A 225634-nucleotide genomic window follows, 5' to 3' on the forward strand; every position below is an offset into this window, starting at 1 on the left:
GTTCCGTCCGCTTGCCCGCGGTGTACACCGACGGGTGTTCCAGCAGCAGCATCGTGTCCGGGCCGGTGCCGTCGGCGCGGGCGTTGAGGTACGTCCGCTGCAGGTCCCAGGCCTGGAGGTAGTCGATGGTGCCGATGGTGCGGACGTCGACGGGTTCACGGGTCGCGCGGCAGGAAGGAGCACTCACGGTTCGCAGGCTACGCCGGGAGCGCACGTTCGTGCACCGGCCCGGGTAGGAGCCTCACCACGCTCGCGGCGGCGAGACCGATCCCCAGCACCGCCAGCACCGACCCGACGGTGTCGGTGAGCCAGTGCACCCCCAGGACCAGCCGTGTCACCGCGACCACGACGGTGGCCAGACCGAAGGCCAGCACCGCCCAGCGCGTCAGCCGGGGCGCGAACCAGACGCACAGCAGCACCGCGGCCACCCCGGTGCCCGCGATGGCGACCACGTGGCCGCTCGGGTAGGCGAACTCGGGGTAGGAACGCGGACGGGCCCGCACGAACAGCGGTTTGCCGAGCACACTGGTGAGCCGGCACAACCCGAACACCAGGGCGATCCGGGCCAGGAGGGACGCGTCACGCCGGTAACCGCGATACAGGCGCAGGAAGAGGGCCAGCACCAGGGCTATCGCGGCCACCGAAGGCACCACGATCCCCAGCAGATCGCTCAGCACCTGGGAGATCCGCCCGGGCGTCGCCCGCCACCAGCCCTGGAACGCCGAGGCCACGGCCATGTCCACGGCCGCCGGATGGCCCGCGACCGTCATGCCGAGCGCGAAGAACAGTCCCAGGCACACAGTGCCGGGCACCAGCCAGCGGATCAAAGTTCCGCCGCCAGTGCCGACTCCAGCGTCGTGTCACGGAACGGGTAGGCCGCGCGCTCCAGCACGCCGGGCACCACCCGCTGCGAGACCAGTGCCATTTCGTCGGCCATCTCGCCGAGGGCGAACCGCAGGGCGAGCGAGGGGACCCGCCACGGGGCGGGCCGGTGCAGCGCGTGCCCGAGCGCACGGGTGAACTCGGCGTTGGTGACGGGCTCCGGCCCGCACAGGTTCACCGGTCCGGACAGGGTTTCGTGCTCCACCAGGAACCGGATCGCCTCGATCTCGTCCCGCAGGCTGATCCACGGCAGGTACTGCCCGCCGTCCCCGATGCGGCCACCCAGGCCGAGCTGGAACAGGGGTTTCAGCGCGCCCAGCAGTCCGCCGCGGCCGCTGAGCACCAGTCCGGTGCGCAGGTGCACCACCCGGGCCCCGGCGCGGGCCGCCGGCTTCGTGGCCGCCTCCCACGCCACGCAGAGACCGGCGAGGAAACCCTGGCCGTGCGGCGACGATTCGTCGGTGACGGTGTCGCCGGTGTCGCCGTAGTAGCCCACGGCGGAGGCGTTGATCAGCGCCGGGATGCCGCGCTCCGCGACGATCTCGGCGAGGACCTCGGTCGGCTCGATCCTGCTGTCCAGGATCACCTGTTTGCGCGCGGCGCTCCATCGCTGGGTCAGCGGTGCGCCGCACAGGTTGATCACGGCGTCGACCCCCTCGACCGCGTGCTCGTCGATGCGCCCCGCCGGAGGATCCCACGAGTACCTGCCACCGCCGCGGACGAGCCGGCGCACCTCGTGCCCCGCCCCGCTCAACGCGGTGACGAGTGCGGTGCCGATGAGCCCGCGGGAACCCGCGACGAGGACTCTCATGGGTCAAGCTTAGAGCGCGTATCAAAGCGGCGGAGCCGCTTGCTCCACGCTGTCAACTGGCACCGCCTGAGGTTCCGCCACCCGAACCGCCACGCAAACCATTCCGACACAGATCTGTAGGAGGCGGACGTTGCGGGGACAGGCGAGAGGGGGTGCACCCGGTGACGGGCGCACCCCCTCTCGGGAAGCGGGATCAGAGGCCGAGCTCGTCCTCGAAGTGGCCCTCTTCCAGACGGTTCTTGATGGTGGTCAGGAACCGGCCCGCGTCGGCACCGTCGATCAGGCGGTGGTCGTAGGTCAGCGCCAGGTAGGCCATCGACCGGATCGCGATCGTGTCCTGCCCGTCCGCGTCGGTCACCACGACCGGCCGCTTCACCACCGCGCCGACGCCGAGGATCCCCGACTGCGGCTGGTTGATGATCGGCGTGTCGAACAGCGCGCCGTTGCTGCCCAGGTTGGTCACCGTGAAGGTGCCGCCCGACAGCTCGTCCGGCTTGACCTTGTTGGCCCGGGTCCGGGCCGCCAGGTCGGCGATGGCGCGCGCCAGGCCCGCCAGGTTCAGCTCACCCGCGTTGTGGATGACGGGGGAGATCAGGCCCTTCTCGGTGTCGACGGCGACCGCGAGGTGCTCCTCACCGAAGTAGGTGATCTCCTTGGTCTCCTCGTTGAGGTAGGCGTTGATGTTCGGGTGCTGCTTGAGCGCCTCGACCGTGGCCTTCGCGAAGAACGGCAGGAAGGTCAGCTTCACGCCCTCGCGCTCGAGGAAGCCCTGCTTGGCCTGCTGGCGCAGCCGGGCCACCTTGGTCACGTCGACCTCGAACACCTGGGTGAGCTGCGCCGAGGTCTGCAGCGACTCACGGGTGCGCTGCGCGATGACCTGCCGGATACGGCTCGCCTTCTGCACCGTGCCGCGGAGGGCGGCCAGCTCGGGCGAGACCGGCGCCGCGGCGGCAGGGCGCTGCGCCGCGGGGGCGGCGGCCGGCGCGGGTGCCGGGGCGGCCGGGGCCGCCTGCTGCTTCTGCTTGGCCTCGGCGGCGGCGAGCACGTCCTGCTTGCGGATGCGGCCGCCGACACCGGTGCCGGTCAGCGTGGACAGGTCGATGCCGTTCTCCGCGGCCAGCTTGCGGACCAGCGGGGTCACGTACGGGCCTTCGCCGGGAGCCTCGGCCTCGGCAGCGGGAGCGGCCGGAGCCTGCGCGGCCGGGGCCGGGGCCGGGGCGGGAGCCGGAGCCGGGACGGGAGCCGGCGCGGGGGCCTGCTGCACCGGTTCGGGCCGGGGGGCCGGAGCGGGCTCGGGCGCGGGGGCGGGAGCCGGGGCAGGAGCGGGCGCCGGGGCGGCCGAAGCGTCCCCGATGACCGCGAGCTGACCGCCGACCTCGACGGTCTCGTCCTCGGCCACGTTGATTTCCAGCACGGTGCCCGCCACCGGGGAGGGGACCTCGGTGTCGACCTTGTCGGTGGAGATCTCCAGCAGCGGCTCGTCGACCTCGACGGTGTCGCCGACCTGCTTGAGCCACCGGGTCACGGTGCCTTCGGTCACGCTCTCGCCGAGTTCGGGCAGGGTCACCGGGGTGCCCTGCGCCGCACCCGAGGGAGCGGGCTGCGCGGCGGGTGCGGGGGCGGCGGCCTGGGGGGCCGGGGCCTGGGGCTGAGCCGCGGGCTGGGGGGCCGGAGCCTGCGGCGCCGGTGCTTCCTGGGCGGGCGCGGGGGCCGGGGCGGCGCCGGTCCCGTCGTCGATCACCGCGAGTTCACCGCCGACGTCGACGGTCTCGTCTTCCTTGGCGACGATTCGCTGCAGCACGCCGGCCACCGGCGAGGGCACCTCGGTGTCGACCTTGTCGGTCGAGATCTCCAGCAGCGGCTCGTCCACCGCTACCTGGTCACCCTCCTGCTTCAGCCACCGGGTGACGGTGCCCTCCGTGACGCTCTCCCCGAGCTCCGGCAATGTGACGGAGTAGGCCATCGTTCGCTGACTCCCTTGAATCTTGTTGCTGTGGTCTTCTTGGACTGGCGGTTTCGTCAGCTGTGCACGTGCAGTGGCTTTCCGGCCAGGGCAAGGTGCGCTTCGCCGAGGGCCTCGGTCTGGGTCGGGTGGGCGTGGATCAGCGGAGCCACGTCCTCCGGGAAGGCCTCCCAGTTGTAGATCAACTGGGCTTCGCCGATCAGCTCGCCGACGCGATCCCCGACCAGGTGCAGGCCGACGACCGGCCCGTCCGGCGCCTTGATCAGCTTGACCGCGCCCGAGGTCTTGAGGATCTGGCTCTTGCCGTTGCCGGCGAGATCGTAGGTGAAGGTGGTGACGCCGGTGCCGTACTTCTCCTTGGCCGCGCTCTCGGTCAGGCCGACCGAGGCCACCTCGGGATGCGAGTAGGTCACGCGGGGGATGCCCGCCTCCTCGATCACCCGCGGCTCAAGCCCGGCGATCTCTTCGGCGACGAAGATGCCCTGGGCGAACCCGCGGTGCGCCAGCTGCAGGCCGGGGACGATGTCGCCGACCGCGTAGACGTTCGGCAGGTTCGTCCGCAGGCGCTCGTCGGTGAGCACGAAACCGCGCTCCATCCGCACGCCGGCTTCCTCGTAGCCGTGGCCGGCCGTGTTGGGGCCGCGCCCCACCGCGACGAGCAGGAGGTCGGCTTCGAGGGTCTCGCCGGATTCCAGCGAAACGCTCACGCCGTTCTCGTCCTGCTTGGCGCCGGTGAACTTCACCCCTGTCTTGAAGGCGATCTTGCGGCGGCGGAAGGCCCGCTCGAGCTGCTTGGAGGCGAACTCGTCCTCGTTGGGCACGAGCCTCGGAAGCGCTTCCACGATCGTCACGTCCACCCCGAAGGAGGCCCAGACGCTGGCGAATTCGACGCCGATGACGCCGCCGCCGAGCACGACCACCTTTTCCGGGATGTAGTCCAGGGTCAGTGCGTCGTCACTGGCGATGATCCGGCCGCCCAGCTCCAGCCCCGGCAGGGTGCGGGAGTAGGAGCCGGTGGCCAGGATGACGTTCTTGCCGGTGTAGCGCTGCCCCTCCGCCTCGACGGTGGTGCCGCCGACGAAGGTGCCGGTGCCCTCCACGATGGTCACCTTGTGGGCCTTGGCCAGGCCCTGCAGTCCCTTGTAGAGCCGCGAGATGACCGCGTCCTTGTACTTGTGGACACCGGCGATGTCGATGCCCTCGAGCGTGGTCTTGACCCCGAACTGCTCGCCCTCGCGCGCGGTGTCGGCGACCTCCGCGGCGTGCAGCAGCGCCTTCGTGGGGATGCACCCGCGATGCAGGCAGGTCCCGCCCAGTTTGTCCTTCTCCACCAGAACCACGGAAAGGCCCAGCTCGGCGGCGCGGAAAGCGGCGGCATAGCCGCCCGATCCGCCACCGAGTATCACTAGGTCGGGGCCAGCGTCGGTCACGTCAGTTCTCCTCGAAGAGCTCGGTTGGCGATGCTCGTCTCGTATCGCCTCAACGTTGTATTACGTCTCGACGCTCATCATCTTGTCACTAGGGACTTCGCTGGTGCGACCGAGGCGGTAGTGCCGGTGACCACACGTCCGGCCGCGCTGCGATCACCGGAATAATGGCGGGCGAAGTCGATCGGAGATGGGGGTGGTCCGGGTGGGCCTGTTCGACTCGCTGCGCAGGAAACGCAGGCCAGGGAGGCTGCGTGGGCCCAATCAGGGCGACACACGTCATCTCGGGGAATGGGCGGACAGCCGTCGCGGCGTCGAGGCCTATGTGGAACCGAAGACGACGGTCACCGACACCACTGTCGTACTCGTCGCCCACGACGGGGAGTGGACCCGGCGCCGCATCGGCAGCCTCGACGCCGCCCAGCAATTCGGCCGCAAGCGCGGCATTCCCGTTTATGAAGTGACGAAGGTCGGCTACCCCAGGCGCATGCGCGAATACACTCAGCGCCAGAAGCGCGCCCAGGGCTGACCCGCGTGGGCCGTGAAGGGGCCCTTCACGGTCGAAACGACTGTGAAGGGACCCTTCACGGCAAAGGTCCTCAGCCCTTGTCCGCGATGTCGGCGAGCACGGCGGCGATGGTCCGCACCGGGACGCCGGTGCCGCCCTTGGCCGTGTAGCCGTACGGCCCGCCCGTGTTGAAGGACGGGCCCGCGATGTCGATGTGCGCCCAGGGAAGGCCGTCGGCGACGAACTCGCGCAGGAAGATCCCGGCGGCGAGCATGCCGCCCCACCGATGCCCGGTGACGTTGGCCAGGTCGGCCAGGCGCGAGTCGAGGTCGCCGCGCAGCTCCTCCGGCAGCGGCATCGGCCAGCCGCCTTCGCCGGTGGCCTGCGCGATCGCCGCGACCCGGTCGCGGAACTCGTCGGAGCCCATGATCCCGGCGGTGCGGTTGCCCAGCGCCACCACCTGCGCACCGGTCAGGGTGGAGGTTTCGATGAGGTAGTCGGGGGAGTCTTCGGCCGCGCGCACCATCGCGTCCGCGAGCACGAGGCGGCCCTCGGCGTCGGTGTTGAGCACCTCGACGGTCTTGCCGCCGTACATGCTCAGCACGTCCCCGGGGCGGTAGGAGGTGCCCGACGGGAGGTTCTCGGCGAGCGGGATGGTGGCGGTGACCTCCAGCGGGTACTTGAGTTTCGCCGCGAGCACGACCGACGCCAGCACCGCGGCCGCCCCCGACATGTCGGAGGTCATCTGGTCCATGTTGGCCGCGGGCTTGATCGAAATACCGCCCGAGTCGAAGGTGATGCCCTTGCCCACCAGGGCGATCTTCTTGGCGGGCTTGGCCGCGCGGTAGCTCACCCGCACCAGCCGCGGCGGCCGGGCGGAGCCGCCCCCGACGCCGAGGATGCCGCCGAAACCCTTGCGCTTCAACGTCTTTTCGTCCAGCACCTCGAAGTCGAGACCATGGGCCTCGGCGAGTTTGCGTGCCCGGTCGGCGAAGGAGGCGGGGAACAGGTCGTTGGGCGGGGTGTTGATCAGGTCCCGCGCGATGATCACCGATTCGGCGATCGAGGTGGCGGCCTTCAGCGACGCCTTGTGCGCCCGCGAAGTGCCCTCGGCGGGCTGGACGAAGTCCACCGCGGCGAGCGGCGAGTCACCGGGCTCGGACTTGTACTGGGTGAACTTGTACGCGCCCAGCGCGGTGCCTTCGACGGCCGCGTTCAGGTCCAGCTGGGAGAGGAGGAACAGGGCGCGCGCGGTACCGGACAGCGCGCGCGCGGCGGCACCGGCGGCGCGGCGGACCTGCTCGGCGGTGACCGAACCGTCCGCGCCGGCCTTGCCGAGACCGACGGCCAGCACGAGACCGGCGGTGAGCTTGCCCAGCGAGGGCAGCTTCACGGTCTCCTCGGCCTTGCCGCTGGCACCCAGCGTGGACAGCGTGCTCGCCAGCTGCCCGTCGAACGCCGCGTCCACCGCTTCCGTCCCCGGCGCGAGGAGCAGCCCCTCCTCGCCCTGCAGCGTGCCGATCACCACCACATCGGCCCGGCTCTTGCCCAGCCCGGCCTCGGTGCTTTCGTACAGGGCAAACTTCGGCACGGTCACTTTTGGCTCCTCGCGCGCTCGTCGTGGTGATTGTGAGCCATGCTAATGACCGGGGCCGGAACGGAGAAAGGCAGGTGGCGGGCGTGCGGCTGGGTGCCGGGTTGCTGATCGCGCTCGCCGCGGGTGCCGCCGCCGGCGGTTGGTGGCTGCTCGCCGGAGCGGTGCTGGCCGGAGTGCTCGCGGCCTGCGTTCCCGAGCCCGCGCCGGAACTGGAACGCGCACGGAAGATCCCGCTGGCCCCGGCTGCGGGCCTGGCCGCGCGAGTGGGTCTGCTGCCGGTCTTCGGTTCGGTGTTCGGCGCCTATCTGGTGCCGGAACACCGGGCGCCGGCCGCCGCGGCGATGGTGCTGGTGGTCACCGCGGCCGCCCTGCCGGGCAGGTCGCTGCCGCGGTTCGTGCGGGCCTGGCTGCTGGGCATCGTGCTGGTCGCCGGGGCCGGGCTGGTCGCGTTGTGCGCCGCCATCGCGCCGGAACGCGGGACCGGCACCGGGCCGGGGCCGCTCGGCATGTTCGCCGCCGCGGCGGTGCTGTTCCCGCTGCTGTCCCGGCGCGGCGCGAAACCTTCCTGGTGGGAGGCCGGTGCGGTGGCCGCCACGCTCGCCGTGTGCGCCGGGGCGTTGTACCAGCTCGGCCCGGTGCGCCTCGGCCTGTCCCCGGCCCCCGTCCGGGACCTGCTGGCCGCGGTGGACGGCCGTCCGCTCCTACCGCTGCTGGCCGCGGTGGTCGTGATCGCGACGGTACCCGCGGCCTTCGGCGAGCTCGCCGCGATCCGCACCCGGTTCCGTGGCTGGCCGGAGACGCTCGCGTGCGGGGTGGCCGGTGCCGCCGGGGCCGCGCTGCTGGCACCGGTGCCCGCGCTGCTGCTCGCGGCCGCGCTGGCGCTAATCGAGGTGCTGGTGACGGCCCTGCTCACGCTGTCGGTGCGCAGGCGAGACCTCCGCGCGGTGGTGAGTGCGGCGCTGGCCGTCACGCTGCTGGCCTGCCTCCCGGCGTGGTACCTGCTGCCCGCCCTCGTCGTGATCGCGCTGGCGCTGCTCGCTAGTCGGCCAGCAGGAACGACAAAACGGTGAACGCCGCCGCCGCGACGGTGAGGACGACCAGGCCCTTGACCGGTACCTGGCGGGGCACCATCCGGCCGCCGAGCACATGCCGCCACCAGACCAGGCCGAGGGCGACCGCGATCAGGCCGAGCACGATGCCGAGGGCGTTGCCCAGCAGGAGGTAGACCAGCAGCACCAGTACCCCGGCGGAGTAGGTGAGCAACGCGGGGACCAAGAAGGTCCGCAGGTCGGCGGCCTTCGCGCGGGAGACGCTTTTTCCGGTCACCCCGGCATCCTAGGGGAGGAGGGATTCTCGGACGTCCAACTAAGGGATATCCTGCTCAGATGACAATCTCGACGCCGTTCACCAGTATCCCGCACCCGTCTCCCGCGTCCGCGGAGCGTGTAGCCGAGGTACTGGCGAACCCGGGCTTCGGGAAGTTCTTCACCGACCACATGGTGACCCTCCGTTTCGACACCGAGCGCGGCTGGCACGACGGGCAGGTCCGCCCCTACGAACCGCTCGTGCTCGATCCGGCGACCTCGGTGCTGCACTACGCCCAGGCGATTTTCGAGGGACTGAAGGCCTACCGCCAGCCGGACGGTTCGATCGCGGCGTTCCGTCCCGATGCCAACGCCAAGCGGTTCCGCGACTCGGCGCGCCGCATCGCCATGGCGGAGCTGCCGGAGGAGCTGTTCATCGAGTCGCTGCGCCAGCTCATCGCCGTCGACGAACGCTGGGTGCCCACCACCGAGGGCGAAACCCTGTACCTGCGGCCGTTCATGATCTCCACCTCGGTGGGGCTCGGCGTGAACGCGCCCGCCAGCGAGTACCTGTACACGGTCATCGCCTCGCCCGCGGGCAGCTACTTCAGCGGTGGTGTCAAGCCGGTGAGCGTGTGGCTGTCCACCGAGTACGTGCGTGCCGCCCCGGGTGGCACGGGTGCGGCCAAGTTCGCGGGCAACTACGCCGCCTCGTTCCTCGCCCAGGCCCAGGCCGTCGAGCAGGGCTGCGACCAGGTGGTCTGGCTCGACGCGGTGGAGCGCCAGTGGGTCGAGGAAATGGGTGGTATGAACCTGTTCTTCGTGTTCGGTTCCGGCGCCGAGGCCCGGGTGGTCACGCCGGAGCTGAGCGGCTCCCTGTTGCCGGGCGTGACCCGGAGCTCGCTGCTGGAGCTGGCACGGAACTTCGGGCACCAGGTCGAGGAGCGGCGCATCTCCACCGAGGAGTGGGAGAAGGCCGCCCTTTCCGGTGAGCTGACCGAGGTGTTCGCCTGCGGGACCGCCGCGGTGATCACCCCGGTGGGCCGGGTCAAGCACAACGACGGTGAGTTCACCATCGGCGGTGGCGAGCCCGGCGAGCTGACCATGAAGCTGCGTGCCGAACTCACCGGCATCCAGGAGGGCACCCGCCCCGACCCCCACCACTGGATGCGCACGCTGTCCTGACCGGGCCACGATCGTTTCGGAGCGACCACCGCCCTTCACGGCGCGGCGTCACGGCTGGACGGGTGGCGTGACTCCGGCTTCTTCGTAGGTGGCCACGTCGGTGAGCAGGCGTACCGCCATCGTCAGGACCGGCAGTGCGGTGAGCGCGCCCGCGCCCTGGCCGAGCCGGATGTGCAGGTCCAGAACCGGCTCGAGATCCAGGTGTTCCAACGCCAGCCGGTGCGCCGGCTCGGCGCAGCGGTGCGCGGCGAGCCACCACGAGCGGGCACCGGGGGCGAGTTCCTCGGCGACCAGTGCGGCGGCGGCCGCGGCGAGCCCGTCCAGCAGTACCGGCGTGCGCCGGATCGCGGCCTGGGCGAGGAAACCGGTCATCGCGGCCAGATCGGCGCCGCCGGCGGTGCGCAGGAGCGCGACGGGGTCGGCGAGGACGGCCCTGGCCCGCCGCAGCGCGTCGCGGATCGCGGCAGCCTTGCGCATCCAGGCCGTGTCGTCGATGCCGGACCCGCGCCCGACCACCGCGACGGGTTCGCTGCCGGTCAGCGCGGCGATCAACACGGACGACGGGGTGCCGACGCCGACGCCGAGATCCCCGGCGACGAGCAGGTCCGCCCCAGCGTCGATTTCGGCGTCGGCGAGGGCGATTCCGGCGCGCAGGGCGGCGATCACCTCGTCGCCGGTGAGCGCGTCCTCGATGTCGATCGAGCCGGATCCCTGGCGCACCTTGAATTCCGCCACCGGGGTTTCGCCGTTCACGGCGAGGTCGGCTACGCGAAGGCCGGCGCCGGCGACCGCCGCCAGCGTGCCCGGCACGCCGCCGCCGTCCAGTAGCGCCCGTACGAGCTGGGCCGTCGCCTCCGGCGGATAGGCCGACACGCCCTTCGCCGCGATGCCGTGGTCCCCGGCGAACACGACCACGCGCGGCCGGGCGAACGGCCGGGGCGGGCACGTGCCCTGGCACGCGGCTACCCAGGCTCCGAGCTCTTCCAGCCGGCCCAGCGAGCCGACGGGTTTGATCAGCGTCGCGTGCCGCCTCAGCGCCTCGGCGCGGGCCGGTTCGTCGGGCTGGGGGACGGCGGCGAACTCGAGTTGACTCACGCGGTCAACCTAGCGGGGCTCCTCCGGCACCGGCAACGCCCCGCCCACCGGCGGGGTCACCGTGTCCCGAGTGTCGCGAATGGACGGTTCGACGAGCGGAACATCCCTGCCCGCAGGGGAAAACGGCGCCCCGGCATGTACCGCCGCTGCCGTGCGGCCGCCGGGGGAGCGGTCCGTATGATTCCGGTTGTGAGTGCGGGGCAGCGGCGGCAGGCAGACGGCATTCCCCACGCCGCCGGTGTGGTGCTCGCCAGTGGTGCGGGCACCCGCGTGGGCGCCGGGATCAACAAGGTGTACCTGCCGCTGGCGGGGCGCCGCCTGGTTTCGTGGTCACTGGCCGCCTTCGCCCGGGTCCCCGCGGTCGGCACACTCGTGCTGGTCACCCGCCCCCAGGACGCCGACCTCGTCGATTCGGTGCTCGACCGGGAGGTCGGCGGGGTCGAGGTCGAGGTCGTCCACGGCGGGCAGACACGGCAGGAATCCGAACTGAACGCGCTGCGCCACCTGGCCGACCGCATCGGCCGCGGCGTGGTGGACGCGGTGCTGCTGCACGATGCCGCCCGGCCGTTGCTCAGCCCGGAGCTGATCACCGGAGTGCTGCGGTGCGCCCGGGAGCACGGGGGCGCCATCCCCGGCCTGCCCGCCGACGATCTCCGCGCGATCGGCGCGGACGGCGCGTCACTGGGCGAGGCGCCGCCCGGCACCGTGATCCGCGCGCAGACCCCGCAGGGCTTCCGCGCCGCGCCCCTGCTGGAGGCCTACGAACGCGCCGCGCGTGAGGGTTTCGACGGCACGGACACCGCATCGGTGATGGAGCGGTTCTCGGCACTGCCGGTGCACTGGGTCCGGGGGGAGCAGCAGAACTTCAAGGTCACCTACCCGCACGATCTGATCGTCGCGGAGCGGGTTCTCGAGGCGCAGCGCGTTCAGGACCCCGGCGGGGCAGCCGCCGGGGTCCCCAACGGTCAGTAGCGCGGGCTCTGGGTGTGGCGCGGGTCGTCTTCGACCACGCCCAGGAGCACCGTGTCGATCTCGGTGAGCAGGTCGGCCTCCAGCTTCACGCCCGCGGCCTTGACGTTCTCGTGGACCTGCTCGGGCCGGGAGGCGCCGATGATCGCCGACGAGACGTTCGGGTTCTGCAGTACCCAGGCCACGGCCAGCTGGGCGAGCGACAGCCCGGCCTGCGCGGCGAGCGGCTCCAGTCGCGCGACGCGCTCCAGGACGTCGTCCTGCAGGAAGCGCTTGACGAAGTTCGCCCCGCCCTTCTCGTCGGTGGCCCGGGAACCCGCGGGCGGCGGCTGGCCCGGCCGGTACTTGCCGGTGAGCACGCCCTGCGCGATGGGCGACCAGACGATCTGGCTGATGCCCTCACGCTCCGAGGCGGGCACGACCTGCGGTTCGATCACCCGCCACAGCATGTTGTACTGCGGCTGGTTGGAGATGAACGGCACGTTCAGTTCGCGCGCGATCGCGGCGCCGCGGGTGATCTCCTCCGCGGTCCATTCGGAGACCCCGATGTAGAGCACCTTGCCCTGGCGGACCAGGTCGGCGAAGGCGAGGAAGGTCTCCTCCAGCGGCACGCTGTGGTCGAACCGGTGGGCCTGGTAGAGGTCGATGTGGTCGGTCTGCAGGCGCTTCAGTGAAGCGTGGCAGGACTCCATGATGTGCTTGCGGCCCAGCCCGCGGTCGTTCGGGCCACCGGGGCCGGTGGGCCAGAACACCTTCGTGGCGATCTCGAGGCTTTCCCGCCGCTGCCCCGCGAGCCCCCGGCCGAGCACGGATTCGGCGGCGGTGTTGGCGTAGACGTCGGCGGTGTCGAAGGTGGTGATCCCGGCGTCCAGTGCGGCCTTGATGCAGGCCTGCGCCTGGTCTTCCTCGATCTGTGAGCCGTGGGTGAGCCAGTTTCCGTAGGCGATCTCACTGACGGACAGGCCACTACGGCCGAGACGGCGAAACTCCATGCCGTCACCCTAGACGCAATTCTTTCGCGTTGCTAACTACTGGTCCCGCCCGGCGCTCAGTCGACCTTGTCGCCGGGCTTCACGCGCGGCTTGGGCAGCCGCAGCTTGCGGAGCTGACTCGCCCGGACGAACGCGTACCAGCCGATCGAACCGCCCCGGACGGTCTCCTTCGGGAACTTCGCCCGCACCTGCCTGGTGATCCGCCGCCCCGACAGGACGCCCTCGACCGCCATCGCGAGCAGCAGCAGGGTGGTCGCCAGCGTCGCGTAGGACCGGACCAGCTCGTAGGGCACCAGCAGCGAGACGAACACGAGGATCGCCAGCGGCATGAACAGGCCGAGCAGGTTGCGCCGCGAGTCGACCAGGTCCCGCACGTAGGCCTTGACCGGGCCCCGGTCCCGGGCGGGCAGATACCGGTCGTCCCCGGCGGCGTAGCCCTCCCGTTGCGCCTGGATCTTGGCGCGGCGCTCGTCCTTGGACTGCGGATTGGCCTTGCGCAGCTCGCGGGCGCGCTTCATCGCCTCCCAGGTGCTGCGCGGCGCGGCCTTGACCGGACCGCGGCGCTTGCCCTCGGCTTCCCGGCGCTTCGGGGTCGCCCGGCCCTTGCCCGGCGTGTACCCCTTCTTGTGAGATTCGACGCTTTCGGGCGCCTCGGCGGCCTCGGTCGCGGGGCTGTCCTCGGTGGTGGTGCTGCTGCGGCGTAAGAACCTCACACGGGCAGGATATTCCAGGCGCTACCGCCGGTGTTCAGCTGGGCAAAAGATGTGCGACGATGGAAGGGCCACGGCAGGGAACAGAACAAGTATGTGGGTTGTTGACCTCGTATCGGAGGCACCCCGCACCCATTACGAGCAACACCTGAGGGAGAGCCATGACGACCGCTGAGACCGGCGCCCAGCAGACCGAGGCCACCCACGGCGTGACCTTGACCGACTCCGCCGCTGCCAAGGCGAAGGCCCTGCTCGAGCAGGAGGGCCGCGACGACATGCACCTGCGCATCGCCGTCCAGCCGGGTGGCTGCGCCGGGCTGCGCTACCAGCTGTTCTTCGACGACCGTGAACTGGACGGCGACCTGTTCCGCGACTTCGACGGCCTGCGCGTGGCGGTGGACCGGATGAGCGCGCCCTACGTGCAGGACGCGGTGATCGACTTCGTGGACACCATCGAGAAGCAGGGTTTCACCATCGACAACCCGAACGCCACCGGCTCCTGCGCCTGTGGCGACTCGTTCCACTGAGGTTCCGCCGAGGCAGCGGCGGGGACGCCCGCAATGAACGCGCGAACGGGCACTGGCCGGGTACGACCCGGCCGGTGCCCGTTTCGTTTGCGCGGCTCAGGCGAACTCGTCGAGATCCGCGACCTGGGCGTGGGTGCCCTCGTCGACGGTCCACGAGCGCGGTGCGGGCGGCCGCGGGGTGGCTTCGCGCCGCCGCCGCAGCTCCTGCGGAATGTCGGCGCAGTCGCTGATCAGCTCGTTCAGGCTTTCGGCTTCGGCTGGGATGTGCAGGCTGGTGTTCACGTCCGCGACGCTAGGGCTCGCGCGGGCGCGGCGACACCCTTACCAGACGGTAGGGTGCGGTGCTCGGCGCGGATTTACCCCCGACGGGCGATGACTGGCAAGTAACTTGGAGTCGAAGCCGAGTCGAGAGCAGGGAGCATTCGTGACAGGCAGTGCCGGAATCGAAGCCGGAACCGGAGCCGGGGACGAAGCCAGGATCGCGGTGTCGGGCAGCATCGCGACCGACCATCTCATGCACTTCCCTGGCAGGTTCGCCGAGCAGTTCATCGCCGAACAACTGCACCGGGTGTCGCTGAGCTTCCTCGCCGACGACCTCGTGGTGCGGCGCGGCGGCATCGGGGCGAACGTGGCGTTCGGGCTGGGCGTGCTGGGCATCCGGCCGTTGCTGGTCGGGGCCGTGGGTGAGGACTTCGCCGACTACCGTGCCTGGCTGGAGCGGCACGGCGTGGACACTTCGGGGGTGCTGGTCTCCGAGGTCGCGCACACCGCGCGATTCGTCTGCACGACCGACGAGGACCTGTGCCAGATCGCCACCTTCTACGCGGGTGCCATGGCCGAGGCACGCAACATCGAGCTCAAGCCGGTCGCCGACCGGGCCGGCGGCCTCGGCCTCGTGCTGATCAGCCCCGACGACCCCGAGGCGATGCTGCGGCACGCCGACGAATGCCGCCAGCGCGGGTACGAGTTCGCGGTCGACCCCTCCCAGCAGCTGGCCCGGATGGACGGCGAGCAGGCACGGGCGTTCGTGACCGGCGCGAAGTACCTGTTCAGCAACGACTACGAGTGGGAACTGCTGCGGCAGAAGACCGGCTGGGCCGAGCAGGACGTCCTCGACCGGGTCGGCCTGCGCGTCACCACCCTCGGCGAGCACGGCGTCGAGATCGTGTCCGCCGACGGCCTGTCGATCAAGGTCGCCGCGGTGCCCGAACTGGCCAAGGCGGACCCGACCGGGGTCGGCGACGGCTTCCGCGCCGGTTTCCTCGCCGGGCTGCAGCGTGGTCTCGGCTTCGAGCGCGCCGCCCAGCTCGGTTCCCTGATCGCGGTCCTGGTGCTGGAAACCGTCGGCACCCAGGAATGGCAGCTGGACTGGGCGAGCGGGCTCAAGCGTCTCGGCGAGGCCTACGGTCCCGACGCCGCCACCGACATCGCCGCCGCCTTCGGCGTCTGACGCAACGCGGCCGTGAGGGGTCCTCTTACGGCGAAGGCCCTCCTCCCGGTCGGGAGGAGGGCCTTCGTGCACATCGGCTGGTGTCAGATCTTCACCGGGTAGGCGGGCTCGGGCACCTCGGGCTTGATGCGGTGCTCGACGAAGATGCCGTGCCACAGCATGAACACCACCAGTGCCCAGATCCGGCGGCTGTGGTCGAGCGGGCCCGTCCGGTGCTCGTCCAGCATCCGCAGCACCGCCTGCTTGTCCAGCAGAGCGTCGGTCTGCGACTCGACGATGATGCCGCGCGCCCAGTCGTACATCTCGTCGCGCAGCCACAGCCGGATCGGGACCGGGAAGCCGAGTTTGCGCCGGTTGATCACGTGCGCGGGCACGATCCCCTCCAGCGCCCGGCGCAGCGCGTACTTCGTGGTCTCCTTGGTGATCTTCTCCTCGAGCGGGATCCCGGCCGCGACCTTGAACACCTCGGCGTCGAGGAACGGCACCCGCAGCTCCAGCGAGTTCGCCATGGTCACCTTGTCCGCCTTGACCAGGATGTCGCCGCGCAGCCAGGTGAACAGGTCCACGTGCTGCATGCGGGCCACCGGGTCCCAGCCGGCCGAGGTGCGGTAGTGCTCGGCCGTGACGTCCTGGTGCCCGACGCGCTCGGAGAACGTGCGGAGCACGCCCTTGAGCTGGTGGTCCAGGAAGATCCGGGCGTTGCCGTAGTAGCGGTCCTCCAGCTTGAGCGCGCCGCGGCGGAGCAGGTCCTTGCCGCGGGTGCCCTCCGGGATGCGGTCGGAGACCTTGCCGAGCAGCTTCCGCACCCCGCCGGGCACCTTCTCGAACGGCGCGAGCGACAGCGGCTCACGGTAGATCGTGTAACCGCCGAAGAGCTCGTCCGAGCCCTCGCCGGAGAGCACGGCCTTGACGTGCTTGCGGGCCTCGCGCGCGATGAACCACAGCGGCACCAGCGCCGGGTCGGCCACCGGGTCGTCCAGGTACCAGACGATCAGCGGCAGTGCGTCCATCATCTCCTGTGCCGAGACCGTGCGGATCACGTGCTTGACGCCGATCGCCGCCGCCGACTCCGCGGCGACGTCGACCTCCGAGTAGCCCTCGCGCTCGAAACCGGTGGTGAACGCGATCAGGTTCGGGTTGAGCTCCTTGGCCAGCGCGGCGATCGCGGTCGAGTCGATGCCGCCGGAGAGGAAGGAGCCGACGGTGATGTCCGGGTCGGCGATCATGTGCTTGGCCACCGAGTCGCGCATCACGTCCGCGATCCGGTCGTACAGCGCCTTCTGCGCCGCGGGCCCGTGCACCGGGCGGGCGGTGAACTGCGGGAAGAAGTAGCGCTCGCTCGTCAGCTGCCCGCCGGGGGAGACGGTGAACGAGGTGCCCGACTCGATCCGCCGGATGTCGGTGTGCAGCGACTCCGGCTCCGGCACGTACTGCAGGGTCAGGTAGTGCTGCAGCGCACGCGTGTCCAACGTCTCCTTCGTGCCGAGCACCTCGGAAAGCTCCAGGAGGCTCTTCTTTTCGCTGGAGAACGCGGTCCCGCCCGGTCCCGCCGCGTAGTAGAGGGGCTTGATCCCGAACGGGTCGCGGGCGCCGTAGAGCACCTTCTCGTCGGCGTCCCAGAGCAGGAAGGCGAACATGCCGCGTAACCGGCCGACCGCGTCGGGGCCCCAGTAGTGATACGCCGCGACGATCGCCTCGCCGTCGCCTTCTGTGGCGAATTTCGCATCGTGTTCGGCGATGAGCTGTTCCCGCAGCTCACGGTAGTTGTAGATCTCCCCGTTGAAATTGAGGGTGTAGCGCCGCGGCGACTCCGGCGGACCCCAGATCAGCGGCTGGTGGGAGTGCTCCACGTCGATGAACGCGAGCCGGTTGAATCCGTAGACCACCTCGGCATCGGCCCAGGTGTCGGTCTCGTCCGGACCCCGGTGGCGCTGGCAGCGAAGGGCGGCCCCCACCGCGTCACGGGCTTTTACCGCCTCATTCTCACTGGCACAGATGAGTCCGAGCAGGCCGCACACGTGTTCTCACACACCTCAAGGTCGTGTCGGATAATGAGAGCCCAAGTATGCGCGGGTCAGCTCTCCACGAACGGTTACCCCTTGGTCAGCGGGGACTCCCAACTCAGCTAGGCTCGCCGCTGTTATGCCAGAACACGAGGAGGCCTGGGTTGAAGAGGGTCGGTAAAGTCGCCGCACTGGCCGGGCTCGTCGCTCTGTTGGCGACCGGGTGCTCCGGTGACGAGGTGCTGCGATTCGGCTGGCCGGTGGGTGTCACCGAGCAAGCCGACAAAATGCGATGGTTGTGGACCTGGTCCGTCGTCGCCGCGCTCGTCGTCGGCGTCATCGTGTGGGGCTTGATCTTCTGGTCGTCCGCCTTCCACCGCAAGAAGAAGAACGCGGACCCGACGGACCTGCCCCGCCAGTTCCAGTACAACGTGCCGCTCGAGCTGTTTCTTGTCATCACCCCGCTGGTGATGGTCTGCGTGCTGTTCTTCTTCACCGCGACCACGGAAAGCCAGGTGCTGGACAAGAAGTCCAACCCGGACGTCACGGTCAGCGTGACCGCGTTCCAGTGGAACTGGGAGTTCGACTACCCGAAGGAAGCCAAGGACGCGACCGGGCAGACGATCAAGACGGTCGGCAGCTCCAGCGAGATCCCGCTGCTGGTCGTGCCGGTCGGCAAGACCATCCAGTACGAACTGCGTTCGACCGACGTCATCCACTCCTTCTGGGTGCCGGAGTTCCACTTCAAGCGCGACGTCTTCCCGTACCCGGAGAAGAACAACCAGGACAACTCGTTCCAGAACACCATCGACCGTCCCGGCTCGTTCGTCGGCCGCTGCGCCGAACTGTGCGGCGCCTACCACTCGATGATGAACTTCGAGGTCCGTGCCCTGCCGCAGAACCTGTACGCCCAGTACATTCAGCTGCGGACGCAGATCAACCCGGCCACCGGGGTGCCCAACACCGCCGCCGAGGCGCTGGCCGCGATGAACTGCGGCGAGCTGTGCACGCCGCACGCGGTGACCACGGAGCCGTTCAACACCAACCGCACCGCGCGCACGGCCAGCGGCTGATCGAGCCGGTCGGCAACGTCGAGTGTTTGGCACAAGAGTGAGGACAGCTTCATGAAGGTCGAAGCCCGGATTTTCGACATGGTCACGGCGTTTGCCTTCTTCATCGCCATCGTGTACGGCGTGGCCACCTACCTGTGGAGCGGCCACGGCGTGGAACCGGCCGGCCTGGTTGCGCTCCTGCTGACCGGTGGCCTGTCCCTGATCGCGGGCAGCTACATGCGGTTCGTCGCGCGCCGGATCACCTCCCGTCCGGAGGACCGTGAAGATGCCGAGATCAGTGACGGTGCCGGTGAGCTGGGCTTCTTCAGCCCGGGCAGCTACTGGCCGATCGCGGTGGCCGGGGCCGCGGCCTTCACCGGCATCGCGCTCGCGTTCTTCCACATCTGGATGATCATCACCGGTGCCGTGCTGGTGCTCATCGCCGTCGGAGGGCTGGTCTTCGAGTACCACACCGGCCCCAACCACGAGTAGGAACCCAAGCCGGAAAAACGCAACGGCCGGGTGCTTCCCCAGGAAGCGCCCGGCCGTTTCGCTGTGTATGGGGGCCGCGGGGCCGCCGATGGGCCGGTAGCGGGCACGGAAAGGCCCGCACGTCCTTCAAGGAGGTGCGGGCCTTTGCCCGGCGCTGTGCCCGCGTCAGCGGAAGGCGGCCCAGCGGGCCAGCACCTCCGAGGCGGCACCCGAATCGATCGACTCGGCGGCACGGTCGAGCGCGGCCGAGAGGTCGTCGTGGAGGGAGCCGGAGAACCCGGCGTGCGCGGCGAGCGCGCCCGCGGCGTTGAGCAGGACCGCGTCCCGCACCGGCCCCGGCTTCCCGGCGACGAGTTCCCGTACGACCTCGGCGTTGACCTGCGGGCTTCCGCCGCGCAGGTCCTCGGCGGTGGCCCGCGCGATCCCGAGCGCGGCCGGGTCCAGCGTCGCGCGGCGCACCTCGCCGTCGGAGACCACCAGGACCGTGCTCGTGGTGGTGGTGGTGATCTCATCGAGACCGTCGTCACCTCGCACCACGAGCGCGGTGGCGCCACGGCGGGCGAACACCCGGGCCAGGACGTCGATCTTGTCCGGATAGGCGCAACCGATCAGCCCCGCGGACGGCTGGGCGGGATTGGTCAGCGGGCCGAGCAGGTTGAACGTGGTCGGCACGCCGAGCTGGCTCCGGGGCGGCCCGGCGTGGCGGAAGCCGGGGTGGAACACCGGGGCGAAGCAGAAACCGATGCCCAGTTCGGCCACACACCGTTCGACCCGCTCGGGTGGCAGGTCGATCGCCACCCCGAGGGCCTCCAGTACGTCCGCGGCACCGGACTTGGACGAGGCGGCCCGGTTGCCGTGCTTGACCACGGGCACCCCGGCCCCGGCCACCACCAGTGAGGACATCGTGGAGATGTTCACCGAGCCGGAACGGTCGCCGCCGGTGCCGACGATGTCGACGGCGCGGGCGGCGACTTCGATGCGGCGGGCGTGCGCGAGCATCGCCGCCGCCAGGCCGGAGATCTCCTCGGGCGTCTCGCCCTTGACCCGCAGGGCCACGGCGAAACCGGCGATCTGGGCGGGGGTGGCCTCCCCGGACATCACCTGGTCCATGGCCCAGGAGGTGTCGTCTTCGGTCAGGTCGGTGCCGGCGATGAGCTGGTTGAGCAGGGCGGGCCAGGTCTGAGCGTTCATCTGCCGGTCACGCGCGCACTGCCGGGACCCGCTGGTTCCGCAGCACGTCCGCGACGGTCTCCGCCGCGGTCAGGGGGTCGAGCGGGTGCACGAGGACGGCGTCGGCCTGGGACCAGGTGGCCAGCCAGCGGTCGTCCTTGCGCCGGACCGCGACCACGATCGGCGGGCAGTCGGAGATCTCGTTCTTCAGCTGGCGGCACAGGCCGATGCCGCCGGTGGGCTGGGCTTCGCCGTCCAGGATCGCCAGATCGATCCCGCCCTCGTCCATTTCGGAGAGCACATCGGCGACCCCGGCGGCCTCGACGTACTCCACGCGGGCGAGGTCGGCGGCGGGACGCAGGCCCACCGCGTTGGTGATCGACTCCCGGACTTCCGCCCGGTGGCTGAACACCAGGATCCTCATCGGCTGCTCGGTCACGTCAAGCCTCCGCCTTCGTTGCCGTACTGGTGGTCCTGATGCTAGTCCCAGCGGCGCAAATCACCCAGGACCTGTGCCGGTTGTCGCGTTCGTCAGGCTTCCGGCGAGGGTTGCAGCGCGTCCCAGCCGAGCGAGTCCCCGCCGAGTCGCTGGGCGAGGCCCGCCATCCGGGAGCGTTCCTGCGCGCAGTGCAGGGCGTCGAGCTGCTGCACGCGCAGCGCGTGCAACTGGACGAAACCGCTGTTCAACACCTCATCGGCGGCGTATTCACCGGCCATGGGGCGCAGTTCCCAGCCGTCCTGCGCCAGCAGACCGGTGGCTTCGGCCACCTTGTCCCCGGGCAGCCGGAGGTGGTGCCGGAGCACCGCGGGCCGGTCGGCGGCCAGCAGGTGTGATCTCGCCAGCACCGCCGAATCCGCTTCCGCGATGTCGAAGGCTTCGGCCACCACGGACAGTCCGGGGGTGTCCGTGGTCAGCACCTGCTCCGGAGCCTTTCTCAGCAGGTCACGCAGTCGGTCGAGCAGTTTCATCAGCGATCTTCACCCTCCGCGTTCGTTCGTCCGGCCAACCCGCGCGGCGACCCGACCGGGCGAGCCGCTTTGCCGGAGGACATAATGCGACTCGTGACAACGGCAGCTCCCAACATCAGCCAGCGGGTGCACTCGCTGAACCGGCCGAACATGGTCAGTGTCGGCACCATCGTGTGGCTCTCCAGCGAGCTCATGTTCTTCGCCGGGTTGTTCGCGATGTTCTTCACGGTGAAGGCGCAGAACTCGAGTGGTCTCTGGCCCCCGATCAACGCCGCCACCGGCGAGCCGATTCACCTGGACATCCCGTACGCGCTGCCCTTCACCATCATCCTGGTGGCGTCGTCGTTCACCTGCCAGTTCGGTGTGTTCGCCGCCGAGCGGGGGGACGTGTACGGGCTGCGCCGCTGGTACGTGCTGACGCTGATCATGGGTGCCATCTTCATCGCGGGTCAGGCCGGTGAGTACACCAAGCTGATCAGCGAGGGCGTCACCATCCCGTCGGGCGCCTGGGGCACGGTCTTCTTCCTGGCCACCGGGTTCCACGGGCTGCACGTGATGGGTGGGCTTATCGCGTTCGTGTTCCTGCTCATCCGCACCAAGCTGAGCAAGTTCACGCCCGCGCAGGCGACCTCCGCGATCGTCGTGTCCTACTACTGGCACTTCGTCGACATCGTGTGGGTCGGTCTGTTCGCGGTCATCTACATCATCCCCTGATCGCACAGCCCCTCCCGAACTCACCGAACAGCAAGGGTTGCCGCAAGATGACCACCACCAACAAATCCTCCGAGCGCCGCTTCCGCGCGCGCACGAAGCTGCGGAGGCGCTTCGCCGGTGCGCTCGCACTGGCGGTCGCGCTGGTCGGCGCCGGCGCCGCGTACGCCGTCTTCGTGCCCAAGGCGCAGACCGCGCAGGCGCAGGAGGAATCGGCGCAGCTGCGGCTGGGCCAGCAGGTGTACAACAACACCTGCATCACCTGCCACGGCGCGAACCTGCAGGGCGTGCAGGACCGCGGGCCCAGCCTCATCGGTGTGGGCGACGCGGCGGTGTACTTCCAGACTTCCTCCGGCCGGATGCCGATGGCCCGGCAGGAGGCACAGGCCCAGCGCAAGCCGCCGAAGCTGACCCCGGAGGAGATCGACGCGGTCGGCGCCTACATCCAGGCCAACGGTGGCGGTCCGGAACGCCCGGCGGAGACCGGTGCGGCCCTGCGGGGCGGCGACCCGGCCCGCGGTGGTGAGCTGTTCCGGCTCAACTGCGCGTCGTGCCACAACTTCACCGGGCGCGGCGGTGCGCTCTCGGCCGGCAAGTACGCGCCGAACCTGGACCCGGCCAGCGAGGACCAGATCTACACGGCGATGCTGACCGGCCCCCAGAACATGCCGAAATTCTCCGACCGCCAGCTCACGCCGGAGGAGAAGAAGGACATCATCGCTTACATCAAGTCGGTGTCCGACGGCAACAACAACCCGGGCGGCAACGGGCTGGGTGGCTTCGGCCCGGCGTCCGAAGGTGTCATCGCGTGGATCGTGGGTATCGCCGCTCTGGTCGGCGTGACCTTGTGGATTGGATCGAGGGCATGAGTAGCAGCGGCACCGAGGGGCCCGACAACACCCTGCCGTCCGAGGCCGAACTGGCGGAGATGAGCCGCGACGAGCTGGTCAAGCTCGGCGGCAAGCTCGACGGGGTCGAGCTCGTCGACTATCCCGAACCGTGGCCCGTCAAGGGCACCCGGGCGGAGAAGCGCGCCGAGCGGATCGTGGCGCTGTGGTTCACCATCGCCGGACTGGCGGGCCTCGCCTTCGTGGTCGGCCTGATCTGGTGGCCGTGGCAGTACAAGGCGCCGGGCGAGAGCGGCACCTTCCTGTACTCGCTGTACACCCCCGTCCTCGGCGTGACGCTGGGCCTGACCATTCTCGGTCTCGGCATCGGCGTGCTCCTCTACACCAAGAAGTTCATTCCGCACGAGCTCGCGGTGCAGGAGCGGCACGACGGCAACGGCGAGGGCTCGGCGGAGATCGATCGGAAGACGATCGTCGCGCACCTGGAGGACGCGGGTGCCCGCAGCACCATCGGCCGCCGTTCGCTGGTCAAGCGCAGCATGGGTTTCGCGGGCGGTGCGCTGGGGCTCGGGCTGATCGGGCTGCCGGTCGCCTCCTTCATCAAGGACCCGTGGAAGGACAGCGACAACGAGAACTCGTTGTGGCACACGGGCTGGCTGCCGAAGCACCCCGGTGAGGTCGTCTACATGCGGCGCAACACCGGCAAGCCGGGCGAGATCAGCCTGGTGCGCGTCGAGGACCTCGACGGCGGGGCGATGGAGACGGTCTACCCGTTCCGCGAGTCCGAGCGGGGTGACGAGGAAGCCCTCGCCGCGGCGTTCCTGCGGTCCGACAACCCGGTCATGCTGATCCGCCTGCGCCCCGAGGACGCCGCCAAGGTCGTCAAGCGCAAGGGCCAGGAGGACTTCAACTTCGGCGAGTACTACGCGTACACGAAGGTCTGCAGCCACGTCGGTTGCCCGACCTCGCTGTACGAGCAGCGGACCAACCGCATCCTCTGCCCGTGCCACCAGTCGCAGTTCGACGCCCTGCACTACGCGAAGCCGATCTTCGGCCCGGCGACGCGTGCGCTGGCTCAACTTCCCATTACGGTGAACGACGAGGGATACTTGGTCGCGCGCGGCGACTTCATCGAGCCCGTGGGACCGGCCTTTTGGGAGCGCAAGTCATGAGTTCACTCACCACGCCGACCAAGGGGGCGGGGCTGCTGCAACGGCAGCTCGCCGAGGCCGGAACAAACATGGACCAGCGGTACCGCCTGTCCAAGGGCCTGCGGCACCAGATGAACAAGGTCTTCCCGACCCACTGGTCGTTCCTGCTCGGGGAGATCGCGCTCTACAGCTTCCTCATCCTGATCCTGTCGGGCGTCTACCTGACCTTGTTCTTCGACCCGTCGATGGCCGAGGTCGTCTACCACGGCAGCTTCACGAACCTCCAGGGCGTTCCGATGTCCCGGGCGTTCGCGACCACCCTGGACATCTCGTTCGACGTGCGGGGCGGCCTGTTCGTGCGCCAGGTGCACCACTGGGCCGCGCTGTTGTTCGTCGCGGCGATGATGGTGCACATGTTCCGGATCTTCTTCACCGGAGCGTTCCGCAGGCCGCGTGAGGCCAACTGGGTGATCGGCGCGCTGCTGCTGATCCTCGGTATGTTCGAGGGCTTCTTCGGATACTCGCTGCCGGACGACCTGCTCTCCGGTACCGGTATCCGCGCCACCCTGTCCGGCATCATGCTGTCGGTCCCGGTGATCGGAACCTGGCTGCACTGGGCGCTGTTCGGTGGCGAGTTCCCCGGCAACGAGATCATCCCGCGCCTCTACACGATCCACATCCTGCTGCTGCCCGGCATCATGCTGGCGCTGGTCGGCGCGCACCTCGCGCTCGTCTGGTACCAGAAGCACACGCAGTTCCCCGGCGTGCGGCGCAAGGAGACCAACGTCGTCGGCATCCGGATCATGCCGGTGTTCGCGCTCAAGGGCGGCGCCTTCTTCGCGCTGGTCACCGGTGTGATCGCGCTGCTGGCCGGCGTCTTCCAGATCAACCCGATCTGGAACATCGGCCCGTACAACCCCTCGCAGGTGTCCGCCGGTTCGCAGCCGGACTGGTACCTGGCCTGGGCGGACGGCCTGCTCCGGATCTTCCCGGCCTGGGAGCTCTACCTGGGCCGCTACACGGTCCCGGCGGTGTTCTTCGCCGGTGCGGTGTGGATGCCGATCCTGTTCGTGCTGCTGATCACCTACCCGTTCATCGAGCGGAAGCTGTCCGGCGACACCGCGCACCACAACCTGTTGCAGCGGCCGCGGGACGCGCCGGTCCGCACCAGCCTCGGCATGATGGCGCTGGCGTTCTTCGCGGTGATCGAGGCCTCGGGCTTCAACGACATCATCGCCGACCAGTTCGACATCTCGCTCAACGCGACCACCTGGGCCGGCCGGATCGGCGTGCTGCTGGCGCCCCCGCTCGCCTACTTCGTCACCTACCGGATCTGCCTGGGTCTGCAGCGGGCCGACCGCGAGGTGCTGGAGCACGGCATCGAGACGGGCATCATCAAGCGCCTGCCGCATGGTGAGTTCATCGAGATCCACCAGCCGCTGGGCGGGGTGGACGACCACGGCCACGCGATCCCGCTGGAGTACCAGGGCGCGTCGGTGCCGAAGAAGATGAACAAGCTCGGCGCCGCGGGTCGTCCGCTGCCCGGCACCCTGCTGGCTCCGGACCCCGTCGAGGAGACCGCGGCGCTCGAGCGCGCCAAGGGCCACGGCGAGGTGCCTGCCGGCTGGAAGACGCCGGAACAGCCGTAACACGGTGTGAAAAGAAGGGGGCCCACTGCGGTGGGCCCCCTTCTTCGTGTTCCGCGGTCAGTCTGCGTCGTCGGCGCCGATGGCGAAGGCCCGGTCGGTGTCCGCGGTGGAGTAGGAGCGGAACGCGATGTGGGTGTCGGTGTCGATCACCCCTGGTACCCGGCCGATCCGGCCCGGGATCAGGTCGGCGAGTTCTTCGTGCGTGTGCACCCGGACCATCGCGATCAGGTCCACGTCGCCCGCGCACGAATACACCTCGGAGACGCCGTTGATGTCCGCGATCGCCTGCGCGGTCTCGGGAATGCCGTCCGCCACGGCATGAATCAGCACGAACGCGGTGATCACTGTGTCCTCCTCGGTGAGAGTTCCGGCAGCCGGAATCGTAACCGTGCCTGCCGGTTCCGTTCAGTTCAGCGCTTGTCCCGCGTTCTCCAGTGCGGCCGCGGCGGCGACGCGGTCGAGCCAGCGCTGCCAGCGGCCCGCCCCGTGTGCCGGTTCGGCCCAGGGGGTGGTGGTCCGCACCAGGCGGACCCCGGGCCGGGTCAGCCAGCGCAGCAGCACGCCCACCTCCTCCTCGGGGGCGCCATAAAGGGGGCCCGCTTCCGCCGTGACGGTCTCCGCGGAGGCGATGAGGGCGTCGACCACCGGCATCGGCGGGACGCCGCGTCGGGCCACTCCGGCCGAGGCGAGGCGGCCGTGGCGGACGACCGCGAACTCCCAGCCGCCCTCGCCGTCCGGCGCGGCGGCCACCAGCTCCCGGATGGCCGCGAGCGCGGTGAGGCGATGGGCCTTGCCGATCGCCCGCACCAGCACCGCCAACTCGTCGCGCCGTCGCGCGGCCTGTTCGAAATGATGCCCCGCGGCGAGCTCTTCCACTTGGTGGAGGGCGAGGTCGAGAGGCACGGTGTGCCGGCCCGCGATCAGTTCGGTGACCGCGTGCACCGACGGCGCGTACGCCGCCACCGACTGGTGCCCGGCACACGGGGCGGCGCAGCGGCCCAGTTCGGCCAGGGCGCAGGGTTTGGCGGACGGGGCCTTGGCGGAGATCCGCAGGGTGCAGGTGCGCAGTCCGGCGGCGCCGGCGAGCGTGTCGGCGGCGAGCCGGGCCATCGCCTGCGAGCCGAACGGACCGAGCGCGCCGTCCTTCGGCAGGCGGACCACGGACAGCCGGGGGAAGGCTTCTTCGGTCAGCGCCACCCACCACGACTTCCGCGGGTTCTTCGAGCGCCGGTTGTAGGCGGGCTTGTGTGCCGCGAGCAAACGCAGTTCCCGGACCTGTGCCTCCAGGGCGTGCGAGCACTCGATGCCGTCCACCCGCTGGGCCAGTGCGACCATCTCGCGGATCCGGCCGCGGCTTTCCGAACCGGTGAAGTACTGCCGGACCCGCCGCCGCAGATTGCTCGCCGTCCCCACGTAGAGCACCTCGTCGCCGGGGCCGCGGAACAGGTAGACACCCGGCCGCTCCGGCAGGTGCGCGGCCAGGTTCCGCTTGCCCCGCTGAGCGGGCGTGACCTCCGGCAGGAAGTCCAGCAGCTCTTCCAGGGAGTGCACACCGAGCGGGCCGAGGCGCTCGAGCAGCGCGTGCAACACGTCCACGGTCGCCTTGGCGTCGTCGAGGGCGCGGTGGTTGGGCGTCGTGGCGGCGCCGAACAGCGCCGCCAGCGCGGACAGCCGGAAGCTCGGGGTGTCCTGGCGGGACAGGACCCGGCGGGCGAGGCGGACCGTGCACACCACCGCCGGTTTCGGCCAGGCGTAGCCGTGCCCCTGGCAGGCGGCGCGCAGGAAACCGGTGTCGAACGGGGCGTTGTGCGCGACCAGTACGGCACCCGCGGCGAATTCGAGGAAGGCGGGCAGGACCTGATCGACCGGCGGCGCGTCGTAGACCATGGCGCCGGTGATCCCGGTCAGCGCGACGATCTGCGGCGGGATCGGCACGCCCGGATTGACCAGGGTGGCGAACTCGCCGAGTACCTCGCCGCCGCGTACCTTGACCGCCCCGATTTCGGTGATCCCGTCCGGCCCGGGCCGGGTGCCGGTGGTCTCCAGGTCGACGACCACGAAGGTGGTTTCGCGCAGTGGCGTGCCCAGCTCGTCGAAGGCCAGCTGATCGTGCGCCGAATGCATGACCGGCACCCTAGGCAAGGGCACCGACAGTTCTTCGACCGGCGCGTCGGGCTGGACGCACCTGCCGGTGTCCGGCGCGGCACTCTACCCTGGACAGATGCCGCCCTCAGTGCAGCCGGAAGAACCCGGAGACCCAGGTCTGCGAGCACCGGCGGCCGCCCAGCGCCCGGAACCGGAGCCGGATCCGGGGCCGACCGTGCCCCTCGACTGGCGTGAGCTGCCGGAGCCGGTCCGCACCAGGCTCGCCGAACTCGCCGCCGACGCCCTGGGCAAGCTGCCGCGTGCCGACATCCCGCAGCAGCTCAGACCGGTCGCGAAGTTCGCGCCCGCCAAGCGGGCCCGGCTCGGGGCGGCGGCGTTGCTGAGCACCCTGGAGTCCTCGCCCTCGTTCCGGACCGAAGTGCTCGAGTGGCTGAGGGAGCACCGTCAGGACGCGCTCGACCCGAACGACGAGGATTCCGTCGCCGCGGCCACCGCCGCCGTCCTGCTGGGTGAGGCCAGCGCCACCTCACGCGTCCGGCTCGTCGCGAAGAACGCGGCCGAGACCGCGCTGCGGGCGGAGCGGGACGCGGCGCTGGCCCGGAACCAGAAGCTGGAAGCGGAACTGGCCCGCACCCGGGAGGAACTGGGGCAGGCGCTCGCCGCGATCGAAGCGGCCCGCCACGAGCGGGACGAGGAACTGGACCGGCTCCGGTCCCGGTTGCGGGGCCAAGGGGTGCTGTTGCGCCAGGCCAAGGACGCGGCCGAGGCGGCAAGGGCGGGGGCGGAGCAGGAGGACGCCCGGCTCACCGGCGAGGTGGCTTCGCTCACGGCTCAACTGGAGCGCGAACGGCAGCGGGTGGCGGCCGAGCGGGCCCGCGCGGAGCGGGCGATGGCCGAGGCGGAGATCGCCCGGCAGGCGGCGCGGGAGGCCCGTGAAGCCGACGAGGTCCGGCTCGCGCTGCTGGTCGACACCATCGAGGGGGCGGTGACGGGACTTCGCCGGGAGCTGTCGCTGGACGCCAGCGGCCGTCGCCCCGCCGACCGGGTACGAGGCGCGAGCGGTGTGCCCGGCGGCCAGCGGGTGCGGGATCCGGCCGGTTTGGACCGGTTGCTCGCCCTGCCCAGCGTGCATCTGATCGTGGACGGCTACAACGTCAGCAAGACCGGCTATCCGGAACTGACACTGGCCGACCAGCGTGACCGGCTGGTGCAGCAACTCGGCGCGCTCGCCGCACGGACCGGGGCCGAGGTGACCGTGGTGTTCGACGGCGCCGGTGTGCTGTCCGTACCGACCGCGGCGATCCGCGGGGTGCGCGTGCTCTTCTCCGATCCCGGCGTGCAGGCCGATGACGTGATCCGGTCACTGGTCAGGGCCGAGCCCGCCGGCCGCCCGCTGGTGGTGGCGACCTCGGATCGCGCGGTCGCCGACTCCACGCGCGGGGTGGGCGCGCATTCCGTTGCTTCCGCGATCCTGCTGACCAGGCTGGGCCGCGTCTGAGCGGCTGCTTTGCCGGAAGCCCGGGTTCGGCCATTGTTCGGCGGTTGTTTCGAACATCGGGGGAGAGATGGCCGGAAAATGTCGGTGGGTGTCCTTACCGTTGCTTGTCGTACTCATTCCAGGCGGTTCGAGGAGGCAGCGATGGAGGAAGACACCCTGGTCGTGGACTGCGGACGGTGCGCCGTTCAGGGCAGTGGCTGCGCCGACTGCGCGATCAGTGTGCTGCTGAACGCCCCACCGGTGATCGAATGGGATCAGGAGGAATTGAGTGCGATCGACGCACTCGCCGAAGGCGGGCTCATTCCGGGGCTGAAACTGGTGCCGATGGGGCGGTTCCGGCGGGGGCGAGCGGCCTGAAACGCCGGGAAATGTGACCGGCGCGGGCTGAAGCGGAGAACCACACCAAAGCGTTAAACGGTCGATTGCGGCGCCCAACGGTCAGTAGTACCAGCGAGCGAAATTGTGAGCTTCACCACGCCGGTTGTGTCATCGCTGGTCCGAACGGGGTTCGCCCTGGCTACCCACAGTTTTAACCCCGGCCCTGCTAGACGTGACGGCGGCTGTTTCGTAACCTAGCCGAGATCTCGCGGCCGGTAGCCGACGCAACCCGCGTCGGCGACGCGGGATTGCCACCGAAGCAGCTTTGTCGGGGAGCTGCGCCGGAACCACCGTTTTCACAGGTCCAGGTGCGCTGCCGCGTGCCAGGGCCGGGGTGGCGAAGCGCCGTTGTACCGGAAGCCGGGTGTCTGTGTCCGTCCGCTCCGGTGAGCAGAGGTGATCAGCCCTGCGCGCGGCGACCGGTAGGTGGCCGAATGCAAAGGAGACACGCGCGGCGTGCAGTCGCAACCGATCAAGCGCGTGGTCGCAGGAGCCCTGGCCGCTGCCGCGGTGATCACCGCGGTGAGCGTGGGGGCTCCGGCCAGCGCGGTCACCCCCGCTCTACAGAACCCACCCACCACCTCATCCGATGCCCTCGCGCAGTACCGTGCTGCCGCCGCACAGGCGGAGCAGCTCAACGAGGACGCGCTCAACGCCCAGTCCGACTTCAACGCCAAGCAGGCCGAGCTGGCCAAGGCCAACATCGACCTGCAGGCGGCCAACGCCAGGGTGCAGGCGGCGCAGGCCGACGCGGCCGGGGTCCAGTCCGCGGTCGACCAGTTCACCGATGCCTCGTTCATCAGCGGAGCGCAGTACAACCGCCTGTCGGCCCTGCTGACCGGAACCTCCGCGCAGGACTTCCTCGACCGGTCTTCGGCGCTGGCCGTGCTGGCCGACGACAAGAACAAGGCCCTCTCGCAGTACACCTCCGCGATCGATGCCGCGGCCAGCGCGCAGCAGCAGGCGGCGGACGCCAAGAACCGCGCCCAGGCCGCCTCGGATGCCGCGGCACAGCTGCTCAACGACCTGCACGCCCGCCAGGACGCGCTGAACAAGCAGGTCAGCGACCTTAAGCAGCTGGCAACCCGGCTCAGCGCGGCCGACCGGGCCGCCCAGCGGGACACGGGCGGATCGAACCCGAACCTGCCCGCCCCGACCGCGGCGGCGCAGACGGCGATCAACGTCGCGCTCAGCAAGCTCGGTGACCCCTACGGCTGGGGCGACACCGGCCCCAACTCGTTCGACTGCTCGGGCCTGACCCAGTACTCGTACCGGCAGGCGGGCATCACGCTGCCGCGGACCGCCGCCGAGCAGCAGGGCTTCGGCCTGTACGTGTCCAGGGCGGACCTTCAGCCCGGTGACCTGGTGTTCTACGGTTCACCGGCGCACCACGTCGGTATCTACCTCGGCGACGGCAAGATGGTGCACGCCCCGACCACCGGTGACGTGGTCAAGATTTCCTCGCTCCAGAACGACTACTCCGGAGCGCGCCGGGTCGCGTACTGACCTGGTGGCGAAGCAGGGGCGGCACCGCGCACGGTGCCGCCCCTGCTGCGTTCGGGGGGTTGACGGCGGGGCCGGTAATCTCCCACCGTGCCTCGGACCCTGCTGGTGACCAACGACTTCCCGCCCCGCCCCGGAGGTATCCAGAACTACCTCGACGCACTGGCCCGGCGGCTGCCGCCGGACGATCTCGTCGTGTACGCCCCGTCCTGGCACGGTTCCTCCGGTTCGCACCCCGAATTCGACGCCGCCGCGCCGTTCGAGATCGTCCGGCATCCCACTTCGCTGATGCTGCCCACCCCGGACGTGCTGCGGAGGGCCAGGGAACTGCTGCGGTCGCGGGACTGCGAATCGGTGTGGTTCGGTGCCGCCGCCCCGCTGGCGTTGCTGGCGCAGCCGTTGCGCGCGGCGGGGGCGGAGCGGGTCGTCGCCTCCACCCACGGGCACGAGGTGGGCTGGTCGATGCTGCCGGGCGCGCGGCAGGCACTGCGGCGGATCGGTGACACCACCGATGTGCTGACCTTCGTCAGCAAGTACACCCGCGGCCGGTTCGCCTCGGCCTTCGGCCCGATGGCCGGCCTGGAGTACCTGCCATCGGGAGTCGACACGGACTTCTTCCGGCCCGACGACGCGGCCCGGGCGGAGATCCGGGCCCGGCACGGGCTCGGCGACCGTCCCACCGTGGTGTGCGTGTCGCGGCTGATGCCGCGCAAGGGACAGGACATGCTGATCCGGGCGCTGCCCCAGGTGCGGCGGACGGTGCCGGACGCGGCGTTGCTGCTGGTCGGCGGCGGTCCTTACCGGGAAACGCTGTCCCGTCTCGCCGGTGAACTGGGACTCACCCGCGACGTGGTGCTGACCGGTTCGGTGCCCTGGCAGGAGCTTCCCGCGCACTACGTGGCGGGCGACGTGTTCGCGATGCCCTCGAGGACGCGGGGCGGGGGGCTCGACGTGGAGGGGCTCGGGCTGGTCTACCTGGAGGCTTCGGCGAGCGGGCTGCCGGTGATCGCGGGAAACTCGGGCGGCGCTCCCGAAACCGTGCTCGAGGACGTGACCGGGCACGTGGTCGACGGCCGGGACGTGGCGGGGCTGGCGGAAACCCTGGTGCCGCTGCTTCAGGACCCGGTGAGGGCGCGGAAGATGGGCGAGGCGGGACGGTCCTGGGTGCGCGAGCACTGGCGCTGGGACGTGCTGGCCGCGCGGCTTTCCCGGCTGCTCACCCCGTGACCGGGTCGGCGGCTCGTCCGGCGAATCGTCCGCCGGGCACGGCCGCGACCGCCGGGTGGCGCGGGTCGTCGGCCCGGACCAGCAGGTCCGCGATCTCGCCTGGCCGCACTTCGTGCTCGTAGCGTTCGAACGCGGGCAGGGCCCAGTGCTGGTCTTCGGGCAGCCTGCGGCGCAGCGCCGCGGGCGAGATCGCCAGGTGCACCGTGAGGTCGAAGGGCAGGCCGCGTCCGAGAAGCAGTTCGCCGTCGGCGATCAGCACGGCGCCGGGCGGAAGCGCGACGCGATCGAGGCGGGTCGCGCGGTCCCGTTCGGCGTCCCACAGCGCGGGCAGGACCTCGCCGCTGCCGCCGGGGGCGAGGGGTTCGAGCACCTCGCGCCGCAGCGCCCCCTCGTCCAGCCAGTCCCGGTAGCGCACGTCCGGGTCCCGCCTGCCCCGTTCGAAGCGGAGTGAAGCCGGGCGCAAAAAGTCCTTTGTGGATACTCGGAGTGGTCGTCGGCCGTTGACCCGCAACGGGTCCACCATCGCGTCCGCCAGCGTCGCGGTGTCGAGTGCGCCGTCGACGGCGATCCGGACCCAGCCGGTGCCCGGCCGCGACAGCACGCGTTCGGCCAGTTCCCCGGCGAGCCGCTCCCACGAGATCGGCCGGAATCTCATACCGCGATCCTGCCACGGCAGGGGACGGGCGGCAGGGATGCCGGAATTGTCGTACCCCGGTGCCAGCATGGGCCGTATGACCGGACAAGTGGGAAAGACGGCGGACGCGGGCTGGCAGATCGGGGTGTCCCGGACCCTGCCCCACCCGCTCGTCGACGTATGGACGTTCATCGCGGAGGACGGGGTGGGGCTCTGGCTCGGGCCGGGTGTGCCGCTCCCGCTCGAACGGGGCGCGCACTACCGGACGGACGACGGAATCACCGGGGAGATCCGGAGTTTCCACCCGCTGGACCGGGTGCGGCTCACCTGGCGCCCGTCCGGCTGGGGGCACGACTCCACGGTGCAGGTGACGGTCCGGTCGTCGGGCCCGAAGACCTCGTTGCGATTCCACCAGGAGCGGCTTTTGGGGCCGGAAGAGCGTGCCGCGCAGCACGAGTACTGGCAGGCGAAGATGGACGGTGTGGCGGCGGCACTGGCGGCGCCGGCCACCCGCTGAGCACGGGCACGATTTCCCCCGGTGAGCCGTTGTCGGGACACGAGGACGGTCACTGGTGGGAGGAAAAGGGACATGCCCCTGCTCGACGAGCCGGTTCAGCTCGATCGCGACTTCATCCACGATCCGCACGCCGTCTACGCGGCTCTGCGTACCGAAGCGCCGGTCCGCCCGGCGATCATGCCGAGAGGTCTGCGGGTCTGGCTGGTCACCCGCTACGCCGAGGCCAGGGAACTGCTCGCCGATCCCCGGCTGAGCAAGGACAACCAACGGGCGGCGGAGCTGTTCCGGCAGAGGATCACCGCGACGGGCCAGGCCGCCTTCTCCTCGTCGCTGGCCGCGCACATGCTCAACACCGACCCGCCGGACCACACGCGGCTGCGCAAGCTGGTGAACAAGGCGTTCACCGCGCGCACCGTGTCCCGGTTGCGGCCCCGGATCGAGGAGATCGCGGACGGGTTGCTCGACGAGGTGGCCGCGGCGGGCGCGGTGGACCTGCTCGAGGCCTTCGCCTTCCCGCTGCCGATCACGGTCATCTGCGAACTCCTCGGGGTGCCCAGCACGGATCGCGACCGGTTCCGGGCCTGGTCCAACACCATCGTCTCGGCCTCCACCCCCGAGCGGCTGCACGAGGATTCCACCGCGCTGGCCGCCTATCTCGCCGAACTGGTCGCGGCCAAGCGCGGGAAACCGACCGAGGATCTGCTCTCCGACCTGGTCCACGTGTCGGACGCGGACGATCAGCTCTCGGAGGTCGAACTCGTCTCGATGGCCTTCCTGCTGCTGGTCGCGGGCCACGAGACCACGGTCAACCTGATCGGCAACGGTGTACTGGCCCTGCTGCGCCACCCCGACCAGCTCGCGATGCTGCGGTCGGATCCGTCGCTGGTGCCCAACGCGGTCGAGGAGTTCCTGAGGTTCGACGGCCCGATCAATGTCGCCACCGTGCGCTTCACGACCGAGCCGGTCGGAGTCGGTGAGGTCGAAATCCCGGAAGGCGAGTTCGTCATGGTGTCGCTGATGGCCGCGAACCGGGACGCGGAACGGTTCCCCGATCCCGACCGGCTCGACGTGACCCGTCCGGCCGGGGGCCATCTCGCTTTCGGGCACGGGATCCACTACTGCGTCGGTGCGCCGCTGGCCCGCCTCGAAGCCGGGATCGCACTGGGCAAGCTGGTGAGCCGGTTCCCGAAGCTGGAACTCGACGGAGAGGCGGAGGCGTTGCGGTGGCGGGACAGCACGCTGATCCGGGCACTGGAAACCCTGCCGGTCCGCGTCGGCTGAGTCCCGCGGGAGCACCGGGGTAGGGTGCCGGCTGTGCGCCCGGAGGAACTGCTCGCTCTCGACGCCCGGCACGTGTGGCATCCCTACGCCCCGATGCCGGGGCAGGTGCCGCCGCTGCTGGTGACCGAGGCCTCCGGGGTGCGGTTGCGGCTGGCGGACGGCCGGGAGCTGGTGGACGGCATGTCCTCCTGGTGGGCGGCCATCCACGGCTACCGGAACCCGGTGCTCGACGCGGCCCTGGCCACGCAGGCGGGCCGGATGAGCCACGTCATGTTCGGCGGGCTGACGCACGAACCGGCGATCCGGCTCGCCACGCGGCTGGCGGAGCTGACCCCGGACGGGCTGGAGCACGTGTTCCTCTGTGATTCGGGATCGGTGGCCGTCGAGGTGGCGGTCAAGATGTGCCTGCAGTACTGGCGGTCGGCGGGGCGCGGGGAGAAGCGCCGTCTGCTGACCTGGCGCGGGGGCTATCACGGAGACACCTTCCACCCGATGAGCGTGTGCGATCCGGAGGGCGGAATGCACGCGCTGTGGCGGGGTGTGCTGCCGGAGCAGGTTTTCGTGCCCGAACCGCCCGCCGGATTCGGCGCTCCGGTGGACCAGTCCTATGTGGATGTTCTCGAGGAGTCGATCGCGCGGCACGCCGGGGAACTGGCCGCCGTCATCGTCGAACCCGTGGTCCAGGGCGCCGGGGGCATGCGGTTCCACCACCCTGGATACCTCCGGGTGCTGCGCGAGCTGACCGAGGCCCATGACGTGCTGCTGGTCTTCGACGAGATCGCCACCGGCTTCGGGCGCACCGGCGCGCTGTTCGCCGCGGAGCACGCGGGGGTGGCACCCGACGTCCTGTGCCTCGGCAAGGCGCTGACCGGCGGCTACCTGAGCCTGGCTGCCGCGCTGTGCACGCCGGAGGTGGCCGCCGGGATCTCGCGGGGCGAGGTGCCGGTGCTGGCACACGGTCCCACGTTCATGGGCAACCCGCTGGCCTCGGCGGTCGCCAACGCCTCGCTCGACCTGCTGGCCGATCGGGACTGGCGGGCGGAGGTCCGGCGGATCGAGGCCGGCCTGAGCGCGGGGCTCGCCGCCGCCTCCGGGCTCGGCTCGGTGGTGGACGTGCGGGTGCTCGGGGCGATCGGGGTGGTGCAGCTCGATCACCCGGTGGACCTGGCGAAGGCGACACTGGCCGCCACGGAGCGCGGGGTGTGGCTGCGGCCGTTCCGCGATCTGGTGTACACCATGCCGCCGTACCTGTGCGGCGACGACGAGATCGCCTCGATCTCCGAAGCGATGGTGGCCGCCGCGCGCGTGGCCTGAGGCGGCTTCGACGGAGCCCTGGTGACAGTGTCCTTAGTGGACGCTGCCAAGGTTCACCCGATTTGGTGTGGGCGGCGACACCGCGGGAAAAGTACTCACGCATCGTGGTCAACATCCGATGTCACCACTCGTGAGAGTGACGCTTTCTCGCTCTGGGTGGCGGAGTCAGGTCCGGTACCTCCCGAAATGTCGCTGGTGGTGCATTGTGAACAAGACGTGAGGATCTCTTTACATAACGGACATTCCGCCCGGTTTTCGGTATCACTGGATTACCGGCTGTCATCGCGGACGCCGGATTCCCCGGCCACCCTCCCCGTATCGGGGCCCTCACGACGGAGGCACGAATGATCGACCTGTCCGCTCGCGAACGCGAGCACGAGCACGCACCACCCGGCCCGCGCTGGCGGTCGGCACTGCACACCCTGCGCCACGACCTCCCGGCTTCGCTGGTGGTGTTCCTGGTAGCGGTTCCCCTTTCACTGGGCATCGCGCTCGCCTCGGGGGCCCCGGTGGTCGCCGGGCTGATCGCGGCGATCGTCGGCGGCATAGTGGCCGGATCGCTCGGCGGATCCGCCCTGCAGGTCAGCGGCCCGGCGGCGGGGCTCACCGTGATCATGGCCGAGACCATCGCCGAGTTCGGCTGGGCCGCCACCTGTGCGATCACCATGCTGGCCGGACTGCTGCAGATCCTGTTCGGGCTCAGCCGCGTGGCCCGCGCCGCGCTCGCCATCTCCCCGGCCATCGTGCACGGCATGCTCGCCGGCATCGGCGTGACCATCGTGCTGGCCCAGCTGCACGTCGTACTGGGCGGCAGCGCGCAGAGTTCCCCCGTGGACAACCTGCTCCAGCTCCCGCGCCAGCTGGTGGCCCTGCACGGCCAGGCCACTCTGCTCGGCCTGCTCACCATCGCCGTGCTGCTGATCTGGGGCAGGCTGCCCGCGGCCGTCCGCAAGGTGCCGGGCCCCCTGGTCGCCATCGCCGGGATCACCGTCCTGTCCGTGGCTGCCGGGATGAACGTGCCCCGCGTGGACGTGCCGTCGAACGTGCTCGAAATCCGCTTCGTGCCGATGCTTCCCGACGGCGGCTGGTTCGACTTCGGCCTCGCCGCCGTGACCGTGGCGCTGGTCGCGAGCGTCGAGAGCCTGCTCTCCGCCGTGGCCACCGACAAGATGCACACCGGGCCGAGAGCCGATCTCAACCGTGAACTGGTGGGGCAGGGGGCCGCGAACCTCGCGTCCGGGGCGCTCGGCGGCCTGCCCGTCACCGGTGTGATCGTCCGCAGCTCCACCAACGTCCAGTCCGGCGCGCGCTCCCGCGCCTCCGCGGTGCTGCACGGGCTGTGGGTCCTGCTGTTCGTGGCGGTGCTGGCCGGGCTCATCCGCAACATCCCGCTCGCCGCGCTGGCGGGGCTCCTGGTGCACGTGGGCGCCCGGCTGGTGAACGTCGAGCACATCAAGGACGTGCTCCGCCACGGGGATCTGCCGGTCTACCTGATCACGCTGGGCGGGGTGGTCGCGTTCGATCTGCTCACCGGGGTGCTGATCGGGCTCGGCACCGCCGCGGTGATCATGCTGCGGCGGCTGCTCTGGGCCGGGATCCACGCCGAACGCGACGGCGAGGAATGGCGTGTCGTGGTCGAAGGCGCACTGTCGGCCCTGTCGATCCCCCGGCTGTCGACCGTCCTCGGCGGCATCCCCCGGGGCACGCGCGTCACCCTCGAACTCGTCGTCGACTACCTCGACCACGCCGCCTTCGACCTCCTCTCCGGCTGGCAGCAGGCCCACGAGCGGGCCGGGGGCCGGGTACTGGTGGACGAGATCGGGCACCCGTGGTTCGAGCGCGGCAAGGCGGGGGAACCGACCGTGCACCGGGCACGGGCCAAGCCGGTCGTGCCCCGCTGGTTCGCCCCGTGGTCGCAGTGGCAGCGCGGGCAGGAGGACCTGGCGGTGGAGGTCCCCGCCCAGCGCTCGCCGGAAAGCTCGATGCGCCGGGGAATGGTGGAGTTCGAGCGCCGCACCGCGGAACTGGTCCGGCCGATCCTGAGCAGGCTGGCGAACGTGCATGAACCGCAGACGTTGTTCCTCACCTGCGGGGACGCGCGGATCGTGCCGAACCTGATCACCAGCAGCGGGCCGGGCGACCTGTTCACCATCCGCAACATCGGCAACCTGGTGCCGGACCACGCCCTCTGCGAGGAAGGGGCCGACGCCTCGATCGGGGCCTCCCTGGAGTTCGCCGTGGACGTGCTCAAGGTGCGCGAGATCGTGGTGTGCGGGCATTCCTCGTGCGGGGCGATGAAGGCCCTCATCGACGGGGCCCCGGCGGACAGCCCCGCCCTGCGCGCGTGGCTGCGACATGCCGCGCCGAGCCTGGAGCGAGCCCAGAGGCACCCGCGGCTCGCGATCGAGGGCGAGGTGCCCGGATCGGAAGCCGACCAGTTGGCGCTGCACAACGTGCTGCAACAGCTCGACCGGCTCCGCGAGTACCCGACCATCGCCCGCGCCCAGGCGCGCGGGGACATCGAACTGGTGGGCATGTACTTCGACGTGGGTGCCGCTCGCGTGCACCTCTACGACGCCGAGAGCGGCACGTTCACCTCGGCGGGCCGCCGGATCGTCACCGGTTAGGAGGCGATCGGCGGTGAATTGAAGCGGGGAAGGGCCGTCGCGTCGACGCCGGTACTACGGTGAACTGCCGTGAGCATCCTGGTAGTGACCGGAACGGGTACCGGCGTCGGCAAGACGGCCGTGACCGCCGCGATCGCCGCGCTCGGCAGGGCGAGCGGCCGGCGGGTCGCGGTGCTCAAACCGGCGCAGACGGGCGTGGCACCGGGCGAGCCGGGTGACCTCGCCGAGGTGGTACGGCTGGCGGGCGAGGTCACCACGCGCGAGCTGCGGCGCTATCCGGACCCGCTGTCGCCGGAGGCGGCCGCCCGGCGCAGCGGCATCCCCGTGGTCGGGCCTGCCGAGATCGCCGCGGCGGCGACCGAACTCGGCACCGCACACGATCTGGTGCTGGTCGAGGGGGCGGGGGGCCTGCTGGTCCGGTTCGGTCCCGATGGCAGCACCCTCGCCGACGCCGCGTGGGCGCTCGGCGCCGCCGTCCTGGTGGTGGCCGAGGCAGGCCTTGGCACGCTCAACGCCACGGCGCTCACCGCGGAGGTCGCCACCGCGCGCGGCCTGCACGTGCCCGGTGTGGTGATCGGCTCGTGGCCGGCCGAGCCGGATCTGGCCATGCTCTGCAACGTGGTGGACCTGCCGGTCGCCGCCGGCGCACCGCTGCTCGGTGCCCTGCCCGCCGGGATCGGCGGGCAGGACCGGGCCGGGTTCCTCGCCAGGGCGCGGGCCGGGCTGTCGCCCTGGTTCGGCGGGGAGTTCGACCCCGAGCGGTTCGAGAAGGAGGCGTCGGCGCGAACGTGACGCTTGTCGCTGTTCTTCCCCACGCCCGTACGGCAGCATGGTGCGCTGGGCCGGGACCGGCGGGCGGTGCCGGAGGGCCTGGTGGCCGGAAAGACCGAAGGGAAGGTTGTTCGTGACCTCAGCACCCGAACAGACCGACGTGCTCGCCGTGGCGCGGGAGCAGGTGCTCGAACGCGGAACCGGCCTGTCCGAGCCGCAGGTGCTCGAGGTGCTGCGCCTGGGCGACGATCGACTGTCCGAGCTGCTCGCCCTCGCCCACGAGGTGCGGATGCGCTGGTGCGGGCCGGAGGTGGAGGTCGAGGGCATCGTCAGCCTCAAGACCGGCGGCTGTCCGGAGGACTGCCATTTCTGCTCGCAGTCGGGCCGGTTCCCCACACCCGTCCGCTCCGCCTGGCTGGACATCCCGGGCCTGGTGAAGGCCGCACGGCAGACCGCGGAGACCGGGGCGACCGAGTTCTGCATCGTCGCCGCCGTCCGCGGCCCGGATGCGCGGCTGCTGTCGCAGGTGCGCGAGGGCATCAAGGCGATCCGCGAGGACGGCAACGACATCCAGATCGCCTGCTCGCTGGGCATGCTGACGCAGGAGCAGGTCGACGAACTCGTCGAGATGGGCGTGCACCGCTACAACCACAACCTCGAGACCGCACGCTCCCATTTCCCGAACGTGGTGACCACGCACTCCTGGGAGGAGCGCTGGGAAACGCTGCGCAGGGTGCGGGACGCCGGGATGGAGGTCTGCTGCGGCGGGATCATCGGCATGGGGGAGAGCCAGGAGCAGCGTGCGGAGTTCGCCGTCCAGCTGGCGGAGCTGGACCCGCACGAGGTGCCGATGAACTTCCTCATTCCGCAGCCCGGCACCCCGTACGAGAAGTACGAGGTGGTCGAGGGCAAGGACGCGCTGCGGGTGGTCGCGGCCTTCCGGCTGGCGATGCCCCGCACCATGCTGCGCTTCGCGGGCGGGCGTGAGCTGACGCTGGGTGACCTCGGCGCGGAGCAGGGCATGCTCGGCGGCATCAATGCGATCATCGTCGGCAACTACCTGACCAACCTCGGCCGCCCCGCGAGCCAGGACCTCCGCATGCTGGCGGAGCTGAAGATGCCGATCAAGGCGCTGAGCGAGTCGCTGTGAGCTCGCCCCTTTCCGGCGCACCGGCCTACTGCGTCCACTGTGGACTTGCACTGGCCGGTGCGGACCACGCGGCCTGCCGCACTCCCCGCACCGCGCTCGAACCGCCCCGGTTCTGCCCGCAGTGCGCCCGCCGGATGGTGGTCCAGGTGTCGCCGGTCAGCTGGACGGCACGATGCAGCCGACACGGTGCGTGCACGAGCGAGGGGACGGGATAGTCTCGCTGTGCCAGTTGGGCCGGCGAAAGGGACAGGGTGGCTGAGGGATCGGTGGAAGCGGGCGAGGGTCCGCGATCCCGGCGTGACGTCGCGGTCGGCCGGATGGTGTTCCGCCTGCCCCGGCCGCGCCCGAAGGTGATCGTCAAGGCGGATCTGCTCCCCGCGGTGAGCGTGCTCTCGCTCGCCGGACTGCTCGGTGTGCCGCTCGGCTGGCTGTGGTCCCGGCTGGCACCGGCCGAACGTGTCCGCGTCTATTCCGACGGCCAGCTCGTCCCGCTGCAACTGGAAAGCTGGCACCGGTTCGACGATCTGGCGATCTTCGCGATGCTCGGGCTGGCGGCCGGTGTCGTCACCGGGGTCGCGGTGTGGCTGATGAGGTCCCGGCGCGGCCCCGTGGTGCTGGCCGCCGCGGTGGGCGGGGCGCTGCTGGCCGCCTGGCTCGGCAGCGTGCTGGGTCTCGCGTTCGCCAACGGCCTGTACTCCGTGGCCACCGCGCCGAAGCTCGGCGACGTCATCGAGGTGGCTCCGCGGCTGGAGTCGGGGTGGGTGCTGGTGGCGCAGCCGCTGGCGACGGCCCTGGTCTACGGCCTGCTCGCCGGCTGGAACGGCCGGGAGGACCTCGGCCGCCGTCTCGGCTGAAGCATTTCCCGTGAGGGACCGGTCGTTGGCCGTGAAGGGACCCTTCACGGCTCGCCCCAGCCCCGTCAGGGGCGTGGAAGTTACGCGCAGACTCAGTTCAGGCAGGCGCGGGAGTCCAGGTAGGGGAGTTCGGGCGGGGGCGCGGGGACCGCGTTCAACGCGGACAGGAAACCGGCTTCCCGGGTGAGCAGCCGCCGGGTCAGGCGCAGGCGGCGCAGCGGATGGGTCTCCTCGAGGAGTCGTTGCCGGTCGGGCAGGGGAAGCAGGCAGTCGGCGGCCAGCAGGTAGGCGAGCGCGGCGGGTGAGGTGTCGGGCGGGGGCGGGGTCCATGCGGCGCGTTCCCAGGCCGATTCGCAGTAACGCCGGTAGGCCGAGCGCGCGGCGCCCGCCAGTCGCGAGGTGGCGTCGGCCGCCGCCGCGGGCAGTCGCTCGTCCGGCACCCATTCCACGGTCGCCATCAGGTACGGCGCCTGGGTTTGGTCGATGTCGAGCAGCCGGAAGCGCCGTTCGCCGTGGGTGAGGATGTCGAACCGGCCGTCCGGCAGGCGTTCACTGTCGCGCAGCACGGCCGCGCAGCCGATGGCGTGCACGTGCTCCACCGACTCGACCTCCCGGACCATCGCCGTCCGGATCGCCACGATCCCGAACCGGCGGTCCGGCACGGTGCCGCTGAGCAGGTCGAGCGCGAGTTGGCGGTAGCGGGGTTCGAACAGGTGCAGGGGCAGGACCGCGCCGGGAAGCAGCACCGTCTGTAGCGGAAACAACGGCAGGGTCGTCTTTTCGCCGTCTTGCGGTTCCGCGTCCTTCACGGGCTACACGCTACTGGGAATCACCCGGCTGTGCTCACCACCGCTTTCCGTAGCTCACCGCCGCCGGCCGCCACTGACCGCCGTTTTCGGCGGCGGCCGCAGGACCGCGAACGGGTCGGTCACCTGGATTCCCTCGCCGCTGAAGGAGAACAGGGCCGCGGGCCTGCCGCCGCTGCGGCCGGAGGGGGCGGTGTGCCCCGTGGGCTTGAGCAGGCCCCGCCGGGACAGCACACGCTGGAGGTTGGTGGCGTCGACGGAGTAGCCGAGCGCTGCGGAGTAGAGCTCCCGCAGCGCCGAGATGGTGAATTCCCGTGGGGCGAGGGCGAAGCCGACGTTGGTGTAGCTCAGCTTCGACCGCAGCCGGTCGCGGGCGCGCAGGATGATGTCGCGATGGTCGAAGGCGGTGCGGGGCAGCGCGTCCACCTCGTGCCAGCGGGTGTCCTCGGGGACCTCCGGGTCCACGTCGGAGGGGACCAGGCCGAGGAAGGCGGTGGCCACCACGCGGGGCCCGGGCACGCGGTCGGGTGCGCTGAACACCGAGAGCTGCTCGACGTGCGAGAGCTGGCGTACGTCCACCTTCTCGGCGAGCTGGCGGCGGATCGAGGTCTCGACGTCTTCGTCCGGGCGGAGCCTGCCGCCGGGCAGCGACCAGCGCCCGACGTGCGGATCCAGCGCCCGCCGCCACAGCAGCACCCGCAGTGTGGCGTAACGCACCTGTAATACGGCCGCCAGAACCTCGTGTGCCAGCGGGGCGCTGCTGTTAATATGACTGTGCATGGTTTTCGATTATAAGGCGAAAACTAGACTGGCTCTAGGAGGGCCGATGGCGACGGCGATGGCGCAGGACTACCAGCCCTACGACGGGGTCGAAGCGGACGAGGCGTGGGCCGAAGAGGTCCGCAGGCTCGCGCGGGAACGCGACGCGGTGGTGCTCGCACACAACTACCAGGTGCCGGCGATCCAGGACATCGCCGACCACACCGGCGACTCCTTGGCCCTGTCCAGGATCGCGGCGGCGAGCGACGCCTCCACCATCGTCTTCTGCGGCGTGCACTTCATGGCCGAGACGGCGAAGATCCTCGCCCCGGAGAAGACCGTCCTGATCCCCGACGCCCGTGCGGGCTGCTCGCTGGCCGACTCGATCGACGCCGCGCAGCTTCGTGCGTGGAAGGCCGAGCACCCCGGTGCCGTCGTGGTGTCCTACGTGAACACCACCGCCGAGGTGAAGGCCGAGACCGACATCTGCTGCACCTCGTCGAACGCGGTCGACGTGGTCGCCTCGATCCCGGCCGGCCGGGAGGTCCTCTTCTGTCCGGACCAGTTCCTCGGGGCCCACGTCAAGCGGGAGACCGGCCGCGAGAACCTGCACATCTGGGCCGGGGAATGCCATGTGCACGCCGGGATCAACGGGCCCGAGCTGGCCGAGCGCGCGGCTGCGAACCCCGGCGCCGACCTGTTCATCCACCCCGAGTGCGGCTGTGCCACCTCGGCGCTCTACCTGGCGGGCGAGGGCACGGTGCCGCGCGAGCGGGTCAAGATCCTCTCCACCGGTGACATGGTGCACGCGGCCAGGGCCACCAAGGCCGGTTCGGTGCTGGTCGCCACCGAGATCGGCATGCTGCACCAGTTGCGCAAGGCCGCGCCGGAGATCGACTTCCGCGCGGTGAACGAGCGTGCCTCGTGCCGGTTCATGAAGATGATCACCCCTGCCGCCCTGCTGCGGTCCCTGCGCGAAGGCGCCGACGAGGTGCACGTGGACCCGGAGACCGCGGCACGGGCCCGCGCCTCGGTGCAGCGCATGATCGAGATCGGCAAGCCGGGCGGTGGCGAATGATCACCGACGTTAGCGACCAACGGTCGAAAACCTGTGCGTGGGAGGCGCGCGCGGACCTGATCGTGCTGGGCAGCGGGGTGGCCGGGCTGACCGCCGCGCTGCGGGCGCAGGACCTCGGTCTGCGCGTACTCGTGGTGACCAAGGCGGCCGTCTCCGACGGCAACACGCGGTGGGCCCAGGGCGGCGTCGCCGTGGTCCTGGACGGTGAGCACGACGAGGGCGATTCGGTGGCCCGGCACGTCGAGGACACCCTGATCGCGGGCGCCGGGCTGTGCGAGCCCGATGCCGTGCGCGCCATCCTGGACGCCGGTCCGCGTGCCGTGGAGTGGCTGCGCGGCTCCGGCGCCCGCTTCGACCCGGGGGCGAGCGGGCTGCTCGCCCGCACCCGGGAGGGCGGGCACAGCGCCTTCCGCGTGATCCACGCCGGCGGGGACGCGACCGGCGCGGAGGTCGAACGCACCCTCGTCGGCCAGGCGACCGGGCGGGGACTCCCCGTACTGGAACGGCATATCGCGGTGGACGCGCTGCTCACTCCGCTCGGTCAGGTGGCCGGGGTGTCGGTGCTGGACCCGGAGGGCGTGCCGGGTGTGCTGCGGGCGCCCGCGGTGCTCGTCGCGACCGGCGGTCTCGGCCAGCTCTACCAGGCGACCTCGAACCCCGAGATCGCCACCGGCGACGGCCTGGCCCTGGCTCTGCGCGCGGGGGCCCAGGCGGCGGACCTGGAGTTCGTGCAGTTCCACCCCACCGTGCTCTACACCCCCGGCGCGCGCGGACGGTGCCCGCTGGTGACCGAAGCGGTGCGCGGGGAGGGGGCGGTCCTGCTCGACGGTGCCGGTGCCCCGGTGATGCGGGGCGTGCACCCGCTCGGCGACCTCGCACCCCGCGACGTCGTGTCCGCGGCCATCACCCGCCGGATGGCGCAGGCGCCGGGCGGTATCGACGATCACGTCTTCCTCGACGCGACTGGGGTTTCCTCGTTCGCGGAACGGTTTCCGACCGTGTACGCCGCCTGCCGGGCGATCGGTGTCGAGCCCGCGCGCGAGCCCATCCCCGTCACCCCGGCCGCGCACTTCGCCTGCGGCGGGGTGGTGACCGGCACGGACGGCCGCACCGGTGTGACCGGGTTGTACGCGGCGGGCGAGGTCGCCAGGACCGGGCTGCACGGGGCGAACCGCCTGGCCTCCAACAGTCTGTTGGAGGGGCTGGTCGCGGGCACGGCGGCGGCCGAGGCGGTCGCCGCGGACCTGGCGGCGGGCGTGCTCGCGGATCCGAAGCAGGGCAGGTCACGGCGGCCGCGGCCGATGCCGGTCGTCGAGCGGGACGCGGTGCAGCGGGTGATGAGCCGGTACGCGGCCATCGGGCGCGACGCCGAGGGGCTCGCGGTCGCCGGCTCGGTGCTCGACCTTTCGACGAAGGAGGTCCTCGTGCGCACGCACCGGGACGTCGAGGACGCCGCGCTCACCCTGGTGGCGCAGGCACTCGTCGCCGCGGCCGCCCGGCGCACCGAGTCGCGGGGAGCCCACGTCCGCCTGGACTTCCCCGAACGCGATGACCACCTGTGGCAGCGCAGCCAGCTGATCCGGTTGAGCCCCTCAGGGCAGCCGGTGCTGGCGGATCCGGTTCCGGCGATGGGAGTGGCATGACCGACCTCGATCACGAGGACCTCCGGCGGGTGGTGGAGACCGCGCTGGCCGAAGACCTCCGGTACGGCCCGGACGCGACGACGCTCGCGACCGTGCCCGGGGACGCGACGGCGACCGCGGAGCTCACGCCAAGGGTGAACGGCACGCTGGCGGGTCTTCCAGCGGCGCTCGCGGTGTTCGACCACGTGCTCGGCGGCGACTACGAAGTGCTGCGGGCGAGCCGGGACGGCGCCAAGCTCGTCGCCGGGGAACCGGCGCTCGTGGTGCGGGGCCCGGTGCGGGGACTGCTCACCGCGGAGCGCACCGCGCTGAACCTGCTGTGCCACCTGTCCGGGATCGCCACCGCCACCGCGGCGTGGGTGTCCGAAGTGGACGGTACCGGCTGCGCGGTCCGCGATTCGCGGAAAACCCTGCCCGGACTGCGGTTGCTGCAGAAGTACGCGGTGCGCTGCGGTGGTGGGGTCAACCACCGGATGGGCCTCGGGGACGCGGTGCTGATCAAGGACAACCACGTGGTGGCCGCCGGATCGGTCACCGCCGCCCTGCGGGCCGCCCGGGAGCACGCCGCCGGCCTGCCGTGCGAGGTCGAGGTGGACAACCTCGACCAGTTGGCCGAAGCGCTGCGCGCGGGCGCCGACGAGGTCCTGCTGGACAACTTCGTACCGGAGGACTGCGCGGCCGCGGTGCGGTTGCGGGACGAGGTGTCGCCCAAGACCCGCCTGGAGGCTTCGGGCGGGCTGCGGCTGGAAAACGCGCGAGCGTACGCCGAAACGGGTGTCGACTACCTCGCCGTCGGTGCGCTCACGCACTCCTCACCGGCCCTCGACCTCGGTATGGACCTTTCCTGAGCGACCTGCCCGGCACCGTTTCGGGGACGGTGCCGGGCCCTCGCTCCCACACACTGATTGGTTCTGTTTGCTAACGTTTGCTCGCAATCGGCAACCACCGGGGGGAGGGAGCGCGGTGGATCTTGACGCGCGGTCAGAACTACGTGGGCGCGTTGTTCCGGCGGGGCGCCCCCGTCCTGGCCTCCACGCCGCGGGAACTGCCCCCCGGCGTTGACGATCCGGAGCCGCTCGCCGCGGCGGGGAGGCTGAGCGCGCTGGCGCGCAGCCGGGTGGAGCCCGCCGACGACCCGCTGATGATCCGGGCGACCCGGTACGCGGTGCTGTTGCCGCTGGCCTACCGGCTGTGCATGCTCCCGGCCGCCTGGCTGTGGCTGGTGCTCGCCTTTCCCGCCACGGCCGTGCTGAACGCGATCGCCTGGCTCGGCATCGCGGGCAACGCCGCGAGCATCCTGTGGGTGCTGCGGGTGCCCGACCGCCGCGGCCGCCGCGCCCCGGTGCTGCTGGCCGCCGACGCCGCGTTCGCGCTGGTGGCCGCGCCGGTCGCGGCCTTCACCTCGCCCGCCGCGCTGTACTGGCCCGGACAGTGGGTGACCTTCGTGTACCTGACCGGCACGGTCGCGCTGTGGACCATCGGGCGCGGGGTGCCCGCGGGACTCCTCGTCGCGGCGCTCGGCACCGCGATGGAGGGGTTGCTGCGGTGGGCGGGACCGCTGCCCCCGATCGGGGACGCCGAGATCGCGACCCTGGTGAGCGGTGCTGCGATGCTCGTGGTCGCGGTGGTGGCGTCCGGGGGAGCGCTCCTGCTGATCGGCCTGGCCACGCGGCTGGCGCTGGCGATCGGGCTGCGCCTGGGGCACACCGCGGAGCGCGACCGCGCCGAGCGGATCCTGCACGACACGGCCCTGCAGGCGCTGGAGGCGATCGCGCTGAGCACCTCCGCCGACGATCGCGATCCCCGCGCGCAACTCGCCCGCGTGCGCGACGCCGCGCGGGCGCAGGCCCGGGAACTGCGGCGCGTCCTCGGCACGGCCGGTGCCCCGGACGGTCTCGCCACCGAACTGGCCGCGGTGGCCGCGGAAATGGCCCGGGACGGTCTCAGGGCCGAGTTGTCGTTGTCGGACATCGGCGACGACCGGCTTTCCGAAGCCCGCCGCGCGGCGATGCGGGACGCGGTGCGGGAAGCGCTGCGGAACACCCTCAAACACGCCGGAACGCGGGATGTGGTGGTGCGTATGGAGGAACGCGACGGCGGGATCGCGGTGGTCACCCGCGATCACGGGGCCGGATACGACGAGGAGGAGCGTCCGCCGGGGTTCGGGGTGAGCGAGTCGATGACGGCGCGGCTGGCCGAGGTCGGTGGCTGGTGCCGGATCGAGTCCCGGCCCGGCGACGGCACCCGGGCCACCCTGTGGGTCCCGCGCTGAGCTTGGCGGAGCGACATGACTTTGCCGGGGCCCTGGTCGATAGGGCCGTGAAGGGGCCCTTCACGGCATCGGGTCGACGCCGGGGAGGTGGCGGTTCGTGGCCCGGACCAGCGGGGCCAGTTCCGGGATCTCGACCACCTCGCGCCCGGCAGCCAGGAGTTGTTCGGCCCCTTCGGCGTCGACGAACAGGTTCGGCTCGCGCCAGGCGAACACCACGCGCGGGATTCCGGCGTCGAGGATGTGCCGGGTGCAGGTGACCGGGCGCGAGGCGCGGGCACTGCACGGCTCCAGCGAGCTGTAGATGGTGGCGCCGGCCAGCCGAGGGTCGGGGCCCAGCTTCGCCAGCGCGATCTCCTCGGCGTGGTCTTTCGGGTCGGTCTCGCCCGAATAGCCGGTGGCCAGCACCCTGTCCTCGGCGTCGGTGATCACGGCGCCGACCCGGAACGTGGCCGAAGGCGGGCACCGTTCCGCGAGTTCGATGGCCTCCCGCAGCCTGCGGTGATCGCGAGCGGCCTGGCCGAGCAGGTAGCGCAGGAGCACGACGTCGCCGAGTTGCCGCACTTCGGCCAGCAGTTGCCTGCCCTGGGGAAAGGAGCCGGTGCCGAGGAACCGGGGCGCGTCCTCCTCCCCGACGAACAGCGGGGCGACCACCAGATGGAGTTCGTCGACGACGTTTTCGCGCAGGAACAACGTGTGCACGCCACCGCCGCCCTCGACCATCAGGCGCCCGATTCCCCGGTCCGCGAGGTCGGCGAGCAGGCGGTGAAGGTCCAGCGGGTCACCGGCGTCGACCACGGTGGCCACCGGACCGAGCCGCGCGGTGGCCTCCGCCACCGCCGGGGTAGGCACGTAGACCAGCTTGCCCGCCGTGCCCGTGGTGAAGAACCCCGCGGCCGGGTCGAGCCTGCCACTGGTGCTGAGGGTGACCTTGACCGGTTGCGGGCCCGAGCGGGTCAGCAGCCGGGGATTGTCGGTGCGGATCGTGTTCGCCCCGACCAGGATCGCGTCGGCACCGGCGCGAACCTGGTCCACCCTGGCGAAATCCTCCTCGCTGGAGAGCAGCAGCCGGTCCCTGCTCGTGTCGTCGAGACGGCCGTCGAGCGATATCGCGGCGGAGGCCAGGACATAGGGGCGTTTGCGCACCCCAGCACTGTCCCACACGAAAACAATGAGCAAAGGCCGGGGTGCGCTCGCCCCGATATCGGGGGAATTATTGTCGTCGCGGTGATCGTGGGAAAATTCCTAGACGCCCGCGGTCTGCCGGATCCAGGAACGGCTGGCCGAGACCTTGGCGTAGTTCTGGGTGCCGTTGGTCTGATAGCCGGTGTTGTTACCGGTGGAGCAGACGCCCACCTGCTTGCCGTTGGCCAGTTCGGGGCCGCCGGAGTCGCCGTGCCAGGCCGAACCCGACACACCCTGGCTCGCGATCGCGGACCCGCCGAAGGCGTCGGTACTCGTGCCGGTGACCCGCACGGTGGCCGTCTTGAGGGTGCTCGACGGCGGGTTGCTGCCCTGCGTGCGGCCCCAGCCGTAGATCTGGTTGGTGGACCCGGTGGCCGGGTCGCTGTCGGCCAGCTGCATGTAGGTGGTGCTCACCGAGGTGGCGAGGTGCAGCAGCGCGATGTCGCCGTCGGGTGAGGCGTACTGCTGGTCGACATCGGCGTCCACGCCCTGGCCGAGCGTCACGCTGCCCACCTTGACGTGCATTCCGGGGGAATTCAGGCAATGCTGCGCGGTGAGCACCCATTGCGGCGCGATGATGGTTCCGGAGCATTCGAAACCGCCGTAGCTGGTGGCGTCGTCCCAGTACACCTGCGCGCCCCAGGGGGCGGAACTGACCGTGGTGCCGCCGATGATGAACGGAGTGGCTGCTTCGGCGCTCACCGTCGTCGTCGCGCCGGCCGCAATAGCCGCCGCCGTGAAAAGAACCGCGCCCGTCTTTCGCATCGAAAAACCTCCGGTGCCGAATTGTCGAAGGACGGGACGAAATGTATTGACGGCTCCCGGGAAGGGGTACCTACAAAAGTCGGTCCGGTGGCCGAATTGCGCCTTTTATCGCGGCAGGGCGAAAGGCAGCGTGGCCCGAACGGCCGCCTCGTGTCGCCCGTACAGCGGCACGGCGGGAAGGGACGGCTCGCGGAGTTGCGGGCGGCGGGTACCCGCGGGCCAGGCGACGCGGATGGTGACCTCGTCGCGGAGCCGGTCGCCGCGGGTGCGGCGGACCGTGTACGACACCGTGGTGCCCAGGGCGCCGGGCGGGTCGGCGACCGGTTCGGGAAAAGCGCCGGGCAGCGGCGTGAAGCAGGCCTGGCTCACCGTTCCCGCAGTCCATGAGCGCCAGCCGTCGATGACCTCGGCGGTGAGCGGCGCCCCCAGCGTCTCGCGGAGTTCGGCGGCGAGTTCACCGGCTTCGAGTACGGTGCCGCCATAACCGGCGTCGTACAGCGCGCCCAGCACTCCCAGCGCCGCGCGGGCGGTGGCCCGCAGTTCGCCCAGTTCGCCGTGCCCGCGGGCGAACGCGGCCAGGGGCGCGTACCCCGGCAGGTACCGGACGGCGAGCAGGTAGGTCCGCCGTCCCGCGCGGGAACGCACGAGCACCTGCGCGCTGCCCAGCGGGATCTCCAGGTCCTCGCAGGCCCGGCGCGCGATGGCGACGACGGTGGGGAGATCCGGCTCCCCGGACAGCTTCACCACCGCCGTCCAGCCGTCACCGATCCCGGCGATGCCGAAGCGGTTCCCCGCCCGGTCGGAGTGCTGGCGCAACCGCAGATCCGGCGCGAGCACGAGCAGCGGGTCCGTGGTGCGGCGGCGGTCGTCGTGCGCCTGCAGGCGGTAGGCGATCCACGTGAGGGCCCAGCCCGCGAGATGGCGTCCGGCGATGCGGACCGACGTCGCCGCCACCACGAGCAGCGCCAGCAGCGCGGCAGGCAGCACGGCCCCCGGGCCGTAGGCGCGGCAGGCCAGCGGGACCGTGAACGCCGCGACCTCCCACGCGGCGAACTGCCCGAACCGGACCGGCCGCAGCCACGTGCGGCCCGCCGGCCTCGGCCTGCCGTCGCGGCGTCCTGGCCCGCCCCCGGCGATGCCGGGCAGCCGGGCATCGGCGGTGGTCATGGTCGACGCCCTTCTTTGCTTGCTGGTACAGAATAAGCGGATCGGCGGCGAGCGCTGTCGGCAAAAATGGCTACAGGAGGTCCCGATGTCCGGCGAGCCGCGGATCCGGGTTGGGGTGATCGAGGATCACCCGCTGTACCGGGAGGCCGTGGCGCGGGTGCTGACCGAGGCCGGGGACATGGAGGTCGGCGCCGTCGTCGATTCCGTCCCCGCGTTCGCCGCGTCGGGCCAGCCGCCGGGCTCGGTGGTGGTGCTGGACCTGAAACTGCGGGGGGTCGCCGACTCCGCGGCGGTGCACCGGGTGGCCGGGATGGGGCACCACGTGCTCGTGGTCTCCGCCCATGCCGGGCAGCACGAGGTCCTCGGCGCCGTCTCGGCCGGGGCGCGGGGCTACCTCTCGAAGGAGGCCGACGGGCCGGACATCCTGCGGGCGGTGCGGGAGATCGCGGCGGGGCACACGCATGTCTCGCCCACGCTGGCTTCGTACCTGCTCGACTCGAACCGCGGCGTGAAGAGCGTGCTATCGGAGCGGGAGCGTCAGGTGCTTTCGCTGGTCGCCGCGGGCGAACGGGACACCGACATCGCCGTGGCCATGGACATCAGCGTCCGTACCGTCCGCTCCTACCTGGAACGCATCCGGGACAAGACGGGCAGGCGGCGCAGGCCGGAGCTGACCCGCCTCGCCATCGAGGAGGGCATCACGACGGGCGAATTCAGGCGGCCGCCGAGGCCGGGCCCAGGCGCAGGGTGATCCCCTCGCCGCGCAGCGCGCGGCGGAACCACACCAGCGACACCACGATGGCCAGGCCGATCACGCTCCACGAGCCCGCCGTCGAGACGACGAGGAAGTTCCCCACGGTCGCCTTGGCCAGCATCCACAGCGTGGTCGCGCCGTTGGTCAGGAACACCAGCGCCCACAGCAGGGACAGCCGCCGGAACACCCGCACCACGCGCGGATGTTCGCGGAAGGCGGCCGGGAACGCGCAGAAGTCGTCGGCCAGCTTCGCGATGAGCGGGCGGCCGGTGGGCACCGTGGCGACCAGCGCGAACGCGATCAGGAAGTTCTGCAGGGTCGGTTGCAGGAAGTACAGGAAAACGCTGCCGGTGAGCAGGCCGAGGATCGTGCGGGCGACCAGGAGGCCGGTGGTGAGCAGCAGCACGGCGGGGATGGGGCGGCGCAGCACCGCCCGGCGCGCCAGCGCCAGCACCGACCACGACAGCGCCGCGATGAGGCCGCCGTCGAAGCCCACCACGGTGAGCATCAGGTAGAACAACCCGAGCGGCACGATCGTCGATTCGAGCAGGTGGGTGGCGCCCCGGCGCAGGAGCGAGCCGAAGGCGGGCAGATGGACCGTCAGATGTGGGGGCATCTCGGTGGTGTCTCTCTCGTACCGCGGGGCACGGGGCGGGGGCGGCTGGAGCGGGCCTCAATGTACTCGCCCGGCCGATGAGAGCCAGGTCTCGTCCTGGTTCACCACCTGATCCGGGAAGAGCGCGGGACTTCGTACGGTTACCTCCTTGGTGGGACGGGAGGAGGTGCGGTGATGAGTGCGGAGTGGACCAGTTCGGCCGTCGCGGTCCCCGCGGCGGTGGCCGCCGCGGCGCTGATGGGACTGGCCAGCGCGGCGCAGGCCAAGGCCACCAAGCAGGTACCGCCCGGCCGCACCCTGCATCCCGGGCTGCTGGTGGCGCTGGCGCGCCGGCCGCTGTGGCTGGTGGGCATCTGCGCGACCGTGGCCGGGCTCGTCCTGCAGATCGTCGCCCTCGGTTTCGGGCCGTTGCTGCTGGTGCAGCCGCTGCTGGTGAGCGCGCTGCCGTTCGCGGGGGCGTTCGCCGCGGCGCTCGACCGCCGCCGCCCGGACCGGGTCGTGGTGCTGGGCACCCTGATCTGCGTCGCGGGGCTTTCGGTGCTGCTGGCGCTCGCGCGTCCGGCGGGCGGGTCCGACGAGCTCGTCGGGAACGTGGGGCCGCTCGCCGCCGTGCTCGGCCTGGTGGCGCTGGGCGGGCTGGGGTTGTCGGCACTGGTGCGCGGCCCCGGGCGGGTGCTGGGCCTGGCGCTGGCGACGGGGGTGTTCTACGGCGTGACGGCCGCACTGATGAAGGTGGTCGCGGGCCAGCTGAGGCTGGGGCTCTGGGTGCCGTTCACCCACTGGGCGCTGTACACGGTGTGCGTGATCGGCCCGATCGGGTTCCTGCTGTCGCAGAACACCTTCCAGCAGGGCCGGATGATCTCGCCCGCCCTGGCCGTGATCACCACCAGCGATCCGCTGGTCGGGGTGGCCATCGGGATCTGGTGGCTGGGGGAGACCGCGGTGACCGGGCCCGCCGTGCTGACCGGGGAACTGTTCGCGGCCGCCGTCATCGTCGCCGGGATCTGGATCCTCGCCCACCGCAGCAGCCACCTGACCGGCGCCGCCGCCCCGGCGCCCGTCCCCGTCGGCTGACGGGCCGCCGCTCGGCCGCTCAGCCGAGGCGGCGGTTGGCCAGCGCACCGGTGGCGGCACGCGCCTTCCCGGTGACCTCGGGGTCGATGTCGATCACCAGCAGATCGGGTCCGGCACCCAGGCGGGCGTGCACGCGGCCGAAGCCGTCGGCCACGACCGAGTGACCGATGCCGGTCGGCGCCTTCGGGTTGACCTCGGTGCCGCTCGCCGCCGGATCGGCCTGGTCGCAGGCCAGGACCCAGCAGCCGGTGTCCAGTGCGCGGGCCCGCACCAGCACCTCCCACTGCTCGAGCTTGCCTTCCCCGGCACCCCACGAGGCCGGGACCAGGACGGCCGTCGCGCCCCGGTCGGCCAGTGCGCGGAACAGCTCGGGGAACCGGAGGTCGTAGCAGGTCGCGAAGCCGAGGGTGACGCGATCGACGGTGAGCGTGAGCGGCCGCGCACCGGGCGCCACGGTGTCCGATTCGCGGAAGCCGAACGCGTCGTAGAGGTGGATCTTGTCGTAGCCGGTGTGCTCGCCCAGCCCGGTGACGAGCAGGGTGTTGCGGACGCGACCGTCGTCGGACGGGGTGAACATGCCCGCGACCACCAGCACGTCGTGCTCGCCGGCGATCTGGGCCACCGCCTTGGCCCACGGTCCGTCCACCGGCTCGGCGAGCGGCTTGAGCGGGACACCGAACCGGGCCATGGCGGCCTCCGGGAACACCACGACCCGGGCGCCCCGGGCCGCCGCGGCGGCCACCCCGTCCCGGATCAGCCCGAGGTTCTCCGCCGGATCGTCGCTGGATGTGAGCTGGCACAAGCCGATTCGCAGCACGCCTACCTCCTGGCCGTCGATGTGGTCCCCACTCGTACCCTAGAACCATGCTGAATCGCACCGACCTGCGCGGAAAGGTCCCGTCACCCGCCGAGTTGCGCGCCACGCTGCCGCGCGCCGAGATCGACGTGGATGCCGCGCTCCATCAGGTGCGTCCGCTGGTCGAGGCGATCCGTGAGCGCGGCGTCGACGCCGCGCTCGAGTACACCGAGCGGTTCGACCGCGTCCGCCCGGAGACGGTCCGGGTGCCCGCCGGGGAACTGGACCGCGCGCTCGCGGAACTGGACCCGACGGTCCGCGAGGCCATCGAGGAGTCCATCGCCCGGGCGAGGAAGGTGCACGCGGACCAGCGCCGTGCCGACGTGACCACGCAGGTCACCGAGGGCGGCACGGTGACCGAGCGCTGGGTGCCGGTGGCGCGGGTCGGCCTCTACGCCCCGGGCGGGCTGGCCGTCTACCCCTCCAGCGTCGTGATGAACGTGGTGCCGGCGCAGGCCGCGGGGGTGGGCTCGCTGGTGCTGTGCTCACCGCCGCAGGCCGAGTTCGGCGGCCTGCCCCACCCGACCACGCTGGCCGCCGCCGCGCTGCTGGGCGTGGACGAGGTCTGGGCGGTCGGCGGCGCGCAGGCGGTGGCCCTGCTCGCCTACGGCGGCACCGACACCGACGGCGCCGAGCTGGCCCCGGTCGACATGGTGACCGGCCCCGGCAACATCTACCTGACCGCCGCCAAGCGCCTGCTGCGCGGACTGATCGGCATCGACTCTGAGGCGGGGCCGACCGAGATCGCGATCCTCGCCGACGAGACCGCCGACCCCGGTCACGTCGCCGCGGACCTGATCAGCCAGGCCGAGCACGACACGCTCGCGGCGAGCGTGCTGGTCACCACCTCCGCGGAGCTGGCCGACGCGGTGGACGCCGAGCTGGCGACCAGGGCCGCCGCGACCAAGCATTCCGAACGTGTGCTCCAGGCGCTGCGCGGCAGGCAGTCCGGCATCGTTCTGGTGTCCACTGTGGACGACGGGCTGAAGGTGGTGGACGCCTACGCCGCCGAGCACCTGGAGATCCAGACCGCCGACGCCCGTGCGGTCGCCGCCCGGGTGCGCAACGCGGGCGCGGTGTTCGTCGGGCCGTACGCGCCGGTGTCGCTCGGCGACTACTGCGCGGGGTCCAACCACGTCCTGCCCACCGGCGGATTCGCCCGCCATTCCTCGGGACTGTCGGTGCAGACCTTCCTGCGCGGCATCCACGTGATCGACTACAGCGAAGCCGCGCTGCGCGAGGTCGCGGGCAAGGTGGTGGCGCTGGCCAACGCCGAAGACCTGCCCGCGCACGGCGAGGCCGTGACGGCGCGTTTCCCCGCGGAGGGAGCTCGGTGACCGCCGACGACGTGACCCTGGCCGACCTGCCGTTGCGGGAGGACCTCCGGGGCCGCAGCCCCTACGGGGCGCCGCAGCTGGACGTGCCGGTCCGGCTCAACACCAACGAAAACCCGTACCCGCCGCCACCGGAACTGGTGGACGACGTCGCGGCGGCGGTCCGCGAGGCCGCCCAGGAGTTGCACCGCTATCCCGACCGCGACGCCGTCGCCCTGCGCCAGGACCTCGCCCGTTATCTGTCGGCTTCGACCGGTGTGGCGCTGTCGGAGCGGAACCTGTGGGCGGCCAACGGGTCGAACGAGATCCTGCAGCAGATCATGCAGGCCTTCGGCGGGCCGGGGCGCACCGCGCTCGGCTTCGAGCCGTCGTACTCGATGCACCCGATCATCGCGGCGGGCACCCGGACCGAATGGGTGCCCACCCCGCGTCGCGCCGACTTCTCCCTCGACACCGCCGAGGCGGCCGTGATCGTCGCCCAGCGCCGTCCCGACATCGTGTTCGTCACCAGCCCGAACAACCCGACCGGCGGCTCGATCCCGCTGGAGGAACTGGAACTGGTGCTGCGGGCCGCGCCCGGCATCGTGGTGGTCGACGAGGCGTATGCCGAGTTCTCCCCGCGCCGCAGCGCCGTGGGACTGCTCGACGCCTACCCGGCCAAGCTGATCGTCACGCGCACGATGAGCAAGGCGTTCGCGTTCGCCGGAGGGCGTCTCGGCTACCTCGCGGCGGCTCCCGCGGTCGTGGACGCGCTGCAGCTCGTGCGGCTGCCGTACCACCTTTCGGTGCTGACGCAGGCCGCGGCGCGGGCCGCCCTGCGCCACGCGGATGCCACACTCGCCTCGGTCGCCAAGCTCTCCGCCGAGCGGGAGCGGGTCGCGGAAGCCTTGCGGGGACTGGGTTTCACTCCGGTTCCCAGCGACGCGAACTTCATCCTCTTCGGAGAGTTCGGCGACGCCAAGGCCAGCTGGAAGTCCTATGTGGACGCCGGGGTGCTGGTCCGCGACGTGGGGATCGAGGGGCATCTTCGGGTGAGCATCGGCACCCCGGAGGAGAACGACGCGTTTCTGGCGGCGAGCAAGGAGGTGCCCCGGTGAACCGGGTCGGCAAGGTGGACCGCACCACCAAGGAGTCCTCGATTTCGGTCGTGGTCGACCTCGACGGCACCGGCGAGGTGGAGGTCTCCACCGGGGTGCCGTTCTTCGACCACATGCTGCACGCCTTCGGGGTGCACGGTTCGCTGGACCTCAGGGTCCAGGCGACCGGTGACGTGCACCTCGACGCGCACCACACGGTGGAGGACACCGCGATCGTGCTGGGACAGGCGATCCGCCAGGCGCTCGGGGACAAGAAGGGCATCCGCCGGTTCGGCGACGCCTGGATCCCGATGGACGAAACCCTCGCCCACGCCGCGATCGACGTGTCGGGCCGTCCCTACTGCGTGCACGTGGGCGAGCCGCCCGAGTTCACCACGTTCACCATCGGCGGGAACTACCCGTTCGTGCTGAACCGCCACGTGTTCGAGTCCCTGTCCTTCCACGCGCAGATCGCGCTGCACGTCCGCGTGGTGCACGGGCGGGACCCGCACCATATCGCCGAGGCCGAGTACAAGGCCATCGCGCGGGCGCTGCGCGCGGCCACCGAGCCCGATCCGCGGGCCGGGGGCATTCCGTCGACCAAGGGTGTGCTGTGAACAAGGAGATCGTGGGCGTCCTGTTGATCGCGCTGGCGGGCTTTCTGGCCGGTGGCGTGTATGCCACGTGGAAGACCGCCAAGCTGATGGCGGGCGCGCTCCTGTTGGCCACCCTGCTCGCCATAGGCGGCGCCGTCGCCTGGTTCGTGGGCTGACGCGCGGCTAACGCCCGGAAGGCCGTGAAGGGTCCCTTCACAGTCGTTTTGACTGTGAAGGGACCCTTCACGGCACCGCATGGGCCGGGGTCAGCGCCGGCGTCAGTGCCCGGTGGGTTCGAGTTCGCGCTTTTCCAGGTGCTTGGTGAGGCTTTCGCCCTCGACGTCGACGTTCGGCAGGATCCGGTCCAGCCAGCGCGGCAGCCACCACGCTCGCCTGCCGAGCAGCGCCATCACCGCGGGCACGATCGTCATCCGCACCACGAACGCGTCGACCGCCACGCCGAACGCGAGCGCGAACCCGATCGACTGGATCAGCGTGGTGTCCGACAGCACGAACCCGGCGAACACGCTGATCATGATCAGCGCGGCGGCGACCACCACGCGGGAACCGTGGCGGAAACCGATGATCATCGCCTGGCGCGGTTCGGCGCCGTGCACGTGCTCCTCGCGCATCCGCGTCACCAGGAACACCTGGTAGTCCATGGCCAGCCCGAACAGCACACCGATCAGCAGGATCGGCAGCATGCTCATGATCGGCGCGGTGGAGGCCACGCCCAGCGCCTTGTTCAGCCACCCCCACTGGAACACGGCCACGACGGCGCCGAAGGTCGCCGCGACCGAGCCGAGGAAGCCCAGGGTCGCCTTGAGCGGCACGATCAGCGAGCGGAACACCAGGGTGAGCAGCACGAAGGCCAGGCCGACGACCAGGCCGAGGTAGGGCAGCATCGCACCGGCGAGTTTGTCCGAGACGTCGATCTGCAAAGCGGTCTGCCCGGTCACGGCGAGCTCGGCCTTTTCGGTCACCGGCAGGGCGCGGATCTGGGCGACCAGTTCCTCGGTCCGCTTGTCGCTGGGGCCGCTCTTCGGCAGCACGGTGAACATCGCGGTGTCGTGCTGCGCGTTGTACTGCGCCGGGGTCACCGCGGCGACGTCGCCGAGCCGCACGATCTCGTCGGCGGCCTGGGTGGCGGCGGCGGTGGTGGCGTCGGCGGTGGCGGTGACCACCACGAGCAGCGGGCCGTTGGCGCCGGGTCCGAAACCGGAGGTGACCAGGTCGTAGGCCTTGCGCTGGGTCGAGCCGGGAGCGGCGGTGGCGTCGTTGGGCAGGCCGAGCTGCATGCTCAGCGCGGGGACGGCGATCACCAGCAGCCCGGCCACGGCGACGAGCAGCACCGGCACCCGGTGCCGCGCGACGAAGGCGGCCCAGCGCTGGCCGTGCGTGCTGCGGTCGTCGTCCCGGACGCGCTTGCCGAGCACCTTGCGCCCGGCGAAACCGAGGATCGCGGGCAGCAGGGTCAGCGCGATCAGCACCGCGACGGCGACGGTGGCTGCGGCCGCGATGCCCATTTGCGCGAGGAACGGGATGCCGATCACGGTGAGACCGGCCAGCGCGATGATCACGGTCAGGCCGGCGAACACGACGGCGGAGCCTGCCGTGCCGCCGCTGCGGGCCGCCGCCTCCTCCGGTTCGTGGCCCTCGCCGAGCTCGTGCCGGTACCGGGAAACGATGAACAACGCGTAGTCGATGCCGACCGCGAGGCCGAGCATCAGCGCGAGGATCGGGGTGTTCGAGTTGAGCTCGACGAATCCGGACACGGTCAGGATCGCCGCCATGCCGACGCCGACCCCGATCAGCGCGGTCAGCAGCGGCAGGCCCGCGGCGAGCAGCGAGCCGAAGGTCACGGTCAGCACGATCGCGGCGACCACGACCCCGATGCCCTCGGTCGCGCCCGTCTCGGGCATGCCCTGGATGGCGTCGCCGCCGAACTCGACGGTCAGGCCCGCCTTGCGTGCCGCGATCGCGGGCGCCTGCAGCGCGTCCCGGTCGCTCGCGGTCAGTTCGGAGGCCTGCACGCCGTAGCTGACCTGTACCAGCGCCACCCTCGCGTCGGGGAAGGAGATCGCCTTGGCCTGGTAGGGATCCACCACCCCGCGGGCCTTCGGCGCGGTCCTCAGAGCGGCCACGAGCTGTTCGACGGCGGCCTGGTTGGCGGGCGCGGTGAGGCTCTGCCCGGGCGGGGCGGCGATGGCGACGCGCGCGGTGGCGCCGCCGACCCCGGCCTGGGGGAAGTGTGCCTTGAGGTGGTCGATCGCTCGCTGGGCCTCGGTGCCGGGGATGGTGACGGAGTTCGTCATCTGGCCGGACAGCGTGGTCGCGCCCAGCCCGAGCCCGGCGAGGACGGCCACCCAGATGGCGGCGACGAGCCAGCGGCGGCGGAAGGAGAAGCGGGCGAGCCGGTACAGGAGGGTGGCCACGGGCACGGCTCCATTCGGTTGTCCGTCGGTGGTCGGTACCCGCCAAGCTAGCCGATCGGCAAGCACCCTTACAAGCCGATCGGCAAGTATGTGACTTGCCGCACGGCAAGCAGTCTCGGGGCTGTGAGGAGACCGTGAAGGGTCCCTTCACGGTCCTATCAGCTGTGAAGGGACCCTTCACAGGAAAGGAAAAGCGAGGACGCGCTAGCCGATCGGTTAGTGGTTTGGTTGCGAGTGGAGGGGTACACCCGTATTCTGCGGGCTGCTTCGCGGCCCGAGGCAGCCGCTTACGAGGAGGTTCGATGGCAGCCGGACCGGCAACGCAGGAAGACACGCGCACCCGCCTGCTCGCCACCGCGCTCCGGCTGTTCACCGAACACGGCGTCGAGGGCACCTCCCTGCAGATGATCGCCGACGCGCTGGGCGTGACGAAGGCGGCCGTCTACTACCACTTCAAGACCAAGGACGAGATCGTCGAGGCCGTCGCGGAACCCGGACTGCGCGAGCTCGACCAGGTCATCGACGAGGCTTCGCGCCTGCGCCGCCGGGGTGCCCGGATCGACCACCTGCTGACCGGTTTCGTGAACACCGTGGTGCGGCACCGGGCGCTGGTGGCCCTGTTCAGCAGCGATCCCGGGATCGCCAGGACGCTCGCCCGCACCTGGACCTCGCCCCAGGAGAACTTCAGCGTCCGGATTCTCGGCATCCTGGTGGAAGAGGAGAGCGACCTGAACCGCATGGTCGCCGCCCACGTCGCCGTCGCGGGGATCGCGCTGGCCGGGGGATCGCCCCAGTTCGCCGGCGTCGACGACGACACCCTGCGTGAGCAGTTGCTCGACGTCGGGCGCAGGCTGCTGGGCCGGCCCCGCCGGGTCAGCTGAGTTCGAGCTTGAGGAACGAGGCGGTTTCGACGAAGCCAAGCCTGCGGTAGTAGTCGCGGGCGCGCCGCGTCGGCACGGTCACCTCGACGGCGCCCGTGGCACGGGCCCGCGCCACGACCGCTTCCACCAGCTTCCGGCCCACACCCTGCCCCCGGCGGCACGGCGTCACGACGAGTTCCTGCAGTTCACTGACCCAGCCGTTGGCGTAGAGCACCAGGAACCGCGCGGCCAGCGCGTAGCCGATCACCTGCCCGCCGTCCTCGGCCACCAGGAAGTCGGTGGTGTCGTAGGTCATCGCCGCCAGCAGCCGCTCGTAGTTCCGGTCGAACTCGGGCCGCCGGGCCGGGTAGCTCGTGGCGAACTCGCGGAGCAGGTCGAAGACGCTGTCCGCGTCCATCACATCGGCGGGCCTGATGTGCACGACCTCATTGTGGCTCAACGGGGATCCGCCCCGGCACCGCGAAGGTAGCGGGGTGGCACGTGTGAGGTGAGCCAGACTCCGTTGGCGCTCACCCGGAACTCGTGCCCCGCGCGGGCCATCTCACCCGCGGACACCACCAGCACCACCGGTCTTCCCCGTCGCGAACCCACGCGGATCGCGGTTTCCCGGTCCGCCGAAAGGTGCACGTCGTGCCGGTTCATCGGCAGCAGGCCCGCCTCGCGGATCGCGGGCAGCACCTTGGCGACCGTGCCGTGGTAGAGGATTTCCGGGGGCTGCGCGGGCGGCAACCGGAGGTCGACGGGCACGCTGTGCCCTTGGTTGGCCCGGATCCGGGTCCCGTCCTCGCTGAACGCGAACCGCTGTTTGTCGTTGCCCGCCACCACCTCCGCGAGTTCGTCGCGGGTGAGTGGCAGGCCGTGCCGGGCGAGCGCGGAGAGGAGGAGCCCGACTTCGACCCAGCCCCCCGGCTGCAGGGCCAGTCCGATCGCGGCGGGGTCGTGCCTCAGATGCCGGGAAAGGCGTTTGGACACACGAACCAGTCTTGCTTGTTCCATCGTGCCGCCATTGGCTCACGAACCCCGATGCCCCCGCCAGTGCTTTTACGCCCCGCCCTCCACGGCCGGTTTCAGCAGCCGGGCGCCGGGACCGAACCGGGCCATCTGGTCGTCCTGGTTGTACAGGCCGCATACGCGCAGGGAGAGGCAGCCGCAGCCGACACAGCCGGTGAGCCGGTCGCGCAGCCGCTGCAGGGCGTCGATGCGGGCATCCAGTTCGTCCTGCCAGGTCCGCGACAGCCTGGACCAGTCGGCCTTCGTCGGCGCGTGGTCGCGGGGCAGGGTCGCCAGCGCGGCGCTGATCTCCTCCAGGCTCAGCCCCACACGCTGGGCGGCGCGGATGAACGCGATCCGGCGCAGCACCGAGCGCGGATAGCGGCGCTGGTTGCCCGCGGAGCGCTCGGAGGAGATGAGTCCCCGGTCCTCGTAGAACCGCAGCGCGGTGTGCGGTACGCCACTGCGTTCCGCGACCTGACCGATGCTGAGGTGGTCGGCAAGCTTGGTCACGGCACCAGCCTAGCCTTGACTTCGACCTTGGTCGAGGTTGCACCGTGTCGACATGATGACCACGACCGATGCGGGCCTGCCCGCGCTGATAGCCCGGATGACCGGCGACGAGAAGCACTCGGCGGCCTCGGAGTCCACTTTGGATGTTCTCTGGGTGCTCTACGACCGTGTGCTGGACGTGTCGCCGGACACCGTCCACGATCCCCGGCGCGACAGGTTCCTCCTGTCCAAGGGGCACGGCCCGATGGCGTACTACGCGGTGCTGGCGGCCAAGGGGTTCATCGCACCGGAGGAACTCGACGACTGGGCGTCGGTGCGGTCGCGGCTGGGGCAGCACCCGGACCGCAACCGGGTGCCGGGGGTGGAGATCTCCAGCGGATCGCTCGGGCACGGCCTGCCGCTGGCCGTGGGCACCGTGTACGGGCTGCGTGCGCAGGGGATCGGCTCGAAGGTCGTCGTGCTCGTCGGCGACGCCGAACTCGACGAGGGCAGCAACCACGAGGCCATCGTGCTCGCCGGGCGGGAGTCGATGGGGCAGCTGACCGCGGTGGTGATCGACAACCAGTCGGCGACGCGGGGCTGGCCGGGCGGCATCGCGCAGCGGTTCGCGGTCGAGGGCTGGGCGACCGCCACCGTGGACGGGCGGGATCACGAGGCGCTGTACGAGGCGTTCACCACCCCGCACCCCCGGCGCCCGCTGTGCGTGGTCGCGGTCGTCGAGCCCAAGTCCGGCCGTCGGTGAAAAGGGGGAATTCCATGGACATGCGGACCACTTTTCTGTCCACAATGGAGGAAGCGCTGGCCGTCGATCCACGGCTGGTCCTGGTGCTGGCCGACATCTCGGCGGGAACCGGGCCCATGCTCGCCGCCCAGCGAAGGCATCCGGACCGGGTGCTCAACGTGGGCATCCGCGAGCAGGCGCTGATCGGGGTCACCGGCGGGCTGGCACTGGCCGGGATGCGCCCGGTGGCGCACACCTTCCCACCGTTCCTCGTCGAACGCCCGTACGAGCAGATCAAACTCGATCTGTGCCATCAGGGCGTCGGCGCGGTGCTGGTCTCGTCCGGCGCGTCCTACGACATGGCCGCCGCGGGCCGCACGCACCACTCGACGGCGGACGTGGCGCTGCTGGACACCGTGCCCGGCTGGACGGTGCACGTGCCCGGGCATCCCGAGGAGGCGCGTCGCCTGCTGCTCGAATCACTGCCCGGCGACGGCCGCGTGTACCTCAGGCTGAGCAGCCAGGCCAACGCTCGTGCCCACCTCGGTGCGGGTTTCCGGACGCTCCGGCAGGGCACGCGCGGAGTGGTGCTGGCGGTGGGGCCGATGCTGGATCGCGTGCTCGCCGCGACCGAGGGGCTCGACGTGACCGTGCTGTACGCCGCGACGATCCGGCCGTTCGACGCCGCCGGGCTGCGGGCGGCCGTAGGCGAGGTCGCCGACGTCATGCTGGTCGAGCCGTACCAGGCGGGCACCTCCGCGCACCACGTCGGCGAGGCGCTCGCGGACGTGCCGCATCGCCTGCGCTCACTGGGCACGCAGCGGGACGTGGAGGTGCGTCAGTACGGCGAGGTCACCGACCACGACTTCGTCCACGGGCTCGACGTGGCCGGGATCACGGCCGCGGCCCGGGCCTTCTTCCGTTAGGCACGACCATCTCGCCCGGCAGGAGCCGGAACAACGCCTCGGCCGTCACCTGGAGGTCTTCGGCGGCCGCGGCGGCCTGGTCGAGTTCGCGCCGCACGGCGTGGTGCCGGTGCCTGCCCGGTCCGGTGTCGGGCTGGGCCAGCTCCGGGCAGGCGCGCAGCCGGTCGAGGATCCGGGTGAGTGCCGAGGCCGTGCGGATCGTGCCGCGCATCAGCCCGGCGAGTTCGCGGGGACCGAGTTCCTCGGTTTCGAGACGTTCGAGCTCGTCGGCCAGCGCCCCGCTCAGGTCGACGATTCTCCGGGTGGGGACGCCCCGGTCCTCGTCGTGGGGACGGATGTCCGGACGGCTCTGCGACAGCATGGCCACTCCCTTGGGTCAGTGCCTGGGGAATTCCCCGTGGGGGCCGGGATCCAAACCGGTTGGAGGCCGTGACCAGGCCGCCCTAGACTGGGCCGGTGACTCGCGTCGTGATTCTCGATTACGGTTCCGGGAACCTTCGTTCCGCCGAACGCGCCGTGCGGCGCGTCGGTGCCGAGGTCGAGGTGACCGCCGACCCCCATGCGGCGCTGGAGGCCGACGGGCTGGTGGTGCCCGGTGTGGGCGCGTTCGCGGCCTGTATCGAAGGGCTGCTGTCCGTGGGCGGCGAGAAGATCATCGGGACGCGGCTGGCGGGCGGCCGCCCGGTGCTGGGGATCTGCGTGGGCATGCAGATCCTCTTCGAGCGCGGAGTCGAGCACGGCGTGGAGTCGAAGGGGACCGGGGAGTGGCCGGGCACCGTGGAGCGCCTGCACGCCGATGTCATCCCGCACATGGGCTGGAACACCGTGCGCGCGCCGGAGGACTCGCAGCTGTTCGCCGGGCTCGACGCGGACACCCGGTTCTACTTCGTCCACTCCTACGCGGTGCGGCGCTGGGAACTCGACTCGGAACTGCCCGGGCAGCAGCCGAAGGTGACCTGGGCCCACCACGGCGAGGATTTCGTGGCGGCGGCGGAGAACGGTCCACTGTGGGCAACCCAGTTCCACCCCGAGAAGTCCGGAGACGCCGGGGCGCATCTGCTGGAGAACTGGCTGCGCACGCTCTGAACGGCGGGTGCGGGTGTCGCGGCGGGCGGCCTCCGGGCTCACCTATAGTGACCGCGTGACCTTCACGCTCCTTCCCGCCGTCGATGTGGCCGACGGCCAGGCCGTCCGCCTCGTTCAGGGCGAAGCCGGTACCGAGACCTCCTATGGCGACCCGCTGGAGGCGGCGCTCGCGTGGCAGCGCGACGGTGCGGAGTGGATCCATCTCGTCGATCTCGACGCGGCCTTCGGCAAGGGCAGCAACCGGGAACTGCTGGCGCGGGTGGTCGGCGAGCTCGACGTGCGGGTGGAGCTGTCCGGCGGTATCCGTGACGACGCTTCGCTGGAGGCGGCGCTGGCCACCGGCGCCACCCGGGTCAACCTCGGCACCGCGGCGCTGGAGGACCCGGCGTGGACGGCGAAGGCCGTGTCCACCTACGGCGACCGGGTCGCGATCGGGCTGGACGTGCGGATCACCGAGGCCGGGCACCGGCTCGCCGCGCGCGGCTGGACGCAGGACGGCGGCGATCTGTGGGAGGTGCTGGAGCGCCTCGACCGCGACGGCGCGTCGCGCTACGTGGTCACCGACGTGAGCAAGGACGGCACCCTCAAGGGCCCGAACCTGGAGTTGCTGCGCGAGGTCGCGGCCCGCACCGACGCCCCGGTGATCGCCTCCGGCGGCGTGTCCAGCCTCGACGACCTGCGCGCGCTGGCCTCGCTGTCCGGCGACGGCGTGGAAGGCTCGATCGTCGGCAAGGCCCTCTACGCGGGCGCGTTCACGCTGCCCGAGGCACTGGCCGCCGTCCGCTGACCCCCAGCTGGCAAAGCCGTGAAGGGTCCCTTCACGGTCGAATCGACTGTGAAGGGACCCTTCACGGCCAACGGCGGCCCGCCCCTTACGGCTGGTCGAGGGTGATGGCGAGGCCGACGGTCCGTTCGGTGCCGCCGCGCAGGCGGCTGGCGAACAGGGTGGCCTGGCCGATCAGGCCGTACTTCCGCGCGATCGCGCGGCGGACCCGCGCCGAGCCTTCCGCGTCGAGAATCCGGGCCTGACCGGTCACCACCGCGCCCCGGGTCTGCTTGCCGCGGACATCGCAGGCCTGCACGGTGACCTTGCCCCCGGCCCGGATGCGCTTGACCTTGCCCGCCCGCCGTTCCGACCACACGAGAAGCTCGTCGCCGTCGCGGGCCGCCCAGACCGGGGTGGGTACCGGCCTTCCGTCGCGGCGGTAGGTGGTCAGCAGCACGAACTTCTCGGCGCCCAGCCGGTCGATCTCAGAGGCCATGGCGCCAGCCTAGCCGTTTTCGTGATCGTCCACTGTGGACTTCTCGACCTCGCCGAACCGGGCGAGGGCGAGCGCGGCCGCCACCGCCAGCACGAACCCGAGCAGGGCGACGAAGGTGTATCCGGGACGGGTGCTGTCGCCGAGCAGTGCGACGCCGATCACGGAGGGGGCCACGGTCTCGCCGAGCACCATCAGGCCGGTCGCGGTGGTGACGCTGCCGCGTTGCAGTGCCGAGGCGAAGAACAGCATCGCGAGCACCCCGGCGCCGGCGATGACGTACAGCGCCACATCGCCGACCAGCGCGAGAAGACTGTTCGTCGACAGGACGCGCCCGGCGAGCGCGACCAGCCCGAAGCACAGCCCCGCGATCAGACCCAGCGCCGGGCTGCGCAACCGCTCCGGCGCCCGGCCCACGGCCATGCCCGCGGCGCCGAGCAGCACGGTCGCGATCGCGAGCGCGAGCCGGAAAGCCAGCCCGGCGGGGGTGGAACCCTCACTCTGGGCGGACAGTCCCAGCAGCGCCAGCCCGGCGCAGACCGCCACCACCGCGGCCCACTCCGCGGCGCGAAGCCGGGCCCCGACGGCGATCGCGGCGACGGCGGTGACCGCGAGGCTCCCGGCCAGCGCGGCCTGGACCAGGAAGAGCGGCAGCACCCGCAGCGCGATCAGCTGGGCGACGAACCCGAGCGCGTCGAGCCCGAGGCCGAGCAGGTAGCGCCACTGCCGGAGCACCCGCACCAGCAGGCGCGGGTCGACCCCCGCCTCACCGGTGTCGACGGCACGGGCCGCGACCGCCTGCAGCACCGAAGCCACCCCGTACGCCACCGCCGCGAGCGAAGCGAAAGCCAGTCCCCACCACATTCGGCCACCCTATCCGCGGCTCGGCGGGACGGGGGTTCCCCCTTGGCCTCTAAGCTGGGCGTATGTCGGTAGCGGTACGGGTGATTCCCTGTTTGGACGTGGACGCCGGTCGGGTGGTCAAGGGCGTGAACTTCGCCGACCTGCGGGACGCGGGTGATCCGGTGGAGCTGGCGCGTGCCTACGACGCCGAAGGCGCGGACGAGCTGACCTTCCTCGATGTCACCGCCTCCTCGGGCAACCGCGAGACCACCTTCGACGTGGTCCGGCGCACCGCCGAGCAGGTGTTCATCCCGCTGACCGTCGGTGGGGGCGTGCGCAGCTGCGACGACGTGAACCGCCTGCTGCGGGCCGGGGCGGACAAGGTGAGCATCAACACCGCCGCCATCGCCCGGCCGGAACTGCTGCACGAGGCTTCGCGGCGGTTCGGGGCGCAGTGCATCGTGCTGTCCGTGGACGCGCGACGGGTGCCCGAGGGCGGGGAGCCGACCCCGTCGGGCTTCGAGGTGACCACCCACGGCGGCCGCCGCGGCACCGGGATCGACGCCGTGGAGTGGGCGGCGCGCGCCGAGGAACTCGGGGTCGGGGAGATCCTGCTCAACTCGATGGACGCCGACGGCACGAAGGCCGGTTTCGACCTGGAACTGATCCGGCTGACGCGCGGCGCGGTGAGGGTTCCGGTCATCGCCAGCGGCGGGGCGGGCGAGGTCGCACACTTCCTGCCCGCGGTGCGGGCCGGGGCCGACGCGGTGCTCGCCGCCAGCGTGTTCCACTTCGGACAGTTGAAGATCGGCGACGTGAAGGAAGCCCTGCGCGCCGGGGGAGTCGAGGTCCGGTGAAGCGGGTGGCCGTCGAGGTCAGGGTGACCATCGGGCTGCTGCTCGGGCTTGGCCTGGCCTACGTGGCGCTGGGTGCGATCATCGTGACCACCTCGGAGGCGTCCCCGCGCACCCTGCTGCTGCCGCTGGCGAGCCTGGTGCTCGGCGGCCTGGTCGCGGGCGGGCTGGCGCTGCGAATGCCGTCGTCGCGGTTCCTGGGGTTCGCGGTGGTCGCGTTGCTGGCCATCCTGCACGCGTTCCTGCTGCTGGCGAGCGCGGTGATGTGGTTCAAGCTGTTCTCCGGCCTGCTCGCGGCCGGCTATGTCTACACGGGAGTGCTGTTGAATTCGGGGCCGATGCGCCGTTACCTGCTGGGAGATGCGGCGTGAGCCTGGATCCGGAACTGGCGGCGCGGCTCAAGCGCACCGCGGACGGCCTCATCTGCGCGGTCGTGGTCGAACACAGCACTTCGGACGTGCTCATGGTCGCGTGGATGAACGACGAGGCGCTGGAGCGCACGCTGACCACCCGTGAGGGCACCTACTATTCCCGCAGCCGCAAGGAGTTGTGGGTCAAGGGCGCCACCTCGGGGCACACGCAGCGCGTGCGCGAAGTGCGGCTGGACTGCGACGCGGACACGGTGCTGGTGCGCGTCGACCAGACCGGCCCGGCCTGCCACACCGGCACGCACAGCTGCTTCGACACCGGCGAGCGCCTGCTGCTGGCCGACGACGTCTGAGGCGAGCCGGGAAGGGACCCTTCACGGCCGACGGCATCGGCTCTTCTCTCCCTTCCGGGTGAACTTCGGATCGCGTTGTCTGATTCGTTGCCAAGTGGGTGGATCTTCGGAAATGTGGTGCGGGTCAGTCGCACGATTTTTCTGGAGGGGCGCGACGATGAGCGATACGAGAACCTATTACGAACAGCTGCGCGCCCGGGCGCGGCATCTGCTGGGCAAGCTGGACGACACGATGAGCGATCTGCTGGCGGTGGAGTCCGCGGTGGACGAGGTGTCGAAGGCGGACATGGACAATCCCGGGGAACTGTCCACAACGGACGCCGCCGATCTGCGGCAGTTCCTGGACACCGCACTGTTCTCGCTCCGGGCCGCGGAACGCATCGCCGTGGAACACGTGAACGACGTGGACCGCGCCATGTTCCGCCTCGGACTGGCCGCCGCACCGGGGCCGGAACCGGTTCCCCGTGAATGAGCCGGAATTCAATTCGAACGGGGTGAACCGAGGTCGCCGGTCAGGTAGCGCTGCAGATTAGGGGCCACCGCGGCGACCACGGTTTCCACGTCCGCCGAGCCGAGCGGTTCGAAGCGGGCGACGTACCGCACCATGCCGATGCCGATCAACTGGGACGCGCACAGGGCGGCGCGCAGCGGGGCCTGGTCGGCCCGCAGCGCCGCCATGATCTCGTTGAGGATGCTGTCGATGAGGAAGTCCCGCAGTCCGATCGCGGCCTTGTCGTGGCTGGCCAGGCTGCGGACGAGCGCCGGGAAGGTGCCCCCGGAGGTCGAGTCCCAGGTGGTGACGAACCGGCGGACGATGCGCTCGCCCAGGGTCTCGGGGTCACCCAGCATCAGGGCCGCGACGAGTTCCTTGGGCTGGAACGGCAGTTGCAGCACGGCCTGGGCGAACAGTGCGTCCTTGCCGCCGAACCAGTGGTTGACCATGGCCGCGTCCACCCCGGCCCTGGCGGCGATGGCGCGTACCGTGGCACCCTCGTAGCCGTTTTCGGAGAACGCCTCGCGGGCGGCCTGCAGGAGTGCGGTCCGGGTGTCCTGCCCGGCCGGGCGCCGGCCGCGCCGTTTGCTCGTCTTCGACGGTTCCGTGGTGCTCACCGTGACATCATGACCGGGCCCGTCGAAATATTCAACGGTTACTGAATTAATGCCCGGTGCCGGAGCGTCCCGGCGCGAGCGGCACAATGGTTTACATGGTCTCTGTCCACTCCGCGAATTCCGCGTCCGGCGGGCTCGGTTCGGTGAGCCCCGCCCGGGACGACTTCCGCGCGCTGGCCTCCTCCCGCCGGGTCATCCCGGTGGTGCGGCGGCTGCTCGCCGACGGGGAGACCCCGGTCGGCGTGTATCGCAAGCTCGCCGCGGACCGCCCCGGCACCTTCCTGTTCGAGTCGGCGGAGAACGGACAGTCCTGGTCGCGATGGTCCTTCATCGGCGTGCGCAGCCCCGCGGCGCTGACCGTGCGGGACGGCAAGGCGGTGTGGACGGGCACCCCGCCGGTGGGACTGCCCACCGAGGGCAACCCGCTGGCCGTGCTGCGGGAGACGGTCTCGGCCCTGCACACCGAACCGCTGCCCGGCCTGCCGCCGCTGACCGGCGGCATGGTCGGCTACATCGGCTACGACGCGGTCCGCTGGCTGGAACGGCTGCCCGAGCTGGCCGAGAAGGACCTCGACATCCCCGAGTTGACCATGCTCCTGGCCACCGACCTGGCCGCCTTCGACCACCACGAGGGCACCGTCACGCTGATCGCGAACGCGGTCAACTGGGACGACTCGCCCGAGCGGGTGGACGCCGCCTACGACGACGCGGTGCGCCGGCTGGAGTGGATGACCGAGCAACTGCGGGCCCCGGCGCCCTCCACCACCGCGGTGTTCGAGCGGCCCGAGCCGGCGTTCGCCCGGCATCGCAGCCAGGAGGACTACTACCGGGCGGTGGAACGGGCGGTCGAGGCGATCAAGGCCGGTGAGGCGTTCCAGATCGTTCCGTCGCAACGGTTCGAGATCGCCAACCAGGCGGACGCGCTGGACATCTACCGGGTGCTGCGCACCTCCAACCCCAGCCCGTACATGTACCTCCTGCGGCTGGACGGGTTCGACATCGTCGGCTCCAGCCCGGAGTCGCTGGTCACGGTGCGCGACGGCCGCGCCACCACCCACCCCATCGCCGGGACCCGCTGGCGCGGCGCCGATCCCGAGGAGGACGCGCAGCTGGCGAAGGACCTGCTCGCCGACGAAAAGGAGCGCGCCGAGCATCTGATGCTGGTCGACCTCGGCCGCAACGACCTCGGCAAGGTGTGCAAGCCCGGCACGGTGCGGGTCGTCGAGTTCTTCACCATCGAGCGCTACAGCCACGTGATGCACATCGTGTCCACCGTCACGGGTGAGCTCGCCGAGGGCCGCACCGCGTTCGACGCGGTCGCCGCCTGCTTCCCGGCGGGCACGCTGTCCGGTGCGCCGAAGGTGCGGGCGATGGAGCTCATCGAGGAGCTGGAACCGGTGCGCCGCGGGCTTTACGGCGGCGTGGTCGGCTACCTGGACTTCGCCGGTGACGCCGACACCGCGATCGCGATCCGCACCGCACTGGTGCGCGAGGGCATGGCCTACGTGCAGGCGGGCGGCGGTGTGGTGGCCGATTCGGTCGCCGAGTACGAGGACAACGAATCCTTGAACAAGGCCCGCACCGTGCTCTCCGCGATCGCCGCCGCGCAGACCATGGCGCCCGCGCGGGCGCTGGACCCGGCCGAGGACGCCGCCGGTGTCTGAGCGCCGTCCACTGTGGACGATCATCGCGGCGTTGCTGCTGGGAGCGGCGGCGCTGTGGGGTTCGTCCCGCCTGGTCTGGTCGGCCTCGCTGCGGGCGGCCGTGATCCAGGGCCAGGTCCTGGAAACGCAGACCGGTGCCGAGCATTCCGGCGCACTGGTGCCGCTGGCGGTGCTCGCTGTCGCCGGGGTCGCCGGGATCGTGGCGACCGGTGGCTGGCCCCGGCGCCTGCTCGGGGGCGTACTGGCGCTGGCCGGTCTGGCGGCGGGCTGGATCGCCGTCGCCGGAGTGCGGTTCGGCGGTTTCCCCGGCGGTACTCCGGTGTGGCAGGTGTTCGCCGGGCGCGGACTGGCTTTGCTCGGGGGAATTTTGTTGCTCCTCGGCGGGTTGCTGGCCACCAGGCGCGCCGGTGCGATGCCGCGCCTGGGTGCCCGCTACGCCGCGCCCGGCGCGCGCAAGGCGGCGCGGGAGCCCGGTACCGACCTGTGGGAGGCGCTCTCCGAAGGCAAAGACCCGACAGATCGTTAGGGCGCTGCTTCCCCATCGCGGGGCCGGTTGCGCCCTCGCACAAGCCGGTCCAGGCCGTTCAGAAGGTCATTTTCGTCGTCACCACGGCATGTTCGACCCGGAACGGGACCGTGACGGCGGGCGGGTTAGCATCTTTTCTGCGGGAAGGGGAAGGTGTTTGTGAGCCAGCTTTCGAGTGAAAACTTGGGGTCATCCGGGAACGGGGGCGCCTGGTGAGCGTTCTCGAAGACATCGTCGCCGGCGTCCGCGCGGACCTGGCCGAGCGTGAGAAGGCGCTGCCGTTCGATGAGCTCAAGCGCCTCGCCGCCAAGGCGGTGCCGCCTCGTGACGCGGCAAGCGCGTTGCGTGAGTCCTCGATCGGTGTGATCGCCGAAGTCAAGCGGCGCAGCCCGTCCAAGGGCGAGCTCGCCACGATCGCCGATCCGGCGGCACTGGCCAAGGACTACGAAGAGGCCGGTGCGCGGGTAATCAGCGTGCTCACCGAGCAGCGCCGGTTCGGCGGCTCGCTGGCCGACTTCGACGCGGTCCGCGCCGTGGTGGATGTTCCGCTGCTGCGCAAGGACTTCATCGTCAGCCCGTACCAGGTGCACGAGGCCCGCGCGCACGGTGCGGACATGGTGCTGCTGATCGTGGCGGCGCTGGAGCAGAACGCACTGGTGGCGCTGCTCGACCGGGTGGAGTCCCTCGGGATGACCGCGCTGGTCGAGGTGCACAACACCGAAGAGGCCGATCGCGCGCTGGAAGCGGGCGCCCAGGTGATCGGCATCAACGCCCGCAACCTGCACACCCTGGAAGTGGACCGCGACGTGTTCGGCCGGATCGCCCCCGGGCTGCCCTTCGATGTGACGAAGGTCGCCGAGTCGGGCGTGCGGGGCCCGGGGGACCTGATGGCCTACGCCGGCCACGGGGCGGACGCCGTGCTGGTCGGCGAGGGCCTGGTCGCCTCCGGCGACCCGAAGGGCGCGCTGATCAAGCTGGTCACCGCCGGTTCCCACCCCGCCTGCCCGAGGCCGAGCCGATGAACGACCCCCAGCACAACGAGCACGATCCCGACGAGCGCGGCTACTACGGCCCCTACGGCGGCCGGTTCATGCCGGAGGCGCTGATCGGTGTCGTGGACGAGGTGGCCGCCGAGTACGACAAGGCCCGCCGCGACCCCGCCTTCGTCAACGAGTTCAAGCGGCTCCTGCGCGACTACGCGAACCGGCCCTCCCTGCTGACCGAGGCTCCCCGCTTCGGTGAGCACGCCGGGGGCGCGCGGATCTTCCTCAAGCGCGAGGACCTCAACCACACCGGTTCGCACAAGATCAACAACGTGCTCGGCCAGGCGCTGCTGACGCGGCGAATGGGCAAGAAGCGCGTCATCGCCGAGACCGGCGCCGGTCAGCACGGGGTGGCCACGGCCACCGCCTGCGCGCTGCTCGGCCTGGACTGCGTGGTCTACATGGGCGAGGTGGACACCGAGCGCCAAGCGCTGAACGTGGCGCGCATGCGGCTGCTCGGCGCCGAGGTCGTCCCGGTGAAGACCGGTTCGCGCACCCTCAAGGACGCGATCAACGAGGCCTTGCGGGACTGGGTGACCAACGCCGACACCACGCACTACCTGTTCGGTACCGCCGCGGGTCCGTACCCGTTCCCGATGATGGTGCGCAACTTCCACAAGATCATCGGCGAGGAGGCCCGGCAGCAGGTCCTGGAGCAGACCGGCCGCCTGCCGGACGCGGTCGCCGCCTGTGTGGGTGGCGGATCGAACGCGATCGGCATCTTCCACGGCTTCATCGACGACCCCGACGTCCGGCTGGTCGGCTTCGAGCCCGGCGGTGAAGGGCTGGAAACCGGCCGCCACGGCGCGACCCTGACCATGGGCAGCCAGGGCAACCTCCACGGCGCCATGTCCTACCTGCTGCAGGACGAGGACGGCCAGACCCTCGAGTCGCACTCGATCTCGGCCGGGCTGGACTACCCCGGCGTCGGGCCGGAGCACGCGTGGCTCAAGGACAGCGGGCGCGCCGAATACCGGCCCATCACCGACGCGGAGGCGATGGAGGCGCTGCGGCTGCTGTCGCGCACCGAGGGCATCATCCCGGCCATCGAGTCCGCGCACGCCCTGGCCGGTGCGATCCAGCTGGGCAAGGAACTGGGCCGTGAGGCGCTCATCCTGGTGAACCTGTCCGGTCGTGGCGACAAGGACATGGACACCGCGGCGAAGTACTTCGGATTGGTGGACTGATCGGCGTGACGGGCGGCGACACCGGGCTGGCGAGTCTGTTCGCGCGGACCAGGAGCGAGGGGCGGGCGGCCCTGGTGGGCTACCTGCCTGCCGGCTACCCCACGGTCGAGGCTTCGAAGGAACTGTTCGCCGCGATGCTGGACGGCGGCGCCGACCTGGTCGAGGTGGGCGTGCCCTACTCGGACCCGGTGATGGACGGGCCGACCATCCAGCGCGCCGCGCAGGCCGCACTGGACGGCGGGTTCCGCCTGCGCCACCTGTTCGAGGTCGTCGAATCGGTGGCGAAGCGCGGCGGCCGGGCCGTGGTGATGACCTACTGGAACCCGGTGCACCGCTACGGCGTGGACGCCTTCGCGCGCGACCTCGCCGCCGCGGGCGGGCTGGGCATGATCACCCCGGATCTCATCCCGGACGAGGCCGCCGAGTGGATCGAGGCTTCGCGGCGCCACGGGCTCGACCGCATCTTCCTGGTCGCGCCGTCCTCCTCCGAGGAGCGCATCGACCTGGTGACGAAGGCGACCTCCGGTTTCCTGTACGCCACCGCGGTGATGGGGGTGACCGGGGCCCGCGACCAGGTCGGGACCGGGGCCGCGGCACTGGTGCGGCGCGCCCGTGCGCACACCGACCTGCCGATCGGCGTCGGGCTCGGCGTGCGCTCGCGCGGGCAGGCGGCCGAGGTCGCCGGGTTTGCGGACGCGGTGATCGTCGGATCGGCGCTGGTCAGCAAGGCCGAGGAGGGTCCGGAGGCGGTCCGCGCGCTGACCGCCGAACTGGCCGAAGGCGTGCGCGAACCCCTCGTGCGCGCCTGACGGGTGCGGCAGACTGGGCGCGTGATCTTCGAACTCGCTCAGGTCAACATCGCCCGGCTGCTGGCGCCGCTGGCCGATCCGCAGCTGGCCGACTTCGTGGCGGCGCTGGACCCGGTCAACGCGCTCGCCGATGCCGCACCGGGTTTCGTCTGGCGCATGCAGACCGAGGACGGCAACGCGACCTCGGTCCGGGCCTTCGAGTGGGACGCCGGGGACAGCTCCGGCGTGATCGTCAACATGTCGGTGTGGCGGTCGGTGGAAGAACTCGCGGAGTTCGTCTACTCCGACGAGCACCGCGAGGTGCTGCGCCGCCGCCGTGAATGGTTCGAGCGGATGCGGGAGGCGGTCACCGCGCTGTGGTGGGTGCCCGCCGGGCACCGGCCGGACACCGCGGAGGCCGAGGACCGGATCCGCCACCTGCGGGCCCATGGCCCGACCCCGTACGCGTTCACCCTGCGGCAGACCTTCGCGCCGGGCTCGGAGTTGCCGGAGCCGGGTAGGCCGGACTGGCTCTGCCCGGCCTGAGACACCATGAGAGGGTGGCGGACATGCCCAAGCTGACGCCCCTGCAGGTCCGGAACCTCCTCGTCGCCGCGCTCGCCGCGGGCGGCGTCGTCTGGAACGTGTTGCGGGGCGGGCCGCTGTGGCTGACCGCCATCTTCGCCCTCTGCTCCCTGCTCGCGGTCGGTTCGGCCGTCCTCAACCGCACCCCGTCCTAAGAGCTGATCGAAGTCGGTCAGAGTCACGGGTTGCTGCACCGCCACGCAAGCCACTTCGATACACCCCAACGGCGGCTCCGCGCGGCGGCCGGAATGTACGACTCGTGTACGGCGGCTGCCCAGACTGCCGGGCATGGCTGATCTTTCGCGACGGATTTTCCTCGGCACAACCCTCGCCGCCACCGGCGGCCTGCTGCTCCCCGCGACCGCCTGGGCGATGGCCGAGCCCCGGATCTACAGCTGTGACGAGTGGGGTGCCCGGCCCCCGCAGGACACCCTGGTCACGCTCGACCACAAGCCGGTGCGGATCCTCATCCACCACATCGCCTGCCCCAACAGCACCGACTACTCACTGGCCCACGCCTTCCAGGTGGCGCGCGACGACCAGCACGACCACATGGACAACAACGGCTGGGCCGACACCGGTCAGCATTTCACCGTCAGCCGCGGCGGGTACCGGCTCGAAGGGCGGCACGGCAGCCTGGCGGCGCTGCGCTCCGGAACCCGGATGATCCGCGGCGCGCACTGTCCCGGGCAGAACGAGAGCGCGATCGGCATCGAAAACGAGGGCACCTACATCACCGAGCTGCCCACGCAGGCGCAGTGGAAGGCACTGGTGGCGCTGTGCGCGTACACGTGCTCCCAGTACGGCATCCCCGTCGCCGAGATCAAGGGACACCGGGACTACTACAACACCGAATGCCCGGGTGAAGCGTTCTACGGGAAGCTCGCGAAACTGCGCTCGGACGTCGCCGCCGCCCTGGGCTGACCCCCGGGCGTTTTGCCGGGCCGATGCTGCTGTGAGGGGTCCCCTCACAGCAAATACGACCGTGAGGGGACCCCTCACGGCGTGGCATGGCCACCGGGGCGCCCGTGACCGGCGGCGACACGTTACGGTGGCCCCGTGCATACCGCCTCGGCTGTGTTCCTCGCGACGATCCCCAGCCCGGAACGGGGGGTCTGGCATCTCGGCCCGCTCCCGATCCGCGCCTATGCCCTGTGCATCATCGCCGGCATCGTGGTCGCGATCTGGTGGGGTGACCGGCGCTGGGTGCAGCGCGGCGGCGAAAAGGGCGCGGTGGTGGACATCGCCGTGTTCGCGGTGCCGTTCGGCCTGGTCGGGGGCCGCCTTTACCACGTGATGACCGACTGGTGGCGCTACTTCGGTCCCGGCAAGGAGCCGATCAGGGCGCTCTACATCTGGGACGGCGGCCTCGGCATCTGGGGCGCGATCGCACTGGGCGGCGTGGGCGCGTGGATCGGCTGCCGCCGCAAGGGCATCCCGCTGCCCGCCATGGCCGACGCGATCGCGCCGGGCATCGTCACCGCGCAGGCCATCGGACGGCTGGGCAACTACTTCAACCAGGAGCTCTACGGCGCGCACACGACGCTGCCGTGGGCACTGGAGATCTACCAGCGCTTCGACCCGAACAACCCGTCCATCCCCGACCAGGGGCCGAACGGGGTGGCCTTCGGGCACATCCCGCTGCCGGACAGCCCGGTGCATCCCACGTTCCTCTACGAGCTGATCTGGAACCTCGCCGTGGCCGTGCTCGTGGTCTGGGCGGACCGGCGGTTCAAGCTCGGGCACGGCCGGGCGTTCGCGCTGTATGTGGGCGGGTACACGCTGGGCCGGTTCTGGGTCGAGCTGATGCGCACCGACGACGCCACGCACGTGTTCGGCCTGCGGATCAACGTGCTCACTTCGCTGGTGGTGTTCGCCGGGGCGATGGTGTACTTCGTGCTGGCCCGCCGCCTCGGCCCCCGCGAGGTCATCGTCACTGAGAAGGCCGGGGACACCGCTGGGGACACCATCGAGCCCGGCGGCGACGGGGAGGACGTCCCCGGCGACGAGCCGCGCGAGAAGGAGAACGCCGCGTCAACCGCGGACCAGGCCCCGGCCGGTGATCAACGGAAGGTCGAGGGCGGTCAATAGCCCCGGCGGGGCCTCGACCACCGCCGGAATCGCGTTGACCAGCCGCATGGCGGTCGCCTTGAGCCCGGCGGTGTTGTGGTCGCCGTCGGAACCGACCAGCCGCAGGTCGAGCGTGTAGTGCGGCTCGCCGGTCACCTCGACCCGGTAGCAGCCCTGCCCGGCGGGCTGGGGCCAGTCCGGTGCCAGGTCGGGCCGCAGCCGGGTGACGTGTTCGAGCACGCACACCGCACGTCCCGCCCGCATGCCCCGCACTTCGAAACGCAGCGCGGCGGCGGTGCCCTCCGCGATGGTTCCGCTCGGGATCTCGAAGGTCTCGGGGGCGGGCACGCGTTCGTGGCTCTGCTCAACGCCGTCGAGCTCCACGCCGAGACCCGCGGCCAGTTGCCGCACGACGCTGCCCCACGCCAGGCTCAGCACACCGGGTTGGAGCAGCATCGGCGTCTCGTCCGGTGCACCGCCGAAGCCCATGATGTCGAAGAGCACCTTGCGGTTGCGGTAGGTCGAGTAGTCCAGGATCTCCAGGCAGCGCACCTGGTCGATGCGTTCGCACACCCCGGTGAGCACCAGGGGCAGCCAGTCGTTGGCGAACCCGGGATCGACCCCGTTGACCCACAGCGAGGCGCCGCCCTCCGCCGCCGCTTCACGCACCGGATCGGTGACCTCGGGCGGCACCACTCCGGTGGGGAACTGCAGGAACACCGGACTGCTCGACACCACGTTGATCCCGGCCCGCAGGAAGCGCTTGAGATCTTCCAGCGCCTCCGGCAGCCGGTCGTCCGCCATCGCCGTGTAGACGACGCAGTCGGGACGCAGGGCGAGCAGGGCATCGGCGTCGCCCGTCGCCGTGATGCCCAGTTCCCGGCCGAGGCCGGCCAGTTCACCGGCTTCCCGGCCCGCCTTGGCCGGATCGGACACCCACACCCCGGCCAGTTCGAGGCCGGGGTGGGCGTCTATACCGGCGATCGCGTGACGGCCCACGTTTCCGGTGCTCCACTGCACGACGCGGTAGGTCATAGGTCCGGCAGCCCCAGTTCGAGGTTGGGCGCCTGGAGCCCGCCGTCGGCCTCCAGGACCTTGCCCGTGAGGTAGGCGCCGGCCGGGGACGCCAGGTACAGGATCGCCGCGGCGATGTCCTCCGGCTCGCCGATCCGCTGCAGCGGGGTGGCGGACTCCATCCTTCCGCGGATCTCCGGGTTGCTCACCACGATGTCCAGTGCCGAGGTGGCGACCGAACCGACCGCGATCGCGTTGACCCGGATCCGGGGCGAGAGGTCCAGCGCGGCGAGACGGGTGTAGTGCGCGAGCGCGGCCTTGGCGGTGCCGTAGGCCGCGAAGCCGCGCCCGGCGACACGCCCCATGTTGGAGGAGATGTTGACCACCGAGCCGCCCCCGGCTTCGAGCATCGCGGGAACCGCCGCGGTGGTGAGCGCGTGCGCGGTCGCCACGTTGAACCGGAACGCCTCTTCCAGGAATTCGGGCGTGGTCTCCAGCAGCGGGCGCGGGTAGGTGCCGCCGACGTTGTTGACCACGATGTCGAGGCGTCCGAAGGCGTCGACCGCGGCGGCGGCGAGCGCTCCCGCGGCCGCCGGGTCGCCGAGGTCGGCGGGCACCACGTGGGCCCGCCGACCGGTTTCGGCGACCAGGGCCGCCACCTTCTTCAGATCTTCTTCGGTACGCGAGGAAAGGACGACGTCGGCACCGGCCTCGGCCAGCGCGACCGCGGCGGCGGCGCCGATGCCGCGCCCGGAACCGGTGACCACGGCGACCTTGCCCGTCACCAGGAAGCGATCGAGGATCATGCGGAAACGGTAACAGGTTCTAGTTTCTTCCGGCAGTCTCCGCTTCCGCTTCCCGGCGTCAGCGGAGCAGGGGACCGCCGAAGTAGTCGTCGTCGTCCGGTCCGTCGTCGCGCCGCGGGGGACGGCTGCTCCGGGGAGGCGGATCCGACGGCTTCGGCCGCCTGCCCGCCGACAGCGGGTCCTCGAAGTAGTCCTCCGGTCCCGGTTCCTCCCGGCGAGCCGGCGGACGTGCCGCCCGTGGCGGTGCCGGCGGCGTGGCCGGTTTCCCGGGTGTGGGCGGTTTCGGCGGGACGGGCGGCGGTGGCGGTGCCGACGACGGGGGCGAGGCCTGCTGCTGCGACAGCACCGTGTTGCCCGAGAAGTAGTCGTCCTCGCTCGGCGGGGGCGGCGGGGCCGCGGCCTGCGGGCGCGTGGCACCGCCGCCGTTGAAGACGCTCCCCGTCACACCGCGCGCTTCGAGGATGTCTTCGAGCGACGCCCCCTCCTCGGCCTCCTGGGCGATCTCGCGCATTTCACCGAGCCGGGCGGTCATCGCCTCCCGCACGGCCTCGTCCTGGAAGGCCTTGCCCTCCAGGACGTCCTTCCAGGTCAGCTCCCCGGCGTCGACCTTCTTCTTCAGTGCGCGCAGTCCGGCCGAGGCGTCCGGCTTCTCGGCCGCCGCCTTGATCGCCGCGATGTCCTCCGGCTTGGCGGTGTGGTCGACATCGGGGATCTGCTTGAGTTTCTCCTCGGTCCGCTGGATCAGCTCCCGCGCCTTGGTCATGGTCGCGTCGAGCTGCGCCTCGGCCTCCCGCAGGGCCGCGGGCTTCCACGAATCGTCGAGGGTGTCCGGCTGGGTCATGAAGGCTTACTCCACGTGCTTTCGGTCAGGGGCGGTGCGGCGGGCGGTGCGGGGGCTGGTGGGGCGGCTGGTGGGGTGGTTGATGCGGTGGCTGGTGCGGCCCCGGCGAGGGTGGCTGGGGCGGTTGGGACGGACGTGAAGGGCCACCCGTCGGCGCCGGCTGCGGAGGCTGCGGAGGTTGTCCGCCGGACGCCGGGGTTCCGCGGCCCCCGTCGGCGGGCCTGCCACTGCTGCCGGAAGGCCCGTTGTCCTCGCGCCTGCCGAGGTCGCCGGTGGCTTGGCCACCGTTGTGGCCCGAATGCCCGCCGTTTTCGCCGGAACGGCCGCCATTCCCGCCGTTCCCGCTGGAGCGGCCGGTGCGGCCGCCGTCCTCGTTTTCGCCGGAGTGCCCGCCGTGCTCGCCGGAGTGCCCGCCGTTTTCGCCGGAACGGCCTCCGTGTTCGCCGCCGTTCTCCCCGGAGTGCCCGCCGTGTTCGCCGCCGTTCTCGCCGGAATGGCCGCCGTGCTCGTCCTCGCCGCCCTCGTGGCCGTGGCTGCCGATGTCCTTGGCCGTGCTGCGGATGTCCTTCGCGTCGCTGGCGATGTCCTTGGCGTCGCTGGAGATGCTCTTGGCGTCGCCCGCGATGTTCTTGCCGATGTCGACCAGGTCGCCGAGGCTGCCCACGTCCTTGATCTTGGCCAGCTGCGAGCCGATGTCCTGAATGGACTGCCACATCGACTGTACCTTCGAGATGATGTCCTTGATCATCTCGATGATGCTGAAGATCTGGTTGGCGATGTCGATCGCGTCGATGATCGTGGTGGCCTCGGCCGCCCAGCCCGCCACCGGGATCAGTGCCTTCGCCCCGATCTCGATCAGCTTGTCGATCAGCTTCTTGAGCAGTTTCAGCGCTTCCCGCGCCAGCGACTCGGAGCCGTCGGCGACCGCGTTGAAGCCCTTGGCGATCAGCTTCGCGATCTGCCCCTCGACCAGGAGGCCTGCCTTCCAGCCGATGTCCACGTAGGCCTTGTGGGCGAGTGAGGACGGGCCCTTCCAGTTCGCGGTGGCGATCTTCGCGTTCCCCGACATGGTGGTGGAGAACTGCTTCATCGCGTCGCCGATGGTGTCCCAGGCGGCGGCGTTCTGGCGCATCTTGCTGAAGTCGCCGGTGAGCGGCTTGATCACCACGTCGACCAGGCTCTTCCCCGCGATGTGCTGGAAGACCCAGTCGACGGCCATCACCTCGAAGCCGGCGTTCTCCACCAGCTGCTTGACGTCGGCACCGTCGCCGGGCTCCGGAGGCTGGAGGACGTCGGTGATCTCCGAGCCGTCGGAGAACTGGCCGCTCGGCTCGGTCGGCTGGAACCCGCCATCGCCGGAACCACCGTCACCGGAGCCGCTGTCGCCCTCGCCGCCGCCTTCACCGCCGCCGTCCTCGCCGGAGCCGTTCGGGTCTCCGCCGGAGGCGCCGGTGCGGCCTTCGCCGCCGTTGCCGCCTTCGCCGCCGCCTTCACCACCGTGGCCGTTCTCGCCGCGGCCGCCGTTCCCGTTGTCGTCGCCGTTCTCGCCGTGGCCGTTGCCGCGGCCACCGTCGTCGGTGGTGGAGGACGGAGTCGTCGAACCGTTGTCACTCGGGTGCTGATGGCCCGGCTCCTGGCTTCCGGGGTGCTGGTGGCCTGGCTCCTGGTTGCCCGGTTGACCAGGCTGTCCCGGCTGACCAGGCTGACCCGGCTGACCCGGCTGGTGGCCGGGTTGACCCGGCTGGTGGCCCGGTTGCTGGTTACCCGGCTGGCCGGGCTGTTGCCCGGGGCGCTGTTGACCGGGTTGCTGGTTGCCCGGCTGGCCCGGTTGCTGCCCGGGGCGCTGCTGGCCGGGTTGCTGCGGTCCGGGCTGTTGCCCAGGGCGCTGCTGACCGGGTTGCTGGTTGCCCGGCTGGCCCGGTTGCTGCCCGGGCCGCTGCTGGCCGGGTTGCTGCGGCGGATAGTTCGGCCGCGGCGGGTATGACGGCCGCGGCGGGTAGTTCGGCTGCGGCGGGTACGTCGGCTGTTGCTGGGGCGGATAGTTCGGCCGCGGTGGGTACGACGGCCGCGGCGGGTAGCTCGGAGCCTGCGGCATCGTCGGGTGCGACGGTGTGTTGTGGGGTGTGTTGTGGGGTGTGTTGTGGGGTGTGTTGTGCGGCTGGTGAGGCCGGTTCGATGCCATGGGTGGAATCCGTTCGCGGGAGAGCTGCGATTAGGTGAGGGCGGGGGTCTTGGCGTCCTGCAGTTCCCCGAGCAGATCCTCGAGCATTTTCGAGGCGTTCTCGTCCATCTGCTGGTAGGCCTCCGCGACCTTGTGCACACCGTCGACAAGGGACGCGAGGCGCTGCCTGCCGAACTTGAGGGTGTCGCCGTAGAGCGAGCCGATCATGTCGATCACCGGGTGCAGGATCATGAACAGGCCGGTGAAACCCGACTTGTCGCAGCCGTAGGTGTGCATGTACTCGTTGATCGCGTCGATCGCCGAGTTGAGCCCTTCCAGGACCTTCGCGTATTCGTCGAGTGAGTCCGGATCGACGTGGAAGTCCACGTGCAGCCCCCCAAAGAAGTGTCACGTCCGATATGCGGACGAAGAATAGGACACGTGTGGATCATCCCGTCGCGGTTTCCCGAGAAAACCGGAAAGATCCACTTGTGTCCGGATCGTCTACTTTCGACGGATTGGGGCGATCACCAGTTCGCCGCCGCAGGTGGTCAGAATCTCGGCGCTGGCACCGTAATGCCGCTGCAGCAATGGTCCGGTCAGGACGTTCGCCGGTGCTCCCGCCGCGACCACCTCACCGTCGGCGAGCAGCAGGATCTCGTCGGCGTACTGCGCGGCGAAGGTCAGATCGTGCAGTGTGGACACCACGGTGGTGCCGTCCTCCCGGCGCAACCGGTCGATGAGCTCGAGCATCGCCTGTGCGTGCCCGATGTCCAGGCCGGTGGTCGGTTCGTCGAGCAGGAGCAGCCCCGCGCGCTGGGCCAGTACGCGGGCGAGCACCGCCCGCTGCCGTTCGCCGCCGGAGAGCGTGCCGAGCCTTCGCCCGGCGAGCCCGGCCAGATCGAGCCGGTGCAACACCTCATCCACAATGGACAAGTCAGCGGCGCCCTCGCGGGCGAGCGGGCCGAGGTGCGGAGTGCGGCCGAGGAGCGCGTAGTCGGTGACCGTGATCCCGTCCGGCAGAACGGGATCCTGCGGGGCGAAGGCGATCAGCCTGGCCTTTTCCCGCGCGGAAAGGGTGCGCAGGGCGCGGCCGCCGGCGAGGACCTCGCCGTCGGCGGGCAGCAGGCCCGCCATCGTGTTGAGCAGGGTGGACTTACCGGCGCCGTTCGGCCCGACGATGGCCAGCCAGCCCCCGCTCGGCACCTCTACCGTCACCTCGCGCAGCACGGTCCGTTCGCCGTACCCGGAACGCACGTTTCGGAGCCGTAGGCCGGTCACGACACCTTCTCCCGGGAGGAGCGGAGCACGGCGACGAAGAACGGGGCGCCGGCGAAGGCCGTCACCACCCCCAGGGGGAGTTCCCCCGGCATGACCGTGCGCGCCACCTGGTCCGCCGCGATCAGGAAGGCCGCCCCGCCCAGCAGGGACAGGGGCAGCACGACCCGGTAGCTGCCGCCCGCCAGCAGGCGCACCACGTGCGGCACCACGATCCCGACGAACCCGATCAGCCCGCTGACCGAGACCGCCGCGGCGGTCGCCAGTGAGGCGGCCGCCAGCAGCAGCAACCGCACGCGCGCGGGGTGCAGCCCGAGCGACGCGGCTTCGGCGTCGCCCAGCGAAAGCACGTCCAGCAGCCGCCCGGACAGGCACAACACCACGGCGGCGAGGCCGATGTATGGTGCGGCGACCAGCACCTCGTGCCAGCCGGTCACGTTCAGCCCGCCGAGCATCCACGTGTAGACCTGGCGAATCGTCTCGGTCCTCAGCTGCTGCACGAAGGTCTGCACGGCGGACAGGAACGAGCCCACGGCCACCCCGGCGAGCAGCAGCGTCCCGGTCCCGGGGCGGCCGCCGCCCGTCCGGCCCAGCAGCCAGCTCAGCCCGACCCCGCCGATCGCGCCGAGGAAGGCGGCGGGCGGCACCCAGGCCCCGGCGTTCGGGGTGAGCACCACCACCAGGGTCGCCGCCATCCCCGCGCCCGCGGCGGCGCCCAGCAGGTACGGATCGGCGAGCGGGTTGCGGAACACCCCCTGGAAAGTCGCGCCGGACATCGCCAGCGCGGCCCCGACCAGCCCGGCGAGCAGGACCCTCGGCACCCGCAGCTGCCAGACGATCGCGGCTTCGCGGGCCGACAGCGGGGACTGCCCGCCCGTGACCTGCGCGACGAGCTCGCCGAGCACGCGGCGCCAGCCCAGATCGCCCGCCCCCGCCAGCACCGCGCACAGCAGCACGGCCGCCAGTACGAGCACGGCGATCACCACGGTGCGGGCCCGCAGGCGCGTCCGCACCGAGGCACGCCGGGAACGGATCACCGGGTGGCGGCCTGGGACACCGCGGTCGACACGGCGCGCACGAGTTCGACGATCCGCGGGCTCCAGCGGGAGGCGATGTCGTCGTCGAGCGTGAACACGCGGCCGTGCTGGACGGCGCTGAGCGTGTTCCAGCCGGGACGCGCCGCGACGGACTGCGCGTTCTGGCCGCAGCACTTGCTGTCCGCGAGGAAGACGAGATCCGGATCGGACTGGAGGATGCGTTCCGGCGACAGTTGCGGATAGCCGCCGGAGGCCGACGGATCGGTGCCGTCGGCGATGTTCGTCAGGCCGAACCGCTGCAGGATCTGGCCGAGGAAGGTGGCCGAGGTCGCGCTGTAGTAGGTCTGGTCGAGTTCGTAGTAGTAGCTCAGCGGTTTGGCGGGCTTCGGCGTACTCGCGATGATCCCGTCGACGTCCGCCCGCACCTGCCGGGAAAGGCTCTCGCCCTCCGCGCGGTGCCCGGTCGCCGTGCCGAGGTCGGCGAATTCCCGGTAGGCGTCGTCCAGGGTTTTGGCGTCGGGCATCACCAGGGTCTGCGCACCGATCTTCGCCAGTGCCGAGGAAAGCCCGTTGGTGTCGGCCGACACGACGACCAGGTCCGGGTGGTAGGCGGCGATGGCCTCCGGGTCCGGGCTCAGCGCGGCCAGCTTCGTGTGCGGGGCCTGTGCCGGGTAGTCCGAGGTCGAGTCGACCGCGACGACCTGCTTGCCCGCGCCGACCGCGAACAGCGTTTCGGTCGCCGACGGGGACAGGGACACGATCCGGGTGGGCTGCCGCTGGATGGTGAGGGAACCGATGGTGACCGGGAAGACCGCTTCCGTGTCCGGCGGGGCGGAGGAGTCGTGTTCCTGGGGGCGCGTGGCGCACCCGGCCAGCGTCAGCAATACCAGCAGCAGCGGCAGAAACCTGCGCGTCATACGAACCTCGGGGATGTTCGCCCGGCTCCGGTGCGCCTGCCACGCCGTGCCGTCCCCGGTCACGCCGCACCTCTGCGCCGGAGGCGGAATGGCGTCGACGCGGGGGCAGGCGACCTGGCTCGGCTTCGAACACCGTTCTCGTGTGTGTCCAAAGCCATCACAGTTGCGGCACAGCACCGGGTTCGCACCGGTTTCGCTGACCTCGCGTCGCTGGCCAACAGGCCGCTGACCAGCGTGAGGAACGCTACCACCGCCGACCCTGGTCCCGGGGCGGAAGGTTCACGTAGCCTTGAAAAGGTTAGCCGGGAGCTACACTGGGCTCGAGCTCCAACCGGTTTGAGCCCATCAGGAACGAAGTCGTTCGTCGCAGCCAGATCGTTACCGTTCGGATGAAAATCCACACTGCGAGAGGGTGCCCTCGTGTTTCCTGGGTGTTAAGGTCGCGCTAATCAGCGGGCCATCGTCGTCCCGAGCACAGCAAACCGGGGGAACTTTCCGAACTGAGCACGACGACGACGAAGGAGGTCCCCGCATGATCTTCTCCGCCAACCCTGGCAGGCAGGGTCTGTACGACCCCAGCACCGAACAGGACTCCTGCGGTGTTGCCATGGTGGCCGATATCCGCGGGCGACGCACACACGGCATCATCACCGACGGGCTGACGGCGCTCACCAACCTCGACCACCGCGGGGCCGCCGGCGCCGAGCCCACCTCCGGCGACGGTGCCGGCATCCTTCTCCAGCTTCCCGACGAGTTCCTGCGCGCGGTCACCGGGTTCCCGCTGCCGGAACCGGACGCGCACGGTCACCACCGGTACGCCGCCGGTATCGCCTTTCTGCCTGCCGAAACCGAGCGGCGCACCAAGGCCGTCGCCCTCATCGAGCGGCTCGCCGAGGAAGAAGACCTCGACATCCTGGGCTGGCGCGAACTGCCCACCGACGCCGACGGGGCCGACATCGGCCCGACGGCGCGGTCGGTGATGCCGCACTTCGTCATGCTCTTCGTGGCGGGCAAGGCGAACGCCGACGGTGTCCGTCCCGCCGGGATCGACCTCGACCGGCTGACCTTCTGCCTCCGCAAGCGGGTCGAGCGCGACAGCGTGTCCGCCGAATGCGGCACCTACTTCCCGTCGCTGTCCGCCCGCACCCTCGTCTACAAGGGCATGGTCACGCCCGAGCAGTTGCCCGCCTTCTTCCCCGACCTGCGGGACGAGCGGCTGACCAGCGCCATCGCCCTGGTGCACAGCCGGTTCTCCACGAACACCTTCCCGTCGTGGCCGCTGGCACACCCGTTCCGCTACGTGGCGCACAACGGTGAGATCAACACCGTGCGCGGCAACCGCAACCGCATGCGCGCCCGCGAGGCGCTGCTCGCTTCCGACCTCATCCCCGGCGACCTGACCAGGCTCTACCCGGTGTGCTCGGCCGACGCCTCCGACTCGGCCTCCTTCGACGAAGTGCTCGAACTGCTGCACCTCGGCGGCCGCAGCCTGCCGCACGCGGTGCTGATGATGATTCCGGAGGCGTGGGAGAACCACGCCACGATGGATCACGAGCGCCGGGCCTTCTACCAGTTCCACGCCAACCTGATGGAGCCGTGGGACGGTCCCGCCTGCGTGACCTTCACCGACGGCGCCCTCGTCGGCGCGGTGCTCGACCGCAACGGCCTGCGCCCCGCGCGCTGGTGGCGCACCGCGGACGACCGCGTCGTGCTGGCCAGTGAGGCCGGCGTGCTCGACGTCCCGCCGGAGAACGTGGTCGCCAAGGGGCGGCTCAAGCCGGGCCGGATGTTCCTGGTGGACACCGAGGCCGGGCGGCTGATCGACGACAACGAGGTCAAGAGCGGCCTGGCCCGCGAATACCCGTACGGCGACTGGGTCCACGCCGGGCTGCTGCAACTGGCCGACCTGGCCGACCGCGACCACGTGACGCAGACCCACGACTCGGTGCTGCGCCGCCAGCTTTCCTTCGGCTACAGCGAAGAAGAGCTGAAGATCCTGCTCGCCCCGATGGCCCTCAAGGCCGCGGAGCCGATCGGGTCGATGGGCACGGACACCCCGCCCGCGGTGCTGTCGAAGCGCTCGCGTCAGCTCTACGACTACTTCAAGCAGGCCTTCGCCCAGGTCACCAACCCTCCGCTGGACGCGATCCGTGAGGAACTGGTCACCTCGATGAGCCGGATCATGGGCCCGGAGGGGAACCTGCTGGAGCCCGGCCCGGCGTCCTGCCGTCACATCGAGCTGCCGTACCCGGTGATCGACAACGACGAGCTGGCCAAGCTCATCCACATCAACGACGACGGGGATCTGCCCGGCTTCGCCTGTACCGTCCTGTCCGGACTGTTCGAAGTGGACGGTGGCGGCAAGGCGCTGGCGGCGGCGATCGAACGCGTGCGCCGCGAGGCGTCCGAGGCGATCGCCGCGGGCGCCCGCACCCTGGTGCTGTCCGACCGCGACTCCGACCACCGGATGGCGCCGATCCCGTCGCTGCTGCTGGTGTCCGCGGTGCACCACCACCTGGTGCGCACCAAGGAACGCCTCCGGGTCGCACTGGTGGTGGAAAGCGGCGATGCGCGCGAGGTGCACCACATCGCGCTGCTGCTCGGCTACGGTGCCGCCGCGGTGAACCCGTACCTGGCCTTCGAAACCATCGAAGACATGATCCACCAGGGCATGCTCACCGGCGTCGAAGCCCGGCAGGCCGTCCGCAACTACGTCAAGGCGCTCGTCAAGGGCGTGCAGAAGATCATGTCGAAGATGGGCATCTCCACGGTGAGTGCCTACACCGCGGCGCAGGTCTTCGAATCCCTCGGCCTGTCACAGGAACTGCTCGACGAGTACTTCACCGGCACCGTGTCCAAACTGGGCGGGGTCGGCCTGGACGTGCTCGCCGAGGAGGTCGCCATGCGGCACCGCCGGGCGTATCCGGACAACCCGACCGACCGGGTGCACCGCAGGCTCGACACCGGTGGCGAGTACGCCTTCCGCCGCGAGGGCGAACTGCACCTGTTCACCCCGGAGACGGTGTTCCTGCTGCAGCACGCCTCCAAGACCCGCAAGGAAGAGGCCTACCGGGCCTACACCGAAGAGGTGCACCGCCTGGCACGCGACGGCGGCCTGCTGCGCGGGATGTTCGAATTCCGCACCGGGGAACGGCAGCCGATTCCCCTCGACGAGGTCGAGTCGGTCGAGTCGATCTGCAGGCGGTTCAACACCGGCGCCATGTCCTACGGGTCGATCTCGGCCGAGGCGCACCAGACGCTGGCGATCGCGATGAACCGCATCGGCGGCCGGTCCAACACCGGTGAGGGCGGCGAGGACCCGGAACGGCTCTACGACCCGGAGCGCCGCAGCGCCATCAAGCAGGTCGCTAGTGGACGGTTCGGGGTGACCAGCGAGTACCTGGTCAACGCCGACGACATCCAGATCAAGATGGCGCAGGGCGCCAAGCCCGGTGAGGGTGGCCAGCTCCCGCCGAACAAGGTGTACCCATGGATCGCGCGCACCCGGCACTCGACGCCGGGGGTGGGGCTGATCTCGCCGCCGCCGCACCACGACATCTACTCCATCGAGGACCTGGCGCAGCTCATCCACGATCTGAAGAACGCCAACGAAAAGGCCCGCATCCACGTGAAGCTGGTCTCCGAACTCGGTGTCGGCACGGTCGCGGCGGGCGTGTCCAAGGCGCACGCGGACGTGGTGCTCATCTCCGGGCACGACGGCGGCACCGGCGCCTCTCCGCTGAACTCGCTCAAGCACGCGGGCACACCGTGGGAGATCGGGCTCGCCGAGACGCAGCAGACCTTGCTGCTCAACGGTTTGCGGGACCGGATCACGGTACAGGTGGACGGTGCGATGAAGACCGGGCGGGACGTGGTGATCGCCGCGCTGCTCGGCGCGGAGGAGTACGGTTTCGCGACCGCCCCGCTGGTCGTGGCGGGCTGCATCATGATGCGGGTCTGCCACCTCGACACCTGCCCGGTGGGCGTGGCCACGCAGAACCCGGATCTGCGCAAGCGTTACACCGGCCAGGCCGAGCACGTGGTGAACTACTTCCGGTTCGTCGCACAGGAAGTGCGGGAACTGCTGGCGCAGCTCGGCTTCCGCACCCTCGACGAGGCGATCGGCCGGGCGGACCTGCTTGACGTCGACGAGGCCGTGGACCACTGGAAGGCGGCCGGGCTCGACCTGAAGCCGATCTTCGAGATGCCCACCGACACCCCGTACGGCGGCGCGCGCCGCAAGGTCCGCGAACAGGACCACGGGCTGGAGCACGCGCTCGACCGCACACTGATCCAGCTGGCCGAGGCCGCACTCGAGGACGCGCACCCGGTACGGCTGGAACTGCCGGTCCGCAACGTGAACCGGACCGTGGGCACCCTGCTCGGCTCGGAGATCACCCGGCGCTACGGCGGTGAGGGCCTGCCCGACGGCACGATCCACGTGCGGCTCACCGGTTCCGCCGGGCAGTCGCTCGGCGCGTTCATGCCGCGCGGGATCACCCTGGAGATGGTCGGCGACGCCAACGACTACGTCGGCAAGGGCCTGTCCGGCGGCCGCATCATCGTGCGCCCGCACCCGGACGCGACCTTCGCGGCGGAACGCCAGGTGATCGGGGGCAACACCATCGCCTACGGCGCCACGTCGGGGGAGATCTTCCTCCGCGGCCAGGTGGGCGAGCGGTTCTGCGTCCGCAACTCCGGCGCCGTCGTGGTCGCCGAAGGGGCGGGGGACCACGCCTTCGAGTACATGACCGGGGGCCGGGCCGTCGTGCTCGGGCCGACCGGGCGCAACCTCGCCGCCGGCATGTCCGGGGGGATCGGCTACGTGCTCGACCTGGATCGCCGCAACGTCAACGGCGAGATGGTCGATCTGGTCCCGCTGGAGCCGGAGGACCTGACCTGGTTGAAGAACATCGTCACCCGTCACCACGAGCTGACCCGCTCGACCGTGGCCGCGTCGCTGCTGGGCGACTGGCCGCGCCGCTCGGCGGCCTTCACCAAGATCATGCCGCGGGACTACGCGCGCGTGCTCGAGGCGATGAAGAAGGCCAAGGCAAGCGGGCGCGACGTGGATGAGGCCGTTATGGAGGTGGCCCGTGGCTGACCCGACGGGCTTCATGAAATTCGAGCGGGAAGAACCGAAGAAGCGGCCCCGTGAGGAGCGCGTCCACGACTGGCGCGAGGTCTACGCCGAGGCGAGCCCCGAGGCGCGCAACAAGAAGGTGCGCGTCCAGGCGACCCGCTGCATGGACTGCGGTATCCCGTTCTGCCACTCCGGGAGTTCGGGCTGCCCGCTGGGCAACCTCATTCCCGAGTGGAACGACCTGGTGCGCCAGGGGCACTGGGCCGCCGCCAGCGACCGGCTCCACGCGACGAACAACTTCCCGGAGTTCACCGGGAAGCTGTGTCCCGCGCCGTGCGAGGCTGGGTGCGTGCTGTCCATCTCGCCCGCCTCGGGCGGTCCGGTCACGATCAAGCAGATCGAGGCCACCATCGCCGAGCAGTCCTGGGAAATGGGCATCGTCGAAGCGCAGGTCGCCGAGGTGTCCTCGGGCCAGCGCGTGGCGGTCGTCGGTTCGGGCCCGGCGGGCCTGGCCGCCGCGCAGCAGCTGACCCGTGCCGGTCACGAGGTGACCGTCTACGAGCGGGACGACCGGCTCGGCGGGCTGCTCCGCTACGGCATCCCCGAGTTCAAGATGGAGAAGAAGCACCTCGACCGGCGTCTCGCGCAGCTGCGCAAGGAAGGCGCCCGGTTCGTCACCGGCTGCGAGGTCGGCGTCGACCTGACCGTGGAGCAGCTCCGCGCCGAGTACGACGCGGTGGTGCTGGCGGTGGGCGCACTGCGCGGCCGTGACGACACCGTCACGCCGGGCCGGGAGCTCGCCGGGATCCACCTGGCGATGGAGCACCTGGTGCAGGCCAACCGGCAGTGCGAGGGTGACGGCCCGCCGGAGATCGACGCGAACGGCAAGCACGTGGTGGTCATCGGCGGCGGCGACACCGGTGCCGACTGCTACGGCACTGCCAGCCGTCAGGGCGCGTTGTCGGTGACGCAGCTCGACCAGTACCCGATGCCGCCCACCACGCGCGACGACGACCGCTCGCCGTGGCCGACCTGGCCGTACATCCTGCGGACCTATCCGGCACACGACGAGGGCGGTGAGCGGCTCTTCGGGGTCGCGGTGAAGCGCTTCGTGGGCGACGACGAGGGGCACGTGCGGGCGATCGAGCTGCAGCACGTGCGGGTTACGCGTGACCGGGAGACCGGGGTGCGGACGGTCGAGCCGGTCGGTGACGAGATCGAGACCATCCCGGCGGATCTGGTGCTGCTGGCGATCGGGTTCGAGGGCGTGGAGCGGATGCGCCTGCTCGACGACCTCGGGCTGTCGCTGACCCAGCGCGGCGCGCTGTCCTGCGGTGCGGACTGGCAGACCGAGGCACCGGGTGTCTTCGTCTGCGGCGACGCGCACCGCGGCGCGTCGCTGGTGGTGTGGGCGATCGCGGAGGGCCGCTCCGTGGCGCACGCGGTCGACACCTACCTCACCGGCAGCTCCGACCTGCCCGCCCCCGTCCACCCGACCGCCCTGCCCCTCGCGGTCGTCTGACGCGACCTGGCTGGTCCCGTGAAGGGCCCCTTCACGGTCGATTCGACCGTGAAGGGGCCCTTCACGGCTTTCCCGGTAGGAGTTGCGCTGTGGTGACGCAGGTACGCAAGACCAAGACGGTGGACAGGATCCTGGCCGCCGCTGCCGAGCTGTTCTACCGGCACGGCCTGCGGGGTGTGGGTATCGAGCAGGTCATCGAGGCGTCCGGAGTGGCGAAGTCGACGCTGTACGTGCACTTCCGGACGAAGGAGGAGCTCGTCGGGGCGTATCTGCGCCAGACGGACGAATCGTGGCGGGGCCGCCTGCGAGCGGCCGCCGAGGCGGCCGGTCCGGAGGCGGCCGATCAGCTGGTCGGGGTCTTCGACGCACTCCTCGACGCGTTCGACCGGCACGGTTTCTTCGGATGCCCGTTCGTCAGCGCCGCGGTGGAGAGCCCGCTGGACTCCGAGGCCCGGGCGATCACTATCGAGCACACCGAGCGGCGGCAGGCCTGGCTCACCGAGCTGAGCGAGAAGGCGGGCGCGGCGGATCCCCGGGCGCTCGCGCGGCAGATCGGCCTGCTGATCGACGGTGCGCTGGCCTCCGGGCGGCTGCTGCAGGACCGTGCCGTCGTGGACGAGGCGAAGTCCGCCGCCCGCCACCTGATCCAAAGCCACCTCACCCCCACCCGCGCCTGACCCGCTCCTCAAGGTGGCCTTGAGGGCGTTTATGACCCTGAAGGCGACCTTCAGGGCACCCCAACCACGCGCACGAGGGTGGAACTCATCTGAGGTGGGCGAATCGCGTGACCTTCCACATAGCCGGGACTTAATCGAACGGACTGTTCTGTTCGATTAAGCGGGGCGGGTCTCCGGCCCTCGGGCATCGAGAGTGGAAGCGAGTGGTGGGCATGCGTGCGATCGTGTTGGAGGAGTTCGGAGCTCCGCTGAAGCTGCGGGAGATCGGGACGCCCGAGCCTGGCCCTGGGCAGGTGCTGGTACGGGTGAAGGCCAGCGGGGTCAACCCGCTGGACGTGAAGATCAAGGCGGGCCGGGCCGCGCACGCCCGTACCGAACTGCCCGCCGTGCCGGGCCTGGACCTGGCCGGTGTCGTCGAGCGCGTCGGCGAGGACGTCACGGGTTTCGCGCCGGGTGACGAGGTCTACGGCCTTACCGGCGGGGTGGGGGCGCTTCAGGGATCACTGGCCGAGGCCGCGGCGGTGGACGCGAGGTTGCTGGCGCGCAAGCCGAAGTCGCTGAGCTTCCGGGAAGCCGCGGCGCTGCCGCTGGTGGCCGTCACCGCCTGGGAAGGGCTGGTGGACCGGGCCGGCGTCGGCGAGGGGCACAAGGTGCTCGTGCACGGGGGTACCGGAGGCATCGGGCACGTCGCCGTCCAGATCGCCCGGGCACGCGGCGCCGAGGTCTTCGCCACCGGCTCCCCGCACAAGCTCGCACGGATCGAGCGGCTCGGCGCGACGGGCATCGACTACGGCACACCGGTCGAGGAGTACGTCGCGAAGTACACCGATGGCGAGGGCTTCGACGTCGTCTACGACACCGTGGGAGGTGCCGTGCTGGACTCGTCCTTCGCCGCTGCGCGCTACTACACCGGCCACGTGGTCAGCGCGCTGGGCTGGGGCACGCATGCGCTGGCCCCGCTGTCGTTCCGGGGCGCCACCTACTCGGGAGTCTTCACGCTCCTGCCGATGCTGACCGGGCGCGGCCGCGAGCACCACGGAGAAATCGTGCGGGAGGTCGCCGCACTGGCCGACCGCGGCGCGCTCAAGCCCTGGGTGGACCCGCACCGGTTCACGCTCGAGACGGTCGCCGACGCCCACGCCCTGCTCGTGAGCGGCAAGGCCGAGGGCAAGATCGTCGTCGACGTGGACTGATCCGGTCCCAGCACGCCCGGGTTGAGCCGAACGGCGGTTTCCTGGATCGTTTCCGTCACCGTACCGTCACTTTCCGTCCGCAATTCGCGACGGAGGGAGGCGGTCATGAAGGGCCTGAAGGCGAGAGTGGGGGTGCTCCTGGCCGCGGTCGCCGTCGCGGCCGGATTCGTGACCCCGTCGGCGGCCTCCGCGGCTCCGCGAGTCGCCGTGCACCTGCAGGGCGGTACGCAGGCCGCCACCGATTTCTGGACTCCGGAGGCGATGCGGGCCGCCACCCCGCTCGACACCGTGCTCACCGCCGCGGGCCAGGTGCTGGCCACGGTCGCCGCGGGCCTGCCCGCGCTCATCCCGGCCGCCTCGTCCACCTCGGGGGCGGCCTGGACCGGCGGCGGCAAGGTCACCCACACCGCGGGCCGGGTCTTCTTCCTGTTCAACGGCGCCAAGGCCTCGTGCAGCGGGGACGCGGTCACCAGCGGCAACCGCAGCGTGGTGATCACCGCCGGCCACTGCGTCAAGTACCAGGGGAGCTGGCACACGAACTGGGTGTTCGTCCCCGGCTACGACAACGGCAACGCGCCGTACGGGGAATGGGCCGCCAAGACCACGATGACCACCCCGCAGTGGGAAGCCAGCGAGGACATCAACTACGACGTGGGCGCGGCGGTGGTGAACCCGCTCGGCGGCCGGTACCTCACGGACGTGGTCGGCGGTCAGGGTATCGCCTTCAACCAGGCGCGCGGCCAGACGATGTACAGCTTCGGCTACCCGGCGGCCTCGCCCTACGACGGCACCAAGCTGATCTACTGTGCCGGTACCGCGTTCACCGACTTCTTGTTCAGCAACGACAACGGGCTCTCCTGCGACATGACCGGCGGCTCCAGCGGCGGGCCGTGGTTCATCGGCTTCGACGAATCCACCGGGACCGGTGTGCAGAACTCGGTGAACAGCTTCGGCTACAACTTCATGCCGGGCTACATGTTCGGGCCGTACTTCGGCTCCGACGCGCAGAACCTGTACAACGCCGCGCAGGCGGGGTAGCGGCCGTCACCCGCCGAGCAGGGCGATGATGCCGTCGGCGGTGTGCTCGTCCAGGGGTGCGTGGCCGACCAGCAAGCGGTACCAGAGCACCCCGAAGGCCACATCGGTGACCAGGTCGACGTCCGTGGTGGCGGGCAGGTCGCCGCGGTCACGGGCCGCGGCGACCAGTGTGCGCAGGGCGGCCCGGCGGATGCCGACGAACCGGCGCAACTCCTCGGCGGGTTCGCCGCCTGCCTGTGCTTCCGCCATCAGCAGGCGCAGTGCCGGGGCCACATCGGGTGCGCTGGCGCCGCGGAAGGTCGTGCTCAGGAAGACGCGGAGGTCGCCGAGTGGGCGGTCGTCCACTGTGGATGGTGGCGGCGCGGTTCGCACGGTCGAACCGGCGCGGTCGGTGAGTGCTTCGGCGATCACCGCGGCTCGCGAGGACCACCATCGGTAGATCGTCCGTTTGCTCACCCCCGCCCGTTCGGCCAGTTTCTGCATGGTGAATCCATCCGGGCCCGCCTCGGTGACGAGGCTGAGGGACGCCGCGAGGATGTCGCGGCGCACCTGCTCGTTCCGCCGTCGGCCGGTGTGTGCACGTCCGTCCACCACCCCATTGTCGCGCCGGGGCCGTGATGCTATTTTGCCGACACGCACCGTTTACACAAATTGGGGATTCCACATGTCGCTCCGTTCCCGGGGCCGGTGGCTGCTGAGCGCGCTCGCCGCCGTCGCCACCGCTGCCGGCCTGGCCGTCGTCCCGGCCGCATCCACCGCCCAGGCCTCGCCGTTGCCCGGTTTCCACGACGGGTACGTCCGCAACGGCGGGATTCCCGTCCACTACGTGATCGGCGGCCACGGGCCGGCGCTGGTCCTGCTGCACGGCTGGCCGGAGACCTGGTACGCCTGGTCGAAGGAGATGCCGCAACTGGCCCGCGACCACACCGTCATCGCCGTCGACCTGCGGGGGCTCGGCGACTCCGGGTCCGCGCCCACCGACCCCGGCAGCTACACGGCGCTGGCGCTCGCTTCCGATGTGCACGAGGTCGCGCGGCAACTGGGGTTCCACTCGATCGACCTGGCCGGGCACGACTGGGGCGGCGCGGTGGCGCTGGCCTACGCCACGGAGTACCGGTCGGAAGTGCGCCGTCTCGCCGTCTTCGAGGCTCCGCCGACCGTCGACTACCTCAACCTGGTGGCCGCCCGGCCGGGGGTGCTGTGGTGGGACTGGTTCATCAACGGCCCCAGCGGTGACGTGGCCGAGCAACTGGTGGCCGGGCGCGAGTACTCCTTCTACACGTCGATCTATCGCGGTTCCCTGGCACCGGAGGCGGTGGATCGCTATGTGGCGGCGTACAGCCGTCCCGGCAGCACCCACGCGGGCTTCGAATACTTCCGTCAGCAGGATTCCGGAGAGGCCGCGGTGCAGCAGCTGGTCGACACCGGGGGCAAGCTGACGATCCCGGTGCTCGCCGCGGGCGGTCAGCACAGCATGGGGGCGATGATCGGCCAGGACATGACGCGGGTCGCCACCGAGGTGACACCCGCAGTGGTGCCCGATGCCGATCACTGGGTGATGGAGGAGAACCCCTCGTTCGTGCTCAACCTGCTGATCGGCTTCTTCCGGCGGTGATCAGGGGGACGCCCGGCCGGTCCCCGGCCGGGCGTCCCCGTGACCGGTCCCGCTCGTGACCCCATATCCTGGGTGTCGTGAACTGGACAGTGGACGTCCCCGTCGACACACTTCCCGAACTGCCCCCGCTGCCGCCCGAACTGCGGCAGCGGCTCGACGACGCGCTGGCCCGCCCGGCGGCGCAGCAACCGGAGTGGCCGGACGCCGACGCCACCCGCCGCGTGCGTGCGGTGCTGGAGAGCGTGCCGCCGATCACGGTCCCGATCGAGATCGACCGGCTGCGCGACAGGCTGGCCATGGTGGCGCGGGGCGAGGCGTTCCTGCTCCAGGGCGGGGACTGCGCGGAGACGTTCGAGTCCAACACCGAGCCGCACATCCGCGCCAACCTGCGCACCCTGCTGCAGATGGCGGTCGTGCTCACCTACGGTGCGAGCCTGCCGGTGGTGAAGGTCGCCCGGATGGCGGGGCAGTACGCCAAGCCCCGGTCGAACGCGACGGACGCGCTGGGCCTGCCGGTGTACCGCGGGGACATCGTGAACTCGCTGACCGCCAAGCCCGAGGTCCGGGTGCCGGACCCGGGCCGGATGATCCGCGCCTACGCGAACGCGGGGGCGGCGATGAACCTGGTCCGCGCGCTCACCGCCTCCGGTATGGCGGATCTGACCAAGGTGCACGACTGGAACAAGGATTTCGTGCGGACCTCGCCCGCCAGCGAACGGTACGAGGCGCTGGCCGCGGAGATCGACCGCGGGCTGCGGTTCATGGCGGCCTGCGGGGTGACGGACACCTCGCTGCACTCCACCGAGATCTTCGCCAGCCACGAGGCGCTGCTGCTCGACTACGAGCGCGCGCTGCTGCGCCTGGACTCCACCGACGCGGCGAACCCGAAGCTGTACAACCTGTCCTCCCACTTCCTGTGGATCGGGGAGCGGACGCGCCAGCTCGACGGCGCGCACATCGCCTTCGCCGAGCTGCTGGCCAACCCGATCGGTGTGAAGATCGGCCCCACCACCACGCCCGAGCAGGCCGCGGAGTACGTGCACCGGCTCGACCCGCGCAACGAACCGGGCCGGTTGACGCTGATTTCGCGGATGGGCAACGGCAAGGTGCGCGACGTGCTGCCGTCGATCGTGGAGAAGGTCGAGTCGACCGGCCACAAGGTGATCTGGCAGTGCGATCCGATGCACGGCAACACCCACGAGTCCTCCACCGGGTACAAGACGCGGCACTTCGACCGGATCATCGACGAGGTGCAGGGCTTCTTCGAGGTGCACCACAAGCTGGGCAGCTACCCCGGCGGCATCCACGTCGAGCTGACCGGCGAGGACGTCACCGAATGCCTCGGCGGGGCGCAGGAGATTTCCGACCTCGACCTGGCGGGCCGCTACGAAACCGCGTGCGACCCGCGCCTGAACACCCAGCAGTCACTCGAACTGGCCTTCCTGGTCGCGGAGATGCTCCGCGGCTGAGAACGGGTCCGTCTGAGGTTCCGCCACCCGCACCGCCACGCAAACACTGCGAAACAGTCCCTCAGCCGAGGGGGATTTCGGTGATGGTGCGCCAGGGGCCGTGCTCGTCCGCTCCGGCGACGAGGCGGATCCGGTCGATGCGGGCGCGGATCGGCAGCGCACCGGCGATCCCGGCCGCGGCCCGGCGCTTGCCGACGAGGTCGCCGGTGCGGCGGTCGGCCACGGTCAGGTGCGGCACGGTGTCCGGGTGCTCCCCGGCATAGGGCAGGTGCCCGGGAAAGCGCTCGCAGACCGCCTTGGTCAGGGTGCGGAAATGCTCGTCGGGATCGGGTTCGAGCCACATCACCTCGTCGCCGAACCACCGGACGCGGGCGAAAGCGCACTCGAAAGCGCTGATCCCGGCCACCGCTTCGGCCACCTCGGCGACCACGGCCGCGGTGATCCGGCTGGGGTGCACGAACGGGTACAGCACGGTGACGTGCGCGGGCACGAGCGAGGGGCCAGTGCGGTTCAGGGCGCGCTGGTGGGTGGTCACCAGCGGTTCGGTCTCGGGCACGGGAACGATGATCGCGCTTCGGGTGGCGTCGCGAAGCCAGGGCGGGACCGGCATGGCTCAATCATGACCTACGCCGGGCCTGATCGTCAGAGCGACTGCTCGTACAGGGCGGCCGCGGATTTCACCACCGCATCCCGCAACGAGCCGGTGTCGGTGACCGCGGCGCCGTTCGCCTGGAGTCCGATGTGGACGGAGTCGTGGTAGACGGCGGCGGCGATGCCCAGCGCGTTCCGTGGTGCGAGCGGGACCAGCGGATACACCTCGCGCAGCGGGGAACCGTCGAGGGTGAGCGGGAGCTTGGGCAGCGGCACGTTGGTGATCACGGTGTCGAACAGCAGTCCGGCGGCGTGCCCGGCGAAACGGGTGGCGAGCCGGTGCACCTGCGGCGGGATGCGTCCGGCCAGCACCGGCACCGCGCCGGCTCCGGCGAGCGGTCCCGCGGCCTTGTGGCGGTTCATCGCCGCGCGCACCTCGCGCAGGCGTTGCACGGGGTCTTCGAGGTGGACGGGAAGCTCGCACAGGTAAGCGGAAAGCTGGTTGGCTCCCGAACCGCCGTCACGGACCCGGGTGCTGACGGGGATCAGTGCCCGCAGCGGCCGGCTGTCCACTCGGCGGCCCTGGTTCGCCATCCACTCGCGCAGGGCGCCCGCGAGCACGGCCAGGATCACGTCGTTCGCGGTGCCGCCGTGGGCCCGGCGGACCTGGCGTATGTCCCCGAGGTCGAGCCGGACGAAGCTCAGGCGCCGGCTCGGGGAGGCCGGGGCGGCCAGCGGCGAGACCGGGAACGGTCTGGCCGCGCGAAGGATCGCCGAGGCGATGACGGCGTTCTCACCCGCTTCGCTGATCACCCCCTTGATCAGGTCGAACGGGTTGCGAGAGCGGGGCGCGGCCGGAGACGGGCTCGGCCTGGGAATCGCCCTGGCGCCGGGCAGTTCGTCGAGCAGGCCCACCGCGACCGCGAAAGCGCCGGCCCCGTCGGTGAACGCGTGGTGCAGTTTGAGCAGCAGGGCGAACCTGCCGTCCGGCAGTCCCGTGACCACCCTCAGTTCCCACAGCGGGCGGTCCAGATCGAGTGGTTCCTCGATCCACTCGGCCGCGTAGGAGGCGAGCGGGTCCTCCTCGTAGAACTCGCCGAGGCGGTGGACCCGGATGTGCGCCCCCGGATCGAAGTCCGGGTCCTCGGTCCAGGCCGCGCCACCGGGTGGGAGCAGTGTGGGGGTCACACGCTGGCGCAACCGCGGAATCTTCGCGGCGCGCTCGGCGAGCAGGGTGGCGAGCCGGGCCGGGTCCACCGGGTCCGCCAGCGCCTCCGGCTGGAAGACCACGACGGCCCCCATGTGCATGGGGCTGGTTTCTCCTTCGAGGCAGAGGAATGCGACATCGAGCCCGCTGAGTTGGTGCCCGGCCATGGCCGACCTTTCTCTGGTCATGTCAGGAATGCAGGTCGCTACTACTGCAGCTTGGGGACATGACGAAAGCGTAGTCGCTGTGTTTCCGGCGCGCTAACAGAAGCTCTCTTCACTCTAACGGTGGAAAAACTGTCCACATAGGACGAGGGAGCTGTGGGAAAAACCTGTTCCGGTGACCTGTTCGGGGTGATTACGGAATGGCCCTCAGATTCACCTTGCTGCCCTTTTTCACGAGTTCTCCGGCATTGGGTTCCTGCTGGATGACGAGGCCGAAGCCACGGTCCCGTCCCTTGAGATCCGGTTGCAGCCCGGCCTGCTGCAGCATCTGCATGGCCTCTTCGATCGAGTGGCCCAGCACCGAAGGCACCTGGACGGCGTTGGAGACGTACACCCCGACGCGCAGGCTGCTTCCCTGGATCTGCCCGCCCGCGGCGGGGGTGGTGCGGGTGACGTTGCCCGCCGGTACGTTCTGGGAGAATTCCGCGCCCGCGTCGTAGGGCTCGAAGCCCTGCTGGCGCAGGAAGGTGAAGGCGTCGTCGTGGGACATTCCGGTCACGTCGGGCACGGGCTGCGGCGGCCGCCCCTTGGACACCACGATCGTCACCTTCGAGCCCAGGTCCAACTGCGTGCCGGGCTGCGGGCTGACCGAAATGACATTGCCTTCGGCCACCGTGGTGCTGTACTGGTCGGCGCTCTCGTCGTGGGCCGGGACGAGTTCGGCCGCGATGATGGCCGTTTCCGCCTGGTTGAGCGAGGTGTTGGCGCCGATGTCGGGCACGGTGGGCCGTCCCGTCGAGAGCACCACCGTGACTTCGGTGCCGCGCAGGGCACCGGTTCCCGCGGACGGGTCGCTGCGGATGGCCAGCCCCGCGGCCACCGTGTTGTTGCGCTGCTGGGTGAACTTCGTGGAAAAACCGTTGTCACTCAAGATTTTCGCCGCCGTCGCCCGATCCATGCCCGCCACCTGGGGCACGGTCACCGTGCGCGAGGACTTCTGCCCGCCGGACAGCGACGACAGCACCACGATGAGCAGGACAACCGCGGCCAGAGCGCCCACCGCCCAGCGGGCGCGCTTGTCGCGCAGCAACGCGGTCAGCTTGGCCTTGACCCCGGAGGGGCCGGGCTCGGGTTCCTGCGGCGGGACGGGCGAGTGGCCTGTCCGGGGCGGTTGTGGCCCTTGTGGTGCTTGTGGCGGCCGCACCATGGCCCGGGTGCCGCGCGGGCCCGCCATCGGGGCCGCGGCGGTGAACGAGGTCGCCATGTCCGCCTGCGGGGGCGGCGCCACCGGGGACATGGCCGGAATCGTGCGCTCGGCGTCCCCCACCGCCCACGGCGGGCGCACGGAAGACGGCTGCGGCGCGGGCGTGGGTGCGGAAGTGGGTGTGGGAGTGGGTGCAGGCGTGGGGGTGGGAGTGGGAGCCGCCTTCGGGGCCGGAACGGGGATCGGTACCGGTTCGAGACCGAGGGAGGCCCGCACCCGCCGCAGCTCCTCGAGGAAGGCGCCCGCGTCCGCCGGGCGGCCCTCCTGGTCACGGCGGGTCGCCCGCAGCACCAGTTCGTCCACCTCGGGCGGGAGCCCGGGCGTGCTCGCGCCGGGGGCGGGCACGTCGTCGTTGACGTGGCGGTACGCGACGGAAATCGCGGTGTCACCGGTGTAGGGCACCTGCCCGGTCAGCATCTCGTACAGCACGACGCCCGTGGAGTACACGTCACCGCGTTCGGCGGCCATCCCGGTGGTCACCTGCTCCGGGGAGAGGTAGGCGACCGTGCCGAGAATGATGCTGGAACTGGTCGTACCGGAGCTGGCGACCGCGCGCACCAGCCCGAAGTCCGCCACCTTGACCACTCCGGTAGGCGGGGTGCCCGCCTGCCCGATCAGCACGTTCTCCGGCTTGACGTCGCGGTGGACGAGGCCGGCCTGGTGGGCCGCGGCCAGTGCGGCGAGCATCTGCTCGGCCACGCTCAGCGCGAGCGGGACTTCGAGGCGGCCCCGTTCGTCGAGCAGGTCACGCAGGGTGCCGCCCGCGACGAGCTCCATCACCAGGAAGATATGTGCTCCGTCGACGCCCTGGTCGTGCACGGTCACCACGTTGGGATGGTGCAGACGGGCCGCCGAGCGTGCTTCGCGCTCGAACCGGTCGACGAACGACCGGTCGTCGGCGAACCGCGGGTCCATGATCTTGATGGCGACCGGACGGTCCAGCCGGGTGTCGGCCCCGCGGTACACCGAGGACATGCCGCCCCTGGCGATCAGGGCGTCGACGCGGTAACGCCGCTCGAGGAGCGTTCCCGCCAGGCTGGCGTCGGTGGGTGTCACGGTGGGGATCGTACGGATACGCGCGCCTCCGGCGGACACAGCCCATGATCAACTTGGCGCTCCGTCGAAGTTTCGTCACGGTGCCGGTGCGATAGTGCACCCCTGGCCGCGCCATATGGCACAGTGTCAGCTGTGAGTGCGATTCCAGTCGCTGATGACGTACTTGGCCCGGAGGTCACCCTGCTCCCGCTGGCCGAGGTCGGCGCGGTCATGGGCCTGTCGGTCAACAAGGTGCGGCAGTTGTTGCGGGACGGTCAGCTGATCGCCGTCCGCCGGAGCGGCGACCTGTGCGTGCCCGCGGACTTCCTCGTCGGTGCCGCGCCGGTGAAGGGCCTGAACGGGCTGCTGACCGTACTGGCGGATGCCGGGTTCAGCCGCACGGAGATGCTGCGGTGGCTCTACAGCGAGGACGAAACCCTCCCCGGCACCACCCCGATCAACGCACTGCGCACCAACCACGGCACCGAGGTCAAGCGGCGCGCCCAGGCGATGGCTTTCTGAGCTTGCGGCCCGCCCCGGTGCGCTCGCTGGTGCGTGAACCGGGCGTGGGGCTCACGCCCCGGGGCATGGGACTCATGCCCCGGGCGTGGGACTCGGGCTCAGGAGTTCTGGGTGTCGCGCCAGGCGATCCAGTCACGCAGGAGCGTCAGGTCGTGGTCCGGTCCGCTCACGTGCGCGGTGAACAGCGAGACGCCCAGGTCGCGCAGCTTCGGGCCCACCTCTTCGGGGCCGGACCGCACGGCCGTGGACAGCTCGATCTCCGCCGGGTCGCGGCCGATGTCGGCGCAGTGCCCGCGCAGGATCGCGGCCTTGCGTTCGATCACCTCGGCGTCGCCGAAGCCGTGCCAGATGTCGGCGTGCCGCGCGACCAGGCGGAGCGTCTTCTTCTCGCCGCCGCCCCCGATCAGGACCGGGATCCTGCGGGTGGGCGGCGGGTTGAGCTTGCCAAGCCGGGCCTCGATCCGCGGCAGCGACTCGGCCAGGTCGTCCAGGCGGCGGCCCCCGGTGCCGAACTCGTAGCCGTACTCGGTGTAGTCCCGCTCGAACCAGCCCGCGCCGATGCCGAGGATCAGCCTGCCGTCGCTGATGTGGTCGACGGTGCGCGCCATGTCGGCCAGCAGTTCGGGGTTGCGGTAGCTGTTGCAGGTCACCAGTGCGCCGATTTCCACCCGGGAGGTGGACTCCGCCCAGGCGCCGAGCATGGTCCAGCATTCGAAGTGCAGACCGTCGGGATCGCCGGTGAGGGGGTAGAAGTGGTCCCAGTTGAAGATGATGTCCACGCCGAGCTCTTCGGCCTGGGCGGCGGTTTCCCGGATCTTGCCGTAGTCGGCGTGCTGGGGCTGCAACTGCAGCCCGATCCGCACCGGTCGCTGTTCGGGGATCGTCATGATCGCCAGCGTAGTCCGGATCCGGCGGCGTGCACGGCGGCGACGGTGAGGCGCCGCGGCAGCGGCACCCTGACCCGCCGGGACAGCACGTCGTAGTCCCGGCGCTCGATCTCGTCCAGTATTCCCTGGTACAGCACCAGGGCCGTGTGAACGCAGGCTCTGGACTCCTTGCGCAGCAAGGGGATTCCGGGCTCGGCTCGCCGGTACACGGCGCGGGTGCGGGCCACCAGCGCGGCCAGGGCACGGGCGACGCGCCGGTCGTGGCGCTCCCGCTCGCGGCACCACGACAGCAGCGCCCGGTCCACGCCGAAGGCCGCGAGTTCGGCCGTGGGCAGGTAGAGCCGTCCCCGGTCGAGGTCCTCGCCCACGTCGCGCAGGAAGTTCGTCAGCTGGAACGCCTCTCCGAGCGCGGCCGCACTCGGGGCGGCCTCCTCGCGCGGCACCACGGTGCCGAGCACCGGCAGCATCTGCAGTCCGATCACGCAGGCGGATCCGTAGGTGTACTCGTCCAGATCCGCGAAGGTCGGGTACTCGGTGACGGTCAGATCCATGCGCATCGAATGCAGGAAGGCGTCGAACAGGTCCCGTTCCAGGCCGTACCGGCGGACCGTGTCCGCCAGCGCGAGGAACACCGGATCCGCCGGCGGCCTGCCCGCAAACACCGCGTCCAGCCTCCGTTCCAGCGCCGCCAGCGCGGCTTCCGGATCGCTGCCCGGCTCCGGGTTGTCGACCAGCTCGTCGGCCGTTCTCGCGAAGCCGTACAGCGCGTGTGTTGCCGGTCTCGCGTGGGCCGGGAGCAGCCGGGTCGCGAGGAAGAACGTCTTGCCGTAGCGCGCGTTGATGCGACGGCAGTCCCGGTAAGCGCCCCGCAGCGAGGTCATCGCCCGGTGATCCTCGCCGCGGCGAGCCGTCCCGAGATGAGTACCGGCGGGATGCCCACACCCGGCGTGGTGCCGCACCCGGCGAGGACGACGTTGTCGATGCCGCGGACGAGGTTGCGCGGCCGGAACGGACCGGTCTGGCCGAACGTGTGGGCGAGCGAAAACGGGGTTCCGGCGGACAGGCCCTGATCCGCCCAGTCGCGCGGCGTCACCAGCTCGTCGACCTGGTAGGCCTCGTCGAACCCGGTCAGCCCCCGCGCGGCGAGGGTGCGCAGAAGCTCGTCACGGTAGGCGGGGCCCACCCGGGGCCAGTCGATGCGGGAGGTGCGCAGGTTCGGCGCGGGGGCGAGCACGGAGACCACCTGCCCGTGCGAGGCGAGCGCCGGATCGGTCGCGGTGGGCCGGGTGACCAGCAGCGACGGGTCGGACATCAGGCAGCCGTGGCGGATGATCTCGGTGAACGTCCGCTCCCACGCGTCGCCGAAGAAGATCGTGTGGTGACCGAGTTCGGGCCATTCCCGGTGCGCCCTGCCGTGCAGCACGACCGCCGAGGGGGAGTAGCGCAGCGGGACCGGGCGCTTCGGCCGGGCCCCGAGCAGCCGGTAGGACGTGGCCAGCTCGGTGGCGAGGACCACGGCATCGCAGGGGATCCGCTCCCCGTTGCGCGTCCGTACCGCCTGCACCCGGGACGACACCCGTTCCAGCCACGCCGCTTCGGTCTTGAACCGCAGGTCCGCCCCCGCCCGCTCGGCGGCGTCGGCGAGTACCTGGCCGACCTGGCCCATACCACCCAGCGGGTAGTACACACCGGCGACGGTGTCCATGTACGGGATGACCCCGTAGGCCCCGAGGGCACGCCGGGGGTCCAGACCGGCGTAGAGCGCCTGGAAGGAGAACAGCCTCCGCAGGCGCTCGTCGCGGAGGAACCGGCCGATGCGCGGACCCAGCCGGTGGAAACCGCCGAGTGCCAGCAGTTTCAGCAGTTCCGGCCGGGCCAGGTCCAGCGGTGAGTCGAAATTGCCGCCGAGGAAGTGGTCCTTCTCCACCGCGTAGAGCTCGGTCAGCCACGCCCGCAGCCGCCGGTAGCCGTCGGCCTCCCGCGGCCCGGCGAACGCGCGGATCTCCGCCTCCATCGCTTCGGCACCGGTGTGCACCGCGATCGCGCTGCCGTCCGCGAAGCGGGCGTGATAGGCCGGGTCGAGCCGGACCAGCCGCAACCGGTTCGGTTCGCCCGCCGCGGCCAGCGCCTCGTCCAGCAGTTCGGGCATGGTGAGCACGGTCGCCCCGGTGTCCACCGAATACCCGTCGCGCTCGCGCTGGCTCACGCGGCCGCCCGGGCGGTCGTCGAGTTCGAGCAGGGTGACCCGCCTGCCCGCCCCCAGCAGGTGCAGCGTCGCGGACAGCCCGGCGAGCCCGGCGCCGATCACCACCACATGGTCAGCGCGCATGACGCGCACCCCGGCAACCCGGTTGACCGGCCTCACCCAGTCCGCACATCCCGGCCTCCTAGTAGGTCCGTTGCGTCGCCTTGGCCGCCAGCTCGGCCAGCCGGGTGGCCGCCGGTTCGGCGAGCCCGGCCCTGCCCAGTGCGGCCAGTCCGGTCCCGGTGAGTTCGGTGATGCGCCGTTCGACGGCGGCGACCGCACCGGCCTCGGTGAGCGCGGCGCGCACGGCGTCGACCTCCGAATCGGACAATGCCGGGTTCCCGATCGCCTTCTCGATAACCGCGGCCTGCGCGGCATCAGCCTGTTGTAGGCCCAGCGCGACGAGCAGGGTCCGCTTGCCCTCCCGCAGATCGTCCCCGGCGGGCTTGCCGGTGACCGACGGGTCGCCGAACACTCCGAGCAGGTCGTCGCGGAGCTGGAAGGCGATGCCCAGGTCCCGGCCGAACTCGCGCAGCGGTTCGATCCGCTCGGGCCCGGCACCGGCCAGCGCGGCCCCGAGATGCAGCGGCCGTTCCACCGTGTAGGCGGCGGTCTTGAGCCTGCTCACCCGCAGCGCCGCTTCGGGCGAGGCGTCGCCGGTGGCCTGCGTGCCCACGTCGAGGAACTGACCGGCGAGCACCTCGGTGCGCATCGCGCGCCACACCGGGCGCGCGGCGGCGAGCGTGGCCGGGGACAGCGGGGCGGTGCTGAACATGTCGTCGGCCCACGCGAGCGCGAGGTCGCCGATCAGCACGGCGGCGGCCAGGCCGAACGCGGGGGAGGCGCCGAGCCAGCCCTGCGTGGCGTGCCGCTCGGCGAAGGCCACGTGCACGGTCGGGTGGCCGCGCCGGGAGTCGGAGGAGTCGATCAGATCGTCGTGGATCAGCGCGCAGGCCTGGACGAGCTCCAGGCTGGACACCACCTGCAGCACACCGTCGCGATCGGACTCCTCGCCGCCCGTCCCGCGCCACGCCCACCACGCGAACGTCGGCCGCAGCCGCTTCCCACCGCGCAGCACGAATTCGGTGAGGGCGTCGACACCGGCGGCGAAGCGGGGTTCGTCGGCCCGGATCTGCGCCCCGGCCTCCCGCAGGAATCGCGCGAGCTCCCGTTCCACACGACCGGGAAGGTCGGCGTCGTAGTTCATGCCCCTATGGTCCGGGGTCACCGCCGGGCGGGCGATCGCGGGGTGGTCGCGGTGTGATCGTTCTGTAGTCTCGTATCGTGGCGACCTTGGTGACTTTCCATGCCCATCCGGACGACGAGTGCATCACCTGCGGCGGGGTGATGCGCAAGGCACACGAGGACGGCCACCGGGTCGTGCTGGTGGTGGCCACCCGCGGGGAACTCGGCGAGGTGCCGGACGGTTTCCTCGCCGAAGGGGAGGAACTCTGGCAGCGCCGGGTGAGCGAAACCCAGGCAGCCGCCGACATCCTTGGCGTGGAACGCGTGGAATTCCTGAACTACCGGGACTCGGGAATGATGGGCACCCCGGCCAACGACGCACCCGGCTCGTTCTGGACGGCGCCGGTGGAGGAGGCGGCGGAGAAGCTCGCCGCGATCCTGCGCGAGGAAGACGCCGAAGTGCTGACCTGCTACGACGATTTCGGCAACTACGGCCACCCCGACCACATCCAGGTGCACCGCGTCGGCATGCGGGCGGCCGAGCTGGCCGGCACGCCCCGGGTCTACCAGGCCACGACCAGCCGCGAGCACTTCCAGCGCGGTGTGGCCGCCCTGGCCGAGCAGACCGGTGCCGACCTCCCCTCCCCGGAGGACCTGGGCGAGATGGGCAAGCCGGAGGCGGAGATCACCGCCGCGGTCGACGTCACCGCGTATCTTTCGTACAAGCGCAAGGCGATGCGGGCGCACGCGAGCCAGATCAGCGAGGAGTCGTTCTTCCTGTCCCTGCCGGACGAGGCCTTCGCGTACACCTTCGGCACCGAATGGTTCATCCGTCCCGGCCAGGGGCCCGGCATCACCGAAACCGACCTGTTCGGGTAAGAGCTGTATCAGACTGGTTTGCGTGGCGGTGCGGGTAGCGGAACCACCGCTTCAGGCTTCGAGGATCACCCGGGCGACGGCGGGGGAGCGCAGGTAGGCGCCCGGGGTCTGGAACTCCCAGATCCCGGCGTTGATCGTCAGATCCCGGGCGAGGCCGGTGAACCGCTCCGCCAGCACCGCCTGGGGCACCGCCACGATGTCGCCGATGTCGGCCACGTTCACCCATCGGCGGACCGACGGCGGGCGGCCGTGGGGTTCGTCCTCGCCGAGAGCGCCCGGCAGGGCCAGCGGTCCGCCCAGCGTGACGAGCAGCCCGGTCTCGTGGCCGGGGTCCTCCCACAGCGCCTGGTAGGTGACCAGCGCGCCGAGGGAATGCGCGACGATCACGTCCGGCCGGTGCTCGGCGATCTCGGCGGCCACCGCCTGACGGGCGGCCGCGCTGCGGTCCGCCGCGGTGAGGTAGGTGTGCAGTTCGCGGCAGAAGTGCAGCCCGAAGAGCCGGGTGCCGGGCCCGAAGGCGCGGGTGAGCCAGCCGAGGGCCTGCTCGGCCCGCTCGCCGTCGGGTGCCGCCGCGAGTTCGGGCCACAGCTGGGTGACCCAGCGGGCCAGCAGTTCCCGCTCACCCGGCGTGAGGAAGGACGGATCGTCCTCGCAGGCCGATTCCCGGTTGCCGTCCTCCAGGTGATCCCCGTAGTAGGCGACGCGCAGATCCAGGGGTGTGCGCCCGTCGACGGCGGTGCGCAGATGACCGAGCCATTGGGTGGTCAGCGTGGCTCGCGTCTGGTCGGCGGTGCCCGAGCGGCTGCGGTAGCGATGGCTGCCGGCGCCGTGCACACCCAGTACGCGGAGCATCGCTTCCCTTCCGTAGCCGCTTTCGATCGCGTAATCGTTCGAGCGCGTAGCGTTGTTACCTGTCGCACTCTATCGGGTCCCGCCGCGGCCCGGCGCTCCCACCTGCAGAAACACGCGTTTCTCGTGTGATACTCGACGCATGTCCTCCTACCGCGAACTGCCCGGTCACGGCGTCGTGCAGTGCTGGTGGGAACGAAGGGTGGGGCTCGGAAACACCGCGTACCGGGTCGTTCCGGACGCCTGCTCGGACATCATCGTGTCCGCGACGGGGGAGGCGTCGCTGGTCGGCCCGACGCTGCGGGCCGCCCTGCACCCGATGGTGCCCGGCACGCACCTGCGTGCGGTCCGGTTCCGCACGGAGGCGCTGGCGGCGGCGCTGGGCCTGCCCGCGCCCGAGGTGACCGACCTGTTCGTCCCGCTCTCCTCTGCGCTGCCGTCCCGGACCGCGCGCCGGCTCACCGAGCAGGTGTGGGAAGGCCGGTTCACGGAGGTACTGCGGACGCTGCGCCCCTCGCCGGTCGAGGCCAGGGTCCGCCACGCGGTGCGGCGCCTGTGGTCCTCGGGTACGACGCTGGCGGCACTGGCGGTGGAGATCGGGATCGGCGAGCGGCAGCTGCGGCGGCTGGTGCTCGCGAACACCGGGCTGGCGCCGAAGGCGGTGCAGCGGGTCGGCCGGTTCCAGCGGTTCCTGCACGCCGCCGAGGCCGGGCATAGCCCGGGTTCGCTGGCCGGGACCGCCGCCGCGGCCGGGTACGCCGATCAGGCGCATCTGGCCAGGGAAGTCCGGGAACTTACCGGCCTCGCGCCGGGCGCACTGCTGGCCGAGCGGTCAGGGTGTGCCGTGGAGTCTGCTCGCCTGCGCCCTGATGGCGTCGGAGAGCGCGGCCGTGGGCCCGCGTAGCGCCGAACGCCGCGCGGTGAGGATGAACTCGACCTCGCCCGGGTCGGGCAGGCCGTGGCCGGGCGGGAGTTCGGCCAGTCCGGCCGGGATGAGGCTGCGCGCGAAGACCGCGACACCCAGGCCCGCGAGCGCGGCGGCCCGCAGGCCGTTGAGGCTGCCGCTGGTGCACACGATCCGCCAGTTCCTGCCATCGGCGCGCAGGGCCTCCAGCGCCCGCGCCCGGGTGATGCTCGGTGGGGGGTAGGCGATGAGCGGGACCGGGTCGCCGAGGTCGGGTTCGAGCCCTTCCCGGCCGATCCACACCAGCTGGTCCGTCCAAAGTGGACCAGTGCTGTCCTCGTCCGCGCGCCGCTTGCCGAGCACCAGGTCCAGCTCACCCGCGCGCAGCTTCTCGTGGAGCACGCCGGACAGCGCCACGGTCAGTTCGAGGTCCACCTGCGGGTGGCTGCGCCGGAACTCGCGCAGGATCTCCGGCAGCGGCCCGACCACGAAGTCCTCCGAGGCGCCGAACCGCACCCGTCCCCGCAGTTCGGTGCCTGTGAAATAGCTCATAGCCCGGTCGATGGTTTCGATGACGTTCCCGGCGAAACCGAGCATGGCCTCACCGTCGGCGGTCAGCTCCACCGAATGCGTGTCGCGCACGAACAACTGCTGCGTGCTGGCCTGTTCGAGCTTGCGAACGTGCTGGCTGACGGTGGATTGGCGCAGTCCGAGCCGTTGCGCGGCGCGCGTGAAGCTGCGTGTCTCCGCGACCACGAGGAAGGTTTTGAGCCAGACCGGATCGAGCACCACCGGACCGTATATCACGAAGTGCGATAACAGTTATGGCGGCAATCATACTTCACAATCTCGCCGGGTGAACGGAGGATCTAGGGGTATTGGCCGGGCAAAAGGACCGCACGCAGCGGGCCTGACGGTAGAGGGCCCGCGCAGGAGGGCAGAAAGGACCATTTCATGCGTGGCGCCGCGCTGCTCGCGAAGTCCCGGATCGACCCGTTCATCCTCGGGATCCTCGCCACGGTTGGGGTGGCCTGCCTGTTCCCGGCCCGCGGTCAGGGCGCGGAGATCGCTTCCGCCGTGAGCGCGGTCGGGGTCGGTGCGCTGTTCTTCCTCTACGGTGCGCGACTGTCCACAGCGGAGGCCCTGGCCGGGCTGAAGCACTGGCGGCTCCACCTGACCATCCTCGTCGCCACCTTCGTGCTCTTCCCGCTGCTGGGCCTGGCCGTCAAACTCCTGGTGCCGTCCGTGCTCACCCCGGTGCTGGCCGCGGGGGTGATCTTCCTGTGCACGCTGCCGTCCACGGTGAACTCGTCCATCGCGTTCACCTCGATCGCGCGAGGCAATGTCGCCGCGGCCATCTGCAGCGCTTCGTTCTCCAGTCTCATCGGGATCGTGCTCACCCCGTTGCTGGTGGGGCTGTCGCTGGAGACCACCGGCCGCGGTTTCTCGCTGCACTCGGTGACCTCCGTCGTGCTCCAACTGCTGGTGCCGTTCGTCGCGGGCCAGATCGCCCGGCGCTGGATCGGCGGCTGGATCGCCGCGCACAAGAAGGTGCTCGGCCGCGCCGACCGGAGCGTCATCCTGATCGTCGTCTACACCGCGTTCAGTGAGGGCGTGGTCGCCGGGATCTGGCACCAGCTGAGCTGGGTGGCGCTGGCCGGGCTGCTGGTGGTGAACCTGGGGCTGTTCTTCGCGGTGCTCGGGGTGCTGAAGTTCGCGGCGCCGCGGCTGGGCTTTTCCCGTGAGGACCAGATCGCGATCATCTTCTGCGGTTCCAAGAAGTCGCTCGCCAGTGGTCTGCCGATGGCCACGGTGCTGTTTCCCGCGGGCAGTGTCGGGCTGATCGTGTTGCCGCTGATGCTGTTCCACCAGGCCCAGCTGATGATCTGCGCGGTGCTGGCCCGCCGGTGGGGTGCGCAGGCCGAAGCGCGCGGCCTGGTCCCGGCCACGGCCTGAAGAGTGTCCAAGAAGTGGACGTGAGTTCCCACGCCTCGGACCTACGGATACCATGGGAGGCATGACGACGGTGGTGGAACGGCTGCGGGGTGAAGGTCCTGCCTTCTCCGTGGAGTTCTTCCCGCCTCGCGATGCCGCCGACGAATCGGTGCTGTGGCGTTCGATCCGCGAGCTCGAACCGCTCGACCCGGCGTACATGTCCATCACCTACGGCGCGGGCGGATCGAGCCGGGACGGCACGATCCGCAGCATCGCCCGCGTCGCCACGGAGACCACGCTGGTGCCGATGGCGCACCTCACGGCGGTCAACCACTCGGTCGCCGAACTGCGCAACGTGATCGGCTGGTACGCCGCCGTCGGGGTGCGCAACATCCTCGCCCTGCGCGGCGACCCGCCGGGCGACCCGTACGGCGAGTGGGTGCCGCACCCGCAGGGCCTGACCTACGCCGAAGAACTGGTGTCCCTCGTGCGGTCGCTGGGGGACTTCTGCGTCGGCGTCTCCGCCTTCCCCTACGGCCACCCCCGTTCCCTCGACCTCGATAGCGACACGAAGTACCTGGTGCGCAAGTTCAAGGCGGGTGCGGAGTTCGGCATCGCGCAGCTGTTCTTCGAGGCCGACGACTTCCTGCGGCTGCGGGACCGGGTGGCCGCCGCGGGCAGCGACGCGCTGCTCATCCCCGGCGTGATGCCCCTGACCACGCCGCGCACGCTGCACACCACGATCCGGCTCTCCGGCGCGCCGTGCCCGCGGCACCTGCTGGACCGGCTCGAACCGCTCTCCGACGACCCGAAGGCGTTCCGCGCCGAAGGACTCGACGTGGTTACCGAACTGTGTCAACGGCTGATCGCCGAAGGCGTGCCCGACCTGCACTTCTACACCTTCAACCGGTCGAAGGCCACCCGCGAGGTCGTCGCCAGGCTCGGCCTGGTGCCCGCCCGCGCCTGAGCAATTCCCTTGCGGTGGGACGGTAGGTTGCCCTCATGGCTTCCGTGCACGAGATCTGCAACAGCTACGTCGAGGAGTTCGCCGCGGCCCACCCCGTAGCCGCGACCGAGATGGGGATTCCCGGCTACGACGACCAGATGACCGACTACTCGCCGGAGGGGCACGCGGCGCGTGCCTCGGTGGCCAAGCGTGCCCTCGACGCGGTGCGTGCCGCCGAGCCGGCCGATGCCGCCGAACGCGCCGCCAAGGCGGTGTTCACCGAGCGCGTCGGGCTGGACCTGGAGATGCACGAGGCGGGTCTCGACGAAGCTTCGCTCAACGTCATCGCCAGCCCGGTGCAGGACCTGCGCATGGTGTTCGACCTGATGCCCACCGGTACTCCCGGGGAGTGGGCCAGCATCGCCGCGCGCCTGGGCAAGGTGCCCGCCGCGGTCGACGGGATCCGCGCCTCGCTGCTGTCCGCCACCGCGGCGGGCCGCCCGCCCGCGCTGCGCCAGGTGACCAAGGTCGCCCAGCAGGTGGAGACCTGGGCCGGACTGGCCGGGGAGACCGGCTACTTCGACACGCTGATCGCCGGGGCGCAGGACGTGCCGGACTCGCTGCGCCAGGATCTCGAGCGCGGGGCGCGGGTGGCCCAGGAGGCCTACGCGGAGCTGGCCGGATTCCTCCGCGCGGAACTCGCGCCCAAGGCTCGTGACTCCGACGCCGCGGGCGAGGAGGTCTACCGGCTCTGCTCGCGGTACTTCATCGGGGCCGCGCTCGACCCGCGGGAATCCTACGAATGGGGCTGGGCCGAGTTCTCCCGGCTGGAAGCCGAGATGCGGGAGGTGGCTTCGCGCCTGAAGCCCGGTGCCACCCTCGCCGAGGTGGCGGCCGCTCTCGACGAGGACCCGCGTTACCGCGTGCACGGCACCGGCACGTTCCAGGCGTGGATGCAGGAACTGTCCGACACCGCGCTTCGCGACCTGCGGGACAGGCATTTCGAAATCCCGGACCCGGTGATGGCACTGGAATGCCGGATCGCCCCGCCGGGGGGCGGCGCCGGGGCCTACTACACCGGTCCCAGCGAGGACTTCTCGCGTCCCGGCCGGATGTGGTGGTCGCTGCCGCCGGGCCGCGAAGAGTTCTCCACCTGGCGCGAGGTCAGCACCGTCTACCACGAGGGCGTGCCGGGCCACCACCTGCAGATCGCCACGGCCGTGCACGAACAGTCCCTCAACCGGTTCCAGCGGCTGATGGCCTTCACCTCCGGACACGGCGAGGGCTGGGCCCTCTACGCGGAGCGGCTCATGCAGGACCTCGGTTACCTGTCGGACGACGGCAACCTGTTCGGGATGCTGTCCGAGCAGTTGTTCCGCGCCGCACGGGTGATCGTGGACTTCGGCATGCACCTGGAACTGGAGATCCCGGCGGGCACCGGCTTCCACGAGGGGCAGCGGTGGACGCCGGAGCTGGGGCTGGAGTTCCTGCTCACCCGCACCATCACCGATCCGCCCCTGGTGCGGGACGAGATCAACCGCTACCTCGGCTGGCCGGGGCAGGCCCCCGCGTACAAGCTGGGCGAGCGGCTGTGGCTCGAAGCGCGCGAGGACGCTCGGCGCCGCCAGGGCGAGAAGTTCGACATCAAGGACTTCCACACCAAGGCGCTGCGTCTCGGCGGCATGGGGCTCGACACTCTCCGCGAACAACTCGCCGAACTCGACTAGAGGCTTTTTCGAAGTGGTTTGCGTGGCGGTGCGGGTGGCGGAACCTCAGGCGGTCCCTGGCTGTGGGATCGCCTCCTCATGAATGCCAATTCACGAAGCGCTGGCAGTGCTGTTCCTGCGAGACACCGCCTGAGAACCCGCGGCGGTGCAAACTGACGGCCCACCGCAAGCGGCTCCGCCGCTTTGAAACACGCTAGCAACACGCACCGAACCGAAAGGCAGGTAGCACGCCATGCATCGGATCTTCCGGGTCACCCCGCCGCCGCGCTCCGCTCGCGGGGCGACCTACTGAAAGTCCACTCAGGACGGTAGCTGACGCCTCCTCGCGCCCGGTCGCACCGGGCGCGAGGAGTGCCGCATGCCCGTCCGGCTTTTCGCCCCGCGTCGTCGTCCACTGACCTCTTCGACGCTGGAGCGATTCTTCATGCCTTCTTCCGTTGCCGCGCCCGCGCGCGGCCGCGCGACCTTTTCCTTGCTGCTGGCCGGAATCCTGTGGGGCACCGGCGGCATTTCCGGATCCCTGCTGGCCGCCAGGGCCCAGTTGCAACCCCTGCCGGTGGCGGCCTACCGGCTGCTGCTGGGTGGCGGCTGCACCGTGGTGTTCCTGTGGTTCCGCGGCGGCCTGCGCAGCATGGTCTGGACCAAAGCTGTGGTGTTGCGCCTGATCACGGCCGGTGCGCTGCTCGCCCAGTTCCAGGCGTGCTACTTCGGTGCGGTCACCCTCACCTCGGTCAGCCTCGCCACCATGATCACGATCGGTAGCGTGCCCGTCTTCGTCGCTTCGGTCACCGCGCTGCGGCAGCGGCGGCTGCCGAGTCCCGCCACCGGGCTGGCCATGCTCGCCGCCGTGTTCGGGCTGGCGTTGCTCACGTGGTCGCCCGAGGGAATCACCGGCGGGTGGCGCCTGGCCTGCGGGGTTGCGCTCGCCGTGGCCGCGGGCGCCGGGTTCGGCGTGCTGACCCTGGTCAACCGCACGGCCGTGCCCGGCCTGGACGCCTTCGCCACCACGGCCTTCGGCCTGCTGATCGGGGGAGTGCTGCTCACCCCGCTCGCGTGGTGGTCCGGGATGGCCCTGCCGCTGCGGCCCGACGTGATCGCGGTGGCGCTCTACTTCGGTTTCGTGCCCACCGGTCTGGCCTACGGCGCGTACTTCCTCGCGCTGCGGACCGCGGCGCCGGTGGTGGCGGCGTTGTCGGCCCTGCTCGAACCGCTGACCGCCGCCGTGCTGTCCGCGATCCTGCTGCACGACCGGCTCGGCGCCACCGGGTGGACCGGCGCCGCGCTGCTCGTCGCCGCGCTCGGCGTCGGTTACACGCGACGGTAGGGAGTTCGCGGTGGCTGCCCCCGCGGGGCCGCCACCGTTAGCTTCGATAGCGGCCCGGGGTGGTGCCGACGAGGTTGGCGAAGGCGGCGATGAAACTGCTGGGGTTAGCCCACCCGCAGGCGTGGGCGACGTGCGTCGTGTCGTGTCCGTCGGCGAGAAGGACGAGTGCGTGATAGACGCGTAGTTGGGTGCGCCACTGGTAGAAGGTCATGCCGAGTTCGTTGTGGAAAAGCCTGCTGAGCGTGCGGGCGCTGGCACCGGCTTTCTGCCCGAGTTCGGCCAACGAGCTGTTGTCCGCGGGTGTGCGATACAGGATCCGGGCAATGGCCCGTAACCGGTCGTCGTGTGGTTCCGGCAGTTGCAGTGGCTGCTCGTGCGCTTCGTGGAGTTCGTCGACGAGGACCCGGCGGAGACGAGCGCGGGCGGCGCGGTCACGGTCGCATGGGCCGGTGAGGGTGAGCAGGATTTCGCGGGCGAGGCCGGAGACCATGAACACGGCGGGATGGTCCGGTACGAGACGGGCCAGGGATGGCGGCAGGAAGAGGATCCGCATGTCGGTGCTGCCGTGAGCGCGGTGGTAGTGCGTGAATCCGGCGGGGGTCCAGGTGACCCGATTGGCGGGAACGATCGACGTGCCCCCTTCGGTGTGAACCGACAGGACGCCGCGAGCCGCGTACACCAGGTGTCCACGCGGATGGGAATGCGTCGAGCTCGTTCCTCCCGACGGCCAGAGATGCATGCCTCCGGACGGCCACAGCTGCGATGTCGGGGTTTGGCGGCCATCGAGCATAAAGTGGCATTCTATCGGTGGACGGTCACCGCGCCTTCGGACGACAGTGCACCCATGACGAGTACGACCATGCGAGCGGCGGTCTGTGTCCGGGCGGGCGGCCCGGAGGTGCTGGAGGTCCGTGAGCTGCCGGTACCGGCGGTCCGGGAGGGCTGGAGCCTGGTGCGGGTGAAGGCCGCGGGCTTGAACCGCTCGGAGCTCAGGACCCGCCAGGGCCATTCCCCGAACGTGACCTTCCCGCGTGTGCTGGGGATCGAATGCGTGGGAATCGTGGCGGCCTCGACCGATCCCAAGGTAAGGGAGGGCACGACCGTCGCCGCGGTGATGGGTGAGATGGGCCGGGAGTTCGACGGCGGCTATGCGGAGTACGCGCTGTTGCCGAACTCGCTGCTGATGCCGATCACCACCACGTTGCCTTGGGACGTCCTGGCCGCACTGCCCGAGACGTACCTGACCGCACAGGGTGCGCTGGACGCGTTGGGGGTCGTGCCGGGTGGCCGGGGGCGGTTGCTGATCCGTGGCGGGACCTCGTCGGTCGGGATGGCGGCCGCGTCGATCGCGTCCGGTTACGGCGTCAGGACCGCGGCCACGACCCGGGGGCCGGACAAGATCGGCGCCCTGACCGCCGCCGGTGCCGACCACGTGCTCGTCGATGCCGGTGGATCGCTGGCGGCGGGTCTGCACTCGGTCTGGCCCGGGGGGCCGGACCACGTTCTGGATCTCGTCGGGGCGGACACGGCGGTGGACTCGCTGCACCTGGTCCGTCCTGGCGGGACGGTGTGCGTGGCGGGCTCGCTCAGCGGGTGGCTGATCCCGGACTTCGAACCGATCGCGATGATCCCGTCCGGAACCAGGCTCACGGCCTTCCACAGCGACAACCTCAAGGGCAGCGCGGGCAGGCCCGTCTTGCAGCGGGTCGTCCGCGAGGTCGAGGCAGGCGTCTACCGGCCCAACGTCGACCGCGTCTTCGGCCTGGACGACATCGTCGCGGCCCACCGGCACATGGAGAACAACCAGGCCGCGGGGAAGGTCGTCGTGGTGCCGTGAGGGGTCCCCTCAGCCCGGAAACGTTGCCGGACGCGGGTCCTGGCCGCCGGGGGTGCCGGGCGGCTCGAGCGGCAGGGTACGGCCGAGGATCGCGAACGGCCTGGGGTCACCGGCGAAGTGGTAGTCGCGGAGCACGTCGACGAAACCGAGCCGCCGGTACAGCCGCCAGGCGCGGGTGGGACCCTCCGGAGTGGACAGCAGGACGTGCCGGTCCGGCACGCCCTCCAGCAGTTGCCGCAGCAGTACCTCGCCGATGCCCGCGCCCTGGTTCCCGGGCCGCACGTGGATCTCGGTCAGTTCGAAGTAGTCGCCCAGCCAGGCTTCGGCGGCCGCTTCGCCGCTGCGCTTGACCAGGCCGCGCCGCACCTGCTCGTGCCACCACTGGCCCGGATTGCCGCGGTAACCGTAGGCGATGCCGAGCATCCTGCCTCCGGCGTCCAGCGCCGCCACCCCGCGCCAGCCCTCGCGCAGGGCATGGGTGAGCCACATCGGTGCCCGCTGCTCGGCGGTAGACGGCGGGTAGCGCATCGCCTCGACGTAGATCGCCAGCGCCTCCCGCAGGCGGTCGCGGAAATCGTCGGCGGACAGGCGAACGAACTGTGCTGCCACGGTGGTCATGCACCCGGCTCCGCGGCGACGTCCGCGGCCCGCCCGCCGGTGAGGGCGAGGAGATCGTCGAAGGTGGTGGGGAAGACGGACTTGGCGTGCCCGGCGGCGGCCCACACCACCTCGTACCGCCGCAAGGCGGTGTCCACCAGCGTCGGCACGGGGCTGGGGTGCCCGGTAGGGGCCACCCCGCCGATGACCTGGCCGGTGTGCTCCTTGACGAAGGCGGGGCTGGCCTTTTCCACCGAGGTGGCGCCGGCGAGCGCCGCGAGCGTGGCCGTGTCCGCGCGGTGCGCGCCGGAGGTCAGCGCCAGCAGAGGTGCCTCGCGGTCGGGGAAGACGGCGCGGAAGATCAGGCTGTTCGCGATCGCCCCGACCTCGACCCCGAGCGCTTCGGCGGCCTGCGCGGCGGTGCGCGCTTCGGCGGGGAGAACGCGGATTCCCTGCGCGGCATCGTGCAGGCCCGCCTCGGCGAGCGCCGCGGCGACCTTCGCTATCGCCGGGTGGTCGAAGCTGCTCATACCGATATGAGATCACGAGCCGGCCTCGGCGGGCGATGCTGTATCCCTTATGAACGCCTCGTCCGGCCGGCCACCACACCGGCCACCACGGCGACCACGGCCACCGCGAGCGCGATCCAGGCCCAGGCGGGAAACCGGGAGGACTCGCCGGCCGTCTGGTCCGCGGCACTCACGGCCGTCGAGGTGACGGCGGCCGCCGATGAGGACGAAGGTGCGCCACTGCTCGTGCCCGCGGCCGTGGTGAGCGTGAACCGCACCGAACCCTTGACCTGGTCGCCGTCGTCGGAGACGACCGTGTAGTCGAGTACGTAGGCGCCGGCCGGGCCGTCGGCCCGCACCGGAGCGGTGACGGTCGAGCCGTCGACGGTCGCCTTGCCGACCGTCCACCGCGCACCGCCGGGCCCGGTCACCCTGACCGGGTCCGCGGGCAGGGTGACGGCCTCACCGAACTTCAGCCGCACCTGCTGGGGCGCCGCGGACAGCGACGCCCCGTCGGCCGGATCACTGCTTTCGAGTTCGGTGTGGGCCATCGCCGCCGGTGCGGCGGCCACCAGGGCCGCGACGGCGAGCACCAGCGAAACGGACAGACGCCTGAGCAGCATGGCGAAAACGACCTTCCTTCGTGCCGGGTCTTCTTGCCCGTCCAGGTCGTCCGCCCGCGCCGGAAAGTTCCCCCGACGTTCAGGCGGGAGCCGGCAGCCCGTCCAGCACCCCGGACCTGGCGTCGTCGACCAGTACCCGCAGTTGTCCGGACGGCGTCGATTTTTCGGTTCTTCCCGTCATTTTTCGCTATCCCGTCTCGATCTTATCGAGCCACGGCTCGCCTTTCCGGCGACGATACGATTCGTCACACCTTGCACAGTTCTTCTGAATGTAGGGCGGCCTGCGGGCGATCTCATCACTACGTTGATTCCGCTGCCGATCGATATTTCCCCAATACCCATGCGTTGTCCCTGTCAAGGCTAGCCACACCTTCGGGTGACACCTCGGAACCGCAGGCCGGAACGCGGCGACCAGCACGGCGACGGTCGGATAGCGAGATCATCGCGAAGGGAGGTGCATTGTGAAGGGTTGCTGTGGGAACTCGTGCGGCTCGTGCTCGGGACCGGGCTGCGGCTGCTGCTCCGGCTGCAAGTGAACTGATTCGGCGCCGCAGGTGGGCCCCGGTGCAAGGAGACCGATTCCGCACCGGGGCCCTTCGCGTCGCGCACTGCTTCTGCGTCAAAGTGCCGTGAGGGACCCCCTCGGGCACGTCAGCAAGGTCAGTGGTGTGACGCCGGACCGGTGGGCGGTTCGGCGGACCGGCCCGGCGTGACGCTGTGCAGGTCGCCCTCCCGACGGCCCCGGTTCCGCGGCTCACCCGATCGTGTGGCGCGCCGCCGGAGGGCGGGCGTGCCGAGGCCCACGGCGAGGCCCGCGACGACGACGGCGATACCGAACCAGACGAGCGGGGTGGAGGGGCCGCCCCCGGCGAGCGCGGCCGCCACCGGGGCGACGCCGGTGAGCAGACCGACCCGGTCCGAGCCGAGCGCGGCCACCGTCGAGTACCACAGCAGGAAGGCGACCGCGGTCACCAGGACCGCCAGATAGCCGATGGCGGCCCACTGGATCGTGGTGAGCGCGGCCGCGGCGCCCTCGCCCTCGGTGACCAGCCCGAGCACCAGCAGCATCGCGGCGCCCATCCACACCGAATGCAGCGACACCCCCCATGCGCCGTGCCGTGGCAGCACCGGCACGGCGAGCAGGGTGAACCCGGCTTCGCAGAGCAGGGTGACCACGGCCCAGCCGATCCCGGCCGCATCGGTCCGGCCGATGCCCGCCACCAGCACGCTCCCGGTGGTGACCACGGCCGCGGCCGCGAGGACCCGGCGGCTGGGCCGCCGCCGTTCCAGCAGCGGGCCCGCCAGGCCGAGCACGACGGGCACGCACGCGACGGCGACCGCGATCACCGCCGGTTCCGCGTGGGCGACCCCGTGCACGACGGCGACGTTGAACAGCACGAGCCCACTGGCGGCGACCCCCGCCAGCCACAGCCATTCCTGGCCCCGCGGCCGCCGGATCGGTGCCCCGGTGAGCTTCGCCAGCCCCAGCAGGATCAGCGAGGCCAAGGCGTACCGCAGTGCCTGGGCGGTGAGCAGCGGGGCGGTGGTCAGGGTGCGGGACACGTCGACGCTGCTGCCGACCAGCACCATCCCGCAGGTCCCGGTGAAAAGGCTTCGCGCCCGGGAAACGATCTCCATACCGGTCAGCCTGGCGGCAGAATGGTCCGGTGGACAGGTCCAAAGACAGCGCCGGTGACAGGTCCAAAATCGGCGCCGACTTCCTCCAGCTGAATCTCGCCGAAGCCCCGCCCGGCGGCGTGACCGACTGGCTCACCACGCGGCTGCGGCTCGCCATCGCGCAGGGCCGCCTCCCGGTGGGCACCCGGCTGCCGCCCAGCCGGGTGCTCGCGGCGGAACTGCGGGTCTCCCGCGGCGTGGTCACCGAGGTCTACCAGCGTCTCGCCGAGGACGGGCAGGTCGCGGGCCGGGGCCGCGCGGGCACCGTGGTGGTCGCCGTGCCCGCCGCCCCGGCACGGGCGGAGGTGCCGGTGCGCGCCGCGTCGGCCGCGGTGTTCACCGCGGAACCCGAGGCCGGGATCATCGAGTCGCTACGCGCCATCCCGGCGCGGATCGACCTTTCGCCCGGGGTACCGGATCTGGCCGCCTTCCCGCGCACCGCTTGGCTGCGGGCCGAACGCAAGGTGCTGGGCGAGCTGTCGCCCGCGGAGTTCGGCTACGGCGATCCTCGCGGCGCACCGGCCTTCCGGCGGGCGGTGGCGGACTGGCTGGCCCGGTACCGGGGGATCGCGGTGAGCCCGGAGGAAGTGACCATCGTGGCCGGTGTCGCGCAGGCGCTGGGACTTCTGGCGCAGGTCCTGCGGGACGAGGGGATCGGCACCGTCGCCGTGGAGGACCCCAGCTCGCTGGGGGCGCGGCTCTACCTGCGGGGCCGGGGGATGCGCACGCCGCCGATCCCGGTGGACTCCGGCGGCCTGGCGGTCGGCGAGCTGCGGGCGTCCGGGGCGCCCGCGGTGCTGCTGACCCCGGCCCACCAGTTCCCCACCGGCGTTGTCCTCGACGGGCAGCGTCGGCGTGAGCTGCTGAGCTGGGTGCGCGAGGGCGGTCTGGTCATCGAGGACGACTACGACGCCGAGCACCGCTACGACCGGCCGCCGGTGCCCGCGCTGCGCTCGATGCTCGCCGAGGTCTGCTACGCCGGGAGCGTGTCGAAGCTGCTGGCCCCGGCGCTTCGCGTGGGCTGGCTGCTGGTGCCGGAGAAGTACCGGGACGCGGTGGTGGCGGCCAAGCGCGACGCCGATCTCGGCAACGCGATCCTGCCGCAGCTGGTCCTGGGGGAGCTGATGACCTCGGGTGAGCTGGAACGGCAGTTGCGCCTGCTGAGGCGGCGGCACCGGCGCCGCCGGGACGCGATGATCGAGGCGATCAGGACCTGGCTGCCGGACGCGCGGGTGCACGGTGCGGCCGCCGGCCTGCACCTGGTGATCACCTTCGACGACGGGTCCGCCGACACCGAACTGGCGGCGGCCGCGCTCGACCGGGGCGTGAAGGTGCAGCCGCTGTCGTGGCACCGGCAGCGGCCGGGGAACCCGGGGCTCGTGCTCGGGTACGCGGCGAGCTCGGCCTCGGCCATCGCCGAGGGGGTCGAAACGCTGGGCAACCTGCGAAGACGCTTGAGTCAGGTCACCATGTCGGGGACTTGAACGAACACCTGTTCGAAGTTACGCTGGGACTTGCTCGAACAAAGGTTCGACACCCGGTGGAGCGTTCGCCGGTGAGATGCCCGGTGCCGGGACGGGGGAAGCGTCTCGGCACCGGGAGCTCGCCACCATCGTCACGAACAGGGAGGGGCCATGTCCGTTACCGCCGCGTCACGCAGCGGAGCGCACCAGCCCGTGCTGCCACTGCCGTTGCGGCCACCTGCGGCACCCGCCGCGGTGGCCCTGTTGAAGGAGGCCCAGCGCGGCCTCACCGAAGCCGAGTACGCCACGGACCCGGCGCCGAGGTTTATCGCTTCCTACCTGGCCGCCCTGCGCGCCGGAGCCGCGGTCCTCGCGGCCCGGGGCCGGCCGCACCGGGGCCGGGCCCGCCCGGCCAGCGTCTGGGTCCTGCTCGAAGCCGCCGCCCCGGAACTGAGTGAGTGGGCCGCGTTCTTCGCCGCGAACTCGGCCACCCAGGCCGCGGCGCAGGCCGGGATCACGCGCCGCATCACCGCCCGCTCCGCCGACGACCTGCTCCGCCAGGCCGCCCAGTTCCTCGTGCTGGCCGACCGGATCGTGCAGGGCAGGCGGGTCAGCGATGGCCTGCCGCTCCCCCGGCGGTGCAGCACGCCCGCGGGCCGGGGAAGGACCCCGAGCGGCTGATGGCCGGGAAAGCGCTGATCGAGCACGGCCGCTTCCTGGAGGTGCTCGGGATCGAAGTGGAGCTGCTCGCCGAGGCGGCCAGGGCGGCACCGGTGGACACCCCGGTGCCCGCCTGCCCCGGGTTCACCATCGGCGAGGTCGCCCGCCATGTCGGCGGGGTCTACCGGGTCGCCCGCCGGTGGCTCACCGACGGGGAAGCACCCCGGGAATGGCCGCGGAATCCGGCGCCAGGACAGTCCATTGAGGACTATCTGCGGACGGGGCTGGCGGAGTTGCTCGGCGAACTGTCCGGGCATGACCCGCGGGAGGGGGCCGCCGGATGGTGGCCGCAGGACCAGACCTACGGCTTCTGGATGCGTCGGCTGGCCCACGAAACCACGGTTCACCGGTACGACGTGCAGGAGGCGGCAGGCACGCCGGTCACCCCGATCGCCGAGGATCTCGCGACGGACGGGGTGGACGAGGCCCTCGCGGTCTGGTTCGGCGGGCGGCTGCCGATGCTCGGCCTGTCGGGGACCACCGGCAGATCCGTCGCCGTCCAGGTCGCCGGACACCAGTGGATCGCCCGGGCGGGGCCCGGCGAGACCGAAGCCCGTCGCTGCTCCGCAGAGGAGGCCGCGCAGGCCGACGGACTCGTCTCCGGCTCGCCGATGCCCGTCTACCTGTGGTTGTGGGGAAGACAGGGGCACCAGTCGGTCACCTGGGACGGCGACGAGGACGCCATCGGGCAGTTCTGGGCGTTGCTGAGGCTGGCCACCCGATAGTTCCAGGACGTGGGGAAGCGTTGCTGGACAAGGGAAATCCGGGGTGCCGCGCTCGCGCGGCACCCCGGGGGCCGCCCGCGTGGCACCGATTTCAGTGGAAGCGCCGCCGGTAGACCGCGGAGCGGATCTCGCTGATCGCGGAGTCGAGTTCGCCCAGGGCGGTCCGCAACTGGGTCCCGAGGTCGTCGCGGTCGGTCATCGGCATCGCGGCGTGCAGGGCCATCGCGGCGTGGAAAAGGTGCGTGTCGATGATCTGCCCGAGTTCCAGGGCGATCTCTTCGTGGTGGACGGGCGCGGACGGCTCCGGAGAGCCGGGCGCCTGCGTCGCGGTGCGCGTGTGTTCCCAGGACCGGTTATCGCCACTCACGGTGCTTCCCTCCTCTCGCCGCGGTTGCGGGAGGCGCGCGAGGCGTGCGGTGGCATCACCGCTGTCTCGTGGATTCACCCACAACCAGAGCGTAGAGCGAAGCGTTCGCCGCCACCAGGTTCGTCCGCGCGATCGCTCCGGCCGCCGCCCGGCGCCACACCCGTCGTCATGTTTCGGTCGCGTTGCGTAGTCGATCCGAGCTCTGACAAGGGCGAAACACGGATGTCCTCGACCAGCAACAACCGGGGGCGACCGTGGCGGCATGGAGATTCGGCGTGCTCGACGGACAACCGCTGCGGAACCGACCGAGACCTGGCCCGCGGCGCCGGAGACGGAAACCACCTCGGCCACCTGGCGGCTGCGGATCCGGATGGACGACCGCCCGGGCATGCTCGCCCGGATCGCCATCCGCATGGCCGACCTGGAGTGCAACATCCTCGGCCTGACCGTGCTGCCCGTCCCCGGGGGCGTGCTCGACGAGGTGGTGATCCGGCCCGCCACCGGGCTGACCAAGGATCAGCTCGTCCGCGCGATCCGGGACGAGGGCTGCGAGTGCTCCGCGATCGCGGACGGCGACATCCGGGAACTGGTGGACGCCTCGGCGGCCACGCTGGCCTCGGCGGGACGGGCGATCGAGGACCCGTCGCGGTATGCCGAGGTGCTGCGCGAAGTCCTTTCCGCCGACCTGGTGACCGTGGTGCCACTGACGGAGGCGAACCCCGGCCGCACCGAGAGCGGTCACCGCGCCGTGTTCACCGTCGACAGCGACCGTGCGCTGGTGGCGCGCCGCCGATGGGCGCCGTTCGTGCAACTGGAACTCACCCGCGCCGAAGCACTGCTCGGCCTGTTGGACAGCGCGCGGGCCAACGTGGCCGGTCCCGCCGTGGCCGCCTGCGCCGACGGCACCGCCATAGTGTTGCGGCAGGGAATGCCCGGTGACGCGGAAGCCGTCTCCGCACTGCACGGCCGCTGCTCGATGGAGACGCTGTTCCAGCGCTACCACACCGGCATGCGCAGCATGCCGCGCCGCTGGCTGCACCGGCTGCTCGTGCCGCCACGGGGAATCAGCCTGCTCGCGATCTGCGGGCGCGAAGTCGTCGGCCTCGGTCAGCTCATTCCCGGCGCATCCGGGGAGATCGCGGAGATCTCGCTGCTGGTGCAGGACGAATGGCAGCGCAACGGGGTCGGCACGGCGCTGATGGCCCGGCTGGGCGTCATCGCGGCCGCTCGCGGGCACCGAAGGCTGATGGCGGTCTCGCTCCCCGGACGCGACAGCGTCTATCGCACCGCGATCCGGGCCGGACTCGTTCCCGAACCGCCGGAGGAGGAGGGCCTGCTGCGGATCAGCCTGCCGGAACGGGCAGCGCCGCGCGTGCCCGACAGGTCCTAGGGTGTGTATCGAAGTCGGCTGCGCCGTTCGGAACCGTTTTGAAGCGGCGGAGCCGCTTGCGCCACCTCCCGCAGCTTGCACCGCCGCGGGTTCTCAGGCGGTTCCTGGCGAGGACGGCTCCGACGTGGTGAATTGGCATTCATGAGGAGGAGATCCCACAGCCAGGGACCGCCTGAGGTTCCGCCACCCGCACCGCCACGCAAATTACTTCGATACAGGTCCTAGCGGCGCCAGAACCAGTCGTGCTTCCTGGCCTGGCTCAGCGCCTCCCGCTTGCGGTCCTTCGCCAGCCGGTCCAGGTACAGCATCCCGTCGAGATGGTCGGTCTCGTGCTGGAGACACTGCGCCAGCACGTCCTTTCCCTCCACCACAACGGGTTCGTTGCGGATGTCCACACCGCGGACCACGGCCCGCTTCGCGCGGACGACCGGGAACCGCAGTTCGGGTACCGACAGGCAGCCTTCGCCGATCTCGTGGGTCTCCTCGGACAGTTCCACGATCTCGGGATTGATCACGTACCCGGTCAGCCCGTCGACGTCGTAGCTGAACACGCGGAGCCCCACGCCGATCTGCGGTGCCGCCAGGCCTGCCCTGCCCGCGGGCTTGACCGAGTCGAGCAGGTCGGTCACCAACTGCTCGACCGCCCGGTCGAACCGGGTCACCGGGTCGCAGCGCGTCTTCAGCACCGGATCCCCGAAGTACCGCAGGTCCCGCATCGCCATCGTCGCTCATCCTCTCTGCCGGTCCCGAGTTTACGGTGTGCCCAGGAACCGCCCGCCGAACGGACGGGGGCGGCGGTTCGTTCACGCGCGCAGGCGAAGCCCCTTCGGCGTGGCGCGGAAGCCGGCGTCGCGCAGGATCTCGGCCAGTGCCGAGGTCAGCGCCTGCTCCCCGTCGGCACGCTGCACCGCGAGCTGTCCCAACCAGCCTTCCCGCACCGCGCCGGCCAGAGCCCCAGCGGCCGCGCGCAGGGAGGTTTCGTTGTCCGTGAAGGAAAGCAGTGACCGGCCGCCGCGTTCGACGTAGAGGACGGGCCGCCCGTCGACCAGCACCACCAGCGCACCGGCCTTACGCGCGGGACGGTGTTTCGTCTCACCCGCCGGGGCGGGCCAGGCGAGCGCGGCCCCGTAGGGCTGGGCAGGGTCCGTCGCCGCGAGCACCACGGCGTCCACCGGGCGGCGACCCGGGGTGGTGTCCGACAGGGCCCGCAACCGGTCCACCGCCCCGCGCGCCGCGAACTGGGCCGCGCCAAGACCCTCGACGACGTAACCCCGGATGACCTGCCCGGAATCCTCCATTCCCCGCAGAACCTTGTAGATCCCGGAAAAACCGCCGGTCACCCGTTCCGTTTCTAGCGCGCCCCGGGTCAGCACCCCGTGCCGTTCGAGGAATGCCTCCGTCCGCGCGTAGGTGCGCCGGGTCGGGTCCGTTTCGCGTAACGGGGTGAGCCCCCACCGGCCCGCCACGGTCGGCGGACCGGTGCGCGAGGGCATCGCGGGGCGGCCCGCCCGCATGCGGGCATAGCGGCCCCGCGGTGCGGACTGACGTGGTTTGTGTGCCGCGCCGCGGCCGGACACCAGCGCGCGCACCGGGCCGAGCGTGTCGCCGGTGACCTGCCCCGCCCAGACCAGATCCCACAGGGCCGTCACCACTTCGGCGTCGTTCGGCGCCTGGTCCGCCAGCGGGGACACCCGGTCCACCAACTGCCGGAAGAAAAGCGCCCCACCCTCCAAAGCGGACAGTACGGCCTCGTGGAGCGGACCGCCGGGCGGGTTTTCCTCGAGCTCGGGCAGAAGCAGGTCGGCCACATCGGACGGAGCCAGCGCGAGCCAGCCGTCGTTGCCCGCCAGCGTGCCGCATCCGGCCCAGGTGACCTCGCCCGCGGTGGTCAGCTCGTCCAGCAGTGCCGGGTAGTAGCCGGGCAGGCGGCTCGGCAGGATCAGCGACTCCACCGCACTCGCCGGCAGGGGTGCCCCCGCGAGTTGCTCCACCACCGACAGCACGTCGTCCGCGGTGGGCGCGGCCCGCAGCCGGGCCCCGATGCCGTGCCAGGACGGGAGGAACCGGCCCAGCGTGGCTGGTTCCACCGGTTCCACCTCGGCCCGCAGCCGCGCCAGCGAGGCACGGCGCAGCCGGCGCAGGACGGCGGCGTCGCAGTATTCCATCCCGACACCGTGGGTGTCCGGATGGCCGACCGGGCTCAGCTCGCCGCGGACCAGCCGTCCCTCGGCCGTCAGCCGGTCCAGCACCCCCGCGACGACCGCGGTGCCCAGTCCGAAACGCTCGGCGGCCTGCCGGGCCGGGAACGGCCCGTGGGTGCGGGCGTAGCGCGCCAGCAGGTCGCCGAGCGGATCGGCGACCGGTTCGGTGAACGCCTCGGGCACGCCGATCGGCAGGGCCACCCCCAGCGCGTCCCGCACCCGGCCCGCATCTTCGATCGCCAGGTACCGTTCGGAACCGGCGATGCGCACCGGGATCGCCCGGCGCTGCGCGACGAGCTCCTCGAGCCAGCCGCCCTGGATCCCCCGGTCGGCTCCCTCTGCCACGGACAGATCGCCGAGGAAGCGCAGCAGATCCGCGGCGTCTTCGACCGACCGGGCGTGCCGGTCCGGCTCGAGCCGCTGCAGCGACCGCTCGACCTCGGCCACCACCTCGGGATCGAGCAGTTCGCGGATCGCCTCGGTGCCCAGGAGTTCGGCCAGCAGGGCCGAATCCAGCGACAGCGCGGCCGCCCGCCGCTCCGCCAGCGGAGCGTCCGTCTCGTAGAGGAACATCCCGACGTAGCCGAACATCAGGCTGCGGGCGAACGGTGAGGCGGCGGGTGTCTCCACCTCGACCACCCGGACCCGCCGCGCCCGGACCTCGGTCATCAGCTCGCGCAGGCCACCGACGTCGTAGACGTCCTGCAGGCATTCCCGCATGGCCTCCAGTACCACCGGGAACCGTTCGTACTTCGCCGCCACCGCCAGCAACTGGGCGGCGCGCTGCCGCTGCTGCCACAGCGGGGTGCGCCGCCGGGGATCGCGCCGGGGGAGCAGCAGCGACCGCGCCGCGCACTCGCGGAACCGGGCCGCGAACAGGGCCGAACCCCCCACCTCGGCGACGATCAGCTGCTCGACCTCTTCCGGGTCGATCAGCACGTCGTCCGCGCCGATGATCACCTCGGCTCCGCTGTCGTCCAGCGCGTCGGGCAGGCGCAGCACGATACCGTCGTCGGCGTGCATGACCTGGGCGTCGAGGCCGCGGTTCTCCCGTAGCCGGGCCGCGATCGCCAGCGCCCACGGCGCGTTGACCTGCGCGCCGAACGGGGAGTGCACGACGACCCGCCAATCCCCGAGTTCGTCGCGGAACCGCTCCAGCAGGATGGTCCGGTCGTTGGGGATGTGCCGCGTGGCGGCGCGCTGCTCGTCCAGGTAGGCCAGCAGGTTGTTCCGCGCCCGTTCGTCGAGCCCGGCCGCCGCGGCCCGTTTCCCGGCCCCCTCGCTGTCTGATGTGGACAGTTCGCGGACGAAGGCCCCCAGCGCGCGGCCGAGTTCGAGCGGCCGTCCCGGTGCGTCGCCCTTCCAGAAGGGCATCCTGGCCGGCTCGCCCGGTGCCGGTACCACGATCACGCGGTCGTGGGTGATGTCGGTGACCCGCCACGAAGAGGTGCCGAGCAGGATCGTGTCGCCGACGCGGGACTCGTAGACCATTTCCTCGTCCAGCTCGCCCACGCGCGAGCCGGGCGCGCCCTCGTCTCCCGGGGTCATCACGGTGAACAGGCCGCGATCGGGGATGGTCCCGCCGGAGGTGACCGCCAGCCGCTGCGCACCCGGGCGGCCGCGCAGCTGCCCGGTGACCCTGTCCCAGGTGATCCGGGGACGGAGTTCGCCGAACTCCTCGCTCGGGTACCGGCCCGCCAGCATGTCGAGCACGGCGAGCAGGGCGTCGTCGGGCAGCGCGGTGAACGGCGCCGCGCGGCGCACCAGCGCGCCGAGTTCGGGCACCGTCCACGGCTCCAGCGCGACCATCGAGACGATGTGCTGGGCCAGCACGTCCAGCGGGTTGCGGGGATAGCGCACCGCTTCGATGGCGCCGGCGGACATCCGCTCGGACACCACCGCGCAGGACACCAGATCGCCCCGGAACTTCGGGAACATCACGCCGGTGGACACCGCGCCCACGTGGTGCCCGGCGCGGCCGATCCGCTGCAGTCCCGAGGCCACCGTGGGCGGTGCCTCGATCTGCACCACGAGATCGACCGCCCCCATGTCGATGCCCAGTTCGAGCGACGAGGTGGCGACCACACAGGGCAGGCGGCCCGATTTCAGGTCCTCTTCGACCCGGGTGCGCTGCTCACGGGACATCGAGCCATGATGTGCCATGGCCACCGTGGGCGCGGCTCCCGTGGCGAGTCCGGACTCGCCGATCGCCTCCGCCGGAAACCGTTGTCCCGCTTGCAGTTCCGTCTGTTCGGCGGCCAGTTCGTTGAGCCGGGCCGTCAACCGCTCGGCGAGCCGGCGGGAGTTGGCGAACACGATGGTCGACCGGTACTGCCGGATCAGCTCCAGTACCCGCTCCTCCACCGCGGGCCAGATCGAGGGGCGGCGCGCCGGTGCCCCGATCTCCTCCTGGGGACCGATCCCGTCCTCGCCCGGCGGCACGGAGCCGGACGAGCCCGCGGCCGCGTCCAGGTTGGTCATGTCCTCGACCGGGACCTCGACCCGCACCTCGATCGTCTTCGCCGACTTCGGCTGGACCACCCGGACCGGCCGCCCACCGCCGAGGAAGGCACTCACCTCGTCCACCGGGCGGACCGTCGCGGACAGCCCGATCCGCTGCGCGGGCCGGGACAGCAGCGCGTCCAGCCGCTCCAGCGACAGCGCCAGATGAGCCCCCCGTTTGCCGCCCGCCACCGCGTGCACCTCGTCGACGATCACCGTCCGGACACCCCGCAGCGATTCGCGGGCGGCGGAGGTGAGGATCAGGAACAGCGATTCCGGGGTGGTCACCAGGATGTCCGGCGGGGTCCGGCCGAACGAGCGGCGCTCCGCGGCCGGGGTGTCGCCGGTGCGCATGCCCACCGTGATCTCGGGCGGGGTCCGGCCGAGCCGCCGCGCCGCCTGCGAGATGCCCGCCAGCGGGGCCCGCAGGTTCCGCTGCACGTCCACCGCGAGCGCCTTCAACGGTGAGACGTAGAGCACCCGGCAGCGCCGGGCCGGGGTTTCCGGGGGCGGTCCCCAGGCGAGGCGGTCCAGCGCCCACAGAAACGCCGCCAGCGTCTTCCCCGAGCCGGTCGGGGCCACGACCAGGGCGTGCTCTCCCGCCTGCGCCGCCCGCCAGGCCCCGGCCTGGGCCGGCGTGGGCGCGGCGAAGGCCCCCGCGAACCAGTCCCGGGTGGCGGGGGAGAAGAGGGTGAGCACGTCTTCGCTCATGCCGTCCATCTTGACCCCACCCACCGACAGTTTCGCGGGTGGCACACACGGGGCCGCCTCGGCATGGCAGCATCACGGTGCCATCAAGGTGGCCAGGACGATCACAAGGGGGAGAACCGTTGCGGATCCTGTCGGTGGATCTCGGCACGTCCAACACCGTCGCCGTGCTTTCCGCGCACGGAATGCCACCGCGCGTGGTAGAGGTGGACGGATCCGCGACCATGCCCTCGGCGGTGTTCGCCGAGGAGGGCGGCACCCTGGTGGTCGGCAGGGACGCCGAGCGGCGGGCCAGGCTCGACCCGACCCGCTTCGAGCCGAACCCCAAGCGGCGCGTCGACGAGCAGACCCTCCTGCTGGGCACGGACGTCGTGCCGGTCAACGAGGCACTGGCCGCGGTACTGCGGCGCGTGTTCGACGAGACGACGCGGCAACTGGGCGGGGAGCAGCCCGACGAGATCCGGCTGACCCACCCCGCGCAGTGGGGGCCGGTGCGCCGCAACGTGCTGCTGTCCGCGGCCCGGCTCGCCGGGGCCCGCGGCCCGCTCCACCTGGTGCCCGAACCGGTCGGCGCCGCCGCGCACTTCGCCTCCTTCCCCGGCCGCACCCTGGCGCCGGGGCAGGCGCTGGCCGTCTACGACCTGGGTGCGGGCACCTTCGACGTCGCCGTGGTGGGCGCGACCCAGACCGGGTTCACCGTGCTCGCCGAGGACGGACTTCCCGACCTCGGCGGTCTCGACGTCGACCAGGCGCTGATGGTGCACGTCGGCCGGGAGGTCTCCCACCGGGACCCGCAGCGCTGGCAACGGCTCCTGCGCCCGGAATCGACCGCCGACCGGCGGGCCCGGCGTGCCCTGCAGGAGGACGTCAAGGCGGCGAAGGAGGCCCTGTCCCGCCATCCGCAGACCGAGGTGCCGATGCCGGAGCCGTTCGCCGACGTGCTCGTCACCCGCGGCGAGCTGGAGGCGCTGGTGCGGCCGTCCCTGCTGCGCAGCGTGGAGCTGCTGTCCAGGATGATCGCCGCCGCCGGGCTCACCCCGGACCGGCTGGCCGGGATCTTCCTGGTCGGTGGTTCGAGCCGGTTGCCGCTGGTCGGCAGCCTGATCTCGGAGAAGCTCGGCGTGGTGCCCTCGAGCCTCGACCAGCCGGAGACGGCCGTCGCGCTCGGCGCCCACTACGTGTCCGCCGACGGCATCAGCATGCGCACCCAGAACGTGCCCGGCCCGCTCGCCTCGTCCGGCACCGTGCCCGCCACGCCCTACCCGCCGCAGATGACGCCCCCACCCACCACGCAGGTGACGCCCCCGCCCGCCACGCAGGTGACGCTCCCGCCCGCCACGCAGGTGACGCTCCCGCCCGCCACCCCGCCGGGCGGTTACCCCGGCGGGCAGCACTACCCGGCACCGTCGAACTTCCCCACCTATCCGGTGGCCCCCGCCGAACCGGCCAAGAACCGCAGGAAATTGATCGCGGGCGTCGCCGCCGCCGTGGTCGTCGCGCTCGCCGCGGGGCTGACCGTCCTGCTGTGGCCTTCCGGTTCGGCCGCGGGCACCTTCAGCGCGGCCGACTGCGCCCAGCCGGGTGCGGCCGACGCGAAGGGCTTCACCGGCTGCCTGCGCCAGCTGGCCGGGAAGATCGCCGACACCGGCCAGTGCGCGGCGGGGGCGGGCAGCGGCGACATCGCTCCGCCCGCCGGGCAGAACATCGGCGTGCTCGCCACGTGCTCCGCACCCGCGCTGGCCGGGGCACAGGTGACCTACCTCCACGGCACCTCCGCGGCGGCCGTCAAGGCCTACACCGACCGGCTGCTCAACGCGGTGGGCGGTGACCAGGTGCAGGCCCAGTGGAAGGGCAACGGGCTGGCGGGCACCTACGCCGCGGCCGCCGGGAAGAGCTCCGGCGTGCTGGTGTTCACGGTGTCCGACCGGCCGCTGGCCGGGGTGATCTACCAGAAGACCAGCGGCGGGCAGGCCCCGCTCACACCGGCCAAGCTGGCCGACTACTTCGAGCAGACCGTCCAGCCCGGAACCTAGGCTGCGCTGCTGGGCCTGGCCGCGCTGGGCCGTGAAGGGTCCCTTCACGGCCATCGCCAGGGCGCCGCGGCGCCTGGTCCCCTACGGGCGAGCAGTACCCGGCCGGGTGACCTTTAGGCTGTACTTCGATGCGTATCACTGTGTTTCGACGACTGATGGCCGAGGAGTTCGGCCCGGGACGTGCCGAGGTACTGGCGAAGGATCACGTCTTCAGCGCGCTGGGCGGGCGGACCGTCGAGCAGGCGCTCGAGGCGGGGATCCCGGCCAAGGAGATCTGGCGTGAGGTCTGCGTCGAGTTCGAGGTACCCGCCGAGCGCCGGTGAGAAAAACCGCCCGTGAGGGTGTGTCGCTCCTTGCGTCGAACACCTGTTCGGCTATCGTGTTGTCCACATACGGGCCGCCATCCACAGCTCGGCCGCCGGGATCTGGAATTGTCGGCCCCCGCCCGTAGTGTCGGGCCCAACAGCTCAAAACCGGTAACCAAGCCCACAGGCTCCGACCAGCGAGGTGGATTCCATGGCTGCAGCAGCACCCGACAAGGGCAAGGCGCTCGAGCTCGCGCTCGCGCAGATCGACAAGCAGTACGGCAAGGGATCGGTGATGCGGCTCGGCGACGAGGGCCGCGCGCCGATCGAGGTGATTCCCACCGGCGCGATCGCGCTGGACATCGCGCTCGGCATCGGCGGCCTGCCCCGTGGCCGCATCGTGGAGATCTACGGCCCGGAATCCTCCGGTAAGACCACCGTCGCCCTGCACGCGGTGGCCAACGCGCAGCGGGCGGGCGGGATCGCCGCCTTCATCGACGCCGAGCACGCGCTCGACCCGGAGTACGCCAAGAACCTCGGGGTCGACACCGACGCGCTGCTCGTCTCCCAGCCGGACACCGGTGAGCAGGCGCTGGAGATCGCCGACATGCTGATCCGCTCCGGCGCGCTCGACATCCTGGTGATCGACTCGGTGGCCGCGCTGGTGCCCCGCGCCGAAATCGAGGGCGAGATGGGCGATTCGCACGTGGGCCTGCAGGCCCGCCTGATGAGCCAGGCACTGCGGAAGATCACCGGTGCGCTGTCCAACTCCGGCACCACCGCGATCTTCATCAACCAGCTGCGCGAGAAGGTCGGCGTCATGTTCGGCTCCCCGGAGACCACCACCGGTGGTAAGGCGCTGAAGTTCTACGCCTCGGTCCGGCTCGACGTCCGCCGCATCGAGACCCTCAAGGACAGCGGTGAAGCCGTCGGTAACCGCACCCGGGTCAAGGTGGTGAAGAACAAGGTCGCGCCGCCGTTCAAGCAGGCCGAATTCGACATCCTCTACGGCCAGGGTGTCTCCCGCGAGGGCTCGCTGATCGACATGGGGGTGGATCAGGGCATCGTGCGCAAGTCCGGCGCCTGGTACACCTACGAGGGCGACCAGCTCGGCCAGGGCAAGGAGAACGCGCGGAAGTTCCTGCGCGACAACCCGGACATCGCCAACGAGATCGAGAAGCGGATCAAGGAAAAGCTCGGTATCGGTGCGCAGGTGGACAACGAGGAGGCCGCTCCCGCCCCGGTCGACTTCTAGGATCTGTGTGGGCGGCCCACCGCGAGCGGCTCCGCCGGCACTGCGATGCGCCCGTGGGGAGGGACCGAGGAGGGGTATGGCCAGGGTTGATCCGTCGGAGCTGCCGCCGGAAGTGGCGTGGGGGAAGGCGAAGGAGCTTTGCTTCGACCTCCTGGCAGTCCGGGCCCGGACGAAGGAGGAGCTCCGGCAGGCCCTGAAACGCCGGGGGTTCGACGAGGAACTCCGCGAGCGCCTGCTCGGCAAGCTCGACAGCTCCGGACTGGTGGACGACGCCGCGTTCGCCGAACAGTGGGTGCGGTCTCGGCACACCTACCAGGGGCTGGCGCGCAGCGCACTGGTCGCGGAACTCAGGCGCAAGGGGGTCGACGGGGAGGTCGCCGCGCAGGCGGCGGGGGAGATCGACCGGGATTCCGAGGAGCAGCGGGCCCGGGAGTTGGTGCGCAAGCGCCTCCGGTCGATGACGGCGCTCGACGAGCAGACCGCGACGCGGCGGCTGCTCGGCACGCTCGCCCGCAAGGGCTATCCGCAGGGCCTGGCGTACGCGGTGGTCCGGGACGAGCTGAAGAACGCCGGTGCCGAGTCCACCCTGCTCGACGAGGTCACCGGCGACTAGAGCCTGTTTTGGCAGTGGTTTGGGTGGCGGTGCGGGTAGCGGAACCTGACGCGGTCCCTCGCTGTGGGATCGCCTCCTCATGAATGCCAATTCACGAAGCGCTCTTGCGAGGAACCACGTCAGAACCCGCGGCGGCGTCGTTTGACGGCCCACCGCAAGCGGCTCCGCCGCTTAGGAAACATGCGCTAGCTTGAGTTGGGGCCCGGTTGGTCATGGGTGGGGCCCTTGGTTGATCGTGCTTCTTGCTTGGAGAAGACGATCACGCCGAGAGCCTCAGTTGATCAGTGTGCAGCACCCCGATGCCGTTGTGGGGTGGGCACTCGGGCATCCATCTGCTGATTCGCCGGACACACTGCCTGACCCCGCCCTAAAAGGCGTTGTCCAGCGTGAGAGCGAGCTCGGCGATCCGCCAACCGTCGGGCCGGCGCAGGCCGAACGTGTAGACCCCGGTCGAGATAATCCGGATGCTCTCGCCGGTGTTCCTCGTCTGCACCAGACAGGCGCGCACCTCAGCGGTGGCGGCGTCCGTCTTCGTGACCACGACATTGCCCAGGTGGTGCCGCACCCTTCCGGTCTGGGCCGTGTGCCCGGCACGGATGAAGTCGAGCACCGCCGCGCGTCCGGCGACCGGGCCGAGCACTCCCTGTCCGGGGATCGTGAAGGTCCAGGTGGTGTCTTCGGTCAGGACCGCTTCCAGCTCGGGCACATTCAGCTCGTCCAGGGCGTGAGCGTAGTTCGCCACCGCCTGCTGGAGTTCGGCGATCACGAGACCACCGTCAGCACGATCTTGCCTTGGATGTGGCCCTGAGCGGCCCGCGTGTGTGCGGTTCCCGCCTCGTGCAACGGGTAAGTGCTGTCCACCCCGACCTGGAGCTTGCCCTCGTCGAACAGGCGCCCGATCTCGGCGAGCTGGGGGCCGTTGGAACGCACCTGAATGTTCGAGACTGTGATGCCCAGACTCGCCGTCACTTCCGGGTCGTACTGGGCGAAGAACACCGGAAGCATGGTGCCGCCGCGCTTGAGCACGGTCAGGAAGCGTGAGCTGTCCGGGCCACCGACGGTGTCGATCACCAGGTCGACACCGCTGACCACGTCCGCGGCCTGCGTCCCGGTGTAGTCGATGAACTCATCGGCGCCGAGCTTGCGCAGGAACTGCTCGTGCCGGCCCGAGGCCACCGCGATGACGTGTGCGCCCTTCCATTTCGCCAGCTGCACCGCGAAGTGGCCCACTCCACCGGCGGCCCCGTTGACCAGCACGGTCATCCCTGGCGTGATCGGCACCGGCTGGTGCACCTGGCCGGTGAAAGGAGACGGCACGTCGTGGCCGAGCTCAATCAGGTACTGCCAGGCCGTAAGCACGGCCATCGGCGCCCCAGCCGCCTGAACGTGGTCGATACCGGCCGGCTTGTAAGCCAGGTCCGAAGCCGGAGCCGCCACGTACTGGGCGTACGTGCGGCCGTCGAATCCAGGGAACCGCAGCATGCCGAAGACCTCGTCACCGACGGCGAACCCCGGCACGTCCGGAGCGACCGCCTGGACCACGCCCGACATGTCCGTTCCGGGGATCAAGGGGAACTCCAGCGCCGGCCTCATCTCGGCCGGCATGACCTTCATCCCCTCACGCAGGTACCAGTCCGGCGGGTTGATGCCCGCCGCGTGCACCCGGACGAGCACCTCGCCCGGGCCGATCTCGGGAACCGGTACCTCGTCATACTGCAGAACTTCCGGCCCGCCCGCTTCGTGGAACTGGATCGCCTTCATCGCGCCTGTCGCTTTCTTGGGGAAACGTTGCTCCTTCAGTCAAGGCCCAGGACGGCATGGCCGTCCAAGACCGGTTCGGCAACCTGATCATTCCGAAACGGCATGACACGTACGCTGGAAGGGTGAACGATCTCGGACAGGACCTGGAACTGCGGCTGGTGCGCTATTTCACCGTGGTGGCGGCGCACCAGCACTTCGGCCGGGCCGCTGCCGACCTGCACGTAGCCCAGCCGGCGCTGAGCCGCCAGATCCAACGGCTCGAGAAGTATCTCGGCGTACGACTGCTGGACCGCGTGCCCCAGGGCACCCGGCTCACTCCGGCCGGCCAGACGTTCCTCCCCCGGGCACAAGCCCTGCTGCGGGCCGCCCGCCAGGCCGAGCTGGCCGTGCGTGAACAAGCCGAGACCGAACGAATCGCCATCGGTTACGTCGAGGACCTGGTGATCACTGCCGCCGTACGGGAACTGCGCCGCCGTTACCCGGACGCCGAGATCGCCACCCGGCACCTGAGCTGCCGCGACGTCGGTGCGCTGTCCGAAAAGCGCGTCGACGCCCTGATCGCGCGGGCCCCGCTGCCGCTCGCCGCCGACGACGTGTTCACCACCCCGCTCTACGAGGAGCCCCGCATGCTCGTGGTCCCGCGCGGTCATCCCTTGGCCGACCGCGCGTCGGTGACCGCGGAAGAACTGGCCGGCGAGGAGGCGGCGCCCTGCGCGTTCCAGACCGCGGACTGGACCTCCTACCGGATCCTCGGGGCCGGCGTGCCGCCGATCGAGAGCTACGAGGACAAGCTCGAACTCGTCGCGAGTGGCAGGGCGATCGCCGTGCTACCGGTCGGCGATCGGCGTAGCTCACTGCGTCCCGACCTCGTCACCGTCCCGATCGAGGGCGCTCCCCCCAGCCAGGTCGTCCTGGTCAGCCGCAAGGGCGACCCGAATCCGATGATCAGGAATCTCCGGCTGACGGCCAAGGCCGTCCTGACCGCCCCGACAGCCTGACCGGGACCAGTCCACTCAAAGCCTTCACCGACGAGGGCCAGGGGTGTCGGCACGAGCGTCGTATTCCGCACGTGAGTCATCGATGCGCGTCAAGTGTTCGATGGTCCATTGCAGAAGGGGTTCGGTGGCTTCGAAGAGTGTCTTGCCAACGGGTGGTCCTGCTGTGGAAAACGGCCGGACATCGCGTATTCGCTCCGTCGCTGACCGGCTTTGGCGACAAGGCGCACCTGCTCAGCCCCGAGGTGGGGCTCGACACCTATGTCGAAGACGTCCTCGCCCTGATCGACGAAGAAGAGCTCACCGATGTGGTGCTCGTCGGACACAGCTATGCGGGGGCGGTCATCTCGTCCGTGGCCCACCGGCTGCCGGACCGGATCGCGCACCTGGTGTATGTCGACTCGACGTCACCGCAGAACGGCGAGAGCGCGATAGACACCCTGCCCGAGTTGCAGGCCATGATCGACCTCTCCGCCCGGCCGGACAGCCCATGGCGCATCGCACCGCCGCCGCCCGAAATGTTCGGGATCACCGACCCGGCCGATGCCGCCTGGCTGCGCACCATACTCTCGGACCAGCCGGTGCGCTCCCTCCAGCAACCGGCCCGACTGGGCAACCCGGCCGCGGCCTCGATCCCGCGCACGCACATCCGCAGTGCCGCTGTGAACGCGGAAGGCATCACCCTGCCGCCTGTCCCCGCGGTACAGCCCAACGGTTCCCCGGCCCAGGTGCGGACACTTCCGACCGGCCACGATTGCATGATCACCATGCCCGACGAGCTCAGTGAGTTGCTGCTCAAGGCCGCCTCCGGCGTCTGATGTTCGAGACCAGACCGCTTGCATGCCCTCGTAGTCATTCCACGGCGACGGCGGTGCCGTCAGCGCCGAGCCGCCCTGTCCGCAGGGCCGGGCCGAGCGGTTCCCGGACCCACCAGGCGCCGGTTTCCCGTCGTTCCCGCGGCGTGGTGAACCGGTAGCGGAACAGCCGGGCGCGCAGGAAGGTCGGTCGCCGGCCGTCGAACGGATCGTGCCTCAGCAGCTTCAGCGTCGGCCGGTCGGCGGCCAGGAGCTTCTCGGCGAGCGGCTGCAACCACGCATCGCTGTACCGAGAGGACAAGGAGGCGAACCACATCAGCCAGTCCAACCGCAGGTGGTACGGCGCGATCTGCGGCGGGCGGCGCCGGGGATCGCCCGGCTTGCCCTTGAACTCGTACTCCCGCCACACGGTGTCCGGGGTCAGTTCCGGCTCGTCGGTCGCCTCGATGACGACTTCGTGCCGGATCTTGGTGATGCTGCCGAAGGCGCCGTAGGTGTTCACCAGGTGCAGCCGGTCGAAGCTGTAGTTCATCAGCTGGCTGCGGGAGATCAGGTTCCTGGCGGGACGGTAACTCAGCACCAGCACGAGCGCGGTCACCGCGAGCACCACGATCCGGTACCACAGCGGCGGTTCCGCCAGCGCCGGAACCGGGAACCGTAGCCAGTGACTGTCCAAAGCGGACACCGCGAGGGTGATGGTCAGCACGTTGAGCCAGGAGAAGTTCCCGCTGATCACCAGCCAGCCCTGGGTGACGATCATGATCGCCGCGGCGGCGCTCGCCGCCGGCTGCGGGGCGAACAGGGCGAACGGCACGATCAGCTGGGTGCCGTGGCTGGCCAGCACCTCGATCTTGTGCAGTGGCCTGGGCAGGTGATGGAAGTACCAGCTGAGCGGTCCCGGCATCGGCTGGGTTTCGTGGTGGTAGTACAGGCAGGTCAGATCCCGCCAGCACCGGTCCCCGCGCATCTTGATCATCCCGGCGCCGAATTCCAGGCGGAACAGCAGCCACAGCAACAGCCACAGCAGCGGTACCGGCGGCGCCATGCCCGCCGGCCCGAGGAAGATCGCCAGAAAACCGGCCTCCAGCAGAAGGGATTCCCAGCCGAACGAATACCAGATCTGCCCGACGTTGACGATCGACTGGTACAGCACCCAGGGCAGCGCCCACACCAGCATCGACACCCATACCGGCGCGGTATCGCAGACACCGAACACCAGTGCCGCCGACACCGCCGCGCCGCCCCAGGCCAGCACGGCGAAGAACCGGTCCGAATAGTGGAAGTGGAACAGGCTGGGTGCCCGCCGGAACGAGGTCCGGCGGAGGTAGGCCGGGATCGGCAGCAGGCCGTGCGTCCCGAGCAGGGCGCGGAACTGGTTGGCCGCGACCACGAAGGCGACGGCGTAGATCGCGGCGAGCATCCGCTGGAACGCCAGTCTGGACGCCCAGTAATCAGGATCGGTGAACCAGCCCCAGCTCACGGGCAGCCTCCCCGGTAGCGCGCGATCGCCAACAGGGTACTGCGCGCCACCGGGTCGTGCCGATTCACGCCAGTGCCGATGCCTGTCTGGCCAGCGCGGTGATCCGGGAGAAGTCCTTGGCCGCCAAGGCGTCCCCGGGAGTCAGCCAGGAACCGCCGACGCAGCCCACAGTGGACAGGGCGAGATACCGGGGCGCACTTTCCGGGGTGATGCCGCCGGTGGGGCAGAACCGCAGCCCCGGCAGCGGCCCGGCGATCGCCTTCAGGAACGCCACGCCGCCGCTGGGCTCGGCGGGGAAGAACTTCAGCGCGGTGAGTCCCCGCTCGGCCAGCCGCATCGCCTCGGACACCGTGCCCGCCCCGGGCAGGAACGGCAGCCCGGTGTCGAAGGCCGCGTCGAGCAGGCGATCGGTGCAGCCCGGGGTGACCAGGAACCGGGCGCCCGCGGCGGCGGCCTGCTTGGCCTGCTCGGCGGTGGTGACGGTGCCCGCGCCGATGACGATCTCCGGTACCTCGGCCGCCACCCGCTCGATGGCGCCGAGGGCGGCCGGGGTCCGCAGCGTCAGCTCGATCACGCCGATGCCGCCGTCGAGCAGTGCCCGCGCGACCGGGACCGCGTCGGCCGCGTCGTCCACCACCACGACCGGCATGACGGGGGAGAGATCCAGCAGTGCGTCTCCGCTGTGCACCAAAGCCTCCTCAAACTCGTGCCGGGGCACCGAAGTGGCCCGGGGTCATCGGTCCGAACACGCTCGCGCCCTGGTCGGCGGGGCCGACGGCACGGCGGAGCGCGGTGAACAGTTCGCGGCCGGTGCCGGTCCAGGTCGCCTCGTCGGCCGGGCCGTCCCGGAGCGGCCGCCGGGCCAGTTCGGTTTCGTCGACCAGGACGTCGAGACGGCCCGTGGTGGCGTCGAGCACCACCTCGTCGCCGTCTTCGATCCGGGCGAGCGGGCCACCGGCGGCGGCCTCCGGGGTGAGCTGGATGGCGGCAGGCACCTTGCCCGAGGCGCCGGACATCCGTCCGTCGGTGATCAGCGCGATCCGGTGTCCCCGGTCCATCAGGGCGCCGAGGGCGGGCGTGAGGCCGTGCAACTCCGGCATCCCGTTCGCCCGCGGGCCCTGATGGCGGATCACCACGACGACATCGCGGTCCAGCTCACCGGCCCGGAAGGCCTCGAGGAAGCCCTGCTGGCTCGTGAACACCCGGGCGGGAGCCCGCACCACGCGGTGCTCCCGCGCCACCGCGGACACCTTGATCACCGCGCGGCCGAGGTTGCCGCTGAGCATCCGCAGCCCGCCGTCGGGGGCGAAGGGTGCCTCGGCGGGGCGCAGCACCGTCTCGTCGAGGCTTCGGGTGGGGACTTCGCGCCAGGTGAGGCGATCGCCGTCGAGCACCGGTTCGCGGCGGTAGCGGTGCAGGCCGTCCCCGGCGACGGTCCGCACGTCCTCGTGCAGCAGCCCGGCGTCGAGCAGGGTGCCGATCAGGAACTGGACCCCGCCTGCCGCGTGGAAGTGGTTGATGTCGGCGTTGCCGTTCGGATAGACGCTGGCCAGCAGGCCGACGACCGAGGACAGGTCGGCGAAGTCGTCCCAGGTGAGCTGGATACCGGCCGCGGCCGCGATCGCCACCAGGTGCATCGTGTGGTTGGTGGAGCCGCCGGTGGCCAGCAGCGACACCACGCCGTTGACCACGGACCGCTCGCTCACCACCGCGCCCACCGGCGTGTACTCGTCCTCGCGGGAGAGGGCCACGACCCGGCGGGCGGCCTCCTCGGTGAGCGCGCGCCGCAGCGGGGTGCCGGGCGGGACGAAACTGGCGCCGGGCAGGTGCAGGCCCATCACCTCGACGACCAGCTGGTTGGAGTTGGCCGTGCCGTAGAAGGTGCAGGTCCCGGCCGAGTGGTATGACGCCGACTCGGCTTCGAGGAGCTCCTCGCGGGTGGCGCGGCCTTCGGCGAAGAGCTGGCGGACGCGGGCCTTCTCCTTGTTGGGCAGGCCCGAGGCCATCGGCCCGGCGGGCACCAGGATGGCGGGCAGGTGGCCGAAGGACAGCGCGCCGATCAGCAGCCCGGGGACGATCTTGTCGCAGACCCCGAGCAGCAGCGTCCCGTCGAACATCTCGTGGGACAGGGCGATGCCGGTGGCCATGGCGATCACTTCACGGCTGAACAGCGACAGTTCCATCCCGTCGCGGCCCTGGGTGATGCCGTCGCACATGGCGGGGACACCGCCGGCGAACTGGGCGACGCCGCCCGCCTCACGCGCCGCGGCCTTGATCCACTCCGGGTACTCGTGCAGCGGTTGGTGGGCCGACAGCAGGTCGTTGTAGGCCGAGATGATCGCGATACCGGGCTTGCGCAGGCCCGAGAGGGCGAGCCGGTCGGTGCCGGAGCACGCGGCGAAGCCGTGGGCCAGGTTGCCGCAGCCGAGACCGGCCCGTGCGGGGCCGGTGGACCGTGCTGCGGCGATGCGGTCCAGATAGGCCGATCGGCTCGCCGCGCTGCGGTCCGCGATGCGGCGGGTGACTTCCTCGACGACGGGGTGGACGGGGACTGGGGGCACGGATACCGCCTTCATCACGGGGAAACGGGGGCCCTCGGACGGCAGCGCTGGCGTCGCTCGGTCGTGACGGTGACCACAGTAGTTGGCAAAGTGTGCGAAACAAAATCGATCAAGAAGATCGTTTAAGGTGACGTCGATCACGTCACTATGCTGGGGTGTGCTACTTGTCACATTGCACTTGGAGCGGCAGAGTCGCTAAGGACGGCTCCGCCGCCGAACCACTCTCGGAGGTACGCAATGTCCACCACCGAACTCGCCGAACTCCGCCGGACGATCGGGCAGTTGCGGCAGTGCGTCGGTGCCCTGCGGTCGCGCTACGGCGACGCCTCGGCCGTGCGGCGCCTCGCCAACGACGTCGAGCGCCTCGACATCGACGCGGGCGATCTGGACAGCCCGATCCCGGCCCAGCCCAAACCGGTCCCGCCGGCGCAGGTGGTCAAGATCCCCGACGCCCCGTACGACCCCGCGCTCTGGCAAGGGGCCGATGACGAGGGTGTCGGCGGCTACCACCGAGACCAGCCGTGAGCACCACGGCGTCCGGGCCGGACGCGGGCGAGGCGGTGGCGGGCGGGCGGGCCCGGATCGCCGAGCGGACCCTGCGCACCGACCGCTGGTGGCTGCCGCCCCTGGTCACCGATCTCGGGCTGGCCGCCTTCGTCGTCTACGCGACGATCCGGTCGTTCGTGCGGACCGCCTACTGGGTCCCCGAATACCACTACCTGACGCCGTTCTACTCGCCCTGCCTGAGTACTTCGTGCGTGCCCGGCTCCAGCCATTTCGGGACCCCGATCGGCGCGCTGCCGGGTTTCATCCCGCTCGGTTTCGTGGTGCTGCCGTTCCTGCTCGGATTCCGGCTGACCTGCTACTACTACCGGAAGGCCTATTACCGTTCGGTGTGGTTCTCGCCCCCGGCCTGCGCGGTGGGCGAGCCGCACGGGAAATACACCGGGGAAACACGCCTTCCGCTCATCGTCCAGAACGTGCACCGCTACTTCTTCTACGTGGCGATGATCGTTTCCCTGATCAACACCTACGACGCGGTTCTAGCGTTCCACGGCCGGACCGGTGGTTTCGGCTTCGGGCTGGGCAACATCATCCTGACCGGCAACGTGGTGTTGCTGTGGGCCTACACAGTGTCCTGCCATTCCTGCCGTCACATCACCGGCGGGCGGCTCAAGCACTTCTCCGGCCATCCGGTGCGGTACTGGCTGTGGACGCAGGTCAGCAGGCTCAACGTCCGGCACATGCAACTGGCCTGGACCACGCTGGGCACGCTGGTACTCACGGACCTCTACGTGATGCTGGTGTCCAGCGGCGTGTTCGGAGACCCGCGATTCGTGAACTGACAACGAAGACAGTGAAGAACGGTGGCCCGCGAATATGACCGAGGTCGAACGGCACAGTTACGACGTGGTGGTGATCGGCGCCGGGGGCGCCGGTCTCCGGGCCGTCATCGAAGCCAGACAGCGCGGCCTTTCGGTGGCGGTCGTGTGCAAATCGCTGTTCGGCAAGGCGCACACGGTCATGGCCGAGGGCGGCTGCGCCGCTTCGATGGGCAACGCGAACCCGCACGACAACTGGCAGGTGCACTTCCGTGACACCATGCGCGGCGGCAAGTTCCTGAACAACTGGCGGATGGCCGAACTGCACGCCAGGGAGGCGCCGGACCGGGTGTGGGAGCTGGAGACCTACGGCGCGCTGTTCGACCGGACTCCGGACGGCCGGATCAGCCAGCGCAACTTCGGCGGGCACACCTATCCCCGGCTGGCCCACGTGGGCGACCGGACGGGGCTCGAGCTGATCCGCACCATGCAGCAGAAGATCGTCTCGTTGCAGCAGGAGGACTTCCGGGCCTTCGGCGACTACGAGGCCAAGCTGAAGGTGTTCGCCGAATGCACGATCACCGAGCTGCTGAAGGACGGGGGCCGGATCGCGGGAGCGTTCGGGTACTGGCGGGAGAGCGGCCGGTTCGTCCTGTTCGAGGCGCCCGCGGTGGTGCTGGCCACCGGCGGCATCGGCAAGTCGTTCAAGGTCACCTCGAACTCCTGGGAGTACACCGGCGACGGGCACGCGCTCGCGCTGCGCGCCGGGGCCGCGCTGATCAACATGGAGTTCGTCCAGTTCCATCCGACCGGCATGGTGTGGCCGCCAAGTGTGAAGGGGATCCTCGTCACCGAAGGCGTGCGAGGGGACGGCGGCGTGCTGAAGAACTCGCAGGGCGACCGGTTCATGTTCGAGTACGTACCCGAGGTGTTCAAGGGCCAGTACGCCGAAAGCGAGGAAGAGGCCGACCGCTGGTACACCGACCAGGAGAACAACCGGCGCACGCCGGATCTCCTGCCCCGCGACGAGGTGGCGAGGGCGATCAACTCGGAGGTCAAGGCGGGCCGGGGGTCCCCGCACGGCGGGGTGTTCCTCGACATCGCGAGCAGGCTCGGCGCGGAGGAGATCAAGAAGCGGCTCCCCTCGATGTACCACCAGTTCCGGGAGCTGGCCGATGTGGACATCACCGCCGAGGCGATGGAGGTCGGACCCACCTGCCATTACGTGATGGGCGGCATCGAGGTCGATCCGGACACCGCGTCCTCCTCGGTGCCGGGCCTGTTCGCGGCCGGGGAGTGTTCCGGCGGGATGCACGGTTCGAACCGGCTGGGCGGCAACTCGTTGTCCGATCTGCTGGTGTTCGGGCGCCGGGCCGGTCTGGGCGCCGCGGACTACGTCGAGTCGCTGGCGGAGCGGCCGCGCATCGTGCAGTCCGATGTGGACGAAGCGGCGAGGACCGCGCTGGCGCCGTTCGATCCGCCTTCGCAGGGGGTGGAGGAGAATCCCTACACCCTGCACAGCGAGTTGCAGCAGTCGATGAACGATCTCGTCGGGATCATCCGGCGGGCCGAGGAGATCGAGCAGGCGCTCGTGAAGCTCGACGAGATCAAACACCGGATCCACAGGATCACCGTGGAAGGGCACCGGCAGTTCAACCCGGGCTGGCATCTGGCGCTCGATCTGCGGAACATGCTGCTGGTCAGCGAATGCGTGGCGCGGGCCGCGCTGAGGCGCACGGAAAGCCGCGGCGGGCACACTCGGGACGATCATCCGCAGATGGACGCCCAGTGGCGCAACAAGCTCCTGGTGTGCGCCGCGGCGAGCGACGACCCGACGGCGCCGGGGGTGACGGTGACCGCGAAGGACCAGGAGCCGATGCGGCCGGATCTGCTGGAGCTCTTCGACTACGGGGAGCTGGAGAAGTACTACACGGCGGACGAGCTCATTTCCCATCCGGGGAGGCCGGCATGACGTACAAGGCGAGCTTCCGGGTGTGGCGCGGGGATGCCGGGGGTGGGGAGCTGCACGATTTCACGGTCGAGGTGAACGACGGTGAGGTCGTGCTCGACGTCCTGCACCGTATCCAGGCCACACAGGCCTCGGACCTGGCCGTGCGGTGGAACTGCAAGGCGGGCAAGTGCGGTTCCTGCTCGGCCGAGGTGAACGGGCGGCCCCGCCTGCTGTGCATGACCAGGATGTCGACCTTCGCCGAGAACGAGGTCGTCACGGTGACGCCGATGCGCACCTTCCCGGTGATCCGCGACCTGGTGACCGACGTGTCGTTCAACTACGCCAAGGCCCGGGAGATCCCGGCGTTCGCGCCGCCGCCGGACCTGGCGCCGGGGGAGTACCGGATGCAGCAGGTGGATGTCGAGCGCTCGCAGGAGTTCCGCAAGTGCATCGAATGCTTCCTGTGTCAGAACGTCTGCCACGTGATCCGGGACCACGAGGACAACAAGCAGCACTACGCGGGCCCCCGGTACCTGATGCGCATCGCCGAACTGGAGATGCATCCGCTCGACGTGGCGGATCGGCGGGAGGCCGCGCAGGCCGAGCACGGCCTCGGCTACTGCAACATCACGAAGTGCTGTACGGAGGTGTGCCCGGAGGGCATCCACATCACCGACAACGCGCTGATCCCGATGAAGGAGCGGGTCGCGGACAAACGCTACGACCCGTTGGTCTGGTTGGGCACGAACCTGTTCCGCCGCCGCAAGGGCCGGTAGTCGGCCTCTTGCTGGTCCTGCCGGACCGGCGGGGTGTCGCCGGCGAGCTGGCGGAGCCAGGTGAGCAGTTCGGCGGGATCGGAGGTCAGGCCGTCCGCGCCGAGTTCGAGGGTGCGGGCCAGCCGGGCCGGGGTCACCTGGCCGACGTAGAAGTAGACGGGCCCGTCGTACAGGTCGTGTTCGCGCAGGTACTCGAGGCCGTCGAAGCCGGCCTGCTGGTCGCGGCCGCGGCGCACATCGGAAATCAGCACGTTGGGTTGCAGGCGGGCCAGCGCGGCCACGGCGGCGCGCATATCGCTGACCCGTTCCAGCTGGGCGCCCCCGTAGACGATCTGGTCGGCCAGCGCGCTGTTCCCGTCCGGGTGATCGTCGATCCACAGCACGCGCATGCCGGTCAGCGCTCCGGGTTCGCCCTGGGGAAGGGTGATGCCCGGCTGGCCGAGACCGTCGGCGAGAAGCGGTTTGCGCAGCAGGCGGCGCCATTGGCTACTGGAACTGGGCAGGCTGTGGACCAGTGAGACGAATTCCTTGTCGGTGGCCAGTTCCGGGAAGATCAGGGGCAGTTCCTGTTCGAGTTCGGCCATCCGCGCGCCCAGTTCGGGCAGGGAGGCGTCCTCATCCGGTGGTTTGAGGCCGCTTTCGGTGAACAGGCGCCGCCAGGTGGCCACATCCCGCTCACCGCCCTGTTTCACCAGTTGCCGGAATGCGTGGTAGTCCAGGAAATGGCGGACCGGGTCGGCGGTCTCGAAGCTGAGCAGCATGCCGTAGAACTGGGGGTAGAAGTGCTGCAGCAGGATGATCTTGACTAGGTTGTCCGCGCCCAGTTCGTCCCAGGCGCGGTTGAGGTGGTGTTCGAGCACGAAGCTGTTGATCACGCGCTTGATCCGGCGCGGGTTGCGGCCGGTGCGCTCGATCAGCAGTTTCTTCATCGCGTCGTCGAACAGGTGGGCCGTACCGGAACGGACCACGTACCCGTCGACGAGCCGCTGGGTCAGTACGGAGCTCGCCGGCGGGATCGGGTAGTTGATCTGGATGATCTTCTCCAGGTAGCGGAGCCCGGCGGTGACCGTCTCGTTCCCGGTCGAGCGGCCCACGGCCTGCCACAGCACGGCCTGGTCGCAGGCGAGGACGAAGACCAGGCCCGGTACGTCCAGGTAGAGCTTGATCGCCTCGCACACCTCGACGATCCGCTCGTCCGAGCAGCGGTCGAGGTCGTCGATGAACACGACCAGCAGGCGCCGGCCGGCCGCGGAGCCGCCCTTGGCGAGCCAGGCTTCGGCCATGCTGCGCACGACGTCGCGGATCTCGTTGCGGGACTTGGCATCCACTGCAAGCGCTTCCCAGACGGCGTCGACCACCTGGCGGAGTCCGAGGAAGCTGGAGGTGACCAGCGCGGCGGCGCGCAGCGCGCCGACCACGTGCGTGCGGCGCAGAACGCCGCGCACGCTGCGCCGGATCACGTTGCGGTCGAAGCTGAGCAGCACCGACTTGATCAGCCCTTCGACCGCGCTGGCCCGTTCCGAGGTCCAGGCGTTGAACCACACCGTCGAGACGGCCGGGTCGGCTTCGAGCACTCTGGCCAGCTGCCGGAGGAGACTGCTCTTGCCCATGCCCCAGCCCGCGTCGATGGCGAGGGTGAACGGCGCGGTGTCGCGCGAGGCGAGGATCAGATCGGCCAGGTTGCGCGCGGTCGCGGTGGCCTCGAGGAGATCCTCGTTGCCGCCTTCGCCGACCGGCGAGTCGTTGAGCACCGCGAACCGGCGCCCTGCCGGGTCGATCGAGAATCCTTGCGGGTCGAACACGGGACCGCTCATGTTTGGTTTATACCGCTGAATCCCTCCCCGGGTGAGGTTCTTCGGATGGAAGACAGATGTAACTGTACTTATGTAAGTGCTGTTATAGTTGCCGGATGGCAGGAGACGAGGAGCTCGACCCCACCGAGCGCAGTCAGTGGCGGCCGCTCAAACGGCTGCTGGACGCGATGGACGCCGACATCGAACGCATCTACGGAGAAGCGCGGATCGAAGGGCTCAAAGCGTCGTTCGTGCAGGAATTGCTGCGCCTGCGGGCGCGGGGACCGATGACCATCACCGAACTGGCCGAATCGGTGGAGCGCACCCATTCCGCGATGAGCCAGAAGGTGGCCTCGATGCGCTCCGCCGGGCTGGTCCGGACCATGGCCGGGCCCGACGCCCGCAGCAAACGGGTGGTGCTGACGGCGAAGGCCGCGCGGATCGCGGACCGGCTCGCGGCGGAGTGGCGGGCGACCGAGGACGCCGTGGAGGAGCTGGAAGCCGAACTTCCGTACCCGCTCACGCGGGTCGTCGCCGACATCGAAGAAGCCCTGCGGCGCAAGAGTTTCCACGACCGGATCGCGGAGAAGCTCGCGGAGGACCCGGCATGGCGATGAAAACCGCGTTGCTCGACGTGACGCCGCTGCGGGCGTCACCGGCCTTCCGCCGGCTCTGGATCGGCCGCACGCTGTCCGGCTTCGGCGGCCAGATGACCCTTGTCGCGGTGATGTTCCAGGTCTGGCGGATGACCGGCAGCACCGTCTGGACCGGTGCCGTCGGCCTGGCGCAGGCCCTGCCGATCGTCGTCTTCGGGCTGTTCGCGGGAACCGTCGTGGACCACGGGGACCGGCGCCGGATCTACCTGATCGCGGTCACCGGGCAGTGCGTGTGCTCGATTCTGCTCGCGGTGCAAGGGTTTTTCGGCCATACGCCGGTGGCCGCGGTGCTGGTCCTGGTCGCGGTGCAGTCGAGCTTCGTCGCGGTGAGCGGCCCGGCGTCCCGCAGCTTCGCGCCGCGCCTGCTTCCCCCGGCGCAGCTGGCGGCCGGGCTCGCGCTGAACCAGATCTCCTTCCAGGCGGCCATGCTGCTCGGCCCCGCGCTGGCCGGGCTGCTGCTGGCCTGGGCCGGGGTCGGTGGCTGCTACCTGGTCGACGCGATCACCTTCGGGCTGGCCTTCTACGGGGCGTTCGGGCTTCCGCCGATGCGCCCGGAGGGTGAGGCACCGCGGCCGGGCCTGCTCGGCGTCGCGGATGGGCTGGCGTTCCTCTTGCGCGATCCGGTGGTGCGCGGGGCGTTGCTGACCGATCTCGCCGCGACCGTGCTGGCGATGCCGATCAGCCTGTTCCCGCTGATCAACGCGCAGCGGTTCGGGGACAACCCGCGCACGCTCGGGCTGTTCCTGTCGGCGATCGCGGTCGGCGGCCTGCTCGCGTCGGCGTTCTCCGGAGCGTTCACCCGGTTTTCGCGGCCGGGACTGGTCATGCTGGGCGCCGCGGCGGTGTGGGGAGTGGCGCTGGCCGCCTTCGGGCTGGCCGCGGATCCGTGGCTGGGGCTGGCCTTTCTGGTGCTGGCCGGGGCGGCCGACACCGTTTCGGTCGTTTCGCGCGGCGTGATCGTGCAGCTGGCCACGCCCGACGCGCTGCGGGGCCGCGTGGGCGCCGCCGAGCAGATCGTCGGGCAGGCCGGACCGGACGTGGGCAACATGCGGGCCGGTCTCGTCGCCAGTGCCACGTCCGGTCCCGCCGCCCTGGTCAGCGGCGGCCTGCTGTGTGTGGCGGCGATCGTCGCGATCGCCGTCACCGCACCGCGCGTCCGGCGCTTCGCGACCGCGGAAGCCTGAGCCGAGGTCACGGCTCTGGGCGGTCAGAAGCGGGCGAGGGCGTCCACGGTCGCCGGGGACAGCATCTCGTCGGCCACCAGCCCGGCGAGACCGGTCAGTGTGGTGTTCGAACCGAGGACGCACGGGCCGACGTCCACCCCGTCGCGGGCGCTGGTGTGCGCGTTGGCCAGTACGGTCTCCCGCAGGCCGTCGAGGAACGGCGGCAGCACGCCGATCGCGCCGCCCACCCGGAGGTAGCGCGGGTTGACGATGGTGACCACGGTGGCCAGGACGGCACCGACCAGCCGTCCCGCCGCGGCGGTCACCCCGACCGCCTCCGGATGGCCCGCACGGACCCGGCGCACCACGTCCTCCGCGGTGCGGACGCCGGTGGGCCGCAGCTGCCGGATCACCGCCTGCCCGCTCGCGATGGCCGAGACGCAGCCCCGTCTGCCGCAGTCGCACCGCTGCTCGTTGCCCTCGATCCGGATATGGCCGATCTCGCCCGCCGAGGAGGTCTCCCCGCGGTGGGTGCGGCCGGAGATGACCAGCCCGGCGCCGACGCCCGTGCCCACCTTCACCCCCACCAGCGCGGCGTCGGGACGGCCGAGGTCGCAGTAGGCGCCGAAGGCCAGCGCGTTCGCGTCGTTTTCCAGGAACACCGGCACGGACAGGGTGTCGGCGAACGGTTCCCGGAGCCGGATTCCGCGCCACTCCGGCATGGTGGGCGGCGCGAGCGTGGTGCCCTGCTCGTGGTCGATCTGGCCCGGCACGCTCAACCCGAACGCGCACAGACTGTCCGCGCGGCCGGTCTCGCCGAGCAGCCGCCGCCCGGTGTCCAGCAGGTACGGCAGTGTCTCCCCGGGTAGGTGCCGGACCGGGAGCGGCCGGTGGACCTGGGCGAACACGGTGCCGCGCAGATCCACCACGGCGATCGTGGCGTGCCGCTGCCCGACGTCGGCGACGAGCGCGGTGCGGCCGACGTCGTTGGCGGCGAGCATCTCGGCGGGTCTGCCGCCGCTGGAGGCGCGGTGGCCCGTCTGCCGGAGCAGGCTCAGGCGTTGCAGCAGGTCGAGGCGCTCCACCAGCGTGGCCCGCGAGAGGCCGACGCGGTCCTGCAGCTCCTGCCGGGTGAGCGGGCCCTCGGCCCGCAGCACGGCCAGGACGTGCCCGGGCGAGGTGGCTGGTCCGGACCGTGGGGCGCGCATGTTGACAGTGTCTCCGGCGTAGACTTATGTTCAGTGACCTGACAGAAGTCTAACCTCCCCCGAATCGGAGTGACCGGATGCGCGCGGCCCGCCTGCCCGGCAGCGGCCCGACCCGCCGCGCGGTGCTCCAGGGTTTCTTCGTCGCGGGCGCGGCCTCGCTCGCCACCGGCTGTGTCGGGTTCTCCACCACCGGTGCGGGCGGGATGGTGTTCCTGTCCACCCAGTTCCGCCCCGTCGCCGAGGCCGAGCGCTTCCGCGCCTTCCTGGCCAGGACGGTCACGGGCGCGGTGAGTTATGTCACCGTCGAAGAGGGGCCGTTCGCCAGCCAGGTGCAAAGCCAGGTGGCCGCCGACCGCACGCAGGTCGGCCTGCTGGGCGGATCGCACAGCGATCTCGCCCCCTTGGCGGGCCGCTACCTCGAAGACGTCTCGGGCGTCCTGGCCGGGCTCGGCGACCGGGGCTGGCCCGCCGAGTACCTCACCCTCGCCAAGGCCGGTACCGCGCAGACCTGGTACATCCCGTGGGCACAGGCGAGTTTCGTGCTGGCCGCGCACGCCGACGCGCTCGAGCACCTCCCCCCGGGCGCCGATCCCGAGACGCTCACCTACGACCAGCTGTTGGACTGGGCGATCGCCGCCCGCCGCGCCCTGGGCAGGCCGGTACTGGGCCTGCCGTGCGGTCCCAAGGGGCTGATCCACCGGTTCCTGCAGGGTTACCTGCTGCCCTCCTTCACCGGCGGGCAGATCACCACGTTCCGCTCGGACGCCGCGGTGACCGCCTGGCAGTACCTCCGCGAGCTGTGGGCCAACTGCGCCCCGGCGAGCACCAACTACGACTTCATGCAGGAGCCGCTGGCCCGCGGTGAGGTGAGCATCGGCTGGGACCACGTGGCCCGGCTGATCGACGTGCCCGGGCGGAACCCCGCCGCCTGGCGGATGCTGCCCGCACCGCGCGGGCCGCACGGGCTGGGCTACATGGCGGTGGTGCTCGGGCTGGCGATCCCGAAGGGCAGCACCGACCGGCGGCTCGCCGAGCAGGTGATCCGGGCGTTGTCCGTGCCGCACGCCCAGGTGGAGCTGTTGCGCTCCAACGGTTTCTTCCCGGTCGTGGCCACCGCGATCCCGCCGGACCTGCCGCCCGCGCTGCGACTGGAGGCGGACGCGGTGCGCAGGCAGCGTGACGCGGCGGGCAGCATCCTGTCGCTGCTGCCGGTCGGTCTCGGTACCCGGGAGGGCGAGGTGACCAAGGCGTTCAAGGACAGTTTCCAGGCGATCGTCCTCGGCGGCGCCGACATCCGGTCCACATTGGACAAACAGGCGTCCGTGCTGCAGAAGGTCTTCGACGAGCTGAAGGTGCCCTGCTGGGCACCCGACCCCCCGTCCGCGCGTTGCGAGGTGGCCTGATGACGACCGTCTCCACCGAGAGGGCGACCGCCGGCGCCGTGTCCCGCTTCAGGACCGGTCCGTGGCTGCTGCTCGTGCCCTCGATCCTGTTCATGGTGCTGCTGTTCGGCTGGCCGCTGGTCCAGGGCGTGATCACCGCCTTCGACGACGGCGGCCGGTTCGGCCTCGGCGCCTGGCAACGGCTCTTCGGCGACCCGTACTTCCTGCGTGCGCTGCGCAACACACTGCTGCTGATCGTGGTCGTGGTCCCGGTGCAACTCGTGCTCGCGGTGGCGATGTCCCTGCTGGCGCAGGCCCGGCCGCGCTGGCTGTCCGGGCATTTCTACCTGTGGACCATCCCGCTCGCGGTCTCGGAACTGGCCGCCGGGCTGGTGTGGCTGTCGGTGTTCGACAGCCACGGGTATCTGAACTCGCTGCTCGTGTCGTGGGGCCTGTCCGACACGGGGGTGCAGTGGCTGAGCTACACCAACACCGGAACCATGCTGCTCGCCGTGGCCGTCGCCGAGGTGTGGCGGGCGACCTCGCTGGTGTTCGTGATCGTGGTGGCGGGCATGCAGCTGATCCCCCAGGACTACGACGAGGCGGCGCAGGTTTTCGGCGCCTCCTTCCGGCAGCGGCTGTGGCACGTGACACTCCCGCAGCTGAGGCCCAGCCTGCAGGTCGCGCTCATCCTGCGCACGATTCTTGCGTTGCAGGCCTTCGCCGTCGCACAGGCGCTGACCGGCCGCGACTTCCCGCTGCTGGTGGGGGAGACCTACCAGTGGTACGTGAACCTGCAGAACCCGCCGGTGGCCAGTGCGGCCGCGCTGGTGGTGCTGGCGCTTTCGCTGCTGACCGCGGTGCTGTACCTGCGGACCATGCGGCATCCCGACCGTCCCGACCGGGTGCGGGTGTCCCGCAGGACACAGGAGGCCCGATGATCGACGATTGCTTGCTGGTCATCGGGGCCGACCGGGTGCGGGTGTCCCGCAGGACACAGGAGGCCCGATGATCGACGATTGCTTGCTGGTCATCGGGGCCGACCGGGTGCGGGTGTCCCGCAGGACACAGGAGGCCCGATGACCGCGGACCTTCCCGAGATCGACCTGGCGCCGTTGCGGCGCCGTCGCCGCCGGGCCATCGCCGTGCAGGTGGCCTGCATCGTCATCACCGTGTTCATGGCGCTGCCGATCGTGCTGATCGGGCTGACCGCGGTTTCCTCGCCCGCCGCGTTGCTGGAGTTCCCGCGCGGGCTGATCCCGAGCGGCTTCTCCACCGACACGCTGCTCGCCTTCGTCGAGGCGACCGGCACCATTCCGGCGCTGGGCAACTCCCTGCTCGCCGGGGTGTACACGGTGGTGCTGTCCCTGGTCGTCGGCGCCCCCGCCGGTTACGCACTGGCCCGCCACACCTTCCGCGGCAAGGATTCCTACCAGCTATTCATGCTGCTGGCCCGTGCGCTGCCGATCGTGGTGCTGTCGGTGCCGCTGGCCACCCTGTTCCTCGGTTTCGGTGTCTACGACACGGTGTTCGCCGTCACGTTGTTGCACACCACACTGGCGATGCCGACCACCGTGCTGATCAGCGCGAGCGTGTTCGTGTCGGTGCCTACCGACGTAGAGGAGGCGGCACGGGTGTTCGGGTGCGGCCGCTTCGAGGCCGCCCGCCGCGTGGTGGTGCCCCTCGCGCTGCCCGGCCTCGCCGCGGCGGCCATCTTCACCTTCGTGCTGTCGTGGAACGAAATCCTCGGTGCCGCCGTGATCACCCTGGGCCACCGCACGCTGCCCGCCCAGGTGCTCGCTTCGCTCGGAGAGGCCCCGCAGGCGTACCGCTTCGCCGGTGGCTTCGCGCTGATCCTGCCCGCGCTGGTGTTCATCTTCGTGATGCGCCGGTACCTGGTGAACATGTGGGGGACGACACTGCGATGAGCGAAGTGGTGCTGCACGAGCTCGTGAAGACCTATCCGGGCGGAGGCAAGCGGGCCACGGACGGGGTGTCGCTGCACATCCCGGACGGTGAGTTCATGGTGCTGCTCGGGCCTTCGGGCTGCGGCAAGACCACGCTGCTGCGGATGCTGGCGGGCCTGGAACTGCCCGACGCCGGGCAGGTGGTGATCGGCGGGCGTGACGTCACTTACCTCGAACCCCGCCGCCGGAACCTGTCCATGGTGTTCCAGTCGTACGCGGTTTTCCCGCACAAACGTGTTTTCGACAACATCGGCTTCGGTCTCCGGATGCGTGGCGTCCCCGTCGGCGTTGTACGTCGTAAAGTGGAATGGGCAGCGGAACTGCTGGAGCTGACCCCCTACCTGGACCGGCTTCCGGCGAAGCTGTCCGGCGGCCAGCGGCAGCGGGTGGCGGTCGCCCGCGCGATCGTGGTCGACGCCGACGTGCTGCTGATGGACGAGCCGTTGTCCAATCTGGACGCCCTGTTGCGGTTGTCGTTCCGTGCCGAGCTGAAGAAGCTGGTCTCCGAACTCGGCACCACGACGATCTACGTGACGCACGACCAGGTCGAGGCGCTTTCGCTGGGAGACCGGGTCGCCGTCATGCGGGAGGGCCGGATCGTCCAGTGCGGCACCCCCGTCGAGGTCTACTCGCATCCGGCCGACGAGTTCGTCGGAGGCTTCCTCGGAAGCCCGCCGATGAACTTCCTGACCGGTTTGGCGGGTGGCGAAGGCGAAAGCCTCCATATCGACTTCGGCGGGCAGTCCCTGCCGCTCCCGCGGGCGTTGGCGAGCTACCGCGGGAAGGAACTCAAGCTCGGGATCCGTCCCGAGGCGATCGCCGTGGAACCCGGCCGGACGAGTCCGGACGGTGCCGTGGAGGTCGCCGTGGAGGTCTTCGAACCACTGGGCTCCTCGACCTTGCTCACCACGAAACTGTGCGGGCAGACGCTGAAGGTCAGCGCCTCCGCCGGTTTCCACGCGGACCCCGGCGAGCGGTTGTGGCTGCGGCTGCCGCCGGACCAGTGCCGCTGGTACGACCCCGAAACGCAGCTGGCCTTGGAGGCGAAGGAATGACGGTGGACGCCACAAGCACGACGGAGGGCGCCCCCGGCGATAGACGGCCGGTCCGCTACCCCGAGCCCGCGCTGGCCGCGCGTGCCGCACGGGTGTTGCGGGACAACGACACCGGAGCCGTCATCACCGCCGCACCGCGGCTCTATCCGCACATGTGGAGCTGGGACGCGGCTTTCATCTCCATCGGCCTGGCCCGCCTCGACGTGCAGCGCGCCATCTCGGAGCTGCAGACGCTGTTCCGCGCCCAGTGGCGCAACGGAATGGTGCCGCACATCGTGTTCACGGAGAACGACGCCTACTTCCCCGGCCCCGACCGGTGGGGTACCGAGGTGGCGCACGACGGGCCGCAACACGTGCGGACCTCCGGGATCTGCCAGCCGCCCGTGCACGCGATCGCGGTGCAGCGGGTGCTCGAGATCGGCCGCCGGTCCTCGGCCGCCGACCGGGCCGACGCCGAACGGTTCGCCCGCGACATCTGGCCTTCGCTCTACGCCTGGCACCGCTGGCTCGTCGAGTACCGCACGCCCGGTTCCAGCGGGCTCATCGCGATCGTGCACGGGTGGGAGTCCGGAATGGACAATTCCCCGCGCTGGGACGTGCCGTATGCGGCGGTGCAGCCGGGCGCCGGGCTGCCGCCGTACGTGCGCAAGGACGTCCGCATCGTCGGTGACCCCAGCGAACGGCCGAGCGACCGCGAGTACGACCGGTACCTGTGGCTGATCGAGGAGATGCGCCGGGCGGGCTACGACCAGCGCAAGATCGTCCGGAATTCGAGCTTCCTCGTCGGCGACGTGTTCGTCACCGCGCTGTTCGCGGTGGCCTGCGACGTGCTGGTCGAACTCGGCAAGGAGTTCGGGCAGGCGCCCGAGGAGATCGCCGACCTCCAGGAATGGGCGGACAACGCGCGAGCCGCGGTGGCGGGCAGCTGCCATTCCGTGTCCGGCATGGCGCGGGACCGGGACCTGCGGGCCAACCGCTGGCTCGACACGCAGACCGTCGCCGGGTTTTCGCCCCTGCTGTGCGGCGGGGCGCCGGACGAGGTGCAGCTGAAGCTGTTGTCCCTGCTGGACAGCGACCGCTGGTGCGGGCATCCGGAGCTCCTGGCGCCGGTGCCGCCGTCGGTTTCGCCGATGCGGCCCGGGTTCAACCCGCGGCAGTACTGGCGCGGACCGCAGTGGCCGGTGGTGGTGTGGCTGTTCAGCTGGGCGTTCGAACGGCGCGGCTGGCACGAGCGCGCCCGCAAGCTGCGCGACGGCGGGGTCAAACTGACCGAGGACGGTTCGTTCGGCGAGTACTACGAGCCGTTCACCGGGGAACCGCTCGGCAGCACCGACCAGTCGTGGACCGCCGCCGTGGTCCTGGACTGGCTCTGCTCGGACTGAACCTGCACTGGGACTGGGGCCGACCCTTGCCGTGAGGGGTCCCCTCATAGCCGAAACGGCCGTGAGGAGTCCCCTCACGGCCGTTTCCGGTGCGTGCAAAGCAGGTTCTAGCCGACTTCGGCTTCCAGGCTGAGTTCTTCGGCCTGCGGGCCCACCGCGGCCAGACGCTTCTTGCTGCGGCGGTTGCGCCGTTCGAGCCAGGTCGCCGCCGCGGTCAGCAGCAGGCACAGCGTGATGTAGATGGCCGCGACCACGATGGTGGACGGCACGATCGGGCGGCCGAACTGGCCCTGCGAGCCGATGTAGCGGGCGTAGTACAGCAGTTCGGGATAGGTGACCAGGAAGCCCAGCGCGGTGTCCTTCAGCAGCACCACCAGCTGGCTGATGATGGTCGGCAGCATCGACCGGATCGCCTGGGGGATCAGGACGAGCGTCATCACCTGGGTCTTGCGCATGCCCAGCGCGTACGCCGCCTCGCGCTGGCCCTTCGGCAGGGCGAGGATCCCGGCGCGGAACACCTCCGCCAGCACCGAGCCGTTGTACAGGGTCAGGCCCAGCACGACCGCGAGGAACGGGGTCATCGCGACGCCGGCCGCGGGCAGGCCGTAGTAGAACAGGAACATCAGGACCAGCAGCGGGATCGCGCGGAAGAACTCGACGATCGTCACCGAAACACCGCGGACCGCCTTGTGGTCGGACAACCGCCCGGCGGCGAACAGCGCACCGAAGAGCAGCGCCAGCACCGCGCCGACGGCGAACGCCCGCAGCGTCGCCAGCAACGCGTTGATCAGGTCCGTCTGCACCTGGACGTACTGCAGCCACTCCCACTTCCGGGCACTGAACTGCCCGGTGTCGTAGAAGCGGTACAGGACGTAGGCGATCAGCGCCACCACCGCCGCCGCGCCGATCACGGCGAACGCGCGGTAGCGCACGCGGGCCTTCGGACCCGGGATGTCGAACAGGACGTTGCTCATCGGGCCACGCTCCACCGCTTCTCGAGGCTCCGCTGGACCAGCGACAGGACCGCGACCAGGATGATGAAGCCGAGGGCGACCCACAGCAGGCCGATCAACTGGTTGTCGCCGCGTTCGGACAGGTACTGGCGGATCGCGCCGGCCTCGGCCACGGAGAACCCGGCGGCGATCGTGGTGTTCTTCAGCAGCGCGATGAGCATGCTCACCAGCGGCGGCACCACCGAGCGGATGGCCTGCGGCAGCACGACCTGGCCGAGCACCTGGGTGAAGCTCAGGCCCAGCGCGCGGGCGGCTTCGGCCTGACCGACCGGGACCGTGTTGATCCCGGAGCGGACGACCTCGCAGATGAACGCCGAGGTGTAGGCCGTCAGCGAGACCACCGCCGCGACGAAGTAGCTCAGGTCGAGGATCTGAAGCAGCGGGTAGGCGAACACGAAGAACACGAACACCAGGGTCAGTGGCGTGTTGCGCACGATCGTCACGTACGTCGTCCCGATCACGCGGAACACCGGGACCGGGCTCACCCGCAGCATGGCCAGGAAGGTGCCGAAGATCAGGCTCGCCACGGCCGAAATGAGGAACAGTTTGATCGTGGTGAGGAAGAACGGACCGTAGAGGTCCAGGTTATCGAGCAGGACGTCCATCGTGCCTTCCCCGCGGCGGTTGTGGAGGAGGAGGGATTAAGGAGCGGCCGGTGGGCGCCGGATCGGGCGCCCACCGGCCTCACACGTGAATCAGTAGCGCTGGAGGGCGGGCGGGGTCGCGGGCGAGCCCGACTGGCCCAGGGTGGCGGCGTAGATCTTCTGCCACGTCCCGTCGTCGATCGCCTTCTGCAGCAGGTCGTCGATCTTGCCGCGCAGCGCCGCGTCGTCCTTGGCCAGGCCGACACCGTAGGGCTCGGTCGAGAACGGCTTGCCGACGACCTTCAGGTTGTCGCGGTCCTGCGAGGCGAAGCCCTTGAGGATCGCGTCGTCGGTGGTGACCGCGTCGACCTCCTTGGTGAGCAGCTTGTCCACGCACTGCGAGTACTTCTGGAACTCGACGATGTTGCCCGGCTCGGTCAGGCCCTGTTCCCGCACGCGCTGGATCGGGGTGGAACCGGTCGCCGAGCAGACCTTCTTGCCCTTGAGCGTGTCCTTGCCGGTGATGGAGTCGTCGCTCCTGCGCACCAGCAGGTCCTGGCCGGCCTGGAAGTACGGGCCGGCGAAGGAGACCAGCGCCTTGCGCTTGTCGTTGATGGTGTAGGTGCCGACGTAGTAGTCGACGTCACCGTTGGAGATCGCGGCCTCGCGAGCGCTGGAGTCCACGGTCTTGTAGGTGATCTTGCTTTCGTCGATGCCGAGCCCGGCCGCGATCATCTTCGCGATCTCGATGTCGAAACCGGCGTACTTGCCCGTGGTCGCGTCCTTCTGGCCCAGACCAGGCTGGTCGTCCTTGACCCCGATGGTCAGGCCGCCCTTGCTCTTGATCTTCGCGAAGGTCGGGGATCCGGCGACGTCCACGTTCTGCTGCACCGTGTAGGCGGGCAGCGCCGCGGCGGCGTTGTCCCCCGTCCCGCCCGAAGGCGAACCTTCCTTGCCGCAGGCGGTGAGCGTGAGCGCGCCGACCAGCAGCCCTGCCGCCAGGGTGCGGATTCTCATGCGAATGTTCCCTGCTTCCTATAGAGGCGGCGCCCGGCGCGCCGCGGAATCTCCCTAGTGGGTCAAGATCTTGCCGAGGAAGTCCTTGGCACGGTCGGACTTCGGCTTGGTGAAGAACTCGTCCGGCGTGGCGTCCTCGACGATCTCGCCGTCCGCCATGAACACCACGCGGTGCGCGGCGCGTCGGGCGAAGCCCATTTCATGCGTGACCACGAGCATCGTCATGCCCTCGGCGGCCAGCCCCGTCATGGTGTCCAGTACCTCCTGCACCATTTCCGGGTCCAGCGCGGAGGTGGGCTCGTCGAACAGCATCACCTTCGGCTTCATCGCCAGTGCGCGGGCGATCGCCGCGCGCTGCTGCTGCCCGCCGGACAGCTGCGCCGGGTACTTGCCGGACTGGCTCGCGATGCCCACCCGCTCCAGCAGGTCCATCGCGGTCTTGCGGGCCTCGGCGGCGGCGATCTTGCGCACCTTGACCGGGGCCAGCATCACGTTTTCCAGGATGGTCTTGTGGGCGAAGAGGTTGAACGACTGAAAGACCATCCCGACGTCCGCGCGCAGTGCCGCCAGTGCCTTGCCCTCGGCGGGCAGCGGGGCGCCGTCGACGGAGATCTCGCCCGAGTTGATCGGCTCCAGCCGGTTGATCGACCGGCACAGGGTGGACTTGCCGGAACCCGACGGGCCCAGCACCACGACGACCTGGCCGCGCGGGACCTCCAGGTTGATGTCCTTCAGCACGTGCAGATCGCCGAAGAACTTGTTCACGCCCGCAGCCCTGATCATGGGCGGCGCCGACGTCGTTGCGCTCATCGAACCTCCATTACCGCGCTTATCCGGCGATCTAACACCGAAGCGTCGGCCGACGCTCACAAAATTGATGAAAACCTGATCAACCGCAACCCAGGTGTCATCTCGGGCACGGTGCGCCAAGTACCTTAGTCACTCTCGGTTGCGCTTCCGGGAAGGGCCCCGGGCAGGGTGGCAACCTGGTGGCAACGGCAGTAGCATTCGAAGTATGAAACTGAGTGTCAGTCTCGGTGAGGAGGACGTCGCCTTCCTCGACGAATACGCCGCACGCACGAAGGCCGGATCGCGCTCGGCGGTGCTGCACCGGGCCATCGAACTGCTCCGTGCCTCACAGTTGGAGGATGCCTACCAGGCGGCCTGGGAGGAGTGGGCCGCGGCGGAGGCCGAGGACTGGGAGACTACCGTCGGTGACGGCGTGGCGGCACGCTGATGCGCCGTGGCGAGATCCGGCTGGTCGACCTCGAGCCGGTGCGCGGCACCGAGGCGAACAAGACCCGCCCGGCGGTGATCGTCAGCAACGACGGGGCCAACGCGGTGGCCGCCCGCCTGGGCCGCGGGGTGGTCACGGTGGTTCCGGTCACCTCGAACGTCAACCGCGTGTACCCGTTCCAGGTCCTGCTGCCCGCGGCGGACTGCGGCCTCAAGACCGACTCCAAGGCGCAGGCCGAGCAGGTGCGCTCGGTGTCGGTGGAGCGCATCGGCCGCCGGACCGGCCGCGTGCCCCCCGCGGTGCTGGCGAAGATCGACCAGGCGCTGCGTCTTCATCTGGGCTTGTGAGGTCCCGGCGGCACCGGGTTTACCCTGGTAGCCGATGAACACGGCAGAGTCTGTCAAGACGTATCAGATCCGCACGTTCGGCTGTCAGATGAACGTGCACGACTCCGAGCGCCTCGCGGGACAACTGGAAGAAGCGGGCTACGTGCCGGCCGGGGAGAGCGCCACGCCCGATCTGGTCGTGTTCAACACCTGCGCGGTGCGGGAGAACGCGGACAACAAGCTGTACGGCACCCTCGGGCACCTGCGGCCGATGAAGGAGGCCAACCCCGCGATGCAGATCGCGGTCGGGGGCTGCCTGGCGCAGAAGGACCGCGGCCGGATCGTCCAGCGGGCGCCGTGGGTGGACGTGGTGTTCGGCACGCACAACCTCGGCTCGCTGCCGGTGCTGCTGGAGCGCGCCCGGCACAACGCCGAGGCCGAGGTCGAGATCCTCGAATCGCTCGAGACTTTCCCCTCCACCCTGCCCGCCCGCCGCGACTCGGCCTACTCCGGCTGGGTGTCCATCTCGGTCGGCTGCAACAACACCTGCACCTTCTGCATCGTCCCCTCCCTGCGGGGCAAGGAGCGGGACCGCCGGCCCGGCGAGATTCTCGCCGAGGTCCAGGCGCTGGTCGCCGAGGGCGTGCTCGAAGTGACCCTGCTGGGGCAGAACGTGAACTCCTACGGCCAGGAGTTCCGGGACCGGGCCGCCTTCTCCAAGCTGCTGCGGGCCTGCGGCCCGATCGACGGGCTGGAGCGGGTCCGGTTCACCTCGCCGCATCCGGCCGCCTTCACCGACGACGTGATCGACGCGATGGCCGAGACCCCCAACGTCTGCCACCAGCTGCACATGCCGCTGCAGTCCGGTTCGGACCGGATCCTCAGCGAGATGCGGCGGTCCTACCGCTCCGCCCGCTATCTGTCGATTTTGGACAAGGTGCGGGCGGCGATGCCGGACGCGGCCATCACCACCGACATCATCGTCGGCTTCCCGGGTGAGACCGAGGAGGATTTCGAGGCCACCCTCGAAGTGGTCCGTCAGGCCCGGTTCGCCAGCGCGTTCACCTTCCAGTACTCGAAGCGGCCCGGCACGCCGGCCGCCGAGATGCCGGGGCAGCTGCCCAAACAGGTCGTGCAGGAACGCTACGACCGCCTGGTGGAACTGCAGAACGAGATCTCCTGGCAGGAGAACAAGAAGCTTCTCGGCCGCACGGTCGAACTGCTGGTGGCCACCGGCGAAGGCCGCAAGGACGCCGAGACCCACCGGATGAGCGGGCGTGCCCGCGACGGCAGGCTGGTGCACTTCACGCCCAGCGGGCCCGCGGTCGACCGCGAGGTGCGGCCGGGCGACATCGTGCGGACCGTGGTCACCTACGCGGCCCCGCACCACCTCGTCGCCGACGGAGATCTCCTGTCGCACCGGCGGACCCGGGCCGGCGACAACGTGGAAGCCGGGCTGCGGCCGAAGACGGACGGGGTCAGCCTCGGGCTGCCCTCGTTCGGGGCCCCGGTTGCGGCCCTACCGACAACAAGCGGGTGTGGAGCGTGAACGACGTGCCGAACGGGACGGAACTGGGCAAGCTGGGCGAGGACGTCGACCAGGTGGTCCGCAAGGCGGCGCGGACCGTGGAGCTGGGCAGGCGGGGCTTCGTGCTCTCGCTGCTGGTGTTCGCGCTGCTGATCGGCCAGCTGCTGCCGTGGGTGGGTCAGCACGCGGGCTGGCAGGTGCTGCTGGGCCAGGGCGGTCCCGTCCCGCAACTGTTCGCCGCCACCTCGACCGCGTTCGGGGTGTTCGCCTCGGTGCTGGCCCTGCTGACCCGCCGCTGGTGGCTGGCCTGGGTGTGCGCCATGGGCGGCTGGTTCGCCTCGGTGGACGGCCTGCTCGCGATCTGGTCGCAGCAGTCCTCCCACGCGAACAACACCGCGGGCAGCGGCCCCGGCATCGGGATGATCATCGCGCTGGTGGCGATGGTGTTCCTGGCCGGGAACTGGATGAAGACGGCTTGGTCCCGGACCTGAACTCCTGTTCGGGGAAGTCCGCGGCGAGCGTCCGGGCCAGGGCGCGGAACAGCCGGACCGAGGGATTCGGGTCGTGTGCCCGCGTGGCCAGCACGCTGTGGTCCCACGGCGCGTCGACCACCGGCACACAGACCGTTCCCGGCCACGGGTAGTAGCGCGCGAAGGAGCTCAGCGCCGAGCCCGCTCCCCGTCCGGCCGCCACACTCGTGAGCACGTCGTGCGCGGTGAGCGCGTGGTCCGGGCTGCGGTGCGGGGCTTCGCCGCCGCGGGCCTCCATGAAGTAGAGGTAGTCGGTGAACGGCCGGGGCGTGTGCGGCGGCACCGTCACGAACGGCAGGTCCAGCACATCGGCCAGGCGCAGTTCCCCGGCCGAAGCGTAGTCCGACCGCGCGGGGACCACGACGATCCGTTGTTCGCGGGTGAGCGGGTCGACGGCGACCCGCTCGTCGTCCACCGCGGGCCGGACGAAGGCCACGTCGACGCGGTGGGTCAGCAGCGCGGTGAGGTGCTCGGTGAAGGTGAGCTGTTCGAACACGAGCCGGACGTGCGGGCGGGCGCGGGCGAAGGCGCCGATGATCGCCGGGGTGAGCTCCGCCGAACCGTGCGCCATCACGCCGATCCGCAACGTGTCCCCGGCCGTCCCGGCCGTACCCGCCACGTCGTCCATCGCCGCGTTCACCGCGTCCAGCAGGCCGCGGGCGTGCTGGGCGAACCGTTCCCCGGCGGCGGTCAGCCGGACCGGCGCGCGGTGGAACAGGGTGGCGCCGACCTCCCGCTCGAGTTGCTGGATGTGCCCGGTCAGCGCGGAGGGGGACAGGAACAGCCGGGTCGCGGCCCGGCCGAAGTGCTGTTCTTCGGCCACCGCGAGAAACGAGGTCAGACGGCGCAGATCCATCGGTACCGACGATCGGTGGCCGGTCCTTCCGCGTCAAGCCCGTTCGGGAAAACCGAACACGGGAGGGCGGTGGACGGAGTGGGCGGTTACCTCGGAGTATGAGCATCATTGACGGTCATCGGGTGGACGGAGTGCGGCTGGGCTGGTTGCGGGCCGGCCTGCTGGTCGCCGCCGCGGGATGGGGAGCCAACCAGTTCTCGCCGCTGCTCGCCGCGTACCGGCGGCAGCTCGGGCTGTCCGCGGCCTCGGTCACCGGCCTGTTCGCGATCTACGTGTGCGGCCTGGTGCCGGGGCTGCTGCTGGGCGGCCCGGGCGCGGACCGGCTCGGGCGGCGCCGGATCGTGCTCGGCGCCGTCGCGTTGTCGGCCGTGTCCACTCTCGCGCTGATGGGCGATGCCCCGGTCCTGCTCGCACTGGGACGGCTGGGCTCCGGCGCCGCGATGGGGGCGGTGCTCGCGGCGGGCAGCGCGTGGGTCAAGGAACTGTCGCACCCGCCGTTCGACCCGGCCGCCGCACCCACCGCCGGGGCCCGGCGGGCGAGCCTCCTGCTCACGGCCGGGTTCGGGGTCAGCGGCCTGGTCGCCGCGTTCCTCGCCCAGTGGGCCCCGGCGCCGTTGTTCACCGCCTACCTGCCGCATCTCGGACTGGCCGTGGTGGCCCTCGTGTTCGCCGTGCCCCTGCCCGAGACCGCGCCCGCCCGCGCCGGAAACGGGGCCTCGGGAATCCGCGACCCCCGCTTCCGGCGGCTCGTGGCGCCGGTCGCGCCCTGGGTGTTCGCTGCACCCAGCATCGGGTTCGCCGTCCTGCCCGGCCTGGTCGCCGGGCATCTCAAGGGCTTCGAAACCGCCTACGCGGGGGTGGCCATCGCCATGGTGCTGGGGAGCGGACTGCTCATCCAGCCGTTCGGGCGGCGTCTCGCCGGACGGGGAGTGCTGACCGTGGCGGTCAGCGGGCTCGGCGCCATCGCCACCGGTCTGCTGCTGGGGGCGGCCGCGGCGGTGTCCGGGCAGCCCCTGGTCGCGCTCGCCGCGGACATCGTCCTCGGCGCCGGTTACGGGTTGTGCGTCACCTTCGGGCTCACCGAGGTCGGCAAGATCGCGCCGCCCGGCGGTCTCGCCCGGCTCACCGCGATCTTCTGGGCCCTGACCTACATCGGGTTCTGCGCACCGTACGTGTTCGCCCTGCTCGGCTCGGTGGCGTCGCCGCCGGTGGTCCTGACCGGGGCGGCGGGGCTGGCCGCGGCCACCGCGATCGCCGTGCCGCTCCGGCACCGGTAGCCTGCTGGGCGGAATGCGCAGCGTCGAAACGGTTCTCGCCCTCGTCGTGCTGGCCACCGTGGTGGCGGCCTTCGCCCAGCGTCTGCGCGTTCCAGCCCCGTCGCTGCTGGTGGTCGCCGGCGTGATCGCCGGAGTGCTGCCCATGGTGCCCGAAATCCGGGTGAGCCCGGATGTCGTCAGCCTTGTCGTGCTCCCGCCCCTGCTGTTCGCGGCGGGGGAGGAGCTGCCCTGGCGCGACCTGAAGGCGGTGTGGCGGCCGGTGACCGTGCTCGCGCTCGGGCTCGTGCTGGCCTCCGCGGCCGCGGTCGCCGCGGTCGCGGTGGCGCTCACCCCGCTGCCACTGGGCATGGCGTTCGTCCTCGGCGCGGTGCTCGCCAGCACCGACCCGGTCGCGGTCACCGCACTCGGCCGGAGGCTGTCGCTCCCGCCGCGGGTGCAGGCCCTCGTACAGGCCGAAAGCCTGTTCAATGACGCCACCAGCCTGCTGCTGTTCCGGGTCGCGGTGTCGGTGGGGGTGGCGGCTGGCGCGGTGTCGTGGGGGCGCACCGCGACCGAGTTCGGAATCCTGGTCGGGGGCGGGCTGCTCGCCGGAGCGCTCATCGCGGGTGGGGCGTACCTGGTGCGCAGGCACACCGAGGATCCGGTGCTGGAGACCGTGATCTCGCTGGTCACCCCGTACGCCGCCTATGTGGGGGCGGAAGCGCTGCACGGCTCGGGCGTGACGGCCGTCGTCGTCGCGGGCGTCCTCCTGGGCACCCAGGCGAGCAGGCTGACCACGGCCCGGATCCGGCTGCAACTGGGCGCGGTGTACGGCACCGTGGTGTTCCTGCTGGAAAGTGTGGTGTTCGGGCTGATCGGGCTGGAACTGCCCGGACTGGTGCGCAGCCTGTCCACCTCGACGAACTGGCCGGTGCAGGCCGTGCTGATCGCGCTGACCCTGGTGGTGGTCCGGCTGGCGTGGGTGTTCCCGCTTTCGGCCGCGCAGCAGCGGCGCCGCGGCGTGCGGCCGACCTGGCAGGTGCCCGCGGTGGTGTCGTGGGCGGGCGCGCGGGGCGTGGTGCCGCTCGCGGCGGCCCTGTCCATCCCGCTGGCCGCGCCCGCGCAGGACCGGGAACTGGTGCTGCTGCTCACCACCGCGGTCATCGTGCTCACCCTCGTGGTGCAGGGGTTCACCTTGGAACCACTGGTGCGCCGGACCGGGGTGGGGCTGGCCGCCGAACACGTCCACCGCGAGCATCTCGGTGCCCGGCTGCGGCTGGCGAAGGCGGGGCTGGCGCATCTCGACCGGCTCAGCGAGAGCGAAGCGGCCCCCGAGTTCCTGCTCGACCAGTTGCGCGACAGCTGGCAGGCGCGCATCCAGCGGATCAGGGAGAACGAGCCCGACGAAATGACCACGGCGTCGACCGCCGAGTCCTACCGCAGGTTGCGCCGCGAACTGCTGGCGGCTGAAGGGGCGGAGCTGAACCGGCTGTACCGGGCGGGAGAGATCAGCGACCACACCCGCCGGCGCATCCAGCGCATCCTGGACCTCGAACACGCCGGGCTCGGCGACGACTGATCGGGTTCACGCCCCCGGACGTCACTGTATTCTGTAGGCAGTCGACGTCGTGCGGAACGCGTCACCGGAACCACCGGCGTTCCCCGAACCCTCCTTGGAGTTGGAGCATGCCGCCCAGTGAGCTGCCGCGGGCCGTGACCGCACACCGGATCGACCGGCCGGTGCCCCTGCGCGAACGCGTCTACCAGGCCATGCAGGAGCTGATCATCTCCCGGCAGCTGGCCCCCGGGCAGCATCTGGTGGAAAGCGAGCTCGCCGAAATGCTCGGCGTGTCGCGTCAACCGGTGCGCGAAGCGTTGCAGCTGCTCAATTCCGAGGGCTGGGTCGATCTGCGCCCCGGGTACGGCGCCTTCGTCCACGCGCCCACCGGCACCGAGGTCGACCAGTTGCTCGCGGTGCGGTCCATCCTGGAAAGCGAATCGGCACGCCTCGCCGCCCAGCACGCGGGCGAGGACGGGGTGGCGCGGCTGCGCCGGATCTGTGCCGAAGGGGAGGCCGCGCTCGCCGCGGACGACATCGACGGAATGGTCGCGGCGAACGCGGAACTGCACCGTGCGGTCACCGAGCTGTCCGCGAACCAGGTACTGCTCGACTTCGTGCTCCAGGTCGATCGCCGGGTCCGCTGGTACTACACGCCGATCGCCCGCCAGCGCGGCCAGAAGTCCTGGCAGGAGCACGCGAAACTGATCGACGCCATCGAGCGCGGGGACGGCGGGAAGGCCGCTTCGATCATGCGCGAACACACCGAGCGCACCCGGCAGTCCTATCTGGCCGAACGCGAGGGCAAACCGGCCGAGGAACCGCCCGTGCCGATGCGCTCCCGCCGCCGCACCGCCCGCTGACCCGCTCCAGTACTTCCCGTGCAGGGTCCCTTCACGGTCGTATCGACTGTGAAGGGACCCTTCACGGCACCGGGCACCGGCACCAGTCGCTTCAGAGCAGGCCGGCAGCACGCGCCCAGCGGTACTTCGCGCCGAGGACCGCCACCGGTCGTTCCGTGGTGTACGGATAGGCGATGACCCGGTGTTCGAACAGGTACTCGCAGGCCTTCTCGACCTCGGTGTCCCCGGCCAGCGACGCGACCACCGGCTTGTCGATGCCCTTCGCCCTGGCCTCCTCCACCACCCGGGCGGTGAGCTCGGCGAAGACCATCGGCGGCGTCACGATCGTGTGCCAGTACCCGAGGATCAGCGCGTGGATGCGTGGATCCTCCAGTCCCAGCCGGATCGTCGCCTCATAGGTCGACGGCGGCTCGCCGCCGGTGATGTCGATCGGGTTGCCCGCCGCGCCGAAGGGCGGGATGAACCGCCGGAACGTCTCGTCCAGGTCGGGTGGAATGTCCATCAAGGACAGTCCGTTGTCGACGCAGGCGTCGGACAGCAGCACGCCCGAGCCGCCGGCCCCGGTGATGATCACCACGTTCTCGCCGCGCGGTGCCGGGAGCAGCGGAAGTGAACGGGCGTACTCGAGCATCTCGTTCAGGCCCGGCGCGCGGACGACCCCGGCCTGCCGCAGGATGTCGTCGTACACCTTGTCGTCGCCGGCCAGCGCCCCGGTGTGGGAGCCCGCGGCACGGGCGCCGAGCGCGGTCCGCCCTGCCTTGAGCACCACCACCGGCTTCTTCTTCGTCATGCGCTGCGCCGCCTCGACGAAGGCCCGGCCGTCCTTGAGGTCCTCCAGGTGCATCGCGACGCACCGGGTGTTGTCGTCCTGCTCGAAGAACGTGAGCAGATCGTCCTCGTCCACATCGGACTTGTTCCCCAGCCCGACGATCGCGGACACCCCCATCTTGGTGGTCCGGCTGAAGCCGAGGACGGCCATGCCGATCCCGCCGCTCTGCGAGGTCAGCGCCACCCCGCCCCGCACGCCGTAGGGGGTGCAGAAGGTCGCGCACAGGTTCTGCGGGGTGTAGTAGTAGCCGTAGATGTTCGGCCCCAGCAGGCGGATGCCGTACCGGCGCCCGATCCCGACGATCTCGTCCTGCAGGGCCTGGTTGCCGGTTTCGGCGAATCCGGACGGGATGAGCACCGCCGCGGGCACCCCCTTCTCCCCGCATTCGGTCAGCGCGGCGGGCACGAGCTTCGCGGGGACGGCGAACACCGCCACGTCCACTTCGCCCGGGATGTCACCGACCGACGGGTACGCCTTGCGGCCGAGTACCTCCTCCGCCTTTGGGTTGACCGGGTGGATTTCGCCCGCGTAACCGCCGTTGACCAGGTTCTTCAGCACCGAGTTGCCGATCTTGCCCTCGGTGTCGGAGGCGCCGATCACCGCGATCGAGCGCGGGTTCATCAGCCGGTTCATCACCCGCAGGATCTCCTCCCGCGGCGGCCGCACCGGTTCGCGCACCTCCCCGGTTTCCAGCAGGATCCGCACGTCGGCCGCGCAGGCCCCGCCCGCGGTGGCGAACACCGGGTTGAGGTCGAACTCTCGGATCTCCGGGAAGTCGGTGACCAGGCGCGACACCGCCCGGATCACCTCGGCGAGCGCGCCGGTGTCCACGGCCTCGCCGCCCCGCACCCCGCGCAGGACCTCGGCGGCCCGGATACCGTCCACCATGGACCTCGCCTCGTCCGTACCGACCGGGGCCAGCCGGAACGTCACGTCCTTGAGCACCTCGACGAGCACACCGCCGAGGCCGAAGGCGACCACCTTGCCGAAGGTCGGGTCCGTGGTCGCGCCGACGATCACCTCCCGCCCGCCGCCGAGCATCTGCTGCACCTGGACCCCGGTGATGGTGGCGGAGGGATCGTAGGCCCGCGCGGCGGCGATGATCGCCTCGAACGCCTCCCGCACGGCGGTTTCGCCCTGGACGCCCACCACCACGCCACCGGCCTCGGTCTTGTGCGGGATGTCCGGGGACACGATCTTGCAGGCGACCGGCCCGCCGATCTCCCCGGCCAGCCGCACCGCCTCCCCGGCCGTGGTGGCGAGTCCTTCCCGCGGCGTGGGGATGCCGTAGGCGTCGCAGATCCGTTTGCCTTCCGGGGCGGTGAGGGCGGCACGGCCCTGCACCCGCGCCGCGTCCAGGATCTCACGGACAGTGCCGGTGTCCATGCCGGTGTCCATCGCGCTAGATCACCCCGTTCTGCTTGAGGGCGGCGACCTTCTCGCTCGCCAGGCCGAGTTCGTTTCCGTAGATGTCCTCGTTGTGCTCGCCGAGCAGTGGGGAGCGTTCGATGTCGACGGGGGAGTCCGACAGTTTGATCGGGCAGCCGACGGTGGTGAACTCGCCGCGCTGCGGATGCGCCACCCGGACCACCATCTCGTTGGCGGCCAGCGAGTCGTCCTCGATGATCTCCCTGGTGGACAGGATGGGGCCGCAGGGAATGTTGTGCGCGGTGAGTTTTTCCAGCACCTCCCACTTGTCGTGGGCGATGCTCCACTCCTCGATCAGCTGGAACATCTTGTCCAGCTTGCCGAGGCGGGCCTCCGGGGTGCTCCATTCGGGATCGCCCGCCAGTTCCGGCCTGCCGATCAGCTCGGCGATCGGTGTCCAGCCGACGGGTTGCACGATGACGTAGATGTAGTCGTTCGGCCCGCCCGGCGCGCATTTCACCGCCCAGCCCGGCTGTCCGCCGCCGGAGGCGTTGCCCGAGCGGGGGACGGTGTCGCCGAACTCCTCGTTCGGGTATTCCTTCAGCGGGCCGTGTGCCAGGCGCTGCTGATCACGCAGTTTCACCCGGCACAGGTTCAGCACCGCGTGCTGCATCGCCACGCTGACCCGCTGGCCGCGGCCGGTGTGCTCCCGCTGGTAGAGCGCGGCGAGGATGCCGGCCACGGTGTGGATGCCGGTGCCCGAGTCGCCGATCTGGGCCCCGGTGGCCAGCGGCGGGCCGTCCTCGAAACCCGTGGTGCTCATCGAACCGCCCATCGCCTGCGCGACCACTTCGTAGGCCTTGAAGTGGGTGTACGGGCCTTCGCCGAAACCCTTGATGGAGGCGAAGACCAGCCGGGGGTTGAGCTCCCGCAGCCGCTCCCACGGAAAGCCCATGCGGTCCAGCGCGCCGGGGCCGAAGTTCTCGGCGAGGACGTCGAACCGCGGCAGCAGTGCGGTGAAGATCCGCCTGCCCTCGCCGGTCTTCAGGTTCAGGGTGATGCTGCGCTTATTGCAGTTCAGCATCGTGAAGTAGAGACTGTCCACATCGGGCAGATCCCTGAGCTGCCCGCGGGTGATGTCCCCGCCGGGCGCCTCCAGCTTCACCACGTCGGCGCCGAGCCAGGCCAGGATCTGCGTGCAGGACGGTCCGGACTGGACGTGGGTCATGTCCAGGACGCGGACGCCTTCGAGTGCCTTTCCCATCGCTTGAGGGCCCCCTACTTGTACATGGTCTGGTTCATCGTTCCGGGCGCGTAGACATCCGGATCGACCCAGACGTTGATCAGGGAGGGTTTGCCGGATTCGCGGGCGCGTTCCAGCGCCGGCCGGATGCCGGCGGGGTCGCGGACCTCTTCGCCGTAGCCGCCGAGCATCTTCGCGAATTCGCTGTAGGGCACGTCGCCGAGCGTGTTGCCCACGCGGCCGCGTTGCGCGCCGTACTTCTGGGTCTGCCCGTAACGGATCTGGTTCATCGACGAGTTGTTGCCGACGACGCCGATGAAGGGCAGGTCGAACCGCACGAGCGTTTCGAAGTCCCAGCCGGTGAGGCTGAACGCGCCGTCGCCGAAGAGCGCGACGACCTCCTTGTCCGGGCGGGCGTACTTCGCGGCGAGCACGAACGGCACGCCGACGCCGAGGGTGCCCAGCGGTCCCGGGTCCATCCAGTGCCCGGGTGATTTCGGCTGGACCACCTGTCCGGAGAAGGTGACGATGTCGCCGCCGTCGCCGATGTAGATCGAGTCGGGGGTGAGGAATTCGTTGATCTCGTGCACCAGGCGGTACGGGTCGATCGGGTTGGCGTCGGAATGCCGGCGTGGCAGCCGCTCTTCGCAGGCCCGCGTCTCCACGGCCCGCAACTCGTCGAGCCATGCCTTGCGGGCGGTGGCGCCGTTGTCCACGCGACCGGAGGCTGCTTGGGTCACCGAGGACAGGATGAGCCCGGCGTCGCCCACGATCCCGAGGTCGATGTCCCGGTTCTTGCCCACCGTGCGGTAGTCGAGGTCGATCTGCACGACGGTGGCGTCGGCAGGCAGACGGCGCCCGTACCCCATCCGGAAGTCGAACGGGGTGCCGACGATGATGATCAGATCGGCGTTGGCGAAGGCGTAACGGCGCGCCAGGTGCAGGTGGTGCGGGTCGCCCGGCGGCAGCGTGCCGCGCCCCGAACCGTTCATGAAGGCGGGCACGGTGAGTTCTCGGACGAACTCGACGGCCGCGTCGGTGGCCCGGCAGGTCCACACCTGGCTGCCCAGCAGCACGCAGGGTTTGCGCGCGTGGACCAGCAGGTCGGCCAGGCGCTCGATCGTCTCCGGGTCTCCCGCGCTGCGCGTGGAGGCGCGGTAGGCACCGGGCCGGGGAATGCGGGCCCCGTCCAGCGGCACCTTCGCGTCGAGTACGTCGCGGGGGATCTCCAGGAACGACGGGCCCGGCGCGCCGTGGAAGCATTCGCGGAAGGCCATCGAGACCAGGTCGGCCGCGCGCTCCGTGGCGGGCACGGTGGCGGCGAACTTCGTGATCGGGGACATCATGTCCACATGCGGCAGGTCCTGCAGGGAACCCATCTTGTGCTGGCTCAGCGCGCCCTGTCCGCCGATGAGCAGCATCGGGCTTTCCGCCCGTAGTGCGTTGGCCACGCCGGTGACCGCGTCCGTGGTGCCGGGACCGGCGGTCACCACGGCGCATCCCGGCCGTCCGGTGATGCGGGCGTAGCCGTCCGCGGCGTGGGCGGCCACCTGTTCGTGGCGGACGTCCACCACGTCGATGCCCTCGTCCACGCACCCGTCGTAGATGTCGATGATGTGGCCGCCGCAGAGGGTGAAGATCACGTCCACGCCCTCCGCCTTGAGGGCCTTCGCCACGAGATGGCCGCCGGAGATCAACCGGGGTTCGCCGTCGCCTGCCATGTGCGCCGTCATCTCCTCACTACCGAATACTGCATACTCGCCGATCACATACTGTATACACTTCTCGCCCGCACAACGCCACGCCCTTCCGTGTGTCAGCGTGGTTGAGCGGGGCCTGTTTGCTCCGAATCATTCGGAGCAAACAGGCCCCGCTGCACAACCGAGGTGGTCAGCGTTCGGCGACGGCCCGTTCCGCGGCCTGCATCCACTCGCGCCACTGCGCGGCCTGCTCGTCGGCCTGCTTCGCGCGGCGCTCGTCACCGGCGGCGCGGGCCTTGGCGGCCTGGGTCTCGAACTGCTGCACCCGCTCGCGGAACTGGGCCACGCGGGCCTGCGCCTCCGGGTCGGTGCGGCGCCACCGGCTGTCCTCGACCTCGCGGACGCGATCTGCGACCGCCTTGAGCCGGCCGTCCAGTTCGCGGATGCGCTCGCGGGGGACCTTGCCGATCTCGTCCCACTGCTCCTGGATGCGGCGCAGCTGGGCCTTGGCCGCGTCGAGGTTGGCCGCCGGGTCGATCTTCTCCGCCTCGGCGAGCAGTTCCTCCTTACGGGCGGCATTGCCCGCGAACTCCGCATCCCGCTCCGAGAACACCGCCGACCGCCGCGCGAAGAACTTGTCCTGCGCGGTGCGGAACCGCTGCCACAGCGCGTCGTCGGTCTCCTTCGGCGCGCGGCCCGCGGCCTTCCACTCGGCCATCAGCTCCTTGTAGCGGCCGGCCGTTGCGCCCCATTCGTCGGAGTCGACCAGCTGCTCCGCCTCGGCGATCAGCTCTTCCTTGCGGGACTTCGCCGCGGCACGCTGCTTGTCCAGCTCGGCGAAGTGCGAGCCACGCCGCCGGTTGAACGCCTCCCGGGCCTTCGAGAACCGCTTCCACAGGTCGTCGTCGGTCTTGCGGTCGACGCCCTTGATCGTCTTCCACTCCTCGAGGATGGTGCGCAGCCGGTCGCCCGCCGCCTTCCACTGGGTGGATTCCGCCGCGATCCGCTCGGCCTCCTCGGCCAGCGCCTGCTTGCGCGCGATCGCGGCCGCACGGGCCTCCTCGCGCTCGGCGCGGGCACTGGCGAGCGCGCTTTCCGCGTGCGCCACGATCTGGTCGAGGCGGGCGGCCAGCGCGGCGAGGTCGCCGACGACGGCGGCCTCGGCCAGCCCGTCCCGCAGCTGGGTGGCGGTGGTCAGTGCGTGCTTCGGGTCGCCGGCGCCCGAGCTGAGCCTGGTCTCCAGCAACTCGACCTCGGTACGCAGATCGTCGAAGCGCCGCGCGTAGTGCAGCAGCCCTTCCTCGGGGCTGCCTGCCTGCCAGACGCCCACGGTGCGCTCACCACCGTCCGCGGTGCGCACGTAGACGTTGCCCTCGGCGTCCACCCGGCCCCACCGGGACGGGTGCGGCTCGGCCGGGGGGACCGGCCGGGCCTCCTGGCCGGCCGGGGCGTGCGCGGGTGGCATCTTGCTCGGTGCCGGGGTGCCGGTCTCTGTCTCGTCGGCCATCGCAGGCTCCTTATCGCCTGTTGGCCCACCCCGGGTGGGGCGGGCGCCCCACCGGGGGTGGGGCCGGGTCGTGCGGGTGTCGAACGGGTGGGGCGCGCTTTTCGACCCCTCGCCGCATTCAAGCAGTTCAGCGTGGCTTGTGGTACTCGGTGGGGTGGTCGGAGCGGGTGATTCTACTGTGGCGGGCTGTGGGAACGGTGTGATCACGGTCTTCGCATGGTCCCCGGGTAGCCTCGATCGGTGTGATCACGCATGTCGCCGTGGTGCCGCAGGCGCCGTTGCTGGTGCCGCGGCTGTCCCCGGGAACCGAACCCGGCCTCGCCTCCCTCCGGGATGCCTGTCTGTCCGCCGTGCGCACGCTGGGCGCGCGCTGGGTCGCGGTCGGCCCGCACCCCGAGGATCTCACCGTTCCGCCCCGCTCGGCGGGCAGTTTCCGGGGGTACGGCGCGGACGTGCCGGTGCGCCTGTCCGCCGACGGCTCCGGCGAGGAGCCGGAGTCGGGCCTGCCGCTTCCGGCGCTGGTCGCGGGGTGGCTGCGGGAGCAGACCGGGGCCGAGTCGGTCGCGGTGAGGCTGCTCGGTGACGCCACGGAGCCGGCGGGGTGCGCGCGGGTCGGTGAGGACCTCGACGAGGACGGCCCGTCCGCACTACTCGTGCTCGGCGACGGCTCGAACCGGCACGGGGCGGGTGCGCCGGGGAGCGCCGACGAACGGGCGGCGGGTTTCGACGACTCGGTCGCCAAGGCGCTGGCCAAGGCCGACGCCGAGGCGCTGTTAGCACTCGATCCGGGACTCGCGGCGGAGCTGGGGGCGAGCGGGCGTGCCGCGTGGCAGGTCCTGGCCGGGCTCGGCGACGGATGGCGGGCGGAACTGCTGTACTCGGCGGCGCCCTTCGGTGTCGCCTACCACGTCGCGGTGTGGGAGCGCGGGTGAAGCCGGTCGCCGTGGTGGGGCCGACCGCCACCGGGAAGTCCGATCTCGCCGTCACACTGGCCCTCGAACTCGGCGGCGAGGTGATCAACGCCGACGCGATGCAGCTCTACCGGGGCATGGACATCGGTACCGCCAAGATCACGGTTCCGGAGCGGCGCGGTGTCCCGCACCACCTGCTGGACGTGCTGGACGTGACCGAGACGGCCTCGGTCGCGGCCTACCAGCGCGATGCCCGCGCGATCGTCGAGCGCCTGCTGGCCGAGGGGAAGGTGCCGGTGCTGGTGGGGGGTTCCGGCCTCTACGTCCAGGCCGTGCTCGACGACCTGCGGTTCCCCGGCACCGACCCCCAGGTGCGGGCCCGGTTGGAGGCCGAGGCGGCCCAGGCCGGTCCCGGACCACTGCACGAGCGGCTGTGCCTGCTGGATCCGGTGGCGGCCGCCGCGATCCTGCCCTCCAACACGCGCCGGATCGTGCGGGCACTGGAGGTCATCGAGATCACCGGACGCCCGTTCTCGGCGAACATGCCGAAACCCGGTCCGGCGCGGTACGGCACGGTGCTGGTCGGGATCGACCGTCCCGCCGAGGCACTCGACGAGCGGGTCGACCTGCGAGTGGACCGCATGTTCGAGGCCGGTCTGGTCGACGAGGTGCGTGCGCTGGCCGCCCGTGGGCTGCGCGAGGGCAAGACGGCGTCGCGGGCGCTGGGCTACCAGCAGGTGCTCGCCGCGCTCGACTCCGGCGGTGACGCCGCCGGCTTCGCGGCCGCCGCGGCCGCCACGAAACAGGCCACCCGGCGATTCGTGCGCAGGCAACGATCCTGGTTCCGCCGGGACGGGCGGATCCACTGGTTCCGCGGAGATGATCAGGATGTGGCCGCGCGGGTGCTTTCCGTGGTCGCCCAGTAGTCTGAGCGCGTGGCAATCGAGTTCCTCAAAGGGCATGGCACACAGAACGACTTCGTGCTGCTGCCCGATCCGTCCGGTCGTCTCGAACTGACGCCGGGTCGAGTCGCCGCCCTGTGCGACCGGCAGCGCGGGCTCGGTGCCGATGGTGTGCTGCGCGTCGCCCGCGCCGAGGCGCTGGGCCTGCCGTCCGCGGGCGAGTGGTTCATGGACTACCGCAACGCGGACGGGTCCGTCGCGGAGATGTGCGGCAACGGGATGCGCGTGTTCGCGCGGTACCTGGTGGACGCCGGACTGGTGGACGGCCGGGAGTTCGTGGTCGGCAGCCGCGCCGGGGACCGCCCCGTCGTGGTGCACCCGGACGGTTCGGTGACCGTCGAGATGGGGCCCGCCGCGATCACCGGCGCTTCGGTGTCGATCGTGGACGGACGGCACTTCTCCGGAGTGGCCGTGAACGTGGGCAACCCGCATCTGGTGTCCATAGTGGACGAAGACGTGCGCGAACTCGATCTGGCCCTCCCGCCGCGCTACGACCGGGACTTCTTCCCGGAGGGCGTGAACCTGGAGTTCGTCAACCCGCTCGACGACGGCCTGCTGCGGATGCGGGTGTACGAACGCGGCGTGGGGGAGACCCGGTCCTGCGGTACCGGCACGGTCGCCGCGGTGGCCGCGGCGCTGCACCAGGCCGGCACGGACACCGGGGAGTCCATTGTGGAGATTCCGGGAGGCCGGGTCACGGTCGCGTTGCGGCGCGGCCAGTCGACGCTCACCGGGCCCGCCGAGTTCGTCGCGCGCGGCGAACTGTACGAAGCCTGGTGGGACGCGCAGCAGTAGGTTCAGGAAGGGACCGGCTCCGCGGGCACGTCCCGCATCCGCCGCAGCGGCGACACGAGCAGTGCGGTCATCGGCACGACCAGCGCCGCGGACGCGACCCACAGCGTGCCCCGCACGCCCAGCGCTTCCCCGGCCACCCCGCCCAGGAGGCCGCCGAGGGGCATGGTGCCCCACACCACGAACCGGACGGTCGCGTTCATCCGGCCGAGCAGCCGGTCGGGGCAGATCGTCTGCCGGTAGCTGACCTGCGCGACGTTGTAGACGATGACGCCGTAGCTCATGATCGCGAGCCCGGCGGCCACCAGTGCGACGCGCGGGCCGGGGGCGGCCAGTGGCACGAGGCACTGCGCGGGCCAGGTGAACAGCGGGATCAGCCAGATCGAGCGGGCCTGGCCGAGGCGGCGGATCCAGAACCCCGCGGTCAGCGCCCCGGCCACCCCGCCCGCGCCCATCGAGGTCAGCAGGGCGCCGACGGCCGCCGAGCCCAGCCCCAGGTCACGGGTCAGGAACAGGATCTGCATCGAGGCGAACATGGTGTTCGCGAGGTTGGCCGTCGCGGTGCAGATCGTGATCGCGCGCAGGACCGGGTTGGTGAACACGAACTTGAGCCCCTGGGCGATGCTGGTGCGCAGCGGCGTGCCGTCGCGCGGTTCCGGGGCGGGTTCAGTGGCCTTGATCCGCAGGAGGAATAGGCCGGAGGCGACGAAGCCGAGTCCGGTGGCGAGCACCGCGTTGGCCGCCCCGAGCAACTGGGTGAGCGCACCGCCGAGCCCCGGTCCCACCACCCCCGCGGTGGACTGGCTGGCCTGCAGTTTCGTGTTGCCTTCGACCAGTTGGGCCCGTCCCACCAGCGAGGGCAGGTAGGACTGGTAGGACACGTCGAAGAACACCGTCGCGGCGCTGACCAGCAGGGCGACGACGATCAACTGCGCCAGGGTCAGCACCCCCGCCCACCAGGCGAGGGGCACGGTGGCCAGCAGGGCGGCGCGGGCGAAGTCGGCCCGCAGCATCAAGGGACGCCGCCGCATCCGGTCCACCCACACCCCGGCGGGCAGCCCGATGAGCAGGAAGGCCGCGTTCTCGGTGGCGGTGAGCAGGCCCATCTCGAACGGGGTGGCGGCCAGCACGGTGGCGGCGAGCAGGGGGATGACGGTCTGACCGACGTAGGTGCCGAGCTGACCGGCCGTGTCGCCCGCCCACAGCCGGCGGAAGTCGGGGTGGAACAGCAGGGAGTCGCGCCGCATGGCGGGTAGCCTGCCGCAAGTGATTGGAAATCGTCAATCACTTTTGCGGCCACTGCCGCTCGGGGCATCCCGCCCCGGCTTAGGCTGGTCGCGTGACGGAGCGGCGGAAGGCGACCGAGGCGGAGGCGAACGCGCTGGCCTCCGGAATACGGCTGCGCATCATCCGGTTGACCCATGCGGAGGCGCTGACGAACAAGGAACTCGCCGAGCGCCTGCACCGGGATCCCGCCACCACCCTCCACCACGTGCGAAAGCTCGTGGAAACGGGTTTTCTGGCGCCCCAGCAGCCCCGCCGGGGCAACCGGGGGGCCAAGGAGATCCCCTACCTCTCCACCGGGCTCTCCTGGCAGCTCGACGGCATGGGGGAGGAACTGGACGAAGCGATGCTCGAGGCCTACCTCGCGGAGATCACCGAGGTCCCGGCCGGCGGCCTGAAACAGACCCGGCTGGTGGTGCGGCTCTCGCCGGAGGAGCTCGAAGAGTTCACCACCAGGCTCGACGACCTGTTCGAGGAGTACGTGGCGAAGCCGCCCCGGGACGGCACCGAGGGCACCGCGATCTACCTCGCGACCTATCCGAGCCGGTAAAGAGTTCGGTTTCTCCCGCGAACCGTGGGACGATGGAAGGACGATGACAGAACTGACACACACATCGGCAAACACGGACTTTCGCGACGACCCCTCGGTCGGCGAGCTGGAACTCGAGGACCGCGTCTCGCTGCGGCGGGTCGCGGGACTGTCCACCGAACTGGCGGACGTCACCGAGGTCGAATACCGGCAGCTCCGGCTCGAACGCGTGGTGCTGGTCGGCGTGTGGACCGAAGGCACCGCGGCGCAGTCCGAGGCCTCGCTCGCCGAGCTGGCGCGCCTGGCCGAGACCGCCGGTTCCGAGGTGCTGGAGGGCCTCGTCCAGCGGCGGGACCGGCCCGACCCGGCCACCTACATCGGCTCGGGCAAGGTCCGGGAGCTGGCCGACATCGTGATCTCCACCGGCGCCGACACGGTGATCTGCGACGGTGAGCTTTCGCCCGGCCAGCTGCGCCAGCTGGAGGCGAAGCTCAAGGTCAAGGTGATCGACCGGACGGCGCTGATCCTGGACATCTTCGCCCAGCACGCGCGCTCCAAGGAGGGCAAGGCGCAGGTCGAGCTGGCCCAGCTGCAGTACCTCATCCCGCGGCTGCGCGGCTGGGGCGAGACGCTGTCCCGGCAGGCCGGTGGCCGGGCGGGCGGCGCGAACGGCGGTGTGGGCCTGCGTGGTCCCGGTGAGACCAAGCTCGAGACCGACCGGCGGCGGATCAACAAGCGGGTGGCCAAGCTGCGCCGCGAGATCGCCGCGATGGACACCATCCGCGACACCAAGCGCGGCAGGCGGGTGGCCAACGAGGTGCCGAGCGTGGCCATCGTCGGCTACACCAACGCCGGTAAGTCGAGCCTGCTCAACGCGATCACCGGGGCCGGGGTGCTGGTGGAGAACGCGCTGTTCGCCACCCTGGACCCGACCACGCGGCGCGCCAGCACGCCCGACGGGCGGACGTACACGCTGACCGACACGGTCGGGTTCGTCCGGCACCTGCCCCACCAGCTGGTGGACGCGTTCCGGTCGACGCTCGACGAGGCCGCGGACGCCGATCTGCTGGTGCACGTCGTGGACGGCTCCGACCCCGCTCCCGAGGAGCAGGTGAACGCGGTGCACGAGGTGCTGGCGGAGATCAACCGGACCCGTTCGCAGCCGTTGCCGCCCGAGCTGATCGTGATCAACAAGGCGGACGCGGCCGACGAGCTGTCCCTGGTGCGGCTGCGGCATCTGCTGCCCGACGCGGTCGTGGTGTCCGCCCGCACCGGCGAGGGTGTGTCCGCGCTCCTCGAGCGGATCGCGGAGCGCCTGCCGCGGCCGGAGGTGACCGTGGAGGTGCTGGTCCCCTACACGCGCGGGGATCTGGTCGCCCGGACCCACGCCGACGGCGAGGTCCTGAGCGAGGAGCACCTGCCGGAGGGAACGCGCCTGTGCGCCCGGGTCCGGCCGGACCTGGCTTCCGCGCTGGACGCCTACGTCGTGCACGGCTCGCCCGCCTGACGTGGCGAGGCGGCACACGGCTCCAGGGAGCCCGGGGAAGCACCCGGGCTCCCTTTTCGTGCTCCTGGCCTGCCTGCTGACGGTGCTTTCGAACGCTCCCGCGGCGGCGGCCTCCGTGGGTTTCCGGGCGGCAGTGACATCCGCGGAACCGGTGCCGGTGTGCACGGTGACCGACCGGCGGATCACCGAACTGTCCGGTCTGGTCGCTGACGGACGCCAGTGGTACGCGATCAACGACGGCGGTTCGCGGGTGGAGGTGTTCGTGCTGGGGCGCGACTGCTCGGTCCAGCGGATGATCACCGCCCCCACCGATCCCTACGACGTGGAGGATCTCGCTCGGGCCGCCGACGGCACGCTGTGGCTGTCCGACACCGGTGACAACGACAAGAAACGGGACACGGTGGCCCTGCTGGCGGTGACCCCGCAGGGCCGGACCACCCTCTATCGGCTGACCTATCCGGATGGCCGGCACGACACCGAGGCCCTGCTGCTGGACGCCGGGGGAACGCCGTACCTGGTGACGAAGAACCCGTTCGGCGACACCGGGATCTACACCCCGGCGGGGCGGCTCACCAGTCCCGGTCCGACCCCGTTGACCCGCGCCGGTTCGCTGAGCTTCCACTCGACGGGCACCGTGGGCGGGCCGGTGGCGGGGTTCGGCTCGGTGCTCGTCACGGGCGGGGCGACCAGCGCGGACGGGAAGATGGTCGCGCTGCGCACCTACACCGACGCCTACCTCTACCCCGCACCGGACGGGGATGTGCTCGCCGCCCTGCGAAGGGAGCCGGTGCGGGTGCCGCTGCCGGACGAGCCGCAGGGGGAGGCGATCGCGTTCGAACCCGACGGGACCCTGCTGTCCGGCGGGGAGGGCGTCGGACAGCCGATTCGTGCGGTACCCGGCGCGGTCGCGCTGGCGGCGAACACGAGCACCGGCCCGGCTTCGCCCGCCGGGAACGGAGAAACGGCGACGACGGGGAAGTCTTCGGGGATGCGGACGATGCCGGGCCTGCTCCTCGCGGTGGCCCTGGCCAGCGCCCTGGTGTTCGGCGGGGGATGGATCAAGCGCCGTCTCGGCAGGTGACCGGCCCCCGCCCCGCCGAAGCACGCAGGGCGTGCCCGCTCCGGCGGGGGTGCGGGGCCGTGCCGTTCATGAGGAGGAGATCCCGCAGCCAGGGACCGCCACCCGCACCGCCGCGCAAAACACTTCGATACAGCTCTCAGAGACGGCGCAGGACTGCGACGACCTTGCCCAGGATGGTGGCGTCGTCACCCGGAATCGGCTCGTAGGCTTCGTTGTGCGGCAGCAGCCAGACGTGGCCGCCCTTGCGCTTGAAGGTCTTGACCGTGGCCTCGCCCTCGATCATCGCCGCCACGATCTCGCCGTTGTTGGCGGTCGGCTGCTGCCGGACCACCACCCAGTCGCCGTCGGTGATCGCGGCGTCGATCATCGAGTCGCCCGCGACCTTGAGCAGGAACACCTCGCCCTCGCCGACGATGTCCTTGGGCAGGGGGAAGACGTCTTCGACGGACTGCTCGGCCAGCACCGGGCCACCGGCGGCGATCCGGCCGACCACGGGCACGTAGGCGGGCTTGGGCATCTGCGCCTCGGTGCGGCCGATGCGCGCCGCCCGCTCGGCGTCGGCGGTGAGCACGCCGACCGCGCGGGGGCGGTTCGCGTCACGACGCAGGTAGCCCTTGCGCTGGAGGGTGCGCAACTGGTGCGAGACGGAGGAGGTGGAGGTGAGCCCGACGGCCTCGCCGATCTCCCGCACGCTGGGCGGGTAACCGAACCGGTCGACCCAGGCCCGGATGACCTCCAGTACCTGCTGCTGGCGCGGGCTGAGCCCCTCCTCGACGTCTTCGGGGTCGGGAAGCGGGTGCACGTTCCCGAAACGGCCGCCGGGCCGCGGGGGGATCTCGGCCGCTTCGTCGGTGTCTGTCATTGTGCTGCCTCCCAGTTCTCTGTCCGCACGGCACCCGGCGATCACCCCGCGACCGACCGATGCCACCGGCGCCGTAGCGGCGCCGGGACGGCGTCAGGACGGGCACCGGCTTCCGGACCGCGCGACCGGCGCGATTCGCCTTCTCCTGGTCACCCACGGTAGTCCAGGAGGCCGTGAACATCAAACAACTGTTCGAGCGACACGCCGGGTGGGGCTCGATTTCGGCGGGGCCGGGTGGTACACATTCGCTCTGAGGTTCGATAGAACTGGTGTTCGACCTGGCTCCCGCGGTGCTCGGTGCCGGACCAGGTCCCAGACCTGCGAGGAGGCCGGCGCGATGTCGGTGCTGCTGAATGGCGTCTCCGCTCTCGAACGAGTCACCGAAGGCCGGAAGGTCCTCCGCCCCGCGGGGGAGCCCGGGCGGCCCCCGACGAGGGCGCGGCTGGTGGCGGCCTGCGGCCGTCCGGTGGGTTCCGGTTGCGGGCCCAGGCCGGTCACCTGGCGGTGGCGATGGCTGCTCGCGCTCGCGCTGGTGGCCGCCCTGCTCGTCGCCGGGCTCAGCCTGTTCGCCGGCCGCGTGTCGGGCGCGGTGCCGGAGCGCACCGCGACCGTCACCGTGGGCGCCGGGGAAAACCTGTGGACGCTCGCCCACCGGTACGCGCCGGGGGCGGATCCGGATGCGGTGGTCGCCCGGATCCGCGAACTGAACCGCCTCGGCGGCGGCGCGGTCGTGGACGGCATGCCGCTGACCGTCCCCGTCGGGGGGAACTTCTCGGGTGCCGGGAACTGATCCGCGCTGGTCCGGCGGCTGCGGGCCGCCGGGGCGAGGAACGACACGTCCGACAAGGCCACCCCTCGCTTGCGCCCCGACTGCGCGCGTTCTAAGGTCCACCGCTATATGTAGTAGTTACATGGCTGTAGTTGGTCCACAAGTTGGGGTAGTCTGAAGCGAGTTGTCCACAGCTGCTCGGTACTTACCCACCGGCTGTCCACAAGTCGATCACCAGGTCGACGCCGTTTCCTTGACCGTTGCGTGGCGGGCTGAGCGGCGGTGGGTAGCCCCTGGGGGAGCCGTGCAACGGAACTGACGGAAGGGAAAGGTGATCGGCCGATGCGGTGCCCGTTCTGCCGCCATGCCGACTCCCGGGTCGTCGACTCTCGCGAGGTGGATGAGGGACAGGCGATCCGCCGCCGCAGGTCGTGTTCGGCGTGTGGCCGCCGGTTCACCACCTCCGAGACGATGGTGCTCGCCGTCGTGAAGCGTTCCGGGGTGACCGAGCAGTTCAGCAGGGACAAGGTGGTCCGGGGCGTGCGCCGGGCCTGCCAGGGCAGGCCGGTCGACGACGACGCCCTGCAGCAGCTCGCGCAGCGGGTGGAGGAAACCATCCGCTCCACGGGGGTCGCGGAGATCCCGAGCCACGAGGTCGGCCTGGCCATTCTCGGCCCGCTTCGCGAGCTCGACGAGGTCGCCTACCTCCGGTTCGCCAGTGTCTACCGGTCCTTCTCGTCCGTCGAGGACTTCGAGAAGGAGATTGCGGACCTGCGCAAGGCCATGGCGGATTCGGTACCGGAAGGCGAATGACCGCCTCCGGCAGGAGAGGGAGATCATGACGGAGACCGTGGCGACGGGCGGCAAAAGCGCGAAGAGGGGCAAGCGAGGCCTGAGCGTCGCCCGCGTGTTCACCACCGAGGGCGTGCACCCCTACGACGAGGTGGACTGGGAAAAGCGCGACGTCGTGATGACGAACTGGCGCGACGGCTCGATCAACTTCGAGCAGCGCGGTGTGGAGTTCCCCGACTTCTGGTCGGTCAACGCCACCAACATCGTCACGAGCAAGTACTTCCGGGGCGCGGTGGGCAGCCCCCAGCGTGAGCACAGCCTCAAGCAGCTCATCGACCGGGTCGTGAAGACCTACGTCAAGGCGGGCACCGAGAACGGCTACTTCGCCGGCGCCGCCGACGCCGAGATCTTCGAGCACGAGCTGACCTGGATGCTGCTGCACCAGGTGTTCAGCTTCAACTCGCCCGTGTGGTTCAACGTCGGCACGACCTCCCGGCAGCAGGTCAGCGCCTGCTTCATCCTGGCGGTCGACGACAACATGGAGTCGATTCTCAACTGGTACAAGGAAGAAGGGCTGATCTTCAAGGGCGGCTCGGGCGCGGGCCTGAACCTGTCCCGCATCCGCTCCTCCAAGGAACTGCTCTCCTCCGGCGGCACCGCCTCCGGCCCGGTGTCGTTCATGCGCGGCGCCGACGCCTCGGCGGGCACCATCAAATCCGGTGGTGCCACGCGCCGTGCCGCGAAGATGGTCGTGCTGGACGTCGACCACCCGGACATCGAGGAGTTCATCCAGACCAAGGCGCGCGAGGAAAAGAAGATCAGGGTCCTGCGCGACGCCGGGTTCGACATGGACCTGTCCGGCGCGGACATCAACTCCGTGCAGTACCAGAACGCGAACAACTCGGTGCGGGTCAGCGACGAGTTCATGCACGCGGTGGAAGACGACGGCGACTTCGGCCTGCGGGCCCGGCTCACCGGTGAGGAGATCGAGCGGGTCGGTGCGAAGAAGCTGTTCCGCTCGATGGCGCAGGCGGCGTGGGAATGCGCCGACCCGGGCCTGCAGTACGACGACACGATCAACGACTGGCACACCTGCCCGGAGTCGGGCCGCATCACCGCGTCGAACCCGTGCAGCGAGTACATGCACCTGGACAACTCCAGCTGCAACCTGGCCTCGCTGAACCTGCTGAAGTTCCTGTCCGACGACGGCACCTTCGACGCGCCGCTGTTCGTCAAGGCGGTCGAGTTCATCATCACCGCGATGGACATCTCGATCTGCTTCGCGGACTTCCCCACCGAGGCGATCGGCGACACCACGCGGAAGTTCCGCCAGTTGGGCATCGGCTACGCCAACCTGGGCGCGCTGCTGATGGCCACCGGCCACGCCTACGACTCCGACGGCGGGCGCGCGCTGGCCGCGGCGATCACCTCGCTGATGACCGGTACCTCCTACCGCCGGTCGGCCGAGCTGGCCGGCATCGTCGGCCCGTACGAGGGCTACGCCCGCAACGCCGAGGCGCACCAGCGCGTGATGCGCAAGCACTCGGCCGCCAACGACGCGATCCGCACCTACCACGCCAACGATGTGGCGGTGCGCGATCTGGCTACCCGGGAATGGCAGCGCGGCATCGAGGTCGGCACGAAGAACGGCTGGCGCAACGCGCAGGCCAGCGTGCTGGCCCCGACCGGCACCATCGGCTTCATGATGGACTGCGACACCACCGGTATCGAGCCGGACTTCTCGCTGGTGAAGTTCAAGAAGCTGGTCGGCGGCGGGTCCATGCAGATCGTCAACCAGACCGTGCCGCGGGCGCTGAAGGCGCTGGGCTACCAGGACGAGCAGATCGAGGCGATCGTCGAGTACATCGCCCAGCACGGCCACGTGGTGGACGCCCCGGGCCTGCGCCCCGAGCACTACGAGGTGTTCGACTGCGCGATCGGTGAGCGGTCCATCGCGCCGATGGGCCACGTGCGGATGATGGCCGCGGTGCAGCCGTTCATCTCGGGCGCGATTTCCAAGACGGTCAACATGCCCGAGTCGGCGACCGTCGAGGACGTCGAGGAGATCTACTTCCAGGGCTGGAAGCTGGGCCTGAAGGCGCTGGCGATCTACCGCGACAACTGCAAGGTCGGCCAGCCGCTGTCCTCGGCGAAGAAGGAAACGGCCGTGGCGGTGGCCGAACCGGAGAAGATCGTCGAGTACAAGCCGGTCCGCAAGCGCCTGCCGAAGAAGCGTCCGAGCCAGACCCTGTCGTTCACCGTCGGCGGTGCCGAGGGGTACCTGCACGCCGGTTCCTACCCGGACGACGGGCTCGGCGAGATCTTCGTCAAGCTCGGCAAGCAGGGATCGACCCTGGCCGGTGTGATGGACGCCTTCTCGATGTCGATCTCGGTGGGCCTGCAGTACGGCATCCCGCTCGAGTTCTACGTGTCGAAGTTCTCGAACCTGCGGTTCGAGCCGGCAGGCATGACCGACGACCCGGACATCCGCATCGCCACCAGCGTGCTGGACTACCTGTTCCGCCGCCTGGCGCTGGACTACCTGCCCTACGACAAGCGCGCGCAGCTCGGCATCTTCACCGCCGAGGAGCGCACCGCGCAGGTCGAGGCGGACTACGGCACGCCTGCCGCCGTCGAGCAGGAAAGCGTGGACCTGGAAGCCCTGCGCAGCACGGTGGAGTCGAACCAGTCCAAGGTGGACACCGAGTCCGCGCACAGCACCGCCGAGCTGATGGAACTGCACCTCGGCAAGGCCGCGGACGCGCCGCTGTGCATGACCTGCGGCACCAAGATGCGGCCGGCCGGTTCGTGCTACGTCTGCGAGGGCTGCGGCGCCACCTCCGGCTGCAGCTGATACATCGAATACCAGGTCGGGCGGGGTGTCGATGATCCAGTCGGCACCCCGCCCGACCTGGTGGCGGTCATCCTGCCGCGTTTGAAACGACCTCGCCGAAGCGCCCACGCCTTCAAACGGGAGTACGGCGTGGCCCCGGGCAGATACCGGCGTGCGACCGCAGTGCTGGGCGCGGAATAGCGAACTCCAGGCCTCACGCCCGGAACGTGCGGCGGTAGGCGTCCGGCGGGACGCCGATCGCGCGGTGGAAGTGGCGGCGCAGCGTGGTCGCCGTGCCCATGCCCGCCGCCGAAGCGATGGTTTCGATGCTGTCGTCGGTGGCTTCCAGTAGCTCCTGCGCACGCCGGATCCGCTGCGTCAGCAGCCACTGCAGTGGGGTGGTGCCGGTGATCGAGCGGAAGTGGCGGGTCAGGTGGCGCGAGCTCATGTTCGCCTGGCGGGCCAGATCCTCCACGGTGAGTGGCTGGTCCAGCCGCCGCATCACCCAGGGGAGCAGGTCGGCCAGGGGATGGCCGTCCTGGGCGGGCACCGGCGTGGTGACGAACTGGGCCTGGCCGCCGGCCCGGTGGGGCGGCACGACCAGGCGGCGGGCGACCACGTTGGCGACCGCCGAGCCCTGGTCGCGGCGGACCAGGTGCAGGCACAGGTCCATCGCCGCGGCCTTGCCCGCGGACGTGAGCACGCTGCCGTTGTCGACGTAGAGCACGTCCGGGTCGACCTTCACCCGCGGATAGCGCGCGGCGAGGTCGTCGGTGTGTGCCCAGTGCGTGGTCGCGCTCAGCCCGTCCAGCAGTCCGGCGGCGGCGAGGACGAACGCGCCCGTGCACAGGGAGACCACCCGCGCGCCCGACTCGTGGGCCGCGCGCACCGCCTCGACCAGTTCGGCGGGCGGGTCCTCGTCGACGTCCGCCAAGGCGGGGACGATCACGGTGTCGGCGTGCGCCAGCCGGTCGAGCCCGCAGTCCGGCTCCAGCAGGAACCGGCCGACCCGGACGGCGTCCGTGCCGCACACCGTGACGTCGTACCAGGGGCCGGGCAGGACGGCCGGGGCGGAGCCGAAGACCTCGTAGGCCAGGGACAGCTCGAAGTGCAGCATCCCCTCGGTGGCGGCGACCGCCACGGAACGCGGGAAGGAGCCCATGTCGGGAATTGTACGGGTCGTGTCGTTCCAGACACTGGGCGCCGAGGGCCCGCGGGTACAGGATTTCCGTGTGGATCACTTCGAACAGGTGGGAGCGGGTATGGGATCGGGTCGGACGGTGGCGGTGTTCGGGGCCTACGGGCACACCGGGCGTTTCGTGGTCGCGGAGTTGCGCGAGCGCGGATACGTCCCGCTGCCCTCGGGCCGTGACCGGGACAAGTTGCTGGCGCTGGCGCAGGCCCAGCCGGGGCTCGAGGTGCGGCAGGCGTCGGTCGACGACGCGGCCTCGCTCGACCGCGCGCTCGACGGTGCGGCCGCCGTGATCAACTGCGCCGGGCCCTTCGCCTCGACCGCCGCCCCGCTGATCGAGGCGGCGCTGCGTGCGGGCATCCCGTATGTCGACGTGGCGGCCGAGATCGAGGCGAACGTCGACACGTTCGCGGACTTCGCGGAGCGTGCCCGTGCCGCGGGCACGCTCGTGGTTCCGGCGATGGCCTTCTACGGCGGCCTCGGCGACCTGCTGGTCACCACCGCGATGGGCGACTGGACGGCGGCGGACGAGGCGCACATCGCCTATGGCCTGAGCAGTTGGCACCCCACCGCCGGGACGCTCGCTTCGGGCGTGGTCTCCGGGAAGCGACGGGGTGGGCGCCGGGTTCGCTACACGGGCGGGCGGCTGGAGTACCACGACGACGTCATGCCGACCCTGGAGTGGCCGTTCCCGGCCCCGCTCGGTCCCCAGAGCGTCATCGGAGAATTCACCATGGCCGACGTCGTCACCGTGCCCAGCCACCTGGCCATCCCCGAGGTGTGCACCTACATGACCGCCAAGGCGGCCGCGGACCTGTCCGCTCCGGATGCCTCGGCGCCGGCCGCGGTCGACGAGCGCGGCCGCTCCGCGCAGACCTTCGTCGTCGACGTCCTCGTCCGCTCCGAGGGCACGGAACGCCGCGTGGTGGCCTCCGGTCAGGACATCTACGCCATCAGCGCGCCGCTCGCCGTGGAGGCCGTCGACCGCATCCTGACCGGCCGGGCCAGGACGATCGGCGTCGCGTCCGCCGGCGCGGCCTTCGACGCCCCGGACTTCCTCCGCGCCCTGTCCCCGCACCTCTCGCTGCACGACCCGGTCGACACCCGCGGCTGACCGCGCCGTGAGGGGTCCCTTCACAGTCGTTACGACTGTGAAGGGCCCCTCATGGCAAGCGCTGGGGGCCCCTCACGGCACCGCGGTCTAGAACATTCCGTTCGGGACTTCCCGCGCTTGCGGGACGGGCTGCACCACGTCCCAGTGCTCGGCGATGCGGCCGTCGGCCAGCCGCCAGATGTCCGTCGGCGATGAACCGGAGGAACGCGTCCCGGCCCGAGGGGTTGCCGGGGCTGTGTTCGACGAAGACGAGTCGCGCGTTTCGTCCGGCGGCAGTCGTTTCGTTCATGCCGCCGACCTTGGCGGCCCAACCGCGGTTCGTCGATTACCTTGCTGGTAGTGGCTTTCGCGGGGGACGGCCGGAAGACTGTCGTTCGTGCGTGACGATCGTCCGGTCGGTGAGCTGCTGCGCGAATGGCGGCGGCGCCGCGAGCTCAGCCAGCTCGATCTTGCCCTGCAGGCGGAGGTTTCGGCGCGCCACATCAGTTTCGTCGAAACCGGCCGGACGATCCCCAGCCGGGCGATGGTCCTGCGTCTCGCCGAACACCTGGCGGTGCCGGTCCGGGAGCGCAACCGGCTGCTGGTCGCGGCCGGGCACGCGCCGGTCTACCGGGAGTGTCCGCTCGAGGATCCGGACCTGGCCAAGGCCCATGAGGCGGTGGAGCGGGTGCTGCGGGGCCACCCGATCCGGCGGAGATCGCGATGCCCATCCGGATCGAGCACCGCGGCCGCGAGCTGTGCCTGTTCAACACCGTGACGACCTAAACCGCCCGGATTCTGCGGGACCTGGCCGCAAGCCCAGAGTATTGAATCGGTCAGTCCAAAACCTGCTAGGGTGGCAGCATGCCGCGCCCGAGGAAGTTCGACGAGGACCAGGCCGTGGAGGCGGCCATGCGCACCTTCTGGGCCCAGGGCTACGAGGCCACTTCGACCCAGGATCTGTGTGAGGCCACCGGTCTGGGCCGCAGCAGCATCTACAACACCTTCGCGAGCAAGCACGACCTGTTCCGGCGGGCGCTGACGCGCTACGCGGAGCTCATGACCGGTGCGCACCTCACCGTGCTGCGCGACGAGAAGCGTCCGGCGCTGGACCGGGTCCGCGCGTGGCTCTCGATGGTCATCGACGGGGAGTTCGAGAACCGCCGAGACGGGCGGAGCGTGGGCTGCTTCGCGATCAACACGACGGTGGAGTTGGCCGGCCGGGACGAGGAGGCGGACCGGTTGCTGCGCCGGGATCTCGAACTGCGCCTCGACGCGTTGCGGTCGCTGGTTTCGGCCGGTCAGCGCGCTGGGGAGATCGCCCCCGATCGCGACCCCGATTCCCTCGCCCGCTTCCTCAATGCGATCGTCGCCGGGATCCGGGTTTCGGCGCAGAGCGGGGCTGATCGTGCGGCGCTGGAAGCCATCGCCGCCACCGGCATGGACGCGCTGACCCGCTGAGCATCGCCGTCCTGGGGACGTGTCCCCGCTTGCCCGTGTTTTGAACTGAACAATCCAAAACAGGAGGATTCCCTTGCCCCGCGCCGTGTACGTGCTCGCCCTGGGCATCTTCGCCGTGGTGTCCAGCGAATTCCTGGTCGCCGGGCTGATGCCGCAGCTCGCCGCCGGGCTGGCGGTCACCATCCCGCAGGTCGGTTACCTCATCACCGCTTTCGCGGCGGCCATGGCGCTCGGCGGGCCGGTACTCACCGTGCTGCTGCTGCGGGTGCGCCCCAAGGCGGCGCTGATGGTGCTGTTCGCGCTCTTCCTGGCGGGCAATGCGCTCGCCGCGGTTTCCGGCGGGTACCCGGCCATGCTCGTCGCGCGGGTGCTGACCGGGATGGCCGCGCAGGCGTTGTTCGGCGTCTCGATCTCACTGACCGCGCAACTCACCCGTCCCGAAGTACGAGGACGAGCGGTCTCCGTGATGCTCAACGGGCTGATGCTGGGCACGCTCCTCGGCCTGCCCCTGGCCACCGTGACCGGCGAGTGGTTCGGCTGGCGCGCCGCGTTCTGGGCCGTCTCCGCGCTCACCGTGGTCGCCGCACTGGCCACGGCCGCCGGGGTGCCGCGCATCGATCGGTTCACCGAGGGCGGCACCCTGCGGCAGGAACTCGCCGTCTTCCGCAGGCCGCGGCTGTGGCTGGCGCTGAGCACCAGCACCTTCGTCATCGGCGCCACCTTCTCGGCGTTCAGCTACTTCAACCCCATCCTCACCCGGGTCACCGGGTTCGAAGCGGGCGCGGTCCCCTTGCTGCTCGTCGCCTACGGGGCCGCCACGGTGGCAGGCAACGCCGTCGTGGGACGGCTGGCCGACCGGCGTCCGCTGGCCGTCCTGCTGTGCGGGCTTTCCCTGAACGCGATGTTCCTGGCCGGATTCGCGTTGCTGGCGCACTTGGCCGTGCCCGCCGTGGTGTGCCTGCTCGGCATCGGGCTGGCGGGGGTGACGTTGAATCCGGCGATGGTGACCCGCGTGCAGCGAGCCGGGAACGAGCGTCCCCTGGTCAACACCGTGCACAGCTCGTTCATCACGCTCGGGATCATCATCGGTTCGTCGGTGGGCGGTCTGGTGATCTCGGCGTTCGGGTTGCGCGCCACGCTGTGGTTCGGCGTGGTGCTCGCCCTCGCCGGGCTCGTCACGCTGGTGCCCGACCTGACTGTCACGACCGAAGCGGCTGCGCCGTCCGGCCTCCAGGGTGCATGTGGCGAAAGTGCCGGTCAAGCCGATGGTGGGCGGGTGTGACCAGCACTTTCAGGTTCTCGCGGAGAGACGTTCGCTGACGGCTACTGCGCGGGCGCTTCGACCGCCAGGGCGTCAAGATGGGTGGCGACCCGCTGGAGCAGTTCCATCAACACCTTGTACTGCTCTGGCGAGAGACACTCCGTCATCCGAACCCTCAGTGCCCCGGCCTGCTCGGAAACCCGCACACCGTGAGCTTGTTCAGGGACCTGAGAGATTCCAATGCGGCTTTCTAAGCCGCCATCGCGTACAGCACTTCGCGCAGGTCCCGGGCGTCGGCTCGGTCCTCGCGCCAGACGACGCGCAGGGCCAGTTCGGCGGGCGGCGGGCCGAGGGCGACGAGGGTGCCGTCGGCGAGGTCGCCCGTGACGGCGAACTCCGGCAGCAGAGCGATTCCGAGCCCCTGGGTGATCCAGGCGCGGATGGTGGAGACGCTGTCGAACTCGATCCGCTTGCCCGCCGGGCCGAGCAGCCGCTCGGCGGCCATGCGGAACGAGCAGCCGGGCGGCGTGACCAGCAGGGTTTCCGCGGAAAGTTCCCGTGGCGCAACGGAACCGGCATCCGCCAGCGGGTGACCCGGTTTGGCGACGAGGAACAGGCGTACCGCTCCGACGTCCACAAAGGACAGCTCGGGACCAGGCGTGAAGCCCAGCGCACCCAGGGTGTCCCCGGTGTCCAGCAGCAGCCCGGCGTCGAGTTCACCGTCGGAGACCGCGCGCAGCAGCGGCGCACGCATCATCGACCGCACCGACAGGTCGAGATCCGGCCTGCGGTCACCGAGACGTCCGATGATCGCGGGCAGTCGCGTGGCGATCAGGGTTTCGAGCGTGCCGATCGTGACGCGGGGGCGGGCATCGGCGAGCAACCGCCGGATCGCCTCCGCGTGTTCCAGCAGCCGCCGCGCTTCGGGCAGCAGCACGCGCCCGTGCTCGCTCAGCACCATCCCGTTCGGTTTGCGCTCGAACAACTCCACCCCGAGGGAGTGTTCCAGCGTGCGGATCCGGTCGGACACCGTGGCGGGGGACAGGCCCAGCCGCTCGGCGGCGCCGGAGACCGTGCCGGTGGCGGCGACCGCGGTGAAGCCGCGAAGCTGGCGGAGTTCCACGCCCCCACCCTAAGGCGTGAGCATTCGGTTTTTCCGAACGTCGCATCCGGTTCCGTCCGTTGAGCGCGCACCGCCCCGGCCCGCACAGTCTGCGGCGTGACGATCTCCAAGACCACCGGGCGCGGCCACACCGGCCGCCTGCTCGGTGTTTCCCTGGCCTACTTCCTCGTTCTGCTGGACACCACCGTCCTCACCGTCGCCCTGCCGTCGCTGGGCGGTTCGCTGGCCGCACGGCAATGGGTGGTCAACGGCTACACCGTGGCCTTCGCGGCCTTCCTGCTCGGCGGAGGCGCACTGGCCGACCGGTTCGGCGCGCTGCGCGTGTTCCGGTCGGGCGTTGCCGGGTTCGGCCTGCTGTCCCTGCTCTCGGCGGCCGCCCCGAACCTGACGGTGCTGGTGGTGCTGCGCCTGCTGCTCGGTGTGGCCGGTGCGGCCTGCCTGCCCAGTTCGCTGGCCCTGATCGGCGCCCTCTACCCCGAACCCGCGCGGCGGGCCAAGGCGCTCGGCGCCTGGGCGGCGATCACCGGTGTCGCGCTCGCCGCGGGGCCGCTGGCGGGTGGTGCGCTGGTCGCCCTCGGCGGCTGGCGCGCGGTGTTCCTGGTCAACGTGCCGCTCGCGGCGGCGGGGCTCGCCCTCGCGCGCGGGATCCCCAGTGCCGAGGGAGAGCGTGCCCTCGACTGGCCCGCCCAGTTCGCCGTGTGCCTGTTCCTCGGTCTGCTCACCGACGCCATCATCGACCGGCGGATCGTCTCGGCCGTGGCCGCGGCCGTCGTGTTCGCCGTGTTCGTGATCCGGGAGCGAAGGAGCAGGACGGCCACCGTGCCTCCTGAACTGATCCGGGTGCCCGGGGTGGCGACCGGCCTGGCCTCGGGCGCGGCGATCAACTTCGTGCTCTCGGGCACGTTGTTCGTGGTGACGCTGGCCCTGCAGGACGGACGGCACCTCACCGCTGTCCAGACCGGGCTGGCGTTCCTGCCGCTGACCCTGCCCACGGCCTTCAACCCGCTGATCACCAGCCGGATCGTGGCGGCCCGCGGGCCGCGGCTGCCGGTCCTGTGCGGGCTGCTCCTGCTCACCGCCGGAGCCGGGCTCCTCGCGGCCACCGCTCCAGCGCCCTACCCGGTGCTCGCGCTCGGCCTGGCGCTTCTCGGGTTCGGGGTCTCCTTCTCCCTGCCCGCACTGGTCACCGCGGTCGTCTCGGGCGCACCCGACGGGTATGCCGGAACGGCGGGCGGACTGCTGAACGCGGTCCGGCAGATGGGTGCCACGGTCGGGGTCGCGGTGATGGGCACCGGGATCGGCGCCGGGGGGTACGGCCCGGCGTTCGTGACCGCCGCCGCGGTGTGCGGGGCGGCCACGCTCGCCTGCGCCGCCGTCATGCGCTGAGGCGCTCCCAGAGGAACTCGAACAGCAGCGCCCACTTCCGCGCGAGCTGCTCGTTGTCCGCGGCGCCGCCGTGCCCGCCTTCGATGTTCTCGTAGTAGCGGACGTCGTGCCCCTGTTCCAGCATCTTCGCGACCATCTTGCGCGCGTGCGCCGGGTGCACCCGGTCGTCGCGGGTGGAGGTCATGAACAGGGTGGGCGGATACTTCCCTCCACTGTGGACGTTCTGGTACGGCGAGTACCGGCGGATGAAGTCCCATTCGATCGGGTCGTCGGGGTCGCCGTATTCCGCCATCCAGGAGGCGCCCGCCAGCAGCAGGTGGTAGCGGCGCATGTCCAGCAGCGGGACCTGGCACACGATCGCGCCGAACAGTTCGGGGTAGCGGGTGAGCATGACGCCCATCAGCAGCCCGCCGTTGCTGCCGCCCTGGATGCCGAGCCGGTCGGCCGTGGTGATGCCGCGGTCGACGAGGTCGGCGGCCACCGCGGCGAAGTCCTCGTAGACGCGGTAGCGGTTCTCCTTGATCGCCTGGGTGTGCCATCCGGGGCCGTACTCGCCGCCGCCCCGGATGTTCGCCAGCACGTAGGTGCCGCCGCGGGCCAGCCAGCCGCGCCCGGTCACGCCGCTGTAGCCGGGCAGGTTGGAGACCTCGAACCCGCCGTAGCCGGTGAGCAGGGCCGGCCCGCCCGCGGCGTGGGGCCGGACCACGAAGTACGGGATCTGCGTCCCGTCCGGGGAGGTGGCGAAGAACTGGTCCACCGTGATGTCCGCGGCGTCGAACCGGGCCGGGGAGGATTTCAGCGTTTCCACCTCCTCCCGGACGTGCCCGTACTTCAGCGTCGGCGGTTCGGTGAACCCGCTGGTGGAGAGCAGGTACTCGTCGCTGTGCTCCGGGTCGGTGCCGATGATCTCCGCGACGCCGAACTCCGAGGACCCGGCCAGCGGCTCCCGCCGCCAGCCCTCGCCGGGGGAGAGCACGTGCAACTCGCTGCGCACGTCGGACAGCGTGGACAGCAGCAGGTGGTTCCGTGTCCACACGTAGTCCTCGAGCGAGGTGTGCGCGTCCGGCTCGAACAGCACCGTCAGCTCGCGGGAACCGGCGAGGTAGTCGTCGAACCGGGCGGCGAGCAGGGTGCCCGCCGCGTACTCGCGGGCATTGACCTCCCACGGGGAGCGCAGCCGGATGAGCAGCCATTCCCGGTGCACCGACGTGTTCGCGTCCTCCGGTACCTCGATGCGCACCAGGCGCTCGGCCGTGCGCAGGTACTTCTCCACCCGGTAGAAGTCCAGTGACCGGCCGACGAAGTCCCGTTCGAAGCCCGGGGTCGGGTCGTGGTAGGCGAACACCGAGACGTCCTCGGGTTTGCCCTCGTAGACGGTCGTCGCGGCGGACAGCGGGGTGCCGCGGCGCCATTCCTTGATCACGCGGGGATAGCCCGACGTGGTCAGCGAGCCCTCGCCGAAGTCGGTTCCCACGTAGATCAGGTCCTCGTCGATCCACCCGACCCGGCTCTTGGCCTCCGGCAGCCGGTACCCGTCTTCGACGAAGGCCCGCCGGTCCAGGTCGAACTCCCGCACCACGCTGGCGTCCGCCCCGCCCCGGGACAGCTCCACCAGGCCGATCCGGTAGTCCGGCCGCAGTACCGCCGCGCCCTGCCAGACCCAGTTCTCGCCTTCGGCCTCGGCGAGCGCGTCCACGTCGAGCAGGATCTCCCACTCCGGCGCGTCCTTGCGGTACTCCTCCAGCGTGGTCCGCCGCCACAGCCCGCGGGGGTGCGCGGCGTCCTGCCAGAAGTTGTAGAAGTGGTCGCCGCGCCGCCGGATGTAGGGGATGCGGTCGTCGGCGTCGAGCACCTCGCGGATCCCGTCACGCAGCCGCGCGAACCGCTCACCGCTGGTGAGCTCGTCGAGGGTTTCGGCGTTGCGGGCCCGCACCCAGTCGAGCGCCGCGTCACCGGTCACGTCTTCCAGCCACTGGAACGGGTCTTCGTCAGCCATGGGACCAGTCTGCCAGTACTCGGGTGGGGTCAGCTCCAGTCGGGCGAGCGGCCGAGCAGGGCCAGGAACCGGTCGAGCTCCGGTGCGGCGGGGGAAAGCTCGACCACCGGGGCGAACGTGCCGCGTTCCCGCCGGAACTCCGGATCGGCGGGGATGCGCTCGGCGATGGCCAGCGCGGCCCGCACGGCCTCGGGGTCGGGATCGTAGGGCAGGTCGAGGCAGCGGGCGACGTCCCAGCCGTGGGCCACCGAGTCGACCAGGTGCATGCCTAGCGCGACGCGGCCGGGGAAGGTACCGAACTCGCGCACGGTCACAGGCCGGGTGAGCACCTCGTCGTCGTCGAAAGCGGCGAGAACGCCCTCCACGGATTCGGCGTAGCTGCGGTACGGGTCGTCGCCGAGTGCACCGCTGTCCCAATCGGGCGCCGAACCCTCGCGCAGGGCGGTGCCGAAGCCGCGGTTCTCACTCACCTGGTGGCGCAGGAGGTCACCCAGATCCCAGCCGTCGCACGGAGTGCGCCGGCCCAGGTCCGCCGGGCGCACGGTCGCCACGAGCTTGTCCAGGGTGTCCAGCGCGCGGCGGTCCAGTTCACGAATGTCCATACCGGAAAACCTAGGGCAGCGACCGGCACTGTTGAGGAGCCAAAAACCCGGAAATGTCGGTGGGCCAATCTAGGGTCGGTGCGTGGACATCCACATCGACCTCAAGGCGGGGCGCGGGCTGCGGGACGAGATCTACCGGCAGCTCCGCGCCGCGATCCTCGAAGAGCGGTTGCGGCCGGGTGAGGCCCTCCCGCCGACACGGGAACTGGCGCAGCGGCTTTCGGTGTCCCGCAACACGGTCAGCGCTGCTTACGACCGGCTGGGCGCGGAAGGGTTCCTCACGACGAAGACCGGTGCGGGCACCTTCGTCCGCCGCGGATCGGCGCGCCCGTCCCCGCCGTCCCCGTCCGGCATGGCGCTGAATCCCGTACCGGTCTGGGACGAGGTGCCCGAGCTTCCGCGGCGGTTCGCGGTGCACCCCGCCTACGACTTCCGTGCCGGTGCCCCCGACGTCACCCACTTCCCTTTCGACACATGGCGCCGCCTGGTCACCGAGCAGCTCCGCGGCAGTCGGGCCGAGGTGCTGACCTACGGCGACCCGCGGGGGCACGCCGGGTTGCGGGAGGCCATCGCCCGCCAGATCGGCCTCTCCCGCGACATCCGCGCCCGGCCCGAGGACGTGCTGGTCACGAACGGCTCGCAGCAGGCGATCGATCTCGCCGCCCGAGTCCTGCTGCAACCGGGGGACCGGGTCGCGGTGGAGGACCCGGGCTACCCGCCGCCGCGGCACCTGTTCACCACCCTGGGAGCACGCCCGGTCCCGGTACCGGTCGACGAGGAAGGGCTGCGGGTCGACGCGATTCCCGACGACTGCCGTCTGGTGTATGTGAGCCCCTCGCACCAGTTCCCGCTGGGCACCGCGATGTCCCTGGCGCGCAGGCTCGAGCTGATCGCCTGGGCCGACCGGCGGGACGCGGCGATCGTCGAGGACGACTACGACAGCGAGTTCCGCTACACGGGACGGCCGCTGGAGCCGTTGCACAGCCTGGACACCACCGGCCGGGTGCTCTACGTCGGTTCCTTTTCGAAGGTGCTGCTGCCCGCGCTCCGCCTCGGGTTCCTGGTGGCGCCACCGAACCTGCACAAGGCGCTGGGCAAGGCCAGGTCCCTGACGGACTGGCATGCCCCCACCGTCGAGCAGGCCGCGCTGGCGCGCTTCATGGAGGAGGGCGGCTTCACCCGCCACGTGCGGAAGATGCGCCGGGAGTACCAGGCGCGGCACGAGACGGTCAGCCGGATCGTGCGACGCGATTTCGCGGACCACCTGACCCTGGTGCCTTCGACGGCCGGCCTGCATCTGACTGCCCGCAGCCGGGTGCCGTCCCGTCCGATCGTGCAAGCGGCACGGCGGACGGGAGTGTGGCTGTACTCGCTCGGCGACTTCACCGCGAAGCGGGACGCACTGGCGGGCCTGGTCTTCGGTTTCGGAGCCATCCCGCTCGGGAAGATCGAGCCGGGGCTGGCCCGGCTGCGAGACGTCTTCGACGTCCAGGGCTAGAGCACGGTGTCGTGGGCGTGTTCGCCGAACTCGGCGGACCGCACGCGCGCCACCTGCTCGTACCTGCTGACCCGCTCGGTCCAGGCCGTGGTGACTCCGAAGGCCTTCGCGGTGAACCCGTTCGCGCTGATCGCCTCGCGCACCTCCTCCCGCTGATCCGGCGCGAGCACACGGAGCGGCGAGCCGATGGCCGTGGTGTGCGGCGGCACGAAGAACTCGTCCGGTACCTCGGTACCGGCGTGTACGAGCGCGCCGACCGCGACGCACGCGCCAGGGCCGAGCCGGGCGCCCTGCAGCACCGTCGCCTGAGCGGCGAGGTAGCAGCAGCGGCCGACGACCGCTCCCAGCACCGTGGTGTGCGGGCCGACGAACGCGTGGTCGCCGATCACCACGGGATGCGGGGGGTGGGTCACCGCGGTCGCGCGCAGCACGGCGTGTTCGGCCACCACGGCGGTGGTCCCGACCTCGATCCGCGCCCCTTCCGCGTCCAGGACCGCGCCGTACATCACCCGCGCGTGCGGGCCGACACGCACCGCACCCACGAGCGTGGCGTTCGGGGCCACATAGGCGGTGGGATCGATGCTGGGCATCGCGCCCCGGTGCTTGACCAGCATGATTCCAGGCTGACTCACCGCCGCCGCCGGGCGCTGGCGGAAATCGGACGTCACCTTCGCCCGGTTCACGACTTCCGCACCCGGCGCCCGCACCTTACCCTGATGTGAACCACATCACTCCCCGGAGGTGGCGGATGCGGATCGCGGACGTGTTGCGCAACAAGGGCACCGCTGTGGCCACGGTGCCTCCCGAGGCCACCGTGGCCGAACTGCTCGCCGGGCTCGCCGAGCACAACATCGGCGCCATGGTGGTGGTCGGCCCGGAGGGGGTGGCGGGCATCGTTTCCGAGCGCGACGTGGTGCGCAAGCTGCACGAACGCGGCGCCGAAGTGCTGTCCCGGCCCGTGTCGGAGATCATGACCCGGCTGGTCGCCACCTGCACACCCCGGGATTCCGTGGACGATCTGACGGTACTGATGACGCGCCGCCGCATCCGTCACGTCCCGGTCCTCGACGGCGCACGGCTGGCCGGGATCGTCAGCATCGGCGACGTGGTCAAGACCCGTATGGAGGAGCTGGAGACCAGCCAGGAGCAACTCCACGCCTACATCACCCGCGGCTAGAGCCTGTTTTGGCGGAACCCGACGATCGCGGTCACGTGAAGGTGCGATCCTTCGGGCGCTCCCAGCCGGTGATGAAGCGTTCGATGTCCGGCCAGATCCGTTCGCGGGCCTCGGTGCGGGGCACACCGGACATGAGCAGCGCGTCGTAGTCGGTGTTCTCGTGCCGGACCGAGGCGATCACGGCCAGCCGTACGGCGTTCTCGTCCACGGCGCGGCCCGCCGCCGTCCGCCCGATCCGGCCACTGCCGCGGGTCCCGGCGTGTTCGGCGATGGCGCGGGCCCGGTCCGGGGGACAGCCCGGGAACAGGCGCCGGATCTCGTCGGCCATCGCGGCCTGGAACTCGACGTCCTGCTCCGCGCGCCGCTCCGCGTCGCGCTCACGGCGCCGTGCCCGGATGTCCTCGTCGGCCAGGCACTGGTCCTCGGCCCGCTCCAGGGCCGCCCGTTCGACGAGTATCCCTTGCCGCTCATAGCGTTTGCGGCGCCGGTTGAACCGCATCACCAGCGCGGAAAGCGTGCTCTCCTTCTTCGCCCGCCGGGACAGGGCGGCATTGCCGGAGGGCAGGAACAGCAGGTGGTCGAAGTCCGCGCAGGACAGGCACAGCGACGCGTCGTCCTCCATGAACCGGAGGACCCCCGCCCGCCAGTGCACCCCGCAGCCGGCGCAGATCCAGTTGTCCACCGAGACGAGCACGACCAGATCGGGCGCCTTGTTCTGCCGTTCCTCCAGTCGTTCGCGCTGCTTTTCCGACAGACCGGGCGAGACCCAGTGCGTGCGGAAGGCGCGCTGCGTCGCTTCGTCGTCGGTGAACACGAGCGGCCGCTTGTCGCGGGTCCCCGCGAGATAACCGGCCTCGCTCGGGTCGAGGCCCCGTTGCCGCGCCCAGTCCCGCAGGTGGTCCAGTGCGGCCCTGGCCTTCGATTCCGGCACCGGGAGCGCCTCGGCCAGCGGGCCCATCCGGCCGTGGCGCCAGTCCTCGACGGTCACCGACGTGAGCCAGCCCAGTGCCACGAGCACATCGACGGGGGCCACATAGCGGCGGGCGCGCAGCGCCGCCTCTGCCGCCTCGGTCACGCGTTGCTGGAGTTTGGGCTTGTCGGACATGGTGCGGTGCAGTCTAGTGAGTGGGTTAGGGCCGCATGAGGCCACTGCGGTAGGCGAGTGCGACCGCCTGGGCCCGGTCGCGAAGACCGGCCTTGGCGAACAGGTGGTTGACATGGGTCTTGACGGTGGCTTCGCTGATCACCAGCGTGCGCGCGATTTCCACATTGGACAGACCGGTCGCGATCAGGCGCAGGACTTCGAGTTCACGCGCCGTCAGCCCCTCGACGGCACCCGTGCCCGGCCCCTGGCCCCGGTCGGCGGCGGCGACCAGGCGCTCCTGCAGATCGGAGTGCAGCGTGGACAGGCCCTGCGCGGCCGAGCGCAGCGCGTGGCCGATCGCTTCGGCGTCGGCATCCTTCGTGAGGTACCCCCGGGCACCGGCCCGCAGCGCCGACAGCAGCGAATCATCGTCGGAGTAGGTGGTCAGGACCACGACCTCGGTACCGGGACACTCGGCGCGGACGCGGGCGGTGGCAGTGACCCCGTCACAGCGAGGCATCCGCAGATCCACCAGCAGCACGTCAGGCCGGTGCGCGGCGACCTGGGCGAGCGCCTCAAGCCCGTCGGCCGCCGCGCCCACCACCTCGATGCCCGGCAGCAGGCCGAGCAGGGTGACCAGGCCTTCGCGCACCACGGCCTGGTCGTCGGCGACGACCACTCGCAGCGGGATCACGCCGGTAGCGCCAGGCGCACCCGCCATCCGTCCTCCCCAGGTCCGGTGGAAAGCCGCCCGCCGAGCAGATCGGCGCGTTCGGCCATCCCGCGCAAACCGTAGCCCGCGGTGTCCGCCGGCGCCGGTGCCCTGCCCTGGTGGTCTGTCACGGTGACTTCGATCCCGTCTTCGCTGAACGACAGCGCCACGTGCACGGAGGCGCCGGGAGCGTGTTTGCGGGTGTTGGAAAGCGCTTCCTGGACGGTCCTGAGCACGGTGGTCGCGGGGGCGGCGCCGACCGGTCTGGGGCTGCCCTGCACGGTCAACTCGGCGGCTGCGCCGCTGTCCAGCCGGTAGCCCGTGAGGAGATCGGCGATCGCGCGCTCCAGGGGCACCGGGTCCTCCCGAAGCGCCGCCACGGCCCGGCGGGCTTCGGTGAGCCCGTCGGAGGCCAGCCGCTGGGCCCGCTCGATCTGGGCGAGCACCTCCGGGTTCGCCCCGTCGCGGAGCAGCATCAGGCGCGCGCCCTGCAGGTTCAACGCGAGCCCGGACAACGAATGGGCGAGCACGTCGTGCAGGTCCCGCGCGATCCGGGCGCGCTCGGCGAGCGCGGCGGCCAGCGCGTGCTCCTCGGCAGCGGTCCGGGCCCGCGCCAGGGCCAGTTCGGTCTGCTCCATCCGCTCCGCGCGGCTTCGGCGGTTCAGGCCCAGCAGCATGACCACGCCGACCATCGTGACGTTGAGCAGGGCACTGTGGATGTTCGTCTCGTCGCGCACGTACAGGACGACGAGCATGGCGATCACACTCACCGCGACGCCGAGACCGGCGCGGGCGGTGAGGAAGCGCGCGGCGTAGAAGACCGTGGTGAACGGGACCACGGAGGTCAGGCCGTGGGGCTGCAGGACCCACAGTGTCCCGCTGCTGGCGGCCAGGACGGTCAGTGAGACCGGCAGCACCCATGGCGGCCAGGCCGGCAGCCACAGCAGCGGCAGCGAGGAGAGGAACGCGGCCGCGGCCACGGCGCCGGTGACGGGAGTCAGCGCCGGGACCATCCCGGCCAGCGGGAGTGCGACGAAGAGCCAGCGCAGCGACTCCAGTACCGGAGAGAACCGATCCCGCAGGATGTCCGGGTTCATGTCCCTCAGCATGCCGAACGCCGCGTTCAGCGGCGCTGGAGGGCGAGTGCGGAGGCATCGGTGGCGATGGTCAGCCCGGCCCGGCGCGCCTTGGCGCCGATGACCGCGTTCTGGATGGCGAGACTCAGGCCGAGCGACAACCAGAGCGAGGCGGTGGTCAGCGCGCCCAGGGCGCCGAAGTGGGCGCCCAGGACGGCGAGCCCGACGCGGATCGCGACCGTCGCCAGCCACAGCACCAGTGTCGGCGTGCCGCCCTTCTGGAAGGCGTACCCGTCGCGTTCGCTGACCCTTGTGGTGACTCCCCGCGCGATCCCCAGCGGTGCCAGCACCAGCAGATCGACCGCGGTGAAGGCGATTTCGGCGGCGGAGGCGTGCGGTAGTTCGGGTACGCAGTCCGCCGCGCCGATCACCAGCAGGAGGGCGGGGACCAGCACCATGCGGCGGGTGGTCAGCGTGCTACCGCGGACCTGCCGGATCACCACGCGCCAGAGGACGAAGACGGCGAGTGCGACGTAGATCAGGATCTGCAGGGGTGCCACGGGGTTCTCCTCGGTTGTCGGGCTGGGCCGAGACTCCCGCGAACGGACCCCGCACCGCATCGGAGCGGAGGTGGGTTTCCGGCATCCACCCCAGGGTGGAGCCGGTTTGTACGGAACATGTACCGGTGCCTGGTTCGCTCGGGCCGATTCCCCGAGCGAGGAGGTAGATCATGAGCAGAGCGCGCCGGCTCGCGGTACTGGCCGCGACGGCCGTGTTGTCCGCGATGGGGGTGGTGCTCGCGGGCGGGACCCCGGCACTGGCCGCCCCGAACTTCCAGGTTCCGTTCCAGTGCGGTGTGACGGTGACGGCCGCGACCTTCAGCGGTCACAGCCCGGCGAACGCCGTGGACTTCCAGCGTGACGCCATCACCGGGATGCCGGTGCTCGCGGCGGCTTCCGGCACCGTCACCCGCGTGGAAGATCTCGGCTCCACGAGCTACGGAAAGTGGATCGAGATCGACCACGGTGGCGGCTGGCGGACGCGGTACGCGCATCTGTCCGCCCAGCAGGTGTCGGTGGGGCAGTCGGTCGGGCAGGGCGCCCAGATCGGCAAGGCGGGGGCCACCGGCGGGGTGACGGGCCCGCACCTGCACTTCGAGGAGAACCTCAACGGGGTGACCCAGAAGGCTGTGCTCAACGGCGTGGCCGTTCCCTACTACGGGCACACCTCCTTCACCAGCAAGAACAGCTGCGGCGGCAACCCGTACACCCCCGAACAGGTCTGCGGCTCCGGTTTCACCGCCATCGACTCGGCGGGACTGGGCGGCTCCGGAACCGTCTACCTGCTCTACAACTCCGCCACGAAGGCCAACTGCGTGGCCACGCTCAAGGCGGTCTCGCTCGGGCAGGCCACCGCGGTTTCGGCCTTCCTGGAGCCGCAGGGATCGACCCGGAAGACGGATTCGGGGAACTTCGCTTACTACGCTGGGCCGGTGACCGCGGTCGCCGGCGCGACCTGTGTGCGGTGGGGCGGTTCCGTCGGTTCTTCCTCCTACACCAGCCCCTTCGAACACTGCGGCTGAGCACTGGCCGGGTAACCCGACGGGTCCGGTGCGCGCCGCGGCCGGGCCCGTTGGGGATGAATTGTCCACAAGGGACCGGTTGTCCCCAGGCGCCCGAAGTTCCCCTCCCCACGGCGCCCGCACTGCCCCAAGGTGGAGTCATGACCACCACCACAAGCCCCCAGCCGGACGGCAGGATCAAGATCAGCATCAAGGATCCGGCGGAACTCATCACCTCGCTTCCGTGGCTGCTGGGTTTCCGGCCTGCCCGGTCGCTCATCGTGCTCGGCCTCGACGGCTTCGAAGACCGCTGTTCCCCCGTGCTGCGCCTCGATCTCCCGGCCCGTGAGCACGAGCGGGAGGTGGCGGAGCGGCTCGCCGCCCTGTTCTCGCGCCATCCGGGGTCGACGGTCGTCCTCGTCGTGGTCGGGCAGCGGCCGGAGCATCCGCCCCATCCCGGCCGCCCGCCCCATCTCCGCCTGGTGGAACGACTCACCGAGGCCTTCGCCGCGATCGGCAGGAAGGTGGGACATGCCCTGTGGACCAATGAAGTCCGGGGCGGGCAGCCCTGGCGGTGCTATGACGATCTCGACTGCCACGGTCTCCTGCCCGACGAGCGCGAAACGGTGGCCGCCGCGGTCATGGTCTCCACCGGTGCCGTGACCTTCGACAGCCGGGAGGAACTCGCCGCGCAGTTGCGGCCGGACGATCCGGCCGCGGTCGAGCGGTGCCGTCCACTGCTGCGGGCGGCGATGCGGGACTTCGAGGGGACGGTTCCCACGAAGGCCGCCCTCGAGGAGCGTGCGGCGACGGTCCGCGAGGCCCTCACCCGGGTCCGCCGTTCGGACACGGCCTTCACCGACAAGGAGATCGTGCGACTCGCGCAGGCACTGGCCGACACCCAGGTGCGGGACGCCTGTCTGACCACCGCCGTCCCGCCGCGCAGTGAAAGCAGTTTCGCCGCGGAACGGCTCTGGCTCGAACTCGTCCGCCGCACCCCGGAACCCGAACGTGCCGCCCCCGCCACGCTGCTCGGCTATTCCGCCTACCAGCGGGGAGAAGGAGCGCTGGCCAACCTGGCCTTCGACAACGCGCTCGCCGCCGACCCCGGGTATCTGCTGGCCGCCCTCCTCCGGCGCTGCCTCGAACACGGAATCGCGCCGGACACTGTGCGGCATCTCGGTTGTGTGGGCGAGGTGGGCCTGCTGGTGGCCCCGGGGCCCGAAGACCGGGAGGGGATCCCCTGAACCGGTCCCGTTCCCGGGGAACGGCGCCGGTCCCCGGGGTGGCCTGCCGCCATGGTCAGCGGCGATCCTGCGTGAACCGCCAGGCATCGCTGACGATGCCGAAGAGGTCGGCGCGTTCCGGTTTCCAGCCGAGCTCGGTGCGGGCCCGGTCGCTGGCGGCCACCAGGATCGCCGGGTCTCCGGCCCGCCGCGGCGCGACCACGGCCGGGATCGGGTGCCCGGTCACCTCACGGCAGGTCTCGATCACCTGCCGGACCGAAAAGCCGGTGCCGTTGCCCAGGTTGTAGATCTTGTGCTCGCCCGCGGTCGCGTGCTCCAGGGCCAGCAGGTGCGCATCGGCGAGGTCGGCCACGTGGATGTAGTCCCGCACGGCCGTGCCGTCCTCGGTCGGGTAGTCCTCGCCGTAGATCTGCACCTGCTCGCGGTCGCCGGTGGCCACCTGCAGCACCAGCGGGATCAGGTGGGTTTCCGTGGTGTGCCGTTCCCCGTAACGCCCGTAGGCACCGGCGACGTTGAAGTAGCGCAGGCTCACCGCCGCCAGCCCGTGCGCGCGGGCGTAGCTGGTGATGGCGTGGTCGATCGCCAGCTTCGTGGCGCCGTAGGTGTTGGTGGGCCGGGTGGGTGCGGTCTCCGGGATCGGGCTCTCCTCGGGCTCGCCGTAGGTGGCCGCGGTCGAGGAGAACACCAGCCGCCCGGTGCCGTGCTCGCGCATCGCGTCCAGCAGGCGGATCGCGGTGAAGACGTTGCCGTGCCAGTACTTCGCGGGGTCCTGCATCGACTCGCCGACCAGGGACTTCGCCGCGAAGTGCAGCACACCGTCGAAGCCCTCGCCGAGCAGGCCGGCGGTGGCTTCGGCGGCATCGCCCTCGACGAACCGGGCCCCCTCCGGCACCGCGTCGGCGTGCCCGGTCGACAGGTCGTCCACGACGACGACTTCATGCCCGGCCTCCAGGAGGCGGGCCGCACAGACACTGCCGACGTATCCGGCGCCGCCGGTGACGATCAGTTTGCGGGGCTTGCGGTCTTGAGCGGTCGCCATGGTGTCGTCGGGAACCTTTCTCGAAGCGATGAAGGAGGTGACACGGCCAGTGTGGACCATCCGCCTGTGAGCGCCGCACAGGATGGGGCCCGCCGGGCCGGTCGGTCACAGATCGCGGCCGACCCGGCGGAGGGCACCGCCACGAAGGTCCGTCCTGGCTCGCCGACGCTACCGGTCGGCCCCCTTATGGACCGTGGCGGTGGAGATGCCCATGCTGCGGCTTCCGCGTCGGGTTGATGACCGCGGCTGGCCCGGACATGCCCCCGCTCAATGGCCGGTCAGGTACGTGGTGAGTCGGGTCAACAGGGGTACGCAGTCCCGCAGACTCTGCTGCTCGGCCGCGGTGAGCGTGTCGTGGATGGCGTTGTGCAGCGAGCTGGTGCGCTGATCACGCTCCTGCCGCAGGCGTGCTCGCCCGGCATCGGTGATGCCCAGGAGCACCTTGCGTCGGTCGTCGGGGTGGGGTTCCGCATACACCAGGCCGGCGCCGAGCAGGTCCTTGACCGACTTCGCGGCCGACTGGTGACTCACCATCCGCCGCTGCGCCAGGTCGGCGGTGGTCTGCCGGCCGTCCCGGTCGAGGTAGCCGAGGATGGCGGCTTCGCCGCCGGTCATCGTGTCGACGGTCCGCACCGTGCGGACCAGCGCCCCGATCGCGTGTCGCAGGTCTTCGGCCAGTGTGTCGTCCACCTCTCGAGCCTACCGGATTCGCGCAGGCAAGTTGTACAGTCTAGTTGTACAACTTGGTTGCATATATTTGGAGGGATAAACCATGCAGCTCACGAAGTTCGGGCACGCCTGCGTCCGCGTCGAATCCGCCGGTCAGCGTCTGGTCATCGACCCGGGCGGCCTGACCGACCCACACGCCCTCGACGGCGCCGACGCGGTCCTGGTCACCCACGAGCACTTCGACCATTTCTCCGAAGACACCCTGCGCCAGGCCCTCCAGCAGAACCCACGCCTGCACCTCTGGACCAACACCGCCGTCGGCGGCAAGCTCACCGACCTCGGCGCACGCATCACCGTCGTCGGCGAAGGCGAAGTCTTCACCGCGGCCGGCTTCGAGGTGAAGGTCTACGGCACCTGGCACGCGGTCATCCACCCCGACATCCCGCGCGTGACCAACATCGGGTTCCTGGTCAACGGCGCCCTGTTCCACCCCGGCGACGCGCTCACCGTCCCGGACGCAGCCGTCGACACCCTGCTGCTGCCCGTCCACGGTCCCTGGTCCACCACCGGGCAGCTGATCGACTACGTGCGCGAAGTGGCGCCGCGGCAGGTCGTCGGCGTCCACGACGGCGCCCTCAACGACGTTGGCGGCGCGATGGTCGCCGGCTTGCTGGGTGACAACGGACCCGGCACCGGCAGCCCCTACCAGCGGCTGACGTCCGGCGCGTCCGCCGACCTCGGCTGACGTGCGGTACGCCACCATCCGGCACGCGGGAACCACGGCGGCCGCGCGCGTCGACGGCGGCCGGCTGGTCGTCCTCGACGCCGTCGACGCCGTGGCGGCCATGGCCAGCCACACGCCGGTCAAGGCCGTGACCGAGCGGGATCCGGCCACGGCCGAGTACCTGCCGGTGTCTCCGCGACCTGCGCACGTCCTCTGCGTGGGCCTCAACTACCGCGACCACATCCGCGCGCTGCGCCGGCCGGAACCGGCGTTCCCGGCGCTGTTCGCCAAATTCGCCTCGACCCTCCTCGGCCCAGCGGACCCGCTGGTGCTGCCTGCGGTCAGCGAGCAGGCCGACTGGGAGGCCGAGCTCGCCGTCGTGATCGGCCGCCCCGCGCGCGGGCTCGACCCGGCGCAGGCCCGCTCGGTCATCGCCGGGTACACCGTGGCCAACGACGTTTCGATGCGGGACTGGCAGCACCGGACCAGTGAGGCGTTGCAGGGCAAGGCGTTCGACCGCTCGACCCCGCTCGGCCCGGTCCTCGTCAGTCCCGGTGCGCTCGACGACGCCCGGGACCTGGCCGTCGTCTGCGAGATCGACGGCCAGGTCCGCCAGCGCGGCACCACCCGAGATCTCCTGTTCCGGCCCGCGGAGCTCGTCGCCTACATCAGCCGGTTCCTGACCCTGCTCCCGGGCGACGTCATCCTCACCGGGACACCGGGCGGGGTAGGCGAGGAAACCGGCACTTTCCTGCGTCCCGGTCAGGTGATGCGCACGACGGTCGAGGGCATTGGGACGTGCGTCAACCCGACCGTCGCGCCGGAACACTGACGTTGTTCGCGCGGTGAATTCGGCCTCGTCGCGCTCGACGGAGCCGCTGCTGTCATGTCCTGGGCGGGGGACTTGGATGGGGCCGGCCGGGCCGGTCGGTCACAGATCGCGGCCGGCCCCGGCGGAGGGCACCGCCACGAAGGTCCGCGGCGGGCGCCACCCCTCGCGCTCGTAGGCGGCGGCCACCGCCTCCTCCACCGCGGTCATCGCCGCTTCGGGCACGAGCGCGATGGCGGAGCCGCCGAACCCGCCGCCGGTCATGCGAGCGCCGAGCGCACCGGCCTCGCGGGCGGCATCGACCGCGGTGTCGAGCTCGGGAGTGGAGATCCGGTAGTCGTCGCGCATGCTGACGTGGGAGGCGTCCAGGAACGGCCCGATCCCGGCCAGCCGTCCCTCGCGCAGCAGGCCGACGACATCGAGCACCCGCTGGTTTTCGGTGACGACGTGGCGCACCAGCGGCACCAGTTCGGCGGGCAGCTGGTCGAGGGTGGCGTCCAGGTCGCCGGGAGCGACGTCCCGCAGGGCCTTGAGCCCGAGCAGGGTGGCGGCGGTCTCGGTACCCCGGCGGCGCTCGCCGTAGCCGCCGTCGCTGTGCGAATGCCTGGTCCGCGTGTCGATGACCACGACGCGCAGACCGGCCGCGGCGGCGTCGAACGGCACCTGCTCGGTTTCGCCGGACCGGACGTCGAGGAACAGCACGTGCGCCTGCGTGCAGCACAGCGAAGCCGTCTGGTCGAGCAGGCCGGTGGGGGCGCCCACGAAGTCGTTCTCCGCGCGCTGCACCCAGCGGGCGATCTGCTGGCGGGCCGGAGCGCCAGGAGCGTCCAGTTCCACCCCGGCGAGGCCCATCAGGGCCAGGGAAACCGCGCATTCGAGCGCATGAGAGGAGGACAGACCGGCACCGGTGGGCACGTCACCGGCCAGCACCACGTCCGCACCGCGGTCGAAGCCGTGGTCACGCAGCACCCAGGCCACGCCCGCGGGATAGGCCGCCCAGCCGTCCACCACCCCTGGGGCGAGGTCCGCGATCGCCACCGGTTCGGCCTGTTGGATCTTGCCGTCCGAGCCGAGTGTGGCCACCGAAAGCGTCCCGTCCTCGCGCGGGGCGGCCGCGGCCGCGAGCCGGTGGGGGAGGGCGAAGGGGAGGACGAACCCGTCGTTGTAGTCGGTGTGTTCGCCGATGAGGTTCACCCGTCCCGGTGCCGACCAGACGCCGAGGGGCGCCCGGCCGTACACCGAGTGGAACGCCTCGGCAGCCTCGTACGCCTGAGAACGCGCGGAACCCCCCGCGCCGACCGGACTCTGACTCTCGTTCAACCCTGACCCATCCCGGCGGGGGTCGCCCGCCTGCTCCTGACCGCCGCATACCGGCCGGTCCCTCACCCTGCTGCACGTGCCGGAGGTGTCACTTGCGGAGGAGAGTGCCACCTTCGCCGGCGCGTCTGTTCACCATGCCATGGCGGAGAGGGGGCCGGGTGAGTCCGGGGTTGCCTACGGAAAGCAATCGAACGGGTGCGGAAAACGTGCGCCGAGGCAGGGGGTGGGAAAGCGGCTGCGAAACGGACTGGAGAGCCTGCGCGCGCCGGCAAAGCGCGGTGGAGGTGGGGCCGGGGGAGGGAAGGGGTGGGGCCCCGACTGCGGCGGAAGGGGCGCCCTCGTCAGCGGGCCTGGGCCAGCACCGCGTGCAGGGCCGACATGGGCACCTGGACGCTCGCCCGTTCCCCGCTGACCTCGACCGTGCCGCCCCCGGCGGCCCGGGCCACCTGCACCGTCCTGCCGGGCACGACGCCGGCGGACTTGAGCTCGACCATGAGCTTCTCGTCCAGCTGCACGTGCTCGGCGATGCGCCGGACCTCGGCCTTGCCGCCGCCGGAGCGGGCGAACTCGTCGAGCCGGATCAGGTTCGCCTCCATCGGCGGTGCGGGCAGGCCGCCGTTGCCGAGCTTGTCGAGCCCGGGGATCGGGTTGCCGTAGGGCGAGGTCGTGGGGTGGTTGAGCAGCTTGACGAGCTTGCGCTCCACCGCCTCGCTCATCACGTGCTCCCAGTGGCACGCCTCGGTGTGGACCTGCTCCCACTCCAGACCGATCACGTCGAGCAGGAGGCGCTCCGCCAGGCGGTGCTTGCGCATCACCGCGGTGGCGAGTTCGCGGCCGTGGTCGGTCAGCTGCAGATGCCGGTCGTCGGCGACCCGCACCAGGCCGTCCCGTTCCATGCGCGCCACGGTCTGGCTGACCGTGGGGCCGCTCTGTTGCAGCCGCTCCGCGATGCGGGCGCGCAGCGGTACGACACCTTCCTCTTCGAGCTCGAAGATGGTCTTCAAGTACATCTCTGTGGTGTCGATGAGATCGTTCACGATGTCCCCTTCGTCCGCAGGAATCCATGGTAGTCGTTCACACCGACACTCAGCCCAGGTGATCGAGGCCTTCGGACCCTCTCCACGCGTCCCCGTCCGACTACCATCAGGCCTCATGCAGCGTTCCGCCGTCGTCTGGGACCCCGCACTGCTCGGTTACGACCTCGGCGGTGAGCACCCCTTCAACCCCGTCCGCCTCCAGCTGACCATCCGGCTGGCGTCCGCGCTGGGCGTCCTCGACGGGGTGCCGCTCCTGACGCCGCACCCGGCGCCGGACGACCAGTTGCTCCGCGTGCACGCGGACGAATACCTCGCCGCGGTCAAACAGGCCCCGATGGCCACCTGGGACGTCGGGCACGGCCTCGGCACCGCGGACAACCCCGTGTTCAGCGACATGCACGACGCGTCCGCGCTGGTCGTCGGCTCCACCCTGCTGGCCGCGGCCGAGATCGCCGAGGGCCGGACGCGCCGCGCGGTGAACATAGCGGGTGGCCTGCACCACGCGATGCGCGACCACGCCTCCGGTTTCTGCGTCTACAACGACTGTGCCGTCGCCATTTCCTGGCTGCTGGAGCAGGGCTTCGAGCGGATCGCCTACATCGACACCGACGTGCACCACGGCGACGGGGTGCAGGCGGCCTTCTATTCGGATCCGCGGGTGCTGACCGTTTCGCTGCACCAGCACCCGTTCACGCTTTGGCCCGGCACGGGCTACTCGGCCGAGACCGGTGCCGGGGCGGGCGAGGGCAAGGCCGTGAACATCCCGCTCCCGCCCGGAACCCGGGACGCGGGTTGGCTTCGGGCCTTCCACGCCGTGGTTCCGTCCGTGCTCGAGCAGTTCCGGCCGCAGCTCCTGGTGACCCAGTGCGGGGTCGACTCCCACGACGAGGACCCGCTGGCGGACCTCTCGCTGTCCGTGGACGGGCATCGCGCGATCTACGCCACCCTCCGCGACCTGGCCGAACGGTATGCGGAAGGCCGGTGGCTCGCCGTGGGCGGCGGTGGATACCAGCTGATCCGCGTGGTGCCCCGCTCCTGGACGCATCTGATCGCCACCGCACTGGACCGTGATGTGAAGCCGGAGACGGCGGTTCCGGCGGAATGGACCGATATGGTGCGGAAGGCGGCGCCGCGAGCGGAGCTGCCGCCGTCGATGACCGACGGCGTGGACGCCGCCTACCGGCCGTGGGGCGACGGGAACGACGACGCGGTGGACATCGCGATCCGCGACGCGCGGCGAGCGGTCTTCCCGTTCTACGGCCTGGACCCGGACGACCCGAGAGACTAGGCGGAGATGAAGATCGGCAACAGTGCGGCGGGCCACGCGGGCCGGCGCGACCCCTACGACTATCCGCGCAGCTGGGAAGCGGATGTGGTGCTCTCCGACGGCGGCACCGTCCACTTGCGGCCGATCGTGCCGAGCGACGCCGACGGCCTGGTGGCCTTCCACGGCAGGCTGTCCGAGCGGACCCGGTACCTGCGCTACTTCGGCGCCTACCCCCGGATCCCGCAGCGCGATCTGGAGCGGTTCTCGGTGGTGGATCACCACGACCGCGTCGCGTTCGTCGCGTTGCTGGGCGACGACATCGTCGCGGTCGGACGCTACGAACGGCTCGGGGACGGTCCGTCCGCGGAGGTCGCCTTCGTGGTGGACGACGCGCACCAGGGCCGGGGTCTCGGCTCGATCCTGCTCGAACATCTCGCCGCCGCGGCCCGGGAGTCGGGGCTGCGCCGGTTCGTCGCCGAGGTGCTCGCCGAGAACTCGGCCATGGTGCGGGTGTTCCGGGACGCCGGGTACCAGGTGAGCCGGGCGATCGAAGAGGGCGTGCTGCACCTCGAATTCGACATCGACCCCACGGAGGAGTCGCTCGCGGTGGCGCGGGCCCGTGAGCAGGCCGCCGAAGCCCGCAGCGTGTACAACCTGCTGCACCCGCAGTCGGTCGCGGTGATCGGTGCCTCCACCGATCCGATGAAGGTCGGGCACGCGGTCCTGATGAACCTGCTGGAGGCGGGTTTCACCGGCACCATCTACCCCGTCAACGCCGAACACCGGGCGGTGCGCGGGGTGCGGGCGTACAAATCGGTGCTCGAGATTCCCGATCCGGTGGACCTCGCGGTGGTCGCGGTGCCCGCCGACCAGGTCGAGTCGGTGCTGGACGGCGCCCTCGCCAAGGGGGTCAAGACGCTGCTGATCGTCACCGCCGGATTCGCCGAGGCGGGACCGCACGGGCTGCACGCCGAGCTGCGGCTGGTCGGCGAGGCACGGGCGCACGGGATGCGGGTGGTCGGCCCGAACGCGCTGGGTGTGCTCAACACCGACCCGTCCGTGCGGCTCAACGCGACTCTGGCGCCGAAGCTGCCCTCCCGCGGCCGCGCCGGGTTCTTCTGCCAGTCGGGCGCGCTGGGCAGCGCGATCCTCGCCGACGCGGGGGCGCGCGGCCTCGGCCTGTCCACCTTCGTCTCGGCGGGCAACCGCGCGGACGTCTCCGGCAACGATCTCCTGCAGTACTGGGAAACCGACCCGGACACCGATCTGGTGCTGCTCTACCTCGAATCCTTCGGCAACCCGCGCAAGTTCGCGCGGCTGGCCCGTCGGCTCGGGCGCACGAAGCCGATCGTGGCGGTGAAGTCGGGCAGGCACGCGGTGCGGCCGCAGCTGGCTTCGACCTCGGTCGAGGTGGACGAGGCGAGCGTGCAGGCGCTGTTCGAGCAGGCGGGCGTGGTGCGGGTGGAGACGCTGGCGCAGCTGTTCGACACCGCGCTGATCTTCGCCCACCAGCCGCTGCCCGCGGGGCCGCGGGTCGGCATCGTGGGCAATTCGAGTGCGATCGGTCTGCTGGCCGCGGACACCGCGCGGGCGCAGGGGCTGAAGCTGGCCTTCGAACCGGTGGACGTGGGTCCTCAGGCGGGGCCCGCCGAGTTCGCCGCCGCGGTGCGGGAAGCCCTTATCTCGCGGGAAACCGACGCGCTCGTGGTGGTGTTCGTGCCGCCGCTGGCCACCCCGGGAACCAGCTACGCCCGCGCGCTGCGCGAGGCGGTGCACGAACTCGACGCGCAGAAGCCGATCGTGTCCACCTTCCTGGCCGCGGAGGGGGTGCCGGCGGAACTGGCGGTCCCGGGTGCGGACGGCGCGCCGGGGCGCGGCTCGATCCCGTCCTTCCCCAGCCCGGAGCGCGCGGTGAACGCGCTGGCGAAGGTGGTGCGGTATGCCGCGTGGCGGCAGCGGCCGCAGGGGAACCTGGTGCGCCCGGCCGGGTTGCACACGGAGGCGGCCCAGGAAATCGTCCGTGAACTCGTCGACGACGTCGAGGACAGGAACATCGTGCTGGAGGACGAGGACGTCGTCCGGCTGCTGCACTGCTACGGCATCGAGGTAGTGCCGTTCCGGGTGGTCTCGAGCGCGGACGAGGCCGTTGCCGCCGCCCGGGAACTGCGGTATCCCGTGACGGTGAAGGCGGTTGACGAGCGGTTGCGGGGCAGGCCGGATCTGGCGGGCGTGCGGCTGGACCTGGCCTCCGAGGACGAGGTGCGCCGCAGCTACCACGATCTGCGCGAGGTGTCCGGCGAGGACGAAATGTACGTGCAGAAGATGGCGCCGAAGGGCATTTCCTGTTTCGTGGGCCTGCAGGACGACCCGTCGTTCGGCAGCCTGGTGTCCTTCGGGCTGTCGGGTCTGGTCAGCACGCTGCTCGGCGACCGGGCCTACCGGGCGGTCCCGCTGACCGACGTGGATGCGGCCACACTGATCCGCGAACCCAAGAGCGCCCCGCTGCTCACCGGTTATCGCGGTGACGAGCCCGCGGACCTGGCGGCGTTGCAGGACGTGGTGCTACGGGTGGCCGCGCTGGCCGAGGACAACCCGGAGGTCCGCGCGCTGCACCTGGACCCGGTGATGGCCTCGCCCGAGGGCGCCTTCGTGGCCAACGCGCGGATCGTGGTGGGGCCGCCGCCGGCCCGGCCGGACACCGGGCCGCGGCGTCTCCGTGCCATCAACGCCCCCGACTAGAGCCGATTCCCGGCAGATCAGAACTTGGTGGGATCGATGGCGACCACCGAGCGGTTGCCCGGGTATTCGGTCAGGGTCCACAGCTGGTTCTGCGGGCCGCGATAGGACAGGTCCTCGTTGCCGATCGGGAACACGCCCGCGTGTTTGGTGGGTCCGCTGCTCGCGGTGAAGGTGTAGAGCGAGCCGCGGGTGGACGAGCCCGCGCTGGCCGAGACGAAGAACTTGCCGTTGATCGCGGTGGCGCCCTGCATGCTGGCGATGTTCACCTGGTAGGCCTCGGTGGCGTGGGTGTAGCCGTCGGCGGACGCGAGGAACTTCCGGTCGGTGTAGTCGATCGGGAAGCGCACCACCCGGGTGCCGGTGCCGTCGGCGTTGTACTCGGGCACGATCACGCTGTCCGGGCTGCTGGTGCGGTCGAGCGAGGCCGCCGAGAACCGGAGCTGGGTGACGCCGTTGGTGGTGGAGTCGGTGAAGGTGAGCGCCTGCGGCAGCACGTAGGCGTAGTCGAAGGCCTGGTAGCTGCCGTCGGACTGGCGGCCGATCGCGGTGCTGTCCCCGGTTTTGACCGCCCAGATGTGCCGCAGGTCGAAGGCGCGGAATCCGCCGGAGGTGTCGGCGACGTAGAGGAAGTAGCCGTAGGTGAAGATGCCGCCCGCGTGCACGGTGACGGGCCGGAAGTCGGGCTGTCCCGCCGAGTCGGTGTAGGGCTCGACGAGCAGCACGTGGCGGTAGTGCGGGGTACTCGTGTTCGAGTAGTCTACAAAGGACACACGGACGCCCTTGTTCGTGCCGCTGCCCGCGTAGTACCAGGAAGCGAACAGCGCGGTGCGGCCGTCGTACTGCCCGCTCCCGTAGGCGTCGGCGGTGGTGCTGATGCCCTGCGGATACCAGTCGGTGGTGCCGTCGTCGCCGGAGTTCCAGCAGAACGCGGCGACCTGGCCGGTCGCGGCGGGGTCGCAGGCCGTGCCTGTGCGGTTCGCGCTGTCGAGCACGGCGGACACGCCAGTGACCGTGAGCAGGCCGTCGAGTTGGCTGATGACGGGGTTGTAGGCGCTTTCCGCGAGCCGGAAATCGGCGGCGTCGAGCGTGCTCGGCGCCGCCTGTGCGGGCGGCGCGAACAGGGTGAAGGCGGCCAGAACGGCGAACAGGACGGCAAGCGATCTTCGGCTGCGCATGCCCGCCACGTTAAGCGAGCCGCTCCTCGTTGGGAAGCATTTCGTAAAGGACTTCCCGGTCCGGCCGCCGCCAGACCGGGTCCGAGCTGTGCCATCCCTCCGCGGACAGCTGCCGTTTCAGGATTTTGAACGTGGACGTCTTCGGTAGTTCGTTGACGATTCGCACATAGCGGGGTAGCTGTTTCGGGCCGAGATCGGGCTGGGCGCCGAGAAAGGCGGCGAATCCGGCGGGGTCAGGGGGGTTCGCCGGATCCCGGGGGACGAGTGCGGCCATCACCTGGTCGCCGGTGACCGGATCCGCCACCGCGTACACCGCGGCCTCCGCGACGCCGGGATGGCGCAGCAGGATGCGTTCGATCGGGGCGGTGCCCAGGTTCTCGCCGTCGACGCGGAGCCAGTCGCCGAGGCGGCCCGCGAAGTAGGCGTACCCGTCCGCGTCGGCGTAGGCGAGGTCACCGGTGTGGTACATGCCGTCGCGCATCCGTTCGGCCTCGGCTTCGGGGTTCTTGTAGTACCCGGCGAACCATCCCGGCCCGGTGGTGTTGACCAGTTCGCCGACCGCCTCACCCGCGTTGAGGAGCCGGCCGTCGGCGTCGAATTCGGCGGGCGGGCAGGGGCGGCCGGTCTCGGGGTGCAGGATCGCGACGCCGTTGCCGAGCCTGCCCAGCGAGCCGGGGGGCGAGCCGGACGCGCGGGTCAGGCCGATCCCGCCTTCGGTGGAGCCGAACGCGTCCATCACGAAGCAGCCGAACCGGCGCCCGAAGGCGGCGAGGTCCGCCTCGGCGCCTTCGTTGCCGTAGACGATGCGCAGCGGATTGTCGGCGTCGTCGGGGCGTTCGGGGGTGGCGAGGACGTACGACAGCGGTTTGCCGACGTAGTTGGCGTAGGTGACGCCGAACCGGCGCACGTCCGGCAGGAAGCCCGAGGCGGAGAACCGCCGCCGCAGGGCCAGTGTCGCGCCCGCGGCCAGGCCCACCGCCCAGCCCGCCATGATCGCGTTGGAGTGGAACATCGGCATCGACACGTACACGGTGTCCGTTGTGGACAGCCCGAACCGGTCGGCCAGCATGCGGCCGGGGAAGGCGATCTTGCCGTGCGTGCAGCGCACCGCCTTGGGGTCGCCGCTGGTGCCCGAGGTGAAGATGAGCATCAGCAACTCGTCTGGCGAGGCCGGGACCGGTTCCGGCGACGCGGGCTCGGGCACCTCCAGTGCGGCGACCCGTGCGCCCCCGAGGTCGAGCCCGTCCAGCAGCGGGGCGTACCGGGGCTCGGTCAGTACGAGCTGGCAGTCCGCGAGCCGCACGTCTCGGGCCAGCGCTTCGCCGCGGCGAGTGGTGTTCAGCCCCACCAGCACCGAGCCGGACAGCGCGCAGCCCCCGAGCAGGAACGAGACGGCGGGCAGGTTGTCCGCGAGGATCCCGACGTGCGGCGGCTTGCCCGAGGCCAGCTCCCGGCGCAGCAGTGCGGCGAATCCGGCGCTGAGGCGCACGTGCTCGGCCCAGGTGTGGCGCTCGTCTTCGAAGAGCAGGCCGGGGCGCTCGTCACCGGCCCGCGCGAGCAGGAGCTCGGTGACGGTCGGCGTGCTCATGCGGCCTCCGGTGTTGTGCGGGACACCCGCACCCGGTCGGCCCGCATGAGCGGGGGCTTCGCCAGTGTCGCTCATGCGGCCTCCGGTGTTGTGCGGGACACCCGCACCCGGTCGGCCCGCATGAGCGGGGGCTTCGCCAGTGTCGCTCATGCGGCCTCCGTGGCGAGGAGGGTGCCCAGGGCGCGCAGCTGAGCGGTGGCCCCGCCGAGGGCGAACTCGATCCTCTTGGCCGCCGCGAAATAGCGGTGCAGCGGGTGGTCGACGTCGATGCCGACCCCGCCGTGCAGGTGCACCGCGCTGTGCGCGACCCGGTGCCCGGCTTCGGCGGCCCAGTACTTCGCCGTGGCGACCTCCTCGGCGGCGGGCAGGCCCTCCGACAGCCGCCAGGCCGCCTGCCACAGGGTCAGCCGCACCGCTTCGACGTCGATGTAGGCGTCGGCGAGCCGTTGCCGTACCGCCTGGAACCCGGCCAGCGGCTGGTCGAACTGGCGGCGCTCCCGGGCGTAGGCGGCGGTGCGCCGCAGCGCGCTTTCCAGCACGCCGAGTTGCATCGCGCAGAGCCCCGTGGTGCCGCGCAGCCGGAGCCACTCGTCCAGCCCGCTTCCGGGTTCGCCGAGCGGCTCACCCGGCGCGTCGGCGAGGGTGACCAGTGCCGCGTCGGCGTGGTCGATGGTGCGCTGGGCCTGCACGTCGACGCCGGTTTCGCCGCCCTCGGTGAGGAAGACGGCGGCGCCTTCGGCGGTGTCGGCGATGATCAGGAACGCGTCGGCGAACGCCCCGGAAAGCACCGCCGTCTGGACCCCGGTGATCCGCCAGCCCTCCGCGCTTCGCTCGGCTGTGAAGCCGGGTGGCATCCCGGGCTCGGGCAGGGCCACCGCCAGCACCTTCCGGCCACGCACGACCGGCACCACCCACCGTTCGATCTGCTGCGGCGTGCCGAACTCGGCGATCGCCGAGGCCGCCATGGTCACCGTGGCCAGATACGGCACCGGGGCCACCGCGGCCCCGATCTCGATCAGCACCGAACACTGCCCGAGCAGCCCGGCCCCGCCGCCGCCCACCGCGGCGGGCAGGCCGGCGTCGACGAGGCCAGCCTTCACCAGTGCGGCCCACACCTCGGGCGAGAAACCGCCGTCGCCGTGCGGCCCCAGCACCTCCGGGGTGACGAGGTCGCTCAGCACGCGCCGCGCCAGCCCGCTCAGTTCCTGTTGCTCCTCCGAGCTCGAAAAGTCCACGGTGCCTCCTCAGCGGGTCACGGGAAGGGAGAGGGCGGTGGCGGCGATGAGATCGCGCTGGACTTCGTTGGTGCCGCCGCCGAAGGTGAGGATCAGCGCGGAGCGGTGCGCGCGCTCGATCCGGCCGCGCAGCACGGCGCCCGGGGAGCCTTCACGGACGACCGCCGCCGCGCCGACGACCTCCATGAGCAGCCGGTAGGCCTCGACCGCGAGTTCGGTGCCGAACACCTTCGTCGCCGAGGCCTCCGCGGGCCCGACGCCGGCGGAGGTGGCGATGCGCCAGTTGCGCAGCTTGAGGTACTCGCCGTGGGCGTGCACACGGGCCAGGTGCAGGCGCACCCATTCGGCGTCGATCACGCGGCTGCCGTCGGGCTGTTTGGTCTCCTGGGCCCAGCGCCGCACCTCGCGCAGCGCGGCCAGCACGGGGGCCGACGAGGTCAGCGCGACCCGCTCGTGGTTGAGCTGGTTGGTGATCAGCGGCCAGCCCGCGTTCTCCTCCGCCACCCGGGCGCTGACGGGGACACGCACGTCCTGGTAGTAGGTGGCGCTGGTGCCGGGACCCGCCACCGTGTGCACCTTGGTCCAGGAGAAACCCGGGGCCGAGGTGGGCACGATGAGCATGCTCAGGCCCTTGTGCTTGCGGGCTTCGGGGTCGGTGCGCACGGCCAGCCAGACGTAGTCGGCGTACTCGATCAGGCTCGTCCACATCTTCTGCCCGTTGACGACGTATTCGTCGCCGTCGCGCACGGCGCGGGTGCGCAGGGAGGCCAGGTCCGTGCCTGCCTCGGGCTCGGAGTAGCCGATCGAGAAGTGCAGTTCGCCAGCGGCGATGCGCGGCAGGTAGAACGCCTTCTGTTCCGGGGTGCCGAACCGCATGATGGTCGGGCCGATGGTGTTGACCGTCAAAAACGGGACGGGCACCCCGGCGACGGCCGCCTCGTCGGTGAAGATGAGCTGGTCGATCATCGGCCGGTCCTGCCCGCCGTACTCGGTGGGCCAGCCGAGCGCGAGCCAGCCGTCGCGACCGAGTTCGCGCACAATTTCCTTGTACGCCAAGCCATCCCCGTACTCGCCGCCCGGCCCGGCGAGGGACTCGCGGCGTTCGGGGGTCATCAGCCGGGCGAAGTACGAGCGCAGTTCGCCGCGCAGGCGCTCCTGCTCGGGGGTGTAGTCGATCCGCATGCCGTCACCTCTCCGCAGGTCCGCTCGTTCTGGTAGCGAACCGGCCGCGACGCTAGTCTAGAACAGGTTCTAGTTCTACCAGGTGTGCCGGACGGGAGGAAGTCATGCGGGTCGGTGTGGACCGGGAACTGTGCGAGGCGAACGAGGTGTGCGTGGGGTTCGCGCCCGCCGTGTTCGAGCTCGACGATGACGAGAACCTCGTCATCAAGCAGGAGGAGGTGTCGGAAGAAGAAGTAGAACGTGTTACGCAAGCTGTCGCGTCCTGTCCTAGGAATGCGCTGTTCAAGCGCGAATGACTGAGGCTTGCCGAACGCAAGAACAGATTCTAGTCTGTGCCGTGGGAGGCGAGCCGGAGCCGGTTCGCCGCGCTTGCGAGGAGGCAGCCCGTGACAGCCGCCGTGCCGAACGCGATCGGCGACGACAAGCCACGTCAAGCCCGGGAGCGGGCGCCGGGCGTCCGCACCGCCGGTCCGGTGGTGAGGCCGCGATGACCGCACCTGCGGCGGGACGGGTCGCGATCGTCACCGGGGCGGGCGCCGGGCTCGGCCGTGCCGAAGCGCTGGCACTGGCCGGTGACGGCGTGTCCGTGGTGCTCAACGACGTGTCCGAGCAGGCCGCCACGGTGGTCGACGAGATCGAAGCCGCCGGGGGCAAGGCACTGCTGGTCACCGGCGACGTGTCCGAACGCGCGACCGCGGACGCGCTGATGGCGGCGGCGCTGGAGCACTTCGGCGGGTTGCACATCGTGGTCAACAACGCCGGTGTGCTGCGGGACCGGATGCTGTTCTCGATGTCCGACGAGGACTGGGACACCGTCATCCGGGTGCACCTGCGCGGGCATTTCCTGCTGTCCCGCAACGCGACCGCGCACTGGCGCCGGCAGTCCAAAGTAGAGGGCGGTCCGGTGTACGGCCGGGTGGTCAACACCGCGTCGGAGGCGTTCCTGTTCGGTTCGGCGGGCCAGCCCAACTATGCCGCGGCCAAGGCCGGGATCGCCGCCCTCACCGTGGCGACCGCGCGGGGATGCGCCCGCTACGGCGTGCGCGCCAACGCGATCTGCCCCCGCGCGCGAACCGCGATGACCAAGGAGGTGTTCGGCGAAGCGCCCGAAGGCGCCGTCGACCCGCTCTCGGTCGACCACGTCGCCCCGTTCGTCGCCTACCTGGCCTCGCCCGAGGCCGACGCGGTCAACGGTCAGGTGTTCGTGGTGCACGGCGGACGGATCGCGTTGGTGCGCCCGCCTTCGGTCGAACGGATCTGGAGCCTGGCCGAGCTCCCTGAAGTCACCGGCTTCTTCGCCCAGCGCGAGTCCGGGCAGATGTTCGCCAGTCAGGAGTTGCTATGACCCTTACCGTGCAGCCGCATCGTGAATCCGTCGGCCTCAAGACCGGGCAGCTCTACGTCGACGGCCAGTGGGGGCCGGGCAGCGGCGGGGAGCCCTGGACCCACCTGCACCCCGCCACCGGGGAGGCCATCGGCGAGTTCGCGGTGGCCACCGCCGAGGACGTCAACGCCGCCGTCGCCGCCGCCCGCAAGGCCTTCGAAGCGGGCACCTGGTCCAACGCCAGGGCGGGGGTGCGCATCAAACTGCTGCACCGCTACGCCGGGCTGCTGCGCGAGCACGCCGAAGAGCTGCGTGCGCTGCAGGCGCTGGACAACTCGGTGCCGCTGTCGTTCAGCGGCAGCATCTACGCGACCTCGGTGGAAGTCGCGGCCGACGTGTTCGACCACCACGCGGGCTGGGTGGACAAGCTCGGCGGCCAGACCCTGCCGCCGTACCAGGGCGGCGACCACCTCGCGATGACCTTCCGCGAGCCGATCGGGGTGGTGGCCGCGATCCTGCCGTGGAACGCGCCGTTCCTGCTGTTCGCCCAGAAGGTCGCGCCCGCACTGGCCGCGGGCTGCACCGTGGTGCTCAAGCCGTCCGAGTACTGCACCTTCACCGTGCTGCGCATGGTGGAGTTGCTGATCGAGGCCGGGCTGCCCGAGGGCACGCTCAACGTGGTGACCGGCCCCGGCGACCCCGTGGGTGAAACGCTGATCGCGCACCCCGGAGTGGACAAGGTCAGCTTCACCGGCAGCCGCGGGGTCGGCAGGCGGATCATCGAAGCGTCCGCGGGCACCCTCAAGCGCGTCTCGCTCGAACTGGGCGGCAAGAGCCCGGCACTCGTCTTCGCCGACGCCCCCAACATCGGGCTCGCCGCGGCGACCGTGGTCGGCGCGGTCACCATGGGCCTGTCGGGCCAGGCGTGTGTGGCCAACACCCGCGCACTCGTGCACCGCGACGTCTACGACGAGTTCCTCGCCGCGGCGCAGGGCATGGCGGCCGCCATCACCTACGGCGACCCGTTCGACCCCGGCGTGCTCGCCAGCCCGCTGATCAACCCGCGGCAACTGGAGCGCGTGCTCGGCTACATCGAAAAGGGCAAGGAAGAGGGCGCCCGGCTGGTGACCGGCGGTGAACGGCTCGGCGGCGACCTCGCCGCGGGGAACTTCGTCGGCCCGACCATCTTCGCCGACGTGGACAACGACTCGACGCTGGCCCAGGAAGAGATCTTCGGCCCGGTGCTCGCGGTCGTGCCCTTCACCGACGAAGAGGAGGCCGTCCGGCTGGCCAACGACACCGAATACGGGCTCGGAGCGAGCGTTTTCAGCGCGGACGCCCAGCGGGCCTTCCGCGTCTCGCGCAAGCTGCGGGCGGGCACGATCGGGATCAACGGCTTCCAGATCGAACCGCATCTGCCCTTCGGCGGGTTCAAGCAGTCCGGCCTCGGTCGGGAGGGCGGCGAATCCTCGATCGAGGCCTTCACCGAACTCAAGTCCGTGTACCTGCCGCTGACCGACGAGATGATGTGACCATGGGCAGGCTCGACGGGAAGGTCGCGCTGATCACCGGCGCGGCCCGCGGCCAGGGGGCCGCCGCGGCGAGGAAGTTCGTCGCCGAAGGCGCGAAGGTGATGGTCGCCGACATCGTCGACGACGAAGGAAAGCGGCTCGCCGACGAGATCGGTGCGCTCTACCAGCACCTCGACGTCGCGCAGGAGGCCGACTGGGCGGCCGCGGTCGAGCGGGTGCTGGCCGAGTACGGGCAGCTGACGGTGCTGGTGAACAATGCCGGCATCCTGCATTTCTCCGAACTGGGGAAGACCACGCTGGCCGATTACGAGCGCGTGATCAGGGTGAACCAGATCGGCGCGTTTCTCGGGATGCGTTCGGTCGTTGAACCCATGTCCGAAGCGGGCGTCGGTTCGATCATCAATTTGTCCTCTGTGGAGGGACTGGCCGGAATGCCGTACCTCATCGCCTACACCGCGAGCAAGTTCGCCATCCGCGGGATGACGAAGGTGGCGGCGCTGGAGCTCGGCAGCAGGGGCATCCGGGTCAATTCGGTCCATCCGGGCATGATCGAAACGGCCATGGTGTCCACGGCGGCGGGCGGCGCACACGTCGACCTGTCGCCCGCGGGCAAGAAGGTGGCGCTCGGCCGCGTCGGACAGCCGGAGGAAATCGCGAACCTCGTGGTTTTCCTGGCCAGCGACGAAAGTTCGTACTCCACGGGGGCGGAGTTCGTCGCGGACGGCGGTGCCACCGCCACGCACGCGCTGAAGATCTGACGCGTACCGGGGCGGCCATCGGCGTGATCATGTGAACACCGCTAACGGAATGCGGCGGCACATGGTGAGTAAGACTCAAGGCAACGAGGCTAGGGTCTGCGGAGGTGTGATGGGTTCACGCAGTGGCACGTTCGGAGTTCCGGGTACCGCCGCGCTGACTCAGGTCGGTCGCCTGTCCACGCTCGGCTGGGAAGTCCTGCGCGCGATCCCGCGGCGGCCGTTCCAGTTCCGGGAATGGATCCAGCAGTGCTGGTTCTTCGCCAGCGTGACCATCCTGCCGACCGCGCTGGTGGCCATTCCGTTCGGGGCGGTGATCGCGCTGCAGCTCGGCTCGCTCACCGGGCAGATCGGGGCCCAGTCGTTCACCGGTGCGGCGAGCGCGCTGGCGATCGTGCAGCAGGCTTCACCGCTGATCACCGCGCTGCTGGTGGCAGGCGCGGGCGGCAGCGCCGTCTGCGCCGACATCGGTGCCCGCAAGATCCGCGAAGAGATCGACGCGATGGAGGTGCTGGGCGTCAGCCCGGTCCAGCGTCTCATCGTGCCGAGGGTGCTGGCCGCGATGGTGGTGTCGGTCCTGCTCAACGGCCTGGTCAGCGTGGTCGGTGTGCTGGGCGGCTATTTCTTCAACGTGGTCATGCAGGGCGGCACGCCCGGTGCGTACCTGGCCAGTTTCAACGCGCTGGCACAGCTGCCGGACCTCTACATCAGTGAGATCAAGGCGCTGCTGTACGGATTCGTCGCCGGGGTGGTCGCGGCCTACCGCGGTCTCAATCCGGCGGGCGGGCCGAAGGGGGTGGGCGACGCGGTGAACCAGGCCGTGGTCATCACCTTCCTGCTGCTGTTCCTGATCAACGTCGTGCTCACGGCCATCTACCTGCGGGTCGTCCCGCCGAAGGCGCTCTGATGACGGCCCGGACGGTGGAAACGGCGAACCGCGCCGATCGGACGCTGGAAATCATCGCCCGGCCCGGCGCGATGTTCGAGGGGCTCGGCTTCCAGCTGTCCTTCTACGTGCGGGCGCTGGCCTGGTCCCCGCGCACGGTCCGGCGCTACCTCAAGGAAACCCTGCGCCTGCTCACCGAGGTCTGCTTCGGCACCGGGGGACTGGCGGTCATCGGCGGCACGCTGGGCGTGATGATCGGCATGACGATGTTCACCGGCCTGATCGTCGGCATGCAGGGGTACGCCGCGCTCAACCAGCTCGGCACCGCCGCGCTGACCGGGTTCATCTCGGCCTACTTCAACACGCGCGAGGTCGCCCCGCTGGCCGCCGGGCTGGCGCTGTCCGCGACCGTCGGGTGCGGTTTCACCGCCCAACTCGGCGCGATGCGCATTTCCGAGGAGATCGACGCGCTCGAAGTGATGGGCATCCCGAGCATGCCCTACCTGGTGACCACC

At 70.8% G+C, this 225634-nt stretch carries 218 protein-coding genes and 1 riboswitch (2 of these 219 running past the window's edge); of the genes, 124 read left to right on the top strand and 94 right to left on the bottom strand.

Annotated elements, in window-relative coordinates:
- The 5 genes from lipB to lpdA all read right to left on the bottom strand — a co-directional run.
- Positions 1-187 carry the 5' portion of a lipoyl(octanoyl) transferase LipB gene (lipB, locus tag ORV05_RS05540; RefSeq protein ID WP_268757372.1) on the bottom strand. It extends 548 nt beyond the left edge of the window, so only the first 187 of its 735 coding nucleotides appear in the window; its start codon is at positions 185-187; the stop codon falls past the left edge of the window.
- Positions 188-197: 10 nt separating this feature from the next.
- The gene (locus tag ORV05_RS05545; protein WP_268757373.1) at positions 198-812 is read right to left on the bottom strand and encodes a phosphatase PAP2 family protein; all 615 of its coding nucleotides are present in this window, start codon (positions 810-812) and stop codon (positions 198-200) included.
- An 11-nt stretch (positions 813-823) separates the two neighbouring features.
- Positions 824-1693: a TIGR01777 family oxidoreductase gene (locus tag ORV05_RS05550; RefSeq protein ID WP_268757374.1), complete on the bottom strand. Its 870-nt coding sequence runs from the start codon at positions 1691-1693 to the stop codon at positions 824-826.
- A gap of 193 nt (positions 1694-1886) precedes the next feature.
- Positions 1887-3656, bottom strand: coding sequence for a 2-oxoglutarate dehydrogenase, E2 component, dihydrolipoamide succinyltransferase (gene sucB, locus ORV05_RS05555; RefSeq protein ID WP_268757375.1), 1770 nt, complete (start codon positions 3654-3656; stop codon positions 1887-1889).
- Between the two features lie 56 nt (positions 3657-3712).
- Positions 3713-5086: a dihydrolipoyl dehydrogenase gene (gene lpdA / locus ORV05_RS05560; RefSeq protein ID WP_268757376.1), complete on the bottom strand. Its 1374-nt coding sequence runs from the start codon at positions 5084-5086 to the stop codon at positions 3713-3715.
- A gap of 193 nt (positions 5087-5279) precedes the next feature.
- On the opposite strand from lpdA, the gene ORV05_RS05565 reads away from it, so the two are divergent.
- Positions 5280-5612, top strand: a complete 333-nt coding sequence (locus ORV05_RS05565; protein WP_268759710.1) for an oxidoreductase — start codon at positions 5280-5282, stop codon at positions 5610-5612.
- 70 nt (positions 5613-5682) lie between these two features.
- Here the strand turns inward: ORV05_RS05565 and ORV05_RS05570 are convergent, their stop codons facing one another.
- Positions 5683-7188, bottom strand: a complete 1506-nt coding sequence (locus tag ORV05_RS05570; RefSeq protein ID WP_268757377.1) for a leucyl aminopeptidase — start codon at positions 7186-7188, stop codon at positions 5683-5685.
- A 74-nt stretch (positions 7189-7262) separates the two neighbouring features.
- Here ORV05_RS05570 and ORV05_RS05575 point away from each other — a divergent pair, with 74 nt between their 5' ends.
- On the top strand, positions 7263-8258 hold the full coding sequence (locus ORV05_RS05575; RefSeq protein WP_268757378.1) for a hypothetical protein: 996 nt from the start codon (positions 7263-7265) through the stop codon (positions 8256-8258).
- Here the strand turns inward: ORV05_RS05575 and ORV05_RS05580 are convergent.
- Positions 8227-8514, bottom strand: coding sequence for a hypothetical protein (locus tag ORV05_RS05580; RefSeq protein ID WP_144592056.1), 288 nt, complete (start codon positions 8512-8514; stop codon positions 8227-8229). The genes ORV05_RS05575 and ORV05_RS05580 overlap by 32 nt on opposite strands.
- Positions 8515-8573: 59 nt before the next feature.
- Here ORV05_RS05580 and ORV05_RS05585 point away from each other — a divergent pair, with 59 nt between their 5' ends.
- A complete protein-coding gene (locus tag ORV05_RS05585; protein WP_268757379.1) occupies positions 8574-9677 on the top strand; it encodes a branched-chain amino acid aminotransferase in 1104 nt (367 codons plus the stop codon).
- A 48-nt stretch (positions 9678-9725) separates the two neighbouring features.
- Here the strand turns inward: ORV05_RS05585 and cobT are convergent, their stop codons facing one another.
- Complete coding sequence (gene cobT / locus ORV05_RS05590) at positions 9726-10772, bottom strand: nicotinate-nucleotide--dimethylbenzimidazole phosphoribosyltransferase (RefSeq protein WP_268757380.1); 1047 nt, start codon at positions 10770-10772, stop codon at positions 9726-9728.
- 189 nt (positions 10773-10961) lie between these two features.
- Between cobT and ORV05_RS05595 the strand changes: the two genes are divergently transcribed.
- Positions 10962-11744 (top strand): IspD/TarI family cytidylyltransferase, encoded by a 783-nt coding sequence (locus ORV05_RS05595; RefSeq protein ID WP_407652696.1) that lies wholly within the window; start codon positions 10962-10964, stop codon positions 11742-11744.
- On the opposite strand, the gene ORV05_RS05600 is transcribed toward ORV05_RS05595, so the two are convergent.
- Complete coding sequence (locus tag ORV05_RS05600; RefSeq protein ID WP_144587351.1) at positions 11738-12733, bottom strand: aldo/keto reductase family protein; 996 nt, start codon at positions 12731-12733, stop codon at positions 11738-11740. The genes ORV05_RS05595 and ORV05_RS05600 overlap by 7 nt on opposite strands.
- Positions 12734-12789: 56 nt before the next feature.
- Positions 12790-13446 carry a DUF3043 domain-containing protein gene (locus ORV05_RS05605; protein WP_268757382.1) on the bottom strand — a complete coding sequence of 219 codons (657 nt, stop codon included), beginning with the start codon at positions 13444-13446 and terminating at the stop codon, positions 12790-12792.
- A 158-nt stretch (positions 13447-13604) separates the two neighbouring features.
- Here ORV05_RS05605 and ORV05_RS05610 point away from each other — a divergent pair, with 158 nt between their 5' ends.
- Positions 13605-13970, top strand: a complete 366-nt coding sequence (locus ORV05_RS05610) for a HesB/IscA family protein (RefSeq protein WP_144587349.1) — start codon at positions 13605-13607, stop codon at positions 13968-13970.
- Positions 13971-14066: 96 nt separating this feature from the next.
- Here ORV05_RS05610 and ORV05_RS05615 read toward each other — a convergent pair whose 3' ends face one another.
- Positions 14067-14252: a hypothetical protein gene (locus tag ORV05_RS05615; protein ID WP_268757383.1), complete on the bottom strand. Its 186-nt coding sequence runs from the start codon at positions 14250-14252 to the stop codon at positions 14067-14069.
- A 232-nt stretch (positions 14253-14484) separates the two neighbouring features.
- On the opposite strand from ORV05_RS05615, the gene ORV05_RS05620 reads away from it, so the two are divergent.
- Positions 14485-15420 (top strand): carbohydrate kinase family protein, encoded by a 936-nt coding sequence (locus tag ORV05_RS05620; protein ID WP_268759711.1) that lies wholly within the window; start codon positions 14485-14487, stop codon positions 15418-15420.
- A gap of 83 nt (positions 15421-15503) precedes the next feature.
- On the opposite strand, the gene asnB is transcribed toward ORV05_RS05620, so the two are convergent.
- The gene (asnB, locus tag ORV05_RS05625; protein WP_268757384.1) at positions 15504-17438 is read right to left on the bottom strand and encodes an asparagine synthase (glutamine-hydrolyzing); all 1935 of its coding nucleotides are present in this window, start codon (positions 17436-17438) and stop codon (positions 15504-15506) included.
- Between the two features lie 47 nt (positions 17439-17485).
- On the opposite strand from asnB, the gene ctaC reads away from it, so the two are divergent.
- Both ctaC and ORV05_RS05635 read left to right on the top strand, forming a co-directional pair.
- Positions 17486-18496 carry an aa3-type cytochrome oxidase subunit II gene (gene ctaC, locus ORV05_RS05630; protein ID WP_268757385.1) on the top strand — a complete coding sequence of 337 codons (1011 nt, stop codon included), beginning with the start codon at positions 17486-17488 and terminating at the stop codon, positions 18494-18496.
- Positions 18497-18547: 51 nt separating this feature from the next.
- Positions 18548-18967: a cytochrome c oxidase subunit 4 gene (locus tag ORV05_RS05635; RefSeq protein WP_144587345.1), complete on the top strand. Its 420-nt coding sequence runs from the start codon at positions 18548-18550 to the stop codon at positions 18965-18967.
- 165 nt (positions 18968-19132) lie between these two features.
- Here the strand turns inward: ORV05_RS05635 and trpD are convergent, their stop codons facing one another.
- The 3 genes from trpD to ORV05_RS05650 form a co-directional block, all read right to left on the bottom strand.
- A complete protein-coding gene (trpD, locus tag ORV05_RS05640; protein WP_268757386.1) occupies positions 19133-20158 on the bottom strand; it encodes an anthranilate phosphoribosyltransferase in 1026 nt (341 codons plus the stop codon).
- Positions 20159-20165: 7 nt separating this feature from the next.
- Positions 20166-20576, bottom strand: coding sequence for a response regulator transcription factor (locus ORV05_RS05645; protein ID WP_144587343.1), 411 nt, complete (start codon positions 20574-20576; stop codon positions 20166-20168).
- A gap of 92 nt (positions 20577-20668) precedes the next feature.
- The gene (locus ORV05_RS05650; protein ID WP_268757387.1) at positions 20669-21106 is read right to left on the bottom strand and encodes a hypothetical protein; all 438 of its coding nucleotides are present in this window, start codon (positions 21104-21106) and stop codon (positions 20669-20671) included.
- 84 nt (positions 21107-21190) lie between these two features.
- Between ORV05_RS05650 and ctaE the strand changes: the two genes are divergently transcribed.
- The 4 genes from ctaE to qcrB are packed head-to-tail and all read left to right on the top strand — an operon-like array spanning position 21191 to position 25465.
- The gene (ctaE, locus tag ORV05_RS05655) at positions 21191-21820 is read left to right on the top strand and encodes an aa3-type cytochrome oxidase subunit III (protein ID WP_144587341.1); all 630 of its coding nucleotides are present in this window, start codon (positions 21191-21193) and stop codon (positions 21818-21820) included.
- A gap of 47 nt (positions 21821-21867) precedes the next feature.
- Entirely contained in the window at positions 21868-22686 is an 819-nt protein-coding gene (gene qcrC, locus ORV05_RS05660) for a cytochrome bc1 complex diheme cytochrome c subunit (RefSeq protein WP_268757388.1), read from the top strand.
- Positions 22683-23837 carry a cytochrome bc1 complex Rieske iron-sulfur subunit gene (gene qcrA / locus ORV05_RS05665; protein WP_144587339.1) on the top strand — a complete coding sequence of 385 codons (1155 nt, stop codon included), beginning with the start codon at positions 22683-22685 and terminating at the stop codon, positions 23835-23837. The genes qcrC and qcrA overlap by 4 nt, the downstream gene beginning before the upstream one ends.
- Positions 23834-25465, top strand: a complete 1632-nt coding sequence (gene qcrB, locus ORV05_RS05670) for a cytochrome bc1 complex cytochrome b subunit (RefSeq protein WP_326938120.1) — start codon at positions 23834-23836, stop codon at positions 25463-25465. Before qcrA ends, qcrB begins: the two co-directional genes overlap by 4 nt.
- Before the next feature lie 57 nt (positions 25466-25522).
- On the opposite strand, the gene ORV05_RS05675 is transcribed toward qcrB, so the two are convergent.
- Both ORV05_RS05675 and ORV05_RS05680 read right to left on the bottom strand, forming a co-directional pair.
- Positions 25523-25810, bottom strand: a complete 288-nt coding sequence (locus ORV05_RS05675) for an Lrp/AsnC family transcriptional regulator (protein ID WP_144587337.1) — start codon at positions 25808-25810, stop codon at positions 25523-25525.
- 60 nt (positions 25811-25870) lie between these two features.
- Complete coding sequence (locus ORV05_RS05680; protein ID WP_268757389.1) at positions 25871-27589, bottom strand: DEDD exonuclease domain-containing protein; 1719 nt, start codon at positions 27587-27589, stop codon at positions 25871-25873.
- A 97-nt stretch (positions 27590-27686) separates the two neighbouring features.
- On the opposite strand from ORV05_RS05680, the gene ORV05_RS05685 reads away from it, so the two are divergent.
- From ORV05_RS05685 to ORV05_RS05700, 4 genes are all read left to right on the top strand, one after another.
- The gene (locus tag ORV05_RS05685; RefSeq protein WP_268757390.1) at positions 27687-29069 is read left to right on the top strand and encodes an NYN domain-containing protein; all 1383 of its coding nucleotides are present in this window, start codon (positions 27687-27689) and stop codon (positions 29067-29069) included.
- A gap of 141 nt (positions 29070-29210) precedes the next feature.
- On the top strand, positions 29211-29426 hold the full coding sequence (locus ORV05_RS05690; protein ID WP_144593408.1) for a hypothetical protein: 216 nt from the start codon (positions 29211-29213) through the stop codon (positions 29424-29426).
- Between the two features lie 477 nt (positions 29427-29903).
- Complete coding sequence (locus ORV05_RS05695) at positions 29904-30953, top strand: C40 family peptidase (protein ID WP_268757391.1); 1050 nt, start codon at positions 29904-29906, stop codon at positions 30951-30953.
- Positions 30954-31040: 87 nt separating this feature from the next.
- The gene (locus ORV05_RS05700; protein ID WP_268757392.1) at positions 31041-32177 is read left to right on the top strand and encodes a glycosyltransferase family 4 protein; all 1137 of its coding nucleotides are present in this window, start codon (positions 31041-31043) and stop codon (positions 32175-32177) included.
- Here ORV05_RS05700 and ORV05_RS05705 read toward each other — a convergent pair.
- Entirely contained in the window at positions 32167-32832 is a 666-nt protein-coding gene (locus tag ORV05_RS05705; RefSeq protein ID WP_268757393.1) for a nucleoside/nucleotide kinase family protein, read from the bottom strand. The two genes, ORV05_RS05700 and ORV05_RS05705, sit on opposite strands and share 11 nt — an antisense overlap.
- A gap of 76 nt (positions 32833-32908) precedes the next feature.
- Between ORV05_RS05705 and ORV05_RS05710 the strand changes: the two genes are divergently transcribed.
- The 8 genes from ORV05_RS05710 to ORV05_RS05745 all read left to right on the top strand — a co-directional run bounded on the left by ORV05_RS05710 (position 32909) and on the right by ORV05_RS05745 (position 41325).
- Complete coding sequence (locus ORV05_RS05710; RefSeq protein ID WP_268757394.1) at positions 32909-33328, top strand: SRPBCC domain-containing protein; 420 nt, start codon at positions 32909-32911, stop codon at positions 33326-33328.
- Between the two features lie 72 nt (positions 33329-33400).
- On the top strand, positions 33401-34609 hold the full coding sequence (locus ORV05_RS05715) for a cytochrome P450 family protein (protein ID WP_268757395.1): 1209 nt from the start codon (positions 33401-33403) through the stop codon (positions 34607-34609).
- A gap of 93 nt (positions 34610-34702) precedes the next feature.
- Positions 34703-35923 (top strand): adenosylmethionine--8-amino-7-oxononanoate transaminase, encoded by a 1221-nt coding sequence (locus ORV05_RS05720; protein ID WP_407652772.1) that lies wholly within the window; start codon positions 34703-34705, stop codon positions 35921-35923.
- 344 nt (positions 35924-36267) lie between these two features.
- Entirely contained in the window at positions 36268-38550 is a 2283-nt protein-coding gene (locus ORV05_RS05725) for a bifunctional SulP family inorganic anion transporter/carbonic anhydrase (RefSeq protein ID WP_268757397.1), read from the top strand.
- Positions 38551-38619: 69 nt separating this feature from the next.
- Entirely contained in the window at positions 38620-39342 is a 723-nt protein-coding gene (gene bioD / locus ORV05_RS05730) for a dethiobiotin synthase (RefSeq protein WP_268757398.1), read from the top strand.
- A gap of 112 nt (positions 39343-39454) precedes the next feature.
- Positions 39455-40471, top strand: coding sequence for a biotin synthase BioB (bioB, locus tag ORV05_RS05735; protein ID WP_268757399.1), 1017 nt, complete (start codon positions 39455-39457; stop codon positions 40469-40471).
- Complete coding sequence (gene bsaP, locus ORV05_RS05740; RefSeq protein WP_144593406.1) at positions 40468-40686, top strand: biotin synthase auxiliary protein BsaP; 219 nt, start codon at positions 40468-40470, stop codon at positions 40684-40686. The genes bioB and bsaP overlap by 4 nt, the downstream gene beginning before the upstream one ends.
- A gap of 102 nt (positions 40687-40788) precedes the next feature.
- On the top strand, positions 40789-41325 hold the full coding sequence (locus ORV05_RS05745; RefSeq protein ID WP_268759713.1) for a DUF2567 domain-containing protein: 537 nt from the start codon (positions 40789-40791) through the stop codon (positions 41323-41325).
- Between the two features lie 92 nt (positions 41326-41417).
- Here ORV05_RS05745 and ORV05_RS05750 read toward each other — a convergent pair whose 3' ends face one another.
- Both ORV05_RS05750 and ORV05_RS05755 read right to left on the bottom strand, forming a co-directional pair.
- Positions 41418-42134 (bottom strand): LON peptidase substrate-binding domain-containing protein, encoded by a 717-nt coding sequence (locus ORV05_RS05750; protein ID WP_268757400.1) that lies wholly within the window; start codon positions 42132-42134, stop codon positions 41418-41420.
- Positions 42135-42188: 54 nt separating this feature from the next.
- Positions 42189-42848, bottom strand: a complete 660-nt coding sequence (locus ORV05_RS05755; protein WP_268757401.1) for an NUDIX hydrolase — start codon at positions 42846-42848, stop codon at positions 42189-42191.
- Between the two features lie 109 nt (positions 42849-42957).
- Between ORV05_RS05755 and nadA the strand changes: the two genes are divergently transcribed.
- The 4 genes from nadA (at position 42958) to ORV05_RS05775 (ending at position 47883) form a co-directional block, all read left to right on the top strand.
- Positions 42958-43968, top strand: a complete 1011-nt coding sequence (gene nadA / locus ORV05_RS05760) for a quinolinate synthase NadA (RefSeq protein ID WP_268757402.1) — start codon at positions 42958-42960, stop codon at positions 43966-43968.
- Positions 43965-45611: an L-aspartate oxidase gene (locus ORV05_RS05765; protein WP_268757403.1), complete on the top strand. Its 1647-nt coding sequence runs from the start codon at positions 43965-43967 to the stop codon at positions 45609-45611. Before nadA ends, ORV05_RS05765 begins: the two co-directional genes overlap by 4 nt.
- Positions 45608-46459: a carboxylating nicotinate-nucleotide diphosphorylase gene (gene nadC / locus ORV05_RS05770; protein ID WP_268757404.1), complete on the top strand. Its 852-nt coding sequence runs from the start codon at positions 45608-45610 to the stop codon at positions 46457-46459. The genes ORV05_RS05765 and nadC overlap by 4 nt, the downstream gene beginning before the upstream one ends.
- 122 nt (positions 46460-46581) lie before the next feature.
- Complete coding sequence (locus ORV05_RS05775; protein WP_268757405.1) at positions 46582-47883, top strand: ATP-binding protein; 1302 nt, start codon at positions 46582-46584, stop codon at positions 47881-47883.
- Positions 47884-47943: 60 nt separating this feature from the next.
- On the opposite strand, the gene ORV05_RS05780 is transcribed toward ORV05_RS05775, so the two are convergent.
- From ORV05_RS05780 to ORV05_RS05790, 3 genes are all read right to left on the bottom strand, one after another.
- Complete coding sequence (locus ORV05_RS05780; protein ID WP_268757406.1) at positions 47944-49026, bottom strand: dihydrofolate reductase family protein; 1083 nt, start codon at positions 49024-49026, stop codon at positions 47944-47946.
- Between the two features lie 99 nt (positions 49027-49125).
- Positions 49126-49830: a S1 family peptidase gene (locus tag ORV05_RS05785; protein ID WP_268757407.1), complete on the bottom strand. Its 705-nt coding sequence runs from the start codon at positions 49828-49830 to the stop codon at positions 49126-49128.
- A gap of 105 nt (positions 49831-49935) precedes the next feature.
- Positions 49936-50997: a type VII secretion protein EccE gene (locus ORV05_RS05790; RefSeq protein ID WP_268757408.1), complete on the bottom strand. Its 1062-nt coding sequence runs from the start codon at positions 50995-50997 to the stop codon at positions 49936-49938.
- Between the two features lie 85 nt (positions 50998-51082).
- Here ORV05_RS05790 and ORV05_RS05795 point away from each other — a divergent pair, with 85 nt between their 5' ends.
- Positions 51083-51748 (top strand): LuxR C-terminal-related transcriptional regulator, encoded by a 666-nt coding sequence (locus tag ORV05_RS05795; RefSeq protein WP_268757409.1) that lies wholly within the window; start codon positions 51083-51085, stop codon positions 51746-51748.
- On the opposite strand, the gene ORV05_RS05800 is transcribed toward ORV05_RS05795, so the two are convergent.
- On the bottom strand, positions 51711-52367 hold the full coding sequence (locus tag ORV05_RS05800) for a VC0807 family protein (protein ID WP_268757410.1): 657 nt from the start codon (positions 52365-52367) through the stop codon (positions 51711-51713). The genes ORV05_RS05795 and ORV05_RS05800 overlap by 38 nt on opposite strands.
- Before the next feature lie 174 nt (positions 52368-52541).
- On the opposite strand from ORV05_RS05800, the gene ORV05_RS05805 reads away from it, so the two are divergent.
- Positions 52542-53441 (top strand): DMT family transporter, encoded by a 900-nt coding sequence (locus ORV05_RS05805; protein WP_268757411.1) that lies wholly within the window; start codon positions 52542-52544, stop codon positions 53439-53441.
- A gap of 19 nt (positions 53442-53460) precedes the next feature.
- Here the strand turns inward: ORV05_RS05805 and ORV05_RS05810 are convergent, their stop codons facing one another.
- Positions 53461-54258 carry a carbon-nitrogen hydrolase family protein gene (locus ORV05_RS05810; protein WP_268757412.1) on the bottom strand — a complete coding sequence of 266 codons (798 nt, stop codon included), beginning with the start codon at positions 54256-54258 and terminating at the stop codon, positions 53461-53463.
- A 47-nt stretch (positions 54259-54305) separates the two neighbouring features.
- Between ORV05_RS05810 and hisD the strand changes: the two genes are divergently transcribed.
- The 4 genes from hisD to ORV05_RS05830 are packed head-to-tail and all read left to right on the top strand — an operon-like array spanning position 54306 to position 57479.
- Positions 54306-55634, top strand: coding sequence for a histidinol dehydrogenase (gene hisD, locus ORV05_RS05815; RefSeq protein ID WP_268757413.1), 1329 nt, complete (start codon positions 54306-54308; stop codon positions 55632-55634).
- Entirely contained in the window at positions 55631-56728 is a 1098-nt protein-coding gene (locus ORV05_RS05820) for a histidinol-phosphate transaminase (protein WP_268757414.1), read from the top strand. The genes hisD and ORV05_RS05820 overlap by 4 nt, the downstream gene beginning before the upstream one ends.
- A complete protein-coding gene (hisB, locus tag ORV05_RS05825; protein WP_268757415.1) occupies positions 56725-57324 on the top strand; it encodes an imidazoleglycerol-phosphate dehydratase HisB in 600 nt (199 codons plus the stop codon). The genes ORV05_RS05820 and hisB overlap by 4 nt, the downstream gene beginning before the upstream one ends.
- The gene (locus ORV05_RS05830) at positions 57321-57479 is read left to right on the top strand and encodes a hypothetical protein (protein ID WP_268757416.1); all 159 of its coding nucleotides are present in this window, start codon (positions 57321-57323) and stop codon (positions 57477-57479) included. The genes hisB and ORV05_RS05830 overlap by 4 nt, the downstream gene beginning before the upstream one ends.
- Positions 57480-57581: 102 nt before the next feature.
- On the opposite strand, the gene ORV05_RS05835 is transcribed toward ORV05_RS05830, so the two are convergent.
- Positions 57582-59738, bottom strand: a complete 2157-nt coding sequence (locus ORV05_RS05835) for an MMPL family transporter (protein WP_268757417.1) — start codon at positions 59736-59738, stop codon at positions 57582-57584.
- Positions 59739-60040: 302 nt separating this feature from the next.
- Between ORV05_RS05835 and ORV05_RS05840 the strand changes: the two genes are divergently transcribed.
- Positions 60041-60619: a TetR/AcrR family transcriptional regulator gene (locus ORV05_RS05840; protein WP_268757418.1), complete on the top strand. Its 579-nt coding sequence runs from the start codon at positions 60041-60043 to the stop codon at positions 60617-60619.
- Here the strand turns inward: ORV05_RS05840 and ORV05_RS05845 are convergent.
- From ORV05_RS05845 to soxR, 3 genes are read right to left on the bottom strand one after another with little or no spacing between them, the layout of a single operon-like run.
- Positions 60612-61040 (bottom strand): GNAT family N-acetyltransferase, encoded by a 429-nt coding sequence (locus ORV05_RS05845; RefSeq protein WP_268757419.1) that lies wholly within the window; start codon positions 61038-61040, stop codon positions 60612-60614. The two genes, ORV05_RS05840 and ORV05_RS05845, sit on opposite strands and share 8 nt — an antisense overlap.
- 14 nt (positions 61041-61054) lie before the next feature.
- Positions 61055-61615, bottom strand: a complete 561-nt coding sequence (locus ORV05_RS05850; RefSeq protein ID WP_268757420.1) for an RNA 2'-phosphotransferase — start codon at positions 61613-61615, stop codon at positions 61055-61057.
- Positions 61616-61660: 45 nt separating this feature from the next.
- The gene (gene soxR / locus ORV05_RS05855; protein ID WP_268757421.1) at positions 61661-62122 is read right to left on the bottom strand and encodes a redox-sensitive transcriptional activator SoxR; all 462 of its coding nucleotides are present in this window, start codon (positions 62120-62122) and stop codon (positions 61661-61663) included.
- Positions 62123-62174: 52 nt separating this feature from the next.
- Here soxR and ORV05_RS05860 point away from each other — a divergent pair, with 52 nt between their 5' ends.
- On the top strand, positions 62175-62864 hold the full coding sequence (locus tag ORV05_RS05860; RefSeq protein WP_268757422.1) for a thiamine pyrophosphate-dependent enzyme: 690 nt from the start codon (positions 62175-62177) through the stop codon (positions 62862-62864).
- Positions 62865-62878: 14 nt separating this feature from the next.
- Positions 62879-63769: a transketolase family protein gene (locus ORV05_RS05865; RefSeq protein ID WP_268757423.1), complete on the top strand. Its 891-nt coding sequence runs from the start codon at positions 62879-62881 to the stop codon at positions 63767-63769.
- Here the strand turns inward: ORV05_RS05865 and ORV05_RS05870 are convergent.
- Positions 63738-64130, bottom strand: a complete 393-nt coding sequence (locus ORV05_RS05870) for a hypothetical protein (protein ID WP_268757424.1) — start codon at positions 64128-64130, stop codon at positions 63738-63740. The genes ORV05_RS05865 and ORV05_RS05870 overlap by 32 nt on opposite strands.
- Positions 64131-64225: 95 nt before the next feature.
- On the opposite strand from ORV05_RS05870, the gene hisH reads away from it, so the two are divergent.
- Both hisH and priA read left to right on the top strand, forming a co-directional pair.
- Complete coding sequence (gene hisH, locus ORV05_RS05875; protein WP_268757425.1) at positions 64226-64855, top strand: imidazole glycerol phosphate synthase subunit HisH; 630 nt, start codon at positions 64226-64228, stop codon at positions 64853-64855.
- Between the two features lie 55 nt (positions 64856-64910).
- Positions 64911-65642 carry a bifunctional 1-(5-phosphoribosyl)-5-((5-phosphoribosylamino)methylideneamino)imidazole-4-carboxamide isomerase/phosphoribosylanthranilate isomerase PriA gene (gene priA / locus ORV05_RS05880; protein WP_268757426.1) on the top strand — a complete coding sequence of 244 codons (732 nt, stop codon included), beginning with the start codon at positions 64911-64913 and terminating at the stop codon, positions 65640-65642.
- A gap of 85 nt (positions 65643-65727) precedes the next feature.
- On the opposite strand, the gene ORV05_RS05885 is transcribed toward priA, so the two are convergent.
- Together ORV05_RS05885 and ORV05_RS05890 are read right to left on the bottom strand one after the other, a co-directional pair.
- On the bottom strand, positions 65728-66117 hold the full coding sequence (locus tag ORV05_RS05885) for a PPOX class F420-dependent oxidoreductase (protein ID WP_268757427.1): 390 nt from the start codon (positions 66115-66117) through the stop codon (positions 65728-65730).
- A gap of 9 nt (positions 66118-66126) precedes the next feature.
- On the bottom strand, positions 66127-66978 hold the full coding sequence (locus ORV05_RS05890; protein ID WP_268757428.1) for a hypothetical protein: 852 nt from the start codon (positions 66976-66978) through the stop codon (positions 66127-66129).
- 62 nt (positions 66979-67040) lie between these two features.
- On the opposite strand from ORV05_RS05890, the gene hisF reads away from it, so the two are divergent.
- The 4 genes from hisF to ORV05_RS05910 all read left to right on the top strand — a co-directional run bounded on the left by hisF (position 67041) and on the right by ORV05_RS05910 (position 69004).
- The gene (gene hisF / locus ORV05_RS05895) at positions 67041-67814 is read left to right on the top strand and encodes an imidazole glycerol phosphate synthase subunit HisF (RefSeq protein ID WP_268757429.1); all 774 of its coding nucleotides are present in this window, start codon (positions 67041-67043) and stop codon (positions 67812-67814) included.
- Positions 67811-68182 carry a hypothetical protein gene (locus ORV05_RS05900; RefSeq protein ID WP_268757430.1) on the top strand — a complete coding sequence of 124 codons (372 nt, stop codon included), beginning with the start codon at positions 67811-67813 and terminating at the stop codon, positions 68180-68182. The genes hisF and ORV05_RS05900 overlap by 4 nt, the downstream gene beginning before the upstream one ends.
- Positions 68179-68532 carry a phosphoribosyl-AMP cyclohydrolase gene (gene hisI, locus ORV05_RS05905; RefSeq protein WP_268757431.1) on the top strand — a complete coding sequence of 118 codons (354 nt, stop codon included), beginning with the start codon at positions 68179-68181 and terminating at the stop codon, positions 68530-68532. Before ORV05_RS05900 ends, hisI begins: the two co-directional genes overlap by 4 nt.
- Before the next feature lie 157 nt (positions 68533-68689).
- On the top strand, positions 68690-69004 hold the full coding sequence (locus tag ORV05_RS05910) for a hypothetical protein (RefSeq protein WP_268757432.1): 315 nt from the start codon (positions 68690-68692) through the stop codon (positions 69002-69004).
- Positions 69005-69012: 8 nt separating this feature from the next.
- Here ORV05_RS05910 and ORV05_RS05915 read toward each other — a convergent pair whose 3' ends face one another.
- Complete coding sequence (locus tag ORV05_RS05915) at positions 69013-69642, bottom strand: TetR/AcrR family transcriptional regulator (protein ID WP_144589231.1); 630 nt, start codon at positions 69640-69642, stop codon at positions 69013-69015.
- 95 nt (positions 69643-69737) lie between these two features.
- Between ORV05_RS05915 and ORV05_RS05920 the strand changes: the two genes are divergently transcribed.
- The 9 genes from ORV05_RS05920 to lgt all read left to right on the top strand — a co-directional run bounded on the left by ORV05_RS05920 (position 69738) and on the right by lgt (position 77526).
- Positions 69738-71306 carry an anthranilate synthase component I gene (locus tag ORV05_RS05920; protein ID WP_268757433.1) on the top strand — a complete coding sequence of 523 codons (1569 nt, stop codon included), beginning with the start codon at positions 69738-69740 and terminating at the stop codon, positions 71304-71306.
- Entirely contained in the window at positions 71299-71832 is a 534-nt protein-coding gene (locus tag ORV05_RS05925; protein ID WP_268757434.1) for a Trp biosynthesis-associated membrane protein, read from the top strand. Before ORV05_RS05920 ends, ORV05_RS05925 begins: the two co-directional genes overlap by 8 nt.
- A 212-nt stretch (positions 71833-72044) precedes the next feature.
- A complete protein-coding gene (gene trpC / locus ORV05_RS05930) occupies positions 72045-72854 on the top strand; it encodes an indole-3-glycerol phosphate synthase TrpC (RefSeq protein WP_144589228.1) in 810 nt (269 codons plus the stop codon).
- Positions 72851-74062: a tryptophan synthase subunit beta gene (trpB, locus tag ORV05_RS05935; RefSeq protein ID WP_268757435.1), complete on the top strand. Its 1212-nt coding sequence runs from the start codon at positions 72851-72853 to the stop codon at positions 74060-74062. The genes trpC and trpB overlap by 4 nt, the downstream gene beginning before the upstream one ends.
- A gap of 5 nt (positions 74063-74067) precedes the next feature.
- On the top strand, positions 74068-74871 hold the full coding sequence (gene trpA, locus ORV05_RS05940) for a tryptophan synthase subunit alpha (protein WP_268757436.1): 804 nt from the start codon (positions 74068-74070) through the stop codon (positions 74869-74871).
- 21 nt (positions 74872-74892) lie between these two features.
- Positions 74893-75396 carry a DUF3291 domain-containing protein gene (locus tag ORV05_RS05945; RefSeq protein WP_268757437.1) on the top strand — a complete coding sequence of 168 codons (504 nt, stop codon included), beginning with the start codon at positions 74893-74895 and terminating at the stop codon, positions 75394-75396.
- Between the two features lie 23 nt (positions 75397-75419).
- Complete coding sequence (locus ORV05_RS05950; protein ID WP_186382580.1) at positions 75420-75590, top strand: hypothetical protein; 171 nt, start codon at positions 75420-75422, stop codon at positions 75588-75590.
- A gap of 133 nt (positions 75591-75723) precedes the next feature.
- Positions 75724-76359: a peptidoglycan recognition protein family protein gene (locus tag ORV05_RS05955; protein ID WP_268757438.1), complete on the top strand. Its 636-nt coding sequence runs from the start codon at positions 75724-75726 to the stop codon at positions 76357-76359.
- Between the two features lie 135 nt (positions 76360-76494).
- Complete coding sequence (gene lgt, locus ORV05_RS05960) at positions 76495-77526, top strand: prolipoprotein diacylglyceryl transferase (RefSeq protein ID WP_268757439.1); 1032 nt, start codon at positions 76495-76497, stop codon at positions 77524-77526.
- Here the strand turns inward: lgt and ORV05_RS05965 are convergent.
- From ORV05_RS05965 to ORV05_RS05980, 4 genes are read right to left on the bottom strand one after another with little or no spacing between them, the layout of a single operon-like run.
- Positions 77470-78540 (bottom strand): NAD(P)H-dependent amine dehydrogenase family protein, encoded by a 1071-nt coding sequence (locus ORV05_RS05965; RefSeq protein WP_268757440.1) that lies wholly within the window; start codon positions 78538-78540, stop codon positions 77470-77472. The genes lgt and ORV05_RS05965 overlap by 57 nt on opposite strands.
- Entirely contained in the window at positions 78537-79325 is a 789-nt protein-coding gene (locus ORV05_RS05970; protein WP_268757441.1) for an SDR family oxidoreductase, read from the bottom strand. Before ORV05_RS05970 ends, ORV05_RS05965 begins: the two co-directional genes overlap by 4 nt.
- A 58-nt stretch (positions 79326-79383) precedes the next feature.
- A complete protein-coding gene (locus ORV05_RS05975; protein ID WP_268757442.1) occupies positions 79384-80166 on the bottom strand; it encodes a hypothetical protein in 783 nt (260 codons plus the stop codon).
- A 25-nt stretch (positions 80167-80191) separates the two neighbouring features.
- Entirely contained in the window at positions 80192-81409 is a 1218-nt protein-coding gene (locus ORV05_RS05980) for a hypothetical protein (RefSeq protein WP_268757443.1), read from the bottom strand.
- Here ORV05_RS05980 and ORV05_RS05985 point away from each other — a divergent pair.
- Entirely contained in the window at positions 81359-82150 is a 792-nt protein-coding gene (locus tag ORV05_RS05985) for a hypothetical protein (protein ID WP_268757444.1), read from the top strand. The genes ORV05_RS05980 and ORV05_RS05985 overlap by 51 nt on opposite strands.
- A 228-nt stretch (positions 82151-82378) precedes the next feature.
- Here ORV05_RS05985 and ORV05_RS05990 read toward each other — a convergent pair whose 3' ends face one another.
- From ORV05_RS05990 to ORV05_RS06005, 4 genes are all read right to left on the bottom strand, one after another.
- Positions 82379-82714 (bottom strand): hypothetical protein, encoded by a 336-nt coding sequence (locus ORV05_RS05990; RefSeq protein WP_268757445.1) that lies wholly within the window; start codon positions 82712-82714, stop codon positions 82379-82381.
- 117 nt (positions 82715-82831) lie between these two features.
- Positions 82832-83608, bottom strand: a complete 777-nt coding sequence (locus ORV05_RS05995; RefSeq protein ID WP_268757446.1) for an ABC transporter ATP-binding protein — start codon at positions 83606-83608, stop codon at positions 82832-82834.
- Positions 83605-84618 carry a FecCD family ABC transporter permease gene (locus ORV05_RS06000; protein ID WP_326938121.1) on the bottom strand — a complete coding sequence of 338 codons (1014 nt, stop codon included), beginning with the start codon at positions 84616-84618 and terminating at the stop codon, positions 83605-83607. Before ORV05_RS06000 ends, ORV05_RS05995 begins: the two co-directional genes overlap by 4 nt.
- Positions 84619-84638: 20 nt before the next feature.
- Positions 84639-85559 (bottom strand): ABC transporter substrate-binding protein, encoded by a 921-nt coding sequence (locus tag ORV05_RS06005; RefSeq protein ID WP_268757448.1) that lies wholly within the window; start codon positions 85557-85559, stop codon positions 84639-84641.
- A gap of 87 nt (positions 85560-85646) precedes the next feature.
- A riboswitch (cobalamin riboswitch) is annotated at positions 85647-85808 on the bottom strand.
- 283 nt (positions 85809-86091) lie between these two features.
- Between ORV05_RS06005 and gltB the strand changes: the two genes are divergently transcribed.
- The 5 genes from gltB (at position 86092) to ORV05_RS06030 (ending at position 95072) form a co-directional block, all read left to right on the top strand.
- The gene (gltB, locus tag ORV05_RS06010; RefSeq protein ID WP_268757449.1) at positions 86092-90663 is read left to right on the top strand and encodes a glutamate synthase large subunit; all 4572 of its coding nucleotides are present in this window, start codon (positions 86092-86094) and stop codon (positions 90661-90663) included.
- Positions 90656-92164 (top strand): glutamate synthase subunit beta, encoded by a 1509-nt coding sequence (locus ORV05_RS06015; protein ID WP_268757450.1) that lies wholly within the window; start codon positions 90656-90658, stop codon positions 92162-92164. Before gltB ends, ORV05_RS06015 begins: the two co-directional genes overlap by 8 nt.
- Before the next feature lie 89 nt (positions 92165-92253).
- A complete protein-coding gene (locus ORV05_RS06020; RefSeq protein WP_268757451.1) occupies positions 92254-92841 on the top strand; it encodes a TetR/AcrR family transcriptional regulator in 588 nt (195 codons plus the stop codon).
- A gap of 212 nt (positions 92842-93053) precedes the next feature.
- Positions 93054-94034, top strand: a complete 981-nt coding sequence (locus ORV05_RS06025) for a zinc-dependent alcohol dehydrogenase family protein (protein ID WP_268757452.1) — start codon at positions 93054-93056, stop codon at positions 94032-94034.
- Positions 94035-94139: 105 nt separating this feature from the next.
- Entirely contained in the window at positions 94140-95072 is a 933-nt protein-coding gene (locus tag ORV05_RS06030) for a trypsin-like serine peptidase (RefSeq protein ID WP_268757453.1), read from the top strand.
- A 6-nt stretch (positions 95073-95078) separates the two neighbouring features.
- Here ORV05_RS06030 and ORV05_RS06035 read toward each other — a convergent pair whose 3' ends face one another.
- A complete protein-coding gene (locus ORV05_RS06035; RefSeq protein ID WP_268757454.1) occupies positions 95079-95663 on the bottom strand; it encodes a TetR/AcrR family transcriptional regulator in 585 nt (194 codons plus the stop codon).
- A 73-nt stretch (positions 95664-95736) separates the two neighbouring features.
- Between ORV05_RS06035 and ORV05_RS06040 the strand changes: the two genes are divergently transcribed.
- Together ORV05_RS06040 and ORV05_RS06045 are read left to right on the top strand one after the other, a co-directional pair.
- Positions 95737-96687, top strand: a complete 951-nt coding sequence (locus ORV05_RS06040; protein WP_268757455.1) for an alpha/beta fold hydrolase — start codon at positions 95737-95739, stop codon at positions 96685-96687.
- 77 nt (positions 96688-96764) lie between these two features.
- The gene (locus ORV05_RS06045) at positions 96765-98156 is read left to right on the top strand and encodes a class II 3-deoxy-7-phosphoheptulonate synthase (RefSeq protein WP_268757456.1); all 1392 of its coding nucleotides are present in this window, start codon (positions 96765-96767) and stop codon (positions 98154-98156) included.
- Between the two features lie 61 nt (positions 98157-98217).
- Here ORV05_RS06045 and ORV05_RS06050 read toward each other — a convergent pair whose 3' ends face one another.
- The 3 genes from ORV05_RS06050 to ORV05_RS06060 all read right to left on the bottom strand — a co-directional run bounded on the left by ORV05_RS06050 (position 98218) and on the right by ORV05_RS06060 (position 102438).
- Positions 98218-98766, bottom strand: a complete 549-nt coding sequence (locus ORV05_RS06050) for a 2'-5' RNA ligase family protein (protein ID WP_268757457.1) — start codon at positions 98764-98766, stop codon at positions 98218-98220.
- Positions 98767-98798: 32 nt separating this feature from the next.
- Complete coding sequence (locus tag ORV05_RS06055; RefSeq protein WP_268759714.1) at positions 98799-100049, bottom strand: wax ester/triacylglycerol synthase family O-acyltransferase; 1251 nt, start codon at positions 100047-100049, stop codon at positions 98799-98801.
- Between the two features lie 262 nt (positions 100050-100311).
- Positions 100312-102438 carry a Stk1 family PASTA domain-containing Ser/Thr kinase gene (locus ORV05_RS06060; protein ID WP_268757458.1) on the bottom strand — a complete coding sequence of 709 codons (2127 nt, stop codon included), beginning with the start codon at positions 102436-102438 and terminating at the stop codon, positions 100312-100314.
- 132 nt (positions 102439-102570) lie between these two features.
- On the opposite strand from ORV05_RS06060, the gene ORV05_RS06065 reads away from it, so the two are divergent.
- A complete protein-coding gene (locus ORV05_RS06065; RefSeq protein WP_268757459.1) occupies positions 102571-102939 on the top strand; it encodes an Rv2175c family DNA-binding protein in 369 nt (122 codons plus the stop codon).
- Between the two features lie 98 nt (positions 102940-103037).
- Here ORV05_RS06065 and ORV05_RS06070 read toward each other — a convergent pair whose 3' ends face one another.
- From ORV05_RS06070 to ORV05_RS06085, 4 genes are read right to left on the bottom strand one after another with little or no spacing between them, the layout of a single operon-like run.
- Complete coding sequence (locus ORV05_RS06070) at positions 103038-103826, bottom strand: LLM class F420-dependent oxidoreductase (RefSeq protein WP_268757460.1); 789 nt, start codon at positions 103824-103826, stop codon at positions 103038-103040.
- Positions 103823-104707 (bottom strand): phytoene/squalene synthase family protein, encoded by an 885-nt coding sequence (locus ORV05_RS06075; RefSeq protein ID WP_268757461.1) that lies wholly within the window; start codon positions 104705-104707, stop codon positions 103823-103825. The genes ORV05_RS06070 and ORV05_RS06075 overlap by 4 nt, the downstream gene beginning before the upstream one ends.
- Complete coding sequence (crtI, locus tag ORV05_RS06080) at positions 104704-106155, bottom strand: phytoene desaturase family protein (protein ID WP_268757462.1); 1452 nt, start codon at positions 106153-106155, stop codon at positions 104704-104706. The genes ORV05_RS06075 and crtI overlap by 4 nt, the downstream gene beginning before the upstream one ends.
- Positions 106156-106213: 58 nt before the next feature.
- A complete protein-coding gene (locus tag ORV05_RS06085; protein ID WP_268757463.1) occupies positions 106214-107278 on the bottom strand; it encodes a polyprenyl synthetase family protein in 1065 nt (354 codons plus the stop codon).
- 77 nt (positions 107279-107355) lie between these two features.
- Here ORV05_RS06085 and ORV05_RS06090 point away from each other — a divergent pair, with 77 nt between their 5' ends.
- The gene (locus ORV05_RS06090) at positions 107356-108135 is read left to right on the top strand and encodes a PIG-L family deacetylase (RefSeq protein ID WP_268757464.1); all 780 of its coding nucleotides are present in this window, start codon (positions 107356-107358) and stop codon (positions 108133-108135) included.
- A 51-nt stretch (positions 108136-108186) separates the two neighbouring features.
- On the opposite strand, the gene ORV05_RS06095 is transcribed toward ORV05_RS06090, so the two are convergent.
- Complete coding sequence (locus tag ORV05_RS06095; RefSeq protein ID WP_268757465.1) at positions 108187-108987, bottom strand: hypothetical protein; 801 nt, start codon at positions 108985-108987, stop codon at positions 108187-108189.
- Between the two features lie 139 nt (positions 108988-109126).
- On the opposite strand from ORV05_RS06095, the gene ORV05_RS06100 reads away from it, so the two are divergent.
- Positions 109127-109888: a helix-turn-helix domain-containing protein gene (locus ORV05_RS06100; RefSeq protein ID WP_268757466.1), complete on the top strand. Its 762-nt coding sequence runs from the start codon at positions 109127-109129 to the stop codon at positions 109886-109888.
- Here the strand turns inward: ORV05_RS06100 and ORV05_RS06105 are convergent.
- Entirely contained in the window at positions 109817-110677 is an 861-nt protein-coding gene (locus ORV05_RS06105) for a LysR family transcriptional regulator (protein ID WP_268757467.1), read from the bottom strand. The two genes, ORV05_RS06100 and ORV05_RS06105, sit on opposite strands and share 72 nt — an antisense overlap.
- Positions 110678-110842: 165 nt before the next feature.
- Here ORV05_RS06105 and ORV05_RS06110 point away from each other — a divergent pair, with 165 nt between their 5' ends.
- The 4 genes from ORV05_RS06110 (at position 110843) to ORV05_RS06125 (ending at position 115820) form a co-directional block, all read left to right on the top strand.
- Positions 110843-111844 carry a bile acid:sodium symporter family protein gene (locus tag ORV05_RS06110; RefSeq protein WP_268757468.1) on the top strand — a complete coding sequence of 334 codons (1002 nt, stop codon included), beginning with the start codon at positions 110843-110845 and terminating at the stop codon, positions 111842-111844.
- Between the two features lie 61 nt (positions 111845-111905).
- Positions 111906-112790, top strand: a complete 885-nt coding sequence (locus ORV05_RS06115) for a methylenetetrahydrofolate reductase (protein WP_268757469.1) — start codon at positions 111906-111908, stop codon at positions 112788-112790.
- A 35-nt stretch (positions 112791-112825) separates the two neighbouring features.
- Positions 112826-114496: a DUF885 domain-containing protein gene (locus ORV05_RS06120; protein ID WP_268757470.1), complete on the top strand. Its 1671-nt coding sequence runs from the start codon at positions 112826-112828 to the stop codon at positions 114494-114496.
- A 424-nt stretch (positions 114497-114920) separates the two neighbouring features.
- Positions 114921-115820: a DMT family transporter gene (locus ORV05_RS06125; RefSeq protein WP_268759715.1), complete on the top strand. Its 900-nt coding sequence runs from the start codon at positions 114921-114923 to the stop codon at positions 115818-115820.
- A 37-nt stretch (positions 115821-115857) separates the two neighbouring features.
- Here the strand turns inward: ORV05_RS06125 and ORV05_RS06130 are convergent, their stop codons facing one another.
- Positions 115858-116559: an AraC family transcriptional regulator gene (locus tag ORV05_RS06130; RefSeq protein ID WP_407652699.1), complete on the bottom strand. Its 702-nt coding sequence runs from the start codon at positions 116557-116559 to the stop codon at positions 115858-115860.
- 105 nt (positions 116560-116664) lie between these two features.
- On the opposite strand from ORV05_RS06130, the gene ORV05_RS06135 reads away from it, so the two are divergent.
- Complete coding sequence (locus ORV05_RS06135; RefSeq protein ID WP_268757472.1) at positions 116665-117657, top strand: zinc-binding dehydrogenase; 993 nt, start codon at positions 116665-116667, stop codon at positions 117655-117657.
- 9 nt (positions 117658-117666) lie between these two features.
- Here ORV05_RS06135 and ORV05_RS06140 read toward each other — a convergent pair whose 3' ends face one another.
- From ORV05_RS06140 to ORV05_RS06155, 4 genes are all read right to left on the bottom strand, one after another.
- A complete protein-coding gene (locus ORV05_RS06140; RefSeq protein ID WP_268757473.1) occupies positions 117667-118275 on the bottom strand; it encodes a GNAT family N-acetyltransferase in 609 nt (202 codons plus the stop codon).
- The gene (locus ORV05_RS06145; protein WP_268757474.1) at positions 118272-118784 is read right to left on the bottom strand and encodes a YbaK/EbsC family protein; all 513 of its coding nucleotides are present in this window, start codon (positions 118782-118784) and stop codon (positions 118272-118274) included. Before ORV05_RS06145 ends, ORV05_RS06140 begins: the two co-directional genes overlap by 4 nt.
- 47 nt (positions 118785-118831) lie before the next feature.
- On the bottom strand, positions 118832-119386 hold the full coding sequence (locus ORV05_RS06150; protein ID WP_268757475.1) for a copper resistance CopC family protein: 555 nt from the start codon (positions 119384-119386) through the stop codon (positions 118832-118834).
- A gap of 660 nt (positions 119387-120046) precedes the next feature.
- On the bottom strand, positions 120047-121024 hold the full coding sequence (locus tag ORV05_RS06155; RefSeq protein WP_268757476.1) for a DMT family transporter: 978 nt from the start codon (positions 121022-121024) through the stop codon (positions 120047-120049).
- Between the two features lie 29 nt (positions 121025-121053).
- On the opposite strand from ORV05_RS06155, the gene pdxR (ORV05_RS06160) reads away from it, so the two are divergent.
- The 3 genes from pdxR (ORV05_RS06160) to ORV05_RS06170 all read left to right on the top strand — a co-directional run bounded on the left by pdxR (ORV05_RS06160) (position 121054) and on the right by ORV05_RS06170 (position 123971).
- Positions 121054-122547: a MocR-like pyridoxine biosynthesis transcription factor PdxR gene (gene pdxR / locus ORV05_RS06160; protein WP_268757477.1), complete on the top strand. Its 1494-nt coding sequence runs from the start codon at positions 121054-121056 to the stop codon at positions 122545-122547.
- A gap of 150 nt (positions 122548-122697) precedes the next feature.
- Entirely contained in the window at positions 122698-123207 is a 510-nt protein-coding gene (locus ORV05_RS06165) for an SAV_6107 family HEPN domain-containing protein (protein WP_268757478.1), read from the top strand.
- The gene (locus ORV05_RS06170) at positions 123207-123971 is read left to right on the top strand and encodes a maleylpyruvate isomerase family mycothiol-dependent enzyme (RefSeq protein ID WP_268757479.1); all 765 of its coding nucleotides are present in this window, start codon (positions 123207-123209) and stop codon (positions 123969-123971) included. Before ORV05_RS06165 ends, ORV05_RS06170 begins: the two co-directional genes overlap by 1 nt.
- 91 nt (positions 123972-124062) lie before the next feature.
- Here ORV05_RS06170 and ORV05_RS06175 read toward each other — a convergent pair whose 3' ends face one another.
- Complete coding sequence (locus ORV05_RS06175; RefSeq protein WP_268757480.1) at positions 124063-124338, bottom strand: hypothetical protein; 276 nt, start codon at positions 124336-124338, stop codon at positions 124063-124065.
- A 262-nt stretch (positions 124339-124600) separates the two neighbouring features.
- Between ORV05_RS06175 and ORV05_RS06180 the strand changes: the two genes are divergently transcribed.
- The gene (locus ORV05_RS06180) at positions 124601-125728 is read left to right on the top strand and encodes a GNAT family N-acetyltransferase (RefSeq protein WP_407652700.1); all 1128 of its coding nucleotides are present in this window, start codon (positions 124601-124603) and stop codon (positions 125726-125728) included.
- Positions 125729-125949: 221 nt separating this feature from the next.
- Here ORV05_RS06180 and def read toward each other — a convergent pair whose 3' ends face one another.
- The gene (def, locus tag ORV05_RS06185) at positions 125950-126450 is read right to left on the bottom strand and encodes a peptide deformylase (RefSeq protein WP_268757481.1); all 501 of its coding nucleotides are present in this window, start codon (positions 126448-126450) and stop codon (positions 125950-125952) included.
- A gap of 81 nt (positions 126451-126531) precedes the next feature.
- Positions 126532-131151, bottom strand: a complete 4620-nt coding sequence (locus ORV05_RS06190; protein ID WP_268757482.1) for an ATP-dependent helicase — start codon at positions 131149-131151, stop codon at positions 126532-126534.
- Positions 131152-131261: 110 nt separating this feature from the next.
- On the opposite strand from ORV05_RS06190, the gene ORV05_RS06195 reads away from it, so the two are divergent.
- From ORV05_RS06195 to ORV05_RS06210, 4 genes are all read left to right on the top strand, one after another.
- Positions 131262-133172 (top strand): Hsp70 family protein, encoded by a 1911-nt coding sequence (locus ORV05_RS06195; protein ID WP_268757483.1) that lies wholly within the window; start codon positions 131262-131264, stop codon positions 133170-133172.
- A gap of 128 nt (positions 133173-133300) precedes the next feature.
- A complete protein-coding gene (locus ORV05_RS06200; protein WP_268757484.1) occupies positions 133301-133495 on the top strand; it encodes a DUF3046 domain-containing protein in 195 nt (64 codons plus the stop codon).
- Positions 133496-133688: 193 nt separating this feature from the next.
- Positions 133689-134732, top strand: a complete 1044-nt coding sequence (gene recA, locus ORV05_RS06205; protein ID WP_144587951.1) for a recombinase RecA — start codon at positions 133689-133691, stop codon at positions 134730-134732.
- 76 nt (positions 134733-134808) lie between these two features.
- Entirely contained in the window at positions 134809-135345 is a 537-nt protein-coding gene (locus ORV05_RS06210; protein ID WP_144587949.1) for a regulatory protein RecX, read from the top strand.
- A 367-nt stretch (positions 135346-135712) separates the two neighbouring features.
- On the opposite strand, the gene ORV05_RS06215 is transcribed toward ORV05_RS06210, so the two are convergent.
- Positions 135713-136111, bottom strand: coding sequence for a nuclear transport factor 2 family protein (locus ORV05_RS06215; protein ID WP_268757485.1), 399 nt, complete (start codon positions 136109-136111; stop codon positions 135713-135715).
- Positions 136108-137106, bottom strand: a complete 999-nt coding sequence (locus ORV05_RS06220; RefSeq protein WP_268757486.1) for an NADP-dependent oxidoreductase — start codon at positions 137104-137106, stop codon at positions 136108-136110. The genes ORV05_RS06215 and ORV05_RS06220 overlap by 4 nt, the downstream gene beginning before the upstream one ends.
- A 122-nt stretch (positions 137107-137228) precedes the next feature.
- On the opposite strand from ORV05_RS06220, the gene ORV05_RS06225 reads away from it, so the two are divergent.
- Positions 137229-138104, top strand: a complete 876-nt coding sequence (locus ORV05_RS06225) for a LysR family transcriptional regulator (RefSeq protein WP_268757487.1) — start codon at positions 137229-137231, stop codon at positions 138102-138104.
- 152 nt (positions 138105-138256) lie between these two features.
- On the top strand, positions 138257-138919 hold the full coding sequence (locus ORV05_RS06230) for an alpha/beta fold hydrolase (RefSeq protein WP_268757488.1): 663 nt from the start codon (positions 138257-138259) through the stop codon (positions 138917-138919).
- 34 nt (positions 138920-138953) lie between these two features.
- Here ORV05_RS06230 and ORV05_RS06235 read toward each other — a convergent pair whose 3' ends face one another.
- The 3 genes from ORV05_RS06235 to edd form a co-directional block, all read right to left on the bottom strand.
- The gene (locus tag ORV05_RS06235) at positions 138954-140396 is read right to left on the bottom strand and encodes a lipase maturation factor family protein (RefSeq protein ID WP_268757489.1); all 1443 of its coding nucleotides are present in this window, start codon (positions 140394-140396) and stop codon (positions 138954-138956) included.
- Between the two features lie 64 nt (positions 140397-140460).
- Complete coding sequence (eda, locus tag ORV05_RS06240; RefSeq protein ID WP_268759717.1) at positions 140461-141045, bottom strand: bifunctional 4-hydroxy-2-oxoglutarate aldolase/2-dehydro-3-deoxy-phosphogluconate aldolase; 585 nt, start codon at positions 141043-141045, stop codon at positions 140461-140463.
- Between the two features lie 49 nt (positions 141046-141094).
- A complete protein-coding gene (gene edd, locus ORV05_RS06245) occupies positions 141095-142957 on the bottom strand; it encodes a phosphogluconate dehydratase (protein WP_407652702.1) in 1863 nt (620 codons plus the stop codon).
- A 237-nt stretch (positions 142958-143194) separates the two neighbouring features.
- Between edd and ORV05_RS06250 the strand changes: the two genes are divergently transcribed.
- From ORV05_RS06250 to ORV05_RS06265, 4 genes are read left to right on the top strand one after another with little or no spacing between them, the layout of a single operon-like run.
- On the top strand, positions 143195-143482 hold the full coding sequence (locus tag ORV05_RS06250; RefSeq protein ID WP_268757490.1) for a hypothetical protein: 288 nt from the start codon (positions 143195-143197) through the stop codon (positions 143480-143482).
- Positions 143479-144303 carry a hypothetical protein gene (locus ORV05_RS06255; RefSeq protein ID WP_268757491.1) on the top strand — a complete coding sequence of 275 codons (825 nt, stop codon included), beginning with the start codon at positions 143479-143481 and terminating at the stop codon, positions 144301-144303. Before ORV05_RS06250 ends, ORV05_RS06255 begins: the two co-directional genes overlap by 4 nt.
- Positions 144304-144337: 34 nt before the next feature.
- A complete protein-coding gene (locus tag ORV05_RS06260) occupies positions 144338-146251 on the top strand; it encodes a fumarate reductase/succinate dehydrogenase flavoprotein subunit (protein ID WP_268757492.1) in 1914 nt (637 codons plus the stop codon).
- On the top strand, positions 146248-147006 hold the full coding sequence (locus tag ORV05_RS06265) for a succinate dehydrogenase/fumarate reductase iron-sulfur subunit (RefSeq protein ID WP_268757493.1): 759 nt from the start codon (positions 146248-146250) through the stop codon (positions 147004-147006). The genes ORV05_RS06260 and ORV05_RS06265 overlap by 4 nt, the downstream gene beginning before the upstream one ends.
- On the opposite strand, the gene ORV05_RS06270 is transcribed toward ORV05_RS06265, so the two are convergent.
- A complete protein-coding gene (locus tag ORV05_RS06270) occupies positions 146949-148820 on the bottom strand; it encodes a P-loop NTPase fold protein (RefSeq protein ID WP_268757494.1) in 1872 nt (623 codons plus the stop codon). The two genes, ORV05_RS06265 and ORV05_RS06270, sit on opposite strands and share 58 nt — an antisense overlap.
- Positions 148821-148915: 95 nt before the next feature.
- On the opposite strand from ORV05_RS06270, the gene ORV05_RS06275 reads away from it, so the two are divergent.
- Positions 148916-149416 (top strand): MarR family winged helix-turn-helix transcriptional regulator, encoded by a 501-nt coding sequence (locus ORV05_RS06275; RefSeq protein WP_268757495.1) that lies wholly within the window; start codon positions 148916-148918, stop codon positions 149414-149416.
- On the top strand, positions 149407-150639 hold the full coding sequence (locus ORV05_RS06280) for an MFS transporter (protein WP_268757496.1): 1233 nt from the start codon (positions 149407-149409) through the stop codon (positions 150637-150639). Before ORV05_RS06275 ends, ORV05_RS06280 begins: the two co-directional genes overlap by 10 nt.
- 23 nt (positions 150640-150662) lie before the next feature.
- Here ORV05_RS06280 and ORV05_RS06285 read toward each other — a convergent pair whose 3' ends face one another.
- On the bottom strand, positions 150663-151826 hold the full coding sequence (locus ORV05_RS06285) for an ROK family protein (protein WP_268757497.1): 1164 nt from the start codon (positions 151824-151826) through the stop codon (positions 150663-150665).
- Between the two features lie 77 nt (positions 151827-151903).
- Between ORV05_RS06285 and ORV05_RS06290 the strand changes: the two genes are divergently transcribed.
- From ORV05_RS06290 to ggh, 5 genes are all read left to right on the top strand, one after another.
- Positions 151904-153229 carry an extracellular solute-binding protein gene (locus ORV05_RS06290; RefSeq protein WP_268757498.1) on the top strand — a complete coding sequence of 442 codons (1326 nt, stop codon included), beginning with the start codon at positions 151904-151906 and terminating at the stop codon, positions 153227-153229.
- A complete protein-coding gene (locus tag ORV05_RS06295; protein WP_268757499.1) occupies positions 153229-154149 on the top strand; it encodes a carbohydrate ABC transporter permease in 921 nt (306 codons plus the stop codon). The genes ORV05_RS06290 and ORV05_RS06295 overlap by 1 nt, the downstream gene beginning before the upstream one ends.
- Positions 154150-154287: 138 nt before the next feature.
- Positions 154288-155136 (top strand): carbohydrate ABC transporter permease, encoded by an 849-nt coding sequence (locus ORV05_RS06300; RefSeq protein ID WP_268757500.1) that lies wholly within the window; start codon positions 154288-154290, stop codon positions 155134-155136.
- A complete protein-coding gene (locus ORV05_RS06305) occupies positions 155115-156230 on the top strand; it encodes an ABC transporter ATP-binding protein (protein ID WP_268757501.1) in 1116 nt (371 codons plus the stop codon). The genes ORV05_RS06300 and ORV05_RS06305 overlap by 22 nt, the downstream gene beginning before the upstream one ends.
- The gene (gene ggh / locus ORV05_RS06310) at positions 156227-157612 is read left to right on the top strand and encodes a glucosylglycerate hydrolase (RefSeq protein WP_268757502.1); all 1386 of its coding nucleotides are present in this window, start codon (positions 156227-156229) and stop codon (positions 157610-157612) included. The genes ORV05_RS06305 and ggh overlap by 4 nt, the downstream gene beginning before the upstream one ends.
- 107 nt (positions 157613-157719) lie before the next feature.
- On the opposite strand, the gene ORV05_RS06315 is transcribed toward ggh, so the two are convergent.
- The 4 genes from ORV05_RS06315 to ORV05_RS06330 form a co-directional block, all read right to left on the bottom strand.
- Positions 157720-158586 carry an amino acid ABC transporter permease gene (locus ORV05_RS06315; protein ID WP_268757503.1) on the bottom strand — a complete coding sequence of 289 codons (867 nt, stop codon included), beginning with the start codon at positions 158584-158586 and terminating at the stop codon, positions 157720-157722.
- On the bottom strand, positions 158583-159230 hold the full coding sequence (locus tag ORV05_RS06320) for an amino acid ABC transporter permease (protein ID WP_144588299.1): 648 nt from the start codon (positions 159228-159230) through the stop codon (positions 158583-158585). The genes ORV05_RS06315 and ORV05_RS06320 overlap by 4 nt, the downstream gene beginning before the upstream one ends.
- 90 nt (positions 159231-159320) lie before the next feature.
- Positions 159321-160226 carry a glutamate ABC transporter substrate-binding protein gene (locus tag ORV05_RS06325; RefSeq protein WP_268757504.1) on the bottom strand — a complete coding sequence of 302 codons (906 nt, stop codon included), beginning with the start codon at positions 160224-160226 and terminating at the stop codon, positions 159321-159323.
- 54 nt (positions 160227-160280) lie between these two features.
- Positions 160281-161009, bottom strand: coding sequence for an amino acid ABC transporter ATP-binding protein (locus tag ORV05_RS06330; RefSeq protein WP_268759719.1), 729 nt, complete (start codon positions 161007-161009; stop codon positions 160281-160283).
- Positions 161010-161241: 232 nt separating this feature from the next.
- Between ORV05_RS06330 and ORV05_RS06335 the strand changes: the two genes are divergently transcribed.
- From ORV05_RS06335 to ORV05_RS06350, 4 genes are read left to right on the top strand one after another with little or no spacing between them, the layout of a single operon-like run.
- On the top strand, positions 161242-161463 hold the full coding sequence (locus tag ORV05_RS06335) for a ribbon-helix-helix protein, CopG family (protein ID WP_144590765.1): 222 nt from the start codon (positions 161242-161244) through the stop codon (positions 161461-161463).
- Positions 161463-161810, top strand: a complete 348-nt coding sequence (locus tag ORV05_RS06340; protein WP_326938123.1) for a type II toxin-antitoxin system PemK/MazF family toxin — start codon at positions 161463-161465, stop codon at positions 161808-161810. The genes ORV05_RS06335 and ORV05_RS06340 overlap by 1 nt, the downstream gene beginning before the upstream one ends.
- 34 nt (positions 161811-161844) lie before the next feature.
- Positions 161845-163338 carry a tRNA (N6-isopentenyl adenosine(37)-C2)-methylthiotransferase MiaB gene (gene miaB / locus ORV05_RS06345; protein ID WP_268757505.1) on the top strand — a complete coding sequence of 498 codons (1494 nt, stop codon included), beginning with the start codon at positions 161845-161847 and terminating at the stop codon, positions 163336-163338.
- Between the two features lie 5 nt (positions 163339-163343).
- Positions 163344-163808, top strand: coding sequence for an Rv2732c family membrane protein (locus tag ORV05_RS06350; RefSeq protein ID WP_407652774.1), 465 nt, complete (start codon positions 163344-163346; stop codon positions 163806-163808).
- Here ORV05_RS06350 and ORV05_RS06355 read toward each other — a convergent pair.
- Positions 163741-164703 (bottom strand): LysR family transcriptional regulator, encoded by a 963-nt coding sequence (locus ORV05_RS06355; protein ID WP_268757507.1) that lies wholly within the window; start codon positions 164701-164703, stop codon positions 163741-163743. The genes ORV05_RS06350 and ORV05_RS06355 overlap by 68 nt on opposite strands.
- A gap of 98 nt (positions 164704-164801) precedes the next feature.
- Here ORV05_RS06355 and ORV05_RS06360 point away from each other — a divergent pair, with 98 nt between their 5' ends.
- The 3 genes from ORV05_RS06360 (at position 164802) to ORV05_RS06370 (ending at position 168380) form a co-directional block, all read left to right on the top strand.
- Positions 164802-165980 carry an MFS transporter gene (locus tag ORV05_RS06360; RefSeq protein WP_268757508.1) on the top strand — a complete coding sequence of 393 codons (1179 nt, stop codon included), beginning with the start codon at positions 164802-164804 and terminating at the stop codon, positions 165978-165980.
- Positions 165981-165993: 13 nt separating this feature from the next.
- The gene (locus ORV05_RS06365) at positions 165994-167538 is read left to right on the top strand and encodes a Na+/H+ antiporter (RefSeq protein ID WP_268757509.1); all 1545 of its coding nucleotides are present in this window, start codon (positions 165994-165996) and stop codon (positions 167536-167538) included.
- A 107-nt stretch (positions 167539-167645) separates the two neighbouring features.
- On the top strand, positions 167646-168380 hold the full coding sequence (locus ORV05_RS06370; RefSeq protein WP_268757510.1) for a GntR family transcriptional regulator: 735 nt from the start codon (positions 167646-167648) through the stop codon (positions 168378-168380).
- A 91-nt stretch (positions 168381-168471) separates the two neighbouring features.
- Here ORV05_RS06370 and ORV05_RS06375 read toward each other — a convergent pair whose 3' ends face one another.
- From ORV05_RS06375 to ORV05_RS06390, 4 genes are all read right to left on the bottom strand, one after another.
- Complete coding sequence (locus ORV05_RS06375; RefSeq protein WP_268757511.1) at positions 168472-170595, bottom strand: acetate--CoA ligase family protein; 2124 nt, start codon at positions 170593-170595, stop codon at positions 168472-168474.
- A gap of 16 nt (positions 170596-170611) precedes the next feature.
- Positions 170612-171841 carry a formyl-CoA transferase gene (gene frc, locus ORV05_RS06380; protein WP_268757512.1) on the bottom strand — a complete coding sequence of 410 codons (1230 nt, stop codon included), beginning with the start codon at positions 171839-171841 and terminating at the stop codon, positions 170612-170614.
- 14 nt (positions 171842-171855) lie between these two features.
- The gene (locus tag ORV05_RS06385; RefSeq protein ID WP_268757513.1) at positions 171856-173541 is read right to left on the bottom strand and encodes a thiamine pyrophosphate-binding protein; all 1686 of its coding nucleotides are present in this window, start codon (positions 173539-173541) and stop codon (positions 171856-171858) included.
- Positions 173542-173710: 169 nt separating this feature from the next.
- The gene (locus ORV05_RS06390) at positions 173711-175027 is read right to left on the bottom strand and encodes a DUF349 domain-containing protein (protein ID WP_268757514.1); all 1317 of its coding nucleotides are present in this window, start codon (positions 175025-175027) and stop codon (positions 173711-173713) included.
- Positions 175028-175269: 242 nt separating this feature from the next.
- On the opposite strand from ORV05_RS06390, the gene ORV05_RS06395 reads away from it, so the two are divergent.
- Genes ORV05_RS06395 through dapF form a run of 3 tightly spaced genes read left to right on the top strand, consistent with a single transcriptional unit; the run spans position 175270 to position 177695 of the window.
- Positions 175270-175959 (top strand): class III extradiol dioxygenase subunit B-like domain-containing protein, encoded by a 690-nt coding sequence (locus tag ORV05_RS06395; RefSeq protein ID WP_268757515.1) that lies wholly within the window; start codon positions 175270-175272, stop codon positions 175957-175959.
- A complete protein-coding gene (gene miaA / locus ORV05_RS06400; RefSeq protein WP_268757516.1) occupies positions 175956-176864 on the top strand; it encodes a tRNA (adenosine(37)-N6)-dimethylallyltransferase MiaA in 909 nt (302 codons plus the stop codon). Before ORV05_RS06395 ends, miaA begins: the two co-directional genes overlap by 4 nt.
- Positions 176865-176873: 9 nt before the next feature.
- Positions 176874-177695, top strand: a complete 822-nt coding sequence (dapF, locus tag ORV05_RS06405) for a diaminopimelate epimerase (RefSeq protein WP_268757517.1) — start codon at positions 176874-176876, stop codon at positions 177693-177695.
- Between the two features lie 2 nt (positions 177696-177697).
- Here the strand turns inward: dapF and ORV05_RS06410 are convergent, their stop codons facing one another.
- The gene (locus ORV05_RS06410) at positions 177698-178939 is read right to left on the bottom strand and encodes an MFS transporter (protein WP_268757518.1); all 1242 of its coding nucleotides are present in this window, start codon (positions 178937-178939) and stop codon (positions 177698-177700) included.
- Between the two features lie 92 nt (positions 178940-179031).
- Between ORV05_RS06410 and ORV05_RS06415 the strand changes: the two genes are divergently transcribed.
- From ORV05_RS06415 to ORV05_RS06425, 3 genes are all read left to right on the top strand, one after another.
- Positions 179032-179526 (top strand): ArsR/SmtB family transcription factor, encoded by a 495-nt coding sequence (locus tag ORV05_RS06415; RefSeq protein ID WP_268757519.1) that lies wholly within the window; start codon positions 179032-179034, stop codon positions 179524-179526.
- A 43-nt stretch (positions 179527-179569) separates the two neighbouring features.
- Complete coding sequence (gene hflX / locus ORV05_RS06420; protein ID WP_268757520.1) at positions 179570-181012, top strand: GTPase HflX; 1443 nt, start codon at positions 179570-179572, stop codon at positions 181010-181012.
- Between the two features lie 133 nt (positions 181013-181145).
- A complete protein-coding gene (locus ORV05_RS06425; RefSeq protein ID WP_268757521.1) occupies positions 181146-182093 on the top strand; it encodes an esterase-like activity of phytase family protein in 948 nt (315 codons plus the stop codon).
- Between the two features lie 136 nt (positions 182094-182229).
- Here ORV05_RS06425 and lexA read toward each other — a convergent pair whose 3' ends face one another.
- On the bottom strand, positions 182230-182955 hold the full coding sequence (lexA, locus tag ORV05_RS06430) for a transcriptional repressor LexA (protein ID WP_268757522.1): 726 nt from the start codon (positions 182953-182955) through the stop codon (positions 182230-182232).
- Positions 182956-183292: 337 nt separating this feature from the next.
- On the opposite strand from lexA, the gene ORV05_RS06435 reads away from it, so the two are divergent.
- From ORV05_RS06435 to ORV05_RS06445, 3 genes are all read left to right on the top strand, one after another.
- Positions 183293-183745 (top strand): hypothetical protein, encoded by a 453-nt coding sequence (locus ORV05_RS06435; protein ID WP_268757523.1) that lies wholly within the window; start codon positions 183293-183295, stop codon positions 183743-183745.
- Between the two features lie 321 nt (positions 183746-184066).
- Positions 184067-184537, top strand: coding sequence for a transcriptional regulator NrdR (gene nrdR, locus ORV05_RS06440; protein WP_144592300.1), 471 nt, complete (start codon positions 184067-184069; stop codon positions 184535-184537).
- A gap of 25 nt (positions 184538-184562) precedes the next feature.
- Entirely contained in the window at positions 184563-187370 is a 2808-nt protein-coding gene (locus ORV05_RS06445) for a vitamin B12-dependent ribonucleotide reductase (protein ID WP_268757524.1), read from the top strand.
- Positions 187371-187563: 193 nt separating this feature from the next.
- Here ORV05_RS06445 and ORV05_RS06450 read toward each other — a convergent pair whose 3' ends face one another.
- Entirely contained in the window at positions 187564-188511 is a 948-nt protein-coding gene (locus ORV05_RS06450) for a helix-turn-helix domain-containing protein (RefSeq protein WP_268757525.1), read from the bottom strand.
- Positions 188512-188611: 100 nt separating this feature from the next.
- Here ORV05_RS06450 and ORV05_RS06455 point away from each other — a divergent pair, with 100 nt between their 5' ends.
- The 4 genes from ORV05_RS06455 (at position 188612) to ORV05_RS06470 (ending at position 192377) form a co-directional block, all read left to right on the top strand.
- A complete protein-coding gene (locus ORV05_RS06455) occupies positions 188612-189655 on the top strand; it encodes a saccharopine dehydrogenase family protein (RefSeq protein WP_268759721.1) in 1044 nt (347 codons plus the stop codon).
- Positions 189656-190031: 376 nt separating this feature from the next.
- On the top strand, positions 190032-190412 hold the full coding sequence (locus ORV05_RS06460; RefSeq protein WP_456062015.1) for a helix-turn-helix transcriptional regulator: 381 nt from the start codon (positions 190032-190034) through the stop codon (positions 190410-190412).
- An 86-nt stretch (positions 190413-190498) separates the two neighbouring features.
- Entirely contained in the window at positions 190499-191095 is a 597-nt protein-coding gene (locus ORV05_RS06465) for a TetR/AcrR family transcriptional regulator (protein ID WP_268757526.1), read from the top strand.
- 73 nt (positions 191096-191168) lie between these two features.
- On the top strand, positions 191169-192377 hold the full coding sequence (locus ORV05_RS06470; RefSeq protein WP_268757527.1) for an MFS transporter: 1209 nt from the start codon (positions 191169-191171) through the stop codon (positions 192375-192377).
- A gap of 229 nt (positions 192378-192606) precedes the next feature.
- Here ORV05_RS06470 and ORV05_RS06475 read toward each other — a convergent pair whose 3' ends face one another.
- Positions 192607-193479, bottom strand: a complete 873-nt coding sequence (locus ORV05_RS06475; protein WP_268757528.1) for a LysR family transcriptional regulator — start codon at positions 193477-193479, stop codon at positions 192607-192609.
- A 96-nt stretch (positions 193480-193575) separates the two neighbouring features.
- Between ORV05_RS06475 and ORV05_RS06480 the strand changes: the two genes are divergently transcribed.
- Positions 193576-194865 carry an MFS transporter gene (locus ORV05_RS06480; protein ID WP_268757529.1) on the top strand — a complete coding sequence of 430 codons (1290 nt, stop codon included), beginning with the start codon at positions 193576-193578 and terminating at the stop codon, positions 194863-194865.
- Here the strand turns inward: ORV05_RS06480 and ORV05_RS06485 are convergent.
- Positions 194855-196861: a prolyl oligopeptidase family serine peptidase gene (locus tag ORV05_RS06485; protein WP_268757530.1), complete on the bottom strand. Its 2007-nt coding sequence runs from the start codon at positions 196859-196861 to the stop codon at positions 194855-194857. The two genes, ORV05_RS06480 and ORV05_RS06485, sit on opposite strands and share 11 nt — an antisense overlap.
- Before the next feature lie 29 nt (positions 196862-196890).
- A complete protein-coding gene (locus ORV05_RS06490) occupies positions 196891-197463 on the bottom strand; it encodes a TIGR03086 family metal-binding protein (RefSeq protein ID WP_268757531.1) in 573 nt (190 codons plus the stop codon).
- 82 nt (positions 197464-197545) lie between these two features.
- On the opposite strand from ORV05_RS06490, the gene pdxR (ORV05_RS06495) reads away from it, so the two are divergent.
- Positions 197546-198961: a MocR-like pyridoxine biosynthesis transcription factor PdxR gene (gene pdxR / locus ORV05_RS06495; RefSeq protein WP_268757532.1), complete on the top strand. Its 1416-nt coding sequence runs from the start codon at positions 197546-197548 to the stop codon at positions 198959-198961.
- Here pdxR (ORV05_RS06495) and ORV05_RS06500 read toward each other — a convergent pair.
- Positions 198958-199575, bottom strand: coding sequence for a gamma carbonic anhydrase family protein (locus tag ORV05_RS06500; protein ID WP_268757533.1), 618 nt, complete (start codon positions 199573-199575; stop codon positions 198958-198960). The two genes, pdxR (ORV05_RS06495) and ORV05_RS06500, sit on opposite strands and share 4 nt — an antisense overlap.
- 134 nt (positions 199576-199709) lie before the next feature.
- Here ORV05_RS06500 and ORV05_RS06505 point away from each other — a divergent pair, with 134 nt between their 5' ends.
- Positions 199710-200138 carry a CBS domain-containing protein gene (locus tag ORV05_RS06505; RefSeq protein ID WP_268757534.1) on the top strand — a complete coding sequence of 143 codons (429 nt, stop codon included), beginning with the start codon at positions 199710-199712 and terminating at the stop codon, positions 200136-200138.
- 31 nt (positions 200139-200169) lie between these two features.
- On the opposite strand, the gene ORV05_RS06510 is transcribed toward ORV05_RS06505, so the two are convergent.
- Genes ORV05_RS06510 through ORV05_RS06525 form a run of 4 tightly spaced genes read right to left on the bottom strand, consistent with a single transcriptional unit; the run spans position 200170 to position 203570 of the window.
- A complete protein-coding gene (locus ORV05_RS06510; RefSeq protein ID WP_268757535.1) occupies positions 200170-201243 on the bottom strand; it encodes a DUF2293 domain-containing protein in 1074 nt (357 codons plus the stop codon).
- Positions 201244-201268: 25 nt separating this feature from the next.
- On the bottom strand, positions 201269-201943 hold the full coding sequence (locus tag ORV05_RS06515; protein ID WP_268757536.1) for a response regulator: 675 nt from the start codon (positions 201941-201943) through the stop codon (positions 201269-201271).
- Positions 201913-203031, bottom strand: coding sequence for a sensor histidine kinase (locus ORV05_RS06520; protein ID WP_268757537.1), 1119 nt, complete (start codon positions 203029-203031; stop codon positions 201913-201915). The genes ORV05_RS06515 and ORV05_RS06520 overlap by 31 nt, the downstream gene beginning before the upstream one ends.
- 26 nt (positions 203032-203057) lie before the next feature.
- Positions 203058-203570 carry a CcdC protein domain-containing protein gene (locus ORV05_RS06525; protein WP_268757538.1) on the bottom strand — a complete coding sequence of 171 codons (513 nt, stop codon included), beginning with the start codon at positions 203568-203570 and terminating at the stop codon, positions 203058-203060.
- A 170-nt stretch (positions 203571-203740) separates the two neighbouring features.
- On the opposite strand from ORV05_RS06525, the gene ORV05_RS06530 reads away from it, so the two are divergent.
- Together ORV05_RS06530 and ORV05_RS06535 are read left to right on the top strand one after the other, a co-directional pair.
- Positions 203741-204592, top strand: a complete 852-nt coding sequence (locus tag ORV05_RS06530) for a M23 family metallopeptidase (RefSeq protein ID WP_268757539.1) — start codon at positions 203741-203743, stop codon at positions 204590-204592.
- Between the two features lie 140 nt (positions 204593-204732).
- Positions 204733-205818 carry a DUF4192 domain-containing protein gene (locus tag ORV05_RS06535; protein ID WP_268757540.1) on the top strand — a complete coding sequence of 362 codons (1086 nt, stop codon included), beginning with the start codon at positions 204733-204735 and terminating at the stop codon, positions 205816-205818.
- A 55-nt stretch (positions 205819-205873) separates the two neighbouring features.
- Here the strand turns inward: ORV05_RS06535 and galE are convergent, their stop codons facing one another.
- Positions 205874-206857: a UDP-glucose 4-epimerase GalE gene (gene galE, locus ORV05_RS06540; protein ID WP_268757541.1), complete on the bottom strand. Its 984-nt coding sequence runs from the start codon at positions 206855-206857 to the stop codon at positions 205874-205876.
- 267 nt (positions 206858-207124) lie between these two features.
- Positions 207125-207547: a MarR family winged helix-turn-helix transcriptional regulator gene (locus ORV05_RS06545; protein ID WP_268757542.1), complete on the bottom strand. Its 423-nt coding sequence runs from the start codon at positions 207545-207547 to the stop codon at positions 207125-207127.
- 82 nt (positions 207548-207629) lie between these two features.
- On the opposite strand from ORV05_RS06545, the gene ORV05_RS06550 reads away from it, so the two are divergent.
- Both ORV05_RS06550 and ORV05_RS06555 read left to right on the top strand, forming a co-directional pair.
- Positions 207630-208271, top strand: coding sequence for an MBL fold metallo-hydrolase (locus ORV05_RS06550; RefSeq protein ID WP_268757543.1), 642 nt, complete (start codon positions 207630-207632; stop codon positions 208269-208271).
- Between the two features lies 1 nt (position 208272).
- Positions 208273-209082: a fumarylacetoacetate hydrolase family protein gene (locus ORV05_RS06555; protein ID WP_268757544.1), complete on the top strand. Its 810-nt coding sequence runs from the start codon at positions 208273-208275 to the stop codon at positions 209080-209082.
- A gap of 99 nt (positions 209083-209181) precedes the next feature.
- Here the strand turns inward: ORV05_RS06555 and galK are convergent, their stop codons facing one another.
- Positions 209182-210399 (bottom strand): galactokinase, encoded by a 1218-nt coding sequence (gene galK / locus ORV05_RS06560; RefSeq protein WP_407652704.1) that lies wholly within the window; start codon positions 210397-210399, stop codon positions 209182-209184.
- A 341-nt stretch (positions 210400-210740) separates the two neighbouring features.
- A complete protein-coding gene (locus ORV05_RS06565; protein WP_268757545.1) occupies positions 210741-211436 on the bottom strand; it encodes a metal-dependent transcriptional regulator in 696 nt (231 codons plus the stop codon).
- A gap of 115 nt (positions 211437-211551) precedes the next feature.
- Here ORV05_RS06565 and ORV05_RS06570 point away from each other — a divergent pair, with 115 nt between their 5' ends.
- The gene (locus ORV05_RS06570; protein WP_268757546.1) at positions 211552-212724 is read left to right on the top strand and encodes an acetoin utilization protein AcuC; all 1173 of its coding nucleotides are present in this window, start codon (positions 211552-211554) and stop codon (positions 212722-212724) included.
- Between the two features lie 6 nt (positions 212725-212730).
- Positions 212731-215442 (top strand): bifunctional acetate--CoA ligase family protein/GNAT family N-acetyltransferase, encoded by a 2712-nt coding sequence (locus ORV05_RS06575; protein WP_268757547.1) that lies wholly within the window; start codon positions 212731-212733, stop codon positions 215440-215442.
- Between the two features lie 17 nt (positions 215443-215459).
- On the opposite strand, the gene ORV05_RS06580 is transcribed toward ORV05_RS06575, so the two are convergent.
- The 4 genes from ORV05_RS06580 to ORV05_RS06595 all read right to left on the bottom strand — a co-directional run bounded on the left by ORV05_RS06580 (position 215460) and on the right by ORV05_RS06595 (position 220622).
- Positions 215460-216617, bottom strand: coding sequence for a hypothetical protein (locus ORV05_RS06580; protein ID WP_268757548.1), 1158 nt, complete (start codon positions 216615-216617; stop codon positions 215460-215462).
- 10 nt (positions 216618-216627) lie between these two features.
- A complete protein-coding gene (locus ORV05_RS06585; protein WP_268757549.1) occupies positions 216628-218205 on the bottom strand; it encodes a long-chain-fatty-acid--CoA ligase in 1578 nt (525 codons plus the stop codon).
- Positions 218206-218351: 146 nt separating this feature from the next.
- Complete coding sequence (locus ORV05_RS06590; protein ID WP_268757550.1) at positions 218352-219440, bottom strand: acyl-CoA dehydrogenase family protein; 1089 nt, start codon at positions 219438-219440, stop codon at positions 218352-218354.
- A gap of 9 nt (positions 219441-219449) precedes the next feature.
- Positions 219450-220622: an acyl-CoA dehydrogenase family protein gene (locus tag ORV05_RS06595; protein WP_268757551.1), complete on the bottom strand. Its 1173-nt coding sequence runs from the start codon at positions 220620-220622 to the stop codon at positions 219450-219452.
- 104 nt (positions 220623-220726) lie between these two features.
- Here ORV05_RS06595 and ORV05_RS06600 point away from each other — a divergent pair, with 104 nt between their 5' ends.
- The 6 genes from ORV05_RS06600 to ORV05_RS06625 form a co-directional block, all read left to right on the top strand.
- On the top strand, positions 220727-220918 hold the full coding sequence (locus ORV05_RS06600; RefSeq protein WP_268757552.1) for a ferredoxin: 192 nt from the start codon (positions 220727-220729) through the stop codon (positions 220916-220918).
- A 191-nt stretch (positions 220919-221109) separates the two neighbouring features.
- The gene (locus tag ORV05_RS06605; protein ID WP_268757553.1) at positions 221110-221967 is read left to right on the top strand and encodes a 3-oxoacyl-ACP reductase; all 858 of its coding nucleotides are present in this window, start codon (positions 221110-221112) and stop codon (positions 221965-221967) included.
- On the top strand, positions 221964-223478 hold the full coding sequence (locus ORV05_RS06610; protein WP_268757554.1) for an aldehyde dehydrogenase family protein: 1515 nt from the start codon (positions 221964-221966) through the stop codon (positions 223476-223478). Before ORV05_RS06605 ends, ORV05_RS06610 begins: the two co-directional genes overlap by 4 nt.
- A gap of 2 nt (positions 223479-223480) precedes the next feature.
- Positions 223481-224236: a glucose 1-dehydrogenase gene (locus ORV05_RS06615; RefSeq protein WP_268757555.1), complete on the top strand. Its 756-nt coding sequence runs from the start codon at positions 223481-223483 to the stop codon at positions 224234-224236.
- 109 nt (positions 224237-224345) lie between these two features.
- Complete coding sequence (locus ORV05_RS06620; protein WP_268757556.1) at positions 224346-225140, top strand: MlaE family ABC transporter permease; 795 nt, start codon at positions 224346-224348, stop codon at positions 225138-225140.
- Positions 225140-225634: the 5' portion of an MlaE family ABC transporter permease gene (locus tag ORV05_RS06625; protein ID WP_268757557.1), read on the top strand. 366 nt of this gene lie beyond the right edge of the window; only the first 495 of its 861 coding nucleotides appear in the window; it begins with the start codon at positions 225140-225142; its stop codon lies beyond the right edge, outside the window. The genes ORV05_RS06620 and ORV05_RS06625 overlap by 1 nt, the downstream gene beginning before the upstream one ends.

Source organism: Amycolatopsis cynarae (assembly GCF_026802195.1).
GTDB lineage: Bacteria > Actinomycetota > Actinomycetes > Mycobacteriales > Pseudonocardiaceae > Amycolatopsis_E > Amycolatopsis_E rhizosphaerae.

Coding starts and splice junctions, on each gene's coding strand:
- ORV05_RS05550 (WP_268757374.1), bottom strand. CDS start 1,693: ATGAGAGTCCTCGTCGCGGGTTCCCGCGGGCTCATCGGCACCGCACTC.
- sucB (WP_268757375.1), bottom strand. CDS start 3,656: ATGGCCTACTCCGTCACATTGCCGGAGCTCGGGGAGAGCGTCACGGAG.
- ORV05_RS05585 (WP_268757379.1), top strand. CDS start 8,574: ATGACAATCTCGACGCCGTTCACCAGTATCCCGCACCCGTCTCCCGCG.
- ORV05_RS05600 (WP_144587351.1), bottom strand. CDS start 12,733: ATGGAGTTTCGCCGTCTCGGCCGTAGTGGCCTGTCCGTCAGTGAGATC.
- ORV05_RS05610 (WP_144587349.1), top strand. CDS start 13,605: ATGACGACCGCTGAGACCGGCGCCCAGCAGACCGAGGCCACCCACGGC.
- ORV05_RS05620 (WP_268759711.1), top strand. CDS start 14,485: ATGCACTTCCCTGGCAGGTTCGCCGAGCAGTTCATCGCCGAACAACTG.
- ctaC (WP_268757385.1), top strand. CDS start 17,486: ATGCGCGGGTCAGCTCTCCACGAACGGTTACCCCTTGGTCAGCGGGGA.
- ORV05_RS05635 (WP_144587345.1), top strand. CDS start 18,548: ATGAAGGTCGAAGCCCGGATTTTCGACATGGTCACGGCGTTTGCCTTC.
- trpD (WP_268757386.1), bottom strand. CDS start 20,158: ATGAACGCTCAGACCTGGCCCGCCCTGCTCAACCAGCTCATCGCCGGC.
- ORV05_RS05650 (WP_268757387.1), bottom strand. CDS start 21,106: ATGAAACTGCTCGACCGACTGCGTGACCTGCTGAGAAAGGCTCCGGAG.
- ctaE (WP_144587341.1), top strand. CDS start 21,191: ATGCGACTCGTGACAACGGCAGCTCCCAACATCAGCCAGCGGGTGCAC.
- qcrC (WP_268757388.1), top strand. CDS start 21,868: ATGACCACCACCAACAAATCCTCCGAGCGCCGCTTCCGCGCGCGCACG.
- qcrA (WP_144587339.1), top strand. CDS start 22,683: ATGAGTAGCAGCGGCACCGAGGGGCCCGACAACACCCTGCCGTCCGAG.
- qcrB (WP_326938120.1), top strand. CDS start 23,834: ATGAGTTCACTCACCACGCCGACCAAGGGGGCGGGGCTGCTGCAACGG.
- ORV05_RS05680 (WP_268757389.1), bottom strand. CDS start 27,589: ATGCATTCGGCGCACGATCAGCTGGCCTTCGACGAGCTGGGCACGCCA.
- ORV05_RS05685 (WP_268757390.1), top strand. CDS start 27,687: ATGCCGCCCTCAGTGCAGCCGGAAGAACCCGGAGACCCAGGTCTGCGA.
- ORV05_RS05690 (WP_144593408.1), top strand. CDS start 29,211: ATGGAGGAAGACACCCTGGTCGTGGACTGCGGACGGTGCGCCGTTCAG.
- ORV05_RS05705 (WP_268757393.1), bottom strand. CDS start 32,832: ATGAGATTCCGGCCGATCTCGTGGGAGCGGCTCGCCGGGGAACTGGCC.
- ORV05_RS05710 (WP_268757394.1), top strand. CDS start 32,909: ATGACCGGACAAGTGGGAAAGACGGCGGACGCGGGCTGGCAGATCGGG.
- ORV05_RS05715 (WP_268757395.1), top strand. CDS start 33,401: ATGCCCCTGCTCGACGAGCCGGTTCAGCTCGATCGCGACTTCATCCAC.
- ORV05_RS05720 (WP_407652772.1), top strand. CDS start 34,703: ATGCCGGGGCAGGTGCCGCCGCTGCTGGTGACCGAGGCCTCCGGGGTG.
- ORV05_RS05725 (WP_268757397.1), top strand. CDS start 36,268: ATGATCGACCTGTCCGCTCGCGAACGCGAGCACGAGCACGCACCACCC.
- ORV05_RS05745 (WP_268759713.1), top strand. CDS start 40,789: ATGGTGTTCCGCCTGCCCCGGCCGCGCCCGAAGGTGATCGTCAAGGCG.
- nadA (WP_268757402.1), top strand. CDS start 42,958: ATGGCGACGGCGATGGCGCAGGACTACCAGCCCTACGACGGGGTCGAA.
- ORV05_RS05765 (WP_268757403.1), top strand. CDS start 43,965: ATGATCACCGACGTTAGCGACCAACGGTCGAAAACCTGTGCGTGGGAG.
- nadC (WP_268757404.1), top strand. CDS start 45,608: ATGACCGACCTCGATCACGAGGACCTCCGGCGGGTGGTGGAGACCGCG.
- ORV05_RS05785 (WP_268757407.1), bottom strand. CDS start 49,830: ATGCGAAAGACGGGCGCGGTTCTTTTCACGGCGGCGGCTATTGCGGCC.
- ORV05_RS05790 (WP_268757408.1), bottom strand. CDS start 50,997: ATGACCACCGCCGATGCCCGGCTGCCCGGCATCGCCGGGGGCGGGCCA.
- ORV05_RS05795 (WP_268757409.1), top strand. CDS start 51,083: ATGTCCGGCGAGCCGCGGATCCGGGTTGGGGTGATCGAGGATCACCCG.
- ORV05_RS05800 (WP_268757410.1), bottom strand. CDS start 52,367: ATGCCCCCACATCTGACGGTCCATCTGCCCGCCTTCGGCTCGCTCCTG.
- ORV05_RS05805 (WP_268757411.1), top strand. CDS start 52,542: ATGAGTGCGGAGTGGACCAGTTCGGCCGTCGCGGTCCCCGCGGCGGTG.
- hisD (WP_268757413.1), top strand. CDS start 54,306: ATGCTGAATCGCACCGACCTGCGCGGAAAGGTCCCGTCACCCGCCGAG.
- ORV05_RS05840 (WP_268757418.1), top strand. CDS start 60,041: ATGGCAGCCGGACCGGCAACGCAGGAAGACACGCGCACCCGCCTGCTC.
- ORV05_RS05850 (WP_268757420.1), bottom strand. CDS start 61,615: ATGGAACAAGCAAGACTGGTTCGTGTGTCCAAACGCCTTTCCCGGCAT.
- ORV05_RS05860 (WP_268757422.1), top strand. CDS start 62,175: ATGATGACCACGACCGATGCGGGCCTGCCCGCGCTGATAGCCCGGATG.
- ORV05_RS05865 (WP_268757423.1), top strand. CDS start 62,879: ATGGACATGCGGACCACTTTTCTGTCCACAATGGAGGAAGCGCTGGCC.
- ORV05_RS05870 (WP_268757424.1), bottom strand. CDS start 64,130: ATGCTGTCGCAGAGCCGTCCGGACATCCGTCCCCACGACGAGGACCGG.
- ORV05_RS05885 (WP_268757427.1), bottom strand. CDS start 66,117: ATGGCCTCTGAGATCGACCGGCTGGGCGCCGAGAAGTTCGTGCTGCTG.
- ORV05_RS05890 (WP_268757428.1), bottom strand. CDS start 66,978: ATGTGGTGGGGACTGGCTTTCGCTTCGCTCGCGGCGGTGGCGTACGGG.
- hisF (WP_268757429.1), top strand. CDS start 67,041: ATGTCGGTAGCGGTACGGGTGATTCCCTGTTTGGACGTGGACGCCGGT.
- ORV05_RS05910 (WP_268757432.1), top strand. CDS start 68,690: ATGAGCGATACGAGAACCTATTACGAACAGCTGCGCGCCCGGGCGCGG.
- ORV05_RS05920 (WP_268757433.1), top strand. CDS start 69,738: ATGGTCTCTGTCCACTCCGCGAATTCCGCGTCCGGCGGGCTCGGTTCG.
- trpB (WP_268757435.1), top strand. CDS start 72,851: ATGAACGACCCCCAGCACAACGAGCACGATCCCGACGAGCGCGGCTAC.
- ORV05_RS05950 (WP_186382580.1), top strand. CDS start 75,420: ATGCCCAAGCTGACGCCCCTGCAGGTCCGGAACCTCCTCGTCGCCGCG.
- ORV05_RS05955 (WP_268757438.1), top strand. CDS start 75,724: ATGGCTGATCTTTCGCGACGGATTTTCCTCGGCACAACCCTCGCCGCC.
- ORV05_RS05965 (WP_268757440.1), bottom strand. CDS start 78,540: ATGACCTACCGCGTCGTGCAGTGGAGCACCGGAAACGTGGGCCGTCAC.
- ORV05_RS05970 (WP_268757441.1), bottom strand. CDS start 79,325: ATGATCCTCGATCGCTTCCTGGTGACGGGCAAGGTCGCCGTGGTCACC.
- ORV05_RS05975 (WP_268757442.1), bottom strand. CDS start 80,166: ATGACCCAGCCGGACACCCTCGACGATTCGTGGAAGCCCGCGGCCCTG.
- ORV05_RS06005 (WP_268757448.1), bottom strand. CDS start 85,559: ATGACGCGCAGGTTTCTGCCGCTGCTGCTGGTATTGCTGACGCTGGCC.
- gltB (WP_268757449.1), top strand. CDS start 86,092: ATGATCTTCTCCGCCAACCCTGGCAGGCAGGGTCTGTACGACCCCAGC.
- ORV05_RS06025 (WP_268757452.1), top strand. CDS start 93,054: ATGCGTGCGATCGTGTTGGAGGAGTTCGGAGCTCCGCTGAAGCTGCGG.
- ORV05_RS06030 (WP_268757453.1), top strand. CDS start 94,140: ATGAAGGGCCTGAAGGCGAGAGTGGGGGTGCTCCTGGCCGCGGTCGCC.
- ORV05_RS06040 (WP_268757455.1), top strand. CDS start 95,737: ATGTCGCTCCGTTCCCGGGGCCGGTGGCTGCTGAGCGCGCTCGCCGCC.
- ORV05_RS06050 (WP_268757457.1), bottom strand. CDS start 98,766: ATGCCGGTCCCGCCCTGGCTTCGCGACGCCACCCGAAGCGCGATCATC.
- ORV05_RS06055 (WP_268759714.1), bottom strand. CDS start 100,049: ATGGGGGCCGTCGTGGTCTTCCAGCCGGAGGCGCTGGCGGACCCGGTG.
- ORV05_RS06070 (WP_268757460.1), bottom strand. CDS start 103,826: ATGACGATCCCCGAACAGCGACCGGTGCGGATCGGGCTGCAGTTGCAG.
- ORV05_RS06075 (WP_268757461.1), bottom strand. CDS start 104,707: ATGACCTCGCTGCGGGGCGCTTACCGGGACTGCCGTCGCATCAACGCG.
- crtI (WP_268757462.1), bottom strand. CDS start 106,155: ATGCGCGCTGACCATGTGGTGGTGATCGGCGCCGGGCTCGCCGGGCTG.
- ORV05_RS06085 (WP_268757463.1), bottom strand. CDS start 107,278: ATGAACTACGACGCCGACCTTCCCGGTCGTGTGGAACGGGAGCTCGCG.
- ORV05_RS06095 (WP_268757465.1), bottom strand. CDS start 108,987: ATGCTCCGCGTACTGGGTGTGCACGGCGCCGGCAGCCATCGCTACCGC.
- ORV05_RS06100 (WP_268757466.1), top strand. CDS start 109,127: ATGTCCTCCTACCGCGAACTGCCCGGTCACGGCGTCGTGCAGTGCTGG.
- ORV05_RS06110 (WP_268757468.1), top strand. CDS start 110,843: ATGCGTGGCGCCGCGCTGCTCGCGAAGTCCCGGATCGACCCGTTCATC.
- ORV05_RS06115 (WP_268757469.1), top strand. CDS start 111,906: ATGACGACGGTGGTGGAACGGCTGCGGGGTGAAGGTCCTGCCTTCTCC.
- ORV05_RS06120 (WP_268757470.1), top strand. CDS start 112,826: ATGGCTTCCGTGCACGAGATCTGCAACAGCTACGTCGAGGAGTTCGCC.
- ORV05_RS06125 (WP_268759715.1), top strand. CDS start 114,921: ATGCCTTCTTCCGTTGCCGCGCCCGCGCGCGGCCGCGCGACCTTTTCC.
- ORV05_RS06130 (WP_407652699.1), bottom strand. CDS start 116,559: ATGCATCTCTGGCCGTCGGGAGGAACGAGCTCGACGCATTCCCATCCG.
- ORV05_RS06135 (WP_268757472.1), top strand. CDS start 116,665: ATGACGAGTACGACCATGCGAGCGGCGGTCTGTGTCCGGGCGGGCGGC.
- ORV05_RS06140 (WP_268757473.1), bottom strand. CDS start 118,275: ATGACCACCGTGGCAGCACAGTTCGTTCGCCTGTCCGCCGACGATTTC.
- ORV05_RS06145 (WP_268757474.1), bottom strand. CDS start 118,784: ATGAGCAGCTTCGACCACCCGGCGATAGCGAAGGTCGCCGCGGCGCTC.
- ORV05_RS06150 (WP_268757475.1), bottom strand. CDS start 119,386: ATGCTGCTCAGGCGTCTGTCCGTTTCGCTGGTGCTCGCCGTCGCGGCC.
- ORV05_RS06155 (WP_268757476.1), bottom strand. CDS start 121,024: ATGGAGATCGTTTCCCGGGCGCGAAGCCTTTTCACCGGGACCTGCGGG.
- ORV05_RS06165 (WP_268757478.1), top strand. CDS start 122,698: ATGTCCGTTACCGCCGCGTCACGCAGCGGAGCGCACCAGCCCGTGCTG.
- ORV05_RS06170 (WP_268757479.1), top strand. CDS start 123,207: ATGGCCGGGAAAGCGCTGATCGAGCACGGCCGCTTCCTGGAGGTGCTC.
- ORV05_RS06180 (WP_407652700.1), top strand. CDS start 124,601: ATGGAGATTCGGCGTGCTCGACGGACAACCGCTGCGGAACCGACCGAG.
- def (WP_268757481.1), bottom strand. CDS start 126,450: ATGGCGATGCGGGACCTGCGGTACTTCGGGGATCCGGTGCTGAAGACG.
- ORV05_RS06190 (WP_268757482.1), bottom strand. CDS start 131,151: ATGGACGGCATGAGCGAAGACGTGCTCACCCTCTTCTCCCCCGCCACC.
- ORV05_RS06200 (WP_268757484.1), top strand. CDS start 133,301: ATGCGTATCACTGTGTTTCGACGACTGATGGCCGAGGAGTTCGGCCCG.
- recA (WP_144587951.1), top strand. CDS start 133,689: ATGGCTGCAGCAGCACCCGACAAGGGCAAGGCGCTCGAGCTCGCGCTC.
- ORV05_RS06210 (WP_144587949.1), top strand. CDS start 134,809: ATGGCCAGGGTTGATCCGTCGGAGCTGCCGCCGGAAGTGGCGTGGGGG.
- ORV05_RS06220 (WP_268757486.1), bottom strand. CDS start 137,106: ATGAAGGCGATCCAGTTCCACGAAGCGGGCGGGCCGGAAGTTCTGCAG.
- eda (WP_268759717.1), bottom strand. CDS start 141,045: ATGCCGGTCGTGGTGGTGGACGACGCGGCCGACGCGGTCCCGGTCGCG.
- ORV05_RS06250 (WP_268757490.1), top strand. CDS start 143,195: ATGTCCACCACCGAACTCGCCGAACTCCGCCGGACGATCGGGCAGTTG.
- ORV05_RS06260 (WP_268757492.1), top strand. CDS start 144,338: ATGACCGAGGTCGAACGGCACAGTTACGACGTGGTGGTGATCGGCGCC.
- ORV05_RS06265 (WP_268757493.1), top strand. CDS start 146,248: ATGACGTACAAGGCGAGCTTCCGGGTGTGGCGCGGGGATGCCGGGGGT.
- ORV05_RS06270 (WP_268757494.1), bottom strand. CDS start 148,820: ATGAGCGGTCCCGTGTTCGACCCGCAAGGATTCTCGATCGACCCGGCA.
- ORV05_RS06275 (WP_268757495.1), top strand. CDS start 148,916: ATGGCAGGAGACGAGGAGCTCGACCCCACCGAGCGCAGTCAGTGGCGG.
- ORV05_RS06280 (WP_268757496.1), top strand. CDS start 149,407: ATGGCGATGAAAACCGCGTTGCTCGACGTGACGCCGCTGCGGGCGTCA.
- ORV05_RS06285 (WP_268757497.1), bottom strand. CDS start 151,826: ATGCGCGCCCCACGGTCCGGACCAGCCACCTCGCCCGGGCACGTCCTG.
- ORV05_RS06290 (WP_268757498.1), top strand. CDS start 151,904: ATGCGCGCGGCCCGCCTGCCCGGCAGCGGCCCGACCCGCCGCGCGGTG.
- ORV05_RS06295 (WP_268757499.1), top strand. CDS start 153,229: ATGACGACCGTCTCCACCGAGAGGGCGACCGCCGGCGCCGTGTCCCGC.
- ORV05_RS06300 (WP_268757500.1), top strand. CDS start 154,288: ATGACCGCGGACCTTCCCGAGATCGACCTGGCGCCGTTGCGGCGCCGT.
- ggh (WP_268757502.1), top strand. CDS start 156,227: ATGACGGTGGACGCCACAAGCACGACGGAGGGCGCCCCCGGCGATAGA.
- ORV05_RS06315 (WP_268757503.1), bottom strand. CDS start 158,586: ATGAGCAACGTCCTGTTCGACATCCCGGGTCCGAAGGCCCGCGTGCGC.
- ORV05_RS06320 (WP_144588299.1), bottom strand. CDS start 159,230: ATGGACGTCCTGCTCGATAACCTGGACCTCTACGGTCCGTTCTTCCTC.
- ORV05_RS06325 (WP_268757504.1), bottom strand. CDS start 160,226: ATGAGAATCCGCACCCTGGCGGCAGGGCTGCTGGTCGGCGCGCTCACG.
- ORV05_RS06330 (WP_268759719.1), bottom strand. CDS start 161,009: ATGATCAGGGCTGCGGGCGTGAACAAGTTCTTCGGCGATCTGCACGTG.
- ORV05_RS06335 (WP_144590765.1), top strand. CDS start 161,242: ATGAAACTGAGTGTCAGTCTCGGTGAGGAGGACGTCGCCTTCCTCGAC.
- ORV05_RS06340 (WP_326938123.1), top strand. CDS start 161,463: ATGCGCCGTGGCGAGATCCGGCTGGTCGACCTCGAGCCGGTGCGCGGC.
- miaB (WP_268757505.1), top strand. CDS start 161,845: ATGAACACGGCAGAGTCTGTCAAGACGTATCAGATCCGCACGTTCGGC.
- ORV05_RS06355 (WP_268757507.1), bottom strand. CDS start 164,703: ATGGATCTGCGCCGTCTGACCTCGTTTCTCGCGGTGGCCGAAGAACAG.
- ORV05_RS06360 (WP_268757508.1), top strand. CDS start 164,802: ATGAGCATCATTGACGGTCATCGGGTGGACGGAGTGCGGCTGGGCTGG.
- ORV05_RS06365 (WP_268757509.1), top strand. CDS start 165,994: ATGCGCAGCGTCGAAACGGTTCTCGCCCTCGTCGTGCTGGCCACCGTG.
- ORV05_RS06370 (WP_268757510.1), top strand. CDS start 167,646: ATGCCGCCCAGTGAGCTGCCGCGGGCCGTGACCGCACACCGGATCGAC.
- ORV05_RS06375 (WP_268757511.1), bottom strand. CDS start 170,595: ATGGACACCGGCACTGTCCGTGAGATCCTGGACGCGGCGCGGGTGCAG.
- frc (WP_268757512.1), bottom strand. CDS start 171,841: ATGGGAAAGGCACTCGAAGGCGTCCGCGTCCTGGACATGACCCACGTC.
- ORV05_RS06385 (WP_268757513.1), bottom strand. CDS start 173,541: ATGGCAGGCGACGGCGAACCCCGGTTGATCTCCGGCGGCCATCTCGTG.
- ORV05_RS06390 (WP_268757514.1), bottom strand. CDS start 175,027: ATGGCCGACGAGACAGAGACCGGCACCCCGGCACCGAGCAAGATGCCA.
- ORV05_RS06410 (WP_268757518.1), bottom strand. CDS start 178,939: ATGCGGCGCGACTCCCTGCTGTTCCACCCCGACTTCCGCCGGCTGTGG.
- hflX (WP_268757520.1), top strand. CDS start 179,570: ATGACAGAACTGACACACACATCGGCAAACACGGACTTTCGCGACGAC.
- lexA (WP_268757522.1), bottom strand. CDS start 182,955: ATGACAGACACCGACGAAGCGGCCGAGATCCCCCCGCGGCCCGGCGGC.
- ORV05_RS06435 (WP_268757523.1), top strand. CDS start 183,293: ATGTCGGTGCTGCTGAATGGCGTCTCCGCTCTCGAACGAGTCACCGAA.
- nrdR (WP_144592300.1), top strand. CDS start 184,067: ATGCGGTGCCCGTTCTGCCGCCATGCCGACTCCCGGGTCGTCGACTCT.
- ORV05_RS06445 (WP_268757524.1), top strand. CDS start 184,563: ATGACGGAGACCGTGGCGACGGGCGGCAAAAGCGCGAAGAGGGGCAAG.
- ORV05_RS06450 (WP_268757525.1), bottom strand. CDS start 188,511: ATGGGCTCCTTCCCGCGTTCCGTGGCGGTCGCCGCCACCGAGGGGATG.
- ORV05_RS06455 (WP_268759721.1), top strand. CDS start 188,612: ATGGGATCGGGTCGGACGGTGGCGGTGTTCGGGGCCTACGGGCACACC.
- ORV05_RS06465 (WP_268757526.1), top strand. CDS start 190,499: ATGCCGCGCCCGAGGAAGTTCGACGAGGACCAGGCCGTGGAGGCGGCC.
- ORV05_RS06485 (WP_268757530.1), bottom strand. CDS start 196,861: ATGGCTGACGAAGACCCGTTCCAGTGGCTGGAAGACGTGACCGGTGAC.
- ORV05_RS06490 (WP_268757531.1), bottom strand. CDS start 197,463: ATGGACATTCGTGAACTGGACCGCCGCGCGCTGGACACCCTGGACAAG.
- ORV05_RS06500 (WP_268757533.1), bottom strand. CDS start 199,575: ATGCTGGTCAAGCACCGGGGCGCGATGCCCAGCATCGATCCCACCGCC.
- ORV05_RS06505 (WP_268757534.1), top strand. CDS start 199,710: ATGCGGATCGCGGACGTGTTGCGCAACAAGGGCACCGCTGTGGCCACG.
- ORV05_RS06510 (WP_268757535.1), bottom strand. CDS start 201,243: ATGTCCGACAAGCCCAAACTCCAGCAACGCGTGACCGAGGCGGCAGAG.
- ORV05_RS06515 (WP_268757536.1), bottom strand. CDS start 201,943: ATGGCGGGTGCGCCTGGCGCTACCGGCGTGATCCCGCTGCGAGTGGTC.
- ORV05_RS06520 (WP_268757537.1), bottom strand. CDS start 203,031: ATGAACCCGGACATCCTGCGGGATCGGTTCTCTCCGGTACTGGAGTCG.
- ORV05_RS06530 (WP_268757539.1), top strand. CDS start 203,741: ATGAGCAGAGCGCGCCGGCTCGCGGTACTGGCCGCGACGGCCGTGTTG.
- ORV05_RS06535 (WP_268757540.1), top strand. CDS start 204,733: ATGACCACCACCACAAGCCCCCAGCCGGACGGCAGGATCAAGATCAGC.
- galE (WP_268757541.1), bottom strand. CDS start 206,857: ATGGCGACCGCTCAAGACCGCAAGCCCCGCAAACTGATCGTCACCGGC.
- ORV05_RS06550 (WP_268757543.1), top strand. CDS start 207,630: ATGCAGCTCACGAAGTTCGGGCACGCCTGCGTCCGCGTCGAATCCGCC.
- ORV05_RS06570 (WP_268757546.1), top strand. CDS start 211,552: ATGCAGCGTTCCGCCGTCGTCTGGGACCCCGCACTGCTCGGTTACGAC.
- ORV05_RS06575 (WP_268757547.1), top strand. CDS start 212,731: ATGAAGATCGGCAACAGTGCGGCGGGCCACGCGGGCCGGCGCGACCCC.
- ORV05_RS06580 (WP_268757548.1), bottom strand. CDS start 216,617: ATGCGCAGCCGAAGATCGCTTGCCGTCCTGTTCGCCGTTCTGGCCGCC.
- ORV05_RS06585 (WP_268757549.1), bottom strand. CDS start 218,205: ATGAGCACGCCGACCGTCACCGAGCTCCTGCTCGCGCGGGCCGGTGAC.
- ORV05_RS06595 (WP_268757551.1), bottom strand. CDS start 220,622: ATGCGGATCGACTACACCCCCGAGCAGGAGCGCCTGCGCGGCGAACTG.
- ORV05_RS06600 (WP_268757552.1), top strand. CDS start 220,727: ATGCGGGTCGGTGTGGACCGGGAACTGTGCGAGGCGAACGAGGTGTGC.
- ORV05_RS06605 (WP_268757553.1), top strand. CDS start 221,110: ATGACCGCACCTGCGGCGGGACGGGTCGCGATCGTCACCGGGGCGGGC.
- ORV05_RS06610 (WP_268757554.1), top strand. CDS start 221,964: ATGACCCTTACCGTGCAGCCGCATCGTGAATCCGTCGGCCTCAAGACC.
- ORV05_RS06615 (WP_268757555.1), top strand. CDS start 223,481: ATGGGCAGGCTCGACGGGAAGGTCGCGCTGATCACCGGCGCGGCCCGC.
- ORV05_RS06620 (WP_268757556.1), top strand. CDS start 224,346: ATGGGTTCACGCAGTGGCACGTTCGGAGTTCCGGGTACCGCCGCGCTG.